This is a genomic window from Paenibacillus dokdonensis (assembly GCF_004916975.1).
Lineage (GTDB): Bacteria > Bacillota > Bacilli > Paenibacillales > Paenibacillaceae > Paenibacillus_AQ > Paenibacillus_AQ dokdonensis.
This window is the reverse complement of sequence record NZ_STGQ01000001.1, coordinates 3,542,054-3,772,739: the sequence shown is the minus strand read 5'-3', so window position 1 is coordinate 3,772,739 and position 230,686 is coordinate 3,542,054. Positions and strand designations below refer to the sequence as shown.

The 230,686-nt window shown below is 46.7% G+C and carries 219 protein-coding genes, 5 tRNA genes, 1 other RNA gene, 3 pseudogenes and 2 other annotated features (2 of these 230 cut by a window edge); of the genes and pseudogenes, 197 read left to right on the top strand and 31 right to left on the bottom strand.

The window, feature by feature from the left end:
• The 3 genes from E6W40_RS17480 to E6W40_RS17470 all read left to right on the top strand — a co-directional run.
• A protein-coding gene (locus E6W40_RS17480; protein ID WP_136606624.1) for a GMC family oxidoreductase crosses the window boundary here: on the top strand, window positions 1–535 show its 3' portion. It extends 1,181 nt beyond the left edge of the window; 535 of the gene's 1,716 nt are visible here — the last part of the coding sequence; its start codon lies off the left edge, out of view; the stop codon is at window positions 533–535.
• 42 nt (window positions 536–577) lie between these two features.
• Window positions 578–2,293: a GMC family oxidoreductase gene (locus tag E6W40_RS17475; RefSeq protein ID WP_136606623.1), complete on the top strand. Its 1,716-nt coding sequence runs from the start codon at window positions 578–580 to the stop codon at window positions 2,291–2,293.
• A 180-nt stretch (window positions 2,294–2,473) separates the two neighbouring features.
• Window positions 2,474–3,451 carry an aldo/keto reductase gene (locus tag E6W40_RS17470; protein ID WP_136606622.1) on the top strand — a complete coding sequence of 326 codons (978 nt, stop codon included), beginning with the start codon at window positions 2,474–2,476 and terminating at the stop codon, window positions 3,449–3,451.
• A 135-nt stretch (window positions 3,452–3,586) separates the two neighbouring features.
• On the opposite strand, the gene E6W40_RS17465 is transcribed toward E6W40_RS17470, so the two are convergent.
• Window positions 3,587–4,234 carry a 3'-5' exonuclease gene (locus E6W40_RS17465; RefSeq protein ID WP_136606621.1) on the bottom strand — a complete coding sequence of 216 codons (648 nt, stop codon included), beginning with the start codon at window positions 4,232–4,234 and terminating at the stop codon, window positions 3,587–3,589.
• Between the two features lie 160 nt (window positions 4,235–4,394).
• On the opposite strand from E6W40_RS17465, the gene E6W40_RS17460 reads away from it, so the two are divergent.
• The 12 genes from E6W40_RS17460 (at window position 4,395) to E6W40_RS17405 (ending at window position 18,697) form a co-directional block, all read left to right on the top strand.
• On the top strand, window positions 4,395–5,471 hold the full coding sequence (locus E6W40_RS17460) for a lactonase family protein (protein WP_136606620.1): 1,077 nt from the start codon (window positions 4,395–4,397) through the stop codon (window positions 5,469–5,471).
• 327 nt (window positions 5,472–5,798) lie between these two features.
• Complete coding sequence (gene desA / locus E6W40_RS17455; RefSeq protein WP_136606619.1) at window positions 5,799–6,866, top strand: Delta(5) desaturase DesA; 1,068 nt, start codon at window positions 5,799–5,801, stop codon at window positions 6,864–6,866.
• Between the two features lie 65 nt (window positions 6,867–6,931).
• A complete protein-coding gene (locus E6W40_RS17450; protein ID WP_136606618.1) occupies window positions 6,932–8,074 on the top strand; it encodes a sensor histidine kinase in 1,143 nt (380 codons plus the stop codon).
• Window positions 8,071–8,670: a response regulator transcription factor gene (locus E6W40_RS17445; RefSeq protein WP_136606617.1), complete on the top strand. Its 600-nt coding sequence runs from the start codon at window positions 8,071–8,073 to the stop codon at window positions 8,668–8,670. The genes E6W40_RS17450 and E6W40_RS17445 overlap by 4 nt, the downstream gene beginning before the upstream one ends.
• A gap of 98 nt (window positions 8,671–8,768) precedes the next feature.
• Window positions 8,769–9,398 carry a VOC family protein gene (locus E6W40_RS17440; protein ID WP_136606616.1) on the top strand — a complete coding sequence of 210 codons (630 nt, stop codon included), beginning with the start codon at window positions 8,769–8,771 and terminating at the stop codon, window positions 9,396–9,398.
• A 456-nt stretch (window positions 9,399–9,854) separates the two neighbouring features.
• Entirely contained in the window at window positions 9,855–10,619 is a 765-nt protein-coding gene (locus E6W40_RS17435) for a helix-turn-helix domain-containing protein (protein WP_281281484.1), read from the top strand.
• A gap of 154 nt (window positions 10,620–10,773) precedes the next feature.
• Entirely contained in the window at window positions 10,774–12,174 is a 1,401-nt protein-coding gene (locus E6W40_RS17430) for an ABC transporter substrate-binding protein (RefSeq protein ID WP_136606614.1), read from the top strand.
• Between the two features lie 113 nt (window positions 12,175–12,287).
• Entirely contained in the window at window positions 12,288–13,520 is a 1,233-nt protein-coding gene (locus E6W40_RS17425; RefSeq protein ID WP_168928958.1) for an alpha-L-fucosidase, read from the top strand.
• Window positions 13,521–13,870: 350 nt separating this feature from the next.
• Window positions 13,871–15,406, top strand: a complete 1,536-nt coding sequence (locus E6W40_RS17420; RefSeq protein WP_281281462.1) for a DHA2 family efflux MFS transporter permease subunit — start codon at window positions 13,871–13,873, stop codon at window positions 15,404–15,406.
• 346 nt (window positions 15,407–15,752) lie between these two features.
• Window positions 15,753–16,352, top strand: coding sequence for an acyl-CoA-like ligand-binding transcription factor (locus tag E6W40_RS17415; protein ID WP_246073031.1), 600 nt, complete (start codon window positions 15,753–15,755; stop codon window positions 16,350–16,352).
• 444 nt (window positions 16,353–16,796) lie between these two features.
• Window positions 16,797–17,498, top strand: a complete 702-nt coding sequence (gene sigK / locus E6W40_RS17410) for an RNA polymerase sporulation sigma factor SigK (protein ID WP_136606611.1) — start codon at window positions 16,797–16,799, stop codon at window positions 17,496–17,498.
• A gap of 377 nt (window positions 17,499–17,875) precedes the next feature.
• Entirely contained in the window at window positions 17,876–18,697 is an 822-nt protein-coding gene (locus E6W40_RS17405; protein WP_211147020.1) for an SDR family NAD(P)-dependent oxidoreductase, read from the top strand.
• A 73-nt stretch (window positions 18,698–18,770) separates the two neighbouring features.
• Here the strand turns inward: E6W40_RS17405 and E6W40_RS17400 are convergent, their stop codons facing one another.
• Entirely contained in the window at window positions 18,771–19,130 is a 360-nt protein-coding gene (locus tag E6W40_RS17400) for a LytTR family transcriptional regulator DNA-binding domain-containing protein (RefSeq protein ID WP_136606610.1), read from the bottom strand.
• Between the two features lie 159 nt (window positions 19,131–19,289).
• Here E6W40_RS17400 and E6W40_RS17395 point away from each other — a divergent pair, with 159 nt between their 5' ends.
• A complete protein-coding gene (locus E6W40_RS17395) occupies window positions 19,290–19,838 on the top strand; it encodes an NADPH-dependent FMN reductase (RefSeq protein ID WP_136606609.1) in 549 nt (182 codons plus the stop codon).
• A gap of 121 nt (window positions 19,839–19,959) precedes the next feature.
• Here E6W40_RS17395 and E6W40_RS17390 read toward each other — a convergent pair whose 3' ends face one another.
• Entirely contained in the window at window positions 19,960–21,033 is a 1,074-nt protein-coding gene (locus tag E6W40_RS17390) for a M42 family metallopeptidase (RefSeq protein ID WP_136606608.1), read from the bottom strand.
• A 433-nt stretch (window positions 21,034–21,466) separates the two neighbouring features.
• Here E6W40_RS17390 and spoVAC point away from each other — a divergent pair, with 433 nt between their 5' ends.
• The 16 genes from spoVAC (at window position 21,467) to E6W40_RS17310 (ending at window position 35,092) form a co-directional block, all read left to right on the top strand.
• Window positions 21,467–21,970, top strand: a complete 504-nt coding sequence (spoVAC, locus tag E6W40_RS17385; RefSeq protein ID WP_246073030.1) for a stage V sporulation protein AC — start codon at window positions 21,467–21,469, stop codon at window positions 21,968–21,970.
• Window positions 21,967–22,980, top strand: a complete 1,014-nt coding sequence (spoVAD, locus tag E6W40_RS17380) for a stage V sporulation protein AD (protein WP_136606606.1) — start codon at window positions 21,967–21,969, stop codon at window positions 22,978–22,980. Before spoVAC ends, spoVAD begins: the two co-directional genes overlap by 4 nt.
• Before the next feature lie 2 nt (window positions 22,981–22,982).
• Entirely contained in the window at window positions 22,983–23,333 is a 351-nt protein-coding gene (gene spoVAE / locus E6W40_RS17375) for a stage V sporulation protein AE (RefSeq protein ID WP_136606605.1), read from the top strand.
• Window positions 23,334–23,578: 245 nt separating this feature from the next.
• On the top strand, window positions 23,579–24,535 hold the full coding sequence (locus tag E6W40_RS17370) for an AAA family ATPase (RefSeq protein ID WP_136606604.1): 957 nt from the start codon (window positions 23,579–23,581) through the stop codon (window positions 24,533–24,535).
• Between the two features lie 7 nt (window positions 24,536–24,542).
• Entirely contained in the window at window positions 24,543–25,787 is a 1,245-nt protein-coding gene (locus E6W40_RS17365) for a DUF58 domain-containing protein (protein WP_136607054.1), read from the top strand.
• Complete coding sequence (locus tag E6W40_RS17360; RefSeq protein ID WP_136606603.1) at window positions 25,784–28,012, top strand: transglutaminase TgpA family protein; 2,229 nt, start codon at window positions 25,784–25,786, stop codon at window positions 28,010–28,012. Before E6W40_RS17365 ends, E6W40_RS17360 begins: the two co-directional genes overlap by 4 nt.
• A 98-nt stretch (window positions 28,013–28,110) precedes the next feature.
• Window positions 28,111–28,638: a YqeG family HAD IIIA-type phosphatase gene (locus E6W40_RS17355; protein ID WP_136606602.1), complete on the top strand. Its 528-nt coding sequence runs from the start codon at window positions 28,111–28,113 to the stop codon at window positions 28,636–28,638.
• On the top strand, window positions 28,635–29,762 hold the full coding sequence (yqeH, locus tag E6W40_RS17350) for a ribosome biogenesis GTPase YqeH (RefSeq protein ID WP_136606601.1): 1,128 nt from the start codon (window positions 28,635–28,637) through the stop codon (window positions 29,760–29,762). The genes E6W40_RS17355 and yqeH overlap by 4 nt, the downstream gene beginning before the upstream one ends.
• A gap of 37 nt (window positions 29,763–29,799) precedes the next feature.
• Window positions 29,800–30,666, top strand: a complete 867-nt coding sequence (gene aroE / locus E6W40_RS17345; protein WP_136606600.1) for a shikimate dehydrogenase — start codon at window positions 29,800–29,802, stop codon at window positions 30,664–30,666.
• 52 nt (window positions 30,667–30,718) lie between these two features.
• Window positions 30,719–31,009, top strand: coding sequence for a ribosome assembly RNA-binding protein YhbY (gene yhbY / locus E6W40_RS17340; RefSeq protein ID WP_136606599.1), 291 nt, complete (start codon window positions 30,719–30,721; stop codon window positions 31,007–31,009).
• A gap of 15 nt (window positions 31,010–31,024) precedes the next feature.
• A complete protein-coding gene (gene nadD, locus E6W40_RS17335; protein ID WP_136606598.1) occupies window positions 31,025–31,627 on the top strand; it encodes a nicotinate-nucleotide adenylyltransferase in 603 nt (200 codons plus the stop codon).
• On the top strand, window positions 31,599–32,177 hold the full coding sequence (yqeK, locus tag E6W40_RS17330) for a bis(5'-nucleosyl)-tetraphosphatase (symmetrical) YqeK (RefSeq protein WP_136606597.1): 579 nt from the start codon (window positions 31,599–31,601) through the stop codon (window positions 32,175–32,177). Before nadD ends, yqeK begins: the two co-directional genes overlap by 29 nt.
• Window positions 32,174–32,521, top strand: a complete 348-nt coding sequence (rsfS, locus tag E6W40_RS17325) for a ribosome silencing factor (RefSeq protein WP_136606596.1) — start codon at window positions 32,174–32,176, stop codon at window positions 32,519–32,521. The genes yqeK and rsfS overlap by 4 nt, the downstream gene beginning before the upstream one ends.
• Window positions 32,518–33,429, top strand: coding sequence for a CvfB family protein (locus E6W40_RS17320; RefSeq protein WP_136606595.1), 912 nt, complete (start codon window positions 32,518–32,520; stop codon window positions 33,427–33,429). The genes rsfS and E6W40_RS17320 overlap by 4 nt, the downstream gene beginning before the upstream one ends.
• 26 nt (window positions 33,430–33,455) lie before the next feature.
• Window positions 33,456–34,226, top strand: a complete 771-nt coding sequence (locus E6W40_RS17315; RefSeq protein ID WP_136606594.1) for a class I SAM-dependent DNA methyltransferase — start codon at window positions 33,456–33,458, stop codon at window positions 34,224–34,226.
• Window positions 34,227–34,363: 137 nt separating this feature from the next.
• Window positions 34,364–35,092, top strand: coding sequence for a 3-ketoacyl-ACP reductase (locus tag E6W40_RS17310; protein WP_136606593.1), 729 nt, complete (start codon window positions 34,364–34,366; stop codon window positions 35,090–35,092).
• Between the two features lie 107 nt (window positions 35,093–35,199).
• Here the strand turns inward: E6W40_RS17310 and E6W40_RS17305 are convergent, their stop codons facing one another.
• Entirely contained in the window at window positions 35,200–35,358 is a 159-nt protein-coding gene (locus E6W40_RS17305) for an asparagine synthase (RefSeq protein ID WP_136606592.1), read from the bottom strand.
• A 233-nt stretch (window positions 35,359–35,591) separates the two neighbouring features.
• Window positions 35,592–35,836: a binding site (T-box leader), on the top strand.
• Between the two features lie 145 nt (window positions 35,837–35,981).
• Here E6W40_RS17305 and leuS point away from each other — a divergent pair.
• Entirely contained in the window at window positions 35,982–38,423 is a 2,442-nt protein-coding gene (gene leuS / locus E6W40_RS17300) for a leucine--tRNA ligase (protein ID WP_136606591.1), read from the top strand.
• Between the two features lie 101 nt (window positions 38,424–38,524).
• Here leuS and comER read toward each other — a convergent pair whose 3' ends face one another.
• Entirely contained in the window at window positions 38,525–39,355 is an 831-nt protein-coding gene (gene comER / locus E6W40_RS17295; RefSeq protein WP_136606590.1) for a late competence protein ComER, read from the bottom strand.
• A gap of 191 nt (window positions 39,356–39,546) precedes the next feature.
• Between comER and E6W40_RS17290 the strand changes: the two genes are divergently transcribed.
• The 6 genes from E6W40_RS17290 (at window position 39,547) to holA (ending at window position 46,795) form a co-directional block, all read left to right on the top strand.
• Entirely contained in the window at window positions 39,547–40,149 is a 603-nt protein-coding gene (locus tag E6W40_RS17290; protein ID WP_136606589.1) for a helix-hairpin-helix domain-containing protein, read from the top strand.
• A gap of 54 nt (window positions 40,150–40,203) precedes the next feature.
• Window positions 40,204–40,722 carry a deoxycytidylate deaminase gene (locus tag E6W40_RS17285; protein WP_136606588.1) on the top strand — a complete coding sequence of 173 codons (519 nt, stop codon included), beginning with the start codon at window positions 40,204–40,206 and terminating at the stop codon, window positions 40,720–40,722.
• A 98-nt stretch (window positions 40,723–40,820) separates the two neighbouring features.
• The gene (locus tag E6W40_RS17280) at window positions 40,821–43,478 is read left to right on the top strand and encodes a ComEC/Rec2 family competence protein (protein WP_211147019.1); all 2,658 of its coding nucleotides are present in this window, start codon (window positions 40,821–40,823) and stop codon (window positions 43,476–43,478) included.
• 273 nt (window positions 43,479–43,751) lie between these two features.
• Window positions 43,752–44,300: an RNA polymerase sigma factor gene (locus tag E6W40_RS17275; protein WP_136606587.1), complete on the top strand. Its 549-nt coding sequence runs from the start codon at window positions 43,752–43,754 to the stop codon at window positions 44,298–44,300.
• Window positions 44,297–45,490 carry an anti-sigma factor family protein gene (locus E6W40_RS17270; protein ID WP_136606586.1) on the top strand — a complete coding sequence of 398 codons (1,194 nt, stop codon included), beginning with the start codon at window positions 44,297–44,299 and terminating at the stop codon, window positions 45,488–45,490. Before E6W40_RS17275 ends, E6W40_RS17270 begins: the two co-directional genes overlap by 4 nt.
• A gap of 285 nt (window positions 45,491–45,775) precedes the next feature.
• Entirely contained in the window at window positions 45,776–46,795 is a 1,020-nt protein-coding gene (gene holA / locus E6W40_RS17265; RefSeq protein ID WP_136606585.1) for a DNA polymerase III subunit delta, read from the top strand.
• Window positions 46,796–46,883: 88 nt separating this feature from the next.
• Here holA and E6W40_RS17260 read toward each other — a convergent pair whose 3' ends face one another.
• Window positions 46,884–47,765: a metallophosphoesterase gene (locus E6W40_RS17260; RefSeq protein ID WP_136606584.1), complete on the bottom strand. Its 882-nt coding sequence runs from the start codon at window positions 47,763–47,765 to the stop codon at window positions 46,884–46,886.
• Window positions 47,766–47,852: 87 nt separating this feature from the next.
• On the opposite strand from E6W40_RS17260, the pseudogene E6W40_RS30520 reads away from it, so the two are divergent.
• The 3 genes and pseudogenes from E6W40_RS30520 to E6W40_RS17250 all read left to right on the top strand — a co-directional run.
• Window positions 47,853–48,198 (top strand): annotated as a pseudogene (locus tag E6W40_RS30520) (response regulator transcription factor); the annotation flags it as partial.
• 77 nt (window positions 48,199–48,275) lie between these two features.
• Window positions 48,276–48,500: pseudogene (locus E6W40_RS30515) on the top strand (winged helix-turn-helix domain-containing protein); the annotation flags it as partial.
• On the top strand, window positions 48,493–49,884 hold the full coding sequence (locus E6W40_RS17250) for a HAMP domain-containing sensor histidine kinase (RefSeq protein ID WP_168928957.1): 1,392 nt from the start codon (window positions 48,493–48,495) through the stop codon (window positions 49,882–49,884). The pseudogene E6W40_RS30515 and the gene E6W40_RS17250, both read left to right, overlap by 8 nt.
• 97 nt (window positions 49,885–49,981) lie before the next feature.
• Here the strand turns inward: E6W40_RS17250 and E6W40_RS17245 are convergent, their stop codons facing one another.
• Together E6W40_RS17245 and rpsT are read right to left on the bottom strand one after the other, a co-directional pair.
• A complete protein-coding gene (locus tag E6W40_RS17245; protein ID WP_136606581.1) occupies window positions 49,982–51,196 on the bottom strand; it encodes an MFS transporter in 1,215 nt (404 codons plus the stop codon).
• Between the two features lie 116 nt (window positions 51,197–51,312).
• Window positions 51,313–51,585, bottom strand: a complete 273-nt coding sequence (gene rpsT / locus E6W40_RS17240) for a 30S ribosomal protein S20 (RefSeq protein WP_136606580.1) — start codon at window positions 51,583–51,585, stop codon at window positions 51,313–51,315.
• Window positions 51,586–51,746: 161 nt separating this feature from the next.
• On the opposite strand from rpsT, the gene gpr reads away from it, so the two are divergent.
• The 21 genes from gpr (at window position 51,747) to E6W40_RS17135 (ending at window position 74,363) form a co-directional block, all read left to right on the top strand.
• Window positions 51,747–52,748 carry a GPR endopeptidase gene (gene gpr / locus E6W40_RS17235; protein ID WP_136606579.1) on the top strand — a complete coding sequence of 334 codons (1,002 nt, stop codon included), beginning with the start codon at window positions 51,747–51,749 and terminating at the stop codon, window positions 52,746–52,748.
• A 370-nt stretch (window positions 52,749–53,118) separates the two neighbouring features.
• Window positions 53,119–54,447, top strand: a complete 1,329-nt coding sequence (locus E6W40_RS17230; protein WP_136606578.1) for a stage II sporulation protein P — start codon at window positions 53,119–53,121, stop codon at window positions 54,445–54,447.
• Window positions 54,448–54,480: 33 nt separating this feature from the next.
• Window positions 54,481–54,870 carry a hypothetical protein gene (locus E6W40_RS17225; protein WP_136606577.1) on the top strand — a complete coding sequence of 130 codons (390 nt, stop codon included), beginning with the start codon at window positions 54,481–54,483 and terminating at the stop codon, window positions 54,868–54,870.
• Window positions 54,871–54,953: 83 nt separating this feature from the next.
• A complete protein-coding gene (gene lepA / locus E6W40_RS17220) occupies window positions 54,954–56,771 on the top strand; it encodes a translation elongation factor 4 (RefSeq protein WP_136606576.1) in 1,818 nt (605 codons plus the stop codon).
• Window positions 56,772–57,016: 245 nt separating this feature from the next.
• A complete protein-coding gene (hemW, locus tag E6W40_RS17215) occupies window positions 57,017–58,186 on the top strand; it encodes a radical SAM family heme chaperone HemW (protein WP_136607052.1) in 1,170 nt (389 codons plus the stop codon).
• A gap of 127 nt (window positions 58,187–58,313) precedes the next feature.
• On the top strand, window positions 58,314–58,781 hold the full coding sequence (locus tag E6W40_RS17210; RefSeq protein ID WP_136606575.1) for an N-acetyltransferase: 468 nt from the start codon (window positions 58,314–58,316) through the stop codon (window positions 58,779–58,781).
• A gap of 230 nt (window positions 58,782–59,011) precedes the next feature.
• A complete protein-coding gene (locus tag E6W40_RS17205) occupies window positions 59,012–59,998 on the top strand; it encodes an NAD-dependent epimerase/dehydratase family protein (RefSeq protein WP_211147018.1) in 987 nt (328 codons plus the stop codon).
• A gap of 193 nt (window positions 59,999–60,191) precedes the next feature.
• On the top strand, window positions 60,192–60,710 hold the full coding sequence (locus E6W40_RS17200) for an RNA polymerase sigma factor (RefSeq protein ID WP_136606574.1): 519 nt from the start codon (window positions 60,192–60,194) through the stop codon (window positions 60,708–60,710).
• The gene (locus E6W40_RS17195) at window positions 60,694–62,349 is read left to right on the top strand and encodes a DUF4179 domain-containing protein (RefSeq protein WP_136606573.1); all 1,656 of its coding nucleotides are present in this window, start codon (window positions 60,694–60,696) and stop codon (window positions 62,347–62,349) included. The genes E6W40_RS17200 and E6W40_RS17195 overlap by 17 nt, the downstream gene beginning before the upstream one ends.
• Before the next feature lie 173 nt (window positions 62,350–62,522).
• The gene (gene hrcA / locus E6W40_RS17190; RefSeq protein WP_136606572.1) at window positions 62,523–63,557 is read left to right on the top strand and encodes a heat-inducible transcriptional repressor HrcA; all 1,035 of its coding nucleotides are present in this window, start codon (window positions 62,523–62,525) and stop codon (window positions 63,555–63,557) included.
• A 15-nt stretch (window positions 63,558–63,572) separates the two neighbouring features.
• Window positions 63,573–65,123 (top strand): TCP-1/cpn60 chaperonin family protein, encoded by a 1,551-nt coding sequence (locus E6W40_RS17185; protein ID WP_136606571.1) that lies wholly within the window; start codon window positions 63,573–63,575, stop codon window positions 65,121–65,123.
• Between the two features lie 63 nt (window positions 65,124–65,186).
• Window positions 65,187–65,786, top strand: coding sequence for a nucleotide exchange factor GrpE (gene grpE, locus E6W40_RS17180; protein ID WP_136606570.1), 600 nt, complete (start codon window positions 65,187–65,189; stop codon window positions 65,784–65,786).
• 58 nt (window positions 65,787–65,844) lie between these two features.
• A complete protein-coding gene (dnaK, locus tag E6W40_RS17175; RefSeq protein WP_136606569.1) occupies window positions 65,845–67,692 on the top strand; it encodes a molecular chaperone DnaK in 1,848 nt (615 codons plus the stop codon).
• A gap of 112 nt (window positions 67,693–67,804) precedes the next feature.
• Window positions 67,805–68,926, top strand: a complete 1,122-nt coding sequence (gene dnaJ, locus E6W40_RS17170; RefSeq protein ID WP_136606568.1) for a molecular chaperone DnaJ — start codon at window positions 67,805–67,807, stop codon at window positions 68,924–68,926.
• A 209-nt stretch (window positions 68,927–69,135) separates the two neighbouring features.
• Complete coding sequence (locus E6W40_RS17165) at window positions 69,136–69,507, top strand: hypothetical protein (protein WP_136606567.1); 372 nt, start codon at window positions 69,136–69,138, stop codon at window positions 69,505–69,507.
• A 57-nt stretch (window positions 69,508–69,564) separates the two neighbouring features.
• Complete coding sequence (locus E6W40_RS17160; RefSeq protein WP_136607050.1) at window positions 69,565–69,768, top strand: YfhD family protein; 204 nt, start codon at window positions 69,565–69,567, stop codon at window positions 69,766–69,768.
• Window positions 69,769–69,914: 146 nt separating this feature from the next.
• Window positions 69,915–70,886, top strand: a complete 972-nt coding sequence (gene prmA / locus E6W40_RS17155) for a 50S ribosomal protein L11 methyltransferase (RefSeq protein ID WP_136606566.1) — start codon at window positions 69,915–69,917, stop codon at window positions 70,884–70,886.
• Window positions 70,887–71,567, top strand: a complete 681-nt coding sequence (locus E6W40_RS17150; RefSeq protein WP_136606565.1) for a site-2 protease family protein — start codon at window positions 70,887–70,889, stop codon at window positions 71,565–71,567.
• Between the two features lie 95 nt (window positions 71,568–71,662).
• On the top strand, window positions 71,663–72,427 hold the full coding sequence (locus tag E6W40_RS17145; RefSeq protein WP_136606564.1) for a 16S rRNA (uracil(1498)-N(3))-methyltransferase: 765 nt from the start codon (window positions 71,663–71,665) through the stop codon (window positions 72,425–72,427).
• A gap of 2 nt (window positions 72,428–72,429) precedes the next feature.
• Window positions 72,430–73,770, top strand: coding sequence for a tRNA (N(6)-L-threonylcarbamoyladenosine(37)-C(2))-methylthiotransferase MtaB (gene mtaB, locus E6W40_RS17140; protein WP_136606563.1), 1,341 nt, complete (start codon window positions 72,430–72,432; stop codon window positions 73,768–73,770).
• A 158-nt stretch (window positions 73,771–73,928) separates the two neighbouring features.
• Window positions 73,929–74,363 (top strand): NUDIX hydrolase, encoded by a 435-nt coding sequence (locus E6W40_RS17135; RefSeq protein WP_211147051.1) that lies wholly within the window; start codon window positions 73,929–73,931, stop codon window positions 74,361–74,363.
• Window positions 74,364–74,381: 18 nt separating this feature from the next.
• On the opposite strand, the gene E6W40_RS17130 is transcribed toward E6W40_RS17135, so the two are convergent.
• Window positions 74,382–75,356, bottom strand: a complete 975-nt coding sequence (locus E6W40_RS17130; RefSeq protein WP_136606561.1) for a Na/Pi cotransporter family protein — start codon at window positions 75,354–75,356, stop codon at window positions 74,382–74,384.
• A gap of 180 nt (window positions 75,357–75,536) precedes the next feature.
• Between E6W40_RS17130 and E6W40_RS17125 the strand changes: the two genes are divergently transcribed.
• The 31 genes from E6W40_RS17125 to E6W40_RS16975 all read left to right on the top strand — a co-directional run bounded on the left by E6W40_RS17125 (window position 75,537) and on the right by E6W40_RS16975 (window position 113,035).
• Complete coding sequence (locus E6W40_RS17125) at window positions 75,537–76,910, top strand: class I SAM-dependent rRNA methyltransferase (protein ID WP_136607049.1); 1,374 nt, start codon at window positions 75,537–75,539, stop codon at window positions 76,908–76,910.
• Window positions 76,911–77,195: 285 nt separating this feature from the next.
• Window positions 77,196–80,708 (top strand): helicase-exonuclease AddAB subunit AddB, encoded by a 3,513-nt coding sequence (gene addB, locus E6W40_RS17120; protein ID WP_136606560.1) that lies wholly within the window; start codon window positions 77,196–77,198, stop codon window positions 80,706–80,708.
• The gene (addA, locus tag E6W40_RS17115) at window positions 80,705–84,769 is read left to right on the top strand and encodes a helicase-exonuclease AddAB subunit AddA (protein ID WP_136606559.1); all 4,065 of its coding nucleotides are present in this window, start codon (window positions 80,705–80,707) and stop codon (window positions 84,767–84,769) included. The genes addB and addA overlap by 4 nt, the downstream gene beginning before the upstream one ends.
• A 66-nt stretch (window positions 84,770–84,835) precedes the next feature.
• On the top strand, window positions 84,836–86,014 hold the full coding sequence (locus tag E6W40_RS17110; protein WP_136606558.1) for an exonuclease SbcCD subunit D: 1,179 nt from the start codon (window positions 84,836–84,838) through the stop codon (window positions 86,012–86,014).
• Window positions 86,011–89,424 (top strand): AAA family ATPase, encoded by a 3,414-nt coding sequence (locus E6W40_RS17105; RefSeq protein ID WP_136606557.1) that lies wholly within the window; start codon window positions 86,011–86,013, stop codon window positions 89,422–89,424. The genes E6W40_RS17110 and E6W40_RS17105 overlap by 4 nt, the downstream gene beginning before the upstream one ends.
• Before the next feature lie 259 nt (window positions 89,425–89,683).
• On the top strand, window positions 89,684–90,046 hold the full coding sequence (locus tag E6W40_RS17100) for a hypothetical protein (protein ID WP_136606556.1): 363 nt from the start codon (window positions 89,684–89,686) through the stop codon (window positions 90,044–90,046).
• Between the two features lie 160 nt (window positions 90,047–90,206).
• Window positions 90,207–90,566 carry a histidine triad nucleotide-binding protein gene (locus E6W40_RS17095; protein ID WP_136606555.1) on the top strand — a complete coding sequence of 120 codons (360 nt, stop codon included), beginning with the start codon at window positions 90,207–90,209 and terminating at the stop codon, window positions 90,564–90,566.
• A 140-nt stretch (window positions 90,567–90,706) separates the two neighbouring features.
• Window positions 90,707–90,880: a 30S ribosomal protein S21 gene (gene rpsU, locus E6W40_RS17090; RefSeq protein WP_036712328.1), complete on the top strand. Its 174-nt coding sequence runs from the start codon at window positions 90,707–90,709 to the stop codon at window positions 90,878–90,880.
• Between the two features lie 16 nt (window positions 90,881–90,896).
• Window positions 90,897–91,340 carry a GatB/YqeY domain-containing protein gene (locus E6W40_RS17085; RefSeq protein WP_136606554.1) on the top strand — a complete coding sequence of 148 codons (444 nt, stop codon included), beginning with the start codon at window positions 90,897–90,899 and terminating at the stop codon, window positions 91,338–91,340.
• Between the two features lie 183 nt (window positions 91,341–91,523).
• Complete coding sequence (locus tag E6W40_RS17080) at window positions 91,524–92,822, top strand: NfeD family protein (protein WP_246073092.1); 1,299 nt, start codon at window positions 91,524–91,526, stop codon at window positions 92,820–92,822.
• A 98-nt stretch (window positions 92,823–92,920) separates the two neighbouring features.
• The gene (gene floA / locus E6W40_RS17075; RefSeq protein WP_136606553.1) at window positions 92,921–93,922 is read left to right on the top strand and encodes a flotillin-like protein FloA; all 1,002 of its coding nucleotides are present in this window, start codon (window positions 92,921–92,923) and stop codon (window positions 93,920–93,922) included.
• A gap of 14 nt (window positions 93,923–93,936) precedes the next feature.
• The gene (locus tag E6W40_RS17070; protein ID WP_136606552.1) at window positions 93,937–94,524 is read left to right on the top strand and encodes a hypothetical protein; all 588 of its coding nucleotides are present in this window, start codon (window positions 93,937–93,939) and stop codon (window positions 94,522–94,524) included.
• 211 nt (window positions 94,525–94,735) lie between these two features.
• Window positions 94,736–95,029, top strand: coding sequence for a sporulation protein YqfC (yqfC, locus tag E6W40_RS17065; RefSeq protein WP_136606551.1), 294 nt, complete (start codon window positions 94,736–94,738; stop codon window positions 95,027–95,029).
• Complete coding sequence (gene yqfD / locus E6W40_RS17060) at window positions 95,026–96,222, top strand: sporulation protein YqfD (RefSeq protein WP_136606550.1); 1,197 nt, start codon at window positions 95,026–95,028, stop codon at window positions 96,220–96,222. The genes yqfC and yqfD overlap by 4 nt, the downstream gene beginning before the upstream one ends.
• 6 nt (window positions 96,223–96,228) lie before the next feature.
• Window positions 96,229–97,200 (top strand): PhoH family protein, encoded by a 972-nt coding sequence (locus E6W40_RS17055; RefSeq protein WP_136606549.1) that lies wholly within the window; start codon window positions 96,229–96,231, stop codon window positions 97,198–97,200.
• A gap of 14 nt (window positions 97,201–97,214) precedes the next feature.
• Window positions 97,215–99,470, top strand: coding sequence for an HD family phosphohydrolase (locus tag E6W40_RS17050; RefSeq protein ID WP_136606548.1), 2,256 nt, complete (start codon window positions 97,215–97,217; stop codon window positions 99,468–99,470).
• A gap of 2 nt (window positions 99,471–99,472) precedes the next feature.
• Window positions 99,473–99,970 carry an rRNA maturation RNase YbeY gene (gene ybeY, locus E6W40_RS17045; protein ID WP_136606547.1) on the top strand — a complete coding sequence of 166 codons (498 nt, stop codon included), beginning with the start codon at window positions 99,473–99,475 and terminating at the stop codon, window positions 99,968–99,970.
• The gene (locus E6W40_RS17040; RefSeq protein WP_136606546.1) at window positions 99,970–100,344 is read left to right on the top strand and encodes a diacylglycerol kinase family protein; all 375 of its coding nucleotides are present in this window, start codon (window positions 99,970–99,972) and stop codon (window positions 100,342–100,344) included. Before ybeY ends, E6W40_RS17040 begins: the two co-directional genes overlap by 1 nt.
• A gap of 40 nt (window positions 100,345–100,384) precedes the next feature.
• A complete protein-coding gene (cdd, locus tag E6W40_RS17035) occupies window positions 100,385–100,798 on the top strand; it encodes a cytidine deaminase (RefSeq protein ID WP_136606545.1) in 414 nt (137 codons plus the stop codon).
• Window positions 100,799–100,940: 142 nt separating this feature from the next.
• Window positions 100,941–101,843: a GTPase Era gene (gene era, locus E6W40_RS17030; protein WP_136606544.1), complete on the top strand. Its 903-nt coding sequence runs from the start codon at window positions 100,941–100,943 to the stop codon at window positions 101,841–101,843.
• A 108-nt stretch (window positions 101,844–101,951) separates the two neighbouring features.
• Window positions 101,952–102,107, top strand: coding sequence for a YqzL family protein (locus tag E6W40_RS17025; protein ID WP_136606543.1), 156 nt, complete (start codon window positions 101,952–101,954; stop codon window positions 102,105–102,107).
• 36 nt (window positions 102,108–102,143) lie between these two features.
• Window positions 102,144–102,902: a DNA repair protein RecO gene (recO, locus tag E6W40_RS17020; RefSeq protein WP_136606542.1), complete on the top strand. Its 759-nt coding sequence runs from the start codon at window positions 102,144–102,146 to the stop codon at window positions 102,900–102,902.
• A 380-nt stretch (window positions 102,903–103,282) separates the two neighbouring features.
• Window positions 103,283–104,170, top strand: coding sequence for a glycine--tRNA ligase subunit alpha (gene glyQ, locus E6W40_RS17015; RefSeq protein WP_136606541.1), 888 nt, complete (start codon window positions 103,283–103,285; stop codon window positions 104,168–104,170).
• Window positions 104,163–106,238 carry a glycine--tRNA ligase subunit beta gene (gene glyS / locus E6W40_RS17010; RefSeq protein ID WP_136606540.1) on the top strand — a complete coding sequence of 692 codons (2,076 nt, stop codon included), beginning with the start codon at window positions 104,163–104,165 and terminating at the stop codon, window positions 106,236–106,238. Before glyQ ends, glyS begins: the two co-directional genes overlap by 8 nt.
• Window positions 106,239–106,420: 182 nt before the next feature.
• Complete coding sequence (locus tag E6W40_RS17005) at window positions 106,421–106,879, top strand: YaiI/YqxD family protein (protein WP_136606539.1); 459 nt, start codon at window positions 106,421–106,423, stop codon at window positions 106,877–106,879.
• A 49-nt stretch (window positions 106,880–106,928) separates the two neighbouring features.
• A complete protein-coding gene (dnaG, locus tag E6W40_RS17000; RefSeq protein WP_136606538.1) occupies window positions 106,929–108,749 on the top strand; it encodes a DNA primase in 1,821 nt (606 codons plus the stop codon).
• Between the two features lie 41 nt (window positions 108,750–108,790).
• Window positions 108,791–109,927 (top strand): RNA polymerase sigma factor RpoD, encoded by a 1,137-nt coding sequence (gene rpoD, locus E6W40_RS16995; protein WP_136606537.1) that lies wholly within the window; start codon window positions 108,791–108,793, stop codon window positions 109,925–109,927.
• Window positions 109,928–110,206: 279 nt separating this feature from the next.
• Window positions 110,207–110,983, top strand: a complete 777-nt coding sequence (locus tag E6W40_RS16990) for a tRNA (adenine(22)-N(1))-methyltransferase (RefSeq protein ID WP_136606536.1) — start codon at window positions 110,207–110,209, stop codon at window positions 110,981–110,983.
• Entirely contained in the window at window positions 110,959–112,080 is a 1,122-nt protein-coding gene (locus E6W40_RS16985) for a Nif3-like dinuclear metal center hexameric protein (protein WP_136606535.1), read from the top strand. The genes E6W40_RS16990 and E6W40_RS16985 overlap by 25 nt, the downstream gene beginning before the upstream one ends.
• Before the next feature lie 92 nt (window positions 112,081–112,172).
• An RNA gene (rnpB, locus tag E6W40_RS16980) (RNase P RNA component class A) lies at window positions 112,173–112,582 on the top strand.
• A 204-nt stretch (window positions 112,583–112,786) separates the two neighbouring features.
• Complete coding sequence (locus E6W40_RS16975; RefSeq protein WP_136606534.1) at window positions 112,787–113,035, top strand: hypothetical protein; 249 nt, start codon at window positions 112,787–112,789, stop codon at window positions 113,033–113,035.
• A 163-nt stretch (window positions 113,036–113,198) separates the two neighbouring features.
• On the opposite strand, the gene E6W40_RS16970 is transcribed toward E6W40_RS16975, so the two are convergent.
• Complete coding sequence (locus E6W40_RS16970) at window positions 113,199–115,088, bottom strand: S8 family peptidase (RefSeq protein ID WP_136606533.1); 1,890 nt, start codon at window positions 115,086–115,088, stop codon at window positions 113,199–113,201.
• Between the two features lie 239 nt (window positions 115,089–115,327).
• On the opposite strand from E6W40_RS16970, the gene E6W40_RS16965 reads away from it, so the two are divergent.
• From E6W40_RS16965 to thiI, 6 genes are all read left to right on the top strand, one after another.
• Window positions 115,328–115,834 (top strand): YpuI family protein, encoded by a 507-nt coding sequence (locus E6W40_RS16965; protein WP_136606532.1) that lies wholly within the window; start codon window positions 115,328–115,330, stop codon window positions 115,832–115,834.
• A 203-nt stretch (window positions 115,835–116,037) separates the two neighbouring features.
• Complete coding sequence (locus tag E6W40_RS16960) at window positions 116,038–116,259, top strand: DUF1540 domain-containing protein (RefSeq protein ID WP_136606531.1); 222 nt, start codon at window positions 116,038–116,040, stop codon at window positions 116,257–116,259.
• Window positions 116,260–116,328: 69 nt separating this feature from the next.
• Entirely contained in the window at window positions 116,329–116,718 is a 390-nt protein-coding gene (locus E6W40_RS16955) for a hypothetical protein (protein WP_168928956.1), read from the top strand.
• A 194-nt stretch (window positions 116,719–116,912) separates the two neighbouring features.
• Window positions 116,913–117,638, top strand: coding sequence for a lytic transglycosylase domain-containing protein (locus E6W40_RS16950; protein WP_136606530.1), 726 nt, complete (start codon window positions 116,913–116,915; stop codon window positions 117,636–117,638).
• A gap of 124 nt (window positions 117,639–117,762) precedes the next feature.
• Window positions 117,763–118,917, top strand: coding sequence for a cysteine desulfurase family protein (locus E6W40_RS16945; RefSeq protein ID WP_136606529.1), 1,155 nt, complete (start codon window positions 117,763–117,765; stop codon window positions 118,915–118,917).
• A 2-nt stretch (window positions 118,918–118,919) separates the two neighbouring features.
• Window positions 118,920–120,146 carry a tRNA uracil 4-sulfurtransferase ThiI gene (gene thiI, locus E6W40_RS16940; protein WP_136607046.1) on the top strand — a complete coding sequence of 409 codons (1,227 nt, stop codon included), beginning with the start codon at window positions 118,920–118,922 and terminating at the stop codon, window positions 120,144–120,146.
• Between the two features lie 47 nt (window positions 120,147–120,193).
• On the opposite strand, the gene E6W40_RS16935 is transcribed toward thiI, so the two are convergent.
• Complete coding sequence (locus tag E6W40_RS16935; protein WP_136606528.1) at window positions 120,194–120,889, bottom strand: TerC family protein; 696 nt, start codon at window positions 120,887–120,889, stop codon at window positions 120,194–120,196.
• A 174-nt stretch (window positions 120,890–121,063) separates the two neighbouring features.
• Between E6W40_RS16935 and E6W40_RS16930 the strand changes: the two genes are divergently transcribed.
• From E6W40_RS16930 to E6W40_RS16910, 5 genes are all read left to right on the top strand, one after another.
• On the top strand, window positions 121,064–121,723 hold the full coding sequence (locus E6W40_RS16930) for a TerC family protein (protein ID WP_136606527.1): 660 nt from the start codon (window positions 121,064–121,066) through the stop codon (window positions 121,721–121,723).
• 171 nt (window positions 121,724–121,894) lie between these two features.
• Window positions 121,895–122,404 (top strand): hypothetical protein, encoded by a 510-nt coding sequence (locus E6W40_RS16925; RefSeq protein WP_136606526.1) that lies wholly within the window; start codon window positions 121,895–121,897, stop codon window positions 122,402–122,404.
• Window positions 122,405–122,571: 167 nt separating this feature from the next.
• Window positions 122,572–124,413 (top strand): translational GTPase TypA, encoded by a 1,842-nt coding sequence (gene typA / locus E6W40_RS16920; protein ID WP_136606525.1) that lies wholly within the window; start codon window positions 122,572–122,574, stop codon window positions 124,411–124,413.
• Between the two features lie 46 nt (window positions 124,414–124,459).
• Window positions 124,460–124,756: a YlaH-like family protein gene (locus E6W40_RS16915; RefSeq protein WP_136606524.1), complete on the top strand. Its 297-nt coding sequence runs from the start codon at window positions 124,460–124,462 to the stop codon at window positions 124,754–124,756.
• Window positions 124,757–124,849: 93 nt separating this feature from the next.
• On the top strand, window positions 124,850–125,929 hold the full coding sequence (locus E6W40_RS16910; protein ID WP_136607045.1) for an LCP family protein: 1,080 nt from the start codon (window positions 124,850–124,852) through the stop codon (window positions 125,927–125,929).
• Between the two features lie 273 nt (window positions 125,930–126,202).
• Here the strand turns inward: E6W40_RS16910 and E6W40_RS16905 are convergent, their stop codons facing one another.
• On the bottom strand, window positions 126,203–126,775 hold the full coding sequence (locus E6W40_RS16905) for a YhcN/YlaJ family sporulation lipoprotein (protein ID WP_136606523.1): 573 nt from the start codon (window positions 126,773–126,775) through the stop codon (window positions 126,203–126,205).
• A 106-nt stretch (window positions 126,776–126,881) separates the two neighbouring features.
• Here E6W40_RS16905 and E6W40_RS16900 point away from each other — a divergent pair, with 106 nt between their 5' ends.
• Together E6W40_RS16900 and E6W40_RS16895 are read left to right on the top strand one after the other, a co-directional pair.
• Complete coding sequence (locus E6W40_RS16900) at window positions 126,882–128,213, top strand: PhoH family protein (protein WP_136606522.1); 1,332 nt, start codon at window positions 126,882–126,884, stop codon at window positions 128,211–128,213.
• A gap of 184 nt (window positions 128,214–128,397) precedes the next feature.
• Window positions 128,398–129,654, top strand: coding sequence for an ABC transporter substrate-binding protein (locus tag E6W40_RS16895; protein WP_168928955.1), 1,257 nt, complete (start codon window positions 128,398–128,400; stop codon window positions 129,652–129,654).
• 28 nt (window positions 129,655–129,682) lie between these two features.
• On the opposite strand, the gene E6W40_RS16890 is transcribed toward E6W40_RS16895, so the two are convergent.
• Together E6W40_RS16890 and E6W40_RS16885 are read right to left on the bottom strand one after the other, a co-directional pair.
• Window positions 129,683–130,783, bottom strand: a complete 1,101-nt coding sequence (locus tag E6W40_RS16890) for a coiled-coil domain-containing protein (RefSeq protein WP_136606520.1) — start codon at window positions 130,781–130,783, stop codon at window positions 129,683–129,685.
• Between the two features lie 197 nt (window positions 130,784–130,980).
• Window positions 130,981–131,217, bottom strand: a complete 237-nt coding sequence (locus E6W40_RS16885) for a DUF2626 family protein (RefSeq protein ID WP_136606519.1) — start codon at window positions 131,215–131,217, stop codon at window positions 130,981–130,983.
• 414 nt (window positions 131,218–131,631) lie between these two features.
• On the opposite strand from E6W40_RS16885, the gene E6W40_RS16880 reads away from it, so the two are divergent.
• From E6W40_RS16880 to E6W40_RS16700, 37 genes are all read left to right on the top strand, one after another.
• Complete coding sequence (locus tag E6W40_RS16880; protein ID WP_136606518.1) at window positions 131,632–132,282, top strand: RsfA family transcriptional regulator; 651 nt, start codon at window positions 131,632–131,634, stop codon at window positions 132,280–132,282.
• A 202-nt stretch (window positions 132,283–132,484) separates the two neighbouring features.
• Complete coding sequence (locus tag E6W40_RS16875; protein ID WP_136606517.1) at window positions 132,485–133,465, top strand: ketopantoate reductase family protein; 981 nt, start codon at window positions 132,485–132,487, stop codon at window positions 133,463–133,465.
• Window positions 133,466–133,470: 5 nt separating this feature from the next.
• Window positions 133,471–133,860 (top strand): DUF3397 domain-containing protein, encoded by a 390-nt coding sequence (locus tag E6W40_RS16870; protein WP_136606516.1) that lies wholly within the window; start codon window positions 133,471–133,473, stop codon window positions 133,858–133,860.
• Between the two features lie 144 nt (window positions 133,861–134,004).
• Window positions 134,005–135,663, top strand: a complete 1,659-nt coding sequence (locus E6W40_RS16865; protein ID WP_136606515.1) for a peptide ABC transporter substrate-binding protein — start codon at window positions 134,005–134,007, stop codon at window positions 135,661–135,663.
• Window positions 135,664–135,867: 204 nt separating this feature from the next.
• The gene (locus E6W40_RS16860) at window positions 135,868–136,800 is read left to right on the top strand and encodes an ABC transporter permease (protein WP_136606514.1); all 933 of its coding nucleotides are present in this window, start codon (window positions 135,868–135,870) and stop codon (window positions 136,798–136,800) included.
• Between the two features lie 2 nt (window positions 136,801–136,802).
• Window positions 136,803–137,750 carry an ABC transporter permease gene (locus tag E6W40_RS16855; protein WP_136606513.1) on the top strand — a complete coding sequence of 316 codons (948 nt, stop codon included), beginning with the start codon at window positions 136,803–136,805 and terminating at the stop codon, window positions 137,748–137,750.
• Window positions 137,751–137,764: 14 nt separating this feature from the next.
• A complete protein-coding gene (locus E6W40_RS16850; RefSeq protein ID WP_136606512.1) occupies window positions 137,765–138,760 on the top strand; it encodes an ABC transporter ATP-binding protein in 996 nt (331 codons plus the stop codon).
• Window positions 138,757–139,686 (top strand): ABC transporter ATP-binding protein, encoded by a 930-nt coding sequence (locus E6W40_RS16845; RefSeq protein WP_136606511.1) that lies wholly within the window; start codon window positions 138,757–138,759, stop codon window positions 139,684–139,686. Before E6W40_RS16850 ends, E6W40_RS16845 begins: the two co-directional genes overlap by 4 nt.
• Window positions 139,687–139,919: 233 nt before the next feature.
• Window positions 139,920–141,551: a bacillithiol biosynthesis cysteine-adding enzyme BshC gene (bshC, locus tag E6W40_RS16840; protein WP_136606510.1), complete on the top strand. Its 1,632-nt coding sequence runs from the start codon at window positions 139,920–139,922 to the stop codon at window positions 141,549–141,551.
• Between the two features lie 27 nt (window positions 141,552–141,578).
• Window positions 141,579–142,850 carry an adenosylhomocysteinase gene (locus tag E6W40_RS16835; RefSeq protein ID WP_136606509.1) on the top strand — a complete coding sequence of 424 codons (1,272 nt, stop codon included), beginning with the start codon at window positions 141,579–141,581 and terminating at the stop codon, window positions 142,848–142,850.
• Window positions 142,851–143,067: 217 nt separating this feature from the next.
• The gene (mraZ, locus tag E6W40_RS16830; RefSeq protein WP_136606508.1) at window positions 143,068–143,505 is read left to right on the top strand and encodes a division/cell wall cluster transcriptional repressor MraZ; all 438 of its coding nucleotides are present in this window, start codon (window positions 143,068–143,070) and stop codon (window positions 143,503–143,505) included.
• Between the two features lie 21 nt (window positions 143,506–143,526).
• Window positions 143,527–144,477: a 16S rRNA (cytosine(1402)-N(4))-methyltransferase RsmH gene (rsmH, locus tag E6W40_RS16825; protein ID WP_136606507.1), complete on the top strand. Its 951-nt coding sequence runs from the start codon at window positions 143,527–143,529 to the stop codon at window positions 144,475–144,477.
• Between the two features lie 64 nt (window positions 144,478–144,541).
• A complete protein-coding gene (locus E6W40_RS16820; RefSeq protein ID WP_136606506.1) occupies window positions 144,542–144,970 on the top strand; it encodes an FtsB/FtsL family cell division protein in 429 nt (142 codons plus the stop codon).
• 19 nt (window positions 144,971–144,989) lie between these two features.
• Window positions 144,990–147,284 (top strand): penicillin-binding transpeptidase domain-containing protein, encoded by a 2,295-nt coding sequence (locus tag E6W40_RS16815; RefSeq protein WP_136606505.1) that lies wholly within the window; start codon window positions 144,990–144,992, stop codon window positions 147,282–147,284.
• A gap of 85 nt (window positions 147,285–147,369) precedes the next feature.
• Window positions 147,370–149,313 (top strand): stage V sporulation protein D, encoded by a 1,944-nt coding sequence (locus tag E6W40_RS16810; protein ID WP_136606504.1) that lies wholly within the window; start codon window positions 147,370–147,372, stop codon window positions 149,311–149,313.
• A gap of 65 nt (window positions 149,314–149,378) precedes the next feature.
• Complete coding sequence (locus tag E6W40_RS16805) at window positions 149,379–150,866, top strand: UDP-N-acetylmuramoyl-L-alanyl-D-glutamate--2,6-diaminopimelate ligase (RefSeq protein WP_136606503.1); 1,488 nt, start codon at window positions 149,379–149,381, stop codon at window positions 150,864–150,866.
• Window positions 150,863–152,269: a UDP-N-acetylmuramoyl-tripeptide--D-alanyl-D-alanine ligase gene (locus E6W40_RS16800; RefSeq protein ID WP_136606502.1), complete on the top strand. Its 1,407-nt coding sequence runs from the start codon at window positions 150,863–150,865 to the stop codon at window positions 152,267–152,269. Before E6W40_RS16805 ends, E6W40_RS16800 begins: the two co-directional genes overlap by 4 nt.
• 21 nt (window positions 152,270–152,290) lie before the next feature.
• The gene (mraY, locus tag E6W40_RS16795; RefSeq protein ID WP_136606501.1) at window positions 152,291–153,256 is read left to right on the top strand and encodes a phospho-N-acetylmuramoyl-pentapeptide-transferase; all 966 of its coding nucleotides are present in this window, start codon (window positions 152,291–152,293) and stop codon (window positions 153,254–153,256) included.
• A 3-nt stretch (window positions 153,257–153,259) separates the two neighbouring features.
• Window positions 153,260–154,681, top strand: coding sequence for a UDP-N-acetylmuramoyl-L-alanine--D-glutamate ligase (gene murD, locus E6W40_RS16790; RefSeq protein ID WP_136606500.1), 1,422 nt, complete (start codon window positions 153,260–153,262; stop codon window positions 154,679–154,681).
• Window positions 154,682–154,730: 49 nt separating this feature from the next.
• Window positions 154,731–155,828 carry a stage V sporulation protein E gene (spoVE, locus tag E6W40_RS16785; protein ID WP_136606499.1) on the top strand — a complete coding sequence of 366 codons (1,098 nt, stop codon included), beginning with the start codon at window positions 154,731–154,733 and terminating at the stop codon, window positions 155,826–155,828.
• Between the two features lie 5 nt (window positions 155,829–155,833).
• Complete coding sequence (gene murG / locus E6W40_RS16780; RefSeq protein WP_136606498.1) at window positions 155,834–156,943, top strand: undecaprenyldiphospho-muramoylpentapeptide beta-N-acetylglucosaminyltransferase; 1,110 nt, start codon at window positions 155,834–155,836, stop codon at window positions 156,941–156,943.
• 393 nt (window positions 156,944–157,336) lie between these two features.
• On the top strand, window positions 157,337–158,620 hold the full coding sequence (gene murA / locus E6W40_RS16775; protein WP_136606497.1) for a UDP-N-acetylglucosamine 1-carboxyvinyltransferase: 1,284 nt from the start codon (window positions 157,337–157,339) through the stop codon (window positions 158,618–158,620).
• 58 nt (window positions 158,621–158,678) lie between these two features.
• The gene (locus E6W40_RS16770) at window positions 158,679–159,449 is read left to right on the top strand and encodes a cell division protein FtsQ/DivIB (protein ID WP_136606496.1); all 771 of its coding nucleotides are present in this window, start codon (window positions 158,679–158,681) and stop codon (window positions 159,447–159,449) included.
• Window positions 159,450–159,721: 272 nt separating this feature from the next.
• The gene (gene ftsA / locus E6W40_RS16765; RefSeq protein ID WP_136606495.1) at window positions 159,722–160,999 is read left to right on the top strand and encodes a cell division protein FtsA; all 1,278 of its coding nucleotides are present in this window, start codon (window positions 159,722–159,724) and stop codon (window positions 160,997–160,999) included.
• A gap of 61 nt (window positions 161,000–161,060) precedes the next feature.
• Entirely contained in the window at window positions 161,061–162,173 is a 1,113-nt protein-coding gene (ftsZ, locus tag E6W40_RS16760; RefSeq protein ID WP_136606494.1) for a cell division protein FtsZ, read from the top strand.
• Window positions 162,174–162,429: 256 nt separating this feature from the next.
• Complete coding sequence (gene spoIIGA, locus E6W40_RS16755; RefSeq protein ID WP_136607044.1) at window positions 162,430–163,404, top strand: sigma-E processing peptidase SpoIIGA; 975 nt, start codon at window positions 162,430–162,432, stop codon at window positions 163,402–163,404.
• A 118-nt stretch (window positions 163,405–163,522) separates the two neighbouring features.
• Complete coding sequence (sigE, locus tag E6W40_RS16750; RefSeq protein ID WP_136606493.1) at window positions 163,523–164,245, top strand: RNA polymerase sporulation sigma factor SigE; 723 nt, start codon at window positions 163,523–163,525, stop codon at window positions 164,243–164,245.
• 78 nt (window positions 164,246–164,323) lie between these two features.
• Complete coding sequence (sigG, locus tag E6W40_RS16745) at window positions 164,324–165,106, top strand: RNA polymerase sporulation sigma factor SigG (RefSeq protein WP_136606492.1); 783 nt, start codon at window positions 164,324–164,326, stop codon at window positions 165,104–165,106.
• Between the two features lie 271 nt (window positions 165,107–165,377).
• Window positions 165,378–165,692, top strand: coding sequence for a YlmC/YmxH family sporulation protein (locus E6W40_RS16740; protein ID WP_136607043.1), 315 nt, complete (start codon window positions 165,378–165,380; stop codon window positions 165,690–165,692).
• Between the two features lie 96 nt (window positions 165,693–165,788).
• Entirely contained in the window at window positions 165,789–166,652 is an 864-nt protein-coding gene (gene pgeF, locus E6W40_RS16735) for a peptidoglycan editing factor PgeF (RefSeq protein ID WP_136606491.1), read from the top strand.
• On the top strand, window positions 166,649–167,341 hold the full coding sequence (locus E6W40_RS16730) for a YggS family pyridoxal phosphate-dependent enzyme (protein ID WP_136606490.1): 693 nt from the start codon (window positions 166,649–166,651) through the stop codon (window positions 167,339–167,341). Before pgeF ends, E6W40_RS16730 begins: the two co-directional genes overlap by 4 nt.
• The gene (locus E6W40_RS16725) at window positions 167,341–167,787 is read left to right on the top strand and encodes a cell division protein SepF (protein WP_136606489.1); all 447 of its coding nucleotides are present in this window, start codon (window positions 167,341–167,343) and stop codon (window positions 167,785–167,787) included. Before E6W40_RS16730 ends, E6W40_RS16725 begins: the two co-directional genes overlap by 1 nt.
• A gap of 4 nt (window positions 167,788–167,791) precedes the next feature.
• On the top strand, window positions 167,792–168,061 hold the full coding sequence (locus E6W40_RS16720) for a YggT family protein (RefSeq protein ID WP_136606488.1): 270 nt from the start codon (window positions 167,792–167,794) through the stop codon (window positions 168,059–168,061).
• A 5-nt stretch (window positions 168,062–168,066) separates the two neighbouring features.
• Window positions 168,067–168,849: a YlmH family RNA-binding protein gene (locus tag E6W40_RS16715; RefSeq protein ID WP_136606487.1), complete on the top strand. Its 783-nt coding sequence runs from the start codon at window positions 168,067–168,069 to the stop codon at window positions 168,847–168,849.
• Between the two features lie 212 nt (window positions 168,850–169,061).
• Window positions 169,062–169,565: a DivIVA domain-containing protein gene (locus E6W40_RS16710; protein WP_136606486.1), complete on the top strand. Its 504-nt coding sequence runs from the start codon at window positions 169,062–169,064 to the stop codon at window positions 169,563–169,565.
• Window positions 169,566–169,652: 87 nt separating this feature from the next.
• Window positions 169,653–169,940, top strand: a binding site (T-box leader).
• 109 nt (window positions 169,941–170,049) lie between these two features.
• Entirely contained in the window at window positions 170,050–173,142 is a 3,093-nt protein-coding gene (gene ileS / locus E6W40_RS16705; protein ID WP_136606485.1) for an isoleucine--tRNA ligase, read from the top strand.
• A 179-nt stretch (window positions 173,143–173,321) separates the two neighbouring features.
• Window positions 173,322–173,654, top strand: coding sequence for a DUF5665 domain-containing protein (locus E6W40_RS16700; RefSeq protein ID WP_136606484.1), 333 nt, complete (start codon window positions 173,322–173,324; stop codon window positions 173,652–173,654).
• Window positions 173,655–173,656: 2 nt separating this feature from the next.
• Here the strand turns inward: E6W40_RS16700 and E6W40_RS16695 are convergent, their stop codons facing one another.
• On the bottom strand, window positions 173,657–174,400 hold the full coding sequence (locus E6W40_RS16695; protein ID WP_136606483.1) for a TraR/DksA C4-type zinc finger protein: 744 nt from the start codon (window positions 174,398–174,400) through the stop codon (window positions 173,657–173,659).
• Window positions 174,401–174,623: 223 nt separating this feature from the next.
• Between E6W40_RS16695 and lspA the strand changes: the two genes are divergently transcribed.
• The 3 genes from lspA to E6W40_RS16680 all read left to right on the top strand — a co-directional run bounded on the left by lspA (window position 174,624) and on the right by E6W40_RS16680 (window position 177,391).
• Entirely contained in the window at window positions 174,624–175,121 is a 498-nt protein-coding gene (lspA, locus tag E6W40_RS16690; RefSeq protein ID WP_136606482.1) for a signal peptidase II, read from the top strand.
• On the top strand, window positions 175,118–176,041 hold the full coding sequence (locus E6W40_RS16685; RefSeq protein WP_136606481.1) for an RluA family pseudouridine synthase: 924 nt from the start codon (window positions 175,118–175,120) through the stop codon (window positions 176,039–176,041). Before lspA ends, E6W40_RS16685 begins: the two co-directional genes overlap by 4 nt.
• A 96-nt stretch (window positions 176,042–176,137) precedes the next feature.
• A complete protein-coding gene (locus tag E6W40_RS16680) occupies window positions 176,138–177,391 on the top strand; it encodes an LL-diaminopimelate aminotransferase (RefSeq protein ID WP_136606480.1) in 1,254 nt (417 codons plus the stop codon).
• 87 nt (window positions 177,392–177,478) lie between these two features.
• On the opposite strand, the gene ytaF is transcribed toward E6W40_RS16680, so the two are convergent.
• On the bottom strand, window positions 177,479–178,057 hold the full coding sequence (ytaF, locus tag E6W40_RS16675; RefSeq protein ID WP_281281483.1) for a sporulation membrane protein YtaF: 579 nt from the start codon (window positions 178,055–178,057) through the stop codon (window positions 177,479–177,481).
• Window positions 178,058–178,241: 184 nt separating this feature from the next.
• Between ytaF and E6W40_RS16670 the strand changes: the two genes are divergently transcribed.
• The 10 genes from E6W40_RS16670 to pyrE all read left to right on the top strand — a co-directional run bounded on the left by E6W40_RS16670 (window position 178,242) and on the right by pyrE (window position 189,061).
• Window positions 178,242–178,883, top strand: a complete 642-nt coding sequence (locus tag E6W40_RS16670; protein ID WP_168928954.1) for a DUF1232 domain-containing protein — start codon at window positions 178,242–178,244, stop codon at window positions 178,881–178,883.
• A 67-nt stretch (window positions 178,884–178,950) separates the two neighbouring features.
• Window positions 178,951–179,724, top strand: a complete 774-nt coding sequence (gene tatC, locus E6W40_RS16665; RefSeq protein ID WP_136606478.1) for a twin-arginine translocase subunit TatC — start codon at window positions 178,951–178,953, stop codon at window positions 179,722–179,724.
• A 60-nt stretch (window positions 179,725–179,784) separates the two neighbouring features.
• Window positions 179,785–180,039 (top strand): twin-arginine translocase TatA/TatE family subunit, encoded by a 255-nt coding sequence (locus E6W40_RS16660; RefSeq protein ID WP_136607042.1) that lies wholly within the window; start codon window positions 179,785–179,787, stop codon window positions 180,037–180,039.
• A 295-nt stretch (window positions 180,040–180,334) separates the two neighbouring features.
• Window positions 180,335–180,892, top strand: coding sequence for a bifunctional pyr operon transcriptional regulator/uracil phosphoribosyltransferase PyrR (gene pyrR / locus E6W40_RS16655; protein WP_136606477.1), 558 nt, complete (start codon window positions 180,335–180,337; stop codon window positions 180,890–180,892).
• 2 nt (window positions 180,893–180,894) lie between these two features.
• Window positions 180,895–181,803: an aspartate carbamoyltransferase catalytic subunit gene (locus E6W40_RS16650; RefSeq protein WP_411832393.1), complete on the top strand. Its 909-nt coding sequence runs from the start codon at window positions 180,895–180,897 to the stop codon at window positions 181,801–181,803.
• 113 nt (window positions 181,804–181,916) lie between these two features.
• Window positions 181,917–183,197: a dihydroorotase gene (locus E6W40_RS16645; protein ID WP_136606476.1), complete on the top strand. Its 1,281-nt coding sequence runs from the start codon at window positions 181,917–181,919 to the stop codon at window positions 183,195–183,197.
• A 126-nt stretch (window positions 183,198–183,323) separates the two neighbouring features.
• Complete coding sequence (locus tag E6W40_RS16640; protein WP_136606475.1) at window positions 183,324–184,454, top strand: carbamoyl phosphate synthase small subunit; 1,131 nt, start codon at window positions 183,324–183,326, stop codon at window positions 184,452–184,454.
• 2 nt (window positions 184,455–184,456) lie between these two features.
• A complete protein-coding gene (gene carB, locus E6W40_RS16635) occupies window positions 184,457–187,672 on the top strand; it encodes a carbamoyl-phosphate synthase large subunit (protein WP_136606474.1) in 3,216 nt (1,071 codons plus the stop codon).
• Window positions 187,673–187,685: 13 nt separating this feature from the next.
• Window positions 187,686–188,423 (top strand): orotidine-5'-phosphate decarboxylase, encoded by a 738-nt coding sequence (pyrF, locus tag E6W40_RS16630; RefSeq protein WP_136606473.1) that lies wholly within the window; start codon window positions 187,686–187,688, stop codon window positions 188,421–188,423.
• A complete protein-coding gene (gene pyrE, locus E6W40_RS16625) occupies window positions 188,420–189,061 on the top strand; it encodes an orotate phosphoribosyltransferase (protein ID WP_136606472.1) in 642 nt (213 codons plus the stop codon). The genes pyrF and pyrE overlap by 4 nt, the downstream gene beginning before the upstream one ends.
• A gap of 71 nt (window positions 189,062–189,132) precedes the next feature.
• Here pyrE and E6W40_RS16620 read toward each other — a convergent pair whose 3' ends face one another.
• Complete coding sequence (locus E6W40_RS16620; RefSeq protein WP_136606471.1) at window positions 189,133–189,999, bottom strand: YitT family protein; 867 nt, start codon at window positions 189,997–189,999, stop codon at window positions 189,133–189,135.
• Window positions 190,000–190,159: 160 nt separating this feature from the next.
• Between E6W40_RS16620 and E6W40_RS29540 the strand changes: the two genes are divergently transcribed.
• From E6W40_RS29540 to E6W40_RS16590, 7 genes are all read left to right on the top strand, one after another.
• Window positions 190,160–190,324 carry a hypothetical protein gene (locus tag E6W40_RS29540; protein ID WP_168928953.1) on the top strand — a complete coding sequence of 55 codons (165 nt, stop codon included), beginning with the start codon at window positions 190,160–190,162 and terminating at the stop codon, window positions 190,322–190,324.
• A 71-nt stretch (window positions 190,325–190,395) separates the two neighbouring features.
• A tRNA-Met gene (locus E6W40_RS16615) sits at window positions 190,396–190,472 on the top strand.
• Window positions 190,473–190,512: 40 nt separating this feature from the next.
• Window positions 190,513–190,589: transfer RNA gene (locus E6W40_RS16610), tRNA-Ile, on the top strand.
• A gap of 21 nt (window positions 190,590–190,610) precedes the next feature.
• Window positions 190,611–190,696: transfer RNA gene (locus E6W40_RS16605), tRNA-Leu, on the top strand.
• 219 nt (window positions 190,697–190,915) lie between these two features.
• Window positions 190,916–191,482, top strand: a complete 567-nt coding sequence (locus E6W40_RS16600; protein WP_136606470.1) for a DUF1541 domain-containing protein — start codon at window positions 190,916–190,918, stop codon at window positions 191,480–191,482.
• 206 nt (window positions 191,483–191,688) lie between these two features.
• Window positions 191,689–191,774: transfer RNA gene (locus tag E6W40_RS16595), tRNA-Leu, on the top strand.
• 148 nt (window positions 191,775–191,922) lie between these two features.
• Window positions 191,923–192,600, top strand: coding sequence for a uracil-DNA glycosylase (locus E6W40_RS16590; protein ID WP_136606469.1), 678 nt, complete (start codon window positions 191,923–191,925; stop codon window positions 192,598–192,600).
• A gap of 36 nt (window positions 192,601–192,636) precedes the next feature.
• Here the strand turns inward: E6W40_RS16590 and E6W40_RS16585 are convergent, their stop codons facing one another.
• Window positions 192,637–193,719, bottom strand: coding sequence for an AI-2E family transporter (locus tag E6W40_RS16585; protein WP_136606468.1), 1,083 nt, complete (start codon window positions 193,717–193,719; stop codon window positions 192,637–192,639).
• A gap of 330 nt (window positions 193,720–194,049) precedes the next feature.
• On the opposite strand from E6W40_RS16585, the gene E6W40_RS16580 reads away from it, so the two are divergent.
• Window positions 194,050–194,523 carry a general stress protein gene (locus E6W40_RS16580; RefSeq protein WP_168928952.1) on the top strand — a complete coding sequence of 158 codons (474 nt, stop codon included), beginning with the start codon at window positions 194,050–194,052 and terminating at the stop codon, window positions 194,521–194,523.
• On the opposite strand, the gene E6W40_RS16575 is transcribed toward E6W40_RS16580, so the two are convergent.
• Window positions 194,513–194,674, bottom strand: coding sequence for a mechanosensitive ion channel protein MscL (locus E6W40_RS16575; RefSeq protein WP_136606466.1), 162 nt, complete (start codon window positions 194,672–194,674; stop codon window positions 194,513–194,515). The two genes, E6W40_RS16580 and E6W40_RS16575, sit on opposite strands and share 11 nt — an antisense overlap.
• Before the next feature lie 173 nt (window positions 194,675–194,847).
• Here E6W40_RS16575 and E6W40_RS16570 point away from each other — a divergent pair, with 173 nt between their 5' ends.
• Window positions 194,848–195,582 (top strand): glycerophosphodiester phosphodiesterase, encoded by a 735-nt coding sequence (locus tag E6W40_RS16570; RefSeq protein ID WP_136606465.1) that lies wholly within the window; start codon window positions 194,848–194,850, stop codon window positions 195,580–195,582.
• Window positions 195,583–195,688: 106 nt separating this feature from the next.
• On the opposite strand, the gene E6W40_RS29535 is transcribed toward E6W40_RS16570, so the two are convergent.
• Together E6W40_RS29535 and E6W40_RS16565 are read right to left on the bottom strand one after the other, a co-directional pair.
• Window positions 195,689–195,862, bottom strand: a complete 174-nt coding sequence (locus tag E6W40_RS29535) for a hypothetical protein (protein ID WP_168928951.1) — start codon at window positions 195,860–195,862, stop codon at window positions 195,689–195,691.
• 175 nt (window positions 195,863–196,037) lie between these two features.
• On the bottom strand, window positions 196,038–196,232 hold the full coding sequence (locus tag E6W40_RS16565; RefSeq protein WP_136606464.1) for a hypothetical protein: 195 nt from the start codon (window positions 196,230–196,232) through the stop codon (window positions 196,038–196,040).
• Window positions 196,233–196,847: 615 nt separating this feature from the next.
• On the opposite strand from E6W40_RS16565, the pseudogene E6W40_RS16560 reads away from it, so the two are divergent.
• The 4 genes and pseudogenes from E6W40_RS16560 to E6W40_RS16545 all read left to right on the top strand — a co-directional run bounded on the left by E6W40_RS16560 (window position 196,848) and on the right by E6W40_RS16545 (window position 200,227).
• Window positions 196,848–197,537 (top strand): annotated as a pseudogene (locus E6W40_RS16560) (response regulator transcription factor).
• Window positions 197,538–197,625: 88 nt separating this feature from the next.
• Complete coding sequence (locus E6W40_RS16555) at window positions 197,626–198,549, top strand: ABC transporter ATP-binding protein (RefSeq protein WP_136606463.1); 924 nt, start codon at window positions 197,626–197,628, stop codon at window positions 198,547–198,549.
• Complete coding sequence (locus E6W40_RS16550) at window positions 198,542–199,300, top strand: ABC transporter permease (protein ID WP_136606462.1); 759 nt, start codon at window positions 198,542–198,544, stop codon at window positions 199,298–199,300. The genes E6W40_RS16555 and E6W40_RS16550 overlap by 8 nt, the downstream gene beginning before the upstream one ends.
• Before the next feature lie 24 nt (window positions 199,301–199,324).
• On the top strand, window positions 199,325–200,227 hold the full coding sequence (locus E6W40_RS16545) for a sensor histidine kinase (protein ID WP_136606461.1): 903 nt from the start codon (window positions 199,325–199,327) through the stop codon (window positions 200,225–200,227).
• A gap of 155 nt (window positions 200,228–200,382) precedes the next feature.
• Here E6W40_RS16545 and E6W40_RS16540 read toward each other — a convergent pair whose 3' ends face one another.
• Window positions 200,383–201,735: an MATE family efflux transporter gene (locus E6W40_RS16540; protein WP_136606460.1), complete on the bottom strand. Its 1,353-nt coding sequence runs from the start codon at window positions 201,733–201,735 to the stop codon at window positions 200,383–200,385.
• A 159-nt stretch (window positions 201,736–201,894) separates the two neighbouring features.
• On the opposite strand from E6W40_RS16540, the gene E6W40_RS16535 reads away from it, so the two are divergent.
• The 4 genes from E6W40_RS16535 to E6W40_RS16520 all read left to right on the top strand — a co-directional run bounded on the left by E6W40_RS16535 (window position 201,895) and on the right by E6W40_RS16520 (window position 204,605).
• On the top strand, window positions 201,895–202,581 hold the full coding sequence (locus tag E6W40_RS16535; protein WP_136606459.1) for a TetR/AcrR family transcriptional regulator: 687 nt from the start codon (window positions 201,895–201,897) through the stop codon (window positions 202,579–202,581).
• A gap of 101 nt (window positions 202,582–202,682) precedes the next feature.
• Entirely contained in the window at window positions 202,683–202,922 is a 240-nt protein-coding gene (locus tag E6W40_RS16530) for a helix-turn-helix domain-containing protein (RefSeq protein ID WP_136606458.1), read from the top strand.
• A complete protein-coding gene (locus E6W40_RS16525; RefSeq protein ID WP_136606457.1) occupies window positions 202,909–203,832 on the top strand; it encodes an IS3 family transposase in 924 nt (307 codons plus the stop codon). The genes E6W40_RS16530 and E6W40_RS16525 overlap by 14 nt, the downstream gene beginning before the upstream one ends.
• A gap of 179 nt (window positions 203,833–204,011) precedes the next feature.
• On the top strand, window positions 204,012–204,605 hold the full coding sequence (locus E6W40_RS16520) for a sugar O-acetyltransferase (protein WP_136606456.1): 594 nt from the start codon (window positions 204,012–204,014) through the stop codon (window positions 204,603–204,605).
• 81 nt (window positions 204,606–204,686) lie between these two features.
• Here E6W40_RS16520 and E6W40_RS16515 read toward each other — a convergent pair whose 3' ends face one another.
• Complete coding sequence (locus E6W40_RS16515) at window positions 204,687–205,133, bottom strand: SRPBCC family protein (protein WP_136606455.1); 447 nt, start codon at window positions 205,131–205,133, stop codon at window positions 204,687–204,689.
• A 397-nt stretch (window positions 205,134–205,530) separates the two neighbouring features.
• Entirely contained in the window at window positions 205,531–205,728 is a 198-nt protein-coding gene (locus tag E6W40_RS16510) for a helix-turn-helix domain-containing protein (RefSeq protein ID WP_211147017.1), read from the bottom strand.
• A 125-nt stretch (window positions 205,729–205,853) separates the two neighbouring features.
• On the opposite strand from E6W40_RS16510, the gene E6W40_RS16505 reads away from it, so the two are divergent.
• From E6W40_RS16505 to E6W40_RS16470, 8 genes are all read left to right on the top strand, one after another.
• Complete coding sequence (locus tag E6W40_RS16505) at window positions 205,854–206,198, top strand: LytTR family transcriptional regulator DNA-binding domain-containing protein (protein WP_136606453.1); 345 nt, start codon at window positions 205,854–205,856, stop codon at window positions 206,196–206,198.
• Window positions 206,199–207,334: 1,136 nt separating this feature from the next.
• A complete protein-coding gene (locus E6W40_RS16500; RefSeq protein ID WP_136606452.1) occupies window positions 207,335–207,760 on the top strand; it encodes a hypothetical protein in 426 nt (141 codons plus the stop codon).
• Window positions 207,761–207,786: 26 nt separating this feature from the next.
• Window positions 207,787–208,674: an SU10 major capsid protein gene (locus tag E6W40_RS16495; protein WP_136606451.1), complete on the top strand. Its 888-nt coding sequence runs from the start codon at window positions 207,787–207,789 to the stop codon at window positions 208,672–208,674.
• A 68-nt stretch (window positions 208,675–208,742) separates the two neighbouring features.
• Window positions 208,743–208,919, top strand: coding sequence for a helix-turn-helix domain-containing protein (locus E6W40_RS16490; protein ID WP_136606450.1), 177 nt, complete (start codon window positions 208,743–208,745; stop codon window positions 208,917–208,919).
• A 129-nt stretch (window positions 208,920–209,048) separates the two neighbouring features.
• Window positions 209,049–209,882: a hypothetical protein gene (locus E6W40_RS16485; protein WP_136606449.1), complete on the top strand. Its 834-nt coding sequence runs from the start codon at window positions 209,049–209,051 to the stop codon at window positions 209,880–209,882.
• 39 nt (window positions 209,883–209,921) lie between these two features.
• Window positions 209,922–210,113 (top strand): hypothetical protein, encoded by a 192-nt coding sequence (locus E6W40_RS16480; RefSeq protein ID WP_136606448.1) that lies wholly within the window; start codon window positions 209,922–209,924, stop codon window positions 210,111–210,113.
• A 36-nt stretch (window positions 210,114–210,149) separates the two neighbouring features.
• Window positions 210,150–211,586: a TOTE conflict system archaeo-eukaryotic primase domain-containing protein gene (locus tag E6W40_RS16475; protein ID WP_136606447.1), complete on the top strand. Its 1,437-nt coding sequence runs from the start codon at window positions 210,150–210,152 to the stop codon at window positions 211,584–211,586.
• 298 nt (window positions 211,587–211,884) lie between these two features.
• Window positions 211,885–212,274: a hypothetical protein gene (locus E6W40_RS16470; RefSeq protein ID WP_136606446.1), complete on the top strand. Its 390-nt coding sequence runs from the start codon at window positions 211,885–211,887 to the stop codon at window positions 212,272–212,274.
• Between the two features lie 128 nt (window positions 212,275–212,402).
• Here E6W40_RS16470 and E6W40_RS30510 read toward each other — a convergent pair whose 3' ends face one another.
• Window positions 212,403–212,603, bottom strand: a complete 201-nt coding sequence (locus E6W40_RS30510; protein ID WP_136606445.1) for a YgiT-type zinc finger protein — start codon at window positions 212,601–212,603, stop codon at window positions 212,403–212,405.
• Window positions 212,604–212,730: 127 nt separating this feature from the next.
• Between E6W40_RS30510 and E6W40_RS16460 the strand changes: the two genes are divergently transcribed.
• The 3 genes from E6W40_RS16460 (at window position 212,731) to E6W40_RS16450 (ending at window position 216,216) form a co-directional block, all read left to right on the top strand.
• On the top strand, window positions 212,731–213,147 hold the full coding sequence (locus tag E6W40_RS16460; protein WP_246073027.1) for a phage holin family protein: 417 nt from the start codon (window positions 212,731–212,733) through the stop codon (window positions 213,145–213,147).
• A 146-nt stretch (window positions 213,148–213,293) separates the two neighbouring features.
• Complete coding sequence (locus tag E6W40_RS16455) at window positions 213,294–214,877, top strand: phage terminase large subunit family protein (protein WP_136606444.1); 1,584 nt, start codon at window positions 213,294–213,296, stop codon at window positions 214,875–214,877.
• A gap of 16 nt (window positions 214,878–214,893) precedes the next feature.
• Window positions 214,894–216,216: a phage portal protein gene (locus E6W40_RS16450; protein ID WP_136606443.1), complete on the top strand. Its 1,323-nt coding sequence runs from the start codon at window positions 214,894–214,896 to the stop codon at window positions 216,214–216,216.
• Window positions 216,217–216,919: 703 nt separating this feature from the next.
• Here E6W40_RS16450 and E6W40_RS16445 read toward each other — a convergent pair.
• A complete protein-coding gene (locus tag E6W40_RS16445; protein ID WP_136606442.1) occupies window positions 216,920–217,429 on the bottom strand; it encodes a hypothetical protein in 510 nt (169 codons plus the stop codon).
• A gap of 148 nt (window positions 217,430–217,577) precedes the next feature.
• Here E6W40_RS16445 and E6W40_RS29755 point away from each other — a divergent pair, with 148 nt between their 5' ends.
• From E6W40_RS29755 to E6W40_RS16430, 3 genes are all read left to right on the top strand, one after another.
• Window positions 217,578–218,183: a hypothetical protein gene (locus E6W40_RS29755; RefSeq protein ID WP_211147016.1), complete on the top strand. Its 606-nt coding sequence runs from the start codon at window positions 217,578–217,580 to the stop codon at window positions 218,181–218,183.
• A 65-nt stretch (window positions 218,184–218,248) separates the two neighbouring features.
• A complete protein-coding gene (locus tag E6W40_RS16435; protein ID WP_136606441.1) occupies window positions 218,249–218,593 on the top strand; it encodes a hypothetical protein in 345 nt (114 codons plus the stop codon).
• Window positions 218,594–218,671: 78 nt separating this feature from the next.
• Window positions 218,672–220,120: an Ig-like domain-containing protein gene (locus E6W40_RS16430; protein ID WP_211147015.1), complete on the top strand. Its 1,449-nt coding sequence runs from the start codon at window positions 218,672–218,674 to the stop codon at window positions 220,118–220,120.
• Between the two features lie 34 nt (window positions 220,121–220,154).
• Here the strand turns inward: E6W40_RS16430 and E6W40_RS16425 are convergent, their stop codons facing one another.
• Entirely contained in the window at window positions 220,155–221,075 is a 921-nt protein-coding gene (locus E6W40_RS16425; protein WP_136606440.1) for a tyrosine-type recombinase/integrase, read from the bottom strand.
• Window positions 221,076–221,209: 134 nt separating this feature from the next.
• Window positions 221,210–221,282: transfer RNA gene (locus tag E6W40_RS16420), tRNA-Val, on the bottom strand.
• A 195-nt stretch (window positions 221,283–221,477) separates the two neighbouring features.
• On the opposite strand from E6W40_RS16420, the gene E6W40_RS29530 reads away from it, so the two are divergent.
• The 3 genes from E6W40_RS29530 to E6W40_RS16410 all read left to right on the top strand — a co-directional run bounded on the left by E6W40_RS29530 (window position 221,478) and on the right by E6W40_RS16410 (window position 222,733).
• Entirely contained in the window at window positions 221,478–221,654 is a 177-nt protein-coding gene (locus tag E6W40_RS29530; protein ID WP_168928950.1) for a hypothetical protein, read from the top strand.
• 310 nt (window positions 221,655–221,964) lie between these two features.
• Window positions 221,965–222,411 carry a GNAT family N-acetyltransferase gene (locus tag E6W40_RS16415; protein ID WP_136606439.1) on the top strand — a complete coding sequence of 149 codons (447 nt, stop codon included), beginning with the start codon at window positions 221,965–221,967 and terminating at the stop codon, window positions 222,409–222,411.
• Between the two features lie 82 nt (window positions 222,412–222,493).
• Window positions 222,494–222,733, top strand: coding sequence for a DUF3892 domain-containing protein (locus E6W40_RS16410; RefSeq protein WP_136606438.1), 240 nt, complete (start codon window positions 222,494–222,496; stop codon window positions 222,731–222,733).
• 72 nt (window positions 222,734–222,805) lie between these two features.
• Here the strand turns inward: E6W40_RS16410 and E6W40_RS16405 are convergent, their stop codons facing one another.
• Window positions 222,806–223,555 (bottom strand): MBL fold metallo-hydrolase, encoded by a 750-nt coding sequence (locus tag E6W40_RS16405; protein ID WP_136606437.1) that lies wholly within the window; start codon window positions 223,553–223,555, stop codon window positions 222,806–222,808.
• Window positions 223,556–223,663: 108 nt separating this feature from the next.
• On the opposite strand from E6W40_RS16405, the gene E6W40_RS16400 reads away from it, so the two are divergent.
• The 3 genes from E6W40_RS16400 to E6W40_RS16390 all read left to right on the top strand — a co-directional run bounded on the left by E6W40_RS16400 (window position 223,664) and on the right by E6W40_RS16390 (window position 224,982).
• A complete protein-coding gene (locus E6W40_RS16400) occupies window positions 223,664–223,858 on the top strand; it encodes a hypothetical protein (protein WP_136606436.1) in 195 nt (64 codons plus the stop codon).
• A gap of 207 nt (window positions 223,859–224,065) precedes the next feature.
• Window positions 224,066–224,575: a stalk domain-containing protein gene (locus E6W40_RS16395; protein WP_136607038.1), complete on the top strand. Its 510-nt coding sequence runs from the start codon at window positions 224,066–224,068 to the stop codon at window positions 224,573–224,575.
• Between the two features lie 98 nt (window positions 224,576–224,673).
• Window positions 224,674–224,982, top strand: a complete 309-nt coding sequence (locus E6W40_RS16390; RefSeq protein ID WP_136606435.1) for a DUF1292 domain-containing protein — start codon at window positions 224,674–224,676, stop codon at window positions 224,980–224,982.
• Between the two features lie 108 nt (window positions 224,983–225,090).
• Here the strand turns inward: E6W40_RS16390 and E6W40_RS16385 are convergent, their stop codons facing one another.
• Window positions 225,091–226,566, bottom strand: coding sequence for an aminotransferase class I/II-fold pyridoxal phosphate-dependent enzyme (locus E6W40_RS16385; protein ID WP_136606434.1), 1,476 nt, complete (start codon window positions 226,564–226,566; stop codon window positions 225,091–225,093).
• Between the two features lie 178 nt (window positions 226,567–226,744).
• Between E6W40_RS16385 and E6W40_RS16380 the strand changes: the two genes are divergently transcribed.
• Entirely contained in the window at window positions 226,745–228,028 is a 1,284-nt protein-coding gene (locus E6W40_RS16380; RefSeq protein ID WP_136606433.1) for an MFS transporter, read from the top strand.
• A 102-nt stretch (window positions 228,029–228,130) separates the two neighbouring features.
• On the opposite strand, the gene E6W40_RS16375 is transcribed toward E6W40_RS16380, so the two are convergent.
• Window positions 228,131–228,754: a DUF1054 domain-containing protein gene (locus E6W40_RS16375; protein WP_136606432.1), complete on the bottom strand. Its 624-nt coding sequence runs from the start codon at window positions 228,752–228,754 to the stop codon at window positions 228,131–228,133.
• Window positions 228,755–228,967: 213 nt separating this feature from the next.
• Here E6W40_RS16375 and E6W40_RS16370 point away from each other — a divergent pair, with 213 nt between their 5' ends.
• The gene (locus tag E6W40_RS16370; RefSeq protein WP_136606431.1) at window positions 228,968–229,564 is read left to right on the top strand and encodes a hypothetical protein; all 597 of its coding nucleotides are present in this window, start codon (window positions 228,968–228,970) and stop codon (window positions 229,562–229,564) included.
• A gap of 172 nt (window positions 229,565–229,736) precedes the next feature.
• Window positions 229,737–230,686 carry the 5' portion of an NADP-dependent phosphogluconate dehydrogenase gene (gene gndA, locus E6W40_RS16365; protein WP_136606430.1) on the top strand. 463 nt of this gene lie beyond the right edge of the window, so only the first 950 of its 1,413 coding nucleotides appear in the window; the start codon lies at window positions 229,737–229,739; its stop codon lies off the right edge, out of view.

The following is a 230,686-nucleotide window of genomic DNA, read 5'->3' as shown; positions in this document are numbered from 1 at the left end:
TACGGTTCCTCCGGGAACACCGACCTGGGGCAAGGACTACAAGGCTGCTACGGTGAAATATGCCAACCGCCATATCAACGTGGGAGCTCAAGGGTCCTGCATGCCGTTCCGTCACCATTTCCTAGATCTTGATCCTACCTACAAAGATGAATTCGGCGATCCATTGATGCGAATCACGTTCGATTTCGAGGATCAGGATCGTGAGCTGGTTAAATTCATGGGGGCCAAATGCGGCGATATCCTGAAACAGATGGGTGCGGATAAAGTCGTCTCGAACACGGAACTGGCGCCGTATGAAATCACAACCTATCAATCTACCCACAATACCGGCGGTGTGGTCATGGGAAGCAGCCCGGATACATCAGCTGTGAACAATTACCTGCAAATGTGGGATACCGAAAATCTGTTTGTGATTGGCGCCTCTGCGTTTGCGCATAACAGCGGCTACAATCCTACTGGTACGATGGGAGCACTGTCTTACCGGGCAGCCGAAGGGATCCACAAATATCATAAAAATCCCGGCAGTCTCGTCTAAGTTCATAGACGAATGATTGAATAACAATGATGAGGTGACATAATGGCAACCAAATTACCAAAAACGGATGTAGTTGTTGTCGGCGTGGGTTGGGGCGGAGGAATCATTGCATCCGAACTGACCAAATCGGGACTGAATGTTGTTGGTCTAGAGCGCGGCAAGGAACGCAAAACTGAGGATTATTATATGGTCCATGATGAACTGCGTTATGCGCTGCGGTACGAAATGTTTCAGGATCTTTCCAGAGAAACGATCACGTTTCGGGGGAATGAGAAAATCCGTGCACTGCCGATGCGTTCATACGGTTCCTTTTTGCTGGGTGACGGCCTCGGCGGGGCAGGAGTACACTGGAACGGCATGACTTTTCGATTTCTGCCGTACGATTTTCAAATTAAGACGCAAACCATCGAACGGTATGGCAAGAAAAAGATTCCGGACGGCATGACCATTCAGGACTGGGGCATCACCTATGACGAGCTAGAGCCGTATTTTCTTAAATTCGAAAAAATGGCAGGGATCGGCGGTGAAGAGAATCCGCTTGGCGGCAAGCGTTCCGAAAAATATCCTACGCCTCCCATGCAGGTATCTCCTGTAATGAAGCTCTTTTCGGATGCCTGCAAAGGCCTGAAGTACCATCCGTACATCATGCCTTCAGCAAACCTGTCTGAGCAGTATACCAATCCGGACGGTATTGCCCGTGCAGCCTGCCAATATTGCGGTTTCTGCGAACGCTTCGGATGCGAATATGGTGCCAAAGCGGATCCGGTCGTTACTGTACTCCCGGTCGCGAAAAATACAGGGAAATTCGAGCTGCGAACCCATTCAAACGTGAGACGGATTCTGCATAAAGGCGGCAAGGCTACAGGCGTTATGTACATCGACACCACAACGGGTGAAGAGTACGAGCAGCCTGCCGATATTGTCGTAATGACCAGCTATGTATTCAATAATACCCGTTTGCTGCTGCTCTCCAATATGGGTAAGCCTTATGATTCCAAGACCGGAACCGGAGTTATTGGCAGGAACTATGCCTATCAGGTGGAAGCGGCAGCAGGTGTTGGATTTTTCGAAAAGAAGGAATTCAACCTGTTCTCCGGAGCGGGAGCCATGGCGATGACCATGGATGATTTTAATGGAGATAACTTTGACCATAAGGATCTGAATTTCATTCACGGCGGCAGTATCAGCTATAGCCAGGGAGGCAACCGCCCGATCCAGAATAATACGGTTCCTCCGGGGACACCGGGCTGGGGCAAGGATTTCAAGGCAGCCTCAATCAAGTACGCAAACCGGAACGTCTCTGTATGGGCCGAGGGATCCTGCATGCCCTACCGGCATCATTTCCTGGATCTTGATACGACCTATAAAGATGAATTCGGTGATCCGCTGATCCGGATTACATTTGATTTTGAGGAACGGGATCGGGAGATGGTCAAATTCATGGGAGCCAAATGTGGGGAGATCTTGAAAGAGATGGGCGCGGATAAGGTTGTAGCTTACACAGAGCAGGGACCTTATGAAATTACGCATTATCAGTCCACACACAATACGGGTGGCGTGATTATGGGGGATAGTCCGGACACATCAGCGGTGAACAACTATCTGCAAATGTGGGATTTTGATAATTGTTTTGTGGTGGGTGCTTCTGCATTTGCACATAATGGCGGCTACAATCCAACTGGAACCATGGGTGCATTGTCTTACCGCGCCGCGGAAGGAATTATCAAGTACCACAAGAAGCCGGGAAGTCTCGTATAGAGAACGATCAATGAAAGGCCGTGAAGGGATGTTTCCCTTTCATGGTCTTTTTTTGTGGAAATCGTTTTACGACTATGTAGCAGTATATGGATGTAGAAATTATGTACTGGGATGTTTTGGAAATATAAAGTTTCTGTTTATAATAAAACAAGCAGTTCGATTATTTAAGGAGGGACTTATATGAAAATCATGCCGTTAGCCAAACGCGGAGTGGAAGCAAGTCGGCTTGTTCTGGGCTGTATGCCTATGGGAGGCACTTGGGACCGTAATGATCCAATCACGAAAGAGGACCGCCTTAAAGCCGAAAAGGCCGTTGATGCGGCCCTATCGATCGGAATCAATATGTTTGATCATGCTAATATTTATACACAGGGCAAAGCGGAGCAGACCTTCGGCGGAATTTTGAAAAATCGTCCGGAGCTCCGTGAACAAATCATCATTCAGTCCAAATGCGGCATTCGTCTGCAGGATGAAAACACGCCAGGTCGCTTTGATTTTTCGAAGGAGCATATTCTTGAAGCCGTTGACGAATCGCTGAAGCGGCTTGGCGTTGAGTATCTGGATATTTTGCTGCTACATCGCCCGGATCCGCTGGTGGAGCCCGAAGAAGTAGCCGAAGCCTTCAGTAAATTGAAAGCTGCCGGCAAGGTTCGGTACTTTGGCGTTTCGAATATGAATGTCTCCCAGATCCGCTTTCTGCAGCACAGCCTGCCGGATCAGCTTGCCGTGAACCAGCTGGAAATGAGTCTTGCGCATACGGCTTTCCTTGACCAGACGATTTACGTGAATCAGCAAAAGGGAACGGGTGTAAATTTTGGTGAAGGCATCATGGAGTTCAGTCAAATGGAAAACATTCAGCTGCAGGCATGGGGTCCGCTCGCTCAAGGCCGTTTCTCCGGCCGTTCCTTGGATAATGAGCCGGAAAACGTACAGAAGACTGCAGTGCTCATCTCCCAAATGGCGAAGCAGAAGGAAACAACGCCTGAAGCTATCGTTCTGGGCTGGCTGATGAAGCATCCTGCGATGATTCAGCCAATTATCGGCACATCAAACGAGGAGCGGATTTCCGCCTGTAAGGACGCTGAACGCCAGGCTGGGCTGATGACCCGGGATGAATGGTATACCCTCTATATGAGTGCGATTGGTAGGGAGAAGTAGTGATTTTCATCATGATCATATGTGATTTGAAATAATATATATTAAAAAAGACCGGCCAAGGTTGACCCTTGGCCGGTCTTTTCGTGATATCACTATTTATAAAAAAGCGTTTCGCTGCATAATATCCATCTTTGCTCACCCGCTAAAAGAACGCTTCGTTCCAAACGGTGAACGGGATTTGGCTGTTTTCGGTTTTTTCTTCGCCGGTGCGGAGAAAGGCTTGTAGCCGCCCGGATACATCACACCAATCTTGCATCCCTGGGCGAGAGAGAGCTGTTCTGCAGAAGGCTGCTCCTCCTGCCGGATGAGGTTCAGCAGGACATGTGCACAGGCTCTGGCATCATCAAGCGCATCATGGTGATGGAGCGGAATGCCATACCAGTCAGCAAGCACGTTCAGTTTATGGGAAGACATCCAGTTCAGCATCTTTTTGCTGAGCAAATAAGTGCAGTAATATTGAAAGCTCGGATAATCGATCGAAGCTTGATCAAGACAGTAGCGGAGCACGCTCATATCGAATGAGGCGTTGTGCGCTACGATATGCTTGCCTTCCAGCAGCGGCGCAAGCGTTGGCCAAAGCTCGCCAAAAGAAGGCATTCCCTGGACCATCGATTCCGTGATGCCATGTATTTGAATATTCCAGTAATCAAAAGGCTGTCCCGGATCGATAAGCCAGGATTGTTCCGATATAATAGCTCCGTCCCGTACCTCCACTAGACCAAGAGAGCAGGCGCTTGAACGGTTCGCATTCGCGGTTTCAAAGTCTATAGCAACAAAATCCATATATAAAACTCCTTACTTATAGAATCGCTAGAACGGATTAAAAGGTATATTCCATACTATAGCAGGAGTGGTAGAAATACAATCTTGCATTTGATTTTGCGGGAATCATACTGAAAATGATACAATTAAATGTAAAAAATAAAGTGAAGAGGCGATAACCATGACAGTGGATAATCAACGTATGCTCGTATTCGTAGGTTCTTATGCTGAGGAATCCTCAGACGGCGTGTATGTATATGAATTTGATGAACTGAACGGGGAGCTGACCCGTCTGGATCAGGTGGCAGGACTTAAAAATCCTACCTTCCTCAATGTGGACACACCGCAGCGCCGCTTGTACGCAATCAGCGAATCGGCTGCTGCGGATGGAACAAAACTCAGCGATGCCGTTTCATTTGATATCCTTCCTGCAGAAGGCAAACTTGTGGAGACAAGCCGTGCAAACGCACTGAATGGACCATCCTGCCATATCCAGCGAAGCGGAGATAATCATTATTTGACACTCGCGAGCTATCATAAAGGATCGGTCAGTCTCGTCGAATTGAAGGAAGACGGCACAGTCGGTCAGGTGCTGGATATCCGTGAGCATAAAGGGCAGCAGCCAGATCAGATATCCCATGTGCATTCTTCTTTTTACAGTCCGGATCAACGCTTCCTGTTCGTTTGTGATCTGGGTCTGGATACGATATTTACATACCGGATCGATGGGGCGGAAGGAAAGCTTGTTCTGCAAGGAGAAGCCAAGGTCAAGGAAGGCGCGGGACCTCGTCATCTGGTATTCCATCCGGACGGGAAGTTCACTTACGTCATCAATGAGCTTCATTCGACTGTGACTGCGTTCCGCTACGATGCGGATAAGGGAATTCTGTCGGAGATTGAGACAGTATCGACCCTGCCGGCAGATGCAAATGTGGAAAATGGTTGTGCGGAAATTACCATGTCGGAGGATGGACGTTTTCTGTACGGGTCCAACCGGGGGCATGACAGCATTGTTGTTTACGCGGTTGATCCGGAGACAGGTAAGCTGGATACCGTCCAGCATGTGTCTACAGAAGGCAAGCATCCACGGCATTTCTCCATCGTACCGGGCGGCCGGTATGTGCTTACTGTGAACCGGGATACGAACAACCTTGTGGTATTTACGAGAGATTCGGAAACCGGCAAGCTCTCCTACACAGGAAAATCTGTGGAAATATCGAAGCCGGTATGCGTGTGGGCAGACCGTTTTAAAAAATAAGATCAGGCAGCTGACGAGGTGGATTTGCTGAAGAAAGAAGAGCCGAATGACAAGGCCATCACCGCCGCCCGCAAAATATTTGTTTGAACATATGCGCTTTCAGGCCCCGGATACCCGGGGCTTTTTCTTTATACCGCGCTTCACAGCAAGCCAGTTTGAACGAAAAGCATTCAGCACCGATTTGCAATCGCCTATATGACATTTGTCATACTCCCTACCTGATGTTCATGACTACCCGGGCAACAAGTTGTTTCCTATACTGAGGATAGAAGACGTTCATGGATATGCCGTGGCGGTTTTCATGCATCCACTCTGGGAGGAAGACATATGACGCAGCAATCGAAAGTAAGGAATTTAAGAAAAGAGATGGCTCCCTTTGAAAAAAGCAATACGAAGTCGAGCATCAGGCAGATGATATCAACGCTTGGGCCATTGTTAATACTCTGGTACACCGCATATTTAAGCTTGTCTCTATCGCATTGGATTACTCTTCCCATTCTGATCATTGCATCAGGGTTCGTGATCCGGACGTTCATCATATTTCACGACTGCTGTCATTATTCATTCTTTCAGAACCGGCGGGCGAATGAAATCATTGGTACCATTACGGGTGTCATCACGCTGGTTCCATATCAACAGTGGAAGAACACGCATTCCATTCATCATGCAACGAGCAGTAACCTGGATAAACGGGGGATTGGTGATATGTGGGTGATGACGGTGGACGAATATGCTGCCGCATCTTTTATCCGTCGCGCGGCTTACCGCATCTATCGCAATCCGGTGGTCATGCTTGGTCTTGGACCGATTTTTGTGTTTGTGCTGTCATATCGTTTTAACCGCAAAGGAGCGAAACGGAAGGAACGTCTCAACACATATGTCATGAATGCTGCGATTGCAATTCTGTATGCATTGCTTTGCTGGGCTGTTGGATGGCAGGCATTTATGATGATTCAGCTTCCTATTATATTCGTTTCTGGAATGCTCGGAATCTGGTTATTCTATGTACAGCATCAGTTTGAGGATTCGTATTTCGAAAATGAAGACGAATGGAGCTACGTGAAGGCGGCGGTGGAAGGAAGCTCGTATTATAAGCTGCCAAAATTGTTGCAATGGTTAACGGGTAACATTGGCTTTCATCATGTTCATCACCTGAGTCCGAAGGTTCCTAATTACAACCTGGAGTTAGCGCATAATGCAACGCCGCCACTGCAAAAGGCCACGACGATTACGCTGCTTACGAGCTTGACTTCTCTGAAATTCCGTCTGTGGGATGAGCAGCACAAGACGTTCATTAGCTTCAAACAGTTCAAACAGTTCAAAAGTTCCATGCAAAAAGCTAAACGCGAAACGAAACCCATTCCCAGCCCGAGGGCAAGCATACAAGGGGAATAACCTCTCGTCACAGATTATGATAAAATAAAGGTAACCTATAGATAGCATGCCATGGAGGAACCGCCTTGCAGAAATGGTATCAAATTTTCCACAGGAGTACAGGACTTAGCCCCTATGTGTGGGTTGTCTTTTATATTCTCCCTTTCTATTTCATTTTTCGATCTTCGTCAGTGGTTCATGTGGTGTTTGGCGTTCTGATGATTCTGGCCTTTTTTGGATGCTATGTGCTGTCCTTTGTCTCAAAGGGTTGGCTGGTGTACTTCTGGACATCCATTCAGATGCTGATCTCGATTGCGATGACGCTGCTTTTTGGCTACGTATATTTCGCGCTTTTCGTCGCGTTTTTTATCGGCAATTTCCATCATCGGGTTGGATTTGTGGTACTATATACCATTCATCTTGTCACGACGATCGCGACGATTAACTATGGCTACGTTACAAAAGATCCTGTTATGATTACGCAAATTCCGTTTGTGCTGATCAGTCTCATCGCAGTGATTCTGCTGCCCGTTACCACATACTACCGGAACAAGCGGGGAAAACTTGAAATACAGCTGGAGGATGCCAACAAACGGATTTCCGAACTGGTGAAGCTGGAGGAACGTCAGAGAATTGCCCGTGATCTGCATGATACGCTGGGACAGAAGCTTTCCCTTATCGGGCTGAAGAGTGATTTGGCAGGCAGATTAATGAGGACTAACCCGGCCCAGGCGGAGGCTGAGATCAACGATGTGCGTCACACGGCCAGAAACGCGCTCAATGAGGTGCGGGAAATGGTTACGAAAATGCGCGGCACGCGCCTGGAGGATGAGATGTTCCGCATCAAACAGATCCTGAAGGCAGCGGAGATTGAGTTTATGCTGACAGGAGACCCGATTCTAAGCAACACATCGCTTCTGGTAGAAAACGTGCTCAGCATGTGTTTGAAGGAAGCGGTCACGAACGTGGTCAAGCACAGCAATGCTACAGTCTGCTCGATCATCATTGATTCGTCAACAACGGAGCTGAAGATTCAAATTATAGATAATGGAATTGGTATGGGAGGGGATCCCCTTTTGGCCAAAGGCAGTGGATTGCGCGGAATGAAAGAACGGCTGGAATTCGTGAACGGCTGCATGGCGGTGGCCTCGAACGAAGATCCCGGAACGAGGATCATCGTAAAAGTGCCGAATATCGTGAAACATCCGAATAAGGAGGTGGTACTGTGATTCGAGTAGTAATCGCTGAAGACCAGCGGATGGTGCTTGGAGCGCTTGCTTCACTGGTTAATTTGGAAGAGGATATGCAGGTCGTGGGCCAAGCAAGCAACGGTGAGGATGCCGTGAAGCTGGTTCTCCAGTTGAAGCCGGATATTTGTATCATGGATATTGAGATGCCAGGGAAGAGCGGACTTGAGGCCGCCGAGGAGCTGAAGGGCAGCGGCTGTAAAGTGATGATTCTGACGACTTTTGCGCGATTCGGATATTTCGAACGGGCTATTAAAGCTGGTGCGAATGGATATTTGCTGAAGGACAGCCCCAGTGAGGAATTGGCGGACTCCATACGGAGTATCATGGCAGGAAAGCGAATCTATGCCTCGGAGCTGGTAGATGATGCCTCTGGAGAGGAAAATCCGCTGACCCAGCGGGAGAAGGACGTTATCGGACTGATCGCAGATGGGAGAAACACGAAGGAAATTGCCAGTCAATTGTATATCACGCAAGGAACCGTAAGGAACTATATTTCCGTCATTCTTGATAAACTCCAGGTCACGAACCGCGTGGAAGCCATTACGCGTTTTAAGGAGAAGGGCTGGTTCAAATGACTGTAAAATCAGAAAAAAACCGTTAAGTACAACAATCCATGTACTTGACGGTTTTTTGGCTGATAATATCATTTTCATGTGCTTAAGGAGGGGACATCATGCATTTTGATGAGATCAAGCTGAAAACAGCAGAATTGGAACCTTTGAAACATTTTTACAAGGATACGTTGGAATTGCCGGTGGTTGAAGATCAAGACGGATTCTCGGTGCGAATTGGCCAGACAAGGCTAACGTTTGAACAAGCCAAGCAGGGGCATCCTTTCTATCACTATGCCTTCAATATTCCGGAAAATCAGTTTAAGGAAGCGAAAGTCTGGCTTTTGGATAAAGTAGAGCTTAACCGTGAGGAGGGCAAAGACGAGGCTGATTTCGAATCGTGGAATGCCCACGCGGTTTATTTTGAAGATCCGGCCGGTAACATTGTGGAACTAATCGCAAGGCATAATCTGGATAATGCTTCAGATGAGCCTTTTACCTCTGAAAGTCTGCTGTGCGTGAGTGAAATCGGGATTGTGAGAGACGAAATTCCACTCTTTGTGGAAGAAATGCAGAGTGAAGGCTTTCCCAAATGGAGAGAGGGCAGTGACAGCTTTGTTCCGGTTGGGGATGAGCATGGGTTGTTCATCATCGTGAAAAAAGATCGGCGTTGGTATTTTGCCGAAAAGGATTCGGAGATCTTTCCAGTAACCATATATGTGTCGGGACATGGGACGATCAATTTTAACTGAGGTTTCTTCATAAGTGCACTTATGCGTGAGCAGGGTTGCGCTTATTTTTTTGCTAAAAATTGCCCGTACAGGCACAAATGGAGATTGAAAAGGATGACTCCTGTTCAGTACAGAGATCATCCTTTTTTTTCGGTTGCCTAACTGTTCAAAGCCTTTTTCTAGGTAAAGGGAACGGAGTTATGATGTCGAAGGATAGACAGACAGGCAAGAAAACAAACACGATGAAGAAGATGATATGGATGAACGAAATGCTTCGATGAAGCACTAACAACGCTGAAAAGTAAGGGTTGAAACATAGTATGAGTCGAGAAGGTCATAGGGGGAGCGTGAAACGATGAAGTTGAACAGGATTGATTTGAAGGATATTCATCCTAGCATTATTAACGCGGCTTATTATCCGTTTCAAACGAATGAAGTGAACGGGCCTCGGAAAAGTTACACTCCTTTTTTTTCTATATCAAAAGCGGTAAAGGTAAGGTGAAAATTAATGGGCAGCTATTCTCAGCTCAAAGTGATGATATGTTTTATATTGAACCAGGAGTAGAGCACACGTTCTATGCATATAGCACCGATCCGATGGTGACATTATCTGTTTATGTTGATTTCCAGCCATCGGCAGGAGCTAGTTATGAAAGAGGCAATAATCAGCTTGTAAATTACCATTTAAATACGTTTGAACTCAAGCGATGTGTACCCACGGTTTATTTCCGGGATGGTATACAGTTGCCAGCCAAAATAAAACTTCCTACTCACTGTTCATGGATGAATGGCTTCTATCATGTTGTTGATCAAATCGCCAGTGAAGAGCTTGGTATCGAAAATGAACTGCGGGCCGCGTTCGAAAGCTTCTTTATTCTATATATCCGTTATTTTCAAAATCCACATATCATGGACGACCCAAGAGTTCAGAAAGTGAAGCAATGGATGGAAAATGAGCTATGCACATCGGTTTCAATTATGAATTGGGCGGAACGATTAAATATTAGCAGTTCTTATTTATATGAATTATTCCGCAAAGCGACAGACTGTAGCCCTCAGCATTACTGGATCCAACTGAAAATGGATCGAGCCAAAAAATATTTGCGTGAAACAAACATGACTATTACCGAAATTGCTACAACGTTAGGGTTCTCCTCGATTCATTATTTTGCTCGTCAGTTCAAGAAGCAGTGTGGGGAAACTTGCAGTGACTATCGAAAGCGGATGCGTAAGTTGTATTAATTCTATCGACAAATATGAAAAGCTAGACTGGTGAAAAGTCATAGTATCGTGCAAATTTCATTATTTCGTGCAAAGTAAAATACAGGGAGGTTTGTTAGTATAGAGAAGAATTTTTCCATGCTTTGAAAGCGGATTCAAAAAAAGGAGGGGCAGGATGGGTTTAAGCACAAAGAAAGCTCGGAAATCAATTGGGGTGTTGTTATTTTGTCTTATATTTACGCTATTATTTACAGCTTGTTCTAAGGAGGCCGATACAACAGAATCTCCATCCACAGAATCAAAAGTGTCGAATACAGAGCAGGGGACAGAAGAAAAGCCTGAAGCTGTAGAGACAAAGAATTTCTCAAATGAGGAAGTCGTTCTTAAGGTTGCTACACCATGGGGTGAAGAAGGATTTATGGACCGAATTGGTAAATATGTGGAAGAAGCGCTGCCGCATATTACATTCGAACATGTGGACTACAATGGAACTTCTCAGCAGCTGCAAGAGAATAATGCCAAGAATATTGTGCCGGACATTCTGCTTGCATATACCGGGCAACAACCACTCATTGATTTGGATATGGTATTCCCGCTTGACGAAATGATTCAGCAATACAATGTAGATATTAGTGGAATCGAACCAACCTTGTTAGCGGATATTCGTTCACGTGATGAACAGGGGAGATTAATCGGTCTTCCAGCAGAATCAAGTCCTCTTGCACTGTACTATAACAAAGATATCTTCGATATGTTCGGTATAACGTATCCAACAGATAGTATGACATGGGAAGAAGTATTTGATCTAGCTAAGAAAACAACAGGAACACGTGATGGTGTCCAATACGTCGGCTTGGAGTTTGGTACAGGGAATACGGAGCTTGCCGATGTACCTCTCATGCAGCTATCCATGAATATGACCGATCCTCAGACGGGTGAGGTATTGTTGACCAAAGATCCGAATTTCACGGAATATATGGACTTAATGAAAAAGTTCTACAGTATTCCGGGCATCTATGAACCAGGGGATGAAGCAAGCGGGAAAAATATGTTTATGGATAAACAAGCTGCCATGGAAATTAATTGGTGGGGTTATTTGTCTTGGTTTCCCGGTGAAAATGAAGAGAAGCTAGAAACCATCAGAAACATGGATACATTACCTGTTCCGTCTTGGTCAGATAAGAAAGACATGTCACCGCCTATGGGAACGCATCCTTGGGTGATTAACAATTCCAGTGACAAGAAGGAAGCAGCTTTGCAAGTGTTGCAATATATTACTTCAAAGGATTATCAGAAGATTTTCTCGAAGAAGGGCATTCCTCCAATCTATATTGATCAAGAGTTCTTGAAGGATTATGCTGTTGAACACGTACTTAGCGAGAAGAATAATCTTGCGTATTTCCAGCATCCGTTCGCGGAACCTCCTGCACGAAAAAGCATGTGGGATAGCCAAGTTGATTTGATTGGCAGTATGCCGAAATTCGCAGAATCGGATATGAATGTCTCGGAATTCATACGGAAATTATCCGAGGAATCGGAAGCGAAAATTAAAACATTAAGAGAACAAAAGAAATAAATATAGGAAGTGTTGATGATGACAGAGACAAATATTCAATTATTAAAACAACGGAGCAGCAACTGAAATGGGCTGAAGCAGAACTGGGGATTTTCATTCATTGTGATATTCAAGTGTTCGAACCAAGCTACGAATGGAGAAGTCAATGGGGATATCATCCTGACCCGTCAATATTTAATCCTGAGAAATTGGACACGGACCAATGGCTTCGTACCGCAAAGGCTGCCGGTGCTGCTTATGCAGTATTAGTAGCTAAGCATTGCAGTGGCTTTAGCTTATGGCCAACTGAAGCACATGATTATAGCGTCAAGAGCACACCGTGGCGGGACGGTCAAGGAGACATCGTTGGTGATTTTATCTCATCATGCCATCGATACGGTATTCGTCCGGGGTTATATTATAGCACCTCTGCTAACGGTTACTTTCAAGTTGATAATCCAGGAGTCGTTAAGCCTTATGACGTCAAAGCACAGGAACGCTATAATGAGGCCGTTATGCAGCAAATTACGGAGTTATGGACGAATTACGGTGAGTTATTCGAAATTTGGTTCGATGGTGGAACGCTGCCGCCCGAGCAGGGCGGACCAGATGTTCGTTCAAGATTGTTGGAGCTTCAACCGCAGGCGGTTTGCTTTCAGGGACCAAAGGAAATGTCGTCGCTTATTCGTTGGATTGGCAATGAAGATGGCGTCGCTCCCAATCCTTGCTGGAGCACGACAGACATCATTAGCAATACGATTCATACAGAGCTTGGTGCTGAAGAGGAAGTCGGAGAATGCCCTCAATATGGTGCGGGCAATCCGAATGGTTCTGTGTGGGCACCAGGAGAAGCGGATATGCCTAATCGTAAACCGAATCAATGGTTCTGGATGGAAGGAGAAGATCAATTGCTCTATCCCGTCGAGGAATTGGTGGAGTGTTATTATAATTCGGTAGGCAGCAACACGAACTTACTGATTGGCATGGTCATTGACAATCGTGGTCTAGTGCCTGATGCCGATGTAGAGCAGTTCACAGCTTTTGGTCAGGAAATTACGAGAAGGTTCGACACTTCGCAGGAAGTAACAAGCGGTGAAGGCGAAGTGGTGGAGCTTATTTTCCCCTCACCGACGGAAATCAATCATATTGTCATGATGGAACAGATCGCCGAAGGAGAACGAATTCGCAGCTATCGACTTGAAGCACTTGTGAATGGGCAATGGAAGCTTATTGTCCAAGGTCAATCGGTAGGTCATAAACGAATTGTACGGATGGAGACCGTGGAAGCGACTTCGGTTAGATTGACGGTTGATGAGGCAGTGGCTATGCCGCTTATTCGTAAATTAGCTGCCTTTCATGTCTTGTAATAGCTAGAGGCAATCATGGACAGAGTGAATAAATGAAGAAAACGAGAGTGAATTTTACTGAGATCTATCAAAAACATTTTTTTAAGGTGCTGATTGTTAAGGCACCTTTTTTTGTTGTGATATACAACGGGAATTCTATTAAAAAATCTGCAATACTACTATACCGGTTTTGAGAACTCTATGATCAGAGCCAAAAGGGATTTTCTAAATACAAGCCACAATGAATTATCTTCAGGATCCTTTAAAGAGAAATACTCTGAATTATAAAATAAACATTTGTTGACAGTTTGAATAAAATGACATAGACTCTCAATATATAGTTAATATCAATAAAATGTTTATGTCGAAAGGTGGTAACTATCATTATTGTTCGGTTAAAACAAAGATGGTGGATATTGGGGTCATTAGCGATAGGCATACTAGCTGTTGGTCTAGACATGACGATTCTTAATTTGGCATTACCGATACTTGCTATGGATATGCATGCTTCGAATCTCGAACTGCAATGGTTCGCTGATGCTTACAATTTAGTTTTTGCGGCAGCCCTTCTCCCAGCAGGGATGCTTGGTGACAGATTAGGTAGAAAAAAAATGCTTATGGTTGGTCTGATTATATTCGGGATTTCATCCTTAGCATGTGCATACGCTGGTTCTTCATGGGAATTAATAATCGGGCGCGCATTTCAGGGCCTTGGTGCTGCATTTTTGGTTCCACTGTCCATGTCGATCATCCCAATATTATTTTCGGAAAAAGAAAGAACTAAGGCAATTTCTGTTTGGATGATGGCTAATGCATTTGGAATTCCGCTGGGGCCAGTTCTTGGCGGTTGGTTACTTGAAAATTATTGGTGGGGTTCCGTTTTTATAATCAATATTCCACTGATTATCGTTGCCTTGGTAGCTGTTTTCATTCTTTTACCGGAGTCTAATAATGGGGAGAAACAACGAATTGATGTTTTGGGTATTCTTATCTCGAGTCTTGGGCTTGTTACTGTAACTTATGGAGTAATCGAAGTTGGAGAAAGAGGTTGGGGAGACACGGTAACTTTATCGACTATCATTGGTGGATTACTGATTATAGCTGGATTCATTCTATGGGAAAGACGAATACGTCATCCTTTAATTGACCTGGCATTGTTCCGCTCACGAAGGTTCACATTGGGCACAATATTAGCTGCAGTAATTTCTTTTGCTATGTTTGGTGTATTGTTTGTACTACCACAATATTTTCAAGCGATTGAAGGTGTAAAGGCTCTAGGCGCTGGCTTACGATTGCTGCCTCTTGTAGGAGGTCTGCTAATCGGATCCCAAATTTCTGATATCCTGCAATCACGGTTTGGAAACAGAATCTCTATATCTTTTGGTTTCTTAATACTTGCAGTTGGCCTGGCAGTTGGAGCCAGTACCAGTATGGATAGTGGTTATGGGTTCGCGTCCATTTGGATAACAGCTGCAGGTCTGGGTATTGGATTTGCCCTTCCAGCTGCAATGGATGAAGCGATGTCTGCACTTTCGGCTGAAGGAAGTGGTGTAGGATCGGCTCTTCTTATTGCTCTCAGACAGGTTGGAGGTACGATGGGTGTAGCTATTCTAGGTACTGTATTAAATGCAGAGTATCGGAATAATCTCAATTTGAACAGTTTGTCTGATGAAATTACTGAGATTGTATCTCGAAACGTTTCTGCCGGTTTGATAGCAGCCCGGGAATTGAATTCCAAGGATTTAATTGAATCGGTGAAGTTTTCCTTCGTTCATGGAATGGCAGCTACTTTATGGACATGCGGAGGGATCGCTGTTGTTGGAATAATTTTATCATTATGCTTCTTGCAGAAGCGTATAAAGGAGAATAGCATTAAGGAGTTTCAACAAAGCGTATTCAAGGATTAATCCGTTACATCATTGAATAACTTAACTGTTTAAAATATCGTGAATAATATGGATGAAACTATTAGCCAAATAATATCTATAAGCTGTTCATCTTGTTTTGTAGGATGGGCAGTTTTTTTGTGGGAATTGAGTATGGTCTCAGCATTTGCTGCTAACTTTAAAACTGCTAAATTCTTTTGAGAAATATGAATTCTATTAAAGGAATTATGTGTTTGATTCAAATTGACATCAACATTCAAATGGAATAAAGTATCATTATAATGTGTAATGTTAAATAACGTATTTTTTGTGAAGAGTCATTTAAATGAAGATTCATATTGTTTAGCATTAAGGAGTGGAGAATAAAGTGTCAACGGAGAATAAACGAAACATTGGATTGCGCGAGCGTAAAAAAGCAAAAACTATGGCAAACGTTCAAATGCATGCGATGAGGCTTTTCCGTGAGCTGGGTTATAATGCTACAACTGTGGAACAAATTGCGGAGGCGGCAGAAATTTCTCCAAGTACATTTTTTCGTTACTTTTCTACAAAAGAAGATGTTGTGATAACGGATAACTATGATCCGCTACTCATCGCTGCATTTGAAGATCAGCCATCTGATCTAAGCCCACTTCAGGCGGTTCGAAATGCAATGTTATCCGGAATGGTCGATATGTCGCCTGATGAATTAGATACCATGCGTGAACGAAATCAGCTTATCATGACGGTCCCTGAGTTACGGGGTGCATCATTGAACAATTTAATTCAGACAATGCAGCTTTTTACGGAACTTGTGGCTAAACGAGTTGGACGTAAACCGGATGATTTAGCTGTACGTACTTTTGCAGGGATAGTTGTAGGTGTGAACATCTCAGTCATGCTGTACTATGCTGAAAATCCAGATAAGGATTTTTCTAAGTTGATGGATGAAGCTTTTTCAAACCTCGAAAACGGGTTGCCTCTATAAGGGAAGACTAAAATATTTTAAAATGAATACAGATAACAGATAACAGATAACAGATAATCTTTATGATTTATTAACTTCATTTACACAAATTGTAAAAAAATGACTATGCCGATTGATTTTACGATAGAATCTATAATATTGAAAACTTCTCTTTGGAGAAGTTTTTTTGCGTCGATGGACGTTTTGAAAGGAACAGTTTGCGAAAAGGGGGAATTCGTAATTCGTTTGTAAGTTCTTCATTTCGGCCGATAAGCTTTAGATGTATTTCTGTACCGAGTCGAAGATGAATGTTCACTCTTCTGGCTGTTATTCCGGTTTCTGTTTTTTGCCCGTACAGGCACAGTTGGGTCATCGCCTACATAGAATGAACAGACCGCACTTGTCAGCGTGGAGTCATCGAGATGAAATAGCGGTGCCTAGTCATTCAGCAGGAGGTGTCATCTTATGCCTGGATTATTCAGCTTCATTGCCCTGTTTATCAAAGAACTAACGCTGCTGGTATCGTATGTAAAAAATAACGCTTTTCCTCAGCCGCTGACGGAAAAAGAGGAAAGCAAATACCTTCAGTTAATGGCCGAAGGAGACGCCCATGCCCGTAATATGCTGATCGAGCATAATTTGCGGCTGGTGGCACACATTGTCAAGAAGTTCGATAACACGGGAGAAGATCTGGAGGATCTGATCTCGATCGGAACGATCGGCCTGATCAAAGCGATTGAAAGCTTTCAGCCGAACAAAGGTACGAAACTGGCTACCTTCGCAGCCCGATGTATTGAGAACGAGATACTTATGCACTTGCGTTCCTTGAAGAAAACGAGAAAAGATGTGTCTCTCCATGATCCGATTGGAACTGACAAGGAAGGTAATGAAATTACATTAATTGATATCCTCGGCAGCGAAGCCGATGATGTGGCGGATATGGTACAGCTTAAAATTGAGAAGAGCAAGATCTATCGCAATCTCGACATCCTGGATGAACGCGAGCAGGAGGTCATCAAGGGCCGATTCGGTCTGGAGCATGGGGGCGAGGAGCGGACGCAGCGGGAAATCGCCAAGGAGCTCGGCATTAGCCGCAGCTACGTGTCCCGCATTGAGAAGAGAGCGCTTATGAAGCTCTATCACGAGTTTTATAAGGCGAAGGGCTGAATACTTAAAGTATTAATAATTCCTGACTGTATCTTTTATCTGCTATATACGCCAAGATTAGACTTTAATTTGAGTTAGGAGAAACACTCCTAACATAAAAGCCACGGGCTGCTGCCTGTGGCTTTTATACGTGAGTACATAGGAAATTAGCAGCTCCCTGTTTGCCGGATGAGGTTCTTCAATCTCATTTTATTAGAATAACAATGTAGCAAGGTTTATTCTATTGGATTGAATGATTAACCAAATTTGACTTTTTTTTCTTAATGGGGTTTTATCAGTATATAGCATCCTTTGAAAACGCTAACGTCTATCTGCAATGAAAAGAGGTGAGTCCCTGGCATTAGGATATATTTCAAGCACGAAAAAGGAGGCATGATATGCAAAACCAATCCGAAGAAAAAATGAAGAAAAAAACCGCCCTCATTACGGGAGGCAGCCGCGGCATCGGACGGGGAATCGCCTTGGCGCTGGCTGAGGCCGGCTATGAAATTATGATCACTCATTATCAGGATGATGTGATGGCGGATCAAACTGCGGAGGAAATTGCCCATTTATCCGGCGGGGTATGCACCGTACGCGAGGGTGATCTGAGGGATGCAAAGGAAGCGGAAAGAACGGTAGCGGAAGCGATTCAGGTAATGGGACATATCGATGTCCTCATCAATAATGCGGGCATTGGAATGTATTCCTCCATAACCGAGCTGCCGCTGGAACATTTGGATTTTACGATGCAGCTGAACTTCCGTGCTCCGATGCTGTTGATGCGCGAGGCTTCCAAGCAAATGATCGAGGCGGGACGCGGAGGCAATATCATTAATATCATTTCGACGCATGCGGAGCGGGCATATCCGGGAGATGCGGTGTATGGCGGCCTCAAAGCTGCGCTGAAAAGGGCGACGGAATCCGTCGCTCTGGATCTTTCTCCATATGGAATTCGAGTCAATTGCATTGCACCCGGAGGAATTCTCGTGAGGGAACGTGAGCCTCTCCATGATCATGTGGGCGCCACGATCCCACTCGGAAGAATTGGCGTACCGGAAGACATTGGGCAGGCGGCGCTGTGGCTAGTTTCGGAGCATGCCTCCTATATTACGGGCATTACGATCCGGATTGACGGCGGTTTGATTCTACCGGGTATGCCTGAGGACGGCGAAGCCTCTTGGGGATACCGGAAAGTCAGACCCTTTCGGGTGAATTGAAATCTGTCATCCTATTAAAAAGCGGCAGGCGTCCGAATGACCGGGCATCTGCCGCTTTTTAGCAAGTTTTCGCTTAGATCATCTGCTCTGGAGATAGAAAACCAGGAGTGCGAGGCATGCGTCGTTTAATTTGTTCCAGGGTTCGCTTGGACACCGTAATGGTGCGGGGATAAGCAAATTCATCACGGAAATGCAGTGTGTTGCCGTCGATATTTGTAATTTTGTTCACATTGACGTAGAGGTTTGATGCAGCACGTACAAAATTGGGCAGGGATTTCATCGAAGTTTGTTCGGCGGCGGATAATCTCTTTTTTATAATGTAATTCCTGCCGTGAAAAATAACCTGCTCCTGACTTCCCGTCTTGAAGAAAAAAGCATCGGTGACCGGATCAAAATTCTGATACTCGTTCATCACCTTATCGGTTTGGTTCATCTTTCAAAAGCCCCCTTTAGAAGATGATAGCTGTTAGCGCTTTCATTTTAACATATTTCCGCGCAGGATATCATACTTTTTTGTGAAATTTATTAATTATTTTGTAGGCTTGGACAAAAAATGATTATAATTACATTACTTGAGGGAGGTTGTATATGGATGAACTCAAATACGGTTCTTAATATTGTAGGGATTTCTGGAAGCTTGAGGAATAAATCCTCCAATACAAATCTGCTGCGTGCCTTATCCGAGCTGGCACCTGAGAATATGAACATATCCATCTTTGATGGAATTGGAGACTTGCCGCATTTTAATCCGGAACTGGATGATGAGCCGCCTGCTTCGGTAACATGTTTCAGAGAACAGATGAAAGAAGCTGACGGATTAATCATAAGCACACCGGAATATGCGCATGGTGTCCCGGGTGTATTGAAAAATGCACTGGATTGGCTCGTACCATCAGGAGAATTATATGAAAAGCCACTGATGGTCCTTAGTGCCTCGCCACTGGAGACCGGCGGAGAAAAAGCGCATGATTCCATCCTCTTGACACTGCGTATGTTGACAGCACGGATCACTCCCGGTGGATCGCTATGCATTCCTTTCATTAATAAGAAGATCGATGCAGAGTATGAAGTCACGGATGAGCTTCTCCGAGACAAGCTCAAGACGATGCTCATTCAGTTGGGACAGACGGCGGGGGAGTAAGCTCTTCCCGGGAGTGCCATAGATTGCATTTTTCGAAATTATCCAGATCATAAAAAAGCCTGCGGTTATCTCCATAAACGGAGATGGCTCGCAGGCTTTTGATTTTACGAAGGCTTCTTTTTTAGGCGTTTTCCAAAATCGTATTCAGGGTGGTCTGATCCAGGCCCTTCACGAGCTTAATCAGAAGCTCTTTGGCTGCATCGTAATCATCCGTGTGGATGATGGAGGATGAAGTATGAATGTACCGGGAGCAGATACCAATGACGGTTGACGGAACGCCGATTCCGCTCAAATGCACTTGGCCGGCATCGGTGCCGCCTTGAGAAACAAAGTATTGATATTTGATCTTATGCGTATCGGCAGTATCCTGAACGTATTCAACCAGGCCACGATGTGTCAGCATGGAAGGGTCGAAGATACGGAGCAGCACGCCTTGCCCGATATGTCCAAAAGAGCTCTTGTCTCCAGTCATGTCGTTGGCTGCACTAGCATCCAGAGCAAAGAAAATATCAGGCTGAATCATATTGGCGGCGGTACGAGCCCCGCGCAGGCCCAGCTCTTCCTGTACGGTTGCACCGCAGTACAAGGTATTCGGAAGCTTTTCCTTATGAAGAGCTTCCAGCAATTCTACGGCAAGACCTACACCGTAGCGGTTATCCCATGCTTTGGCCATAATCTTTTTGGGATTGGCAAGCGGTGTGAAATCACAAATCGGTACGATTTGTTGACCTGGGCGGATACCGAAGGATTCAGCGTCTTCGCGGTTGTCCGCACCGATATCGATATACATCGATTTGATATCAACCGGTTTACTGCGCTGGGATTCATCCAGCAGATGGGTAGGAATGGAACCGACTACGCCGATAACTGGACCTTTTGGTGTCATGATTTTCAGACGCTGTGCCAGCACGGCCTGGCTCCACCAGCCCCCAAGCGGTTGAAAGCGGACCATACCGGTTTCGGAAATGCCGGTAACCATAAAGCCCACTTCATCAAAATGTCCTGCTACCATGACCTTAGGGCCTTGTTCATCTCCGCGAAGCACGCCGAAGAGGCTGCCTAGACGGTCTTGGACAAATTCGTCCGTATATGGAGTAATCATTTCCTTTACATAAGCGCGAAGCTCTTTTTCAAATCCGGAAGCTGCAGGAAATTCAGTTAGCTTGCGGAACATATCCATTGTTTTTTGATCCATGCTTTCAATTTCTCCTTTGCCTATGTTCTGTTCTTACGGTATGTAATTCCATCCTATAGTATGAACTCCTGAAGTCGGATTGTCCATGTTGACCCGCTGAAGCACCAACGTCTATTTTCGGAATACGATAAGTATAGATGAACGCCCAGCTCAAGTGCAGAAGGGAGCATCACCATGGAGTTCATGCCTTTACGCAAAGAAATGATTCTTGTCTTCGTGCTGTTGATTTTGCTTGTGGTTGTTTTGATGTGCTTTTTCTAATTGTTTGAATGGCAGATGCAATTAAATTGTATTTAACCATTCCAAGACAGCTGCCAGGGCTGAAGCTTGTGGCGGCTGTTTGCCGTGTGTTCAAGCCGCTAATTCCGTCAATACATAACAATCCTTTGTATGACAAATAATGAAAGGGAATGATGAAGAGGAGGTGCTGGTATTGCCTGCGAGTACAAAAAACAAAGGGGCCAAATTCAGTCTGGATACCCTGACCCATCAGGAGTATAAAAACATTGCGCAGAAGCACGAGCCTACACGGAGTATCTTTAAAAACTGCGTGTTAGCTTTTTTAATTGGTGGTGGTATTTGTTTTATCGGCCAAGCCATTCAGCTGGGATTTATGACTTGGTTTGATATGTCGGTTAAGGAAGCGGGTAGTCCGACGGTTGCAGTCCTGATTATTATTTCCGTTATTCTGACCTGCCTTGGGGTATACGACAAAATTGCGCAGGTTGCGGGAGCCGGTACCGCAGTTCCAGTAACGGGATTCGCCAATTCCATGTGCTCTGCCGCCCTGGAACATAAGGCTGAAGGTTATGTACTGGGAGTAGGTGCCAATATGTTTAAACTTGCCGGTTCTGTCATCGTGTTCGGGACCGTTGCGGCATTCTTTGTCGGGCTGGTGTATGCGATTCTGGGGCTGGAGGGAGTGCATCATCCATGAGGCTGAAAGGCCAGACTTGGGAATTCACTTCCAGACCGACCCTTCTTGCGGGCGCGACCGTGGTGGGGCCGGAAGAGGGGCTGGGACCGCTTTTCGGTGATTTTGACTATATTTACGATAACATTGAGATTAATGAGAAGACATGGGAAAAGGCTGAACGCAAGCTTCTGGAACAGGCCTCTCAGCTGGCTGTCGTGAAGGCGGAGCTGACCAAAGAACAAATCCAGTTTTTTGTGGGCGGTGATTTGATGAATCAGATCATCAGCAGCACTTTCGCTGCGAGAAAACTGGGAGTCCCTTATTTGGGTGTATTCGGCGCCTGCTCCACGTCGATGGAAAGTCTTGCATTGGCGGCGCTGCTCGTGGATACAGGGGCAGCGGAGTGTGTGCTCGCAGGGACCGCAAGCCATAATTGTACGGCTGAGAAGCAGTTTCGCTATCCGACGGAATACGGATCCCAAAAACCGCCGACAGCCCAATATACGGTTACTGGTTCCGGATGCGGCGTTGTCGGCAAGGGGGGGAGCGGACCGGCGATTGCCAGGGCCACCATCGGCAGAGTGATGGATCTGGGAATCAAAGATCCGTTTAATATGGGGGCCGCGATGGCACCTGCAGCAGCGGATACGATTGAGGCTCATTTCCGGGATACAGGGCTTACTCCAGGGTATTACGATTTGGTGGTCACAGGGGACTTGGCTTCCGTGGGATTGCCGATTGCCAGGGAATTGCTGCAGAAAGCGGAGGTCGCCATGAATGAAACGGAATTTAATGATTGCGGCCTGCTGGTCTTCGATATACAGAAACAAACTTATGTGAAAGCGGGCGGGAGCGGCTGCGGCTGTTCCGCTGTAGTAACGTATGGCCATTTGCTGAAACGGCTGATCAATAAAGAACTTAAAAAAGTGCTTGTCGTGGCAACCGGGGCTCTGCTTTCTCCTCTGTCCTACCAGCAGGGCGAAAGCATACCATGTATTGCACATGCGGTAGCACTAGAAATGGAGGGTTAATGATGCAATTTTTATGGGCATTTGTCATCGGAGGATTAATTTGCGTCATCGGACAACTAATGATGGATTTGTTCAAGCTGACCCCAGCACATACGATGAGTACATTGGTGGTAGCGGGTGCGGTTGCAGACGGTTTTGGACTGTATGATCCTTTAGTTAAATTCGCCGGAGCCGGAGCTTCTGTACCGATTACAAGCTTTGGCAGTTCTCTGGTACACGGGGCCTTGTCCGAGCTGCAACGAGACGGCTGGATTGGTATAGTCACCGGCATATTTGAGGTTACAAGCGCAGGGATATCAGCGGCGATCATATTTTCGTTTTTGGCCGCCTTGGTCGTTCGTCCGCGGGGATAAGACTACAACTGCAAATGCATGATTCCACTCACCCTGATCCCATACGGAGCAGGGTGTTTTGCTGTATCGGCCATAGGGTATGTTGGGGTATACGAGTAATTTAGGAGTCCTGCACAATGTACTTTGGGGGAATATATCATGTACAATGTAAGATATATGATTGTTATCTCAGGATTTAACAGAATTTGCTGCGCAAGCAATTTCACAGTTTCATAAAATAGCATGATATAAGGAGGCATGAATATATGCCCGTAAGCAGTGAATCCCTGCAAACCATTGCAGCCGTTAGATCTAACCTTGAATCCTGCATCTTAGGCAAAGCCTTTGAAATCCAGCTCTTGCTTACTGCTCTCCTGGCAGAAGGGCATATTCTGATTGAAGACGTACCGGGAACCGGCAAGACACAGATGATCAAGGCTCTGGCCAGATCCATGAGCGGAGATTACAGACGTGTACAATGCAATCCTGATATTTTACCGAGCGATATCACAGGCGTCTCCGTATTCCATCCCCGTGAAGAGCGTTTCTTTTTCCGGCCGGGTCCGGTGATGACAAATATTTTGCTCGCTGATGAAATCAACCGCGCAACAACGAAAACGCAATCGGCTCTCCTTGAAGTGATGGAAGAACGGAATGTTACAGTAGATGGAGAGACGTATGAGCTGCCAAGGCCGTTTATGCTGTGTGCCACCCAAAACCCGATTGATTTTGAAGGCACTTACATGCTTCCTGAAGCGCAGCTTGACCGTTTTATGATGAAAATCAGCCTCGGTTATCCTGATGCCGCAACCGAAAGAAGCCTTTTGCAGCAGCATAAGCATGGACAGCCGGTTGACCAGCTGAAGCCCGTAACCCACATGAACCAGATCGCAGAGATGCAGAAGGAGATCCGAAACATATTTATTGATGATGCCGTTGCCGATTATCTGCTGAAAATCGTCCGCATGACCCGGCAGCATCCGTCCGTTCTCCTCGGTGCCAGTCCGCGCGCTTCACTGTCCCTTATGATGGCAGGCAAAGCCTACGCATTTATACAGCAGCGTGATTATGTCCTTCCTGACGATATCAAGATACTTGCTCCATATGTTCTTTCGCACCGTATTATTTTGCGTCCCGAGTCTCGTCTGGATAACGTCAGTGCAGAATCCGTCGTAAAAAATATTCTGCAGCAGGTCCATGTGCCTGTAGCTCTGGAGCGATGAAATGATGATGGCGCTGCTGAAGACAACCAGGTCGATTCTACGGAATCTCCGCTTCTGGATTGTGCTTGCAGTATGGGCTGCCAGCCTGCTGTTCGTATTGTTTCAGGGCGGTAAAACCGCACTTATGCTGCTTGTAATGATCAGTGTTCTGGTAGTATACCTGATTGCAGGCGGCCTGGGTGGAATCCGCCGGGTTCATGGCCAACGCAGTCTTTCCGCTGAGCAGGAGCAGGGAGAAGCGCTGCATGCGGGAGAGCAGGTTAAAGTGAGTTTGAATTTTGCGGTTCCGGGGTTCCTTCCGATGCCGTATCTCATTATTCGTGAAGTCATGAAGCGGCATAACGGAGAGACCTGGTCCTTTGAAGAATCCGTGATTCCTGATTTCCGGGGAGGCGGCGAGCTGATGTTCCAGACTCCGCCACTGGAACGCGGAAGGTATTATTTTACAGAGACGGAATGCGTTACGGAGGATATCTTCGGACTTATTGAGCATAAGGGGAGTTTTCATGTTCCCGGCCAGTTTCGCGTTTTTCCGCGGACAATATCCATTCCAGGATGGAGAATTATGGACAAGAACTCCAGGCTTGCAGGTCCTCAAAGGGCCGCCGCATCCCGCCGGGAGACGACGCAAATTAATGGTGTAAGGGAATATGTCTACGGGGACCGGATTTCACGTATCCACTGGAATGCAACCGCCAAAACCGGCTCCTGGAAATCCAAAGAATTCGAATATGATTCCGTTCCCAAGATTATGCTCGTTCTGGATGCAATTTCAGCCCATTATGAGTCGGACAACCATTTTGAGCTCGCTGTCTCCACTGCAGCCTCACTTATTAATTATGCCTCGCGTGAACGGCTATGCATGGGACTCGCAACTGCAGGTGATCAGTTCAAAATGTTTGCTCCCAGTGAAAATTACAGCGACCGTCAGCGGATGATGCATCATTTGGTGGACGTGACCGCAGATGGTTACGGCGATCTGCAGCCGAAGCTGGAGAAAAGCGGACGCTTTATCCCTTCCGGTGCCATGTTCATCCTCATCAGTCCGCAGAGTGGGAAAAAAGCATTGGAACTGCTGCGCTGGGCGGATACGCGAGGCTTTACTCCATCCCATATCTTGGTGTCATCTTCAGAAAGCGAGAACAACTCTAAGCAGGGTTGGGTTTCCATGCTCAAAGCGCGTGGGACATTCGGTTGTTCGGTCTCCAGCTTGCATGATCTGCCCTCTGCGTTGGGAGGTGGAAGGCCATGAAAGCATGGGGAGCTTATATAAGAAATTCGCTCTTCTATTCCTTGTCTCTATTATGGATTTGGATTATGGGATTGCAGTGGGTTTCTTTTATGGATTTCACATGGTATACCGAAACGAAGTCGATCGTTTTGATCAGCATGACTGCTATCATTGTGATAGAGATGCTGCTTCCTGCCAAAAGAATCTATCGGGTTATCCTTGAAGGAGCAGTCATTTTATATATTATCCATAAAGAATTGGTCAAATATTGGGTGTACATGCCGTCCGGTACAATGGCAAACCGTATCGAGCAGTATGTGGATCATTTGTCACCCTATATCTGGATTGCTGCGGGTGCCTGGGTTTTGCTGACGCTCAGCGCCATTTTAGTCAATACCAAGCGCAGGATTCTTGTTTTTTCCAGTCTTAACGTGATCGCCTTTAGTATTCTGGACTCTTTTACGGTAAGCGATCTGTGGCAGGAAGTGGCTTGGACGGTTTTTGCGGCGATGGGATGGCTGGTCAGTGAGCATTTTCGTCGTTTTCAGGCACGCTTCCCTGCTGGATGGAAACATTTGCGAAAGTATCCTCTTAAAATTTTCATACACGCTGCCGTTTTGTTTTCCGTTATCTTTATTGCCGGAGTGAGCATGCCAAACATTCCTCCGACGCTGACGGATCCTTATACTGCTTGGATTGGAACCCCCGGGGGCAGCTCCAATACTGCGGATGTAAGCGGCGAATTGACAAGCGAGAAAGTGAAAAGCACTTCAGGGTACAGCCGGAATGACAATAACCTGGGCGGAGGTTTTAATTTTGACTATACGCCTGTCATGTCGGTGAAGTCCGAGAAGCGCAGCTACTGGCGAGGTGAAACCAGACAAGTGTACTCAGGCAGCGGCTGGTCAGATGAACGCACCGGAAGCGACTACGATGATGTGAACATCGGTACTACTCTGCGAAGCAGTGAACCAATTGCATCAGGAGAGACGGAGACATTGGAGCAGACCGTAACAATGCTGAATGACAATGTGTACCCCGTCCTGTTTGGGGCTTTCAACGTATCGCAGGTCAAGCAAATGGATGATGTAAATGCAGGCAAAATGCTGTGGGAAAGCAACCAGTCCACTTTGCACTGGAATACCGATTCCAAACAACCTCAGTATCCGAAGACGTATACCGTTATCTCGGAAGTGCCGGTCATTCCGGAAGATGAGATCCGCAGTAAAACATTCAAGAACCTCTATAATGGAGATAAACTGGATGACAAGTATCTGCAGATTCCTAAGAGCTTTCCCGAACGAACGCGCAAGCTGGCGGAGCAGGTGACGTCTTCGGCAGATACACCGTATGAAAAAATAGGATTACTGCAAAACTACCTTATAAATAACTTCAAATACACAAATCAGCCGGACCTGTCCAAAAAGACAAGCGATGATTTTGTGGACAGCTTTTTGTTTGATATTAAGGAAGGCTACTGCGATTATTTCTCCACTTCGATGGTCATGATGGCACGATCGCTCGATATTCCAGCCCGCTGGGTCAAAGGATACGCTCCTGGCCAGCAGCAGATGAACTCGGATGATGTACTTCAGAGACAGGGTAGAGTGGCTGATACCGGAATCTATACCGTGACCAACGCAGATGCCCATTCCTGGGCAGAGGTCTATTTTGGTTCTTACGGGTGGGTACCTGTCGAAGCGACGCCGGGATTCAACATGCCGCTGCTTACGCATAAGGAAGACAGCAAGCCTGTCACGGCTCCACAAGTTGAAGATGAAACAGAGCAGGACGTGCTTAAGGAGACAACGACAGCAGGAACTGGTACGAATGGTTCTGGACTTTCCATTGCGGCAATTGCTTGGATTACAGTCCTTATCATTGTTTTGCTTGCAATATACACCCTTTGGCTGCTGCGCATCCGTGTGAGATTTTTCCTCATCGGCATCCGTAAAGGCAGAAAGCTTACCGAGGATCAGAAAGTGATCGTGATGACCGAACAATGGCTGAATAAGCTGAAGAGAAAAGGTATCCGGAGAAGCTCAAACGAAACGCTGCGTGAATCCGTAAATCGCTGGGAAAAGGAAATGCCGACCTTATCTCCGGCACTTGGACCGCTTCTGATGCTGTTTGAGAAAGCCAGATATAGTCCCTCTTCGGTATCGGAAGCCGAATGGAGAAGCGTATACGATCACAGCCGTAATCTTAAAACAGCCCTTAAAAAGGCAGAGGATCCGGCGGCATAATTGCGACCTTATGCAAAGCGCCCTCGCGGGCGTTTTCTTTTTTACTAACCACGTAGATTATGGTATAGTTTGTCCTATGAAACTGAGGTGACAACAATTTGTTCGAAATACTAATCCCTAAATTAAGGGTGAATACGGTATTTGATATTGATTTGGAAGACCTGTATGCCAAGGGTTACCGGGGAATCATCACGGACCTGGATAACACCCTGGTCGGGGCAAAAATGCCGCTGGCTACACCGGAGCTGATTACCTGGTTCGAGCGGGTCAAAAAAATCGGGTTTAAGCTGATCATTGTGTCGAATAACCGCATGAATCGCGTTGCGGCGTTTGCCACTCCACTGGATATCCAGTTTGTGCATCAGGCGCGTAAGCCCCGGAATGCGCCTTTTCGCAAGGCCATCAGCATGATGGGACTCCGTGATCAAGAAACCATCGTAGTCGGCGATCAGATGATGACCGATGTGTATGGCGGCAACCGCATGGGCCTTTTTACGGTGCTGGTGCTTCCGGTATCCATTGCGGATGAAGGCTGGACGACAAGAATCAACCGCCGCCTGGAGAAGATTGCACTGAAACGTTTGCGTAAAAAAGGACTATGGCTTGAGGAGGAAAAACATCAATGAAAGACCCGATGGGCGGACAAAGCATCAAAAAGTGCAGCGGCTGCGGCATTGAGCTGCAGGCGCTAAATCCCGATTTGCCGGGGTACCTACCGGAGAAGTCGCTAGGCAGAGAGCCTGTTATTTGCCAGCGCTGCTTCCGTATTAAAAACTATAACGAGGCTTCTTCCGTTACAGTGGACCAGGATGAGTTCTTACGACTCTTGAGCCAAATCGGCGGCAAGAATGCACTCGTCATTCATATTGTCGATCTATTCGATTTCGAAGGTAGTTTGATTTCGGGTCTCCAGCGTTTTGTGGGTAATAACCCCGTTATTCTCGCCGTGAACAAAATCGATTTGCTTCCTAAAGTGACCAACTGGAACAAAGTGATTAACTGGGTGCAGAAACAATGCAAGGAGCAGGGACTCAAGACTGAAGAAATTATCCTGTGCAGCGCCAAGAGAAATCAGGGCTTTGAGCGTCTTCTTGACACGGTATCCGAATACCGTGGCAACCGTGACGTATACGTGGTTGGGGCTACGAATGTCGGCAAATCCACACTGATTAACCGTTTAATCCGCGATTATAGTGATCTGGAACAAGAACTCACCGTGTCACGCTATCCGGGAACCACCCTGGATATGGTCAGTATCCCGCTGGATGATGGCCACCACATTATCGATACCCCGGGGATCGTATATCCATGGCGTTATAGCGAGCTTGTGGATCGCAAGGATTTGGGGGCAATCATGCCGGAAAATCCGCTGAAACCGATGGTATATCAGTTGAATGAGGGACAAACCTTGTTTTTTGGGGGAATGGCCCGCTTTGATTTTATTCAGGGTGCCCGTCAATCCTTCACTTGCTTTTTAAGCAGCAGACTCAACATTCACCGAACCAAGCTGGAAAAAGCCGACGCTTTATATCAAGAGCATGCGGGAGTACTTCTGGCACCGCCTGACAAGGAGAATCTCGGCCAGATGCCGGAATGGACAAGACATGAAATCCGCGTGCCCAAGGGTGCGAGAATGGATCTGTTCATCTCTGGTCTCGGCTGGATGAAGGTGAACAGCGATCAGGGCGCACTAACGGCTATCCATGCTCCTAAAGGTGTGAAAGTACTAGCCAGACCTTCCCTGATCTGATGCATGACTAGAATTCGGGAGAGGCAGGATGATTGACATGATATCAAAGACGGATTTACTCACGGGTACCGGTGCACTGCTTCTTGGCGTTATCGGAGATCCTATAGCTCATTCCAAGTCGCCTGTCATGCATCAGGCTGCTTTGTCAGCGCTGGGGCTGCCCGGTTCTTATGTTTCCATGCATGTGAAGCCTGGGCAGGTACGTGAATCCATTGCAGGGATCAAGGCTCTCGGTTTCCGGGGAATTAATGTTACCATTCCTCATAAGCTGGAGGTCATCCCTTATCTGGATCATCTGGATGAAACGGCCCTCCGGATTGGAGCCGTTAACACGATTGTCAACGACAATGGCATACTGACCGGTTATAATACGGATGGGATTGGCTATGTGCGTTCACTTAAGGAAGAGGCGGTATCTGATCTGAGAGGAAAGAAGATCATGGTCTTGGGTGCGGGTGGTGCGGCGAGAGGCATCGTGTATGCCCTGTCGCTGGAAAGCCCGGGCAGCATCTTCATTGCCAACCGTACAGCCGATAAGGCGGAAGCGATGGCGGATGAATGGAAGGAACTTACCGATATCCGGGGGATTTCCATGCAGCAGCTGCCGTCGTATCTGAAGGATATTGATATTTTGATCAATACGACATCGGTCGGCATGCATCCGAATATGTCGGAAGCTCCGGTGGATGTAAATTTGATATCGGCAAATACGGTGGTCAGCGATTTGATCTATAACCCCCTGCAAACCAGATTGCTGGCAGAGAGTGAAAAAATAGGCTGCACGGTGCATGGCGGCCTCGGTATGTTTGTCAACCAAGGTGCTTATGCGCTTGAATACTGGACCGGCATGCCGGCACCGGTTGCAGCAATGAGAAATGCCGTACTGAAAAGTATGGCTGGCTAGCTCCCTTTTGGGAAAAAGAAAACAGATGAATATTAAGGAGTTATGAATATACATGCTAACGGGTAAGCAAAAGCGCTATCTTCGATCCCTCGCACACCATTTGGATCCGATTTTTCAAGTGGGCAAGGGAGGAACCAATGACCAGCTTGTAAGACATATTAACGATGCAATTGAGAAAAGAGAACTCATGAAAATCAGTATTCTGAACAACTGCCTTGATGATAAAAACGAGATTGCTGAAGAGCTTGCGGAAAAATCCAAAGCAGAACTGGTTCAGATTATTGGCAGCACGATTATTCTTTACAAAGAATCTAAAGATCACAAACAAATAGAATTGCCATAAGCGGGAGGGTTCACCATGAAGGTAGGCATCATGGGCGGCACCTTTGATCCCATTCATATCGGCCATTTGCTGGCTGCAGAAGCGGCAAGGGATTCGTTCGGGCTTGACCAGGTCTGGTTCATGCCCAGCCATATCCCGCCCCATAAGGAACAGGCCGGAGCTGCCGGAGAGGATCGGCTCGGCATGGTGGCCGAAGCGATCTCCGATCATCCTTGTTTCCGTACACTGGATATTGAAATCAGAAGGGGCGGCGTTTCCTATACCATTGATACGGTGAAGGACATCCGCAGCTCTTTTGAAAATATAGATTTCCACTTTATCATCGGTGCCGATATGGTCAACTATCTTCCCAAATGGGAAGGCATTGAGGAACTGGTTGGGCTCATGAGCTTTATCGGTGTCGGACGACCGGGTTCCGAGTTGGATTTGGATGCACTGCCTCCATATTTAAAAGGAAAGGTGCTTCTTGCCGACATGCCCCAGGTTGATATTTCTTCTACAGAAATCAGGGAAAGGCTGGCTACAGGTCATTCGATCCGCTATATGGTAACGGACAGTGTCTATGACTATATCAGAAGGAGAGGATTGTATGGAATTCGGCCGGGAAGAACTGATTAAATCGGTTTCGGAGCAAATGCCGGCCATGCGCTGGCAGCATACTCAAGGTGTAATGGAATCCTCAGTCAAGCTTGCCGGGCTGTATGGAGCAGATCCTGTAAAAGCAGAAAGAGCCGCGATTTTGCATGATGTTGCCAAATACTGGCCCGTCAAGCAGATGGAATTGGTAATCCGGGAGAATGACCTGTCCAAGGACCTTTTGTTTTATGATAAATCGCTTTGGCATGCAGAAGTGGGAGCTTTTGTCGCCAAGAGGGATTACGGAGTTGAAGACCCGGAAATACTTGATGCGATCAAGTATCATACATCCGGGCGGATTGGCATGACACTCATGGATAAAGTGGTATGCCTGGCAGATTATATTGAGCCGGGAAGGGATTTTCCCGGTGTGAATAATATTCGAGAACTGGCTCACCATAGCCTTGAAGAAGGGCTGATTGCAGGTTTTGATTCAACAATTAGCCTGCTTGTATCCCGGCGGCAGATTATTTATCCGCTGACGGTATTTGCGCGTAATGATCTTATTAAACAGTTGGAGGCGAATTCATGACCCTTACATCAGAACAATTGTTAAACCTGGCAGTAGAAGCTGCTGAAGATAAAAAAGCAATGAACGTCGTGGCGCTTGATTTGAAAGGCGTTTCGTTGATCTCGGATTATTTTGTGATTTGTCACGGTAACTCAGACGTACAGGTCCAATCTATTGCAACCGAAATCCGCAAGCGGGTTCAAGAAACGGGCTCGGAAATACGCGGAATTGAAGGTATGAACTCCGCACGTTGGGTACTCATTGACCTTGGAGATGTCATTGTTCATGTCTTCCACCGGGATGAACGCGATTATTACAATATCGAACGCTTGTGGTCGGATGCCAAGGTTGTGGAGAACGTATGAGTCCGGTTGCAGGAACGATAGAGACGTATGAAGTGCTCCGCGAAGTGTCGCCATACGGATACTTTCTGGATGCGGGAGACCAGGACGTTCTCCTGCACTATACGGAATTAACGCATGAGATTAAACCGGGTGACGATGTTGAAGTATTCATCTTCTATGATACGGAAGACCGACTTGCAGCGACAATGAAGAAGCCATATCTTACACTTGGTGAAATGGCGAAGCTGGTAGTAGCTGATGTGCATCCGCGCCTGGGCTGCTTTCTTGAAATGGGCCTCGGCCGTCAGCTTTTGCTGCCGATTCGCGAGCTGCCCGAATTGAAGGAGCTCCGGCCTCAGGTAGGGGACTCTGTATTCGTGGTTATGGAGCATGACAAACAGGGACGCCTTCGCGCCAAACTGGCGGGAGAGCAGGAATTGTCCCGACATGCCTTCAGTGCACCTGTATCCTGGCTGAATCAATGGTTCAAGGCCACGGTATACAGACCACTGCAGATGGGAACCTTCGTCATCGTAGATGGCGGCGTAGTAGGCCTCGGAGTCATCGGCATGATTCACTCCTCAGAGCGTCTTAACCTGTTAAGACTCGGTGAGGAAGTGGAGGTTCGTGTCAGTCATATCCGGGAAGACGGCCGTGTAAATCTATCCATGGCCCAGCGCAAGGAAGTTGGCCGTGACATGGATTCGGAACGGATTCTTACCTTCTTGAAGGAACGTCCTGCCGGCGGCATGCCGTATTCGGATGCTACACCTCCGGATATTATCAAGCAGCGCTTTGGTATCAGTAAATCGGCCTTTAAACGGGCATTGGGTAAATTGATGAAGGAAGGCCTTGTGACACAGAAGGAAAATTGGACGTATTTGGCCAAATCGGATTCTGAGAAACAGGAAAATTCCACTGAAAGCTGAAAGTGAACAGAAAGTGCGGTGTCATCATGTCTTCATACAGAAAATTTGCATATGTCTACGATGAATTGATGGAGGATATGCCTTATCCGGATTGGCTTCGTTTTGCCCGTCAGGCTTGGGATAAGCATGGCAGCATGCCGAAAAGCGTAGTCGAGCTCGGCTGCGGTACGGGCAGCATTACCATCCCGCTCGTCAACTCAGGCTTCGAAGTGACCGGAATCGATCTATCCGCGGACATGCTGTCTGTGGCAAGACGAAAAATGGAGAGCACGCCGCAAGGCAGCAGACTCTACCGTGAAGGCTCAATCCGCTGGGTGCAGCAGGATATGCGGGAATGGGAAATTCCGGAGCAGGTGGATGCGGTTATTTCCTTCTGCGATTGCTTTAGTTATTTGCTGGAAGAGAGAGATGTCACCGCTGCATTCGCCCAAACCTATAAGGGATTGAAGCCCGGAGGGATTTTTCTGTTCGATGTGCATCATCCGAATACGATGATCCGTTACGATGAAGAGCAGCCTTTTGTCTGGGATGACAGGTCTGTATCTTACATATGGACCTGCGAGCTGGATGCTCCCCGGTGTGAAATCGAGCATCATTTGAGCATTTTCGCGAAGGAGGAGCAGAGCGATCTGTACCGCCGGTTTGAAGAAACGCATGTCCAGCGGGCTTATGATCCGGAATGGATGAAGACGGAGCTGGTCAAGGCGGGATTCCGCGATGTGAAATGCTATGCTGATTTTGAATGGGTGGAAGCCGGAGACGATGCTCAGCGGCTTTTTTATGTGGCGGTTAAATAGTTAGTCTTAGCCTGATTCGGATAATTCGTATCCGGAAATGGGAAAAATAATGCCTCGGAACACGGCTTCCGGGGCTTTTTGCTACATGGTATTATGGGTAATAAAAAGAAGCTTCGTAGAAGAAGGGATGGAAGAGAATGAAACTTACCAATTTAAAAGATAAAACAGCGATCATTACAGGTGCCGGAAAGGGTATCGGCCTTGCCATCGCAACTGCATTAGCCAAAGAAGGAGTTCATTTGGGTCTGATGGCTAGAACTGCCTCCGATCTGAACGCGCTACGTGATTCTTTAACCACAGAATATGGAGTATCCGTATATACCGCAACGGCAGATGTATCTTCCCGTACGGAAGTAGAGAATGCCATATCGAAGCTGGGACAGGAACTGGGAAGCATAGATATCCTGATCAATAATGCAGGCATGGCTGCGTTTGGTACGGTGGCTGACATGGATCCGGATCAGTGGGAGCGTATCATCCAAGTAAACCTGATGGGCACGTATTACGTATCCCGGGCAGTTCTGCCGACAATGATGGAACAAAACAGCGGCAATATCATTAATATCTCCTCGACAGCAGGTGAAAAAGGATTCGCAACAGGTTCCGCATACTGCGCATCCAAATTCGGAATCATGGGACTGACAGAGTCACTTCTTCAGGAAGTACGCAAAAAGAACATTCGTGTAATGGCACTGACTCCAAGCACGGTGAATACAGATTTGGCGCGGGACAACAATTTGAACATTGGAGACGAGGACCGGATGATGCAGCCGGAGGATGTGGCTGAGCTCGCTTTGGCCTCCTTAAAGCTTCCAGCCCGTGTTTTTGTGAAGTCCGCAGGTATTTGGACAACCAATCCACAATAAAAAATATATTTTTCAAGCGATGATGGGAAGAAAAAGCTGGCTTGCCAGAACAGGATTGTTCTGACGAGCCAGCTCTTTTTGTATTGCTACCTATCCAAGACTTTCTCTTACCGGTGTTCGATCAAATCGATCGTTCCCAGCACGACATGAGCCAGGCCGAATCCAAGAATTCCTGTGGCGGCAAGTTTATACTTGCTGCCCAGAAGTAGGGCGCCGGAAGTAGATACTACAGTTCCCAGAACGGCAGGAATCAGACCTTCACGCATACAAACACTCCCCCTGGTTCATAAAAGTTTGGACAGACAATATGTAGTATGGTACCAGTGACTTATATTATACAGCGTATCCGAAATAAGCATATATTTTGCTGCGACGCTACCGATTGACTGTCCTGACGGTTTTATATATAATATGACTTAATGTAGTTTTACTTAACGTAGAATGAACTAAAAACGAGTCAATCTTTAGCTCAATCTAATGATTTGATCAAATTAAATAACTTCTGACAATGATGAGGGGTATTAGTTTCAGCGGTGTCACACAGAGAGCCGGCGGATGGTGCAAGCCGGTTGACGAAGCGGAATGAACTCGCCTTGGAGTCATGGTTTGAAACGCGGAATGTTTATTATTTGGCGCGAAGAACCATCGCCTCACCTCCGATAAGGGTGCAAAGGGAGTGGAGAATAAAGTATATTTTCCGCTAACTAGGGTGGTACCACGGGAATCAAACCTCTCGTCCCTAGCGCTAATACGCTATGGATGCAGGGGTTTTTTTAATGGATTCCGTTCTGAAAGGGACGGCGTATGAAGTTTAAGATTGATGAAAAAAAGAGTAATGGATCGCGGCTTGCAGCAAGGCCGCCTGACTGTATGAGGAGGACATCAGATTATGAGTGAAAATGGGCAGCAGGCTCAGGGATATCAGGCCCAGACAATTGAGCCGAAGTGGCAGAAGTATTGGGATGAGCATCATACGTTTAAAACGGGAGAGGAATCTGGTAAGCCGAAGTTTTATGCGCTGGATATGTTTCCGTATCCGTCCGGTGCGGGCCTCCATGTAGGGCATCCTGAAGGGTATACGGCAACCGATATTGTATCCCGCTATAAGAGAATGCGCGGTTACAATGTGCTGCATCCGATGGGATGGGACGCGTTTGGCCTACCTGCAGAGCAGCATGCTCTTGATACAGGTGAACATCCACGTGACATCACGGTGAAGAATATCAACAATTTCCGCCGCCAAATCAAATCTTTGGGTTTCTCCTACGACTGGGATCGCGAGATCAGCACGACAGACCCGGATTATTACAAATGGACGCAGTGGATTTTCATCCAGCTGTACAATAAAGGCCTTGCTTACGTATCTGAACTGCCTGTGAACTGGTGCCCGGCTCTGGGTACCGTGCTTGCAAACGAAGAAGTTATTGACGGCAAGAGCGAGCGCGGTGGACATCCGGTTGTCCGCAAGCCGATGAGACAATGGGTACTGAAAATTACCGAATATGCAGAACGTCTGCTTGAGGATCTGGAGGAACTGGACTGGTCCGAAAGCATTAAAGATATGCAGCGCAACTGGATTGGTAAATCCAAAGGGGCTGAAGTGAACTTTGATATCGAAGGACATGAAGGTAAGCTTACCGTGTTTACTACCCGTCCGGATACCCTGTTTGGCGCCAGTTACTGCGTGCTTGCTCCTGAACATGACCTGGTAGCAGAGATTACAACGCCGGATCAGCTCGAAGCTGTAAAAGCTTATCAGGATCAAGCAGCTCGAAAGAGCGACCTGGAGCGTACGGATCTCGCTAAGGACAAAACCGGTGTGTTTACAGGTGCTTATGCGGTCAATCCAGTGAATGGTGCGAAGCTGCCAATCTGGATCGCCGATTATGTGCTTGCCGGTTATGGAACAGGTGCAATTATGGCGGTTCCAGGCCATGATACACGTGACTGGGAATTCGCGAAGCAGTTCGGATTGGAAATCATTGAAGTCGTGAAAGGCGGCAATGTGCAGGAAGAGGCGTACAGTGGTGGAGGAGAGCTTGTCAACTCCGGCTTCCTGAACGGCTTGGGCACAGAAGAAGCCATCCCTGCAATGATTACCTGGCTTGAAGAAAACGGAAATGGGCAAGGGAAAACGACCTACCGTCTGCGCGATTGGCTGTTCAGCCGGCAACGTTATTGGGGAGAGCCGATTCCGATTCTGCATCTTGAGGACGGCACCATGAAGACTGTTCCGGAGGACCAGCTTCCGTTGATGCTGCCGGATATTGAGCAGATTAAACCATCCGGCACAGGAGAATCACCGCTTGCGAACGTAACCGAGTGGGTGGAAACGGTGGATCCGGAGACCGGCATGAAAGCACGCCGCGAGACGAACACCATGCCGCAATGGGCAGGCAGCTGCTGGTATTATCTGCGGTTTATTGATCCTCATAACCAAGAGGAGCTCATTTCGAAGGAGAAAGAACGCGAATGGATGCCGGTAGATCTGTACATCGGCGGAGTTGAGCATGCTGTGCTTCATCTGCTGTATGCACGCTTCTGGCATAAGGTTCTTTATGATCTGGGCGTTGTCAGCACCAAGGAGCCTTTCCAGAAGCTGGTGAACCAGGGCATGATTCTTGGAACAAATAATGAAAAAATGAGTAAGTCCCGCGGCAATGTCATCAATCCCGATGAAATTGTTGAGAATTATGGCGCGGATACGCTCCGCATTTATGAAATGTTCATGGGGCCGCTCGAAGCAACGAAGCCATGGAACGAAAATGGTGTGGAAGGTTCGCACCGCTTCCTGTCCCGTGTATGGCGTCTTGTCATTAATGAAGACGGCAGTCTGAATTCAAAAATTACTGATAATGAAGGCAGCGATGAATTCAAACGCGTTTGGCATAAAACGATCAAAAAAGTTACTGAAGATATGGAACATCTGCGTTTCAACACAGCGATCAGCCAGCTGATGATTTTCATCAATGATGCTTATAAGGCTGATTCGATTCCGCGCAAAGCGATAGAGGACTTTACGCAGCTGCTTGCACCGTTTGCACCGCATATTACCGAAGAGCTGTGGGAACGTCTCGGACATCAGGAAAGCATCACATATGCTGCATGGCCAGCTTTTGATGAAGCATGGACGGTTGATTCCGAGGTTGAAATCGTCATTCAGGTCAACGGTAAAATCGTTCAGCGCGCCATGATTGCCAAAGACATGAACCAGGAAGCTATGCAGGAATACAGCATGTCTCAGGACAATGTCCAGCAGGCCATTGCTGGCAAGACTGTACGCAAAGTGGTCGCTGTTCCAGGCAAACTGGTTAATATTGTAGCCAATTAAATCATAAACAGGATCGAAAAGCATTCAATCCCCGTACAATTTATTTTGTACGGGGATTTTCTTTAGAATCATTGCTCTTTTTTGAGAGATTTGCTTTACGGCTATGTTTTGGAATCGCCAAAGAGTGTATTACATTTACTCAAATCTTCATCGTATTTGGCATGAGTCGTGGAGATAAGCTGATGAAATACACCATCCAGGCTTTGCTTTAACAGGGCTAGGGCTTCTGCTGTGATTCCACCAGGTACGGCAACCCTTTCCTGAAGCTCATGAGGCTTGAAGCCGCCTTCCGTTAGCAGCTTGCCTGTTCCAAGCAGCATTTCGCCGGCTAATTCCGTCAGATTCTCACGCCCGATGCCTGTCATTTCAACCGCTGCTTGAATCCATTGATCGAGAAAGAAGCTGATGAATGCAGGTCCACAGCTGGAAAAGTCCGAGGTAATCCGCACATGGGATTCCTGGATTTCCAAGGGCCTGCTGATGAAGCTCAGGAGTTTTTCCAAAAGCAGCCTGTCTTCTGCATTAATACGACTGCCGTACATGCATAGAGAAGCACCGCTCAGCGTTAAATGTGTGATGCTGGGAATGATTTTGGCAATCTTGCAGGTCAGGGCGCTTTCGAGATGATGTGTTTGGACCGGACTCGTGATCGATACAAGGATCTGATTAGGCTTCACTTCATTCCCGATTTCATCGATCAAGACTTTATACTGAAGCGGTTTTACGCATAGAAATACGATATCGCTATTTTTGACGGTCTCTACATTACTGCTGCATACATTCAGTCCGGGATGACGCTGAGCCAACAAATTCACCTTTTCTAATGAACGGTTGCTGGCGAAGATTTGCTGAGGCATGAGCGCACCGGAAGCAATGAAGGTATCGAGCAACATGCTTCCCATACTGCCGGTTCCGATGAATCCTACCTTCATATAGGTCCCCTCCTTTCGTGCTTTGCGGTAACGGCGCAATCCTTCTCCTTAATGTATGCATATGAACCTGCACCTCATGACGGTTTTTCAGCAGGCGCTGCTCCGGCAGAGCATTTTATTTTTTCAGAGATCAGAAGGTGTGAGCTTCTCTCAAGTAAAGACAGACATTTCTATGAAAATGAGGTGTATACATGAAACGTTTGACTGTAGGGATCAGCATATGCTGTGCCATATTAGGAAGTGCCGTGATTTTGTTGTCAGGCATGAAGCATGGAGATGAAGCAGAGGCGTGGAAACCGCTGAACGCCAAGCTCGCTGCTGCTTTAGAGGACGAACATAAGCCGGCACCGGAGGGCAGTAGAGGACAAGCAGCGCAAAATGGCGGGAATGCAGCTAAAGACAAAACTCAGACAGCTACAGAACCTGTGAAGACCGAGCCAACCGCTCAAGCGGTTTCTTCTGCTCCAATAGGAACGGATTCCGGAGCTGCAGAGTCTCAAACAGCAGCTTCAGGCGGCTCTCCGGCAGGAAGCCCCAGCGTCCCAGAAAATAAAGCGGAAAGTCCTTCAACCGATCCTCCCACAAGTGAATCATCATCTGTCCGCAAAATAAACGTTAACACCGCACAGGCGTCTGAGCTTACCAATATACCCGGCATTGGAGCAAAGAAGGCACAGGCCATCATCGACTATCGGAATCAGCATGGTCCTTTTCAAAAGGTGGGCGATCTGGACAAGGTTAAGGGAATTGGTGCTAAAATGCTTGAGAAAATGAAGCCCTACGTAGAGCTTTAGCCCGGAGATGTGCTACAATGTTTACAATCATTCTATGAAAAACAGGTGATAAACGTGAACGACGAAACGCGCAAAGACTGGGACACATACTTTATGGATATTGCTTACATGGTTTCTACGCGTTCCCGCTGTCCCCGCAGGCATGTTGGTGCCGTGCTGGTTCAAGGGAAAAAACTGCTGGGCACAGCCTATAACGGAGCCCCATCGGGCGTTCCGGACTGCTCTGAGGCCGGCTGCATGATTGCAGAGGAGCTCGAAATGGTAGAGCATGACGGTAAACAGGAAATGATCAAAAAGCAGCGCTGTGTGCGTACGATTCATGCCGAACAGAATCTCCTGCTTTTTACCGACCGGATTGACCGTGAGGGCAGCTCGGTTTATGTAACGGACGAGCCTTGCTGGACCTGCGCCAATATGCTGGCCAACAGCGGGGTAACGGAAATTGTATTTCACCGATCCTATCCAAAGGATACAGATAAGGTCACGGAGATGATGAAGCAGAAGGGGATCACTTTTCGCAGACTCTCAACCTATGAACCGCCGCGTGAAACCATGATGACCGTCTCCAACTAGAACAGAATAAAAAGAGAAATCGAGGAAGGACCTCTGCCGCTGCGGCTTAAAGCCGCAGGCAGAGGTCCTTCTTTTTTTAAATAGAAGGAGGGAATTATATGAGAGGAAGGCCGTTAATCGTCTGTACCATCGCATGGATGGTAGGAAGCGGTATTGCCTACGAATGCTCGGGATTAAGATTATTGATGATCTGGTCCGGAATGACGCTGCTGCTTGCTATTCCTGCCCTGCTGCATAGAAACCTACTTCGCAGCATGTTAATTGCATGGGTTGCGTTGACGTTATCGGGAATATACTGGGAGTGGAGCGATGCGCGGAATGTAACCGTGCTGCCGGAGGCTGTGGCCATGGATATCGCTGATATGGGTGGAATGCTGCTGCAAGCCGAAGGCGTAATCGTCTCATCCGTCGATGTGGACGGAGACAGGGCGGATTTACAGGTTGAACTGAAAAAAGTAATGATTCAAAAGAATGCAGATACAGGCGATTCACCATCCTCCATGGCGTCGCTTCCGTTGCATGAGCGGGTAATGGTTCAGGTTAAACTTCAAACCAAGGAGCAGCTGAGGGGAGCAGAGAGCTGGCAGCGGGGGGACCGGATTAAACTGAATGGATCGGTTGAGATTCCATCTACTGCTCGAAATTTCGGCGGTTTTGATTATGCGGCGTATCTGCGCACCCAGCATATTCATTGGCTCTATAAAGTGAAGGGCATACAAAATGTACAGGCTTCACCACCTTCCCACTGGAGTACGCTTACGATCTTCCGCTGGAATGACCGGGTACGCAGCGGGCTGGGAAGTAAAATTGCGGAAATTTTTCAAGAGCCCCATGCTGGTTACATGAAAGGACTGCTTATCGGTATGCAGGATGATATTGACCCGGAGACGTACACTCAATTTTCCCAGCTTGGGTTGACCCACATCTTGGCCATATCCGGCATGCATGTTGCTGTTTATGTCGCCAGCTTGCTGTTTTTGCTGTCATTGTTCAAGGTGTCGAAAGAAAGGTCTCTGCTAATTGTTATGATAATGATCCCTGTGTACGTGCTCATTTCCGGGGTGAGTCCTTCGGTTGTGCGGGCGGGCATTATGGGGATGATTGGGCTATTTGCTGCCAGAAAGGGCTGGCTGAAGGATGGCATGAATATTTTGGCAGCAGCCGCTCTCCTTATGATGTTGTGGAATCCGTATTATATGCTGAGTGTCAGCTTTCAATTGTCATTTCTCGTGACGGCAGGGCTCATGCTGTATGTACCGCTCGTGACCCCGCTTCTTCGCTTTCTTCCAAAGCGTTTCGCAGCGGCCGCTGGGGTGACGCTGGTCGCTCAGGTTGTTTCCTTCCCGCTCACAATCTATTATTTCAACCAGTTTTCTTTGCTGTCCTTTGCCGCCAATTTTGTATTGGTTCCGTTGATTACTTTTCTCACGCTGCCTCTGGGCGCTACAGCGCTGCTGCTTGGCTGGATCTGGCTGCCTGCGGGAAGGTCGTTAGGGTGGATAGCCGAAATCCTGAATGATGGAACCTTCTGGCTGGTCCGCTGGATGAACGGTTACCCTCAATTTGTCACGATATGGAGATCGCCTTCAATCATATGGATTCTAGCTTACTTTGCCGTACTGTACCTGCTTTTATATGTAGCAAGCCGATACCTGATTGGCCACAAAAGCAGACTTCCAGCTGGAGATGCAAACGATACCGTTGAGCTTGAAGGCGTGGGGTCTCCCGGCAGGGCCGTGTACTTCACGTCTCTGACAAATTATAAAATATCATCTCTATTGGCCACAATTATGCTTGTCTTTATATTTTTGATATATTGGGAGTACAGGCCGCTATCTTTGCATGGTGCTGGGTTAGTTCAGTTCCTGGATGTGGGACAAGGTGACAGCATTCTGATCACGACACCGGGAGGACGCAATATCCTAGTGGATGGAGGAGGCACGGTTAATTTCCGGAAGCCCCAGGATGCCTGGAAGGAACGAAAAAATCCCTTTGAGGTCGGGGCCAAGGTTGTTGTGCCGCTGTTAAAGCAGCGTGGAATTCATCACTTGGACGCAGTCATCATTACCCATGGGGATCAAGACCATGCAGGCGGAATACAGGCTGTTTTGGATCAGATACCGGTAAGGGCTTTGCTCTTTAATGGTACGTTGGCGGGAACCTCTTCCTTCGATAAGCTGATGGATACGGCTCTTCACCGTAAAATTCCTGTATTTGCCGTTCATCAGGACATGCAGCTGAAAATGGATGATCATACCGATCTCTCTTTTTTATCTCCGTTTCTTGAAGAATTGGAGCAGGATGAAGTCCCTGTCGAAAAAAATCAAAATCATATCTCCGTGGCGTTTCTACTGACCATGAATGATGGAAGATTTTTATTCACCGGAGATATGGATAAAGCTGCTGAAGAAGATATACTGAGTGTAGGAATGAAAAACGCACAAGCTGCCTTGACTTCGCAGTCTATGCCTGCCGGAGCCTTTTCTATGCCTGAAGGCAGTGTTGATGTGATCAAAATTGCCCATCATGGCAGCAAGTCGTCGAGCAGCGAAGACTGGCTTCATTATTGGCGGCCGAGAGCAGCAGTAATCTCAGCGGGTGTAAACAATTTGTACGGACATCCGCATGCGGATGTTGTAGAACGAATTGCAGCGGAAAAGGCCCAACTATTCCGGACAGATTTAAGCGGTGAAGTGCAGATGATTGTTCAGCGGGGAAAGATACAAACCCGCTTCAAATTGGATTTAATCCATTAAATTTGAAAAGAGATCATTTGTTAACAAAATCTTAAAGAATTAACTGAAAAAAACACGTAAAATGGATAAGTTAGTGCCTCTTATATTAGAGGTGACGCGCCCACTAGAATTTGGTATTCTTAATTGGGGATTACCATGCACCAAGCGGGTGAAAGCCATCTTCACGTACATAAGATTTCAGGGTCTTATAACGGATAAAAAATGTTGGTTACAATTTGCAACAATTTGACACTCTTACACGTCTGTAAGATTGCAGGGAGAGGGGGATCCTTTGTGGTAGAGCAGGGACTCATAAGAGCCGCTCAATCGGGCGATCGCGACGCTCTAATCACCCTATTAAGAGAAATTGAGCATCAAGTGTATCGAACAGCCTATTACATTTTAAACGATGAACAGGATGCAATGGATGCTTCTCAGGAAGCATTGATCCGCATTTACACCAAGATAGGCTCCTATGAAGAAAAAGCGCAGTTTAAAACATGGGTTCAACGGATCGTGACCAATATTTGTATTGATAAATTCCGGCGCACGAAACCTACGGTTTCCATCGATGAGCATGAACTGGTATTTCAGGATAAACAGAATGTGGAGCAATCGGTGATGTCCTCTTACCTGGCCCAGGATATTCAGGAAGCGATAGACCAGCTGCCTGATCATCACAGGACCGTTATTGTTCTCAGATACTTGCAGGACTTTTCCTACAATGAAATTGCTGATTGTCTGAACCTTCCCTTAAACACGGTGAAGTCTTATTTGTTCAGGGCCAGACAGCAGCTACAAAATATGCTTCAAGAGCATCAGAAAGGTGGTGTATCAGGATGAAATGTCCAGAGGTGGTGGAATGGATGCACCGTTATTTGGATTATGATCTAAGCGAGGAAGAGACCGTTCAGTTATATGAGCATTTAAAACAATGTCCTGAATGTACGGATACCTTTCGGATGCTGAAGTCATTGTCCCGGGATCTTGAGGATCTCCCCAAAGTAACGCCCAAATTCAGTATTGTCGATACCATCATGCCTCAGCTCGATGCCATAGATCAGGCCCGTCAGGAAAAGAGCGCCTCCCGCGAGGAAGCTCCTGCTGAGATGGTTCCCGTACCAACACGTCCGGTACGTACAAGCAAATTCCGCAACTCTGTTGCCGGTCGTACGGCCATGGGTGCGGTAGCAGCTGTAATTATTCTGGGAGTGGCTATATATAACTATTCTCCGAAGCATTTATCAACAGCAGAAGAGCCTGCCTTTAAAGCCGAGCAAAAGATGGCCGAAACAGCTTCTTCCGCAAGTGAGTCAACAACGGGCAGCGGCGGAGGGCAGCAGGACGTTAAGCCCAAGAAGGATGAACAGCAAAGTGATATGATCAAACGGGATACGGTTGATGGATCCTCCGCTGGAAGCGGAGATTCAGAATTGACAACGCCGGATGTTTCCGCGGACCATGCGTCCAAGGATCAGACGTTGCGGTCAACCGAACCTTCAGGCAAGCAGGATGATAAAACAAGCCGGAGCGCGGATACGGGGACGGGGAAGAAATCGGCTTCCATCGGTGCTGTGGATTTAGGTGCTCCGGCGGAATCCTCAAGCCCGGAACAAGGGACTCCGGCGGACAACGGCAACAGTGGCAGCAGCCAGGATAATAAGGCGGCAGATAACAACAGCACTCCGGAAACGCCGGCTGCGGATTCGAAGAGCAATGATCAGGATCCGGTTGCCAAAGAAGATAATATGACCATGGGCATTACTAGTTTTAATAAGACTGCAGCAGCTCAATTCAACTCTCCTGACGGCAAATATGCCGCTTCAGTAGAAGAGAAGAAGTTGGTCATTTACAATGTTTCTGATAAAGACGGGCAGAAGACGGCAGTCAAGACCATCGATTTGCCAGGGACTTGGGTGTCTGGGGTATGGTCAGCGGACAGTACGGTTTTTACCTATCAAACATCGGATGATCAGGGTGCAACAACGAGCAAAACCTATCAGGTTAACGGCTCGGATTCTTCAAATCCCTGAAAAGTGAACCGACTATATAAAAAAATAAACGGGTTTGCTATATGCACAATAATTGGAGATATAGAATAGGATATACGGTTAGATTAATCCAGACCCGTCGTATGACCGCGGGCTGCAAAGTTTCTAGAGCTTTGCTTAGCCGGTGTTTATCATAGATGTGCTGGGAGCAAAGGGACCTTTCCGTGAGGGAGGGTCTCTTTGCTGTTTTACCCTGGGCAGATTTTTGATAATATATTAAGGCAGGCCAATAATGATAAGGCTACATAGATGAAAGGGGGCCTACGTGTGGACGTCAAAGCTGCAACAAAGGCCATCAAGCAGGGAGAGATCTCACCGGTCTATTTGCTATACGGTACGGAAAAGTACCAAATGAACGAATTTGTTTCTTTTCTCGTGGAGCAAACGATTTCCCAGGAAGAGCATGATTTTGCTCTGGTCCATTATGATCTTTCGGATACGCCTCTCCAGGCGGTCATTGAAGAAGCAGAAATGGTGCCCTTCATGGTGCCGCGGAAGCTGATTCTTGTGCAGGATGCCTCTGTATTCACAGCAGGCAAGGACAATGCGAAGGTGGAGCATCGTGTGGAAGCGCTCCTTGAATATATGAAAAATCCGGCTGAATACAGTGTATTGGTATTTATGGTCAACCAGGAGAAGCTGGATGAGCGGAAAAAAGTTGTTAAAGAGATTAAAAGCAGGGGCACGCTGCTTACCTTTATGCCTTTAGGCAGCGAGGATCTTTTAAAATGGGTAGGCAAAAAGATGAAAGAACGCGAGTGTACGATGGAAGATGGGGCAGCTGAAATGGTGATCCGCAATGCCGGTACCCAGCTGCAGACCTTATCCGCCGAGATCGACAAGTTGTGCCTCTATGCCGGCAAGGGCGGCGTGATCAGCGTACATATCGTGGAACAGCTGATTGCTCGGACAACGGAACAAAATGTGTTTGCACTTGTGGAGGATATTGCGAATTTAAGAGTGGACCGCGCACTCGGAATTTTCTATGAGCTGCTCAAGCAAAAGGAAGAACCAATCAAAATTGCTGCATTAATTGCCCGGCAGTTCCGCATTATTTTACAGGTCAAGGACCTTGGAGGGCAAAGCTATTCCCAACAGCAGATTGCTTCGCAGTTGGGTCTCCACCCCTATGCTGTCAAGATCGCAGGAGAGCAGGCTAGAAAATTCCAGGCGTCACAATTGAAACAGATTCTGAGCAGGCTTGGAACGCTCGACTTCCAAATGAAAACGGGAGCTGTCGACAAGGTACTGGGACTGGAGCTGTTTCTGTTAAGGCTCGCGGCATAGATGTATTAAATAGGGTGCTGAACGGATCGTAGTCAATTAGAAAACTACGATGTGCGTCAGGCCTTTTTTAATGCACTTCAATCTTTCGTCAATGGGTTGCAGGCTGCTGCAGTGTGAGGAGGGTCAACTCCGGAATACTATCAAAGCGGAAGGGAAGGCGCGTTGTGCCAATCCCACGGTTTACATATAGATACGAGGGTTTATGGCTTTGGCGATAAAAAGTATATAACCCTTCGGTATACTTACGCGCAAGAGGCGGAGTATACAGAGAGCCGTATCCAGGCAGTTGAACCTGACCCCCATGACTGTGACCGGATAGCTGAAGATCCACCGGGTAAGAGCCCAGCCGGTCAGCAACATCGGGCTCATGCACAAGCAGCAGGTCAAAACTATCCGGATCTACCTGCTTAAATGTACGCTTGAGATCGGGTGAGCCGAGTAAAAAATCGTCGAGACCAGCGATATTCAGCTTGCTGCGGCCGACCATCAAATCTTTATTCTCGTTCACGAGCACTTTGAAACCACTGTCCGACATGAGGCGGAGGTATTGATGTTTGCCGCCTCCACCCTGATCATGATTGCCGTACACAGCATATTTTCCAAGCGTGGCTTTGATTTGTTTTAATATAGGTGCGACCTTGCCTGAATCGCGATATTGTGAAAAGTTATCGATCAGATCTCCTGTAAACACGACGAGATCCGGTTTTAAGCTGTTGATTCGTGTTACAAGCTTTCTAAGTTTGTCCAAGGAATAGAATTTACCCAGGTGGAGATCACTAATTAGAATGATGCGCATACCGATGAGATCCGCAGTTACGGACGGGGTGATGATATTCACCTTCTCGATACGGAGTAGATTTGGTTCGATTTGTCTTGCATAATAGTAGATAGATCCGGCTGTCAAGAGAAAAATAGCGGCGAACAGAATGAACAGTTTGAAGCTGGCAGGCTTTTTGTGTTTGGGTTTCATAGGAATCCTCCCTTTCGACTTCAACTATACCGGGACTACGTTACATGAATGTGACAGGCGGCGGAGTCCTACGAAAAGGAGAATACCATGCGGATTTTAATTGCTGATGATGAACAGGATATGCTGCGGATTTTAACGGCATATTTTCAAAAGGAAGGCTATGAAGTATTTACGGCAGGGAATGGCGAGGAGGCACTTGCGGTCTTTTACCGTGAAAAAATCGATCTTGCGATTCTGGATTGGATGATGCCGAAGCTGAGCGGGCTTGAGGTGTGTCGGGAAATCAAAGCGCGATCGGATAAAAAGGTACTGATCCTGACGGCGAAAAGTGAAGAAGAGGATGAGCTTAAGGCACTCCGGATCGGCGCGGATGAATTCATACGCAAGCCGTTTCACCCGAAAATTCTTGTTCTCCGGGCCAAAAAGCTGCTGGGTGACGAGAAAGAACAGCGCTATAAAACGATAAGAATTGATATGGTAGGCAGCAAAATTCATAAAGATGGTACCGATCTGCAGGTGACAAAAACAGAATTTGAGCTGATGTGCTGTTTTATCCGGCATAAAGGTCATATTTTAACAAGACATCAACTGCTGGATCTGGTGTGGGGTCTTGATTATTTCGGTGATGAACGGACGGTGGACACCCATGTCCGCAGACTCCGGGAGAAGGTTGGAGGAGACCTTATTAAAACACATCGGGGACTTGGTTATAGTGTTGAGGCTAGTGATGAATAAGCTGGGCCGCAAGCTGTTTCTGAGCATCTCCGTTGCCATTTTGTTTATTTTTGTTGTCTTTGTGCTGATGGCGAACTTTTTTCTGCCTAAATATTATATATACAAGACCAAAGAGAAGCTGGGAGAAGCGATAAATTTGATCGCAGAGCTTCCGGCTGCACGGTTGGCGGACTCGATTCCGCTGCTTGAGCAGCAATACCATGTTACGATCGTATATGATTCTTTGCAGAAGCGGGGAGACGACCTGAACAATTCTTTGCTGCAGCAGCTGGCCAAAAAGACGGTAACGTTAAACAAATTCTGGATCACGGATGAGTCCTGGCAAAAGGTTAAGGAAGGCAGCCGCGTAAATAAAATTTATGATCAGGGAAAGCTTAAATCCAGTTTCTACGCTAGCTTCATCCGAAAGGATCAAAACATCGTCCTGATTGGACTCTCCATGGCTTATATCAGCGACACGATTCAGATGATCAACGAGTTTATTTTGGTTCTTGCTTTCATTTCGGTGCTGATTATCGTGTTCGTCGTCTGGCTGCTCTCATACCGTATGACCAAGCCCCTGAAAGAGCTGGGTGAGGTGGCCAAAGATATATCAGAGCTGCATTTCAGAAAAGCCCGGACAAAGACCAGAGATGAGATCGGAGAACTGGCGGAGAGCATCAATACCATGAGTGACAAGCTGAGTGAGGCACATGCCGATTTATCCAGAAAGAATTTAAGTCTAAAGCGGTTTATGTCCGATATCACCCATGAGCTTAAGACGCCGGTTTCGCTCATCCAGGCTTATGCTGAAGGGATTCAGGACGGGTTGGACGATGGAAGTTATGCTGCTACGATATTGCGTCAGAACGAGAGTATGGCTCGGCTGATTGATGAGCTATTGGATTTTGCGAAAATTGAGAGGGGGATGCTTGAGCTCAGCGCACTCCCAATCAAGGATTTGTTCAGCGACTGTTTGGAGAAATTTCAAATTGAACTGGAATTCAGACAGATCGAGCTTGTCGTGGAAGATCACCTGCCGGGAAACCCGATGATTGAAGCCGATGTGGATAAAATCAGGATGGTATTTCATAACCTCTTAAGCAATGCGGTAAAATATTCAGCGGATCATCGTATATATGTATCTTTCGGGGAACAGGGCTCGGATATTGTTTTCCATATGAGCAATGTCTTTCAGGGAGAAATATCCGATGTATCCCAGTTGTGGGAGCCCTTTTATGTGCTGGAAAGCTCACGTTATAAGGAAAAGTCGGGAACCGGCCTTGGACTCGCGATTGTGAAAACGATTTTGGAGCAGCATGAATACCGCTATCAAGCGGAGGTGGATGGTCAAACGATTCACTTCTATATATTTTTTAATAAAAAAAGCCCTCGTCCTGCATGAGCGAATGAGGGCTTTTGCTTTCGGAGACACCCTCCTTAAGTCACATCGCAATGTGTCATTGAGACGGCAATGTGACAAGGAGGGAGGGAATTTCACTTTAATGATTTATCGTAGCAGAGGATGATTGCGTATCAGGTTCACGGGTAAACCGCTGCGACCAGAAGGCGAGGCCCATCGTAAGCAGCAGCAGAATGCCTGTAAGTAAAAAAACAGCATGGATACTGAATACGCCGCTGATCGCGCCGCCTGCGAGCGGGCCAAGCATGCCTCCGAGCTGGTTGGAGGTCTGGCTGAGACTGAATGCCCTGCCGCGGAAATCGCTGGATGTCACGCGGACAATCAGGCCGTTGAGGGCCGGGAAGACTGCGCAGAAGAAACATCCGTATAGAAATCGTACGATTGAAAATCCCCAAATGTTGTGGAAAGGGATTTGCAGCAATGAACCAACGCCCCCGGCGAACAGACCGATGAGCAGAATTTTCTGAAAACCGATTTTATCGGCGAGCTTACCCCAGCGCGGAGCGAAGATAATGCTGGCGATACCGACCAGTGAGAAAATCACCCCGGCCAGGATGGATGCGTCGGACGCCGAATGTCCGAACTCTACGATATACAATGGAAGAACGGGCTCGATTGTCATGACAGAGAACTGTGTAAACATGGTCAGTACCAGCACAACGACAAGCAATTTATTATGCAGTGCAAGCTTGACGGTATTAAACACGGATACGCGGTCTTTGCCGGGCACGAATTTTTCTTCTTTTACGTAAAATATCACGAGCATGGTGGCCAGAAAACAGAGCACGCCCGCGCTGGCAAAGGCCAGACGGTTATCAAAAATCTTCGAGAGGATCCCGCCGAGAAGCGGTCCCATAATGCTGCCGGTTGCTGTAGCCGTTGACATGGTGGATAGCGCATACCCAACCTTATGCTCCGGCGTATTGGTGCCCACGATCGCAATGGCTCCTGGGATAAAGCCTGAAAGCAGACCCTGTAAAATCCGCAGAATGAGCAGCTGTACCGGGCTGGTTACGAAGGAAGTCAGCAGATAAATCACGCATAAAACAAATCCGGCACGGATAATCATGGCTTTGCGTCCATATTTGTCACCGACGGAACCCCAGAAAGGAGAGGATAACGCGCCTGCCAGAAACGCACTGCTGAACAATATGCCGGACCACATTTCAACGTTCTCAGTCACGCCAATTTGAATTAAGAAGATTGGGAGAAAAGGAATAACCATGGAGAAGCTTGAAGATACGATAAAAGAACCAAACCATAATACCCATAAGTTTTTCTTCCAGATTTCCATTGCTCGTCAACTCCTGTCTTGGTTATGTAGGCAAGCAGTATAGTCTGAATCAAAAAGTCCTGATCAGCTTTTCAGCTGTTCAGGACTCTTCATTTTCATCGTATGGATAGCGCATCTTATGCTTGTGCATTCAGAGCGTTAAGTTTTTTCGCCAAGCGGGATTTCTTGCGGCTCGCTGCATTTTTGTGTACGAGGCCTTTACTTACAGCCTTGTCAAGCTTTTGGGATGCGGCTTGAACTGCAGATTTCGCAGCTTCAACTTCAGTATTTGCCAGCGCAGTATCAGCGGCTTTAACAGCTGTACGGAGCGCGGATTTTTGGGAAGCATTAAGCGCACGGCGTTTGTCGTTCGTTTTTACGCGTTTTACGGCGGATTTAATGTTTGGCATTGCATTCACCTCCTGTAAGGCATTCGAATAGCTCGAAATGATTCACAACTTAAAATAGTTTAGCATGGGGTACCATAAAAAGCAATACTTAAAAGGCTTTGCATAATCAGAGTCTTCCTCCCGCACACTATAACAAAAAGGCAAGAGAGGATGGTTTTGAGATGGAGTTGGATTTACAGCAGTATTCTGTACGTACGGATTTGGCGGTGGATGCCAGGGAAATGGCTGCAATACAGTATCCAGGGTCGATACCGGGCGTGGATGAAGAGGTTTCCGATAAGGACGGAATTAAAATAACCCGTTTGAATGTACTGAATGATGAGGGATCACAAGCGATTGGGCGTATAAAAGGACATTATGTAACTCTGGAGGTGCCGGGGCTCCGAAATGGGGATACCGGGCTGCAGGAACGCGTGACAGAGGCTTTCGCGAGAGAGTTTGAGGATTTCCTGACCCTGATCGGCATTCAGAAAAAAAACACGGTTCTCATTGTCGGCCTGGGCAACTGGAATGTGACGCCGGATTCACTGGGACCGCTGGTGGTGGAGAATGTCCTGGTGACCCGTCAGTATTTTGAGCTGATGCCGGATCAAGTTGCCCCAGGCTACCGCCAGATCAGTGCGATAGCTCCGGGTGTACTCGGAATTACGGGTATAGAATCGAGTGAAATCGTGCAAGGAATAGTAGAACGGACGAAACCGGATTTGATTATTGCGATTGATGCACTGGCATCGCGTTCACTGGAACGGGTGAATACAACCATTCAAATTGCGGATATTGGTATCCATCCCGGTTCCGGCATTGGAAACAAACGTCGGGGACTGACCCAAGAGGTGCTTGGAGTACCATGTATTGCCATCGGGGTGCCGACCGTCTGTTACGCATCGACCATAGTGAACAATGTAATGGAAATGATGAAAAAACACTTTGGCCAGGAAACCAATCAGACACGGGAAATTATGGGGCTGCTCGATGGCATATCCGAGAACGAAAGGCTGGCGCTCGTTAAAGAGGTCCTTGAACCGCTAGGCCATGATCTCATCGTAACACCCAAAGAAATTGATGAATTCATTGAGGATATCGCCAATATTGTGGCAAGCGGTCTGAACGCTTCACTGCATGACGCAGTGGATTCGGGCAATTCCGGAGCGTATACTCATTAGCGGATTTCCCAAGAAACGATGAATCTATAAAACTCTTCAAGAAGCCCTGCGAATCTAGCGTGGCTTCTTTTTTTGCCAAACATCCTATTCAGTGCCTGAGGAAGAAGCGGAGGTGACGGAATCAATCTGAAGAAGCGGCAGTGGTCGTCTTTGCCTCCGAATTTTTCCCCATAGAAGAAATATAATTCAAGAAATTTGGAGTCAACAGCGATCGGAAAATCGATCCGTAACCGCAGCGCTCTCCCCGCACTAAGTCACTATTAAGTTCGGTGATCTACTCTTTTTTTCATGCAAACATATCATTTTTGGTTCTAGTGAAACTCTTTTACTCATAGTTTTGAAGTATAAGAGAGTTCAGGAGGACAACACAATGAAGAGGAATGGGTTTCAACTTTGGAATATCGGCAAATGGAGAACCAAGATGCTGCACATGCTGTCCATGGGCCGAACATTTTTGCTGCTGACGTTAGGGTCGCTGATATTTTTCGTACTGCTGGGTCTGGGCGGAATGGCGGAGCATAGAATGAATTCCTCTACCGTTTCATCCATGAAGGGATTCGCAGGCTCGCTATCGAGCCGGTTCTTTATGGACATGTTGGGCATGGAGCTTCCGCATCTGGATAAAGAAAAAGGAGGCTCTACCTTCTCGGGTGAAAAAATGACCACATTCGTGTTTCAAATGCTTACGAGCGTAAATCCGCGGGATCCCAAGAGCCTGCTTGCCAAGGAAATGCCGGGAATGGGATCAAATGATCCGGTGCTGCTACGAAGCGCTGCCGGTAATCAGAACCTCGATCCGCCAGAAGATTTTCATCTCCCGCCGGAAACGGATGATAAGAGTGATAAGCCAGCAGATACAGATCAACCTAAAGCGCCAGACAAGACACCGGTTAAGACTCCAGTGAAGGAACCTGAACCTGGCGGTAAAAAAGAGCCTGGAAATCCGGGAACGGCCACGGAAGGTACAAAGGAACAGACAAAGACACCGACGCCTCCGGCAACTGCAACCGGCAAAAAAGTGGTTATGATCTATCATTCTCATCCAAGAGAAGCCTATAATCCGCTGCTGAGCAAAACCAGCTCGAATCCAAGCTCCAAGTCGCCTTCGCAAAATGTCATGCTGGTGGGCGAATACATGGCTCAAAAGCTTGAAAAGCTCGGTGTGGGCACGGTTCATTCAGAGAAAGACTATTCGACGACAGTCAGTGAATATAACTATAACTTTTCATATAAATATTCCCGCCAGACGGTGAAAGAGGCCCTTGCCCAGAACAATGGTTTGGAATACCTGATTGATATCCACCGTGATTCGCAGCGACATGCGAAGACAACGACAGTGATTAATGGAGCCAGCTACGCACAGGTATTCTTCATCATCGGTCATGAGAATAAAAACTGGCGCAAAAATGAAGCCTTTGCGAGCTCGATCCATGAGCAGCTGGAAAAATCGTATCCTGGAATATCACGGGGGATTTGGGGGAAGACTTCGGCACAAGGAAACGGAGAATATAACCAATCTCTATCTGATAACAGCATCTTAATTGAAGTTGGCGGAATTGACAGCACGAATGAAGAATTGAAGCGGACAGCAGAGCTGCTGGGCCAAATTATTGCCGATTTGTATTACAAGGATCAGAAGGCGGAGAAAGCAAGTGCAGAGAAATCGGTATCCGCAACGAAGGCGGATGCCAAGAGTTAATCCAAACGGAATGGAACAAGGGAGGAACCGGTAATGTCGAAATGGACCAAGCGGATATGGATGGTAATCATCTGGGTCGGAGTTGGCGCGCTGATCGGAATGCAGCTTGCCGGTTCCGGCAGCTCGAAGGCAGACTCCGATAAAAAAATAGCGTACGCGGATCAACAAACAGCGCAAGCGGCCAATATTGCCCAAGCCCAGGTTCCTCGTAAAAGCTCGAATCACTTCAAGGTGGAGAAAGAGCAGCCGGAGCAGGTGGAGGTTCAGGACTGGAGTTCTCAGTCACCGGAGCAGATTCTGTCGACGAACACGAGCAAGCCGACGGTAGACGTGCTGGCGGACAAGACGGCCGGACTGCTGCAGGACCTCTCCCAGAAGGGAATCCGGCTGGTTGTCTCCCTGTTCGATTCCATAACGGATTAATCCTTTGCCTGTGGGATTGCCCGCCTTTATCTCAACTGCTATAATGAATTGATTGACACATCAGGCTGTTTTGGGGGTAGGGCATGACAGACGTACAAGCAAGGCAAAAAAATATTCGAAATTTCTGTATCATTGCACATATAGACCACGGTAAATCAACGCTTGCCGACCGGATCTTGGAGTATACGGGTGCTTTAACATCCCGCGAAATGCAGGAACAGGTACTGGATCAGATGGATTTGGAACGCGAACGCGGCATCACCATCAAGCTGCAGGCCGTGCATCTTACATACAAGGCGGATGACGGTCAGGAGTATCTACTCAATCTGATCGATACACCTGGGCATGTCGACTTTACCTATGAGGTGTCGCGGAGCCTAGCAGCATGTGAAGGCGCACTTCTGGTCGTGGATGCTGCGCAGGGTATTGAAGCACAGACGCTGGCAAACGTGTATTTGGCACTGGATAACAATCTGGAGATTATTCCGGTTCTCAACAAAATAGACCTGCCGAGCGCTGATCCGGAACGCGTGAAGCAGGAAATTGAAGATGTTATCGGCCTGGATGCAAGTGAAGCAGTACATGCTTCGGCGAAAGCGGGCATCGGTATCAAGGAAATACTCGAGCAGATCGTGAAACAGGTTCCGGCTCCAACAGGAGAATCGGAGGAACCGCTGAAAGCTCTCATTTTCGACTCGCACTATGATCCATACAAAGGTGTTATAGTGTATGTCCGTGTCTTAAACGGAAGCATTAAAACAGGTTCGAAAATTAAAATGATGGCGACAGGCAAAACGTTTGAGGTCATTGAAGTCGGTGCCTTTAAACCTCGGATGACCATCGTGGACGAGCTGTTGGTTGGCGATGTCGGATTTATCGTCGCCGGCATCAAGCATGTCGGGGATACCCGTGTCGGCGATACCGTGACCGATGCGAAGAACCCGACTGCCGAGCCGCTGCCGGGCTACCGGAAGATTAATCCGATGGTATACTGCGGCTTGTATCCGATTGAAACTTCGGAATATAACGATCTTCGTGAAGCACTCGAGAAGCTTCAGCTGAATGATGCATCACTGAGCTTTGAACCGGAAACTTCCAGTGCGCTGGGCTTTGGCTTCCGCTGCGGATTCCTCGGACTCCTTCACATGGAAATTATCCAGGAGCGTATCGAACGGGAATTCAATATTCCATTGATCACGACCGCACCAAGCGTTATTTACCGCGTGTCCCTGACCAATGGCGATACCATTCAGATCGATAACCCATCCAACTATCCGGAGGTCGGCAAAATCGAAGCTGTAGAAGAACCGTATGTCAAAGCAGGTATCATCGTTCCCAATGACTATGTAGGTACAGTCATGGAGCTATGCCAGAATAAGCGCGGCGAATTCGTGAATATGGAATACATGGACACAACCCGCGTAACGATAACGTATGAAATCCCGCTATCAGAAATCGTGTATGATTTCTTCGACCAGCTGAAATCCGGAACAAAGGGCTATGCCTCTTTTGACTATGAAATCTCAGGTTACCGCAAATCCAATCTGGTCAAGATGGATATCCTGCTGAACAACGAGCAGGTGGATGCGCTGTCGTTCATCGTGCATCGTGATCGTGCATACCATCGTGGACGCATTATTTGCGAAAAGCTGCGCGAAATCATTCCACGCCAAATGTTCGAGGTGCCGATTCAGGCATCGGTTGGAACAAAGGTCGTTGCGCGTGAAACCGTTAAGGCGATGCGTAAAAACGTGCTTGCAAAGTGTTACGGCGGCGATATCTCGCGTAAGCGGAAGCTGCTTGAGAAGCAGAAGGAAGGCAAGAAGCGCATGAAGCAGGTCGGAAGCGTAGAAGTGCCGCAGGAAGCCTTTATGGCCGTTCTCAAAATCGACGACAATTAGGATGTTACTTTCACGGGAGAGCCGCTGGCGGCTTTCCCTTAAATATTCGGGGTTCCCGCAAAGTACCTGAATAATCTCCAAATGGAATAGCCCCACTTTGTGGGGTTATTTTTAGATGACAACAAGAAATCCGAAGTCTACATGCATTTCGTCTTCGGTAAGTATATTTCGATAGCTATTTTCGTATACGATAAGGAGGGAATTGGACAATGACAATCATTAAGCCGCATGCTGCGGAAGCCGTAATGTCCCAGGGGAATCGGAAACCGCAAGCGGTCTATCTTCACATTCCCTTTTGCACCAACAAGTGTTTTTATTGCGATTTCAACTCCTATGTGCTGAAGAATCAGCCGGTAATGGAATATTTGAAAGGCCTTGAGCGTGAAATGGAACGGACGGTTAAGGAGGTTCCACCTGGCGAAATCAAGACCATTTTCGTAGGTGGCGGAACCCCGACCGTTCTGAAGCCAGATGAAATGGAATACTTTTTGAAGACGGTCCGCACCTATTTCCCGGATTGGTCCGACTCGATTGAGTTTTCCATGGAGGCCAACCCGGGTACTACCGATTTGGAAAAGCTGTCCGTGATGCGCGAAGGTGGTGTGAACCGCGTCAGCTTCGGCGTACAATCCTTCCAGAATGAGCTGCTCAAAGGCATCGGAAGAATTCATGATACGGATGATGTATATCAGAGCCTGGAAAACGCGCGTAAAGCCGGCTTCGAAAATATGTCGATCGATTTGATGTTCGGCCTGCCGAACCAGACGGTGGAAATGCTGGCGGAGAGCGTGGATAAGGCACTGGCGCTGGATTTGCCTCATTACTCCATATACAGTCTGAAGGTAGAGGAGAATACACTTTTCCATACGATGTTTAAAAAGAATCAGCTGCCGCTTCCTAATGAGGATGACGAGCTGCAAATGTATTTGCTCCTGATGGATCGCATGAAAAAAGCGGGCTACGAGCAATATGAGATCAGCAACTTTGCCAAGCCCGGCTATCACAGCCGTCACAACATGGCTTATTGGTTGAATGAAGACTATTACGGACTCGGTGCCGGAGCTCACGGGTATGTAGGCCATCAGCGCCACATGAATATCAAGGGCGTCAATCCGTATACAGAAGCCACGAAAGAAGGGCTGCCGCGGATGGAGAGCTTTACCGTTCCGAAAGAGGAAGCGATGGAGGACTTCATGATGGTTGGTCTGCGCGTGATGAGCGGGGTTTCAAAAAGTCATTTTGAAGAGCAATTTGGCCTTACCATCGAGGAGGTTTTCGCTGAACCGCTGGGTAAAATGCTGGATGCCGGACTGATGGAAAAAACGGGCACAGGCTATCGGCTCAGTGAGCAAGGGCTTCTGTTTGGAAATGATGTATTTGGCACATTTATCGGGTCTCTGACCATTAAAGAATAACTTGAACTTCTATGCGTGATGTTGTATATTTATTCATATTAAAAAAACAGCACGTATAGAGGATGCGCAATTGACTACAGGCATGAGCCTGTTTTGCATCATCCTTGAACTTAGGAGGAGAAGTAAGATGCCGGCTGTAGTCACATGTAGAATTGCGGTAGCGGAGGATGTTGAGCCGCTCTTTCATATGATTGATGGATACGCACAGAAGGGGATCATGCTGCCTCGGTCCCGGAAGGTACTTGAGAAGCAGTTGGATCAATTCGTCGTTGCGGAAATGGACGGCACAGTCATAGGCTGCGGCTCGCTCTGCCGCTTGGGCAGTGATCTGGTAGAAATTCGTTCCCTTGGTATTATGGATGGACATAAAGGGCTTGGCATCGGCTCCATGCTGGTGAACAAGCTGACAGAGGAAGCAATACGCCAGGGCATTCCCAAAATTATGGCTTTAACGTATGAAGTATCTTTTTTTGTGAAAAACGGCTTTTCTGTGGTGGAGAAGGAAATCTTCCCGGAAAAAGTATGGACCGATTGCGTCAACTGCAGCAAGCAGTCCTGCTGTGATGAAATTGCCGTGCTTAAGATGCTGGACTAACGTAAAGCTGAATCATTATAAAAATGGACCACTTACCACTCAAGTCATGTTCAAATGACCGTTGGGAAGTGGTTTTTTGTTGTTATAATACTATGAGAAAAAATTCACATAATAATCACTACTCCATGATTCATGGATGGAAATAAGTGTTATTCTAAAATTAAGAAATACAATATTTCACATCTCAAAAAAAAGCAACGTCTTTCTTATAATAAAAGGAGATGAACATCATGAAAGATGTATTTGTACTAGGTGGAACCGGATTCCTGGGTTACTATACCGTGAAAGAGTTATTAAAACGAGGTTATGGCGTATCGACAATCTCGCTTCCTCCTATGCCTGCAGACGGTTTGCTTCCTCCGGAAGTTGATTGCCAGCTGGGTGATATTAATGCAATGAGTGATGAAGAGGTCTTCCATCTTTTAAAAGGTAAATATGCATTTGTCTACGCTGCCGGTGCGGATGAACGCATCGTTCCCGACGCACCGGCAATGAAATTTTTCTATGAAGCGAACGTACTGCCTACACAGCGTTTAGCCCGAATTGCCAGAATAGCCGGTGTCAAAAAGTTCGTGCTGTTCGGCTCGTATTTTGCTCACTTCACAGAAGTCTGGACGGATTTGAATCTTAAGGAACATAATGCGTATCCTCGCACCCGTCTGCTGCAGGAAGAAGTGGCTTATATGGAAGGTGAAGGCGGGATGGATGTCATGACTTTGCGTCTGCCGTATATCTTTGGGGTTATGCCAGGTCGTATGCCGCTATGGACCATGTTTGTAGATCGTGTGAAAGACCAGGAAATCGTACCGGTATTAAATGGAGGAACTGCCATGGTTACGGTCGAACAGGTCGCTGAGGCTGCCGTTGGTGCGATTGAGTACGGCCAGCATCGAACAGGTTATGCAATAAGCGGAATAAATATGAAGCATAGTGAGTTTCATCAGATTATTGCAGATTTGCTTGGACAAAAAGAAACGAAGGTGGTCGTCATGCCGATTGAGCAAATGAAACCTGCAATGGAGAAGATGGATGCCGAAGCATGGGCTCATGGCAAAGAACACGGAATACACATAGGTGATACGGCCGAGACGCAGAACCGTGATGCTTATCTGGATCCGCAGGATACGATGCCGGTTTTACGCTATAAAGAGTATGATGTGAAGGCGGCTATGATTGAAACGCTTGAAAAATGTATTCATGCGGTAAGTACCAAATAACTGCTTGAATCCGATTATTTTTATAGACCACTTTTTAATCAAGTCATGTAATATGACTGATGAGAAGTGGTCTTTTTTTATTTTAATAATGAATTGAGCTGAAGGGGTCTGCTTCATTATCCATAAAAAATGAACGATTATCCGAAGTTATCGGTCAAATAGACAAGACATCCAAAAGGGAGGTGTAATCGGAGTGAATGACCGCGAGCTTTTTGAGACGTATAAGGAACAAGTTTATCATCTGTGCTTTTACATGATGCAAAACCGTTCAGACGCCGAGGATATTTGCCAGGAAGTGTTCGTCAAAGCCTTGCTTGCTGACAGGTCGCAAGTACGTGAACTCAAACCATGGCTGCTCAGAATCGCTTCAAATGAGTGCAGCAGTGTTCTCAGAAGACGTAAAAACGGCTGGGCCAAGGAACTGAGTGCCTATCTGCTGACCCGACCGCGCATATCCAATCCGGTTGAAGAGAGTGTAGATCAGCGCGAAATCAAAATGGAGTTTTATCAAGTGTATGGCAGACTGCCAGATAAGATCCGCATAGTTGTTACCCTGCGTTATGTAAATGAAATGACAATACCGGAAATTGCGAATGTTCTCAATATTCCGGAAGGAACGGTTAAATCGAGATTAAACCGGGGGATCAAGCTGCTGCAGCAAATGAAGGTATTTCAAACAAAGGAGATGATTGGAAATGAGTCGCTTCTATAAAAATGGGCTTCAGGGAAATGATCAGGATCCCCCCCGCCCGAATTATGATCAGATGTGGACTGACATTGAACGAGAAGCAGCGATGCGCAGAACAGGCTCTCTGCAAGTGATTCCAACTCCAAAATCCAGAAAGAAATTCATACCTGCTGCCATCGTCTTTTCGTGTTTTATGGTCGTTGCCGTTCCTGTGTTTGCGGGGGTTACGCTGAATTGGGATAGTCTTTACGGTGGCCGGAGTGTAACTAATGCACTGAATAATGGAGTTGGCCAACGTTATAATCTCGATGTAAGCAGCAAGGATATTACAATGAGCTTGAAAGGTGTAGTCACGGACGGGGAAAGAATGAAGTTTCTGATCTCGATAGATTCCGATATGAAACCGGGCGATTATGATGCTGTGGAACTGGAACATATGGTGATCAAGGACGAAGCAGGCAAGGAAGAACCGGTCAATGGGTACCTGAATTACGATGAATCCAGTGGAAAGCTTCTCGGGATATATGAAACCAAAGACTATCTGCAGAAAGGCAAAAAAACATACACACTGGAAGCAGGCAGTCTTGTTTATTACAAAGACAAGGACATTGCCCTGAATCAGATACCAAAAGCAGGAGAAACCGTCTCTACCGGTGAAGCGCGATACCCTTCCATCCGCATAAAGTCGGTCACGGAGTCCAAAAGCAGTTTAGCCGTACGGTATAACGTATCAGCAGCCGATTCGAATGACCATGGACATGGAGATCCGCATATAATTGTAAAGACGGGAAGCGGAAGCAGTCGGGGCATGCTGACCCAGCTTCCACCGGAAGATAAGAACGTACTTATTGAGCAGGTATTCAGTAATTTGACCGCCGAAGCATGGGGGAATGCAGAGCTGCATTTCAGTTATATGAAAGAAGCGAAGCGGATTGCGGGTACGTGGTCTTTCAATTTTAAAGCGGATGGCAAAAAAGCGAGCGAAGCGGTTTATTCGCAGCCGCTGCAATCCAGCGATGAATTTAAGCAAAAGGCGGGTATGTCGCTGAATCAGTTGACAGTCACGCCACTGGAGATTATTGCCGGTATTCAGGATGACATGCCGATGAAGGATCATGACAAAAATGGTGATGTCATGTATAAAGACATACGGCTGCTGGTTGGCGATCGGGAGATCACAGGCTCCTACACGATAAAAGGAGATGACCCGAAAAAGTATCAGCATGTGTTCGCTTTTGAATCACCGGAGTGGTACAAGGATTGGTCCAAGGTACCGATGAAGATGATTTTGAAAGATGCGGTTGTCACTAAAAGGGATACTTCCGCAAACTGGCTTATTCTGAACAAACCTGCTGCGAAGAAGCAGACAGCTGAGATGAAGCTGGAGTCATTCGCGGTTCATTTCAATTACTATATGGATGGGAATGATCTAGTCGTCGAATCGGAGTCTGATTCGAAGGAATTTAAAGGCATCAGCCAATCCATGCTCCGCGTGGACGGTCAAGACCTCTATCCGGAATATACGCCGAGGGGACCAAGCGCACAGAGCAAAAATATCGAAAGATACCCGAACTTTAAGATGAATCAAACGCTGGAGATCAATCCTGGATTCTACAGTTATTATGATTCGAGCCGGGACACCGAGATTACCTTGATTAAATAGAAAATCGCTGTTTCCAGTGGTGAATTAATTTCACAGTCCATTATTGACCCATGATACCGAACTGACTTGACAATGCTCATGTCAGTTTGGTATTTTTGTATTAGCGGTTAGCACTCATCTAAGTCGAGTGCTAACGATTGGCGATAATCAACAACCAGGGGGGAGGGGAAGACATGCTTACCGAACGCCAAAGATTGATACTGAATGCCATTGTTGACGATTATATCCGCTCTGCGGAACCTGTCGGCTCACGCAGCATATCGAAACGGGGAGATGTCGGATACAGTCCTGCGACGATACGCAATGAGATGGCTGACCTGGAGGATCTGGGTTTTTTGGAACAGCCCCATACATCGGCCGGACGCATCCCTTCTCATAAAGGTTACCGATATTACGTGGACCATCTTGAACCGATCTATCAGGGGCTCCCGACGGAGCTGCGATCTCTGCGCAACTATTTCGCGGAGAAGCTGAACGCATCGGAACAGGTCATCCAGCATGCCGCCATGATTCTTTCCCATATTACGAACTACACTTCCATCCTGCTTGGGCCGGAAGTTTTTCATACGTCTCTTCGCCATTTTCAGCTGCTGTCGCTCAACGAAACGACTGCGGTAGCCATTATCGTGACCAGCACTGGACAGGTTGAGAGCAAAACGGTATCTGTACCGCCTGGCGTTTCTGTTTCAGAAATGGAGAAAGTGGTAAATCTGCTTAACAGTAAGCTGGTCAATGTTCCGCTCTACAAGCTCAAAACCAGGCTTTACCGTGAGCTTGGTCAGGAAATGGAGCGTCACTTAACCAATTTTGAAGAAATGATAGGCATCTTGGACAATATATTTGTGGATACGGATACCGATCAGCGCGTGTATTTGAGCGGTGCAACGAATATGTTGACCCAGCCCGAATTCAAAGATGTAGAGAAGGTCAAGGACATCCTTGACCTCCTCGAAGAAACGCCTACACTCATGAAAATGATGGCTGCCACGCAGGGCTCTGCAGGGATTCAAGTGCGGATTGGTACCGAAAATGACCATGAGGCCTTTGCCAACTGCAGCTTGATAACAGCAACCTATTCATTGGATGGCGAGGCGCTGGGAACGATCGGCATTCTAGGTCCTACGCGGATGGAATATGCCAGGGTGATGAGTCTGCTTGGCATTCTGTCGAAGGACCTGACGACGATGCTATCAAAGCTTTATAAATAAGGAGGCTTGAGGCGGATGAGTCAAGGTCAGCAGCCGGTACGCGAAGGCGAGGAACGGTACGCGGCACTGCTCAACAACAGTAATGCCGTCCGGGCCATTACCTCGGCGGTTGAAGGCACCCTGGGTCCTAAAGGGCTTGATGTCATGCTGGTGGGTGACCGGGGTGAAGTGATTATTACGAACGACGGGGTCACTATTCTGGATAAAATGGATGTCAGTCATCCAGCGGCAAGGCTGCTAATTCAGGTAGCACGCTCCCAGCAGAAGAAGGTAGGGGATGGAACAACCACAGCTACCGTTCTGGCGGGCGCACTTGTCCAGGAAGGGGTATCCCAGATCGTCAGAGGCGTGCCTGCTTCCAAAGTGGTTGCAGGCATGCAGCAGGGAGTCAAGATGGCTGCCGAATCCCTGCAAGCCCGAGCAAGAGAGATCGAGGATCTGGAAGATCCCTTGCTGGCCAAAGCCGTATACGTGGCTGGCAGGGAACGGGAAGATATCGTGGCTCTTGTGATGGAAGCTGCTTCGATAATCGGAATACGCAAGCTGAAGGATCCTTCCTACTTACTGGCTGATGCCGTGACCTCGCATGAAAAGGGCAGCAATGAGGTGTTTGAGGGTCTTCTGCTGAGACAGCTGCCATTGTATCCACATGATACGCCAGTTCTTGAAGATACACGGATTCTTATCCTGCATGATGCGCTTGAGCCTGAAAGCCTGGATGAGGAAGTGTTGACGACTGAAGCCGGTTTTGCCCGATATATGGAACTGCGTGAGCGGTTTACCCGCGATTTGCATGTGTTGGCTGATCTCGGTATAGGTTTAATTTTGCTGGAAAAAGGGATTCATCCGGATGCAGAACAGTTCTGTATGGATCATGGAATCATGGTCATTCCACGAGTAAGCCGGAATGACCTGGCGCGCGTCAGCTCAATGACCGGTGCCGTTCCGCTGCGGCGGACGGCGTTACATAAAGAGCGGGAGTCACTTGGAAGACTGCTCGGTTTTTCTCCTTGGGCATGCTATGATGAGACATTAGAGCGTGTCCGCATCAGGAGCGGCGGACAAAAGAAGGAGCCTTTTGTGACGCTCATTGTTGGTGCCAGCACCGCTGAAGTGGTAGGTGAATCAGCCCGGATCGCGGCTGACGCAGCTTCTGCACTTCAGGCAGCTATTGCAGGAGGTATCCTCCCCGGCGGTGGCACCGCTGAGCTTGCCGTTTCCTATGAGCTGGAGCGGCAGCGTGAAGCTGTGAAAGGGATGGAGGCATTTGGCATTGCAGCTGTCGCTGCAGCCCTTCGTAAACCGATGTCCCAAATCCTGCTGAACGCTGGCTACAATCCGCTTGAGAAGATGGAAGAGGCACGTGCCGCGCAGCTAACAGAGAATTGTGACGGCATGGGAGTGGACTGCGATTCCGGACTTGTGATTCACTACGAGGAGAAGGGCATTGTAGATCCCGCTTTGGTCAAAATTCACGGCCTGCAGACGGCTGGTGAGGTTGCTGCGGCAGTACTGCGCATTCATAATGTTATTAAGATGAGAAGCGCACACGGGTATGAGGAATGACATGAAATGAAGCGAAAGTTTGGCACAAAAAGATATAGAGCATATTAAGGAGGTGAAGACATCTTGAAAGAAAACCAAAACTATCAAGAGCATGAAAACGAATTGAATGAAACCAACGAGGAACCTTCGGTGGAAAATGAAAACACAGCTGCTCAAGCAGATGCTTCTTCTACAGAAGAGGGAAATGTGGAGGTATTGGATACTGCACATCTTCAAAATGAGGTTGAGCGCCTGCAGACGCTGGCCGATGATTACCAGCAGCGCGCACTGCGGACCCAAGCGGATTTCGACAACTTCCGTAAACGGACCCAGAAGGAGAAAGAAGACTTTGCAAAATATGCATCGTCCAAGCTGATTACGGAGCTGCTCCCTATTATTGATAATTTCGGGCGGGCTATTACCGCAGCAGGTGACATTGCAGACAGTGATTCCTTCGCGAAAGGCGTTGGCATGATCTTCCGTCAACTAGAAGGCGTTCTGAAAGCCGAGGGTCTGGAGCCGATGGAAACGGTTGGACAGCCGTTTAATCCAGAATTCCATCAAGCGATCATGCAGGTGGAAAGCGATGAGTATGAAGAAGGCATCGTTGTTGAGGAAGTGCAAAAAGGCTACATTCTCAAAGACAGAGTGTTACGCCCGGCAATGGTTAAAGTCAGCATGTAATTTCATGGCTGTTTAAATATATGAAAACATTCATTTATTCTGAAGGAGGAAATATCTTATGAGTAAAGTTATCGGTATTGACCTTGGAACCACCAACTCCTGCGTAGCCGTAATGGAAGGCGGCGAAGCCGTTGTTATCCCTAACCCGGAAGGCGCACGTACAACCCCTTCGGTTGTAGGTTTTAAAAAGGACGGCGAGCGTATCGTCGGTGAAACAGCAAAACGTCAGGCAATTACAAACCCAGACCGTACCATTCATTCCATTAAACGCCACATGGGTACGAACCATAAAGAAACAATTGAAGGAAAAGATTACACTCCACAGGAAATTTCAGCTATGATTCTGCAAAAGCTGAAATCCGATGCAGAAGCATACCTCGGACAAACGGTTACTCAAGCAGTAATCACCGTTCCTGCTTATTTCAATGACAGCCAGCGTCAAGCGACCAAAGACGCAGGTAAAATCGCTGGTCTTGAAGTCCTTCGTATCGTCAACGAGCCAACTGCAGCAGCACTTGCTTACGGTCTGGAAAAATCCGAAGACCAAACAATCCTGGTATATGACCTGGGCGGCGGTACTTTCGACGTATCGATTCTTGAACTGGGCGACGGCTTCTTCGAAGTAAAAGCGACAAGTGGTGACAACCACCTGGGCGGCGACGATTTCGACCAAGTTATCATTGATTACCTCGTGAATGAATTCAAGAAGGAACAAGGCATTGATCTCAGCAAGGACAAAGCCGCTGTACAACGCTTGAAGGACGCAGCTGAAAAAGCGAAGAAAGAGCTTTCCGGCGTCTTGACAACAACAATCTCCCTGCCATTTATCACTGTGGTAGACGGAGTGCCTCAGCATTTGGAGGTTAACCTGACCCGTGCTAAATTCGAGGAAATTTCTGCTGATCTGGTTGAGCGTACACTCGGACCAACTCGCCAAGCGCTGAGCGATGCAGGCATGACTCCTAACGATATCCATAGAATTGTACTGGTCGGTGGATCTACTCGTATTCCTGCTGTACAGGAAGCGATCAAGAAGCTGACAGGCAAAGATCCTCATAAAGGCGTTAACCCGGATGAAGTGGTTGCCCTTGGTGCAGCGGTTCAAGCCGGCGTACTGACAGGTGATGTTAAAGACGTGGTTCTGCTGGACGTAACTCCGCTGTCCCTTGGTATCGAAACTGCAGGCGGCGTGTTCACAAAAATGATCGAGCGCAATACGACGATCCCAACCAGCAAATCGCAAGTCTTCTCGACCTATGCTGACAACCAGCCAAGCGTTGAGATTCATGTATTGCAAGGTGAGCGTCAAATGGCAGCAGGCAATAAAACGCTCGGACGCTTCATGCTGGGAGACATTCCTCCAGCACCACGCGGCGTACCGCAAATTGAAGTTACCTTTGATATTGATGCCAACGGTATCGTAAACGTATCTGCTACGGACAAAGGTACCAACAAAACGCAAAAAATCACGATTACTTCTTCCAGCGGCCTCAGCGATGATGAAGTTGAACGCATGATGAAGGATGCCGAGGCTCACGCCGAGGAAGACCGCAATCGTAAAGATCTGGTTGAAGCGAAAAACAACGCCGACCAACTCGTGTACTCCACAGAAAAAACCATCAAAGACCTTGGCGACAAGGCCGATGCGGGCGAAGTGGAAAAAGCGAATGCAGCGAAAGATAAAGTGAAAGCTGCGCTCGAAACCGACGATCTGGAGCAAATTCAAAAGGCAACCGAGGAATTGACTGAAATCGTGCAGCAGCTGTCTGTTAAGCTGTATGAGCAAGCGGCTCAGGCTCAGCAAGGTGCGGAAGGCGCTCAAGGCGGCCAGGAAGGCGCGCCCAAAAAAGACAACGTAGTTGATGCTGACTATGAGGTTGTTGACGAGGACAAGAATCAAGGTTAACCTATAGAAAGTTATGTTCAGGAAGGGAAGGTCAAAGCCGGGGCATCCCGCTGCTTTGGCTTTCCTTTTTCCATGAGCGGCATATTCTAAAGGAAACAACGGGGGTGGAAGAGTGGCTGATAAGCGTGATTACTATGAGGTACTGGGCGTAGGCAAAGACGCTTCCGATGAAGATATTAAAAAGTCGTACCGCAAGCTTGCACGGCAGTATCATCCGGACGTCAACAAAGCGGCTGACGCGGAAACCAAGTTTAAAGAAGTTAAGGAAGCTTATGATGTGCTCAGCGACGACCAGAAGCGCTCCACTTATGACCAATACGGTCATATTGATCCGAACCAGGGTATGGGCGGAGGATTCCAGGGTGGTGACTTCGGCGGCTTTGGCGATATATTTGATATGTTTTTTGGAGGTGGCGGCGGACGCCGCGATCCAAATGCACCGCAGCGGGGGAATGACCTGCAGTATACGATGACGATCGAATTTAAAGAGGCTGTCTTCGGAAAAGAATCGGATATTACGATTCCTCGTACCGAAAACTGTGACACTTGTCATGGCTCAGGCGCTAAACCGGGCACGAAGCCGCAAACATGTTCCGTATGTAACGGTTCAGGCCAGCAGGAAGTGGTTCAAAATACGCCGTTTGGCCGTATGGTGAACCGTCGCAGCTGCTCGAACTGTAACGGAACTGGCCAGATCATCAAGGACAAATGTCCAACTTGCCACGGCAACGGCAAGGTGAAGAAGCAGCGCAAAATTCATGTCAAAATTCCTGCGGGTGTCGATGACGGAGCTCAGCTCCGCATGACCGGTGAGGGTGAAGGCGGCCTGCGCGGTGGTCCTTCGGGTGATTTGTATATCGTGATCCGCGTGAAATCCCATGATTTCTTTGAGCGTGAAGGCGATGATATTTACTGCGAAATTCCGTTGACCTTCGCACAAGCGGCCCTCGGGGATGAAATTGAAATCCCTACGCTTACCGAAAAAGTGAAGCTCAAAATTCCTGCGGGTACCCAGACTGGAACCTATTTCCGTCTGAAGGGCAAAGGCGTTCCTCGCCTGCGCGGTATCGGACAGGGGGATCAGCATGTGAAGGTCGTTATCGTGACGCCAAGCAAGCTGAGCGATGAGCAAAAAGACCTGCTGCGTCAGTTTGCCTCGATGGATGGAGAGCAGACGCATGAGCATGAGCAATCCTTTTTTGACCGGATGAAGCGTGCTTTCCGCGGAGACTGATTAAGCAAAAAATAGATTGTGGTTTTACATGAAGCCGGCCTATAAGGTCGGCTTTTTTTGTTTTTTATTTTCAAGTAAATGTTTCAAGTTCACTTCAAAGCGCATATTCATTTCAGCTTCAGCAGAACCTAATCCTATGGCGAATGCAGGCCTACGAACCATTACGTAAGGGTATGCAACCAGACTCTTTATACAAGCAGGTGAACATGTTGAGTGAAAAAAATATTCTTGCCTACTTCAAAAGTCCGGAGGAGGCCGAAAGTGCGGCCAGGAAGCTGCAGGTCTTGCGCGTGGCCGACATGTCGATAGACCGCTTCAGCCGTTATCCCGGAACCGGCATGTATGGAGCCGTAAAGCCCTTTGCCGGAGATATGGTCAGCCTGTCAGCGGCAATTTATGGAACCTCGCTAAGCGGTGAGTCTTCCGCGATCCTGGCTGCTGCCGACCCGTCATCGAGCGGCATGAGCGATGGAGGCCAAGGGGGACCGACGGGAAGGGATATATTGCTGACGGTAGTCGTTGACGAAGATTCCTTTGACAAGGCTATGAGGATCGTTGAAGATGCGGGCGGCATGGTTTAACGGCGGAATAAACGTAAGGCAAACATGCTGCTACAAAATCGGAAGAGGGTGCTGGATATGGCAAGCCGTGATAAAAAGGGACGTATTATGAGTAAGACGGAAAAGATCAAGAAGCTTATGTCCATGAAAAATGAGGACGTGGAATTCTCCGGTGTTTTGGCTGACCACGAGGATGTGGAAGCTTTACGGCGCAGTGAAGCCGCCGATGAGCGTCAGCTGCGCCAGATGGATGACGACAGCTGGAATGTAATGGAGCCCTAATCCCAAGAAATGGTCATGATGATTGAAACCGCGAAGCCTAACGGCCAATGCGGTTTTTTTTGTTATCGGTTAAAATTTTGTACTCAGCTGCCTATGTATAGTACAATAAAACCTATGCACAAGGTTGAGGAGGAAGATGAAAAACGATGTTATGGCATGAATTAACAATACATACCACGGAGGAAGCCGTGGAGATGATTTCCAACTTTCTGCATGAAGCAGGGGCAGGCGGGGTATCAATAGAGGAATCCGGCACTTTGAATAAGAAGCGCGATACGACATACGGTGAGCTGTATGATCTGCCGCTGAATGATATACCCGAAGGGCATGCTGATATCAAAGGATATTTTTCCGAAGAGTCTCCTATAGAGGACATTCTTGAAGAAGTAAAGCATAGAATCGAAGAGCTGCGCGATTTCCAGATCGATCCGGGTGAGGTCCGCTTTGAATTCAGAACGGTTAATGAGGATGACTGGGCTACGGCTTGGAAGCAGTATTTTAAACCGCTTCGAGTTTCTGAAAGCTTGACCATCAAGCCGACGTGGGAAGAATATACACCGGAAAGCGAGTCTGAAAAGATTATTGAAATTGATCCGGGTATGGCCTTCGGTACAGGAACCCATCCCACAACTTCGCTTTGTCTGCGTACGCTTGAGAAGGTGGTTAAGGGTGGCGAGGAAATTATTGATGTGGGAACGGGATCTGGAATTCTGGCGATCGGCGCTGTTTTGCTTGGAGCGAAGCATGTGCTTGCATTGGATCTTGATCCGGTGGCGGTAGCTATTGCCAAAGAAAACGTGATGCTGAACCAAATGGATCCGCAAATTACGGTGAAGGAAAGTGACTTGTTGTCTTTATTGGACGGCAGCAGCAATGTAGATCTAGGGATTACACTACCTGTTAAAATCGTAGTTGCCAATATTTTGGCTGAAGTTATATTGCTTTTCGTAGATGACGTATATCAGGCACTGGAGCCGGGTGGTGTGTACATCGCATCCGGTATTTATAAAAATAAAGAAGAAATCGTACAGCAGGCACTTGAGGATTCCGGTTTTGACATAGAGGATATTAACCGTGATGAGGACTGGGTCGCATTTGTAGCTAGAAAGAGGTCATAAATGGATTTTCTAAACAGAATACTCAGTGTTCCGCTGGAGCAGCTTCCATTCTACCTGGTGGTGTTGGTCGTTGCGTTCACGGTACATGAATTTTCGCATGCTTATTTTGCCAATAAATTCGGTGATCCGACGGCGAAGCTGTTGGGCCGGGTTACTTTGAATCCTGCGGTTCATTTTGACCTGCTGGGAATCATTTTGCTCCTGATTGCAGGCTTCGGCTGGGCAAGACCGGTTCCAGTCAACCGTGATAATTTCAAAAGTCCGCGGCTGATGGGGGTTGTTGTTTCTGCTGCCGGCCCGCTGAGCAACTTTTTCCTTGCGATTATCGGAACTTTTGTATATGCGCTTCTGATCAGTACCGGGGCTTTGGCCTCCATTCCCAATGCAAAGGTAATTGAGGCAATAGTCATCTTCTTCCAGTTGTTTGGAATGATGAACTTCTTTCTCTTTTTGTTTAATCTGATACCTCTGCCGCCTTTGGATGGTTATCGGATTCTGGAAGATTTGGTTCCGCGTCAGGTGAGAGCCAAACTGCAGCAGTTTGAGCAGTGGTCCGTTTTTATTTTCTTGCTGATTCTATTCATTCCTACGCTGCGCCAGTATACGATCACACCGATCTACAATCTGGCTTATAATTTGTATTTTCATTTCATGCAGGTCTTTATGCATATTTTGTCTTAGTCCGGGTTATGCATCTGTTAAACATGTACTGGTCATAGCCTAGGCAAATGTTGTATGATGAAGCTTGTGATTTTTAATATAGGAAGTTGATGAACATGCAGCGGTATTTCGTATCTCCAGAGCAATTTAAAGAGAGTACAGTAGATATTTCCGGTGAGGATGCACGTCATATCTCCAGGGTCATGCGCGGTAAGAACGGGGATAAGCTGATTGTCAGCGATGGTATTTCCCGTGAAGCGCTTGTTGAGATTACAGCCATTGATACGGGTGTGGTCACCGCAGCCGTCTTGGAACAGCTGGAAATGACACATGAGCCTGCCGTAAAGGTAACGGTTGCCCAAAGCTTGCCCAAAGGGGATAAGATGGAAACCGTCATTCAAAAATGCACTGAAATAGGCGCGATTTCTTTCGTTCCTTTTATCTCTGAGCGCACGATCGTTCAGTACGATGCCAAAAAGGAATCTAAACGTCTCGAACGATGGAACAAAATCGCCAAAGAAGCAGCTGAACAGAGCCACCGGAACACGGTTCCGGAAGTGACCCAGCCACTCACATGGAAGCAGCTTTTAGCAACGTTTAAAAACTATGATGCCGTTTATTTTTGCTATGAAAAGGAAGAGGGTCTGCAGCTGCGAGATGCGCTAAGACCATTCATGCAAGATTTGCCGACAGACCATGCGCCGGGTGTTCTGCTCCTTGTGGGTCCCGAAGGCGGATTCAGTGAAGAAGAATGCCGGCAGGCGGAGGAAGCTGGAGCCGCGAGCACAGGGCTCGGCAGGCGTATCCTGCGATGTGAAACAGCGGGGATGGTTGCCCTTGCATGCATACTTTATGAATCCGGAGAAATGGGGGGAGTTTGAAAATGCCATCCGTTGCATTTTATACATTGGGTTGCAAAGTTAATTTTTATGATACCGAAGCCATCTGGCAGTTGTTCAAAAAAGAAGGCTATGATCAGGTGGATTTCGAACAGACCGCAGATGTCTATTTGATTAATACATGTACCGTTACGAATACCGGTGACAAGAAAAGCCGGCAGATTATCCGCCGTGCTGTCCGCCGAAATCCGGAGGCGATTATTGCGGTTACCGGCTGCTATGCGCAGACATCCCCAGCCGAAATTATGGATATACCGGGTGTTGACCTCGTCATTGGTAACCAGGACCGCGATAAGATTATTCCGTTTGTGAATGAGATCCGGGAGAAACGTGAGCCCATTAACGCGGTACGCAACATTATGAAAAACCGTGTGTTTGAGGAAATGGATGTTCCTGATTTTGCGGATCGAACCCGTGCATTCCTGAAAATTCAGGACGGCTGCAACAATTTCTGTACGTTCTGCATTATCCCGTGGTCCCGCGGACTATCCCGCAGCCGTGAATCGAATAGCATTGTCACCCAGGCACACCAGCTTGTGGAGGCAGGTTATAAGGAAATCGTATTGACAGGTATCCACACCGGCGGTTATGGCGATGATCTCGACAACTACCGTTTATCGGATCTGCTCTGGGATTTGGACAAGGTGGACGGGCTGGAACGTATCCGTATCAGCTCTATCGAAGCCAGCCAGATTGATGGGAAAATGCTTGAAGTACTGAACCGCTCGTCTAAAATGTGCCGTCATCTGCATATTCCGCTGCAAGCAGGAGATGACACCGTTTTGAAACGGATGCGCCGTAAATATACGACCGAGGAGTTCTATGGCAAGATGCAGCTGATCCGTCAGGCCATGCCTGATGTGGGCATTACGACGGATGTTATTGTCGGCTTTCCAGGTGAAACCGATGAAATGTTCCGCAATGGCTACAACCTGATGAAGGCGATTAATTTTTCTGAAATGCATGTCTTCCCTTATTCCCAGCGGAATGGTACACCTGCTTCGCGGATGCAGGATCAGATTCCTGAAGAGATCAAGCATGCACGCGTACGTGAGCTGATCGAACTGTCGGAGCAAATGCAGCTGGCATATGCCAAGAATTTCGTGGGTCAGGTTCTGGACGTCATTCCAGAGGGTACATCGAAAGGAACTCACGGCCCAGGCAAAATGCATGGCTTCAGCGACAATTATTTGCAGCTCATTTTTGATGGTTCCGAAGATCTCCAGGGCCAAATCTGCCGCGTGAAATTGACCAAGGCGGGCGTGAATGAATGCGAAGGACAGCTTGTACGGGTTCTTGATGGAGCTTCCGGCGCGGCGGTTTAAATATAACTACTGGTTTATTTATAACTAAGGATATTGCATAAATGTAAACGAGCAGCTGAATCAAATTTTTGCATAATTCTGATCAAACAAGGATTTCATTTCCCGTGCAATCAAGGAGGTGAAATCCTTGTTGCAACTTGGAGTCACAAGGAGGAATCATCATGGCCAGAAAAGAGATATCCGCAGGTGGGGTTGTGTTCCGCAAAGTGGAAGACCGTCTTGAGGTGCAGTTGATCATGGACCGTTACGGCAAAATATCCCTCGCCAAAGGCAAGATGGAGCCTGGTGAGACAGTTGAAGAAACAGCGCTGCGTGAAATAGAAGAGGAAACGGGAATCGTCGGAGAGATCGTGGCTCCAGTGGATATTATAAAATATAAGTATATTAATCCGGTGCATGGCGAAGTGGATAAAGAGGTCCACTATTTTCTGGTTGAGGCCAAAAGTGGTTCGCTGCGTCCCCAGGTGGAGGAGATCAGCAGTGTTTCCTGGTACGATCCGATGGAAGCGTGGGTTAAGCAGGAGCAGGGCGGATATGACAACAATGATGTCATCGTCCGTAAGGCCCTGATCCAGCTTGATATTCACGTATAGCCCGGTCCGGTCGGGGCATTATGAGCGAAGGCGTATTTTTTTCCAAATCGGCAAATAGCAAAGCGGAAGCGCCAAGAGCGAAGAGATGATATTGAACAGGGTTTGGGCACGAGCGATCTGAGCACCGCTGTCTGATGACATCAAGGCGGCGATCCATTGCAGCTGTGGTATAAAAGGCATAAACAGCAGTGCACCGCCCACATTGAGCGCTACATGCGTCCAGGCGACAAATTTACCGGAAGGCGTACTGCCGATGGCCGCAATCAGGGCCGTTACACAGGTCCCTACATTGGCCCCGAGCACAATGCCGATCCCGATGCCTACCGGTAGCGTTCCGGCTGCAGATAGCGCAATGGCAAGGCCGATCACGGCAGCGCTGCTATGCATCAGCGCGGTCAGTGCTGCTCCAGCGGCAATGCCCCACCATACATTATGAGAGGCTTGTTCAATGAACCAGCCGAACAGACCTGCGTTTTCCAGTGCGGGGCTGATCATTTGCATGACCCGGATGCCGAGCATGACCATGGCAAAGCCTGCAGTGGCTAGTGCTATAAGCTGTATTGACTTATAGAGATGCGGTCCTTTGCGCAGGAGGAAAGGCTTGTATTCGTCAGCGATTACTGAAATGATCCACACGATGATGGAGACCCCTAGCAGAGGTAAAGCGATCTGACCGATTTGCAGTCCGATAAGTTCGGTGGTGATGCAGGTGCCGATATTGCTGCCTAGAATGATACCGAGCGTACGCTCATAGGTGAGCAGTCCGGCATTCACGAGGCCCATCGTCAGGACCGTAACAGCCGTGCTGCTTTGAAGTACCGCCGTAATGCCTGTGCTGAACAGCATTCCTTTAAGCGGTGAAGCGGTCGCTTTTTTCAGGAATGATGAGAGCAGAGGACCAGCCCAGCTGCCAAGAGCCGTTTCCATCACCTTCATACCGGCGAGGAAAATGATCAGCCCGTAGATAACGGGGAAAATAATAGTATTGAACATGGGAAAAGGTTCTCCTTTGACGGGTTCTTGTCCATTTATCATTTATATGTTGCTGTTTGGACAACCATGACTCGTAAAGGACCGGGTAGCGAAGTTGTAACGGTGTTATTGTACTTCGTTAAGCACCTGATTTAGATGTTGAGTATACAAGAAAATTGCATATAGGTGGGAGTGGATATGTTGGCATCTGTCATTCTTCAAAAAGGCCGTAAAAAAAGGCTGGAACAGGGACATCCCTGGATTTACAAAAATGAAATCGAGTCTGTAGAGGGCAACCCGCAGCCGGGAGATCTGGTTCAAGTCATGAACCATCAGGGACGTTATTTGGCAACAGGTTATTATAATCCGGCATCTCAGATTACAGTACGGGCGGTTTCCTACCGCGAAATAGAACAGATGGACCAGGCTTTTTTTGCTGAACGGTTCCTCAGCTGTCTCAAACACAGGGAACGATTCCTGCAGGATGCGAATGCGTATCGGCTTGTATACGGCGAGGCTGATTTTCTCCCGGGGTTGATCGTGGACCGGTTCGATGATGTGCTGGTCATTCAGCTGCTGACCATGGGCATGGATACCCGCCGCAAGGAAATTGTGGACGCACTTGTTGAAGTGATGAACCCGAGAGGCATCTATGAACGAAGCGATGTTCCGGTACGCGAGCTTGAAGGTCTGGAACAGACCAAGGGACCCGTATATGGGGAATGTCCGAGATATGTCACGGTCCAGGAGAATGGTCTTCATATCCGCGTAGACATTGAAGAAGGACAAAAGACCGGTTATTTCTTTGATCAGCGAGAGAATCGGGCTTCCATCGAGCCGCTGATGACAGGCTGGGGCGAACGCAGCGGCATCACGGTGCAGGAAATCGAGGAAGAGGGTCAAACGCTTAAACGTCCGGTGAATAAGAGCGGCAAGGTTGTCGAGTTTCCGTATTGGGACGGGGCAACGGTACTGGAGTGCTTTTCGCATACAGGAAGCTTTACGCTTCATGCTTGTAAATATGGTGCCAAAAAGGTGACTTGCCTGGATATCTCGCAGCATGCGATCGACAGCGCGCGGGAAAATGTGGAGCTGAACGGCTTTGGTGACCGTGTTGAGTTCGTGGTGGATGATGCCTTCCAATATCTTCGTTCCCAAGTCAAGGGTCTGGAGGAAAGACAGAAACGTTCCGCCAGTACATCCGATAAGGTGGATACCTCGCAAAAGATGACCGCAGGCGGCGGCAGAACCTGGGATGTGGTCATTTTGGACCCGCCAGCCTTTGCCAAGACCAAAAGCGCTGTGAAGGGTGCCTGCAGAGGATATAAAGATATTAACCTCCATGGCATGAAGCTGGTCAATGAAGGCGGATATCTGGTGACGGCAAGCTGCTCGTATCATATGCGTCCAGATCTGTTCCTCGAGACGATCCAGGAGGCTGCAGCTGATGCAGGCAAAATCCTGCGCTTGATCGAATGGCGCGCCGCAGGTAAGGACCATCCGCAGATTCTGGGCGTTGACGAAGGCCATTACCTGAAATTTGCAATCTTTGAAGTGAGAAGCAGAACGTTCTAATAGCCAGGTGGGGCAGTCACTAAAGGTTCTGAAAAAGGACCTTGGGGACTGTCCTTTTTACTTTTAGCTCACCCCAATCATTACCTTTAAACTCTATCAAAATATTAGTGGTAAAATAGTATGAGCTTTTTATATTGACAGAATAAGAGAAAGATCCATCCGGAAACAAACATATGTTCTAATAATTTATCGGTATGATATACTGGATCATATGTTTACAGTTGTTTACTGAACTAATATTCAATTCATTGATTTCATAGATTACATAATTTGAAGGAGGAGAACATGGCGGTTCATTTTCTTATCGGACGTTCGGGAAGCGGGAAAACGACAACTATACTTGAAGATATCTCTGCCAGGCTGGAGGCTGCGCCGCAGGGAAAACCCATGATATTGCTGGTTCCGGAGCAGGGATCGTTCCAGGCAGAACATGGGCTTGTCACGACAGGCCGGATTAAAGGCAGCGTAAGAGCCCAGGTGCTGAGCTTTCGCCGTCTGGCCTACCGCGTCATGCAGGAGACCGGCGGTGCTGCTCGCGTCGGCATCAGCGATGAGGGCAAAAAAATGCTCCTTTACAAAATTATTCAGCATCGCAAGGATGAGTTAAAGCTGTTCGGGGCCTCGGGCGAGCAGCTTGGCTTCGTTGGCCGTCTGGGAGATGTGTACACCGAAATGAAGCGGTACTGTATCGACTCCTCTGCGGTTAAGCAGGTGCTGGATCAGATGATTGCAACATCCGCAGCCACGCCGATCCTGCGCAGCAAGCTCGAAGATTTGTGGACAGTGTACAAGGATTTTGAGCAGGAAATGTCACCATTGTATATCGATGAGGAAGACAATTTAATCAGGTTGACCGAGGCAGTGAGAGATTCCAGCTATTTGCAGGGAGCGGATATTTGGATTGACGGTTTCCATGGGTTCACTCCCCAAGAGCTTCAGGTCGTAAACCAACTGATGCTTCATGCTGCGTCCGTTACTGTTTCACTCACGCTGGATAAGCCTTACGATGGTTTGCGGATGCCTCATGAGCTGGATTTGTTCCATCCGACAGCGACTACTTACATCAAGTTGAGAGGAATGGCGGAAGAACTCGGTATTGAAATAGACAACAAAGTACTCGCTCCATCTGTACCGCCGCGTTTTCAAGGGAGCCCTCAGCTTGCCCATCTGGAGCGGGGGTATGATCGGCGGCTGCGTTATCAAGCAGTAGAAACCGGATCAGCGGATGGTATCTCCATCCATTCTGCAGCGGGACGCCGAGCTGAAGTCGAAGGTGCTCTGCGGGAGATGCTGCGACTGGCGCGGGATGAAGGCGTCCGCTTCCGTGAGATGGCTGTTTTTGTCCGTAACCTCGGGGATTATGAGCATCTGGTTATGCCGCTGTTCCAGGATTATGGAATTCCGTTGTTCCTTGACCAGAAAAGGAGTGAGCTTCATCATCCGCTGGTTGAATTTTTGCGTGCCGCGCTGGATGTGATCCGGCGCTTTTGGAGGCATGAAGATGTGTTCCGCTGCGTGAAGAGCGATTTGCTTCTGCCGCTGGACGGTTCTTTGACGCCCGAGGATATGGACCGTCTGGAGAACTATGCTCTCGCAAGCGGCATACAGGGCTACCGCTGGACGGACGGACGCCCATGGAAGGGCATCCCGAGCCTTTCTCTGGAAGAGGGGGGGTCTCCGCAGCGGAAGACGGGCGAGGAGATGCTGGAGCTGATGGAACGCTGCCGGAATGCAGTTACCGGTCCTCTCTCGGTTTTTGATAAACGTATTAAACATGCCAAGACAGCCCGGGATATGAGTACGGCCGTTTTCGGGCTTCTTGAGGATGCAGGAATACCTCAACGGCTGGATTTATGGAGCCGAGATGCGCTGAAAAATGGCCGTCCAGAGGCGGCAAGGGAGCACCGGCAATTATGGGGCGAGGTCTTGACCCTGCTGGATCAGATTGTCGAAATGATGGGTACAGAGAAGATGACATTCGACTTGTTTGCCGGTATTTTTGAGACCGGTCTCAGTGAACTGAAGCTGGGTCTTGTGCCGCCTTCACTCGATCAGGTGCTTGTCGGAACGATGGATCGCACGCGTACGAGCGGAATCAAGCATGCGTTTTTGCTGGGCGTAAATGACGGTGTGATCCCGGCAGTATACCAGGAGGACGGTATTATTACTGAACAGGAGCGATCTGTGTTGGCGGATACAGGAATGGAGCTGGCTCCGGGAATTTCCCGAAAGCTGCTGGATGAACGCTTCCTGATCTACAACGCGCTCACGTCTGCGAGCCGGCATGTATGGATCAGCTATCCTTCCGCGGACGACGAAGGCAAGGAACTGCTGCCATCTGAAGTGGTACGGCATGTAGCAAGAATGTTCTCAGGTCTCAAGGAAGAGCCGCTGTCTGTGCAGCCAGGAGCGGATCAGAGTGCCCTGGAGCATAAAATATACATTGAGCATCCTCGCCAAACGCTCAGTCATCTCATTGTGCAGCTTAGAAGATGGAGACAGGGCGCCAAAATACCTGAGGTTTGGTGGAATGTTTACAACTGGTATTTACAGGATTCACAATGGCATGGTCCGCTTGATATGCTGCTGCGCTCACTGTTTTACCGAAACGATACGATGACGCTCCAAGAGGGTACCAGCCGCAGGCTCTATGGAAGCAAAATCCGAACAAGCGTGTCGCGCATGGAGAGATTCGTGGCATGTCCATTCTCGCATTTTGCATCCCATGGCTTGAAGTTGAAGGAACGTCAGCTGTACCGGCTGAAGGCGCCAGATATCGGGCAGCTTTTCCATGCCGCACTAAGCGAAATGGCGCTCAGACTGAAGGAACAGCATCGCAGTTGGGGAAGCTTGTCGGCAGAGGAATGCCGGAGGGAAGCGGAAATGACCGTGGAACGTCTGGCTCCCATGCTTCAAGGTGAGATATTGCTCAGCTCCAAAAGGTACGGATATATCTCACGCAAATTGAAAAATATCGTTGGAAGAGCATCTATCATATTAGGCGAACATGCGCGTCGCGGAAGCTTTGAACCGGTTGGGCTGGAGCTGGATTTTGGTCCTGGAAAGCCGCTGCCACCACTCACCTTTGAGCTGGAGAACGGTACAGTGATGGAGGTTGTCGGCCGGATTGACCGCGTGGATATGGCGCAGGGGGAAGACGGAATTTTGCTTCGCGTCATTGACTATAAGTCTGGGCAAAAGGATCTCAGACTTCATGAAGTGTATTACGGACTGGCGCTGCAAATGCTGACATATCTGGATGTGCTTCTAACTTACGCGGATGAGTGGCTGGGAAGCAAGGCTCTGCCGGCAGGCACGCTGTATTTTCATGTGCATGATCCGATATTGCAGTCCGCAAACGGCATGACGATGGATCAGGCTGCGGAAGAACTTCTCAAACGCTTCAAAATGAAGGGGCTGCTGATGGCCGACCGTGACGTCGTGTCCAAAATGGATACATCGCTCGACAAAGGACATTCATCGATCCTGCCGGTGGCGGTCAAATCGGATGGCAGCTTCTACAGCAGCGCATCGGTTGCAAGTCCGGAACAGTGGGATCATCTGCTTACCTCCGTTCGGAGCAGCATTGAGACGATCGGAACACGGATTACGGAAGGCGATGTGAAAATTGAGCCGTATCGTATCCAGCAGGAAACCGCCTGCACATTTTGCCCGTACAAGCCGGTATGCCAGTTTGACGAGGCGGTTGAGGGCAATCACTATCATCTGCTGGGCAAGCCGAATAAATCGCAGGTATGGGAACTGTTGTCCGAGAGCAAAGGAGGAGAAACATCATGACCCTAATACCTAAACCTGAAGGCAGCAAATGGAGCGATGACCAGTGGAAGGCCATTTTGGAAACCGGTGATCACATTCTCGTTGCCGCCGCTGCCGGATCGGGCAAGACCGCTGTGCTGGTGGAACGGATTATCCGCAAAATCATTGATACGGAGCAGGGGTTCAGCGTTGACCGTCTGCTCGTTGCGACATTTACAAAGGCTGCAGCAGCGGAAATGCGGGATCGTATCCGGGAAGCCTTGGACCAGGAGCTTGAAAAGGATCCGGAGAACGTTCATTTACGCCGTCAACTGTCACTGCTGGGACGAGCATCTATCACAACACTCCATTCCTTTTGCCTTGAAGTCATTCGGCGGTATTATCAGCTGATTCCCCTTGATCCGAATTTCCGAATTATTAATGAAAATGAAGCAGAGCTGCTGCGTCAGGAAATTCTGGAAGAGCTTTTTGAAGAGAAGTATGGAAGCGAAGGCGAGGGCAGCGACTTTATCCGACTGGTGGACTGGTTCAGCGGTGAGCGCACCGATGACGCCATGCATCTTCTGGTACAGAAGCTGTATGATTTCTCACGCAGTCATGCCTGGCCGGATCAATGGTTAAGGGATACGGCTTCAGCCTTTGTAGTTCCGGATACAGCGAGCCTTGGAAAAACTGCCTGGGTTCAGAGCATCCTTCAGGATGCCCGCCTTGCCCTTGCAGGTGCGGAAGGGCTTCTTAATCAAGCCCGCGGACTTGCGATGGCTCCGGGCGGGCCAGGGGCATATGTGGATAATCTAAACGCGGACCTTGATATGATTCATACGCTGCAGGATGCCATGAAGCATCGACCTTGGGAAGAGCTTTATGAGGTCTTTCAAGGGATAGCTTTCGGCAAGTTAAAGAGCGTTCGCAAGGACGAGACGGACCCGCAGCTTCAGGAACGTGTCAAGGAGCTGCGCGAAGCCGTCAAAAAAACAGCCGCTGATTTGCGCGGTGCCTTGTTTGGCCGTTCCTCCGAAGCTTTTCTGACAGAACTGAATGAAGCGGCTCCATTGATGAAGGAGCTGGCTGAGCTTGTAATCCAGTTCGGAGAACGCTATGAGCTCGAAAAGCGGAAAAGAGGAGCGGTGGATTTCAGTGACTTGGAGCATTACTGCCTCCGGATTCTGCTGCACACCGATTCGACACCGGAAAATCCGATGCCATCCGATGCGGCAATGGAATACCGTGAACAGTTTGACGAGGTGCTGCTGGATGAATACCAGGATACGAACAGTGTTCAGGAAACGATCGTAAATCTCATCTCCAGGGACCTGCCTGGCAACAGGTTTATGGTTGGGGACGTGAAGCAGAGTATATACCGGTTCCGCTTGGCAGAGCCGGGGCTTTTTCTGGATAAATACCGCAGATATGACAGCGGTGGCGGCAGCGGGATCCGCATCGACCTGGCGCGGAATTTCCGCAGCCGGATGGAAGTGGTGAATGCGGTCAATGTGATTTTCCGCCAGATCATGAACGAAACGGTGGCTGAGATCAGCTATGATCAACGTGCTGAGCTTGTATATGGTGCTTCGTTCCCGGCTGTAGAGCAGATGCGTGAGAGTACTGGCACGAATCCATATGAACCCGAGCTTCTTCTGATCGACCGTGCCGGCAAGGGAGCATCTGCAGATGAAGAGCCTCAGGATGGAGACGGCGAAGGTCTCATGCAGGAAAGCGAAATCATGGAGATGGAAACGGCACAGATCGAGGCGAGAGCCATTGCCAAAAAAATCAGGAATATGATGGGGGATACCGCTGCAAGGCCGCTGCTAGTATTTGACAAAGTTCTTAAAGAAATGCGGCCGGTGCAGTACGGTGATATGGTTATTCTTTTGCGATCAGCCTATATCTGGGGGCCGCTCATCATGGAGGAGCTGAAGCAGCTTGGTATTCCTGCGTATGGTGACCAGAGCCGCGGTTATTTCCAGGCGACAGAAGTGGAAATTATGCTGTCTCTCCTGCAAATCATCGACAATCCGCAGCAGGATATACCATTGGCAGGTGTGCTGCGTTCACCGATTGTCGGTTTGACGGAAGAAGAGTTGGCGCAAATCCGATTAGCTCAGAACGGCTCCTTTTACGATGCGTTAATAGCATCAGTGCAGCTGGGAGAAAGCCCGGCCGAAAGCAAAGTGATGGAGGAAATGGAAAAGGCGGGAGCTGAAGCGGCTGCGACCTTGGAAATGACCTTTCATGATCTAGCGGATGGTCATAAGAACGTTGACTTAGCCAAAGTTTCTGTATCAGACACAGTTGAAGGCATCCCTTCAAAACTGAAGTACAAGATCGCTGGTTTTGTACAGCAGTTGCAAAACTGGCGCAATGTATCCCGTCAAGAGAGCCTTGGTGACTTCATATGGCGGATTTATCGGGAGACTGGCTATCTTGACTGGGTCGGGGGATTGCCGGGCGGTGCCGAACGCCAGAATAACTTGAAGGCTTTGCACGACCGTGCCGTCCAGTACGAACAGACGACAGCCTCCAGAGGACTTTTTCGCTTTCTAACCTTCGTATCACGGCTTCGTGACCGGGGCGGTGATCTTGGCGGGGGAGGCAGCACGGAGCATAAAGACAATGCTGTCCGGATTATGACGATTCATAAAAGCAAAGGGCTTGAATTCCCTGTTGTATTTTTGGCAGGGATGTCCAAGACTTTCAACCAGCAGGATCTGAATGCTTCGTTCCTGATGCATAAGGAACTGGGATTCGGTCCTAAATTTGTGGACGAAGAGAAGCGTGTAAGCTTCCCTACACTTCCGAATCTTGCGATCCGGCGCAGATCACAGCTGGAGTTGTTGGCAGAGGAAATGAGGGTTCTCTACGTGGGACTGACGCGTCCCAAGGAAAAACTGTTTCTGGTTGGTACCGTCAAGGATTTGAATAAAAAGGTATCATCCTGGGCACAGGTCCAGGATGAATCTGAATATATGCTTCCTGATTACATGCTGGCCAGAGGCCGGAGCTACATCGACTGGGTCGGACCTGCATTAATCCGCCATCAGGGGGCTGCGAAGCTGCGGGAGATGATGGATCTTGGTGCAGCAGTTTCTCCGGTTCTTTCTTCTGATCCGTCCGTATGGAGAGTGTCGGTATTACCCGCGGATGAGCTTACCTTGGCCAAACTCGGTGGCTGGGAGGAAGAAGAAGAGTCTACTCCTGAAAGGAAGAACCGGCTGGAGGCTTTAATGAAGAGGCGGCGTATAGATGCGGAGGATGGAACCGATATGCTTGAAGAATCTGAGATCGCAACCCGCCTGACCTGGCAATATCCGTATGCGGCAGCTGCAAGACTGGCAGCCAAAACCTCCGTGTCCGAAATGAAGAAACTCCTGACTTTGCAGGATCAGCCATCCGAAAATTGGATTGAGGACGAGAAGCTGCGCAGGGAATTAACGGATATCAATAGGAATTCTTCCTTTACGCTCCCGCTGCAGCGTCCGAAGTTCATGGAGCAGAACGCATTGACACCTACGGAGCGCGGCACCGTGTATCATACGTTGATGCAGCATATCCCGTTGGGGCAGGGCAAAATTGATGCTGCAGCTGTTGCGGAAACGGTGCATCGTTTGCTGGAACGCGAGCTCCTAACCCGTGAGCAGGCGGATATTATCGAGCCTGAGGAAGTCGGCATGTTCTTCAGAACTGATGTTGGAGAAAGGCTGCAGGCAGCTGAATGGATTTCCCGTGAAATGCCTTTCAGCTACGGCCTGACCGCAGAGGAAGCCCATAGAGGGCTGTTCTCGGGGCAACCAGGTCTGATAGAGGAAAACCCTGATCTGTTCGAGATATCGTTATTACAAGGGGAAACAGTGCTGATACAGGGCGTGGTCGATTGTCTGTTTCGTCAGGAAGGCAAACTGGTGCTAGTTGATTACAAGACGGATAGAGTATTGGAACATAAGGGCGGGATAAATGCCCTTGCCGAACAATATATATTTCAGCTGGACCTGTATGCGAGGGCGCTGAAAGATATTTTGCATGAAGAGATTAGCGAGAAATGGCTTTACTTCTTTGATGGAGGGCATGCCGTCCGCTTGTGATGATAAGAGTGCTTGGCTTATGCAATCGTATTTTTAGCTTACACATGGGAAAGGGGAGAGTGCGGCATGCGGATACTGCACACCGGAGACTGGCATTTTGGAAAAACGCTTGAAGGCCGCAGCAGGCTGAGAGAGCAGGAGGATTTTGTGGACGAGCTCGTCCGGATCGCCAATGAGCAACAGGCGGATCTTATTATGATGGCAGGAGACGTGTATGACTCCGTTAATCCCCCTGCGGCTGCGGAGCAGCTCTTTTATGAGGCATGCGCAAGATTAACGGAGAACGGCCGGCCGCTTGTCGTTATCTCGGGCAATCATGATCAACCCGAACGTGTCTCATCGGTCTCACCGCTGGTTGCCAGGCAGGGAATTACTCTGATCGGGCTTCCGGTCGCGGAGTCGATAACGGTGGGAACTTCACGCACGGGAGAAATAGCCAAGATCGCTGCGCTTCCCTATCCTTCCGAATCACGGCTTAATGAGCTTTTGTCTGCCGAGGGCAAGGAAGATGAGCTGCGGAGGGCTTACAGCGCCCGTGTAGGCATGCTGATGGGCAAGCTTGCCCGGGAGTTCACACCGAAAACGGTCAATCTGGCGATGAGCCATATTTATGTCCTTGGAGGCGTAGAAAGCGACTCGGAACGTCCGATCCAGGTCGGTGGTGCTTACACGGTTGATCCATCAGCATTGTCCGTTGGAGCGCAGTATACAGCTCTTGGTCACCTCCATCGTCCGCAGGCGGTTAAAGGCGACGGTATCATCCGGTACAGCGGCTCTCCGCTAGCTTACAGCTTCTCGGAAGCCGGACAGGCTAAATCGGTCATGATGCTGGATATTGCACCAGGTGGTGTGCCGTTGACGGAAGAAGTCTATCTGTCGAGTGGACGTCCACTGGTGCGCTGGAAGGCGAAAGGTGGGCTGGAAGAGGTGTATCACTGGCTGGATGAGGGAAGGGATACTGAGGCCTTTATTGATCTTGAAGTATCTCTCACCGAATCGATGTCCATTGGCGAGATACAGCGCCTGCGCAAAAGCCGGGATGGATTTGTGCATATCCGTCCGATTTATCCGGAGATGGAGCAGGCCGAACAGCAATATGAGCGATCGGGGCTTCCTGTTTCAGAGCTATTCCGCAGATTCTATCAGCGTCAGAGCGGCGGCGCTGTACCGGAAGATGAACTGGTGCAGCTGTTTCTCGAGCTCGTGGAAGAAGATGCACGGGTTAAGGAGGGTGACGACGAATGAAGCCGATTACGCTTAAACTTTCCGGTCTGCAAAGCTACAGGGAAATGCAGCAGATTGATTTCGAGGATTTATGCGATATGGGGCTGTTCGGTATTTTCGGGCCAACGGGCAGCGGCAAATCCACATTGCTGGATGCCATGACGCTTGCTTTGTACGGCAAGGTCGAACGGGCCGTTAACGGGACACAGGGGATTATGAATCATTCTGAAGATACCCTGTTCGTCTCCTTCTGCTTCGAGTTGACTTCTGCCGAAGGCAAGCACCGCTATCGTGTCGAGCGAAGATTCAAGCGTACGAGCGAGCTGTCTGTCAGCAATACAGTCAGTCGCTTTATCGAGGTTACCGATGAAGGCGAGAATGTTCTTGCCGACAAACTGGCCGAGGTAACGCGCTGTGTAGAGGATAAGATTGGGCTGAAAATGGATGATTTTACGCGTGCCGTTGTGCTGCCACAGGGTAAGTTTGCCGAATTCCTCTCCCTCAAAGGCAGTGAACGCAGACAAATGCTGCAGCGGCTGTTCCATCTGGAACAGTATGGAGACCAGTTAGGAATCAAGCTCAGCCGGCGGGTTAAGGAAAACGCCGGGGCATTAAAGGCTGTGGAAGCAGAGCAGCAGGGGCTTGGCGAAGCAGGACAAGAAGCCCTCAAAATGACGGAAAAGCAGCTCCATGACGCCGCACTTCACGCGGAAGTCATCCGCACCAAGCTTCAAGCTCTAACCCTGGAAGCAGAAGAGAAGGGGAAAATCCGTGAGCGGCAGCTGGAAAAGAACCGGAAGCAGGTTCAGCTTGATCAGCTGCTGGCTTCGGAAAACGAAATGCTTCATCTGGAGAAAAGGTTAGAGAATTCTGCGGCTTCGTCTACGATCCTTCCTTCTCTGATGTTATGGAGAGAAAACGGGCAGGAACGTAAGCTTAAAGAGTCGGAAAAGGAAGTGCTACAGACTGCTGCTTCACACGCGGAAAAGGCAGCGGCTGATGCCTCTGCATCCGATGATGCGGCGCAGGGAGCCTTGACTGCCGGTGAGCCCAAGCTGCTGCAGCGCCAGGAACAGCTGGAGCAGGCAGTTCTGCTGCAAAAGGAAAGAGATGGGATCAAAGCTCTCTATGAGGAGCTTGGTTCCCAGCAGAAGGAAGCCGCCGGCAGGATGAATGAGCTTCAGCAGTCACTCGACAAGGAACAGGAGCTTCTGAGCCGGGGAGCCCAAAAGCAGTCGGAGCTTCAGGAAAAGTTAAACGGATTGGAAATTACATCGAAAGAGCGCGATATGCTGCAAAAAGCTCTCCAGCTCCGCCAGATGCTTCGTTCCGCCGAAGAGGGTAAGTCAAAGGCACAGAGAGAGTTTGAACAGCAGCAGGAAAAGCTCGCATCAGCTCAAAAGAAGCATGAGCAGAGCGTAAGTGAACATCACCGGCTGCAGGATCAGGAAAAGCAGCTTACCTTCAAAGTATCTGCTTGTCTTACACATACAGAGGTACAGGCAAAGCTGGCTGAACAGGCACTTTTGAGCCTGGAGAAGGACGAGCAGCAGCTTCGAGAAGAACTGAAGCTGCAGCAGCTCCAGAGCTTGTCGCTTGCTCTCGCTGCAGAGCTGCACGAAGGACAGCCATGCCCGGTATGCGGTTCATTGGAGCATCCGGTTCCTGCCCATTTGGGAGCAGGCGAATCAGGTATACATGAAGATATGATTCGGCAGCTGCAGGGATATAGAGCCCGGCTGCAGGATATTAAATATGCATCGCGTCAGATGTTTCATGAGTGTTCCAGCCTATGTGAGGGAGGGACTGCAACCTCAGCTGACGCCATGGTGCTAGAACATACGGCTGCAAGCGCAGAACCGATGGAGGCGTCTAAAGCTGATGCTTTCTCTACGGCTATTTGGGAGGAGCGGACCAGGAGCCTTGAGTCTGCCCAACGTGAATTTTCAGGCGAGCTTGCGAATCTGAAAAGCGAATCATTAGAGCTGAGGGAGAAACGTGAATCCCTGCGGCAGCAGGCCATCAAACATGCCGCTGAAACAGAAGCAGGCAGCAGTGTGTTGGAACAGCTGAAAAGCAGACTTGCGCAGTTGGCGGAGGAAGTGGCGCAGCTGCAAGGAAAATGGGCTGAGGAGCTGCCAGAGCTTCTGCTGGAAGAGGTAGAGACGCGGTGGTCGCAAATGCAGCAGAAAGACCATGAAGCGGAAGATGTGAAGGAACGGCTGCGCCGGAGCATTCCTTTTCTCGATGAAAAGAAGAATGCGGTCCAGTCCATAGAACGGAGCCTGATGGAGTCAGAAAAACATTTGATTCAGCTGGATACACAGCTTCGTGGCAAGCAGGAGCTCCTGAAAGAAAAACAGGAACGGCTGTATGCCTGGATCGGTGACAATCGGGCGGAGGCACTGCTTGAAGCCTGCGCGCTGGAGCTGAAAGCATTGCGAGAGTCTGCCGCTAAGGCAAAACAGCTCAAGCTGTCTGCGGATCAGGCTAATCATGAGAGTGCAAAGGCATATGCAATGGCTTGTCAAGCTGCAGAGTCGGCTGCAGCCCATTATGAAGCTGCGGGCAAGCGATGGGAGAAGCTGCTGTCAGCTTCACCGTTTGCCAATGAAGCTGAGGTGGAAGCTGCGAATATTCAGCCGCAGGAGGCTGAGCAGCTTGCTGCCAGGGTGCGGGAGCATCGTGAGAGAGAAAGGGATCTCCGTGCAGCGATCAGGCATTTCGAAGAGCAGCTGCTTGGCAGCTCGCTGACGGAAGAGCACTGGCTGCATGTGACACAGGAATTGGCTACTTTCCGCCAAGCCGATGAGGAGGCTCTGCAGGCCAAAGCGCGTGCAGAACGTGATTTGGAGGATATTAAAAAGCGACATGTTCGCTGGACGGAGCTCGAGAAGCTGCGCCTTTTGCGGCAGCAGGAAGCGGAGAAGCTTGCCAAGCTGCAATCCTGTCTGCGCGGTAATGCTTTTGTCGAATACATTGCGGAAGAACAGCTGATGCAGGTCAGTCAGTCTGCTTCCCAACGTCTGAGATTCCTGACCAAGCAGCGTTATGCCCTCGAAGTAGATTCAGGCGGAGGCTTTTTAATCAGGGACGACGCCAATGGAGGGGTTCGCAGACCGGTGTCCACGTTGTCCGGAGGAGAGACCTTCCTTACCTCTCTCTCGTTGGCCCTCGCCTTGTCCGCACAGATACAGCTTCGCGGACAGTATCCGCTGCAGTTCTTTTTCCTGGATGAGGGTTTTGGTACGCTTGATCCTGATTTGCTTGAGACCGTCATAACATCCTTGGAAAAGCTGCATAACGATCACCTGTCGGTTGGCGTTATCAGTCACGTTCCGGAGCTTCGTGCCCGTCTTCCGCGTAAGCTGGTGGTCTTGCCGGCTGACCAGGCAGGCGGAGGTTCGAAAATTACTGTGGAAGAAATGTAATGTGATGTAATTCACAGTTACAGCTGCAAGCGGCTGTTATAATACAGTCAAGCCGACATTCTATCATGAAGCACCCCGGCGGACGTATGGCAGGGATAACTACTCCTTAACATACGTCCGTGCGCAGCGAAGCTGATTTCAGCGGAGAGGGTGCTTCTTTTTTTTGTTGATTTCCGTTTTTTTTGCTGAAGATGAGTAGCCATTCGCCCAGTTCTGAATATGATGATCGTGTAAATTGCAGACTGGGGAGGATTACGGAATGGAGAAGTTTGAGGCCAAGGAAGTTTGTAAAAAACATATGTACCGTTATGTCAGAGCTACCATGTCGGATGGAAGCGCCCATGATGGCTTTGTTGAACATGTTGATGAAGAAAATGTTTATCTGGCGGTGCCGGTAGGTCATGAAAACATGCCATATGATCATGGAAATGTCAGCCCGTATCATCACGGCGGCTGCTGGGATCCATGTTATCGATATCCTGCACAGGACACCCGGGCGTTCTTTCCATACGGGTATGGTTTTGGGTTCCCCTATGGGGGTTTTCCATACAGACGGCGCTTTAACAGGCTGGTTCTGCCGCTTGTAGGCTTGACTGCGCTTTCACTGCTGCCTTTCTATTAATGCCGATATTTGCACATACAGAGGCCCAACATCCGGTAAAAAGTAAGGACTTTCCCTTTGGAAGGTCCTTTTTTTGAGATGAAAATTGGACGTGTTCCCCCAGAATCCGGTATGATAATTGTATTGGAAGAACAATATTACATATTGGAGGCGACAAAATATGGACTGTCTCTTTTGCAAAATCTCCGAGGGCAGCATTCCTTCACAAAAGGTGTTTGAAAATGAAAGAATCCTGGTGTTCAAGGATATTCAGCCTGCGGCACCTGTGCATGTGCTGATTATTCCCAAAAAACATATTGCTTCCATGAACGAAGTGGAAGAGCAGGATCTGGCACTGATTGCGGAAATGCATCAAGTTGCCCAGCAGGTAGCGAAGGATCTTGGAGTGGAAGATTCCGGTTATCGTCTTATTAATAACTGCGGACCGGACAGCGGACAAGCTGTGCATCATATCCATTATCACCTGCTTGGAGGGGCCAAATTAGGCGCTCTGACAGGCATTTCGGATTCGCATGCTTAGATAATTTATCCAAAAATTTATAGGTGCTTTCTGAAAAAATAGGCATCAAGGTTGACACCCTATTTCTCTTTCACCTATAATTAAATTTGATGAACCGTGTTATTGCTCTTGGACGGTCTGGTCGGAGGGAGGGAAAACTGGTGTCTGAAACTAAAGTTCGCAAAAACGAGTCTATTGATGCTGCACTTCGCCGCTTTAAGCGCTCCATCGCAAAGGATGGTGTATTGGCTGAGGTGAAGAAACGCAAGCATTATGAGAAGCCAAGCGTGAAGCGCAAGAAAAAGTCCGAGGCTGCTCGTAAGAGAAAGTTTTAGGAGGAACTGAACTAACATGAATCTTAGCGAACGATTGAACGAAGATATGATACAAGCGATGAAGAGCAGGGAGAAATTCAGGCTCTCCACTATTCGAATGGTTCGTTCAACGATCAAGAATCTTGAAATAGATTTGAAAAGAACTTTGGATGACAACGAAGTGCTTGATATCCTCAGTCGTGAAATTAAACAGCGCAAAGATGCCCTCCAAGAATTTAAAAAAGCGGATCGTGACGATCTTGCGTCAAATGTCGAAGCAGAAATTGAGATTATCGGTCAGTATCTTCCCGAACAGCTTTCCGAAGAAGAAATAAAAGTTATTGTACAGCAGACCATCCAGGAAACCGGTGCTTCTTCGAAAGCGGACATGGGGAAAGTGATGAGTGCGCTGATGCCGAAAGTCAAAGGACGCTCTGACGGAAAACTTGTGAACCAAGTGGTTCAGCAATTTCTGCAATAAAACATAATGTGAAACACCCCTTTTTAAGGGGTGTTTTTTCATTTTTCTGAAACGGTAAGCCATTTATTGCGTAATATCAATCATATGCTGGACAATATATTATAATCATGTGGAAAGGAGGGAAAGACATTGAATTTATCCAGATGTACCAAAAGGCTGGCCACGTGGTTTGTTCTTCTTTTACTGGTTGGCTGCACGGCAGCTGCAATACCGGGTATGGCAATAGCAGAAACGGCAAAAACGGGACCGGTATATATTATTCCGGTGGATCAGAAAATCGAGACGGGACTTGGGAAGTTTATGAAACGCGGATTTAAGGAAGCCGCGAAAATGAATGCTGAACTCATCATCTTGGAAGTCAATACGCCGGGCGGCCTGGTCAATACGGCACAGGATATTGGCAAAATGATTCGTGAGAGCAAGATAACAACTGTTGCTTACATACGCGGCAATGCCGCCTCTGCCGGGAGCTACATCGCACTGAATGCCGATAAAATTGCCATGTCACCGGGCAGCATGATTGGCGCAGCCGCCATGGTGGATAGTACAGGCAAACGTGTGGATGATCCCAAGCTTGTAGCGGCTTGGAAATCCGAAATGGCATCCGCTGCCGAATCCAGTGGAAGAAACGGAAGCATAGCGGAAGGCATGGCAGATATTAATGCTGTTGTCGATATGCCGGAAATTGGAGTGAAGAAAGAGAAAGGCGAAATAATCGCATTATCAAGTGAACAGGCACTCAAGGTTGGATATGCTGACACCATCGCATCGTCACCTGAGGATGTTGTATCCTGGATGGGATATTCAACGGATGATATGTTTCTCGTGCAGCATACAGGCTCAGAGAAAGTAGCTTCATTTTTAACGAATCCAATCGTGATGACCATCTTGCTGTTTCTCGGTATTGCCGGCATTGTCATTGAACTGATTGTTCCCGGATTCGGTGTGCCGGGAATTATTGGAGTGGCTGCATTTGTACTGTATTTCTTCGGCAATTATGTAGCCGGCTTTGCAGGCAATGAGACCTGGCTGCTATTTATCGTAGGTCTTATACTCATGATTTTGGAAATGTTTGTCCCAAGCTTCGGAATTCTGGGGATTTTAGGCGCCATCAGCCTGATAGCTGGAGTCGTTCGTGCAGCATATGACACAAGCCATGCAATGCTGTCGCTGGGTATCGCCTTTGCGGCTGCGGTCGTAGTTATTGTGATCGTGGCCATCCTGTTCAAGGAGCGGGGGATATGGAATCGGTTTATTCTCAGTGAGTCCCTCACGAAGGAGCAGGGATATGTCCCTACGGCATCCAAGGATGCGCTGCTTGGCCGGGAGGGTGTTAGTGTAACACCGCTGCGGCCTGCAGGGACGGCGCTCATCGACGATGAACGCATTGATGTGGTGACGGATGGAGAATTTATCCCACGCGATACAGCGTTGGTGGTTGTCCATGTCGAAGGTGCGAGGGTTGTCGTCAAACCCAAATAAATCCTGTTCTTTTACCCTGAATCGTGTAACATGGTAACTATAGGACATCACGGAAAGAATCATAGATAATCATAAAAAAATATTGGAGGATTGCATTTATGACGAGTGCTTCGTTGATCTCGATTTTGCTCATTGCCGTTGTGGTTATTATTGTGCTGAGCGTATTCTTCAGCTTCTTCCCGCTCACACTCTGGATTTCCGCATTGGCGGCGGGCGTACGCATCAGCATTATTACCCTGGTAGCCATGAGGCTCCGCCGTGTTACACCAAGCCGGATCGTGAACCCACTGATCAAGGCAACCAAAGCAGGACTTGGACTCAATATCAACCAGCTGGAAAGCCATTATCTGGCCGGTGGTAACGTAGACCGTGTCGTTAATGCCCTGATCGCGGCTCAACGTGCCGATATTCCACTGGAATTCACACGTGCGGCTGCTATTGATCTGGCAGGCCGCGATGTACTGCAGGCCGTTCAAATGAGCGTTAATCCGCGTGTCATTGAGACGCCTGTTGTGGCAGCCGTCGCGAAGAACGGTATCGAAGTAAAGGTTAAGGCCCGTGTTACGGTTAGAGCGAATATCGACCGTCTCGTCGGTGGTGCAGGTGAGGAAACGATCATTGCCCGTGTAGGCGAAGGTATCGTTACCACGGTCGGCTCGAGTGACTCGCACAAGGATGTGCTGGAAAATCCGGACCGGATTTCGCGTACTGTCTTGTCTAAAGGTCTGGATGCGGGTACCGCATTTGAAATTCTGTCCATTGATATCGCAGATGTGGATGTAGGTAAGAACATCGGTGCTTATCTTCAAACAGAGCAGGCGGAGGCGGACAAACGGATTGCCCAGGCTAAAGCCGAGGAACGCCGCGCAATGGCGGTAGCTCAAGAGCAGGAGATGAAGGCGCGCGTAGTGGAAATGAGAGCACGTGTAGTCGAATCCGAATCCGAGGTTCCTCTTGCGATGGCGGAAGCACTTCGTACAGGCAAGATTGGCGTGATGGACTACATGAATTTGAAAAATATCGAAGCGGACACCCAGATGAGAGGCTCGCTTGGCAAAATGGGCGAGGGAGACCAAAACGGTCCTCAAAATAATAAGTAGGGAATGATGCATCCATGTGGATCTTGGAAAATTTCTATTGGATCCTGATTGTCGGATTTGCGGTCATCTCCGCCCTGAGCAAGCGCGGCAAATCAAAGCCCAGGCAAAACCCGCGGGGAATGCCCACCTTCGGCGGCGGAAGCGGTATGGAGCGCAGAACCCATTCTGCCGGTACCGAAGCTCCCAGAGGCCGTGATGATGTGAGAACGCCTGATTCTGAGGACGACTGGGATCAACGGGGAAGTGCATCATATCCACAGGGCTGGAGTACAAAGGAATCCAGGCATAAGCAGAGATCCTATGATTATCAAGGCGATGGACCCGATTATGATACAGGCGAGGGTGTGTCCGGGATGTGGGAAGACGACAAACCAGAAACGCTCGAGGATTACAAAAACGAAATGGAGCAGCATTTGGAACGGGTAAGCGCGTCGCTGGACCGAATTGAGAAAACGGCGACGGGATCACCTTCCAATCATACTCATGTTGTGGAAAATTCGAAGCCTGTATCACCCCTTGCGAAGCAAGCCATAAACGGTTTGATCTGGTCCGAAATTCTGGGGCCGCCACGATCGAAGCGGCCATACGGCGGCCGTAAATGAGGCTGTGATCCATTACGATTTTCATATGTGGCAAATGAACCTTTTCTGCATGGCAGAGGATATTTGATATCCTCAGTGCCTTGCAGGAGAGGTTTTTTTGTATGCGCACTGATTATGGAATTTTCAAAATGCGATATGGAGCCTGAAACCTCTCATAAATCAGCCGGACCGGGCATAAGTTGTAAAGTACAGGAAGGGGGAAGACCTTCGTATGACCCGGATCAGCCGCAGGCTGCGGAAATGGACAAATGAAATGCTGGATTTGCCGCAGGATGTCCTGCTCGATCTACCGCGGATTACCCTGGTGGGAAACAAGGAGCTTTCCATTGAAAATCATCGCGGAGTGCGGCATTTTTCAGAGAATAAAATGATTCTTTCCCTTAGCCAGGGCTCGCTAGAAGTCGAGGGTACGGGGCTCATGATTCGGGCGATCCTGCCGCAGGAAGTCATGATTGAAGGAATCATCAACAATATAAAATATATAGGAACGGGGGAGAGCTTATGAAAATACCTACACTATCGGTCGTGCGCGGCTGTGTGCTGATAACAGTCAGAGGAGAGCATGTGAATCACCTGATCAATGTTTTGGCGGAGTCGGGCATTCCCGTGTGGGATATCCGGCCAACCAGCGATCATACTTTTGACATGAAGCTTCTTCTGAGAGATTTTCATGCTCTTCGCCCCCTGCTTAAACGGACAGGCTGCCGGATGCATGTCAGCCGCAGGATTGGTTTGCCTTTTCGCATCGTCAGTTTGTATAAACGTAAATTTTTTGCCATAGGCATTATTATGTTTTTTATCATGCTGTTTTTGCTCTCATCTCTGGTATGGAATATCAACGTTGTAGGAAATGAAAAGTTGGCTTCTGAGGATGTTTTGAAAGTCGCGAGACAAGCGGGAATTCGGCCATTTCAATGGATTTTTCGCTTGGACGAGCCGGACAAGCTCTCCCGTGAGCTCAGCATGAAGCTTCCAGGGACCTCTTGGGTTGGTGTGGAGAGAAAAGGGACAACGATTACAATTCAGATTGTAGAGGCTGCAGAGCCGGAGAAGAAGCCCCTGGTAAGTCCGCGTCATCTCATCAGCCGGACGGATGCGGTGGTGACAAGCATTTATGCCGAGCAGGGACGACCTCTGGTTGAAAAGAACACACGTGTTAAAAAAGGACAGGTGCTCATTTCCGGCATTTTGGGAGATGGAGCTGCCAATTCAGAGATTGTCGTCGCGAAGGGCGAAGTGAAGGGACTCGTATGGCATGAATACAATTTGCAGGTACCGCTTGTTCAAAAGCGAAAAGTATATACAGGCGAACGGAAAAACAAAAGCTATCTTGTGCTTGGGAACAGGGCCATTCAGTTATGGGGATACGGAAAAGAACCATTTGCGAAATCCGAAACGCTGACGGAGCATGATCCGCTCACCTGGCGTTCGATTTCACTTCCGATTGGCTGGATGACTGAAAAAGTCATGGAGGTAGCGGAGACTCAGGAAACGCTGCAGCCAGAAGAGGCAAAAAAACTTGGAATACAGAGTGCGGTTCGGGATATTTTGGCAAAATACGGAAGTGATTCGCAGATCATCAATCAAAAAATTTTGCATGAGAAGAAAGAGAATGGTAAAGTTTATATGAAAGTGCTTTTTGAGGTGGAGGAGAAGATCGCAGAAGAGCTTCCCCTAGTTCATAGTCAAGGAGAATGAGGCTATTTGTCAGAGAAAAACCACAGCGCACAAATTTCATTGCAGAGTGCAGGTGAAGGGCTGTCCATTTTCGGACCTCAGGATACTTTTTTGAAAATGATTGAAGCTGAAATCCCTGCGCAGATTGATTCGCGGGAAGCTGAAATTACCATACGGGGCAGTCTGCACGACGTTCAAGTCGCAGAGCAGCTGTTCGAAGTTCTCCTGGAGCTTGTCCGGAACGGATATATTCTTTCAGAGCGTGATGTTGCATACGCCATTGAACTTGCAAAGGATTTTCGAGCGGATCAGCTGCTCGATTTATTTAAGGGAGAAATTACAACAACTTTTCGCGGCAAGCCGATTCGTGTCAAAACGATAGGACAGAAGCATTATGTAACGACCATCCGCAAGCGTGATATTGTGTTTGGTATCGGCCCTGCCGGTACCGGTAAAACGTATCTGGCAGTCGTACTGGCTGTGGCAGCTTTGAAGGATGGATCCGTGAAGCGGATCGTCCTCACGCGTCCGGCAGTCGAAGCCGGAGAAAGTCTAGGCTTTCTTCCAGGCGATTTGCAGGAGAAGGTAGACCCGTATTTGCGTCCGCTTTACGATGCCCTCTATGATGTAATGGGCCCGGAGCAAACGGCGAAAGCGCTTGAAAGAGGACTTATAGAAATTGCGCCACTGGCGTATATGCGCGGGCGTACGCTGGATGATTCCTTTATCATACTGGATGAAGCCCAGAATACGACTCCCGAGCAGATGAAAATGTTTTTAACCCGTTTGGGCTTCGGCTCAAAAATGGTCATTACTGGTGACGTTACACAGATCGACCTGCCAAAAGGCAAGAAGTCCGGTCTGAATGAGGCTAAAAGGATTCTTAGCGGTATTGATGAAATCGGCTTTGTTTATTTTGCCGAACAGGATGTCGTCCGCCACTCTCTCGTTCAAAAAATTATCGTTGCTTATGACAAAGCTGTAGAAAATCAAGATTAGAGGGGATTATCTTTATGACTTCGAGAGAAACGTCATCAGGCAAATCTTTCTCAATTAAAAATGTGGGCTGGAAACATAGCGCAGGAACACGCTATGTTCTCTTTTTATGTCTGGCGGTGCTCTTTTATGTCAGTCTGGCTCCTGATTTGCTGCCTGAAAGGTATAACATTCAGGTGGGGACTCGCAGTGAGAAGGAAATCAGAGCACCAATGCAGATTCCTAACAACAAAGCGACACTGAAGGCTCAGGAACAGGAAGCAGAGCGTGTTCAGCCGATTTATACGATTGTTACCATTCCCAATGAAAATTTGGTAGTCTCCATCCTGGACCGGATCGACCGGCTGAATCAGGATGATCAGGTCTCAAGGGAAGATAAAATTTCGATCTACCGTCTTGAAATACCGCAGCGTTCCAAGGAATTTATTCAAAACTATGTCAATGCAAACCGTTCTACAGCCAAATACTCGGACAAATTGCTGGACGAGATGCTGAAGGTGACGAATCAGCAGGCTTACCGGATTCCGGAAGAGACTTTTATTAAAATTCCGAAGCTGACAACCAAGGATATTGCCGAAATGAAGCCGGTTGCACGTGAAATCGTATCCCGTCTGACGAATGATCAGGTTACTGAAGCCCAAGCCGTTCGCGCGAAGGTGGCTGAGCTTGTCAGCGCAAGCACCTTGAACCAGCGTACAGCCCGTGAAGTTGTGCAGGAGCTATCTAAGCTGGCGATTTCAGCGAACAAATTCTACGATGAGGAAGCGACCAAGGAAGCCAAGGTTCAAGCCCGGGAAAATACACAGACGGTATACATCAAGCAGGGAGATGTGCTTGTAGCTAAAAGCCAGCTCATCACGGAGGATCTGTATAATCTGCTGGATGATAACGGTCTGCTTAAAAATGAGGTGAACTACTGGCCTCAACTTGGCCTGCTGTTGTTGTCTCTGCTTATGACATGGGGTCTGTTCCTCTTTATCCGCCAGTCTGATACCGGCAAATTCAGGTACAATAATTCACAGGTTCTCATGCTGGTGCTTATTTTTATCATTACGGTGATTTCCATGCATCTGGCAGGAATTCTCCAGAGTGCCGAGAGTCCTTATGTTGGTTATCTGGCGCCTGTTGCCATCGGAGCGACACTGGTAACCCTGCTGTTGGATATGTCACTTGCGTATTTCTCGGCAATGCTGTTTAGCATTTTATCCAGCGTTATATTGAATGTCCATCAGGGGCAGTTGTTTGACTTTAGTTTCGGATTTTTTGCTCTTGTCGTATCGACTGTAGCCATATTTACGATTCACCGTGCGAGCCAGCGATCGACGCTGTTGAAAGGCGGGATCATGGTATGTTTGTTCGGCTCGCTGACTGTGTTTATTATGACGCTCATCAGCAACGGCCAGTGGAACCAGATGCAGACATTGTACGGCATTGGATTTGCCTTCGCTGGTGGCCTGCTAACCGCCATTCTGGCGATAGGTCTTATGCCCTTCTTTGAAGTCACATTCGGGATTCTGTCAGCCCTGAAGCTGGTTGAGTTGTCCAATCCGAACCATCCGCTGCTGCGGAAGCTGCTCACTGAAACTCCGGGCACCTATCATCACAGCGTCATGGTGGGAAATCTGTCCGAAGCTGCGGCAGAGGCGATTGGTGCGGACGGACTACTATGCCGAGTCGGTTCTTATTATCATGATATCGGCAAAACCAATCGTCCGAGCTACTTTATCGAGAATCAGAACAACATGGAGAATCCGCATGATTCCATTGATCCGAAAATGAGTAAATCCATCATCATTGCCCATGCCAGGGATGGCGTGGAAATGCTGAAAGAACATAAGATTCCGAAGCCGATCAGAGATATAGCGGAGCAGCATCACGGAACCACGTTCCTTCAATTCTTCTACCATAAGGCACTGCGCCAGGCTGAAGAGCAAGGAAAGGAGCCGGACTTTACCGAAGAAGATTTTCGATATCCGGGTCCCAAAGCCCAGTCCAAGGAATCGGCTGTTATTGGTATCGCGGATAGCGTAGAGGCTGCCGTTCGCTCCTTGCGGAATCCGACGGTGGATCAGGTAGAGACCATGATCGAAAAAATTATTAAAAGCCGCTTGGACGATCACCAGTTCAATGACTGCGATTTGACAATGAAGGAACTGGATATTGTCGCAAAAACGCTTAAAGAAAGCGTTATGGGGATATTTCATTCCAGAATTGAATATCCCGAAGAAATCAAGAAGAACAAAACGAATGAAGACACAAGAAGGAGCGGTTAGTCATGGGACTGCAGCTGGCATGGAATAATGAGCAAGAGGAGATTTCAATCAGCGAGGAGCTGGTATCGACGCTGGAGCTTCTGCTGCAAAAGGCAGGAGAAGCAGAAGGCGTGTTGGACGGGGAGGTGGCTCTCACCTTTGTGGATGATAAGCAGATCCATGAACTGAACATGGAATACCGCGGTATTGACCGGCCGACAGATGTACTATCCTTTGCCATGAACGAGTTTACGGACGAAGAGCTGGATATCGTCTATGAGCTGGAGGAAGATGAAGAGCTGCAGGACATGCCGGAAATGCTGGGAGATATTATTATATCCGTGAATCGTGCGCAGGTTCAAAGCGAAGAATATGGACATTCCCTGGAGCGTGAGATCGGATTCCTGTTCGTCCATGGCTTTCTCCATCTCCTTGGATACGATCATCAGGACAAAGAAAGTGAAGCCGAGATGATGGGCAAGCAGGAAGCTGTCCTGGCTGAAGTAGGGTTAACACGCTAATGCGAAGGGGATCCCTCCTTGCTTCATTTGCTTACGCGGCTCAAGGAGTACGGTATGCACTTCGAACACAGCGCAATATGAGAATCCATACAGCAGCAGCGGTGGTCGTCATTACGGCGGCAGCGCTGCTGCATTTGTCCTGGGGCAGATGGGTGGTTCTATTGCTGGCCATAACGCTGGTCATGGCCATGGAGCTGATGAACACGGCGCTGGAATCGGTAGTGGATCTGGCTTCACCGGAGATTCATCCGCTGGCAAAGGCGGCAAAGGATACGGCAGCAGGCGCCGTGCTCCTGGCGGCAATTTTTGCGGTTGTCGCAGGCGTCATTGTATTTTACCGTCCATTCATGGATTTGCTTGGTTTGGGCGGTTAGTATATTATTGGTTTTACGGAATTTGAGGAGGTTTTTATTCATGGATTCAGCACTATTATTGCAGGAAGCAATCAAAGCACGGGCAAACGCCTATACACCGTATTCCCATTTTGGCGTAGGAGCGGCGCTGCTTGACAAGGAAGGTCATGTACACCATGGCTGTAACGTTGAGAATGCAGCATACGGCCCTACAAACTGTGCTGAACGGACTGCGCTGTTCCGGGCGATTGCTGATGGACATAAAGCAGGAAGCTTCAAGGCCATGGCCGTGGTAGGCAATACGGATGGACCCATTACACCATGCGGAGTGTGCCGTCAAGTATTGGTTGAGCTCTGTGATCCGGATATGAAGATCATTATGGGCAATATGAAAGGCGACATCAAGGAAACAACCGTGCGTGATCTTCTGCCAGGAGCTTTTGGCCCGTCTGATCTTGAAAGTGCCAATAAGTAATCAGATATATTCAAAACAGTAAACATCGAACCGGGGCCCCGTCTCCGCGGCCGGCATCTATTATCTGTGCCGCCGCCGGATTCAGGGCCCTGGGTGGTCTTCCCGAAAAGCGGGAAGAAACTTGAGGAGGTTAAAATAGATTATGGCGAAACCGTCATACAAATCAGGCTTTGTGGCAATTGTTGGCAGACCGAATGTGGGCAAATCGACGCTGATGAATCAGGTTATCGGTCAAAAAATTGCCATCATGTCTGACAAGCCCCAAACAACGCGCAATAAAATTCATGGGGTTTATACAACGGATCATAACCAGATCGTGTTCCTGGATACCCCGGGTATTCATAAAAGACAATCCAAGCTTGGTGATTTTATGAACAAAACGGCCTTGAATACACTTAAAGAGGTTGAAGCTGTTTTGTTCCTGGCGGATACTTCAGAAGGTTTTGGCGGCGGGGACCGGTTTATCATCGAACAGCTGAAAGACATCAAGACACCGGTCATACTTGTGCTGAACAAAATTGACAAGGTCGAACCTGAAGCGCTACTTCCAATGATTGAGCAGTACAGCAAGCTGCATCCATTTGCTGAGATTGTACCCATTTCGGCATTGAACGGCAATAATGTGAACACCCTTTTGCAGCAGGTAGAGAAGTATTTACCAGAAGGTCCGCAGTATTATCCTGCCGATCAAATTACAGATCATCCAGAGCAGTTTGTTTGCGCGGAGCTGGTTCGAGAAAAAATTCTCCATATGACCCGGGAAGAGGTTCCACACTCCATTGCAGTTACGATTGAGGACATGCATGTGCAGGAGAATGGGGTCGTACACATTTCCGCCGTCATTTTTGTGGAGAGGGATTCCCAGAAGGGCATTATTATCGGTAAACAAGGTGCTCTTCTGAAAGAAGTGGGCAAGCAGGCCCGGCAGGATATCCAAAATCTGCTTGGATCGAAGATCTTCCTGGAATTATGGGTGAAAGTAAAAAAAGACTGGCGCAATCAGGATCGCGTACTTCGTGATCTCGGCTTCCACCGCGACGCCTAAAAAGCAACTTATGCCGCTGGCAGGATTTGCTTCACATACATCCGGAGCGTTCGCCACATCCTAATTTTGAAGATGCAGACGTCATTTCCAAAGGAAGGATGAATACGAATGCGAGATTTTTCGTGGAAGTATTTTGCGATGACTGGAGATGTGGATGCTTACATGCTCTACAAGGAACATGGGGGCGTAGCAATGGCTGAAGCGGCTGCAGTGCCGGAAATGGCGGCAGCGGAAGAGACGGAAAATCATGAAGAAAACGAATGATCTTTGGCTGCTCCGGGAATGGCTGGGGGAAGAGGCATGCTATACAGGGTGGAAGGGATCGTCATCCGCAGCATGGACTACGGCGAAGGGAACAAAATCATTACGATTTGCACCGAAAATGCGGGCAAAGTAGGTGTTCTTGTCCGGGGAGCAAAAAAAGTCAAAAGCCGCCATGCTGCCTTAACGCAGCTGTTTACAACAGCAGAGTTTGTTTTTTTTAGAAATGGTACAGGTCTGGGAACGCTAAATTCAGGCGAAATTAGCAGTTCGCATCATGTGCTCCGTCAGGATCTTATTTTGGCAGCTTACGCCTCCTATGCATGTGAACTGCTTGACCGGGTACTACATGACGAGGAAACAGGTAGCTTTTGGTTTCAACAGTTGAAGGCTTGTCTGGATGCGCTGGAGGAAGGCAAGGATCCTGGAATTATCATCAATTTGTACGAAATGAAAATACTACAGACTGCAGGATATGGACCTGAGCTCCTATCCTGCATTTCTTGCGGCAAGGATTTGTCTGAGGATGATAGCTCTGTCGTAAGTCCAAGGCTGGGCGGTGTTTTGTGCCGTTCTTGCCGGCATCTGGATCCTCCGGCGATGAAATTATCCCCCAAAAGTTTGAAGCTGCTCCGTCTTTTCACGCGACTTGATCTGAGAAGACTCGGCCATGTCGATGTGAAAGACGAGACGAAAGCTGAATTGAAGGCAGTTATGCGCGCCTTTATGGACATGCAGCTGGGACTGAATTTGAAATCGCAAAGCTTTCTCGATCAGATGGAGAAATATGGACTGTAGAATACAGTTGACTTATCACTGGATATCCAGTAGTATAGATTAAGTTTCTTTTTAAATTGTCTGACATGCGTTGATCGGAAAAAGTAGTGATTTTGTTCCCAACAGCGAGCCGGGGAAGGTGTAAGCCCGGTGGAATGAATTCATGAACATGGCATCCGGGAGCATGGTATGAAATCGGCTAAAAAAGAGGATTGCTGCCTCCCTGTAAATATGGGGAATGCGATCAAGTAGGGTGGAACCGCGGGAATAACAGCTCTCGTCCCTATGTCTGTACAGCAGGCATGGGCGGGAGTTTTTTGTTTGCCCCGAAAATGTCCTGCTAGCGGATCAAACATGCTGGCGAACGAGTTTCGTTCAAAAAAAGCAAAGGAGAGGCGCATATGAATTTTCAACAAATGATTTTGACACTGCAGCAATTTTGGGCGGAGCAGAACTGCATTATCGTGAATCCCTATGATACGGAAAAGGGAGCAGGTACAATGAACCCGATGACCTTTTTGCGTTCACTCGGACCGGAACCTTGGAAGGTAGCTTATGTGGAGCCTTCACGCCGTCCTTCCGACGGACGCTACGGCGAAAATCCAAACCGCTTGTATCAGCATCACCAGTTTCAGGTGATTATTAAACCTTCGCCTGACAATATTCAGGAGCTATATTTGGAAAGCCTTAAAGCACTTGGTGTGGATGCGCTGCATCATGATATTCGTTTTGTAGAGGATAACTGGGAAAATCCTTCTCTCGGCTGTGCGGGACTCGGATGGGAAGTATGGCTTGACGGTATGGAAATCACCCAATTCACGTACTTCCAGCAAGTGGGCGGTATTGAAACACATCCGGTAGCCGTTGAAATCACCTACGGTATGGAGCGGCTTGCTTCCTATATCCAGGAAAAAGAAAATGTGTTTGATCTGGAGTGGGTGGACGGTATTCTCTACGGAGACGTATTCCATCAGCCGGAGGTTGAGCATTCAACATACACATTTGAAGTATCTGATGTCAAAATGCTCTTCACGCTTTTTAACATGTATGAGCAGGAAGCCAAAAAGGCGATGGATCAGAACCTGGTATTCCCCGCATATGATTATGTTTTGAAATGCTCTCATACCTTCAACCTTCTGGATGCCCGTGGTGCCATCAGTGTAACCGAGCGTACCGGTTATATTACCCGGGTGCGTAATCTGGCCCGTCAGGTTGCAGCAACCTATGTGGAGGAACGCGAGAAGCTTGGCTTCCCGCTGTTGAAGAAAGGAGGCGATTTGCATGTCTAAGGATTTGTTGTTTGAAATCGGTCTTGAAGAGGTTCCTGCACGATTCCTGCGTGCGGCGATGGATCAGCTTAAGGATAAGATGGTTCAATGGCTGGAGCAATCCCGCTTGTCCCACAGTGATGTCCAGGCCTATGCGACACCGCGGCGTCTTGCAGTGCTGATTAAAGACGTAGCGGAGAAGCAGGATGATGTGGAGGAAGAAGTAAAGGGACCTTCACGCAAAATCGCCCAGGATGAGAACGGCAACTGGAGTAAAGCTGCACTCGGGTTTGCACGCGGACAAGGCGTGAAGCCTGAACAGTTCACATTTAAAGAACTCAATGGCGTTGAATATATTTATGTTACAAAAAGCAGTACAGGTGTAGAGACTTCATCGATTCTAGCTGAAGGCTTGCTGGGTATCCTTTCTTCGATGACTTTTCCGAAAAATATGCGATGGGGTAGCTATGATTATAAATTTGTGCGCCCGATCCGCTGGATTGTCGCATTGTTCGGATCGGATGTCATTGACATGGAAGTGACCGGCGTGAAGTCAGGCAATGTGACTCGTGGTCACCGTTTTCTCGGAACGGATGCGATTGTTTCTGAAGCATCTGCTTATTCGGAAGTACTACGCGCTCAGCATGTTATCGTCGATGTGAAGGAACGCGAAAACATGATCTTGGAACAGATCAAAGGACTTGCTGAAGAAAAAAGCTGGAAGATCGCTGTTAAGAATGACTTGCTGGAAGAGGTTCTTTTCCTCGTTGAAACACCAACCGTTCTTTTCGGCACGTTTGATCCTTCCTTCTTAAATATTCCGCAGGAAGTGCTGATCACGTCCATGAGAGAGCATCAGCGCTACTTCCCGGTATTGGATGAGCAGGGCCGTCTTCTTCCATTCTTCGTCACCGTCCGTAATGGTGATAATACGTCTTTGGATGTTATCGCGAAGGGGAACGAAAAGGTTCTGAGAGCACGGCTTTCTGATGCGAAGTTCTTCTATGACGAGGATCAGAAGTTGGAAATCAAGGATGCCCTCTCCAAACTCGAAAGCGTTGTTTTCCATGAAGAGCTTGGAACGGTTGGCGATAAAGTCCGCCGCATACGCAAAATTGCGGATCGTTTAGGAGAAGCACTGCAAATTTCCGGAACGGATCAGGAATCTGTAAGCCGCGCTGCCGATATTTGCAAATTCGATCTGGTGACACAAATGGTATACGAGTTTCCGGAGCTTCAGGGCGTCATGGGTGAAGATTATGCCCGCAAGGCCGGAGAGAATGAAGCGGTTGCCAAGGCGGTATTTGAACATTACCAGCCACGTTCCGCTTCGGATGAGCTGCCGTCCACAGGAGTAGGCTCCATCGTAAGTATTGCAGATAAAATGGATACAATTGTAGGCTGTTTCTCCATTGGCATCATTCCAACAGGCTCGCAAGATCCTTATGCACTCCGCCGTCAATCGCAGGGCATCATTCAGATCTTGCTGTCCAAGCAAATGCCAATCACATTGTCAGAAATATTTAATATTGCTATTGATGTTCATGCCCAGTTCCGGGAAATGAAACGTCAAGGCAGTGAAATCCGTAAAGACTTGGAGGAGTTCTTCGGTCTTCGCGTGAAAAAGCTTCTATCGGAGAATTTACGGTACGATATTGTGGATGCCGTGATAGCTGCAGGATTTGATGATGTATTATCCGTTGTATCCCGCGGTGATTCCCTGATGCATGCCGTGAATAGCGGAGAGGATTTCAAAACGACGGTCGAATCCTTCAACCGAGTGAGCAATCTGGCGGCGAAGGCTTCCAAGGCTGCAGTCAGCGAGAGCCTCCTTCAGGAAGCTGCGGAGAAGGAACTGTATGCTGCCTGGCTAGAGGTTCAAAAGCCATATCGTACCGCCCTTGAAGAAAGAGACGGAATGAAGGCGCTGGAGCTTCTGGGACAACTTAAAGCAGCGATTACGAATTTCTTTGATTCCGTTATGGTTATGGCTGAGGATGAAAAAATTCGCGGCAACCGTCTAGGAATGCTGGCTCAGATTGATCAAGGCATGAAACAGTTTGCCGATTTCAACAAGCTGGTTTGGTAGGAATCGATTGAATCCGGGTATAAACATACGGAGCGGGATGGACATAAAGTATGTTCTCCTGCTTCCGTATCTTTTCAGAAAGCTGTCAAAAGTTGTTATCCGGCAGAAAGAGGATTTTAGGTTCCCTTGCTCGTATATAATAGTACGGTAAACCATGATAACAGGGTGATCTTCTGGCTGATATGCATACGATTCAGATTGTCGTTGACGGGGATGCCTGTCCCGTGAAGCATGAAATTGGCGAAGCTGCCAGAGCCTTCCGAATTCCTGTGCTGATGGTTTCTTCTTATGACCATTTTATACAAGGCGAAGAAGGCGTGCAGACTATTCAGGTAGACCGGAGCGATCAAAGCGCCGATCTCTATATCGCCAACCATATTAGGCGAGGAGATGTCGTTACGACGCAGGACTACGGACTAGCTGCACTTGCGCTTTCTAAAGGCTGCCATGTCATTTCATTTCGGGGACAGAGCTACAATAGTGAAAATATCGAGTTCATGCTGGATCGTCGTCATCACCAGGCCAAAGCAAGGCGAAGAGGCAGCTATGGCAAGGGTCCGAAGCCGATAACCCAGGAGGACAAGAAAATTTTTCAACAGAAACTGACAAAACTTTTGCAGGTATTGCAGGAGAATGTTTAACAGTAGCGAATAATATTTTACGTGCCTAAAAGAGATGAAGGTGGTTTAGATGAATGCCGGACAGGGTAATATTCCGGAAAAAATTATCGATGCCGTGCTCGAGCAGCATGATATTGTCGATACGGTAAGCAGGTACGTTCATCTGACCAAGCAGGGGAAATATATGAAGGGCCTCTGCCCGTTTCATTCGGAGAAGACCCCCTCTTTTACGGTAACGCCGGATCGGCAGATTTTCTATTGCTACGGCTGCGGCAAAGGTGGAAATGCCATCAAATTCAGGATGGAAATCGAAGGACTATCCTTCCCCGAAGCCGTCAAGACCATGGCAGAAGAAAGTCACATTGCACTTCCGGAAGGACAAGGGGCTGTGGTGATACCTCCGAATCCGGAGAGAGACCGGCTGCTTCAGGCCTACGAATGGACTGCCAAGTTTTATAACTTTTTGCTCAAGAATACGGAGCACGGCAAAGCGGCGATGGATTATTTGCGCTCTCGCGGTTTTAACGACAAGGTGATCGATCAATTTCAAATCGGCTTCGCGCCGGATCGTTGGGACACGCTGGTTCAGTTTTTAACCAAAAGATCCTTTGAATTGCACGAGATGGAAAAAGGCGGACTTCTGTCCAAGCGACATGAGGGCGATGATTTTCTTGACCGTTTCCGAGGCCGCGTTATGTTTCCCATCAGTGACCGCAATGGTAAAATTATCGCTTTTGCGGGAAGAATCCTTGGCGACGGGCAGCCGAAATATTTAAATTCACCAGAAAGCAAACTGTTTAACAAAAGCCGGATTTTGTACAATCTTCATCAGGCCAAACCGTCAATCCGCAAACTGCGGCAAATCGTTTTATTCGAGGGGTACGGGGACGTAATATCGGCCTGGGAGGCTGGAGTACAAAACGGTGTTGCAACAATGGGTACTTCTTTGACGGAAAGTCATGCGGCACTCATGAAAACGATGGCTGACGAAATTGTGATTTGTTACGACGGTGACCGTGCCGGACAAGCTGCGGCAATGAAAGCCATTCCGCTGCTGGAGAGCGTGGGTCTCGTTATCAGAATTGCTGTTCTGAATGAAGGGCTCGACCCGGATGAATTCATCCAGAAATATGGTGCGGAACGTTTTATCCGGCAAATCATAGACGGGGCCGTATCCACCACAAAATTTAAGCTTATATATCTGAAAAAAAACCATATACTGCTAGAAGAAGATGGGAAAATCGCATATACGAAGGAAGTGCTCCCGATTATTGCGGCTCTGCCCTCATCGACCGAGAGAGAAGTTTATCTAAGAGAACTTGCCTCCGAACTTCAGCTTTCATTTGAAAGCCTCAAGCAGGATTGCAACGAGATCCGCCAGTCCATGCAAAAAAACATGCCGGATGGGGATAATAACGACAAAAGGTGGAATAATGGTAGGCATAAAAAAGGGCAGGTTTCTGCTCCAACATTGCTGCCGGCATACCATACCGGAGAACGGCGCCTTTTGGCCATGATGCTGCAGGATGCCGAAGCTGCAACCTATGTGGAAAAACGGCTCGGTGACGCATTCAACATTGATGATCATGCAGCCATTGCTGCTTATCTATATGCCTACTACGCACAGGGCAAACCTCCGGATATCAGCCGTTTTATGTCATCCCTACATGATGACCGTCTGGAGAAGACCGTTAGCTCCATCTCCATGATGGACACTCCACCGGAGTGGAACATTCAGGAGTTGGATGATTGTATTCGGGAAGTACAGAAAGTTCCGCAGAAGCGGCAGATCGATAAGAAGAAAGAAGAAATGATCATTGCCGAGCGGTCAGGGGACTTTCTGCGTGCTGCACAAATTGCAAGTGAGATTATAGCCCTAGAGAGACAGTAAAGAACAGGCTTGAATGTTTCTAGGGAGGAGGGAGTCGAGTTATGGCGAATGATCAGCATACTGAACTAGAGACAGAATTTACGCTTGATCAGGTAAAAGACCAACTGATTGAACAGGGTAAAAAAAGATCTTCTTTAAATTACAAAGAAATTATGGAGAAATTATCGCCGTTTGATCAAGACCCTGAACAGATGGATGAGTTTTATGAGCATCTGAGCGATATTGGGATTGATGTGGTCAACGAGAATGATGAAGACGATAACGGTATGCACCGTCCGTCCGAGGACCACGAAAACAATGATAGTGATGATTTCAGCTTTGACGACGACTTATCCCTGCCGCCGGGTATTAAGATTAATGATCCGGTACGGATGTATCTAAAGGAAATTGGCCGGGTACCTCTCTTGTCGGCTGACGATGAGGTTGAGCTTGCTAAACGAATCGAGAACGGTGACGAAGAAGCGAAGCGGCGTTTGGCTGAAGCCAACCTGCGTCTGGTGGTCAGTATCGCCAAGCGCTATGTGGGACGCGGCATGCTGTTCCTGGATCTGATTCAGGAAGGCAATATGGGCCTTATTAAAGCCGTTGAGAAGTTTGACCACAAAAAAGGATACAAGTTCAGTACCTATGCGACATGGTGGATTCGTCAGGCCATTACCCGCGCCATTGCGGATCAGGCTAGAACAATCCGGATACCGGTACACATGGTTGAAACGATAAATAAGCTGATCCGGGTATCCCGTCAGCTGCTTCAAGAATTGGGGCGTGAACCGACGCCGGAAGAAATTGCGGCCGAAATGGAACTCAGCGTTGAAAAGGTTCGGGAGATTATGAAAATTGCCCAAGAGCCGGTATCGCTTGAAACACCAATCGGTGAAGAGGACGATTCGCATCTTGGCGATTTTATCGAGGATCAGGAAGCTTTGGCTCCAGCGGATGCAGCGGCTTACGAGCTTCTGAAGGAACAGCTTGAGGATGTGCTGGATACGCTGACAGAACGCGAGGAGAATGTTCTTCGTCTCCGCTTTGGTCTTGATGACGGCCGGACGAGAACACTTGAGGAAGTAGGCAAAGTATTTGGCGTAACCCGTGAACGTATTCGTCAAATTGAAGCCAAGGCACTCCGTAAACTGCGTCATCCTAGCCGCAGTAAACGTCTGAAAGATTTTCTCGAATAAAACAATTCATCTGACTTTCTGCAGACTTTCGGCAGTAAGGTCTTTTTTTTCAAATGGACATAAATCTGAGAGAAACTGATTTTCTTTCTTTTAGAACTATTTCCTTTATTTGTTTTTATTTTAGCTCTTTTTGAGGGGCAATGCAAATAATAATTATGCCTTTATGGAATGCCAGAGCCAAGAGCTGACGGGGAAAGTCATGTATATTTGCAGTCTAAGATCCGAATTTGTTACGGTAGAAAAAGCTTATGAAAAATAAAATGGATACGTGGGTGCGACATGAAATTATCAAGAAGATTAGAGATGATTATGGAGCTAATTCCTGAGCATAGCCGTTTGGCTGATATCGGCTCGGATCATGCACTGCTGCCTGTGGCAGCAGTGAAGTCTGGCCGGGTAGTGCAGGCCGTTGCAGGTGAAGTGAATCAGGGTCCGTTCAAGTCCGCAGCAAAGCAGGTAGCTGAAGCTGGACTTCAAGGTCAAATTGCAGTCAGATGCGGTGACGGGCTGGCGGTAATTGAAGCCGGAGAAGTAGATGTGATTACAATTGCCGGTATGGGCGGTAGCTTGATTGCCAGCATTCTTGATAATGGCTTGGACAAGCTAACAGATGTGCAGCTGCTTATCCTGCAGCCGAACGTTGGCGAAGACATCCTCCGCCGCTGGCTGATGGAGCATGGCTGGCTGCTTACGTCCGAGAAAATTCTCGAGGAAGATGGGAAAATCTATGAGATTCTGACGGCAGTTCCCGAGCATGAAGATGAGCGGATCAGCAGTCGAATGTTGTATGAGGAACAGGAATGGCCCGTCAGTAATGGAAAAGGCACCTTCACGGTTACATCAGAGCTCCTTTTACGCATGGGGCCATGGCTGCTTAAGGAACCAACGTCTGTACTGAGCGATAAATGGAACAGCGAGCTTGATAAGCTTCATGGGATTCTCGAGTCGTTGTCAGCTTCAAAGCAGGAATCCGTAGAAGTTAAATCGCGGCAATTGAAGCGGGAAATCGATCAAATTAAGGAGGTACTCACATGTTTGCAAAAGGACAGACTGTAATTCAGTACATGGAGCAGCTGGCTCCCAAACATTTGGCCTACCCTGATGATAAAGATAGAATTGGACTTCAGCTTGGAAGCTTGCAAAAAGAAATCCAAGCCGTATTGGTAGCGCTGGACGTTAACGACGAAGTGGTAGATGAAGCGATACGCGTCGGGGCTAACCTGATTATTGCCCACCATGCCATCATATTCCGTCCTTTGAAGCAGCTGAACACAGACTCGCCAATGGGAAAATTGTACGAGAAATTAATTAAAAATGATATCGCCGTATATATCGCACACACGAATCTGGATATTACAGAAGGCGGCATGAATGATTGGATGGCAGAAGCGCTTGGCATCCATCAGACGGTGCCGATTGAAGAAACTCAGCGTGAGCAGCTGTCCAAGCTGGTTGTGTTCGTCCCTAAGACCCATTCGGAACAGGTACGTGAAGCTGTACTTGGAGCAGGAGCTGGCGCAATCGGTAACTATAGCCACTGCAGCTTTAATGTGGAGGGAACCGGAACCTTTCTGCCTCAAGAAGGAACGAAACCATTCCTTGGATCTGTTGGGAAATTGGAGAAGGCGGAGGAGATTCGCATTGAAACCATCGTGCCGCAAGGAATCCGGAACCGTGTCATCCAATCGATGCTCAAAGCCCATCCTTATGAGGAAGTAGCCTATGATATCTACCCGCTTGATCTGAAGGGACATGCCTTCGGACTTGGAAGAGTCGGAAAGCTGGAGCAGGAGCTAACGCTTGCCGCTTTTGCAGAGATTGTTAAGGAAAAACTGGATGTGCCTCATGTACGCGTGATAGGCGACCCTGAACGGATTATCAAGAAGGCAGCCGTAATTGGCGGATCCGGCAGCCGTTACTATCCGGCGGCACGCTTCCGCGGCGCAGATGTTCTGGTAACCGGCGATGTGGATTATCACACAGCTCAAGATGCGCTCCATGCCGGCATCACACTCATTGATCCGGGACATAATGCCGAGAAGATCATGAAGGTGAAAGTGGCGGAATGGATGAGTGCAATACTGGAAAAAAACCGTTATGAAACCAAGGTTATCGCGTCCCGCATCAACACAGAACCATTCCGTTTTATGTAATTTTAAGCTGGAAGGGAAAATCCGTTAACGTTGGAAGGCGATGAGGATTGAAACCTTTCGCTTTTCCATGTATACTATACAATGTTGTCCGGAAAGTTTGACAGACAATCGCTGGTGGCGCGTAAGGCGCCGCGAGAGGAAAGTCCGGGCTCCATAGGGCAGGGTGCTGGATAACGTCCAGTCAGCGCGAGTTGAAGGATAGTGCCACAGAAATGGACCGCCGATGGCCGCTGTTACAGCGGATCAGGCAAGGATGGAACCGAGGTGTAAGAGACCCCGAGGAACGCTGGTGACTTCGTTCCTGGTAAACCCCACTTGGAGCAAGACCTAATGGAACGCAGCTTCCCTGAGAAGCAGCCTTAGCCCGAGGCGCGTTCGGGTTGGTCGCTTGAGCCAATTAGCAATGATTGGCCTAGATAGATGATTGTCGCTTATCCGCGGGAGGGTAGTTCCCGTCTGTACCGCGAAGAGCACAGAACCCGGCTTACGTAAAACTTTCCTAACTGCAACAGTATTATTAAACATGATACAAGCCAAGGCGACATCCCGGTTAAACCGGTGATGCCGTCTTTTTGCGTTTACCCGGCGGCTTAAATCTAGACGAGCCTGATTTAGTCAAATAACACTATATCAAGGACAAACGTACAAACGAAGAGGATTCCAACATAATAAACTGTACTAAATCAACGAAAGGAGCTGCTTGCAAATGTATAACCATTGCTTCCAATGTCCTCCAGCGGATCCGATTTATACAGATCCAACTGTGATTGTTCAGGATTACTACTACCCGCAAATCGTACCGGTGGTTCACACAGTTCAAGTGGTAAAAAGACATCACTGTGTTCCAGTACCAAAACATGTATACAACTACGTTGAAAGTGATCAAAACTGCTCCGTTTCCACAAACAGCGTGAAACGCGGTGCGCAGGTTTCTAGAGCCAGAGGCAGACGTTAATCAAATCTGTAACACACCATAAAAAATGTCTTCGAAGAAAATTCACAGAAGACATATTGCTTCAAGAGTGTTTCCGGTGTTTATAAAATTGATGCTGAGAGATTTTGCAGTCAAAAAAGCAATCCGCCTTAAAAAGGCCGGATTGCTTTTTTTTTCTAACATGCTATTTGTTATTTTGAATTACAGAATCCATTTTCTTCTGAACATGCTGCGGCCAAAATTGTAATGGTGCTTCTGTAGTGCCTGCAGCCTGCAATGCTTTATAAATATCAATCTGTCCGTACCCGTAGTATTTGTCCCTTCCTTTTGGGCCCAAATCCACTGTGCTGCTCCGCATAATATCCATGACTTGCTTGTTGGTGAGATCCGGATTTCGGGAGCGGATCAGAGCGGCCATGGCGGCAACATGAGGGCTTGCCATAGAAGTACCCGATAAGGCCGCGTACTGGTTGCCTGGATATGTGCTGGCAATGCTGGTTCCGGGCGCAGCTACATCGATGTAATCCCCGTAATTAGAGTAGGATGCCCTCTTCATATTGGAATCCGTGGCTGCAACCGCAAGAACTTCGGAATAAGCTGCCGGATAGCCAGGCCGCTCGGTATTGTCATTTCCTGAAGCAGCTACAAGTACAACATCGCGGTCATAAGCGTATTTCACCGCATCATGGAGAAACTGGGAATCGGCGTAGTTGCCAAGACTCATATTAATGACTTTAGCTCCGTTGTCAGCAGCCCAGATAATACCTTCGGCTACAGAATAGGTTGTTCCGGATCCTGATTTATCAAGCGCTTTTACCGGCAGCATTTTGTTGTACCAGCTGATTCCGGCAACGCCTTCGTTATTGTTCACGAGTGCACCGATGATTCCTGATACATGGGTTCCATGTCCTACGTCATCTAATGGATCAGAGTCGGGGTTAATAACGTTATACCCTGTCAGAAGCTGTCCCTGCAGGTCCGGATGATCGATATCAACACCTGTATCAACGATACCGACAATGACGTCCTTGCTGCCTCTGGATAAATCCCAGCCCTGATTTGTTTCGATGGCAGGCAGATTCCATTGATATTTGGCGAACAGCAGGTCATTTGGAACATTGGGCAGACTGCTCGTGGACTCTTTTACCTTGTCATTGGTCATGTATAAATAATGGGGCTCAACGTACTGAGGGTTCCAGTTTTTCATGAAATATGATTTGAGCTGACTGTAATCCATGCCACTGGCATGAAACACATAAGCATAACCCAGCTTTCGTGAGGATTCAGCCCTGAGCTCACTCATCATCCGGTTCAGATCCTGCCGGGAGGGATCCTGGCGGAAACGGACTACAATTTCATTTTCATAAAAATGGCTGGCTTTCTCATTGTCATGACCGGTTCGTACGGTAATATCCCGCAGTGTATCGGCATGAACGGATTCGACCTTGTATTTTCCTTCTTTCGGATAAGGGATCAGCCTCAGGTTTTTCTTTTGGTGGTTGGCTACTTCTGTCAGGATTCGCTGATTCATAAGAGCAATAACGCCTTGCTTCGGTGTTTGTTTTGAAGGCTCAGCGATTACAAAATACTCTTTTCCATCCATTTTAAAGGAGGTGGACTCATATGAATGCTGTTTGCCGATACTCTTTTCGGCTTGATCAAGATATCCTTTCAAGATTTTCCGGTCGGCAGCATTCCAGTTGCTTTTCGTAATAGTATATTCCTGACGTTTTCCTTTTTTCGCATCCTGCCATATAATCATGGTAAAGTGATCATGTGACTGCTGAAGCTTCCGCACATAGTCAGAGACTTGAGCGGGTCCAGCCTGTGCGAGCTTGGTGAGCATCGATGTCAGATGCTGCTTGGCATCCAGGCGCGTTAAATGATCGGTGGAAGCGATATCCTGTGCCATTAAGCTTTGCTTGGAAAGATGTTCTTGCTTCGGGTTCGGGATGACCGGCTCGGAAGCTTGCTTGCGGGTGTGGGTATCGGTGGAGTGCGGCACCTGCATGACAATAATCAGTGCAGCGGCTGCTGCCGCGATACCAAGACCTGCCCATGTGCGACGGGACATAAGATAAACCTCCTGAAAATGAAATTACCTTTATCGTGAGGAGAGGAGGCCTATTTTATACCCCGGTTTCATGGCCGCGAATGTAGTACCCAATATTTGTCCAATGGGATTGCAGAAAGGGATACCGCTCATCATTGTTTTATGATAGGATAGTACATGGAAAAATGATGCTGTAAAGCGATTTAATTGTATGATGAGCAATTGGACTGAAGGAACCATTAAGGGGGAGCAAATTAGCGATGTCAGCAGGTAATGTTCAAAAATTGTGTGAGACCACGAAAGAGAAGCTGAAATATGCAATCGATAAACTTGAGGTATTTCTGAACGAGTATTCGCTTTCGCAGCTCGCGGCAGAACCAAATGAAGAAACACTGCATTTTTACAAAGGGTTTCTTTCGGATTTGCGCCATCTGCTTGTTTTCAGCGAAGTTTCTTCAGAGAAGCTTGGAGTCGTGCTGCGCCGTGCGAATTTTGATATGGAATTTGCTGAGAAGGCTCTCTATCATGTATATCACCACTGCGTGAATAACTTTTTCTATCCAAAAAGCGAAAGCTATTCAGAAGATGGCCGATACGCTTATACCGGACAAGATGCAATCCGTTTCAGAGCGAAACCGGTGCGCCCGGTGCGGGACATCGTCCTGGACATTACAAAAGTGTTTGAAGACCTCAGAGATGACCTGACTTACTACGAAAGCGACTATTTGACAGAGCGTAGAATGCAAAATCAGCGCACTCACGCCTAACCATAATAAATCTTTTTGATCATACATGATAAAGATGTCCGCAGGCCGGGCATCTTTTTTTATTTTATGCTGTGGATTTCCCACATCTGGTGAGAGGATAGAAGACCTTCTTGGATTATGAATTCCCGCCAGCAACTGACAGGGGTCCGCTCGTATAGGGGGAAGAAAGCAAGGAGACAATGGTATCTGAGGTGATCCTAAAAATGAGTGATACAAGAACTATTGTCAAATGCAGTGTCAGCAATTGCGGTTATTGGGGAGAGCAGAATGTGTGTAAAGCAGAGCAGATCCTGATTGAGATCGACAAGCATGCATCTGCAAAATACAGTGAAGAATTTGGCAGTGAGCATTTTGCAGAACACAAAGACTATGCAGATAACTCCTCAGCCACATGCTGCTTGACATTCAAACCGAAATCTTCTTAAAAAACCATCTCAAAGTCATCACATTAATCAATGTATCTTCAGACCAACCAACTATAGGGAGGTATTCTGATGGACGATTTTCATGAACACGAAGAGCATGAGCAGCATGAAAGAGAAAGACAGCATGCACCCAAACGGATCCGCAGAGATTATCCGCGCCGCGACAATCATGAAGAGGAATATGCCGCTGAGGTAGCGCCTCCAAGATCAGGCCGCTATGAGATCGATGATGATGAGGATCGGGAAAAGGAAGGAACCAATGGAAGAACAGCTGGATATGTCGGTCTTGCTTTTGGTATTGCTTCCCTTTTTATGTGGTCCATTGTGCTCGGACCGATCGCAGCTGTGACCGGTTATTACGCGTACAGTCAAGGAAGCAAGGTATGGGGTGCTTGGGGTATGGGCTTGGGTATTTTGGCAACAATCAGCTATTTTGTTCTTATTCCTTTTGCCCGGTAACATTCAAGAGCTTAAATAAAGCATTGGAGCGTCCTTCAGGCTGTCAATTCAGCGGAAGGGCGTTTTTCATTAGATGATACAGCTATGATAATGTATAATATAATTCTGTGGATATATGGCGCTAACTCCCATAAACATGGTAAAATGACGGAAACGAACCAAACTATCACTCTGAAGAAAAAGAGGTTTTATCCATGCAAATCGATTCGGCAACCGCGAAGCAGCTGGCTTCACTTCAGGATAACAGCCGTATTCAAAATAGAGACGAGCTGCTGCAGGATATTTTAGCAAATGGAAGCAGCTCTGATTTTGGCGTCATTTTACAGCAGCTTGTCAACTCATCTTCTGGTGATAACTCCAGTATAGATGGTTCTGTGCTTCCAACTGTTTCAGGTGTCTCCTACAGTGACGGCTTATTATGGCAGCAGCTAGGCACAGTAGCTGAATCGGAGGCATCTGAGCTTCAGTTTGTGAACAGCGGTCATTCGGCAGATAAGTCCGGTCCGACCAGCTATGATGATTTAATACAGCAAGCCAGTAAAAAATATGGCATTGATGAAGCGCTGATTAAAGCAGTAATCGATACAGAATCCTCCTTTAATCCCAATGTGGTATCTTCGGCTGGAGCGAAAGGGCTTATGCAGCTGATGGATGGAACCGCAGCCGGTCTTGGTGTAAGTGATCCATTCGATCCTGCCCAGAATATCGACGCGGGTACCCGTTATCTGTCATACCAGATTAAGCGGTTTAACGGCCAGGAGAATATGGCTTTGGCAGCGTACAATGCTGGGCCTAACCGACTTGCCAAGCTAGGGGTAACCACCGATGATCAGTTGATGGACAAACTGGGGATGCTGCCGCAGGAGACGAGAAAATACATTAGCAAGATTGCTAACGCACGCTCGAAATACGAAGTTTAACATCGAATATTAAATATGGGATCAAATGGGGAGAACGGCAGCGAATGAAGGGCACTTTAACAGCATGACCCCTGTTTGATCTTTTTATATTGTCCGGAAACCGGAAGCGGAAGGATGAATCAACATGATATATTGGGATCACGCGGCAAGCACGCCGCCATATGATGAGGTCATTCAAACGATGGCCGAGGTTATGAAAAAGCATTACGGCAATCCTTCCTCTATTCACAGAATGGGAGAGGATGCCGCGAAACTGATCAAGCGGGCCCGAGAAGTATGCGCCGGTGCCCTGAATGTAAAGCCAGCCGAGATCATTCTGACTTCGGGTGCCACCGAAGGCAATAATATGGCGATTAAAGGTACGGCTATGCAGTATGGGGGCCGTGGAAAGCATATCATCTCGACGCAGATTGAACACCCGTCCGTTTATGACAGCTGTCTGGATCTGAAAAAGCAGGGCTATGAGATTACTTTTTTGCCTGTGGATGCAAAAGGGATGATAGACCCCGCAGATGTTGCATCTGCTGTGCGGAAGGATACCATCCTGGTCAGTGTGATGCATGTCAATAACGAAACGGGAGCCATACAACCGCTTGCTGACATTGGACGAGTTCTTAAGAACACAAATCCTTTAACCGTTTTCCATATTGACGGTGTACAAGGATTCGGTAAACTGCCTGTAGATCTGGAGGAGTGGCAAGCTGATCTATATACCTTGTCCGCGCATAAGATCCGCGGGCCGAAGGGAACGGGAGTGCTTTATAAGCGTGAAGGGCTCACTCTTCATCCTTTGCTGTCCGGCGGCAAGCAGGAATCAGGACTTAGAGCGGGAACCGAGAATATTCCCGGATTTGTTGCGATGTCCAAGGCGATGCGCATGGCTGCTGAACAAACAGAAGCTTTCATGAAGGAAGTGGGTGCCTATAGAGACATCCTGCTTGACTGGATTCGAAAAACACCGAGCCTTGAGCCGAACAGCTTTGAGGAAGGGGCTCCTCATATTGTCAATGTGTCGTTCCCCGGAATGAAAGCAGAAGTGCTGCTCCACACTCTGGAGGAACATGGCATGCTGGTTTCCACCAAGTCTGCCTGCTCCTCCAAAACCACTGAACCAAGCCGGGTACTGCTCGCCATGGGACGCAGCGAGGATGCAGCATCCAGTGCAATCCGGATCAGCATGGGGATGACCAATACACATCAAGATGTAAAGCAGCTGCTCACAGCGCTTGATGCGGCAGTGAGCAGGTTGCAGCCGCTTAGACAGGAAGGAATGAAATGAGCTTGAATTATGATATGTTATTGCTCCGTTTCGGAGAATTCACACTAAAAGGAAAAAACCGCAACCGTTTTGAAAAGACGATCATAACACATATACAATCCATACTTGCTTCTTATCCCGCAGCTGAAATTCAGAAAGAGTATGGAAGATTGTATGTTGCCTTGAATGGGGAAGATCATGGCAAATTAACGGATGAGCTCAAAAAAATATTTGGCGTTTATTCCATCAGTCCGGTAGTCGTCTGCCCATCACAACTCGATAAAATAGTTGAAACAAGTGCCTCGTTTTTGGAGCAGATGGATTTGCAAAAGGAAACGACCTTCAAGGTGACAGCCAGAAGAGTATGGAAAGCCTTCCCGCATTCATCTCATGAGATGAATCATCTGGTCGGTTCACCCATATTGAAAAAATTTGACTCGTTAAAAGTAAGCATGAAGGAACCGGAGCTGCAGCTGCGGGTAGAGATCAGAGAACAGGGTACCTATATTTACTGTGAGGTCATTCCTGCAGTTGGCGGATTTCCACGCGGGAGCAACGGTAAAGCGATGCTGCTTTTGTCCGGCGGTATTGATAGTCCTGTAGCCGGATTTACCAGCATGCGCCGTGGGCTGGAGGTGGAATGCGTCCATTTCTACAGCTATCCATTCACCAGTCGGAAGGCCAAAGAAAAAGTCATGGAGCTCGCTAAAGTACTGTCGGGATATACAGGTGAAGTCAAAATACATCTGGTGCCTTTCACCGAGATCCAGACCTCCTTTACAGGTCATGGCCAGGATAATCTGATTATTACTCTGATGCGTCGCTCGATGCTGCGTATTGCCACCATGCTGGCAGAACGCGAAGGAGCGCTCGCTATTGTTACAGGCGACAGTCTTGGACAAGTGGCCAGCCAGACGCTCCCAAGCATGAATGTAATCGGGCGTGCTACCGAGCTGCCTTTGCTGCGTCCGCTTATTATGATGGATAAAAGCGAAATTATCGAAGTCTCAAAACAGATCGGTACGTACGAGCTTTCGATACTGCCTTATGAAGACTGCTGCACCATATTTGTGCCGAAGTCCCCATCAACCAATCCGAATCTTCGCATTGTAGAACGGATAGAAGCATCGCTCACCAATCTGCAGACCATGCTTGAGGAAGCGGTGGGGCGGACGGAAACCGTTGTGCTGACTCTGGATTCGGTCATTGAAGCGGACCGTGAGGACGGAATCGATGAAGAATGGTTTTAATGAATAATAAAAGAGGACTTCCAATCATGCGTTGGAGGTCCTTTTCTTTAACTGTAAGAATTCTCGTTTCCCTTTTTTCGCTGGTCCGAACGTTTCTTCATGTATCCTGTCACGAGTACAGCAACAATGACAACGATAATAAATAGGATACGAATGGCGGGATGATCTTCGAAGAAAGGATGCAGTCTCTTCTCTTCGGTTATCATGTTGGATGCGGTATATCCGAGTACTGCTGATCCCAAATAAATAATCCAAGGGAAACGGTCGATAAGCTTGATAAATAGAGTGCTTCCCCAGACGACAATCGGAACACTGATTAAGAGTCCCAGAATGACGAGAATAATATTTTGCTGCGCCGCTCCGGCAACCGCGATAACATTATCCAGTCCCATGGCTGCATCCGCTACGATGATGGTTCGTATAGCGCCCCAGAGTGTACGTCCCGCCTTGACATCGGTATGATCATCATTGTCTGCCAGAAGCTTGTAGGCAATGCCTATGAGCAGAATTCCTCCAACGAGAAGCAGCCAGGGGATTTTCAGCAGCCAGACCACAATGATCGTGGCCGCGATACGCAGCAGCACGGCGCCGCCGGTTCCATAAAAAATGGCCTTTTTCTGAGTCGAGGATGGCAGATTCCTCGCAGCAAGGCCAATGACGATAGCGTTATCGCCAGCTAGAATAAGATCAAGAAACACGATATTAGCTAATTTTGCCAAAAAGGCAAGTATTGATGTTTCCACATCAGGTCACTCCTCATCATGACTGTAAACGGAGTCTAATATAGAATGAACCAAAGAAATGATTTTAGTCCATACCATATAGCAAATCGCATTCATTATAGGATAATTTTTCAATGAGAGTCAAGCATAGCCTGGCCAACAGGAGCATAGGAGTAGTAGTGGGGGTGTTGACTGTTGGAATCGATATGGCTGCTTGTACAGATCCTGATGATTAATCTGGTTCTGAGCGGAGACAACGCCGTGGTGATTGCGTTAGCAAGCAAAAACTTGCCGCCGAAACAGCGTAAGCAGGCCGTGTGGTGGGGGGCTTTGGGGGCAGTTGTTCTTAGATGCATACTAACGTTCGCGGCCGTGATTCTTTTGAAAATTCCTTTTGTGCAGGCTGCTGGAGGATTTCTGCTGTTCTGGATTGCATTCAGGCTGCTGGCAGATGACAAGGACGATGTAAGGATGGGGGAGTCAGCCTCTATTTGGAAAGCGGTACGGAGTATTTTGGCCGCTGATTTTATTATGAGTCTTGATAATGTGCTGGCGCTAGCCGGTGTAGCCAATGGAGATTTGGCGCTTATTGTGATCGGGATCGCCATTAGCATACCCATAGTTGTCTTCGGCAGTAATCTGATTGTCGGTCTACTTCACCGCTATCCTGTACTCGTGTATTTGGGTGCGGGTATTCTGGGCTATACAGCTGGAGAAATGTTGCTGCATGACTCCAGAATGGGGATCATGCTGTCATCGGTCATGCCGTCGCTGCATAAGCTGCTGCCGATTCTTCTGACCATTCTGGTCATGGCAGCCGGAAGTTTTAAAAAGCTGCCGCTTCGGCGCTCATAGCCATGTCTCAAGTGCCGGTGAAAACCGGCTTTTTTGGTGTTTCCGGACAGTAAAAAATTTACGGGACGAATATGGTTTTTTCGCTCTTTTTCAGATAAACTAAAGGTGAAAACATGTCGTATCCTGCTGGAGCAGATGTGTAAGGTATATTGGAAAAGAGGGTGGGGAAAAATGTCCTCCAAGAACGATGTAAAACTGGGTCTGTTTATTGTGGTGGCGGGGCTTGTCATTCTGCTGGGAAAACTGGGCGTGTTCGGAATCCTGGGACGCACACTCTGGCCGCTTGCCATTGTAGTGGTCGGACTGCTCATTCATTTGCTGTATTTCAGCGGGAGGGCGCGTGCAGCTGTACTCATACCAGGAGGGATTCTGGTGGTATATGGTCTTCTATTTGGTATCTGCAACCTCTGGGGCTGGGGGATGATGTCATTTCTGTGGCCTGTGCTTCTGCTAGGCATTGCTGTCGGTGCGTACGAATATTATTTGTTCGATTCACCTAAACCGGCTGGTGTGCTGCCATTTGCACTGATTCTGGGCTTGGTATCACTCGTTCTGCTTTTCTTCACCTTGCTGCATACAGGAGCCATCTATGTGCTCGCAATTCTGCTCATTGTGCTGGGCCTTTGGTTTATTTTGGGAAGAGGAAGAACGGGACGGAAAAAGGGATATGGCGGTTGGTAACCCGCTTTGACAGCTTATTCTATTTTCTGTAAAAATGCTTGTTTTTTTCTGAAAATTCACTATAATATAAGGGATATGTTGAAGCGTCGTCGGCATTACCGCCCGGCGCTTCTTTTGGTGAAACACATTCGCATTGATTTGAAAGGGAAAGGATCTGGATAAAAGTCATGCATTCAAGAGATAAAATTCGCAACATTGCGATTATTGCCCACGTTGACCACGGTAAAACAACACTAGTAGACCAGCTTCTGCAACAATCAGGTATTTTTGGGAAACACGAGCATTTGCAGGAGCGGGCCATGGACTCCAATGACCTGGAGCGTGAGCGTGGAATTACCATTTTGGCCAAAAACACGGCTATTACGTATAAAGATTATCTGATCAACATTTTGGATACACCGGGACACGCTGACTTCGGCGGCGAGGTTGAACGGATTATGAAAATGGTTGACGGTGTACTGCTTGTCGTAGATGCATATGAAGGCTGCATGCCGCAGACCAAATTCGTACTACGCAAAGCTTTGGAGCAAAACCTTACTCCGATTGTTGTAGTAAACAAAATTGACCGTCCGGCAGCACGTCCAACAGAAGTAATTGATGAAGTTCTGGACCTGTTCATCGAGCTCGACGCCAATGATGATCAATTGAATTTCCCTGTTGTTTATGCATCTGCACTGAACGGAACATCCAGCATGGATCCTGAGAAACAGGATGATAACATGCTTGCATTGTATGAAACCATTACGGATCACATCCCTCATCCTACTGAAAACGTAGAAGAACCTCTTCAGTTCCTCGTAACCTTGATGGACTACAACGAATATCTGGGACGTATTGCCATCGGACGCGTTAACCGCGGCGTGATCAAGCAAGGTCAATCAGTAACCGTTATTATGCGCGACGGCAAAAGTAAAACAGCCCGTATTGAAAAGCTGTTTGGCTTCCAAGGTCTGAAACGTATTGAAATGGAAGAAGCCGGCGCAGGCGATATCGTTGCTATTGCAGGTATTAAAGATATCAACATCGGTGAAACCATCGCTGATCCACAAAATCCGGAAGCATTGCCAGTTCTCAAAATCGATGAACCAACACTGCAAATGACATTCCTTGTGAATAACAGTCCATTCGCAGGACGCGAAGGCAAATGGGTTACTTCCCGTAAGCTGCGCGAGCGTCTGATGAAAGAGCTTGAAACGGACGTGAGTTTGCGTGTGGAAGAAACCGATAGCCCGGATGCATTTATTGTTTCTGGTCGCGGTGAGCTCCATTTGGGTATTTTGATTGAAAATATGCGCCGTGAGGGTTACGAGCTGCAAGTATCGAAGCCTGAGGTTATTGTACGTGAAATCGAAGGTAAGAGAATGGAGCCGATTGAACGTCTTCTGATTGATATTCCAGAAGAGAGCATGGGACCTGTAATGGAAAGCCTTGGATCTCGTAAAGCCGAAATGGTTAATATGGTTAACTCCGGTAATGGACAGGTTCGTCTTGAGTTCCTCATTCCAGCTCGGGGTCTAATTGGATACAGTACGTACTTCCTGACTTTGACGCGCGGTTACGGCGTCATGAACCATGCATTTGACAGTTATGGACCGCTGATTGGCGGACAGGTTGGCGGACGTCACCAAGGCGTGCTCGTTGCCAGCGAAGGCGGCACAAGCACAACTTATGGTATGATGGGTATTGAAGATCGCGGAACCTTGTTCATGGAGCCGGGAACCGAGATCTACGAAGGCATGATCGTTGGAGAGCACACACGCGACAATGATATTGTCGTTAACATTTGTAAAGAAAAAGCGGTAAACAATATCCGTTCTGCGAACAAAGAAGAAACGGTGAGAATGAAAACACCAATTATCTTCTCGATGGAACAGGCTCTTGAATATTTGAATGACGATGAGCTTTGCGAAATTACGCCAAAATCGATTCGTCTTCGCAAAAAGATCTTGAACAAGAGTGAACGTGAACGCGCAGAGAAGCACCGCAAGATGGCTGAAACCAATCTGTAATGAACGTACAGGCTCTTGACCTGTTCTCGAAAGGAGTGTACCGCACGTGCAAGCCTGGTTTGCATCGCATTCGCTTGTGTCTTACATTGTCATTTTCGTGTTGATTACGTATGTCTATAACAAGGTATTTCGTGTCAGACAGAAGCTTCCTTTGTTGAAAGAAATTCTGCTGTATATCCTGATGGCCATTGGTTCGGGCATGCTGCTTGTGTTTCAGCACGACAAGCTTCCGATCATCCAGTGCCTGCTCGTCGCGGTCGCTTTAATGCTTCTGGTGCGGGTCCGTTATTTTGTGGAAGCCCGTCAAAAGAAAAAAGCAGAGACAGCAGGTAAACGAGGTTAAGCAGCCGTATGGATCCGGCTCTTCGGCAACTTTTTAACGACTGGCATCGTTTATAGAGAGAATGACTCAAAATAAATGAAAAAGGTGTTTGAGATGAGTCCCAGCAATAACAATCTACCTCCACGATCTCAAAGTGGCAGCAAACAGAACAAACAGCCGCCAAAAAAGAAAAAAAAGAAGAGCGGATTTAAGACGTTCCTGAAATTTGTACTGATTATCATCATTTTGGCTGTGTTGGCCGTAGCGGGATATGTTGCGTATCTTTACTACAAAGCTGACAGCGGCGTATTGGATACTGGCAATAACACACCGGTTCCAGCCGAAAAATCAGCCAAGGTGAAGCCGGTGACCATGCTCCTCCTGGGTACGGACTACCGTCCTGAGACAGGCACTCATCTATCCGATGTGATTATGGTGACGGCGTTTAATCCAGATACCAAAACAGTTACCGTCGTTTCACTTCCGCGGGATACGAAGATTGAGCTCAAGGGCTACAGGGAAAATAAGGCAAATGCCTACTACCCGATTTTCCTCTCGGAAGAGAAAAAGAGCGGTAAAAAAGCTGAGGATGAAATGAAAACCATGCTCAGTAAATATATGGATATTCCGATTGATTATGCAACGGTCCTTAACTTTCAGGGCTTCCGTGACGCGGTCGACGCTCTTGGGGGCGTGGACATCAATGTGGACATGAATATGTGCTACAGGGATAAAGCGGACGGAACAGACATCAATCTCAAGAAGGGCGAGCAAAAGCTTGAAGGGAAGGATGCGCTGGATTATGTACGTTACCGCAAATCCAATTGTCGTCCGAAAACGCAGGCTTCCGATGATTTTGACCGCAACCGCAGACAAAATGAAGTCCTGCATGCCCTGATTGATAAAATGCAATCCTTTAAAGGTGTGACAAGCCTTGGCGGTGTTCTGGATGCCATGGATAAAAACATGGAGACGGATATCGAAAATGATCAGTTGAAGAATATGATCGCAACGTACTGGAAGGTTAATAAGGAGAACGTCAAATTCATGCCGGTCACCGGTACATGGAAGAGTCCTTACGTGTATGTGGATGAAGCCGAACTGGATAAGGCGAAGCAAGCGCTGAAGGATGAAATTGCTGGCAAAGGATTGCCGGCGACTACGACGGATAGCGCAGAAAAAGCAAAACCTTAAACTTGGGTGCAATATTTGCGAAGCTGCCTAATATAATAGAGTACACTGGAACCTGTACAGGAGGTCGGGAAGATGTCCGAAGCAGTTGCACCATGCACTCAGCCATTATTTATCCAATTGAATGCTGCAGTTGCCGGCCTTCCGGTTCTTGAACAGGGCACATTTGCTTGTGTCCGGATGCTGTATGAAAAAAAGCCTAGTGAGCTTCTCACTAGGCTTTTTATTCATTTTATGCAGAAAATGTTGAGTTATGGGGAAAGCTGGCTGATTAAATCAGTGCTTGGAGGTTGGCGCGGCTGGCGGTGCCTGAGTCTTTGTTTTTACATCCTTGGGAAGCTGAGGAATGATGCGTCCGACAATATCGGCCAGCTCGGATGCAAAGCCGGATACAGGCTCGCCTTTTTTGATATGTTGGCCGATTTCAGCAATTCTGTTGGAAAGATCCATATCCGCAGTCACAAGCGCGTTCTTGCCACGAGGATCTTTTCGCAGCGTTTCTGCCACCGAGTATTTGATATTGCCTACCCGGGAGCGGGTAAGCTTGCCATCGACGTCGATGCCGACCACAGCGGTATTGCCAAACACGACGACATGTGCTTTTTTGACTCCTGCCACTTTTTCGGCCATGGCTTCGAGATGATCTTTAATGGACAAATTAGTAGTATCTTCCGCTGCGCGAACGGCAGACTTCCCTGCAGATTTTAACGACACCCGGTTGTGTTCAGTGGAAGTAGCGGACATTCCCTGTTTATTTTGAGGAGAGGGTGATGCGTTTTTGTCCTGAGTCTTGTTGTTACAGCCGCTGATGACAGCGAGTGCCAACACGACAAGCATGAGCATTCTCATATGTGATCGTCCTTTCCAGGTCATAGATTCTAATGCGAATTGTAATTTAGGATGTCCATGACGGAATAATTTATGTGTTCATTATGAGTTAGTGGAGGGAGAAGGTATGAGAAAGATCTTTGTACTGGATACCAATGTGCTTCTTCATGATCCCGGAGCGATCTATGCGTTTGATGAGCATGAGGTCATCATACCTGCGGTAGTTCTCGAAGAAATTGATTCCAAGAAGCGTAATGCAGATGAAATTGGACGCAACGCGCGCACGGTATCACGTTTGTTGGATCAGCTGAGGGAAAACGGACATCTGCACAGCGGGGTAGCACTCTATAATGGCGGAAGCTTAAAGGTTGAACTGAACCACAGAAGTTTTCTCAAGGTCCAGGAGATGTTCGGGGAAATATCCAATGACAACCGTATACTTGCCGTGGCCTTGAATTATCATATGGAAGAAACGGTGAAGGATGAGCCAGATCAGGTGGTCCTTGTCAGCAAAGATGTACTGGTACGCATCAAGGCTGATGTACTGGGGTTAACTACGCAGGATTATTTGTCAGACCGAACTGCCGGACCTGGGGACTTCTACTCAGGCAACCTGAAGCTGAAGGTTCATCCTTCCATCATTGATGAGTTTTATTCCTATCGGTTTCTGCCGGTTAAGCCGCTCAATCTCTCCTATCCGCTTCATCCCCATGAATTTGTGATTTTGAAGGATGAAATGGGAAGTACAAAGTCGGCGCTTCTGAAGGTAAACACGGAAGGCACTAAGCTGGAGCCACTCTATTTAAGCAATGAAGCGGTCTGGGGCATATGTGCGCGCAACGCACAGCAGCGGATGGCGCTAGAGCTTTTATTGAATGACGACATACCACTTGTGACTATCACAGGTAAGGCGGGCACAGGTAAGACCCTGCTTGCTTTGGCGGCAGGATTGCTCAAGGTGGAAGATGAGCATAAATATAAAAAGCTGTTGATTGCAAGACCTGTCGTACCCATGGGAAAGGATATTGGATATCTGCCTGGGGAAAAAGAAGAAAAGCTGCGTCCATGGATGCAGCCGATCTACGATAACCTCGAATTTTTATTTGATACTAAAAAGTCCGGGGATATTGATAAAATTCTGATGGGACTTGGCAGTATTCAGGTAGAGGCGTTAACCTATATCCGCGGCAGATCCATCCCTGGACAGTTTATCATTATCGATGAGGCACAAAACCTGTCCCGTCATGAGGTGAAAACCATTGTATCCCGGGTAGGCGAGGGGAGCAAGATCATCTTGATGGGTGATCCGGAGCAAATAGACCATCCTTATCTTGATGCTTCAAGCAACGGTCTGACGTATATTGTGGAGAAATTCAAACAGGAAGGCATTAGTGGGCATATTACCTTGGAAAAAGGGGAGCGATCCAAACTGGCACAGCTGGCTGCCGATTTGCTTTAGCTCCTGTATTGGATCAGAGTCCTGGATACATTTGCTCGTATGAGCTCTAGGTCCAGGGCTTTTGTCCATGACCGACGTAGGGTGCGAGTAAAACATTTCCAATAAAAAGTAGGACAAGCGCCCTATCCTTTTGATAAAATAAAAAGAGTACGGAATGAGGCATTTGCCAGAGGAGGCCAAAAACTTGAAGCGGAAAAATTATTGGTTTCTATTCGCCATCTTGCTGCTGTCATTAACCAGCTTGTCCCAAGGTCAGAATATGACGCCGGACAACAGCAGCAGTGAAGAGAGAAAAACAATGTCTTGGAATCCGCAGCCTTCCTCTCCGCAGGATCCGGATGATCAACCGATCCGGGTTATTACCCATCTAAATGAATCCGATTACAAAGAACTGCTCGATATAAATGATAATTTCATTCGCGAAACCGGCATTCAGGTTGAGATTAAGAATATACCGGATACGGATGCATACCGGCAACTGACTTCAGCGTTGGAAGTAGGCGAAGGGCCCGACGTGATGCTTGTGAACAGCCCCTGGATTCGGTCTTTGGCTTCCAGTGGTTACATACTGCCTGCAGAATCCTATCAGAGCAGTACAACTGGCAGTGATGTAATCAGTCCGATTTTGCAAATGCTGGAGTGGAATGGATACCAGTGGGGGATCCCTCTGGATATGGATCCCTATGTGCTTGTTTGGCAGGCGCATGCATTGCAGACCATAGGAATTCCCGAGATTCCTCAAGCAGGCAAGGAATGGAAAGATCTGCTCGTCAAGCAGGAAAACCGCAAGGATAAGAAGCTGATTGCACTTCCCGCAGGAGATGCATATGCTTTTGCCGCTCTGATGGGGGTAATGGGAACCGATCCGGTCAATCCAACAAATGAAGGGCTTGAATCGTTAAGCAAACTGCGTCCGGGAATACAATTTATAGAAACAGGAAAGATGCAGGAAGCATGGACAAGCTTGAAGGATGGGGGATTGGTTATGATTGCCATGTCTGCTTCATCAGCGGCAAAGGAAAGAAAGGGAAATGGAATGCTGGAGCTTCGTCTGCCTGAACAGCTTTATGCTGAAAATCCATTTTTACTCCGCGGGAAATCTTATGCCGTCTCCGCTCAAGTGCAGCATCCACAGAATGCTGCAGATTGGATTGCCTACATGACTTCAGATAAGTCCCAGAGGCTTTGGTCCGACACGACCGGGTATTTGCCTGTCTTAAAGGAAATGTATCAGGAGGATGAATTCCAATGGCTACAGCAGCCAGTGCATCTTGATCGTCTGCTCAAGCCGACAGATGGAGGAACAGAGGCTAGTGCGTTGCAATCGAAGTGGGATGTTTTCTCAAAGGCTGCGAAGCTTCTTTTAACCGGTAAAAGTACCGAACAGGAATACAGGGAGGCCCTGGAAGGCCGCCCTAAGGAGAAAACATCCAATGAATAGGGATTGCGTGTAATGATGGAGTGTTAGCCTACATAGACAGCTTTAAGGTGACATGCAGAACCTGATTGGTACTGGTTACTTCTGTAGCTTTGACAAATGATACAATTTGCTGCGGATAGAAGCCAAGGTCAAATTCATTTTCCAGCTGGCGGCAGGTTGTATCCGGAAGCTCCAGTCCGTTGAACACAAGCTTGTCGACATGGAACAGTATCGAATTCTCTGGCTCATTCTCAACGCTGTAATGCCCTTCAACCTGCAGACTTAAATTGCCGCTCTCGCCCTCTGCGATGACCTTATTGTCATTGAAATGGAAAGAAAAATTATTGAATAGTTCATTTTTACTCTTTAGAAAGTCGTTCAGATCATCTTCCTGGATTTCGATGGAGTATGTGGTGCCGTTCGTCCGGATGGCTCCTTTTTTATTTTGAATAAATTCAGGCAGGTCATTCATGGCGGATGAGAGCGCTGAAAAATAGCGCTTTACTTCATACATGCCGACATTTTCCCAATATGCTGTAAATTCCTTAATCATTTTTTTCATGGCCTCAGGATCGCTACTGTCAGCAATACTGCTGTCCAGATCCTTTTGCAGTGCCAGTACCCGATCTCTTTGATTCAGAAGATTGTCCTTGATTGTGGTGAGCTGTGCGTAGGATTTCTCCATCTGCTGCTGTGTTTCTTTAATGCTCTGGTACTGCGACTGGTATGCATCGAGCACCATTGCGTCCTGATCCATGATCATTTCATAATAGCTGTATATTTCTATAAGATTGCTTATGTTTTTGGCTGAAAAGAGAATGGTAAATAGATTGTCCCTTTCACCCATGTAATAGGAACGTATGACGGTTCCTGCACGCTCCTGGCGGCTCTTGATTTGTTGCTGCTTCTCTTCAAGCTGAACCTGAAGCTTTTCTAATTCTGTCTGAGTTTGCTCCTGCTGGCGGGTAATCCGATCAATTTCGTGATCGATTTCTACGATAGAGAGGCTTTTTTGCAGCATTTGCTGCTGGTCAGCGTTCTCTGGTTTTACGGGATCAGCAAGAAGAATATGCTCCGGATGCAGCAGTGAGAGGAACAGAAGCGGCAGAAGCAGATATATTAGGCGCACATGTTTTTTAGCGGCCTTCACAGATCCTCCTCCCCTCCAGGCAAGTCTAGTCTTGGACAATGATTTTACAATACCTCAAGTAAATATATGCTTGTTTAAAAAATATCATCCCTCTCTTTTCAACCTTGAGGGGAATGTTGAAACAAAGAAAAAAAGACGGACCGGCAGCGATGTCGGATCGTCTTTTTTTGGTAACTCTTCAAGCGAATGATCGGTAACTACAGCGGTAGACCCATTTTAAAGACTGTCCAGTAGCTGAAACCGGTAAATGTCACGATCATATAGCCCCAGAAGAGAAGAATGTAGGTTTTTTCCGTAAATTTCAGATATCCCAAAATCACGAAAAATGCTGTCTGCAAGAAGAACAACAGAGCCATTTCCACCATGTTCCCGGCAAATGCCATCAAACCGATAGCAAGTGTAAAGAAGCCCAGTACTCGAAACATGCGTGCCACGTAGTATCCCCCTCTCCTTATGTACGGTCGTAGCATTACTACACATCATTATAACGTTAACCCAAAATTGTGTAAACGAAAAGTCTTGAACAATTATGAATTTTTTGAGTTTCCCTTTAGATTATAGAATTTATTGATTTCCAGCGAAAGCTGGACAATTCTATATTAACGGCGGGCTTTCCTTATTATTGTGATCATTGCTAAAAAAAGTATTCAAGCCGGGAACGTTTATTTTCCACTGGAATAAGTATGAGCTATTTAAAATTTGGCAATACAATTTAGTATCAAATAGATTCTATGAACTCTATGAGAAGCATAGAAATGAAAATAAGCAGCTGTTATACCTCATTCAAGCCCGGCAGGAAGGGTTATGGAGACGGTTATTTTAGGATGTTGTTAGGAGGGTTTGGTTGCATGACAGCAGTAAGACAAGATGCATGGAGCACAGAAGATGATCTCATTTTAGCGGAAGTAACTTTAAGGCATATCCGCGAAGGAAGCACGCAGCTCGCTGCTTTCGAGGAAGTTGGAGAGAAAATCGGCAGGACATCCGCAGCCTGTGGTTTCCGATGGAACAGCTGTGTCCGTAAAAAGTATGAGGAAGCGATCAGCCTTGCCAAAACGCAGCGGCAGAAGAGAAGCTATTACAAAAAACAACCGGCGAATCCACTCCAAGTGGCAGCTCTCGGAGGTTTGAGTGAAGTTGAGGCAGGATATTTCAAGATCGAGGGTGCAAGCGAAGAGTCGCTATCCATCGATGCAGTCATTCGCTTCTTGCGCCAATGGAAAGGGAATTTGCAGGAAAATGGCCGTCATCTGAAAATGCTTGAGAAGGAGCTCCGTGAGAAGGAAGAGGAGCTGGCCAACTTGAGAAGAGTTAATGAACAGCTGAACAAGGAAGTCAGCGAAGTCCAGACGGATTACCGGGTTGTGAATGATGATTACAAAGCGCTGATCCAAATAATGGACCGGGCGCGCCGGCTTGCTTTTTTAACAGAAGAAGAGGAAGAGCTGAAGACTCGGTTTAAAATGGATGCGAACGGTAATCTCGAGCGCATTGAGTAGGCGTAAATCATAAAGTCAAAACCCGAACACCCGTCCGGATGAGCGAAATTTAAGCGCTCCGAACGGGTTTTTCCGTGTCTATAGGTGTATTTGGAGTTTGCTGCAAGCGTTCATCAGACTTTTTTCTCGTATCAAGGCGTAAACATGCTATATAATATTTTTAGATGGTATAAGCACCACAGTACAGAAGACAGGTGATACGATGATTATAGATCTGGTTGGAGGAGGCTCGCTGGGCCTTTTATACGGCGGCAAGCTCGCAGCTGCGGGAGTTAATGTCCGTTTATGGTGCAGAAGCGCCCAACAATCGGAGGAGCTGCGATCCAAGGGGATTTCAGTTGTGAATACATATGGAGAAACCGAGTGTTTGGCAGAGCCGGGAACTTTTGCAGCGGGCATCATTGATGATTTTGCGGCTCATTGGATGCAGGAACCCGGCGAGTGGATTTTCTTGATGACCAAGCAAAAGGACACTGAAGAGGTATGCGCAAGGTCTGCAGGGCAGCTCGCAAAGGACAAGTCTGCCGCAGATCAGCTTCCGGGCGTTGTCTGTTTTCAAAACGGATATGGCCATATGGAGCGATTAGCGGGTATTTTGCCAGGCTGGCCACTATATGCGGCTATCACAACTGAAGGAGCGAAGCGAACGGCTCCGTATGAAGTACGGCATGCAGGAACAGGTACGACATGGATTGGGGTCCCCGTACAGCAACTAGTCGGGACAGAAATAACCCCATATGCTGAAAATATGGTGAAAACGCTGCAAAAAGCAGGATTTTCGGCCATTTTATCGAATGACATCGATAGCAGAATTTACCGGAAGCTAATCATCAATGCGGTCATCAATCCGCTCACCGCGCTGTGGAACATTCCAAACGGCGAGCTGCTTGCATCAGACAAGCGGATACAGATCATGAAGATGCTGCTAAATGAAGCACTCGCTGTTTATGAAGCATGCGGCATTCCCTATGAAGAGGATATGTGGGAACAAATCATGGAAGTGTGCACTTCGACCGCAGGCAACACATCTTCCATGCTGAAGGATGTTCAGGCAGGCGCCCCAACAGAGGTAGATTGGATTAATGGTAGTATTGCAGCTCTTGCAGAAAAGGCCGGCATGCACGCCGTGGCCCATGAAATGCTAACCGGCCTCATTAAAGGTCTCACGATAAGAGAGGTGTGAATCATTTGGATTTGTTGAAAAATTCATTTATCTTTCTGAGCATTCTTCCGTTTTTTCCATTTTTGCTCGTATACTTTATCCATTATTGGTGGAAACATAACAAGAAGACCTCACTTAAGCTTGCCATGGATGTAACGACGCTGTTTTTGATTATTTCGGTTTCGGCATTATTCAATCTCACCTTTGATTCAAGGTTTGGTTTTTACTTGATATTACTGCTTCTATTAATAGCGATTGGTCTGATCGGCAGTGCACAAAACCGTCTCAAGGGCAGGATTGACGTCCAAAAAATGGCGAAACTAATATGGAGAATGTCCTTTATCATCATGAGCTTCAGCTATCTTCTTTTTACAGTAATTGGTTTTTTGAAATACATATTCATAACAATGTCTTAAGTAAATATGCATTGTTTATAAAAGGAAAAGTAGACTATATTTGAGCTGTGCAAGGTTCTTTCTTTGATTTTGGTATAGATTTTTTTGACCACTGGTTGTATAATCATTAACCATACACTTAAATAACCTTAGGGGGATTACAGCATGAGAAGGAAATCACTATTCACCCTACTAACGATGATCCTTGTAGTGGGAACAGTTCTTGCGGGCTGCGGCTCCAAGAATGAAGGGGGAAGCGGCTCCAAAGAAAACACTGCCGCGAGTAAAGATCAAGTGCTTCACATTAACCTCAGCGCAGAACCGCCAACATTTGACCCGGCGCAAGCGCAAGACAGCCAGGCTCATACCGTGCTTAACATGATGTATGAAGGTTTGGTTCGTTTGGATGAAAACAGCAAGCCAGTCCCGGGTGTAGCAGAGAAATGGGATATTTCTTCTGATGGACTGAAGTATGTTTTCCACCTCCGCAAAGATGCGAAATGGAGCAATGGTGATCCTTTGACGGCAAAAGACTTCGTCTTTGCATGGCAGCGGGTTCTCGATCCTAGCTCAACACCAGCCCCACCATATGCATACCAATTGTTTTATATTAAAGGTGCTGAAGATTACAACAGCAAAAAAACCACTGATTTCTCTACAGTGGGCGTAAAAGCAACGGATGACAATACGCTGGAAGTAACATTGAAAACTCCAACTCCATACTTCCTGAGTCTGACTTCGTTCTATACGTTCTATCCGGTTCATCAATCGGTTAAAGACAACGCAAAATGGGCAGCCGATCCTAAGACGATGATTACTAACGGACCGTTCACTTTGACGACTTGGACTACGGGCCAAAAAATTGAAGTGACTAAAAATGCAAACTACTGGGATAACAAGGACATTAAGCTGAATAAAATCACGATGTCTCTGTCCAACAGCGGTGCAACCGAGCTGTCCAGCTATAAAGCAGGCCAACTTGATTTTGCAGGCATGCCGAACGGAGAAATTCCTACGGACCAAATGCCAGCTGTGAAAAAAGAGCTGAAAGATGAATTGAATTTGAAACCGATTGGTGGTATTTACTACTATCAATTTAACGTAACTGCAAAGCCGTTTGATAATGCGAAAATCCGTAAAGCGTTTGCGATGGCGATCAGCCGTCAAGATATCGTTGACAAGGTTACGCAAAGTGAAGAAAAACCTGCGTTCGGATTCGTTCCGCCTGGAATTACGGGCGAGAAGGAAGATTTCCGTACTGAACATAAAGATGATTTCTTTACAGAAAATATGGATGAAGCTAAGAAGCTGTTGCAAGAAGGAATGCAAGAAGAAGGCTACACAACGCTGCCTCCAGTAACCCTGATCTACAATTCCAGTGACAAGCATAAGAAAATTGCTCTTGCTGTAGCGGATATGTGGAAAAGAAACCTGGGTGTCGAAGTGAAAACGGAGAACCAGGAATGGGGCGTGTTCCTTAAAAACCGCAGAAGTCTGAACTATCAAATCGCTCGTGCGGGCTGGAGCCCAGACTATAACGATCCGATGACTTTCTTCGATCTTTGGACTTCGAAGAGCGGTAACAATGACGTAGGCTTCAAAAATAAAGAGTATGATGCGCTTGTTAATGATGCTTACTCTTCTGCAGACAACAAAAAGCGTATGGATGATTTCACTAAGGCCGAAACTCTTTTGATCAAAGATCAACAAGTGCTAATGCCGATTTACTATTACACCAACGTAGCACTGATCAAACCAAACCTTAAAGGTGTAATTCTTGATTATGCTGGTGCAGTTGACTTTACACGCGCTTACTTTGAGTAAAACGCTAGTGTAGATTTGGATAAGTAATTCGGGATATATATGTGGATACTCCATATATATCCCGTTTTTTTTGCATTTGATAATCCTTGTGGTAGATATTTCTTCATTTAGTAATAAATAGATTGGACAAAAGTACCCATCATTCTTTAAAATCGAAATATGTCGAATATTGTAGAATAAAATTAGCGGGGAGGGTCATCGGGCATGGTTCGTTACGTAGCCAACAAGTTTTTTTACATGCTGGTGTCTTTGTTTATTCTGATATCAGCCACATTCTTTCTGATGAAAGCCATACCTGGGGATCCTTTTATGTCCGAGAAAAAGGTTCCGCCTGAAATACAAGCCCGTCTTATGGAGCAGTACGGTCTCGATAAACCGGTATACCAGCAGTATTTTAAATATCTAGGCGATATTGCAACGGGTGATTTTGGTATATCGATGAAACACCAGAACCAGGAAGTTACAGATATTATTCTGGATACCTTCTCAGCCTCCCTGAAACTCGGAGTGTTCGCGATCGTGATTTCGGTCATTATCGGTGTTTTGCTCGGAATGCTCGCGGCTCTCTATCACAGGAAGCTGATTGATAACGTAGCGATGATTCTGGCCGTTCTTGGAATTGCAGTACCGAGCTTCGTACTGGCATCTCTGATTCAGTTTATATTCGGTGAGAAGCTCGGATGGTTTCATGTTATGGGCTTTGATGGCCCTCTTGATTATGTTTTACCTGTCGCAGCATTGTCTGCCCAACCGATTGCGTTTATCGCACGCTTGACTCGCTCCAGCATGCTTGAAGTGCTGCATGCTGATTACATCAAGACAGCCAAAGCGAAAGGTCTGAACTGGTTTACGATTATGTTCAAACACGTGATCCGCAACGGCATTTTACCTGTTGTTACCTATATTGGTCCAATGACAGCCAATATCATTACTGGTTCTGTCGTTATTGAACAGATCTTTGGTATCGGCGGAATAGGTAAAGTGTTCGTTGAATGTATTACGAACCGTGACTATACCATGATCATGGGTGTAACCATTTTCTACGGTGTCCTGCTTATGCTTGCACGTTTCATTACAGATATAGTTTATGTGCTGGTTGATCCGCGTATTAAATTAACCGGCGGGAAGGAGGGCTAACGGTGGCAGTTAATGACACAACTTTATCAAACACCAATGTTGAGCTATCGCCCGAGGACTTCCGTAAAATAGGCGTAGACGAAAAGCAGGCTGAGATTATTCAGCGGGAAAGTCTTTCGGCCTGGAGAGATGCATGGCAGCGCCTTCGTAAAAACAAGATGGCCATGACCAGTCTAATCGTACTTGTGCTCATTATTTTGGCTGCAATCATCGGGCCGATCATTTCAAAATTCGATTCAGCTACCAATGATCTGCTGAATACGAACCAGGCGCCTTCCAAAGTACACTGGTTCGGAACGGATGACCTCGGTCGTGATATGTTCGTACGTACCTGGATGGGCGCCCGCATCTCACTGATTGTTGGTATGGCCGCGGCACTTATTGACCTTATGATCGGTGTTATCTACGGCGGTATCATGGGCTTCTTCGGTGGCCGCGTGGATGCTATCATGAACAAATTTTCGGAGATCTTGTACTCCATTCCTTATATGCTGGTAACGATCCTGTTGCTGGTTGTTTTTGAACCAAGTATTGGAACCATCATATTGGCACTGACAATCACCGGCTGGATTAACATGTCCTGGATTGTACGCGGCGAAATTATGCAGCTGAAAAACAGGGAGTATGTATTGGCTTCCCGTTCCATGGGCGCTGGCTCAAACCGGTTGTTATTCCGGCATCTGCTGCCAAACGCCGTGGGACCTATCATCGTTACATTGACGTTGTCCGTACCGAACGCTATTTTTTCCGAAGCTTTCCTAAGCTTCCTGGGTCTCGGTGTACAAGCACCGGTAGCTTCACTTGGCTCAATGATCAACGACGCGTTGACTGGCTGGATGTACTATCCTTGGCGGATGCTCTTCCCGGCGATTCTGATCAGCTTGACTATGCTTGCATTTAATATTTTCGGTGATGGCCTCCGCGATGCGCTCGATCCGAAACTGAAATAACAGGAGGTGAGATCATGGAACCGATTTTACAAGTAAAAGACCTGCAAGTATCCTTTAAGGTGAAGGGCGGAGAAGTTCAAGCCGTCCGTGGCATGAACTTTGAAATAGGCAAAGGGGAAACGGTGGCAATTGTAGGTGAGTCTGGCAGTGGCAAGAGTGTTACCGCCCAAACGATTATGCGCCTCATACCATCACCACCTTCCCAAATCAAAAGCGGTGAAATTATTTTTCAGGGTCAGGATATCCTGAAAAAATCAAATAAACAGATGGAGCATATCCGCGGTAAAGATATCGGCATGATCTTCCAGGATCCAATGACTTCCCTCAACCCTACGATTAAAGTAGGCAAGCAAATTACGGAAGTGCTGATAAAGCATCAGAAGCTGTCGAGCTCCGAAGCGAAGGTGCGCGGCATCGAGATGCTGAAGCTCGTCGGCATTAAAAATCCGGAGGAGCGTTTTGGACAATATCCGCATGAGTTCTCCGGCGGTATGCGCCAGCGGGTGATGATAGCGATCGCTCTGGCATGTAATCCGGCATTGCTGATTGCGGATGAACCGACAACAGCGTTGGACGTAACGATCCAGGCACAGATCATGGATGTCATGAAGGATATGCAGAAGAAGTTTGGCACCTCGATCATCCTCATTACGCATGACCTCGGTGTTGTTGCAGGCATGTGTGACAGAGTTATCGTCATGTATGCGGGTGAAGTGGTTGAAACCGGGACGAAATGGGAGATTTTCAAAAATCCCCAGCATCCTTATACCAAAGGTCTTCTTCGTTCTATGCCGCGGTTGGACCAGAAGAAGGATGAGCCTCTCATTCCGATCATTGGTACACCACCCGATCTGATTAAACCTCCGATCGGCTGCGCATTTTGTGCCCGCTGTGATGAAGCAATGAAAGTTTGTGAGCGCATCAATCCAGGTTCTACGGAATTCAGCGATACCCATATGGCCCGCTGTTGGAACCTGCATGAGATGGCGAAGGAGGTTCATTCGTCATGAAAGAAAACCATTTGATTGAAGTAGAAGGACTGAAAAAGTACTTTAATGTAGGTGGAGGCAAAATTGTCAAAGCCGTTGATGATATCAACTTCTTTATCCGCGAGGGAGAGACTCTCGGGATGGTTGGTGAATCCGGCTGCGGCAAATCCACCGCAGGACGTACCATTCTCCGCCTGTACGAGCCTACGGCAGGCAGTGTTCGCTTTAACGGTACAGATATCTACAAGCTCTCGCCGAGTAAAATGAAAGGCATGCGCCGCGATATGCAGATGATCTTCCAGGATCCATATGCATCACTGAATCCGCGGTTTACCGTTTCAGATATTATCGGTGAAGCGCTGGACATTCACAAGCTTGCGGGAAGTCGCAAGGAACGGAAAAAGCGGGTTGAGGAGCTGCTGGATATGGTCGGATTGAATCCCGATCACGCCACACGTTACCCGCATGAATTTTCGGGAGGACAGCGCCAGCGTATCGGTATTGCCCGGGCGCTCGCAGTCAATCCTAAATTTATCATTTGTGACGAACCGATTTCCGCACTTGATGTTTCCATTCAGGCGCAGGTAGTTAACCTGCTGAAAGAACTGCAGGATCGTCTCGGACTGACCTATCTGTTTATTGCGCATGACCTGTCTATGGTCAAGCATATCAGTGACCGTGTAGCGGTGATGTATCTTGGTAAAATGGTTGAGCTCGCGGATAGTGAAGAACTATATTCCAATCCGATCCATCCCTATACGAAGACATTGCTTTCAGCGATCCCGATTCCCGATCCGGAAATTGAGGAGAACAAAAAGCGGCTCGTCATGAATGACGAGCTGTCAGGGCCGATTCATTCGGCGAAGGACGGAAATGGAATTATGCAGGAAGACACAAGACTGGTCGAGGTTTCGAAAGGTCATTGGGTTGCCGCTCCTTACGCATAAGCCTGAAAAGATGACCGCCGGTTAATCCGGCGGTTTTTTTCGTTTTGGCATGGCATACTGATACATGAAGCGTTATAATTATAAAACTGTAACTGAATTTGAAGCATTTGAGGGCTGGTAAAGCCGTTCCCCCTGTTTTGCTTTGACGGCAGAGTTATCTTTGGTTACAATCAAGAAAGATTTTTATACGATTGCAAGTGATTTGAAGAGGTACAGAATAGGAGGCAGACTTCATGAATGTTGTTTCAGATTCGCTGAAGAGCGGTTCCGCTCTTGCAGATGATTATATAAACCATTTTTCGCAGGTGGAGGATTTGTACGGCGATGATTTCCGCATGGAGGAATCCTGGAACCGCCGCGCAGAGTGGTTGGACGAATCCGAAGGAACCCGTATAGACAGAGCAGCGCTGGTAGCTTGTCTTAGACAATATAATAACAAGCATAACGACCATAAAGAGGTACATAAATCGCTTGATTTACTTGAGCAGACAGGTACGCTTGCCGTCGTTGGCGGACAGCAGAGCGGACTGTTTACCGGTTCGCTGCTTGTCGTCTATAAAGCCTTAACGATCATTATGGCTGCAAAGGAAGCGCAGGAGAAGCTGCAGCGGCCAGTCGTACCCGTGTTCTGGATCGCCGGTGAGGATCATGACTGGGACGAGGTTAATCATACCTATGTGATGACGCCTGAACTCAAGGTAGCCCGAGTTAAAATGGATGCAGCACCGGGTCCTAGAGGCTCCGTAAGCCATATCAAGGTGACACCTGAGAAGTGGAAGCAGTCACTGGATCAATTGGCGGCCCTGCTGCCGGATAGTGTGAACAAACCGGAAATTCTTCAGCTGCTGCATCAAGCTGCGGAAGAGTCGGGCAATCTGAGCGATGCTTTTGCCAAACTGCTCGGACGTCTTTTTGGCGAACTGGGATTAATCCTTCTGGATTCGGCAGATCCGGCTCTGCGCCAGCTCGAGATTCCTGTTTTTGAACGTATGATTAAACAGAATGATGAACTTGGCCCGACTTATCAAGCTTCTGCCGCCCGTATTACGGGACATGGATATCCGCTGCAGGCGGATGTGACGGCAGACGGTGCCAATCTCTTTTATATCTATGAAGGAAACAGATTGCTGCTGCAAAAGCAAAACGGAAGTTTTACAGACCGGAAGGGTATCGTAAACTTCACTAAGGAAGAACTCCTGAGCGAGCTGACAAATCATCCGGACCGGTTCAGCAATAATGTGCTAACCCGTCCTTTGATGCAGGAGTCTCTGTTTCCGGTTCTCTGTACCGTGCTCGGACAAGGGGAAATTTCGTACTGGGCCATTACGAAGGATGCGTTCCCGGTCCTCGGACTGAAAATGCCGATTTTGTTACCAAGAATGTCTTTTACACTGGTTCATGGAACGCTGCGGAAGTACATGGAGCATTTCGGATTATCCTTTCAGGACGTTCAGCACCGCTTTGACGATGCACGGCAAAGCTGGTTGAACGCTCAGGCTGATTTTGATATTGATCCTAGATTTGAAGAAACACGAAACGCGTTTGAAAAGCTGTATGAGCCATTGATCCGTGAGCTGGGAACGATTCAACATGGTCTGATCCCACTTGGGGAGAAAAACAAAGACAAGATTTTGGAGCAAATCTCTTATCTGGAGCGCAAGACGAAGCAGGCGCTGGAAAAGCAGCATGAAGCGGCACTGCGTCAATGGGAGCAAATTTATGTGTCTTTATTCCCAATGGGTAAACCTCAAGAGAGAGTTTATAATATTTTCTACTATATAAACCGTTATGGCTTCAGCTGGATCAATGATATCCTTGGAAGCTGTACACGCTACACGGCGGAACATCAGATTATAGAAATGTAATAGGAAGATGAGAAGAGGAGGCTATTCATGAGTACACTGTCATTGAAGAACAGCATCGTCAAAGATATGGCTTTGGCCCCGGAAGGGCATTTGAAAATTGATTGGGTAGAGGCACATATGCCCGTTCTTAATGAAATCCGTAAGCAGTTTGAGGCGGAGCAGCCGTTTAAAGGACTGAAGGTAACCATTGCGCTGCATTTGGAAGCCAAAACCGCTTACCTGGCGAAGGTTGTGAAGGCTGGTGGTGCCGAAGTAACCATCACAGGCAGCAACCCGCTTTCGACCCAGGATGATGTTTGTGCGGCACTTGTAGAGGATGGCGTAACGGTTCTCGCTAAATACAATCCGGATCCGGTGGAATACAAGGAGTACCTGATCCGTGCTCTGGAAACCAAGCCAGACCTTATCATCGATGACGGGGGCGACCTCGTGACGATTCTGCATTCGGAGCGTCCCGACCTGCTGGAGACCATCCGGGGCGGCGCGGAAGAAACAACGACCGGCATTATCCGTCTGAAGGCACTGGAAAAGGAAGGCCTCCTCAAACTGCCGATGGTGGCTGTGAATGACGCCTATTGCAAGTATTTGTTTGATAACCGTTATGGAACAGGCCAATCGGTTTGGGATGCGGTGAACCGTACCACTAATCTGGTTGTTGCCGGAAAAACCGCTGTGGTTGTCGGCTATGGCTGGTGCGGCAAAGGGGTTGCAATGCGGGCCAAGGGTCTGGGCGCTAAGGTTATTGTTACGGAAGTGGATCCGATTCGTTCCGTTGAAGCGCATATGGATGGCTTTGAAGTTATGCCGATGATCGAGGCTGCAAAGCAGGGTGACTTCTTCGTGACCGTAACAGGCAACCGTGACGTGATTACCGGTGAGCATTTTGATGTGATGAAGGACGGAGCGATCTTGTGCAATGCGGGTCATTTTGATGTCGAGGTTAATAAAATCGAATTGTCCAGCCGGGCAGCTTCGATCCGCACAGTCCGCCGCAACATTGAGGAATATGAGCTCAAGGATGGCCGTAAGGTTTATCTTCTTGCAGAAGGACGTCTGGTCAATCTAGGAGCGGGTGATGGTCATCCGGCGGAAATCATGGATATGACGTTTGCCTTGCAGGCTATGTCCCTGAAGTACGTGAATGACAACTATGAAACAATTGGCAGCAAGGTTTTGAATGTGCCATTGGAAATTGATCAGCAGGTTGCAAGCTACAAGCTGGAAAGCCTGGGGATCCAAATCGATGCGTTAAGCCGCGAGCAGATTGAATATCTGGACAGCTGGACAGGACATGAATAGAAGGTAATTTTTGGACGGTATTTACTTTCCGGAAAACCCCTTGAATCCTTATGGATCAAGGGGTTTCGTGCTGTCATATACGAAAACACCCGTTTACAATATCCAAAAAAACACAAATGCCAGGAAGGATTTTGATTTTGGGTGGCGAATCTAGTATCCTTAAGTGGTGGAAAGTGGTGCAAAGTGGGGATTTGGGGTTAAGGAGTTGAGTGGCCGAATGTTTATGGGAGAGTATCAACACAGCATTGACGATAAAGGCCGCTTGATCATTCCAGCCAAATTCCGTGAGCTTTTGGGCTCAGCCTTTGTGATCACCCGCGGCTTGGACCAGTGTCTCTTTGTTTACCCTATGAATGAATGGAGCATCCTTGAGCAGAAGCTGAAGTCGCTTCCTCTAATGAAATCGGATGCCCGCGCATTCACCCGGTTCTTTTTCTCAGGTGCGACAGAATGCGAGTGGGACAAACAGGGAAGGGTAAATTTACCGGGTAATCTTCGCCAATATGCCAAGCTCGACAAGGAATGTGTCGTGCTGGGAGTATCCAATCGTGTTGAGATTTGGAGCAAGGACACCTGGGAAGCATACTTCCAGCAATCTGAAGGTGCATTTAACGAAATCGCTGAAAAGCTGGTTGATTTTAATTTTGAATTGTAATAAGTCTAGGAGGGCTGCAGCTTGTTTCATCACATCACGGTGCTTAAAGAAGAAGCCACAGAAGGGCTGCACATCAAACGAGACGGCATTTATGTCGACTGTACGCTTGGCGGGGCGGGGCATAGTTCCCTGATCGCTTCAAAGCTTGGAGAATATGGCAGACTCATTGCGCTGGATCAGGATGATTGGGCGCTGAATAATGCAAAGGAAAGACTTGCTCCTTTTGCGGACAAGGTTTCCTTGGTCAAAACGAATTTTCGTCAACTGGAAGATACATTAAAAGAACTTGCTGTTCCTATGAAAGACGGTATCCCGCAGGTTGATGGGATATTGTTTGATCTTGGCGTTTCGTCACCACAGTTTGATGAAGGGGAACGCGGATTCAGCTACAACCATGATGCACCGCTGGATATGCGCATGGACCAATCCTCTGAATTAACGGCATGGCATATTATTAACGAATGGCCGGAAAAGGAGATTGCGCGCGTGCTTTTCCAATATGGGGAAGAGAAATTCTCCCGGCGCATTGCCAAGTTCATTATCGAACACCGGGAGCAGGGACCTATTCAAACCACAGGTCAGCTGGTCGATATTATTAAAGAAGGTATACCTGCGGCGGCACGCAGAACCGGGGGGCATCCCGCGAAGCGGAGCTTTCAGGCATTGCGCATAGCGGTGAATGATGAACTTGGCGCTTTTGAAGAGGCACTTCATCAGGCGGTTCGCTGCCTTGCACCGGGAGGAAGAGTATCGGTCATTACTTTCCATTCACTCGAGGACCGGATCTGTAAACATATTTTCAACAGCTATGTTGGAAGATGCACTTGTCCTCCTGACTTCCCGATGTGCGTTTGCAATGGGAAAGGCGAGCTCAAGCTGGTGAACCGGAAACCGATTATTGCAAGCGAAGAGGAATTGGAACTAAACTCACGCGCACGTTCAGCGAAGCTGAGAGTCGCGGAGAAACTATAACATATACTTAAAATATCAAATCTATGCTTGCAAAGCGTAAGACTATGATGAAGGGGAAGAAAACATGGCCTACACCCGTGGTAACTTGGCAGTAAAAGAACAACAAAAGCCTGCAAAGCGCACATATCCCGGCTACCGGGAGAAGACGATGGTGGTTACCCGCCGTACATATCTTCCAATCAAAGAGAAGCTGTTGTATTTGCTTACTATTGTGGTATGTGTCATGGTGGCGAGCCTGATCATCTGGCAGAACGCTAACATTTATGGACTGAACAAGGAATACCAGAAGACGGAAAGAATGATTAAAACTTCAAAGTCTGAAATCAGTCAACTGACACTTCAGAAGCAGCAGCTTGAAGTAGGCATCCGTGATAAGGCGATACAGATGGGCTATATTGAACCAACGGGTCAGCAGGTTATCAATGTTGAGCGCTCAAAAATATCTTCAAAAACGGATGAAACAACCGCCGAGTCGGAAACTGCAAAAAAATAGAGCTTGTGAGGGTTGGAAAATGATAAAAAGAATAAAACTTCGCACAGTGCTACTAGGAGGATTCATCACCCTCCTTTTTGTTGTTTTGCTTATCAGAATGTTTGCCCTGCAAGTTGTCCAGGGAGATTCCTGGCATGAAAAAGGTGTAGCCAAGTGGGTCAAAGAATCGGATATTCCGGCAGAACGGGGAACGATATCCGACCGAAATGGAGATCCGCTTGCTATTAATGCTCCAGCATACACCGTGGTCGTCAATCCGAGTGTCATTCATACGAACGGTACAGAGGACATGGTAGTCGAAGGTCTTAACAAAATTCTGGGTAAAGATGTCGATAAGCTCAAGGCACTTGTCAACAAGAAGGACGCTAAAGGTGAATACCTCAAGAACGTCGAAGTCCGCAACGAAGGCTGGAAGATCGATGAAACCAAAAAGGCGCAAATTGACAAGCTTAACGATCAATTAAAAGAGCAGTTCAAGGATAAGAAGAAGATTCAAGAGACAGGCCTGGCCACGTTGAAAGAATCGAAACGATATTATCCGAAGGGAACCCTGGCTTCTCATGTGCTGGGGTATACAGATCGTGAAGGCAAAGCGGTCGCCGGGCTTGAGATATATCTGAATGATAAATTGGAAGGTACCAAAGGGCATTTAAGATATGAATCAGATACGTCAGGAGACAAGCTGCCCAATTCAAATGATATCTATGAGCCGGCTGTCAATGGTACGAATTACAAGCTGACGATCGATGATCAAATCCAGTATTATATCGAAGACGCCATGAAAGAAGCATATGATAAATATAAGCCAATCAGTATGACCGTCATCGCAGCGGATCCCAAAACGATGGATATTCTGGGCATGGCTAATTTGCCTACATTCGATCCGAATAAATATTGGGAGACGACGGACTTCAATGATTTTATGAATCATGCGGTCAAATCGGTCTATGAACCTGGTTCTACATTTAAAATCGTAACTTTGGCTGCAGCCGTTCAAGAAAAGCTGTTCGATCCTAATGCGAAATATCTATCGGGTCAAATCCAGGTCAAAGGAACAAAAACGGTGCTACATGATATTAAGAGAGCGGGATGGGGGAAGATTACCTATCTTGAGGGTGTCAAGAGATCCAGTAACGTGGCTTTTGTTAAACTGGGGTCAGAGTTATTGGGGAAAGAACGCCTGCTCCAATATATTACTAATTTCGGGTTTGGGAAAAAAACCGGAATTGATTTGCCTGGTGAAACATCCTGGGCCGTAAATCTTCCGGGTCCCGTGGAGGTTGCAACAGCATCTTATGGACACGGCGTCAACGTGACACCAATCCAACAGCTGGCAGCCGTATCTGCGATTGCTAACGGAGGCAAGCTTATGAAGCCTCAAATCATCAAGGAATGGACTGATCCTAATACAGGTGTAACGGAGGTTACTAAACCTGATACGGTCAAACAGGTTATTTCTCCCGAGGCAGCCAAAGAAACCGGTGAATATCTGGAGCAGGTCGTTGCTGACCAGGATATTGGCACAGGACGTCATGCTTTTATTGATGGCTACCGCGTAGCAGGTAAAACCGGTACGGCAGTAAAAAACATTAACGGACAGTATGACTACTCCAAATCAGTCGTTTCTTTTATCGGCTACGCGCCGGTGAATGATCCGAAGATAGCTGTTATCGTCATTATGGACCAGCCTGATAGTGCAACGGTTGGCGGCGGTACCGCAACTGCGCCAGTCTTCAAGAAGATTGTGTCCCAATCCCTTCAATATATGGGAGTGCCAAAGACGACAACTACAACCAAACCGGAAACCGATGTTAAAAAAAATGATGCGATCAAAACACAAAATCGTCCGCCTGCACCGGATTTGGTCAATAAAAACGTAAAAGAAGCTGAAAAACAACTGCTTAAATCCGGCATCGCTTTTGATACATTAGGAAAGGGTACTTCGATCATGAAGCAATTTCCGGCCAAAGGGACTCCGATGAGCCCCGGACAGCACATATACCTTCTGACTGAAACAGACAAAACAATGGAGGTTCCGGATCTGACGGGTGAATCGCTGCGGGATGCGCTGGATGTTCTGACTCTGATGAAAGTATCCGTGAATGTCAGCGGTGAAGGTTACGTATCAAGCCAGAAGGTAACCAATCAGGCTGGCAAGCGTGTGGTTCAACTGTCCTTGAGATCTTCGGATGATCCTGGTACTGGTGAGGATGCATCGACAGATACAGCCGGAGGCGATAAGGGGAGCGGCCATTCTGCTGAAACGGGCCAATCCTCGTCCGGCAAAACCGATGGCGCGAAAAACGACCAATAAACAGCTTGTTCTAACCCCTGTTTGTCCCGAATACCATGATAGGAATAACGGTCATGATAATTAGGATAAGCAGGGAGGAATAAAAGTGAAGGTTTCGAACGTGACGCGAAGACGCAGACTCCTGGTGAGCTTGATGGTCCTTTGCTTGCTATTTGTTGCTATAATAGTAAGACTTGCGTATGTTCAATTGGGCAAGGGACCTGAGTTGTCTGCCAAAGCGGAAGAGAACTGGCGGAGAGAGATTCCATCTACGGCCAAACGAGGAGAAATCCAGGACCGTAACGGAGTCTCGCTCGCTTACAATATCAGTTCTCCGACTATTATGGCGGTTCCCGTTCAGGTCAAGGATCCCGATAAGACGGCGAAGCTGCTGGCACCACTGCTTGGGATGACCGAGGAGAAGATCAAGAGCACGATTACAAAAAGGCAATCAAGTGTGAAACTTCAACCCGGCGGACGCAAAATTACGATGGAGCTTGCTCAGAAAATTCGTGATTTAAATCTGCCGGGTATCGTTGTTGCAGAGGACAATAAGAGGTATTATCCTTATGGGGACCTTGCAAGCCATATTCTTGGTTTTACCGGCATAGACAATCAGGGATTGACTGGCATAGAGCAGAAGTATGACAGCAGGCTTGAGGGCCTGAATGGAAGCATCTCCTATTTATCAGATGCAGGCGGACGGCATATGCCGGGCTCATCAGAAAAATATGATGCGCCCAAGGACGGTCTTAATCTGCAGCTTACCATTGATAAATCCATACAATCAATTATGGAACGTGAGCTTGATCAGGCTATGGTTCAGTATCAGGCCAGAGGCGCCTGGTCTATTGCTATGAACCCGAAGACCGGGGAGATTTATGGGATGGCAAGTAGACCCGGGTACGAACCGGGCAATTATAAGGAATATGCTGCAGAGGTGTATAATCGTAATCTGCCGATCTGGATGACGTACGAGCCGGGATCCACTTTTAAAATCATTACTCTCGCAGCAGCGCTTCAGGAAAAGAAGGTGGATCTGAAAAACGAGCAGTTTTTTGATCCTGGGTACATTAAAATTGGCGGGGCAACATTGAAATGCTGGAAACGGGGCGGACATGGCAGCGAAACCTTTATGCAGGTTGTGGAAAATTCCTGCAACCCAGGTTTTGTGACGCTTGGCAACCGATTGGGCAAGGATACGCTGTTTCAATATATCCGCAATTTCGGCTTCGGTTCGAAGACAGGAATTGATTTGAACGGGGAAGAGAACGGAATCCTGTTTAAGCTTTCTAAAGTGGGACCTGTGGAACTGGCTACCACGGCTTTTGGACAGGGGGTTTCAGTTACGCCGATTCAACAGGTGGCTGCCGTATCGGCGGCTATTAACGGCGGTAAGCTGTATAAACCCTATGTGGCTAAAGCCTGGGTGAATCCGGAGACCGGAGAGACAGTCAGTGAGACGAAGCCGCAGATGGTCAGACAAGTTATTTCTGAAGAGACATCGAAACAGGTACGTGAAGCACTGGAAAACGTCGTTGCCAAAGGCACCGGGCGGCCGGCGTTTATTGACGGCTACCGGGTTGGCGGTAAGACAGGTACTGCTCAGATTGTTGTAAATGGACGGTATTCCGCAACGGAGCATATCGTATCCTTTATTGCCTTCGCGCCGGCTGATGATCCTCAAATTGTGGTTTACACCGCTGTTGATAATCCGGCAGGCATTCAGTTTGGGGGCGTGGTGGCTGCACCTATCGTACAGAATATTTTGAAGGATTCCCTTCAGGTTCTGAAAGTTCCTGAACGCAAGGATCAAGTGCCGAAGGTGTATAAATACGGCGACACGCCGATTGTTACCGTTCCTGACCTGGTCGGGGCTACCGTACAGGATTTATACGAAGATTTGAATATGAACTTCGTGTTGGCTAAGTCAGGCACCGGCAACACGGTGGTCAGTCAGGCTCCGAAGCCCGGAAGCCGAGTAGACCGCGGATCTACCATCCGCATTTATATGGGGGAAGATCCTGAATTGAAAGAGCAACAAAATTAAGCTCCCGATGGAGACTTAATCATCGCAGCAGTGGACGATAATAGAATTAGAGCGAGGGATATGTTATGAAACTGAACGAACTGGCTTCAACACTAACAATTGCACAAATCACAGGGAGCGGGGATATCACCATTACCGGTCTTCAGACCGACTCGCGCAAGGTTGCTCCGGGCGATCTGTTTATCTGTTTGCCGGGGCATACGGTAGACGGCCATGACTATGCTGATCAGGCAGCTGAGCAAGGTGCCGCTGCGCTGGTCGTGGAGCATCAGCTTGATATTGATCTCCCACAGGTCATCGTCAAAGACAGCCGTTATGCGATGGCAGTCATAGCGGATGCATTTTTCGGTTCTCCAAGCTCACACATGAAAATGATTGGAGTGACGGGAACTAACGGCAAGACCACAACCACGTACCTGATCGAGAAAATGATGAATGACCATAGTGTGAATACGGGATTGATCGGAACTATTCAAATGCGCTATGGAGGCCGGACTTTTCCGATGTCTGGAACCACACCGGAAGCTCTGGAGCTGCAGCGTTCCCTGGATGATATGTCTGCGAACGGTGTGAAGTGCTGCGTCATGGAAGTATCATCTCATGCGCTCGAACAGGGACGCGTCAAGGGCACCGATTTCCGTACAGCAATCTTTACAAACCTAACACAGGATCACCTGGACTATCACAAGACGATGGAAGATTACAGAGAGGCTAAGGGGCTTTTCTTCTCGCGTCTCGGAAACAAGTTCACCCATCAAAAGAATCAGCGGAAATACGCCGTTCTGAATGCTGATGATGCAGCATCGCAGTATTTTGCCAAGGTCACCGCTGCAGAGGTTATTACATACGGCTTGGATGAAAAAGCGGATGTTCGTGCATCGGAAATTTCAATTACAGCGCAGGGCACTCATTTTCACGTGGATTCCTTCCAGGGCAGCTGCGATGTTCAGCTAAGAATGGTAGGTAAATTCAATGTGTACAACGCACTTGCCGCGATTACTGCCGGTTTGCTGGAAGGCCTTGAGCTGGATAGCATTAAACGGAGCCTGGAATCGGTTCCGGGCGTTGACGGACGCGTCGAATCCGTGGACGAGGGCCAGCCTTTTGCGGTCATCGTCGATTATGCACATACACCGGATGGTTTGGAAAATGTATTGAAAACCGTCAATGAGTTTGCCAAGGGCCGCGTCATTACTGTGTTCGGCTGCGGCGGCGACCGCGATCGCACCAAACGCCCGATTATGGGTAAGATTGCGGCGAAATACAGTGACGTTGTTATGGTTACTTCAGATAATCCACGCACGGAAGATCCTGACCTGATTCTGAAGGATATTGAGGCTGGACTTCATGAGGATTCCGTGCCGCAGGATAAGTACCAGCTCATCGTGGACCGGCGGAAGGCTATACAAAAGGCTATTGAAATGGCAAGCCCGGACGATGTAGTATTGATTGCGGGGAAAGGTCATGAGACCTATCAGGATATCATGCATGTAAAACATGATTTTGACGATCGTGTCGTGGCCAAAGAATCGATAAGGGGTATGAACAAGTGATTACAAAGAAACTTGGCGAGGTAGCGGTCATGTGTGGAGGAAGCCTTACACATGACCATGATTGTGATATACAGATGGAGGGTGTCTTTACGGATTCCCGTAAGCTTGTCAGCGGCAGACTCTTTGTTCCGCTCGTGGGGGAGAATTTCGATGGTCATGCCTTTGCTGCGGCAGCGCTTGAAGGCGGTGCATGTGGTGTTCTCTGGCAGCGTGACCGCGGACTTCCGCCTGAAGGTCCTGTGATTGTTGTGGAGGATACGCTTACCGCGCTGCAGGCATTGGCTAAGGCTTATCTGGCCGATGTCGGCTGCCGCGTCGTCGGCATTACTGGCAGCAATGGCAAAACCACAACAAAAGATATGGTCTATGCACTGTTGGAGACTTCCTTTAAGGTTCATAAGACCGGGGGAAACTTCAATAATCATATCGGACTTCCGCTGACCATTCTGGAAATGCCGGCGGATACGGAAATTGTTGTGCTGGAGATGGGAATGAGCGGACGACATGAAATTGAGAGCTTGTCCGCCATTGCAAGTCCCGAGGTGGCCGTCATCACGAATATTGGTGAAGCCCATCTGCTGCAGCTCGGATCCAGACATGAGATTGCCCGCGCCAAGCTGGAAATTATCAGCGGCATGAAGCCGGGTGGTCTTTTGGTATACCACGGAGATGAACCGCTGATTCCACTCGTGCTCAGCGAGCCGGAGACCGTTAAGCCTGAAGGTCTTACAACGTTTACCTTCGGCATGGATCAGGATAAGAATGATGACTTTCCGACAGGCATGATGTTCCACAGCAAAGGAATTATTTTCACCTCCCATCTACACCCGGAAGAAGGACTCGAGCTTCCGCTGCTGGGACAGCATAATGTTATTAATTGTCTGGCCGCTCTTGCAGTTGCCAACTATTTCGGGGTCAGTGGAGACAAGATCCGCGAAGGGATTTCCGGCCTGCAGTTAACAGGGATGCGTATTGAACAGATTACGGCTCCCAGCGGACTCACGCTGCTCAACGATGCCTATAATGCCAGTCCATTATCCATGAAAGCGGCGATCGATGCACTGGACAGCCTGAAAGGCTACCACCGTAAAATCGCTGTGCTCGGGGACATGCTCGAGCTTGGGCCTAAACAGCTCGAATTTCATGCTGAGGTCGGAGAGTACGCGGTAGAAGATAAAGTGGATATGCTATATACTTACGGGCCTTTATCTGAAGAGGCTGCGAAAGCCGCTCAGCTCAAGCGTTCTGACGTGCCGGTATATCATTTTACCGATAAAAAAGAGCTTGCTTCCCACTTAATAGGGCAGCTGCACCCGAAGGATATTGTACTTATTAAAGCGTCTCGTGGTATGAAAATGGAAGAAATAGTGGATGCTCTTGTCAAGGAAGACTTGCATAATTAAACATACGGAGGGGGTGAATCCATGGATTATCAATTACTACTACTAACAATAGGTGTTTCTTTTATTTTGGCTGTCATTGCGGCTCCGCTGCTCATCCCGCTTTTGAGGCGTATGAAATTTGGACAGCAGGTGCGTGATGACGGTCCGCAAAGCCATTTGAAAAAAGCCGGTACGCCCACGATGGGCGGCGTGGTGATTATTTTGGCCTTTACATTGTCATTTTTGAAATTTTCCGTCATTAATACAGATTTCTATGTGTTGCTTGTGGCCACACTCGGCTTTGGTCTGATCGGATTTCTTGATGATTATATCAAAATCGTATTTAAACGCTCACTTGGGCTGACTGCCCGTCAGAAGCTTTTTGGACAGCTGCTATTTTCCGCGATCATGTGTATACTGATGATTCAAAATGGTCATGACACTGCTATTCACGTTCCCGGAACTTCCTGGTCGTTTGATTGGGGCGGTTGGTTCTATTATCCGTTCATCGTTATCATGATGCTGGCGATCAGCAACGCGGTTAACTTTACGGACGGTCTTGACGGACTGCTCTCGGGAGTCAGTGCTATTGCATTTGCGGCTTTTGCGCTTGTAGCTATGCAGGCGACATCACTTTCAGCAGCTGTATGCGCCGCAGCTATGATCGGAGCCGTACTGGGCTTCCTGGTGTTTAACGCGCATCCCGCCAAAGTATTCATGGGCGATACGGGTTCACTTGGCATCGGCGGAGCCATCGGTGCTATCGCGATTGTGACCAAAAGTGAACTGCTCTTTATTATTATCGGTGGCGTTTTTGTTGTCGAAATGCTATCCGTAGTACTTCAGGTTGCATCATTCAAAACAAGAGGCAAACGCATATTTAAAATGAGTCCGATTCACCACCACTTTGAATTGTCCGGCTGGTCCGAATGGCGTGTTGTTATGACGTTCTGGGCTGTAGGCATTATTCTTGCAGGTATTGGACTTTACTTGAACAAGGGGTTGTAGAAGATGAAGCATCCAGAGTCTTACAGGGATCAGGAAGTCATCGTACTGGGATTGGCCAAAAGCGGTGTACAAGTCGCCAAGGTTCTGCACAGTTATGGTGCGGTTGTAACGGTTAATGATCAAAAAGACAGAGATCAATGCCCCGAAGCCGGGGAACTGGAGTCATTAGGAATTTCCGTCATTTGCGGCGGTCATCCGGATAATCTGGTTCATCCCGGTATTTCTCTGCTTGTCAAAAATCCGGGTATTCCATACAGGGTTCAGCCAATACAAAAAGCGCTGGAGCTTGGAATTGAAGTTGTGACTGAAGTAGAGGTCGCATATCATATCTGCAATGCTCCGATTATCGGGATTACCGGTTCCAACGGCAAGACGACGACGACAACCTGGGTTGGTCAAATGCTGGAAGAGGTCGGAATGCGTCCGATTGTGGCCGGGAATATCGGAACACCGCTATGTGAAGCAGCCCAAAATGCGGATTCAAGCAATTGGATGGTCACAGAACTGAGCAGCTTTCAGTTAAAAGGCACGGAGGAATTCAGACCGCGTGTCGGATGCTTGCTGAATTTGGCAGAAACGCATCTGGATTATCATGGAGGCATGGAAGACTATGTTTCCTCCAAAGCAAAAATATTTGCAAATATGGGAGAAGGAGATACCGCAGTCCTCAATTGGGATGATTCATACTGCCGTGAGCTTGTTCCCTACATCAAGGCGAAGCTGCTGCCCTTCTCTACCAATGAAGAATTGGTGGAAGGTGTTTATGTCAGTCCGCCTTTCATTCCTGATGTAGAGGATTCATTATCACGGAAAATCGTATACCGTGATGAGCATGGCCAAATTACGGATATCATCCCCGTGGAGGAAGTCGGTATTCCAGGTCGCTTTAACATCGCAAATGCGGCTGCCGCCTGCGCCATATCCATTGCGGCCGGCGCGCCTGCCGATCGTTTGAGCGGCCCTTTGTCCTCCTTCCGCGGTGTTGAACACCGATTGGAATATGTGATGAATCTTCATGGAGTCGCTTTTTATAATAATTCCAAAGCCACGAATTCCAAAGCGACAACCATGGCGTTGACTTCCTTTCATGAGCCGATTGTATTGATTGCCGGCGGATTGGACCGTGGATCCGATTATATGGAGCTGATGGCGGTACTGTCCGAGCGAGTCAAAGCGATTGTCGTTTTTGGCCAAACAGCGCAAAAAATTGCCAAAGTAGCGGAAATCGCGGGATTAAAGCATATTGTCGTCGTCGATAATGAGGAGGACGCCGCCAATACGCTCCGGTCAGCCGTAAAAGAAGCCGCAGCTGCTGCAGAGGCTGGGGATATCGTGCTTTTATCTCCTGCTTGTGCCAGCTGGGACATGTTTACTTCATATGAAGAGCGTGGACGCATTTTTAAAGAGGCGGTGCATAATCTTTAAGTAGGGGGGTGGATAAGCCCCTACTTTCTCTGCAAAAGGTGGCCTCTTCATGAACAAGACACGCCCGGCGCCGGATTTGTGGCTTTTTCTCTGTATTTTGGGTCTGCTCACAATCGGCATGATCATGGTATACAGCGCAGGCTCGGTACTGGCCTTTCACAATTATGGTGACTCTTTCTATTTCGTTAAACGCCAGATGCTATTTGCTGTATTGGGACTTGTGGCTATGTTTTTTACAGCAAGCTTGGATTTTCGCGTGTGGAAAAAGTATGCTAAGGTAGGACTGATCGTGTGCTTCGTGCTTCTGGTTATCGTGTTGATACCCGGAATCGGTAACGTACGCGGAGGTGCCCGAAGCTGGCTTGGTATCAGTTCCTTTGGCATTCAGCCTTCCGAGTTTATGAAGCTGGGCATGATTCTGTTTCTCTCCAAATGGCTGAGCAGCGAGGAATGGGATGTCACCAAATTCGGCAAAGGTCTTTTGCCGCCGCTAGGACTGATTGGCCTGGCCTTCGGTTTGATCATGCTTCAGCCAGATTTGGGTACAGGCACTGTCATGCTTGGAGCGGCCATGATGATTATTTTTACGGCTGGTGCACGTCTGAGACATTTGGGTATGCTTGGGCTTGCCGGAGCCGCCGGATTTGTCGGACTCATTATTGCGGCACCTTACCGTCTTCAGCGGATAACCGCGTTTCTTGATCCATGGTCTGACCCGCTTGGTGCAGGTTATCAAATTATACAATCTCTATATGCTATCGGCCCTGGGGGGCTTGGTGGTCTGGGACTCGGAATGAGCCGTCAAAAGTACAGCTATGTTCCGGAGCCGCAGACGGACTTTATCTTTTCTATTTTGGCCGAAGAGCTGGGTTTCATTGGCGGGCTGATTGTACTGCTGCTGTTTTTGATCCTGGTCTGGCGGGGCATGCGCGTTGCGATGACGATTCCTGACCGTTTTGGCAGTTTGCTTGCGGTAGGCATTGTCGGCATGGTCGCTGTTCAGGTTGTCATTAATATCGGTGTTGTTATCGGACTCATGCCGGTAACGGGCATTACCCTACCGCTGATCAGCTATGGCGGTTCGTCGCTTACGCTGATGCTGACCGCTCTGGGCATTTTACTTAATCTATCACGATATGCGAGGTGATCAGCATGCGCATCGTTCTATCAGGCGGCGGCACCGGGGGACATATTTATCCGGCTGTCGCTGTTGCGAGGCAGTGTGAGGAAGAAGATCCTGATTCTACTTTTTTATATATTGGCGGAACAAGAGGCTTGGAGAGCAAGCTGGTACCACAGGAGCAGATTCCTTTTCAATCCATTGACATTACCGGATTTCGCCGCAAGCTGTCCACGGACAACATCAAGACGGTTATCCGTTTTTTAAAAGGCGTTAAAACATCCAAGAAGATGCTGGCTGAATTTAAGCCGGATGTTGTCATCGGTACGGGTGGTTATGTTTGTGGTCCTGTCGTATATGCTGCGGCCAAGCTTGGCATTCCATGCATTATTCATGAACAGAATGCGATACCGGGCTTGACCAACAAGTTCCTTAGCAGATATGTCAGCACGGTCGCGGTCAGCTTTGAAGGGTCAGAGCGTTCTTTCCCCAAAGCGAAGCGTGTTATTTATACAGGCAATCCGCGAGCTACTACCGTGCAGTCCGCCAACCGTGAACGCGGTTTTGCGACGCTGGGCATCCCGATGAACAGTTCGGTTGTTCTCGTTGTCGGCGGCAGCCGCGGGGCGAAGGCCATCAATGATGCAATGATCGATATGGCGCCCCAGCTGGAGCAGCTGAAGCATATTCATTTTGTATATGTAACAGGCGAGAATTACTTCGAAAAGACGCGGGAAGAGATCCGCAGCAGGCTTGGCAGCATGCCTAACCATTTGCATGTCCTTCCTTATGTGCATAATATGCCAGAAGTGCTGGCAGCGACATCACTGATCGTCAACCGGGCGGGAGCATCCTTCCTGGCTGAAATTACATCACTGGGTATTCCGTCCATTCTCATTCCGTCTCCGAATGTCACGAATAACCATCAAGAGGCTAATGCGAGACAGCTGGAGAAGGCGGGAGCCGCCAAAGTCATTCTGGAAAAGGATTTATCGGGAAAACGCCTCTATCAGTCTATCGGGGAGATTATGGGTGATATCCGAGTACAGCAGGGAATGTCCGAGCAGTCCCGAAGTCTTGGAAAGCCAGACTCCGCCAATCTGATCGTTGAAGAAATGCGCCGCCTTACGGCAGGCCGCTGAAAGGGCTGGGCGATTGTCACACACCGGGTACGCAGTACATAAGATACTCTATGATCGTGACAATCACCATGGAATGCCGGCCCCTAGGATTGGACTTTAAGCCCATCTAAAGCTTTAGCGGATGTCATTTATGTTTGGATGGTAGACAACGGTTGGATAGCCGAGCCGCTTGCCGCAAAAAGCTGTATCCATGCATGCCGGAGCCCACGGGTCTGATGTGTCACGCAAAATAAGTCCGCTGAGATTGTACTGGATTCACACCGGTCAAACGACAGCAGAGGACGTTCTCACTCCAATGTATTCTGCTTCAGAGCCAATAAAGCTCTGAACGGGTATCACAGCTGATGCCTGAATCGAATGCGGCGGTTGAGGGGTAAACTCGGAGGTGATACATTGGACAAATTGGTGATTGAGGGTGGTAAATCCCTGTCAGGAACCATACGTATCCATGGAGCAAAAAATGCAGCATTGCCTATTCTGGCAGCGAGCTTGCTGGCCGCAGGCAAGGTTCAGCTGAGCAATGTCCCCCGTCTTCTGGATATTGAAGTGATGCTGGACATCCTGGATCGGATCGGCTGCACGACTTTGCATGATCAGGAGACGGTTGTTGTGGATACGTCGTCCGCCAATTCGTTTCATGTACCGGAAGACTTAATGAAGCAAATGCGTTCCTCTATTTTTCTAATGGGACCTTTGCTTGCGAGGTTTGGAGAGGTTGCTGTCTATCAGCCCGGGGGCTGCGCCATAGGCGAACGCAAAATCGACCTTCATCTCCGGGGACTAAAAGCGCTTGGCGCTGAAATTGAGGAGCTCGACCAGCAAATTATTTGCAGGGCCGAGAAACTGAAGGGGACCGATATCCATCTTGATTTTCCGAGTGTGGGAGCAACCGAGAACATTATGATGGCGGCTGCCACGGCTGAAGGTACAACGACAATAACCAATGCGGCACGTGAGCCGGAGATTCAGGATTTGCAAAATTTTCTGAATGCCATGGGGGCAAGCATCATCGGGGCGGGAACGGATACGATCACAATCCAGGGCGTAAGCCAGCTGTCACCGTGTTCGTACAGCATTATTCCTGACCGGATTGTGGCCGGAACTGTAATGATTGCGGCTGCAGCAACCCGGGGGAATGTTACGCTGACTCACTGCAATCCGGCGCATTTATCATCCTTGATCCACGTCCTCAAGCGGGCCGGTGTTCAAATCAGTATTTGCAATGATATAATGAATGTAAGCTGCATGAGCAGACCGAAAGCTGTCGAGCGTATTGTCACGTCGCCTTACCCGTCGTTTCCCACCGATTTGCAGTCCCAGGTCATGGTGCTGCTGTCCTTGGCTGATGGTTTCAGTGTGATGAAAGAGACTGTTTTTGAAGGACGCTTTAAGCATGTGGATGAACTGACAAGAATGGGTGCGGATATATCTATTGATCTAAGCTGTGCATTCATCCGCGGCGTGCAGCGCCTGTATGGTGCTACAGTAGAAGCGACGGATCTTAGGGCAGGTGCAGCTCTGGTTATCGCCGGACTCGCCGCCCAGGGAAAGACTATTGTTGAACAAGTGCATCATATTGACAGAGGTTATGAACATATTGAACAGCTCTTTCAAAAACTAGGGGCTGAGATTCACCGGTTTTCACCGGTGCCCAAATCATTAGATTTAGCTAATTAACACCAAGCTTATCCCCTCTGATCAGAGGGGATAAGAGGTATTTTGTGGAGAGAATCCTATGCCAAAAGCTCATATTCCCGTTTTAAAAGAGAACAAGCCCAAGAGAAAAGCCAGCCGGAGAATCATTGCTATTCTGCTGCTTTTGTTTGTTGCGATCTTAGTCATCTTATTCTTTCGCTCACCCGTAAGCCAGGTGACGGAGATACAGTTTACAGGCAGCACGTTTTCCTCAAGGGAGCAGCTTTTGCAGGCCAGCGGGCTGAAGACGGGCACCCAGTATTTTGGTGTATCGCCGTCTAAGGTTGAGAGTCAGCTGTTACAAATTAAGTCGATTCAAAAGGCTGTAGTGGACAAGCATTTTCCCGGTAAAATCAGCGTCAGAATAGAAGAGTATCCTACAGTTGCCTACGAACTGGGTGCTGAGGGCAATCTTGATGCCATTCTCGCGAACGGGACCAAGGTCTCTGTGAACAGCAGTGGTATTGCCGTAGAAAAGCCTATTCTTACAAAATGGAACACAACTGATCCGAATAAGGTGGAGCTGTGTAAAGTACTCGGGAAGATTCCGAATGAGCTGACCTCGGACATATCGGAGATTATTCCATCACCGACCGCTTCTTTTCCGGACAGAATCAAGCTGTATACAAGATCCCGATTTGTCGTCATCACGGCCATCTCGCTTTTGAGCGACAAGGTGGAATATCTGAACCAGGTCATCGAGACAGCCCAGCCGGGAACCATCACGATGCTGGAAGCCGATACGTATACACCTTTTCAGCCTCTTGGCGATGATGTAACAGACCAAAATGCCACTACTCATGACAATTAAAAAATGCTACAATTGATTTTATGGGTTAACTGTATAGAATAAACTAAAATTTGTTTATCAAAATACCGATAAACGTTATCGGTAGGGGAAATCCCATGTTTGTTCTATCTTGAAAACTCCCTCTTTTTTCTTCTGATTTTTACCCTGCTCTACTAAATGTTGGCAGCCGAAAAATTTGTAGAAAAAAGAGGGAAAGATTATTCTTTGTTGAATATGTAGAATTGAGTGTTTTATTCATTGGAAGTTATTTTATAAAACAGGAGGTGCCACGGTTGAGCAACAATGACATCATTGTTAGTTTGGACATCGGTACATCCAAAGTTCGTGCTATTATTGGGGAAGTGAATAATGGAACCTTTAATATTATTGGAGTTGGATCTGCCGACTCGGAAGGAATTCGCAAAGGTGCAATTGTAGATATTGACCAGACTGTACAATCCATCCGTAGTGCCGTTGATCATGCGGAACGTATGGTCGGTATTCAAATATCGGAGGTTTATGTCGGCATTTCGGGGAATCATATCGGACTTCAATCAAGCCACGGTGTTGTGGCAGTATCGAACGAGGATCGGGAAATTGGTGAGGAAGATATTGAACGTGTGCTTAAAGCCGCAGAGGTTGTAGCTCTTCCGCCTGACCGGGAAATCATTGATGTAGTTGCAAAACAATACGTAGTTGATGGGCTGGAGGGAATTCAAGATCCGCGCGGCATGATTGGCGTCCGTCTGGAAGTGGAAGCCATCATCATTACCGGCGCTAAGACAGCTATACATAATCTTTTGCGCTGTGTTGAAAAATCAGGTCTTAAAATCAAGGATTTGGTTCTCATGTCCTTGGGAGCAGGGCAGCTTGCCTTGTCTAAAGACGAGAAGACGATGGGTTCTGTACTTGTTGATATCGGTGCCGGCTCTACAACGATCGCAATTTTCGAAGACGGAACCATGGTTTCAACTTCCACTTTGCCTATCGGCGGTGAATTTGTGACCAATGATATCGCTTATGGTCTGCGGACGCTCACGGATCAGGCAGAGAAGGTCAAACTGAAATATGGCTGTGCTTTGATGGCTGATGCCGCTCCTGATGTTACTTTCAAGGTGGTTCGCATCGGCAGCAACGTGGAAAAGGAATTTACCCAAGAAGATTTGGCGGCGATTGTTGAGCCACGTGTACAGGAAATTTTCCATCTGATTAGTGAAGAAGTGAAGCGTCTTGGTTACGCTGAGCTCCCAGGGGGTTATATACTTACTGGTGGCACTGTATCCATGCCGGGAGTATTACAGGTTGCTCAGGGCGAGCTCGCAGCATCCGTCAGAATTGCCGTGCCTGATTATATCGGCGTTCGCGACCCTGGTTATACCAGTGGCGTTGGCATTCTACATAACGTCATCCGCAGTATCCGTGTACGCAGCGGCAGCAGCGCAAACGTGAGCAGTGCGGGCAACAAGAAAACAGTGAACCGCCCTAAAGCGAGTCCTGCTTCGAATCCGGAAACTGCCCAGAAACCAGGCCTTATTGAACGATTGAAAAATATATTCAGTGATTTCATATAAGCAGGTTCCATAGAATCAGTGGACGGGCCAGTCATGCACAATGAGGGGGAGATGGGAAAATATGTTGGAATTTGATTTTGAAATGGAGAGCTTGGCGCAGATTAAAGTAATTGGTGTGGGGGGCGGCGGAAGCAATGCTGTCAACCGTATGATTGAGAATGGCGTTCAAGGTGTAGAATTCATTACCGTGAATACAGACGCTCAAGCTTTGCATATGGCCAAATCGGAACATAAACTGCAAATCGGGGATAAACTGACTCGCGGTCTTGGTGCCGGAGCCAACCCAGAAGTGGGCAAAAAGGCGGCAGAAGAGTCGCGTGATCTGATCATGAATACTCTCAAAGGCGCCGATATGGTATTTGTTACTGCAGGAATGGGCGGCGGTACCGGAACAGGTGCTGCGCCAGTGATCGCAGAGATCGCCAAGGAGTGCGGAGCATTGACCGTAGGCGTGGTGACGCGCCCGTTTACATTTGAAGGACGCAAGCGTTCCACACAGGCCGAGCTGGGTATTGAAGGTCTGAAAGAGAAAGTTGATACACTGATTGTTATTCCGAATGACCGGCTTTTAGAAATCGTCGACAAAAAAACGCCGATGATAGAAGCGTTCCGGGAAGCAGATAATGTGCTTCGTCAAGCCGTACAAGGCATCTCCGACTTGATCCAGGTTCCTGGTCTGATCAACCTTGACTTTGCCGATGTGAAAACAATCATGACTGAACGCGGTTCAGCTTTGATGGGTATTGGACTAGCTACAGGCGAGAACCGTGCTGCTGAGGCTGCACGTAAAGCAATCATGAGTCCGCTGCTGGAGACTTCGATTGAAGGCGCACGCGGCGTCATCATGAATATTACGGGCGGTGCCAACCTGTCACTTTACGAAGTGAATGAGGCGGCAGAGATCGTCACTTCGGCATCAGATCCGGAAGTGAACATGATCTTCGGTGCGATCATTGAAGAAAGCATGAAAGACGAAATTAAAGTAACGGTTATTGCTACCGGGTTTGATCATCGTCCTGCTCCAACTGCGCCTCCTCGCAAGCCGGGAGTAGCGCCATCCGAGCCTACAGACAACCGCAGCAATGCGAATAACCTTCGTCCGTTCGGCAATCAGGGCGGCAGCGATCAGCTGGACATTCCGACATTCCTGCGGAATCGTTCACGCAAGGACTAATTGTATACGACATTTAAAATCAAGACCCGCATTCCTATCGGAAATCGCGGGTCTTTTTGTTGTCATCTGCTTCTCCTCTAAAACCCTACGGAACTCGACAAAAAAAGTTGAGGTCTTACCCCCAATTTTAGACAGACTTTGGATACCGTTCTTTTTATACTAAATACATCTCCCAAGTATGAAGATGCTTTATTGAGAAATAAGTCATCATAGCAAGTTCCGAAAGATTCCACGACATGGCAGGCAGGTGATGGAGCTGGTTGTTTATATTGATCTGATTTTTATCACCAATCTGCTGATAGACGGCGCGCTTCTGTGGCTTACCGCCTGGATGAGGAAGCAAAGGCTAAGGTGGTGGCGGATCACGGTCTCGGCGGCGGTAGGGGCACTGTATGTAGTGATGATGTTCCTGCCTGAACTATCATTTATGTATACCTTTATCATTAAATTTGCGTTGTCCCTGTGGATGCTCTGGATTGCTTTTGGTTTTGGTAGTCTGCAAAACTATATCCGGAACATGGGAGCTTTTTATATTATTAACTTCGCAGCTGCCGGCGGAATAATCGGAATTCACTATCTGCTTCAAAATACGGGAGAAATTTTTAACGGCATATGGTATACGGCTTCGGGAGGACTCTCGTTTGAACTGAAAATCGGATTTTGGTTTACGTTTATCATGTGTTTTGTTGTCCTCATGTGGTTCAAGTTTGTTCATTCCTCAAGGCGCAAGCTGGAGAACAGACATGAGTATATGGGAGAGGTGACTGTCGAGATTGCGGGATACCGGGTAAGCTGCAAAGGTCTCCTTGACACAGGTAATCAGCTTGCTGACCCGCTCACCAGAACACCCGTGATGGTTATGGAAGCATTGCTTTGGAAGGAAAAGCTACCCGTAACCTGGCTGGAGCGGCTAACCGAGGGGGAACCTGACAAACTTGTGCTGGAACTTGATGATGCGGAATTTGAGTGGCGGGACCGATTGCGGCTGGTTCCTTACCGCGGTGTCAACCGGAGTTCAGCGTTTATGCTGGCGATAAAGCCGGATTTTGTGGAAATTCGAATTGGTGATCAGACAAGCCATGCGGTAAAGGTTCTGATTGGACTCGACGGGGGAAGCTTATCGGGGGACAAATCCTATCAAGCCATTATCCACCCGGACCTTGTACAGGATGCTAGAAGCGTCACGACAGATATGAAGCCACCAGTGACCCCTTCTACGCTGAGCTCCTAACGATGGATGAGGAGTAGGGAAATCAAGATTATGCTTACGAAGTTAATTTCCCTTCGGGAAAAGGGTCATGCTTACGGAGACCATTTTTTTCTACGGAAAATTTTTAGGAGGACGACAAATGCTAGTAAAATGGCGATTGATAGCGCAGCTGCAATATTACCGATTCCTTTTTCTGCTTGGACTAAAAAGTGAGGAAATATACTACATCGGCGGCAGTGAGGCTCTCCCTCCACCGCTGACGCGCGAGGAAGAGGAGTACCTGCTGCAGCGGCTCTCTACGGGAGATGCGGCTATCAGATCTATGCTGATTGAACGCAATCTGCGCCTGGTCGTCTATATTGCCCGCAAATTTGAAAACACAGGCATCAATATTGAGGATCTCGTTTCGATTGGTGCGATCGGTCTCATTAAAGCAGTCAATACGTTTGATCCTGAGAAAAAGATCAAGCTGGCCACTTATGCATCACGTTGTATAGAAAATGAAATCCTGATGTATCTGCGCCGCAACAGCAAAATCCGCAGTGAGGTTTCCTTTGATGAACCCCTTAATATCGATTGGGATGGCAACGAGCTCCTTCTCTCTGATGTTCTCGGAACCGAGAATGATACGATTTACCGGAATATCGAAGAACAGGTTGACCGTAAGCTGCTTCATAAGGCATTGGAAAAGCTGACAGAACGCGAGCGCATCATTATGGAGCTGCGATTTGGGCTTCAGGATGGTGAGGAAAAAACGCAAAAAGATGTCGCCGATATGCTGGGGATTTCTCAATCCTACATATCAAGACTTGAAAAACGAATCATCAAGAGGCTCCGCAAAGAATTTAACAAGATGGTGTAGCAAATTTTTTCACAGGAATAAAATGAGCCCCCAGGGAGATAATGTACATTAATGTTTCTCCTTGGGAGGTATATCATCATGACCCGAAACAAAGTTGAAATTTGTGGTGTGGATACCGCAAAATTACCGGTTTTAACCAATGTGGAAATGCGGGAATTGTTCCATTCCTTACAGCAAAACAACGAACGGTCAGCCAGAGAAAAGCTGGTTAACGGCAATCTGAGACTGGTGCTCAGTGTCATCCAGCGCTTTAACAATCGGGGAGAGTTTGTCGACGATTTGTTTCAGGTAGGCTGTATCGGACTCATGAAGGCCATTGATAATTTTGACTTATCGCAAAATGTGAAATTTTCGACCTATGCGGTTCCGATGATTATCGGGGAAATTCGCAGGTACCTGAGGGACAACAATCCGATCCGTGTCTCAAGATCTCTGCGTGATATCGCTTATAAGGCACTTCAGGTGCGCGACTCCCTGACGAACCAAAATTCAAGGGAACCGACAATATTCGAGATTTCCCAGGTGCTGAATGTACCCAAGGAAGATGTGGTTTTTGCTCTTGATGCCATTCAGGATCCTGTCTCCCTGTTCGAACCGATTTATCATGACGGCGGCGATCCCATTTATGTGATGGACCAGATCAGTGATGATAAGAACAAGGATGTGCTCTGGATTGAAGAGATTGCTCTGCGTGAGGCTATGCAAAGATTGGGTCAACGGGAAAAAATGATACTTTCAATGCGCTTTTTTGATGGGAAAACCCAAATGGAGGTTGCCGATGAAATCGGTATTTCACAAGCTCAGGTGTCCCGTTTAGAGAAGTCGGCCATTCAGCAAATGCAAAAGCATGTGAAGTCTTAAAATAAACTAAAAATTGAATATTGAGGTTTTAACAGAATCTGTTATCTTTTTCTGTGAATCCTTTCCGTGTAAAGCGATCCTTATATAGGGTCGCTTTTTTTAGATCTTAGCAGGGAGTTTTTTATTTTGGGGATTCCTCAAAAAGAAGGGAATTTTGCCCATACCAAACATATACTTAACGTATATGGCAGGTTAGGCGGACTACAGGTTAAGGACCTATGGAAAAGGAGCTGCGGACGTGATTCCAGATCATCAGGCGGTGGGGAAGAATATGAAAATATCCGATTTTCAAACCAAAGATGTCATCAATATTGTGGACGGCAAAAGGCTAGGTCAAATCAGTGATCTTGAACTGGATCTCCGTCAAGGCCGGATTGATGCCATTGTTGTTCCAAGCTACAGCAAATTTTTGGGGCTGTTTGGCGGCGGTGCGGATTTAATTATACCGTGGCGGAATATTGTTAAGATTGGATCGGATGTCGTTCTGGTCAAGATGGAGGAATTAAAAACGCTGCAAGATGAAAAGGATGCCTCGACTTATGCGGAAAGGCAGGAGAGGGACCGGCGTAATTATAGAGATTTGTGAAGTTAATAAGTAAAACAGCTGTTTTTTTTGATGTGAAAATGCTGAAGCTATAATTGTAGCTCTCGTATATGGTACACTGGAACTTGAGGTGAGAGGATGGAACCGTTTGTTTTAAAAAAGGCTGATGGACAGCCTGCACTCTTTATGCTGGAGCCCTGGGTGAGCCGTTATAACGATCTCAGTGCCGGCTTTACTGGGAGAAATGGAGGCGTGGGTAAAGCGCCTTATCATACACTGAATTGTGCTTTTCATGTAGGTGACCGTCCGGAGGATGTTATCGGTAACCGTGAGCTTGTTGCTGCTCAGCTTGGTTTCTCTTTGGATGCATGGACATGCGGAGAGCAGGTGCATCATGCGGATATCGCCGTTATTACCGGAGACAAGCAGGGGGCTGGAAGCCTAAACCGGGAGTCTGCCATTCAAGACACCGACGGGCTGCTGACGAATGTGCCTGGAGTCCTTCTGACATCCTTCTACGCGGATTGTGTTCCGCTTTTTTTCTGTGATCCGAAGCAGCAGGTCGTAGGGCTTGCCCATGCCGGATGGAAGGGGACAGTTGCCCAGATTGCGGCCAGGATGGTTGAGCGTATGCAGGATACCTTTGGAAGCAAAAGTGAAGATATCATAACAGCGATTGGTCCGTCGATTGGCTCCTGCTGTTATGAGGTCGATGAAAAAGTGATGTCTCATGTCCACGATTTAGAAAAACATTTCCTGGGTAATGAGCAGTATTCCACTTCAGATTGGTACATAGCAAAAGAAGGCGGCAAAAGCATGCTTAACTTGAAAGAAATGAATCGACACATTATGATTAAAGCAGGAATATTGCCGACTCATATCGAATGTACATCATGGTGTACAAGCTGTCGTAACGATTTGTTTTTCTCATACCGCAAGGATGGAGGAACGACAGGACGAATGGCTAGTTGGATCGGGTTAAGAGAGGTGAGCCTTCCATGAATCTGGAAGAGCGGATACAGGAAGTCAATAAGCGGATCGAAGAGGCTTGTCTGCGCAGCGGAAGGTCTGCTGAAGAAGTGAATATTGTGGCTGTGACCAAGTATGTATCGACTGATATGGCAGCCAAGGTATTGGACAGCGGACTGGAAAATCTGGGTGAGAACCGCTGGCAGAATGCAGAGGAAAAATGGAATGCACTGGGCCATCGCGGCACATGGCATTTTATCGGTCATCTGCAAACTAACAAGGTGAAGGATGTGATCGGCAAGTTTGAATACATCCATTCGCTGGACAGGCTTTCGCTGGCCAAGGAGCTTGAGAAGTCTGCGGCTGCGAAAGGGTTGGTAATTAAAACCTTCGTACAGGTTAATATTTCTGGAGAAGATAGCAAATACGGATTGGCACCGGAGGAAGCAGCAGCCTTTTTACAAGAAATTCAGAGCTTTTCCCATATTAAAGTGATCGGCCTCATGACCATGGCTCCGTTCGAGGACACGGCGGAAGCTACTCGTATGGTTTTCAGAGGGCTTCGTGAGTTAAGGGATGATTTGAACCGTCAAGAAGTAACGCAGGAGCCATTAACGGAGCTTTCCATGGGCATGTCTAACGATTTTGAAGTGGCGATTGAGGAAGGAGCGACTTGGATTCGTTTAGGCAGCATTTTAGTTGGGAAACAGGAGGGGGAATGATGAGCGTGATGAACAAATTTATGTCTTTTTTGGGATTGCAGGAGCAGGAGGAAATTGTTGAACGGGAGCAGATCCCCGTTGAAGAAGAAGAATTTGAAACTCCGCCGGTGGAAACACGTAAAAACCCAAGGGGAAATAATGTGGTCAGCATTCACTCGCAAAAAAACGTTAAGGTAATCCTGCATGAGCCTCGTTCGTATGATGAAGCCCAGGAAATTGCGGATCATTTACGTTCGCATCGGACCGTTGTAGTCAATTTGCAGCGGGTGCGTACCGACCAGGCCCTGCGGATCATTGATTTTCTGAGCGGGACGGTTTATGCCTTGGGCGGAGGTATATCCAAGATTGGCGGTAACATATTTTTGTGCACACCGGATACGGTTGAAATTACAGGCACCATATCAGAAATACTGGCAGAAGAACATGATTACAACAGAATGAGGTGAGCCAATTTTGGCCGAAATCGAAACAATATTACGACTGCTTTTCAATATTTACTTTTACATGGTTATTGTTTATGTGCTCATGTCCTGGCTTCCTAATCTTCGTGAAAACTTTATTGGAGAACTGCTCGCTAAGCTGGTGGAGCCGTATTTGTCCCCATTCCGGCGATTCATTCCTCCTATTTTCGGGATGCTTGATATTTCACCAATTGTCGCCCTGTTTATCCTGCAATTTGCTGAGGAAGGCTTGATCGCCATCCTTCGTCTTCTCTGGTAATTACCATGAAACAGGATATATACGAGCATTTTCATCCGGATGAACGCGAGTTTGTCGATCGGGCGTGGGAATGGATCGTCAATGCGGGTCAATATCATGAAACCAAACTCACGGATTTTTTGGATCCGAGACAGACGGTGATCGTTGAATCGCTGGTAAACCGTCACCCGGATGTACATGTGCGCCTGGATGGTGGTTATGAAGGAGCGGAACGGTGCAGAGCGCTCATCGCTCCGGATTACCGCGATTTAAGTCATGAGGACATGAAACTGAAGGTACTCAGTATAGACTCTATCGACCAGAAATTTCTGACCCTTGAGCATGGAGATTATATGGGGTCTATTCTTGGACTGGGTATCAAACGATCCAAAATTGGAGATATCCACGTTCTGGAGAATGGCTGTCACACTGTTGTCTGTGAGGACATCAGTGCTTTTCTTGATATGAATTTGAATCAGGTGCACCGTATACATGTCCAGAGTGAGATTTTGCCGATAGAGCTTTTGCGTACAAGCAAGATCTCTCTGGAGATGCTCGATATTACGGTCGCTTCTTTGCGTCTTGATGGCATTGCCTCGGATGTGTACCGTCTCAGCCGCAGTAAGGTATTGATTCCAATACGGGCAGGACGGTGCCGCGTGAATTGGAAGACGATAGAGGATCCTTCATCCCCATTGAAGGAAGGCGATATGGTCTCGATGCAGGGGTTTGGGCGTTTCAAGGTACTGGAGGCGGGCGATGTCACGAAAAAAGGGCGATTCCGCGTTAAAATAGGTAAATTTGTGTAGACTCTAAGCAGGAAATAGGTTTTTTCTGTCGAAATGAAATAGCTAATATCTTATGAATTAATAAGGACAACCTGTCTAAATTATTAATTCATTCAACTACAAGTGGAAACTAACAAAATGTATTTCTTCGGCCGATACATTCCAAGTGGGGCTGTATCTACAGATCCGTGTGATAACAGGGAGACCTGAACATTCTTAGGAGGTGCACATCAATGCCATTAACGCCACTGGATATACATAACAAGGAATTTTCCCGCCGGCTCCGGGGTTATGATGAAGATGAAGTGAATGAATTCCTCGATCAGGTCATCAAGGATTATGAAATTGTAATCCGGGAAAACAAGGAACTTCATAACCAAATGATGTCCATACAGGAAAGACTGGATCATTTCGTTCATATTGAAGAGACGCTTTCCAAAACTATTATTGTGGCTCAGGAAGCAGCAGATGAAGTGAAAAACAACGCCAAGAAGGAAGCACAGCTGATCATTAAGGAATCCGAGAAGAATGCGGACCGGATTATTAACGAATCGTTGTCCAAATCGCGTAAAATTGCGATGGAAGTGGAAGAACTGAAAAAACAGGCTTCAATCTACCGTACGCGTTTCCGGACATTGGTGGAAGCACAGCTTGAGCTTCTGAGCCAAGATGGCTGGGAAGCGCTGGAAACCTCCAATGATTCCCGGAATACCCGTGAAGCAAATGAAGTATACTAGGCTTCTGCTTGGTTGACTTTTGTTTTAAAATGGACTATAACTATAGTCATATCGGTTGTTGCGCTGTTGTGCAGCGACTAAACGTATAAGTATTCAATGATGGGATAAGTAAGCTTTGGATATGTTCCTCAGAGAGTTGGCGATGTGCTGCGAGCCAATGTTCAGACCGAAGCCGAAGATCCTCCCGGAGAAGTGAGGCTGAAACGTTACTAACGTGCGTAAGCTGAACCGGACTGCCGAACGTTATATCGGCTCCTTGCTGAACAAGCGAATTTTCCTTTGGGAAAACTTTTAGGCGAGGACTTGAGGAGTCGTTCAGGAATTTTTCATGAGCGGAACTAGGGTGGTCACGCGAGCAGAAGCCTCGTCCCTTTTGGGATGAGGCTTTTTTTGTGTTTTTTTTCGATTCCCCCTAAATCCCCCTTTCCAAAGGGGGATTTAGGGAGATGGAAAATCATTTGAAAGATTCTGGAGGTTGAAAATGATGCAAAAAGTTGATATCAAAGAAAAAGCACGCACACGCGATTTGCGGGTGCTGAAGAAATGGAATGAGGAAGATACCTTCCGCAAATCCATGGAAAACCGGGAAGGCAAGCCGAACTATGTGTTCTATGAAGGACCCCCGACAGCCAATGGTGCACCACATATCGGTCACGTTCTAGGCCGCGTAATCAAGGATTTTATCGGCCGCTACCAAACGATGAAAGGCTACCGCGTTGTCCGCAAAGCGGGTTGGGATACGCATGGCCTGCCTGTAGAGCTTGGCGTGGAAAAGCAGCTCGGCATTTCCGGTAAACAGGAAATCGAGAAATACGGTGTGGAAGAATTCATCAAAAAATGTAAAGCCAGCGTTTTTGAATATGAGAAGCAATGGAGAGAGCTTACAGAAGCCATCGGCTACTGGACCGATCTGGATCATCCATACATTACACTCGAGAACAACTACATCGAAAGTGTATGGAATATCCTTGCTACGATCCATGACAAAGGGCTGCTCTATCGCGGTCACCGTGTAAGCCCCTATTGCCCTTGCTGTCAAACTACACTCAGCTCCCATGAAGTGGCGCAGGGTTATGAAGATGTAAAGGACCTCAGTGCTACTGCCAAATTCAAGCTGCATGACAGCGGTGATTATGTGCTTGCCTGGACGACAACCCCTTGGACCCTGCCGGCCCACGTGGCATTGGCCATGAATCCGGATATGGACTATGTGCGCGTGCAGCAGGAAGGCGAAGTGTACATCGTTGCCAAAAACCTGGTCGAAGACGTTATGAAAGGTGAATACCAAGTCTTGTCCACGCACAAGGGCTCCGAATTCATCGGTAAGACCTATACACCGCCATTCACGTACACCAAGCCGGAAAAAGGCAACCTGATCGTGGGTGCTTCCTTTGTAACGGATTCCAGTGGTACAGGTATCGTACACATGGCTCCTGCTCATGGTGAAGATGACTATAAAACCTGCCGTGAAAATGGCATCAGCTTTATCAGCGTAGTTAACGCCCAAGGCCGTTACACGGATGAGATTACAGATCTGGCCGGTCGTTTCGTGAAGGACTGCGACCTGGATATTGTGAAGATTTTGTCTGAGAAAGGTCTGCTGTACAGCAAGGAAAAATACGAGCACAGTTATCCATTCTGCTGGCGCTGCAAATCTCCGCTGCTGTATTACGCGATGGAGAGCTGGTTCATTGAAACCACTGCCGTGAAGGATCAATTGATCGCTAATAATAACGGCGTGGAATGGTTCCCGGGTCATATCCGTGATGGACGCTTCGGCAAATTCCTCGAGGATTTGGTGGATTGGAACATCAGCCGTAATCGTTACTGGGGTACTCCGCTGAACGTATGGGTCTGTGATTCCTGTAATGAACAATACGCTCCACACAGCTTCGCGGATTTGAGAGAGCATGCAACCTCTCCGCTTTCGGATGATTTTGAACTGCATAAACCATATGTTGATGCGGTTAAGGTTCACTGTCCGCACTGTGAAGGCGGGGTGATGGAGCGTACCTCTGAAGTAATCGACGTTTGGTTCGACAGCGGCTCGATGCCATTTGCACAGCATCACTATCCGTTTGAAAATGTGGAGTATTTCGAGGATCAATTCCCGGCGGATATGATCTGCGAAGGTATCGATCAAACCCGCGGCTGGTTCTACAGCTTGCTGGCGGTTTCCACGCTTTTCAAAGGTGTTGCACCATACAAAGCCGTTATCGCTACAGGGCATATCCTGGATGAGAACGGCCAAAAAATGTCCAAATCCAAAGGCAATGTTATCGATCCGTGGGAGATCATCAACGAATTCGGAACGGATGCATTCCGCTGGGCCCTGCTTGCTGATAGTGCGCCATGGAACAGTAAACGTTTCTCTAAAGGCATTGTAGCCGAGGCGAAATCCAAAGTAGTGGATACGCTGGTGAACACGCATTCGTTCCTGACGTTGTATGCGAACATCGATGGATACGATCCTTCCGAGCATCCATACAAACCGTCTGAAAATAAATTGGATCGCTGGATTATGTCCCGTCTTAACAGCCTGATCCAATTGGTCGACAAAGGGCTTGCGGTTAATGATTTCCTGAATTCCGCAAAAGCCATCGAAGGCTTTATTGACGAGCTAAGCAACTGGTATATCCGTCGTTCCCGTGACCGTTTCTGGGGCAGCGGCCTTACCGAAGACAAACTCGCAGCTTATGGATCGCTCACTCATGTACTGCTCACGCTTGCGAAAATGATGGCACCATATACACCTTTCTTGTCTGAGGATATCTACACCAACCTCGGCGGAACGGGCAGTGTGCATTTGGCAGACTTCCCTCAGGCGGATGAAGCGCTGATCAACAAGTCGCTTGAAGCGGATATGGAAGCAGCCCGTCAAATCGTAGAGCTTGCAAGAAATGTTCGTAATGAAACTGGCATCAAAACGCGTCAGCCATTGTCTGAGCTGATCATCTCGATTGATCGTGAATTTGATGTTGTGGGTTATCAGGAGATCATCAAGGAAGAGATCAATGTCAAGGATATCGTGGTGGAAACCAGCGATAGCGGCTTTGTAGATTTCACATTGAAGATGAATCTGAAAGTAGCCGGCAAGAAATACGGTAAAAATATTGGCTTCCTCCAAGGCTTCCTCAAGGGCCTGTCTCCGGATGAAACGAGAGCGGCTGTACAATCCGGAACCATTAACATCACTTCTCCAGAAGGGGAAGAGCTTCAAGTGACTGCCGATGAGCTGCTCGTAGAAAAGCATGCGAAGAGCGGGTTTGCTTCAGCTTCAGGTTACGGTATTACGGTAGCGCTGAATACAGAGATCACAGCTGAACTCGAACAGGAAGGCTGGGTCAGGGAAGTAGTTCGTGCCGTTCAGGATTACCGTAAAAAGCTGGATCTGCCGATCGAAAAGCGTATTACCTTGGTTCTGGATGCAGACGAGGAGCTGACTCAGGCTATTCAGGCATATGATCACGTCCTTCGTGAAAATGTACTGGTCAAGGATGTTATTTTCGGTAAGGAAGCTGCAATGGAAACCGTTGATTTAGCGGGTAAAACGCTTGGCGTACACATTGCGGAATAAAGCTTTTTTTCCGGAATCAGGAATTTGAAACCCTTATTTGAATGAGTGCCGCATTTTGGGCGAATAATAGCAGTCAAAAGGAATAAACGAGCCTTGAAACGCATATGAACAATCATGCGTCACTCGGCTCGTTTGTTTTTCTTTTGAAATGCGGTTACGAATTCAAAAGGGGAAAAGACATGGTACATGAACCTAAAAAAGGTGAACCTGCGACAGATGAAGAAAAGCTGAACCGGATATATAAGCTTGCGGTCAGCATGGCTGACCAAATGGAAAAATCCCGCATTGCTGACTATACCCAGCTTCTTCATAAGCCCTGGCGGTTAATATGGTTAAACCTGCTGTCCGGAACGGCTCGAGGTGTCGGGATTGCGATCGGATTCACATTTTTCGCTGCCACCATTATTTACGTTTTACAGGTGCTAGGTGCGCTTAACCTGCCGATCATCGGAGACTATATTGCTGATATTGTACGTATTGTACAGCGCCAGCTGGAGCTGAGTACATACTGAAATTAAAACTCCTCTTCGTCCTCTTCTTCTTCAGCGAGCTGCTGCATGTCGATGCCTTCGCCTTTATCGATATATCTGCGGTATTCCTGATTGCGGACAATATCAATGAGGTTGCCGTATATATCAGTAGCCACAAAGGCTTCCAAAGGTTCAACACATCCTTCGAGCTCTTCTGAAGCTTCGATTTCCATTTCGTTATAGCTGTGGATTTCATTCCCTTCGGCCATGGCAGGAGAATTGGATGTTCCGAAATTTTCGAGCACCTGCCATGCATCCTCGCCGTCGAAGCCATTTTGATCTTCACGTTCGTCCAAGCTCGTACGGCCAAAAGGAGGCATGAGAAATTCTTCCTCCACCGGGCGATAATCCGACACATGCTGCTTTGGCGTGTCCTCGACGCAATATTCTGTTGTCGGGACAGCTTCGAGACGGGCATAAGGAATCGGTTTACCGCAGATTGGACATACACCATACGTACCCTGGTCCATTCGTTGCAGGGCGTCGCTGATTGAATCCAAATGATGATCATCATGATCCTGCAGGGAAAGGTCCACCTCACGGTTATATAGCTCCGTGGCCAAGTCTGCGGGATGGTTATCAATATGCGATAATTCGCCGGTTTCATCACGCATGGATTCATCAAGACCGTAATGGTCATTGTCCTGATCTTTGCGCTGTATCGATTGTTGCTGCTCTTCCAGCATGGAACGCAGATGAGTTAGCTGTGATGCGGTAAGATGCTGCATGGATATTAGCCCCTTTCCTTTTGCGGCGCACAATGCCGCTTAAGACAATTCCTTCAATCTTAGAATGTGCGGAACGCAAGGGTTTTAGATGAGGAAAATCTTCTCGGGGCTGGACGTTAATGGACGATTTCTGACGTGCTGTGCTACAATATACAGGTCTTTACATGATATGAAGCCTTCAATCCAGATGGTCTAAATGATAAGAACGGAGTGACTTGGTGCTGTGTGGTACTACATACTCGCTTTAATTGCATTTTTAGTGGATCAAGGAACGAAATTTATGATTGCCAAACAACTGGAGATCGGTCAAGAAATACCTGTTATAGGTAACTTTTTCCTGATTACCTCCAGCCGCAACAATGGTGCTGCATTCGGTATTCTTCCGAACCAAAGATGGTTTTTTATTATCGTTACCGTGTTTGTGGTCGTTGCTATTATCTGGTACATGCAAAGAGTGAGAAAATCCTCTTCGCGCAAACTGCTTCCAATTGCCCTGAGTCTCGTATTGGGAGGAGCCGTTGGCAATTTCCTCGACCGGGCTTTGAATGGGGAAGTGGTGGACTTTTTGATGTTGAATTTCGGGAGCTATACGTTTCCAATCTTCAACATTGCGGACTCCTGTATTGTGATCGGCGTCGCGCTAATTATTTTGGATTCATTGATTGATTTGAACAAAACAACACCAGAGAGCAAGAGCGAGGAAGGGAATGAAATCGTGTGAGTGAAACCGAAATCAGGGAGTGGGTGATCGACCAGGCTTATGCCAGGGATCGGATTGATAAATATATCACGGAATCCTGGGAAGATGAGATCTCCAGATCTCAGGTACAGCTGTGGATCACCTCTGGCCATGTCAAGGTAAATGGACATTCTGTTAAATCCAATTACAAGCTGGCAGAAGGGGATCATCTCGAAGTGACGGTGCCTGAACCATCCGTTGTGGAAATTGTACCGGAAGATATTAAGCTTGATGTCGCTTATGAAGACAGTGATGTTATCGTGGTAAACAAGCCAAGAGGTATAGTTGTACATCCGGCTCCCGGACATTCTTCGGGAACGCTTGTTAACGCGTTGATGTATCATTGCAAAGATTTATCGGGTATCAACGGGGAGCTACGCCCCGGTATCGTTCACCGGATTGACAAGGATACATCGGGTCTGATGATGGCTGCCAAAAATGACAAGGCGCATGCTTCACTTGCCGCCCAACTGAAGGAGCACACGGTTACACGCAGATATGTCGCTCTTGTACACGGGAATGTGAGCCATGATCAAGGGACTGTTGATGCGCCGATCGGCCGTGATCCTCAGGACCGCAAAATGTTTACCGTTTCGGAAAGAAACAGCAAGCATGCGGTTACGCATTTTGCAGTGCTGGAGCGCTTCGGTGAATACACTCTGCTTGAGCTGCAGCTTGAGACGGGACGGACTCATCAGATTCGTGTCCATATGAAATTTATTGGTCATCCGCTTGTTGGTGACCCGGTCTATGGACGCAGTAAAGGCATCAAAATGAATGGACAAGCCCTGCATGCTAAGACGCTCGGTTTTGTACATCCGTCCAGCGGTGAGTATATGGAATTTATGGCTCCGGTACCCTCTGACATAGAAGAACTGCTTGTAAATTTGCGCAGTCGGTGAAAGTACAAATGATACGATAATTAATCCATGGCTTTCAGCCATGGATTCCTTCATATTTAGGGTAGAATTTTGCCTAAATGGGAGATGAACCAATACATGAATATCGAACAATATCAAAATACGTATATCCAGAACAATTTTGCGGACCGGATTGGCGGTTCCAATTACGGTAAAGATACGGCGATCTACAAGTTTGAAAAAATCAAACGCGCTAAGGCGCAAGCCAAAAAGGACTTTCCGGAGGTCGAACTGATCGATCTTGGGGTAGGTGAACCTGATGAGATGGCGGATGCCGGAATCGTCGCTAAGCTTGCGGAAGAAGCGGCCAAGCCTGAGAACCGCGGATATGCGGATAATGGCATCACCGAATTCAAGGATGCGGCAGCTTATTATTTAAAAGAAGTGTTTGGCGTCGAGGGAATTGACCCTGAGAATGAAGTGCTGCATTCCATCGGATCCAAACCGGCACTTGCTATGCTTCCTTCATGCTTTATCAATCCGGGGGATGTTACAATAATGACTGTTCCGGGCTATCCGGTAATGGGAACCCACACCAAGTACTTGGGCGGTGAAGTATACAACGTTGAGCTTAAGAAGGAGAATAATTTCCTGCCTGACTTGAACTCGATTCCCGAAGAGATTGCTAAACGCGCCAAGCTTTTTTACCTGAATTACCCGAATAACCCGACTGGTGCAAGTGCAACAGCGGAGTTCTTCAACGAGGTTGTTGTCTGGGCTAAGAAGCATGATGTTGTGATCGTCCATGACGCCCCATACGCAGCATTGACATATGATGGTCTGAAGCCGCTCAGCTTCCTGTCTGTTCTGGGTGCTAAGGACGTGGGTGTAGAGCTTCATTCCCTGTCCAAATCCTATAATCTGACTGGCTGGCGGATTGGTTTTATCGCAGGTAACCCGCTTGTGGTAAAAGCATTTGGCGATGTGAAGGATAACAATGATTCCGGACAATTCATCGCGATTCAAAAAGCAGCGGCATATGGTTTGTACAATCCGCAAATTACAGAGAAGATTGCAGCCAAATACTCCCGTCGTCATGAAATGCTGGTAGCGGTTCTGAACGAGCTGGGCTTTAAGGCTGAGAAACCGAAAGGGTCTTTCTTCCTGTATGTGGAAGCCCCAAAAGGAATCAAAGACGGCATCCGTTTTGAATCAGGCGAGGACTTCTCCCAGTTCCTGATCCGCGAAAAGCTGATTTCCAGCGTGCCATGGGATGATGCCGGCCACTTCGTGCGCTTCTCCGTAACCTTCATTGCAAATGGGGAAGAAGACGAGAAGCGCGTAATCAATGAAATCAAGAACCGTTTGAGTGATGTTAAATTTGAATTTTAATTGGAAAACGGGCAGCCCGAGGATGTATTCTTAGGCTGCCCGTTTATTTATCTGGTTATATGATACCGTGCCTGAGAGGAAGGATCGTTAAATTACCTGATGGAGTCCGATAATGATGAGGATGAGTCCGGCGATCCAGCTGGCGTTACGTCCCAAGCGATCACCGGCTATTTTGCGCCCGAGCAGCGAACAGATACCGATACAGATGAAGCTGAATGCTCCCGAGAACAAAGAGGTTTCCCATATATTAATATGAGTGATGCCTGCATCGAATCCCCCGGCGAGGTTGTTAATGGAGAGGGCAATGCCGAGAATGATGGATTCCTTGAAATCAACGGACTGGGACTGGTTAATATCAGCAGCTTCCGGATTCTTCAGAATTTCCTTAATCAATCCAGGGGAAGTTTCTTTCTTCATCTGTTTCTGCGTCAGGAAGGGCTGCAGCATCACCCAAAGACAAATGACGACGAGAATGACCATACCGATGATATTACAAACCATAGAAGGAATCCAAAGGGCAATGACTTGCCCGAACAGACCGCCGATCAATGTGAGCAGAAACCCCATGAAAGCAATCACCGTGCTTGCCAGAAAAGGGATCTTTATTTTTCTCATGCCATAAGCAGCACCAACACCTGCATTATCCAGATTGGAAGCAAGGGCAATAGAAATGGATTATAACCATGGTGCAATCATTGTTGAGCACTCTCCTTGTCGAAGATGAATTCAGGTATTTGCAAATTCCTCATATATCTTATTGAGGATGTTGAGAAAAAGTGACGGTTTGGATCATATACTGTTGATATATATGCAATATGATTATGAGATGAATAAAAGAGGCGGTGGGATTGTGGCTTCTGATGGAGAGCAGATTAAAGAGCAAAACAGGCTTGGCCTGCTAATTAAATCAGCATTGACGGCCAAATCGATGTCGATGCGAAAACTGAGCGGAACAATAGGAATGGATACAGCGTCCATTTCAAGAATTGTAAACGGCAAGCAGCAGCCAAGGCTCGAGCATCTCAACTTGTTCTCACAGCATCTGGGGATACCACTGATTGAGCTGCTGGCCGCTGCCGGGCTGGAATCCTTGGAAGAAAAGGACGGTATCACCGAGCTGAGAGATGCCCTGCAAGGGATCGGTGTTAACGTAGAGGATATGGCCGGTCAGATTCGCAAGGAACTGGATAAATATGAGGCTTACGCACAGACTGAGGAAGGCAGGGACATGATCGAAAAGTCGTTTCTGCCCAAGCTGGATCATTTGCGGAGTGCAGGATATTACATTGACCAATTGAGGGATTTATATGATGAGTACGCTTCAGGGAATCTGCCTGCGGCAGAGCAGCATGTCATTGGCAGTGCGCTTTTGTACTTTGTACTATCGGCGGATATTATTCCTGACTTCAGTTTTCCTTTTGGATATATCGATGATGCGATTGCTGTCCGTATGGTAATGGAGCGGCTTGCAAGAATGAGAAGGAATTCGTGATTTTTAGAGACAGAAATGGTAAAGTGGTATGTATAGAAATGACATATGTTTATGAATACAGGAGCTGATGAACCTGCTTAACCGTTTGAACTGGTCTTTATATGTGGAACATCTATCCGAGCTTCGGAAAAGGTTGTTCTGGATTCTCGCTGTTTTTCTGGTTTCGATGATTACGGCCATGTTTTTTACAGGGGATGTACTGCATTTTCTGAAAAGTCGGCCTCCTGCTTCACTTATAGCCTGGAATGCTTTTAGCCCCTTCGACGGAATAAAAATCTATATGTATCTCTCAGCGGCACTGTCGATGATTGTAGCTGTTCCATTCACGTTGTTCCAGGTATGGGGATTTGTTAAAAAAGGATTGCGTAAGGATGAGCGGTTGGCTGCGCTCAAGTATATTCCTGTTGCATTTGTTCTGGTGATCGTCGGATTCGTTTTCGCGTATTTCGTGGTGTTTCCGATGGCATTCAGATTTACGACGGATACAACGAAAAACCTGGGACTGGTTGAAACATATGGCATTGCACAGTATTTTTCTTTCCTGACCAATATTGTAGTGCCAGTTTCTCTTGCCTTCGAGCTGCCGGTTATTGCAATGTTTCTGACAAGGCTTCGTATTTTGAATCCGGCCAAGCTTGGGAAAATGCGTAAAGTTGCTTATATGGTGCTGGTACTCATCGCATGTATGATATCTCCGCCGGAGTTTTTCTCGCATATTTCCGTTTCCGTACCTTTTATCATCTTGTATGAAGTCAGTGTGCTCATGTCCCGTGTCGTTTACCGCAAGCAGCAGCGACTGGATACGAAATATGATGACGGGATGAACTATGGGGCGGTATAAGCAACAGACAAGCCTATAAGATACAGGATCTGCTTTGATGAAGGAGGTTTATTGAACAACATGTTAAGCGATATTGGTGCACCGGGGTTCATTCTTCTGGCGCTGTTGGCTCTGTTGCTGTTTGGACCGAATAAGCTGCCCGGACTGGGCCGCGCCGCAGGAAAGACGCTGCGTGAGGTGAAGAGGGAAATGAATGAGATATTTGGTGATTCTCCACAATCCTCAAGCAGCCCGCAAACCGTTCGGAAAACGGAACAGCCTGCAGCCGCTGCAGCACAGACAGATGCGCAGCCGTCTCGAAATCTTCCGGAATAAATTTCCATGCCTTGAAATGATCAGCGCCTGTTGACATTGTAAGGCCCGTCTGTCATAATTCTCTGTAGTTAAATATGCACCTTTAATTCAGTCCCGTGAGACTGGCAAGGTAACGTGAACCGAGGTTCACTTTCGCGGCATGCGCATGTCTTCTTTTGTGCGGACCCGAAAGGATATCTCTGTGTAACATGATGTCTAGCGACGTTAACTCCTTGCCAAATGCGGCAAGGAGTTTTTTGCTTGTTCACGGGTGATAATGTAGTCAAAATCCCTATTACAAAAAGGAGTGTGGAGCATGAGTACTGAAGCGCATGTCATTATGGATGAAACGGCGATCCGCCGCGCACTGACACGAATTGCACACGAAATACTGGAGAGGAACAAGGGGATCGAAAACTGCGTTCTGATCGGCATCAAAACAAGAGGAGAGTTTTTGGCAGAAAGACTTGCCGATAAAATACTCGAAATTGAAGGAACACCGGTGACTTGGGGAGCGATTGATGTAACACCATACCGGGATGACCAAAAGGAAACCGACCCGAAAGCGGCCATGGATGTGAACAAGGAGCTTAAAGCTCTGAAAATAGAAGATAAAAAAGTAATTTTGTTCGACGATGTATTGTACACCGGACGGACGATCCGGGCGGCCATGGATGCGCTTATGGATTGCGGAAGACCGCAAATGATCCAACTGGCTGTACTGGCAGACCGAGGCCATCGGGAGCTGCCGATCCGGCCGGATTACATTGGAAAGAACGTTCCGACCTCCAGACAGGAACAAATCGAAGTCGCGCTGACGGAAACGGATGGTAAGGACGAGGTTATGATTTTCCAAAACCGGGAGGAGAAATAAACATGATGACGATGACGAAGCTTAAGGAACGCAGCTTGCTCGGACTGAAGGATCTCAGCCGCAGTGAAATCGAATCGATACTGGATCGGGCTGCTTACTGGGAAGCGCAGCAGGAAAAAGTTACACCAGTGCTGAGCTCCCGCTTTGTAGCGAACATGTTTTTTGAAAACAGCACGAGAACACGATTTTCCTTCGAAATGGCGGAGAAGCGGCTTGGTGCTCAGGTCCTGAATTTTGCAGCAGCAGCTTCCAGTGTGGAAAAGGGTGAGTCGATCTACGACACGGTAAAAACACTGGAATCCATGGGAATCGACGCTGGCGTCATCCGGCTGAAGCCTGCAGGCGTACTTGAAGAATTGGCGGGCAAGATATCGGTGCCGCTAATCAATGCGGGGGATGGAAACAATGAACACCCGACTCAAGCATTGCTGGATCTTTTCACAATGAAAAAAAGGTTCGGAACCCTTCAGGGACTGAGCGTTTCCATCATCGGCGACATATCACACAGCCGGGTGGCAAGATCAGATCTCTGGGCCCTGCAAAAATTCGGCGCCGAAGTCAAGTTCTGCGCGCCGCGCAATATGGCTGCACCAGAGCTTGAGCCATACGCCAAGTACGTCCCGATGGAAGAAGCTCTGAAATCTGATGTGGTCATGATGCTTCGGGTTCAACTTGAACGCCATGAAAAAGGAATGCAGAATTCCGCTGAAGAATACCGGGCCCAGTACGGATTAACGGTGGAGAGAGCATCAAAGCTTTCCAAGCACACATTGATTATGCATCCGGCACCGGTGAACAGAAATGTTGAAATTGATGATGAACTCGTCGAATGTGAACAATCAGCCATCTTTAAGCAGATGAGCAACGGGGTTCCGGTACGGATGGCAGTCATGGAAAGAGCGTTAAAATAGACTGCCGCAAAGAATTTACATGTAATTGTACTAATAAATATACACAAATATGAATTAATATTATACAATAGATTGGAAGCCACAGCGCCAATCAACGAGCGGAGGTAAACAGCGTGCACATTATTACGAATGCAAGCGTGTTGAACGAACAAGGTGAATTGGTGAAAAAACATATCATTCTGGAAAACGGAGTGATCCGGACACTAATTGATGGAGACTCCGAGTGGAAGCCTCAGGAAGATGCTGAAGTGACTGACGCCGCCGGTAAACTGGTAACACCAGGCCTGATCGATATGCATGTTCATTTGCGCGAGCCTGGCTTTGAACATAAAGAAACCATTGAATCCGGAAGCCGTTCGGCTGCTAAAGGCGGATTTACAACGATCGCCTGCATGCCGAATACGAAACCGGTGACAGACAATCCGGATACAGTACAGCTTGTGCTGGACAAGGCGCGAGAGGCGGGACTCGTCAAGGTCCTACCTTATGCTGCGATCACCGTTAGAGAGCTGGGACGGGAACTGACGGATTTTACAGCGCTTAAGGCAGCCGGAGCGATCGGGTTTACCGATGACGGTGTCGGCGTACAAAATGCGCAAATGATGAAAAATGCCATGCGGATGGCTGCTGAGCTGGATATGCCGGTTATCGCACACTGTGAGGATAACTCTCTGGTTGAGAGAGGAAGTGTCGCGGAAGGCAAATTTGCCGAGAAGCATGGACTTGTGGGAATTCCGAATGAGTCGGAAGCTATCCATGTCGGACGTGATATCCTTCTCGCTGAAGCGACAGGGGTTCATTACCATGTATGCCATGTCAGCACGGAGCAATCCATCCGGCTCATCCGTCAGGCCAAATCGATCGGCATCAACGTGACCGCAGAGGTATGCCCGCATCATCTGCTGCTCTCTGATGAAGACATTCCGGGTTTGGATGCCAACTGGAAAATGAATCCGCCGCTCCGCTCTCCGCGTGATGTAGAGGCATGTATCGAAGCTCTGCAGGATGGGACGCTCGACATCATCGTAACGGATCATGCCCCTCATACAGAAGAAGAGAAAGCGAAGGGGATGGAGATGGCGCCTTTCGGAATCGTTGGTTTCGAGACAGCTTTCCCGCTCCTGTACACCAAATTCGTACAAACAGGGCTTTGGGATCTCTCCTTGCTGGTGCGCCGCATGACCGCAGATCCTGCGAAGGTGTTCAGACTGGATACAGGAAGAATGGAAGAGGGAGCACCTGCTGACCTGACCATGATCGACCTGGATACAGAAAAAGAAGTGAATCCGGAAGAATTCGCGACAAAAGGACGCAACACTCCATTTACCGGATGGAAGCTGAAAGGTTGGCCGGTAAAAACATGGGTGAACGGCAAGGTCGTATGGGCTGATTAAGCCGGACCTGCCAAGAACAAGATTAAGAAACATAATGATATAGAAAATAGCGGAATGCTGCAAAGAAGAACGGATTCGCTTATGCGGTATTCTCAAACATACGTATTTGACAGAGGAGTGAGTGGAATGCAGGCAAGATTGCTTCTGGAGGACGGAACACTGTTTACAGGCAGTGCGTTCGGAGCCGAAGGTGAAAAAACAGGTGAGGTTGTATTCAATACTGGGATTACTGGATACCAGGAGGTACTGTCGGATCCATCCTACTGCGGACAGATCGTAACGATGACGTATCCTTTGATTGGTAACTACGGAATTACGCGTGATGATTTTGAATCTGTAGCGCCATATGTGCATGGCTTTGTTGTGCGCCGCCATGAGACGGTTCCTAGTAACTGGCGTGCGGAGTACAGCGTGGACAGCTTGCTGAAAGAATACGGCATCGTCGGCATCAGCGGCATCGACACTCGCATGCTGACTCGTATGATCCGCCAGCACGGAACGATGAAGGGGATCCTCACAACTTCGGCCCAATCGGTTGAAGAACTGAGAGAACGCCTGACGGCCAGCCCAATCCTGACGAATCAGGTGGCAACGGTATCCACTAAACATACGTACAGCAGCCCTGGATCGAAAGAGCGGATCGTATTGGTGGATTACGGTGCTAAATCAGGTATTCTGCGCGAATTGACTGCCCGTGGCTGTGATGTGGTGGTTGTACCGCAGGATACAACAGCCGATGAAATCCGCCGCCTGAATCCAGACGGAATTCAGCTGTCCAACGGACCAGGGGATCCAAAGGATGTACCGCATGCCATCCGTACGATCCAAGAGCTTCTTGGCGAATACCCAATCTTCGGCATCTGCCTCGGACATCAGCTGTTCGCATTGGCTTGCGGCGCAGATACAGAAAAGCTTAAATTCGGACATCGCGGTGGGAACCATCCGGTCAAAGATTTGAGAACGAACCGCTGCTATATCACCTCTCAGAACCATGGTTTCACGGTTAATGAGGATTCGGTTGCAGGCACAGAGCTTGAAGTAACACATATCAACAACAACGACAAAACGATTGAGGGTCTGAAGCATAAAAAATATCCAGCCTTCACCGTACAATATCATCCGGAAGCAGCACCAGGTCCGTATGACAACAGCTATCTCTTCGATCAGTTCCTGGACATGATCAGAGAGCATAAACAGCAGAATCCGGCGAACCCGCGCCAGGCTGAGCTTGCTGCAGCCGCGAAAGGAGAACGTTAATCATGCCACTTAATAAACAACTCAAGAAAATCCTTGTTATCGGCTCGGGCCCGATCGTTATCGGTCAGGCGGCGGAATTTGACTATGCAGGTACACAAGCTTGCGAGGCTCTAAAAGAAGAAGGCGTTGAGGTTGTACTGATCAACAGCAACCCGGCAACAATTATGACAGATACCAATATGGCTGATAAAGTCTATATTGAACCGATTACTCTCGAATTTGTGACACAAATTATCCGCCAGGAGCGTCCGGACGGACTTCTGCCAACGCTTGGCGGCCAAACAGGCCTCAACATGGCTGTAGAGCTTGCGAAGGCAGGCATCCTCGAGCAGGAAAATGTCAAGCTGCTCGGAACGCAGCTGACATCCATCGAAAAAGCGGAGGATCGCGATTTGTTCCGTGAACTGATGCGTGAACTGGAACAGCCGGTTCCTGAGAGCAGCATCGTCACTACGTTGGAAGAATCACTTGTCTTCGCGGAAGAAGTCGGATATCCGGTTATTGTTCGCCCGGCTTACACTCTGGGCGGTACCGGCGGCGGGATCTGCGCTACCGAAGAAGAGCTCCGCGAAACCGTCTCCTCAGGTATCCGCTACAGCCCGATCGGACAATGTCTGATCGAAAAGAGCATCGCAGGCATGAAAGAAATTGAATATGAAGTCATGCGCGACGCGAACGATAATTGTATCGTTGTCTGCAACATGGAAAACTTCGATCCCGTCGGCGTTCATACCGGCGACAGCATCGTCGTGGCGCCGAGCCAGACGCTGTCCGACCGCGAGTATCAAATGCTGAGATCGGCATCCCTCAAAATCATCCGTGCCCTGAATATCGAAGGTGGCTGCAACGTGCAATTAGCGCTCGATCCGCACAGCTACCAATATTATGTCATCGAAGTGAACCCGCGGGTAAGCCGCTCGTCGGCCTTGGCTTCGAAAGCGACCGGCTATCCGATCGCCAAAATGGCTGCCAAAATTGCTTTGGGATATACCTTGGATGAACTGACTAACCCGGTGACGGGTCAAACCTACGCATGCTTTGAGCCGACGCTGGATTACATTGTAAGCAAAATCCCACGCTGGCCTTTCGATAAATTCATCCACGCTAACCGTAAGCTGGGGACACAGATGAAGGCAACCGGCGAAGTCATGGCCATCGGACGGACCTTTGAGGAATCCATCCATAAAGCGATCCGCTCGCTGGAAATTGGCGTGCACCGCTTGTGTTTGAAGGGAACCGACGAGTTGAGCGAAGAGGTGCTGAAAGAACGTCTGGTTAAGGTGGACGACGAGCGCATCTTCCTGATCGCGGAAGCCTTCCGCCGAGGCTTCGATCTTCAGTCGATCCAGGACCTGACCAAAATCGACTGGTGGTTCCTCGACAAGTTGCATGGTCTCATTGCCTTCGAGGCCCAAATCCAGCAAAAAGAGCTCACATACGATACCCTGTATGAAGCCAAACGCCTTGGTTTTACCGACCGGGCTATTGCCGAGATCCGCGCACAAGCGAATGCAGACAGTTATACGACGGAAGCGGAAGTGCATGATTACCGCATTCAGCATAATCTGCGTCCGGTATACAAAATGGTAGATACCTGCGCGGCCGAGTTCGAGGCTTCCACGCCTTACTACTACTCAACTTATGAGACAGAGAATGAGGTCACGAAATCCAATAAGGAAAAAGTGGTTGTGCTTGGCTCCGGACCGATCCGGATTGGCCAAGGAATTGAGTTCGACTACTCGACGGTGCATGCGGTATGGGCGATCCAAAACGCAGGCTACGAGGCAGTGATTATCAATAACAATCCTGAAACGGTATCAACCGACTTTAGCACATCCGATCGTCTGTACTTTGAACCGCTGTTCTTCGAGGATGTAATGAATGTCATTGAACAAGAGAAGCCAATAGGAGTCATCGTACAGTTTGGTGGACAAACAGCGATCAATCTGGCGGCACCACTGAGTGCAGCGGGCGTATCGATTCTGGGAACCAGCCTTGAGAGCATCGACGAAGCAGAGAACCGCAAGAAATTCGAAGCGCTGCTGTCCCGTCTCGAGATCGCCCAGCCTAAAGGCAGCACGGTCACATCGGTAGATGAAGCAGTTGGTACTGCACAATCGCTTGGATATCCGGTTCTCGTAAGACCATCTTATGTACTCGGCGGACGGGCCATGGAAATCGTATACTCCGACACTGAGCTGCTTAGCTATATGGAAGAAGCCGTAAATATCAATCCGGATCATCCGGTGCTGATCGACCGTTATATGCTTGGCAAGGAAGTTGAAGTCGACGCGATCTGCGATGGGGAAACAGTCATCATTCCGGGAATCATGGAGCATATTGAACGCGCAGGCGTGCACTCCGGCGACTCGATTGCGGTCTATCCGCCGCAGCATCTGGAGCAGCATCTGAAAGATAAAGTTGTGAGCATCACGACCCGCATTGCCAAAGAACTGAAAACGATCGGTCTGGTAAACATCCAGTTCGTCATTTATAAAGATGAGGTATACGTCATTGAAGTCAACCCGCGCTCGTCCCGGACGGTTCCATTCCTGAGCAAAGTGACGACCATACCGATGGCTAATCTGGCAACACAGGCGATTCTCGGCAAAAAGCTGAAGGATCTGGGCTACGAGGAGGGCATGTGGCCGGAAAGCGAGTACGTATCGGTTAAAGTACCTGTATTCTCCTTCGCGAAGCTGCGCAGAGTTGAGCCTACACTGGGTCCTGAGATGAAATCGACAGGTGAAGTTATGGGCCGTGATCTGCAGTATGCAAAAGCATTGTTCAAAGGATTGATCGGAGCGGGTATGAAGATTCCTTCCACCGGCGCGATCATCGTGACTGTGGCCGACAAGGATAAAGATGAAGCGGTGGATCTAATGAAAGGCTTCAGACGCCTCGGTTACAAGATCTATGCTACTGGCGGTACAGCAAAGGCGCTCGAAGAGGCCGGAATCCTCGTTACGACGGTACAGAAGCTTAGCGACGGGACACCAAACATACTTGATCTGATCCGCAACGGAGAAGCACAGTTTGTCTTCAACACACTGACCAAAGGCAAAACACCAGAGCGTGACGGATTCCGGATCCGCCGTGAAGCGGTTGAGAACGGGGTTGTATGTATGACTTCCCTGGATACGGTCAAAGCACTGCTTATCATGCTGGATACGATCAACTTCTCATCCCAAGCAATGCCGGCTTTTGCCGATCGCTAGGGGGATGAAGGGTATGAATGAACAATACAAGGAAATGGCGGGCCGCTTGATTGTGGCCCTGGATTATCCGGATGCGACTCAAGCTTCAGCCCTGCTTCAGGAGCTTGAAGGCATTCCATGTTATATGAAAGTGGGCATGCAGCTGTATTATGCTGCAGGCCCGGATTTTGTACGGGATTTGAAAACCCGTGGCTATAAAGTATTCCTGGATTTAAAGATGCATGATATACCTAATACGGTCAAGGGTGGAGCGGAAAGCATCACCCGTCTTGGTGTGGATATGTTTAATGTTCATGCAGCAGGCGGTAAGGAGATGATGAACGCTGCTTTGGACGGTGTAACTAAGGCCATTCAATCGGATCGTTCCCTGCAAAAACCGCTTATCATCGCTGTAACCCAATTGACCAGTACAGGGCAGGATGTGCTTAATCAGGAGATTGGCATCCCTGGAACCATGAAGGATGCAGTCATACGTTATGCGGAACTGACAAAAGCCGCAGGTTTGGACGGTGTGGTGGCTTCTGCACTGGAATCCAGCGACATCGCCAGCGTTTGCGGGACGGATTTTGTTACCGTGACACCGGGTATCCGGCCAGCAGGAAGCGACCAGGGCGATCAGAAGCGTGTTCTAACGCCGGGAGAAGCCATCCGTAACGGCAGCAGTTACATTGTTGTTGGAAGGCCAATTACGGCCGCTGAGAAGCCGAGAGCCGCTGCAGAGCAAATCATTAAGGAGATGATGGAAGCATGACGAAACTAGCAGAAATCCCTGGGCAAATCGCAGCCTATTTACTGCAGATCGAAGCGGTGGCGCTGCGTCCGAAGCAGCCGTTCACATGGACATCCGGTATTAAGTCCCCGATCTATTGTGATAACCGGCTTACGATGTCTTATCCGGAAATCCGGGAATACATCGCAGAATCGTTTGCTGCGGTTATCCGTGAGCAGTATCCTGATACCGAAGTGATTGCCGGAACGGCGACCGCAGGTATTCCCCATGCCGCATGGGTGGCGCAGAAGCTGAACCTGCCGATGGCGTACATTCGCGACAAAGCGAAAGGCCATGGCAAGGAAAATCAGATCGAGGGCATCATTAAACCGGGACAAAAAGTGATCGTTATCGAAGATTTGATCTCCACGGGTGGCAGCTCCATTAAAGCCGCACTTGCGATCAAAGAGGCGGGAGCGGAGCCGCAGGCTGTACTTGCGATTTTCAGCTATCAGCTGGACAAGGCTGTACAAGCTTTCAATGAAGCGGGAATCCCGCTCCAGAGCTTGTCTAACTACACAGCACTGATGGATGTGGCTTTGGAACAGGGCAATATCGAAAAAGATGATGTACAGACGCTCAAAGCGTGGAGAGAAGATCCATCTTCATACGGCGTGTAATATCTTGAAATCAAAAAGCAGCCCTCGGGCTGCTTTTTTGCTTTTCCTATGGATCTAGAGAATGCCTGCTTTTAGTGAATCGCGCTCTTCTCGAAATTACCGCCAAGCACGTCTGACACATGCTCAATCGCAATAAAGGCTTTTGGGTCGATTTCATGCACAACGGACTTCAGCTTGGCCAGTTCAAGCCTTGTAACGACGCAATAGATCATCTGTGTATCTTCTCCGGAATAGCCACCCCGCGCGTAAATGAAGGTCGTGCTGCGTCCGAGGCGGTCCTGGATCGTTTGAGAGATCTCTTCATACTCGCCGGATATGATGGTAACGGACTTGGACTCGTTGAGACCCTCCACGACGATATCCATAACCTTCGAGGCCATGTAATATGTGAAGATGGAGTACATTGCAGAATCCCATCCAAACACAAACCCAGCGATGATAAAAATAAATACGTTCATGATCATGATGATCTGACCTACCGGCATGCGGGTCTTTTTGGATAGCAGAATCGCGACAATTTCAGTTCCGTCCAGCGAGCCGCCAAAACGTATGACCAGACCGACGCCAAGACCCAGAATCAGACCACCGAACAATACGGCTAGTATTTTTTCATTGGTAAAGGGACTGACATGATGCAGGAGCTGTGTCGTGACTGACATGACAATGATTCCATACAATGTGGAAAATGCAAAGGTTTTACCGATTTGCTTGTAGCCCAAGAAAAGAAAGGGAAGGTTGATGACAAAGAGGAAGATCCCGAGAGGGAGTGCGGTGATTTTGGATAATACAATGGATATACCCGTGATGCCTCCGTCAATGATGTCATTCGGTACGAGAAAAACCTCGAGCGCAACTGCCATTAAGATCGCACCGGCCGTAATAAAGATAAACTTCTTCAGTAATTCGACAGGGGAGAGTTTCCTGTGTGTTTTTGCCATGCAGATTCCTCGCTTCCAGAGTGTGATGTTAAACAACTTAGTTAATATTATAAAATAATTTAGAAATAATCTCAAAGTTTATGGGAAAATGAATGATGAGTGTACCTTCAGGCAACAATATCCAAGACATCCTATATCATGCCGGGAAGGAGAAGGAATCATGCAATGGATCTATTTCAGCAAGCTGTATAAGACAAAATTTCAGGCGGGGTGCTTGGCAAAAAGGCTGGAGCAGAATGGTTGGATTTACGGATATGATGACCCTCATTTGGTTGAAATTTTCCGTTCGCGCAAGGGAAGATACGGTGTTCGTTTTATTCCATGAAAAAATACTTGACGTAAAGTGCATTTATGCTGTATATTAATTCTTGTCGCTAATTTATTACTGACTAATGACGCGGGGTGGAGCAGTTCGGTAGCTCGTCGGGCTCATAACCCGAAGGTCGCAGGTTCAAATCCTGCCCCCGCAACCAATTTAACTGCCATTATTTTGATCGATAATATAGTTGATCAGGGCCCTTAGCTCAGTTGGTTAGAGCGGTCGGCTCATAACCGATTGGTCGGGGGTTCGAGTCCCTCAGGGCCCACCATATAAGAATTCATGCGTATTTGCCGGGGTGGCGGAATTGGCAGACGCACAGGACTTAAAATCCTGCGGTAGGTGACTACCGTACCGGTTCGATCCCGGTCCTCGGCATACTTAAGCTTCTGCGTATATCGTAGAAGTAACATCGGTACATAAGAAGAAGTCCTGCGTGGTTAATAACCATGCAGGACTTTTTCATATACAGGGAAGAAGATGCGGAAGACATTCGTTCAAGACAGACTTGTTCTGAATCGATTACTGTTTGTAATATACCCATAGAGGGTATACTATATATACAGACATTAATTGATATGTGAGGAGTGTTTTGAAATGAAAAAACAACTTGCTATGCTTGGTGCCGCGGCCATGATTGCTTTAAGTGGATGCGCAGACCAAGCGGATAATAATGCAGCACAGGAGGACAGCTCAACCATGAGTAATTCGGATATGAATCATTCCGATATGAACCATTCGGGTTCGAGTGAAGTTCCTCCAGGATTAAAGAATGCATCCAATCCCGCTTTTAAAGTTGGAACCCAGGCTGTGATTCAGGCAGATCATATGCCAGGCATGAAAGGGGTTACCGCAACGATTACAGGAGCCTATGACACGACAGCTTATGTCGTTACCTATACGCCAACGACAGGTGGAGATCCGGTCAAAAACCATAAATGGGTAATTCATGAAGAGCTGAAAGATGCGGGTGAACAGCCATGTGAAGTGGGAGCTAAGGTTGTCTTAGAAGCTGACCATATGAAGGGGATGAAGGGCGCAGATGCTACCATCGAATCCGCTAAACATACGACAGTCTACATGGTGGATTACACGCCGTCAACAGGCGGCGAACCGGTTAAAAATCACAAATGGGTAACGGAAGATGAATTAACGGCTAAATAATAGAAGGAAAGAGCCTCCCTGCAGGAGGCTTTTTCCTTGTTTATATGTCTAGGGAAGCAGAGAAGGAAAAAGTGCTTGCAGGCAGAGGACAAACATGGTAAATTACTCTTTGTGTTTATTGCATTGGATTCATAGATTTGAAGATGTGATTTCATTGCATTTAATATCCATCTATGAGGAATCTATGATGTTTCCACAGTCTGCGAGCCGGGGTGGCGGAATTGGCAGACGCACAGGACTTAAAATCCTGCGGTAGGTGACTACCGTACCGGTTCGATCCCGGTCCTCGGCATATCAAGCAATACATATCAAAAGTCCGGATCACTCATGTGCCGGGCTTTTTATTTTGCCGGTCCATTCCGAAATGTAGCAGCAGCATTCCCGGCTGGGTTGGAACCTGGCTATAGGTTAATATAATAGAGAAGACACCGGAGAGGAGATTGGAAAAGATGTTTGAAAATGATTGGGATGAGCAGCTGCAGGAGGAAGTGGAAAATCCGTATTTTAACGAGCTGCGCTATGCGCTGGCCAAGGAATATAAATTACATACGGTTTATCCCTCCAAGGAGAATTTGTTCCAGGCACTTAAACTTACTTCCTATGAACATACCAAAGTCGTTATTTTGGGGCAGGATCCCTATCATGGACCGGGACAGGCGCATGGGCTGAGCTTTTCCGTGATGCCGGGCGTAAGGATACCCCCTTCATTAAGTAATATCTATAAAGAGCTGCACAGCGATCTGGGAGCGCCTATTCCGAACAACGGTTATTTGGTACCTTGGGCAAAGCAGGGAGTTTTGCTGCTCAATACCGTATTAACCGTCCGCGACGGACAAGCCAATTCTCATAAGGGTTTGGGCTGGGAGAGGTTTACGGATGCTGTGATCGAAAAGCTGAACGAACGTGATCAGCCCGTTGTTTTTATTTTATGGGGAAGCCATGCCCAGAAAAAAGGTGCCTTCATCGATCGTAATAAGCATCTGGTGCTGGAGTCTGTACATCCGAGCCCATTGTCGGTACACCGCGGATTTTATGGCAGCAAACCATTTTCAAAAACGAATGCGTTTCTGGAGTCACATGGGATGAAGCCGATTGATTGGTCCATTCCTGATATTTGATAACATACGAAAAGGCGGGCCGCGGCCCGCCTTTTTTTATTCCATCATATCATCTATTTTCTCCGACAGAAAAAGGTTATAGATTCGTACAATGATGATTTTGGCGACCATATAGACTGGAATTGCCAGAATAACTCCGAGAATACCGGATATGTCGCCGCCGATCAGGAGCAGCACAATCGTGGTCAGCGGATGGATGTCCAGCTGTTTTCCGTAAATGATCGGGGTAAGCAGGTTATCCTGGATCTGCTGGGCTACAACGATGACCACAAGCGACCATATGGCGACCGAAGGTGAATCGATGAAGCCGACGATAACGACCGGCACAGCAGCGATAATGGCTCCAACATACGGGATCAGGTTAAGTACGATGGAGATAAGCGCAAGAAGCAGCGAATAAGGCAGACCGATAATTAAAAAACCAATATACATCAGCACGCCAAGAATGATATTCAATAGGACGCGGCCAACAATAAAATTGCTCAGCGCCGAGTCGATTTCTCCCAGGGCTTCATGGCCTTCCTTGCGGTATTTGCGCGGCAGCAGATGAAGCAGGATGGGCATCAGCTTGCTGCTTTCCTTCAGCATGTAATACAGCACGATGGGCACGGTTGCGATGATGACAACGACATTGGATACCACCGAAATGAAGTTCGATACGGAATTGGTCACGGTGGTAATTAATTTGTTGAGATATTCGCTGACGCGGGCGGTCAGATCGGATTCACTAGGAATCATTTTGGAGATGAAGTGGTTTTGCTGGAGTTTCTCGAATTGCTTTTGCAGACCCTCAACAAAATAAGGGGCATTTTCGGCAAAATTAATGAGCTGCTCGCGCAGCGTTGGCCATACGAGAATCGAGAACAGGACAATCAGTCCTGCAAAAACCAGATAAATCATCAGGATAGAGATCGGTCGCGGCCAGCGGTGCTTTTCCAAAAAATTCACGACCGGACGAAGCAGATAATACATAAACCCAGCAAGCATCACCGGAACGATCATAATATTAAACAGTAAAACCACTGGATTAAAAATAAAACTCACCTTAGAACCCAGATAAATAATCAACAGTGCGAAGATTATCCCCAGGCATGTTCGAAAATATTTGTTCTGCAGCAAACGGATCCCCCCCGCTTTCTATGTACAACAATCTAAATTTTTTCTATATACCCCTTTAACCAATATGCAGGCCACTGATTCACCATGTCAGCTGTGAGATAAAGGAATATCTACATCATGGCCACAAAAATGTTTTTTACGTCAAAACATATGGAGAGAGTGCTTCATAAAATAAAGGATGAGTATAGGACGGGAGATGAATATCAATGAGTGAAGGTTAGGCGGCGCTAGTTACGGATTATATGGCGGAATCATGTCAGGATGTTTTTTATGGCACCTGAAAGGTTTAACCTATTACATAAGGGTGAATTCGAAAAGGAGGCTGCACGAATGAAACAAATCATCATGTGTGTGTATAGATCCAGACAGGATGCGGCGCTTGCTATTATCCAGCTGCTGGACAAAGGATATAACAAAAAGGATATTTCCGTTCTTGGGAAAAATAAGAAGGAACTATCGATGATCAGTCATGATACAGGTCTGAAAAAACCTGAGTCTGGCAATGGGAACACGGGGTTGTTTGGAGAAATCAAAGATATGCTTACCAGCATCGAGCTCCGGTCCGAGATTATATGGGTGATTGGACCTGCTGCTGTTAAGCTAGCCGGGGCGGAGATTGGAACAGTAACGGATGGCTTGGTTGTAGGCCTGATTGGACTTGGCATACCCAAGGAGGATGCGCAAAAATACGAAGACTTCCTAATGGAGGATCATATCATCCTTATGATGGTGTGTGAACGGAGAGACGGCAGGGGGATTCGGGCAATTTTGGAGGAGCATCATGCGGTTGCGATTAATAAATAATACGGCGGTTTACCTGTACGGGTGTTCCATACAACAGGCTGAGCCGTCGTGCTTCTTCGGTTACTTGCGCAAGCATGGCATGCAGACGCTGGCTGATGGGACGAATGGTCTCCTTCACTTCTCCGTGTACGATAACATCAAAAACAATCATGTTCTCAACTCCTCAATTCTATTTATTTTAATGACTACATTCATGATAAAATAGGGTTGTTAACAGGAGATGAAATGAACCTTAGATTTATGTTAATTTTATAGTTAACACGGCTTTGACAAATGAGGAATATAATAGCTTTTTGAGAAGGTACATAAGGGAGGCTGAAAGGTTTGGGAAACGTCATTAATTTTGCGCACAGGGGCTCATCCAAGATATGTCCCGAAAACACGATGGCGGCTTTTAAAAAAGCATTGGAGCAAGGTGCCACCGGAATTGAGACGGATGTGCAGCTCACAAAAGACGGCCAGATGGTGCTGATTCATGATGAAACACTGGAGAGAACGACCAGCGGTACGGGCTGGGTGAAGGATCATACCCTGCATGAGCTGAAGGACCTGGATGCAGGCAGCAAGTTTGATCCAGCTTTTCAGGATGAACAGATTCCACTTTTGGATGAGCTTTTGGAGCTTGTCAAAGACAGTGGAACCATCATCAACATCGAGCTGAAAAATGGAGTCATTCTGTATGAAGGATTAGAACAGAAGGTCATTGAACGTGTGAGAGATTTTAAAATGAGTGACCGTGTCATTATTTCCAGCTTTAATCACTACTCCCTCTTTCTTTGTAAAAAGCTTGCGCCTGAGATTCGTACCGGCATATTATACATGGAAGGCCTCTACGAGCCTTGGGAATACGCTAAAACGCTACAGGCAGACGCTTTGCATGCATATCATTACGCAGTGCTGCCAGAGTTTGTGGCGGGCGCCAAGGCCGCCGGGAAAGCCTATCATCCGTTTACTGTTAATGATGTAAAAGAGATGCAGCGATTGCTCCAGGCTGGTGTGGATGGCATAATCACCGATTATCCCGATCAACTCGCGGCATTGCTGACAGCTAAAGCATAAATGAATTTATAAAAAATAAACCGGGCCTGCATTCAGGCCTGGTTTATTTGTGTATCGCTTGAAATGATTTGCAAGCAGTAATTAAGAAGAAATTCTGTATTCAGCACTAGGAATGATCGGACTGATCCCTGTCCTTGTGCTTTTTAGCCTCCTTGGAGCCTTCCTCCAATATATCCTCGATCATGCTGGTGGAGGAAGGGTTTTCAGTTCCCGGATCGGGAATGGGATCCACACCAGGGAATCTTGCTTCGTTTTCATGGTCGTCATGCTTATCCATCATAATCCATCCCTTTCTGCGTCAATATCGGTATAGGTTGATCCAAAGACCAACTCCCTATTCGAACGTCTGTGTTCTATATCTAACGATAAACCGGAACGGACAGGCTTGAATCAATGAACAGGCAGGCATAAGGCAAGAAAAAAACTGCTGCGGAATGCAGCAGTTCAGTTTGAAGTTATTTGAATGCAATCAGGCGCGATACATGGCTCACTTCATCCATGGGTATCCAGAATGAGCCAAGAGTGGTGCGCATTTTTAGTTTTCCGGGATCAGTGGATTCCTCCGGTATTCCAGTCAGAGTACTGCCGTCGACGCTTTTGACAAAGACATAATGCCCACGTTTGATGGCGAGTTCAATTTCTTTTTCCATGCGACTATTCTCCTGTGTTAAAGACTTTGGAATCATTTTCTATTCCTATCATACGGGAAATGAGGCCGGATATAAAGTACTTATTTGTTACAATCCTGAGAATATAGAACTAGATACAGGTATGAATCTTTCATACTATTCAAGAAAAAGACATGCGTTATCCTGAAAAACAAAGGAACATTCTTGGAAGTGTTAAGGATATGTATAATAAATGAGGGGATAAGGAGGTCGGGCAACTTACATAGCGATGATTAATTACAATAGAAATGACTGATGAGATCATCGAATATCATGGATTTTATAACAAGGGAAATCGATATGCAAGTGAATTTATGGAGTACGTAAATAACACCCAGTTATCCGAACGCGGTTCTATTAATTTGCAAGGAACAAATTCTCTATCTGCTGACTAGAGGCGGATTTTTTTTCGGGGAGTGAGCATGACATTACTACTTGGTGAAGTGCTGCCCAGGTTTGCGTGGTACGAGGTAGCTGGCTATAATTTATATGAATGAAAGCCGAGCCTCCTTTTCGGAGGCTCTCTTTTATATCCTCGCGGCTTCAGTGCTTCTTGTCAAAAGCTGCTCTCTAAATGAAAGATAAGTAGGTGAGATGTTGAATAGAACCACACACATATTAGTGGTTGAAGACGATAGTGACATCAACCAATTGCTGTGTAAAATCTTAAAGAAAAGCGGTTATTTCCCTCAGCCGGCCTATTCCGGAACGGAAGCTTTGATCTACCTGGAAAGACAGTAGTGGGATATGGTGCTGCTGGATTTGATGCTTCCCGGTCTGCCTGGAGAGGAGCTTCTCATGAAAATAAACGAGAAGAATTCGACTCCTGTTATCGTTATTTCAGCAAAAGAAGAACAGCAGACGAAAGTTACAACTCTACGTATCGGTGCGGATGATTATATAACGAAGCCATTCGATATCGAAGAAGTGTCGGCTAGAATCGACTCTCATTTAAGAAGGTACAGCCGTATGACCAGCATGGCTCCCAGCAATCGAATGGAGTATAAAGACATCCGTTTAGACAAGGATACAAAGATCGTAACGATCAACCAATCGGAAGTGATGCTGACGGCTAGGGAATTTGCCATTCTCGAGCTTTTCATGTCCTATCCGAGGAAAGTGTTCTCTAAGGCGAATGTATTTGAGAGTGTATGGGAGGAAACCTTTGTGGGGGATGACAATACGATTAACGTCCATATGAGTAATTTACGAAATAAACTATCCAAAGCAAACCCGGAAGTAGATTATATCGAAACGCTATGGGGTATGGGATACCGGCTCAAATAACAACTTAAGGTTTTCTTAATAATCCCTTTATGATCGCTTATGTCTTGCCTCCGATAATGAAGCTATCCCAAAGAGAGGTAGTGAGACGATGAGTGAATATGTACTGAAGTCCGATCATTTAACTAAGGTCTACAAAACGGACTATGCACTTAATCGAGTGAATATGTCCATCAAAAAAGGTTCGATATATGGTTTTATTGGACAGAACGGCGCGGGTAAATCAACGTTGATTCGTATCGTCAGTGGGTTGGCTTCCCCGACAGACGGTTCCATCGAATTGTTCGGTAAGAGGGATGCACAGGATCTGAGCGAGGCGAGAAAACGAATGGGCTCGATCATTGAAAGCCCGGCATTATATCCGAATATGACCGCAAAAGAAAATTTGGAGACCCACAGGCTTTTACGGGGGATCCCGGGCAAAGCCTGCATCGAGAAGACACTGACTTTGGTTGGCCTGCAAAATACGGGCAGGAAGAAAGCGAAAAACTTCTCATTAGGAATGAAACAGCGACTAGGACTCGCTATCGCTCTTCTTGGAGATCCAGAGTTTCTGATTCTGGATGAACCAACGAATGGCCTGGACCCCATGGGAGTCGTCGAAATGAGGGAGCTCCTCAAGAAACTCAATCAGGAAAACGGAATTACCATTTTAATATCAAGTCATATCTTAAGTGAGCTTCATCTGCTCGCCACCCATTTTGGCATTATTCATAAAGGGGAATTACTGGAGCAGCTGTCTGCGAGTGATCTTCATAAGAAATGCCAGCACTATCTGCATATAAAGGTAGATGATGCCGGGAAGGCGGCGGCTGTTATTGAGGGGGAGTTGGCTACCTCCGAATTTGAAGTCATGCCGGACGGAACGATCAAACTGTTTAGATACGTGGATACGCCTGGTAAAGTTTCCGTGACGCTAACGAAGGCTGGACTGGTTATCGAACAATTTATGCCCATGGGCGAAGATTTGGAAGCTTACTTTACGAGCCGGATTGGCGGTGAGCGGAATGAATAATCTTATCCAATCGGAATGGTTCAAACTGTGCAGGGATCGGTCGTTCCGAGCGCTAGTCTTGATCATCTCGGCATCCGGTTTATTTTGGTCCATTTTTCAATATATAGACCACAGAATGGATGGGGATGCTCCGGTTACCGGGATCGAAATGTGGAAAAGTGCGCTTTTAGGTAATTATATGATGATCATTGGGATGTGCGTGCTTGCCGGCTTCTTCATTTCCAGCGAATACACGACTGGCGTGATGAAAAGTATCGCTTCCAGCGGCAATAGCAGAGGAAGAATTATCGCTGCAAAACAAATCGTGTTCGCACTGGGTTCCGTCATTCTTGGTTTGCTGTTTCCCGTCATCAATTGTGTCGTTGCAACGTTGCTGACCGGTTTCGGGGAGCTGTCCGGTGAATCGACATTTCTATATTTTATAAGAACGCTTGGACTGCTTGTTCTTTACGCGGCAGCATTCGCATCGATCGCCACATTGATTGCAACGCTCATGGCCGAAAGTGGTAAAACGATTGCTTTTACGATGGTGTTCTTCCTGTTCATCGACATGTTCTTTGCTGTAGTGGGCCAATATATTTCATTTGTTGAGACGATATATGGTTATACGGTGTTTAAGCTGCTGTATGATATAGGAAATGTTTCCCTTTATGGCAGCTTGTTGGTTCGCATGGTTGTAATTCCGGTTATTACATTTGTCTGTTTCGGATTGTTGAGTGCATGGGTATATCGGCGAAAAGAAATAAAGTAAACTTGAGAAGCGGGTGAAGGCGGCTTGGTCTATATCGTTGCGGCTGTAAGTCTTATAGCTATTACTGCACTCATTCGCTTGTATATGTTGAAGAAAGAAATGAAACAAATTCATCGTCAGCTGCATGATTACAATCAAGGATTAACCGAAAAGAAAGTCGATCTTCGTTTTTTTGAACGAGATCTTGAGCAACTGGCCATCGAAATCAACAACCTTATGGATTTAGTAGCGGAGGCGAAAGCGCTTAGAAGGCGGACGGAGCATGAACTGAAGCAAAGTATTTCTCATATTTCTCACGATCTGCGCACGCCATTAACATCCATTCTCGGCTATATTCAGCTCTTGGAATCGGATCAGGTAACCGATGAAGAGAGGCGGGAATATATATCGATTGCCAAAAGTCGAACGAAACGGCTGCAGGTATTGCTGAACGATTTTTTTGAATTATCCGTCATAGAATCGATGGATTACGAGTTAAAAACGGAGAAAGTAAACATGAACGTCCTGGTTCCTGAAATTTTACTGGGATTCTACGACAGGTTTAACGAACGCAAAGGGGAAGCCGTTATTCAACTTACCGAAGAAAGGCTTCTTCTGACTGCAGATGAGTCTGCCATCAAGCGCGTAATCGAGAATTTGATAACCAATGCGATCCATCATTCCGATGGGCCCATCTGGATCAACATGGAAAGGCACGAATCGACGGTTGTATTGTCTATCCAAAACGCTGCTAATCACTTGCAACGAAGTGATATGAACAATCTGTTCGATCGATTTTATACAGCTGACCAATCCCGGTCGGGCAAAGGAACAGGCCTCGGATTAGCCATTGCCAAAAGTCTCATGGTCAAAATGAACGGAGAGCTGACCGCAGATTTATCCGAGAATCAAATTGTCATGAAATGCGTATGGAGATTGGATCACTAATACGGTAATTTGTCGATAAAAATGCAACAGAATGGATACGGTAATCCCATAAACTGCCCCCTTGAGTGTGAACTGGAGGGGCATTTTCTTTTTCCACACAAAAAAGCAGGATGAGGGCACGCCCCGGTCCTGCCTTCTTGCACGTTGTATGTTTCTTACTGCACTAAACTCTCCAAATCCGGTTGCAATTTGGTACGCAGCACATATAGCATGATTGCACCGACAAGGAACGCTACGGCATCCGCAATGACGAGCGACCAAACTACCCCGTGGAAGCCGTTCGTATGATTGGCGATAAACAATACAGGAATCAAAGTAATTCCTTGAATGATTGACATAATAAACGCGGCCGTTCCTTGCGCCGTTGCCTGGAAGATTCCCGTAAACAACGTGGTCATTCCGGTAATGAACAAGGATAAGAACGTCACATGCAGAATGTAGCTTCCCATTTCGATTAAATGCGGGTCATTCGTAAATAAACCAATCAAGTGGTCTGAAATCAAGTAGACGATGACACCGAACACAACGGCTAACGCGACAATCGTTTTGATCGTAAATCCAATGGTATGCTTCATGCGTAATTTATTCGCTGTAAAAGAGAAGGCAATGAGTGGAACAACTCCCTCGCATAACCCCATCAGAATAAATTCAGGAAATTGCAATAAACGTGATGAAATTCCGTAAGCCGCTACGGCCGGATCTCCATAATCAACAAGAAAATGGTTAAAGATGAGCGACATTGCACCCAAAAAGATACTCATTATAAAGACGGGAACTCCGATTTTGAATACATTGCTCAGAATGTTCCTGGTAGTCTTGAACCATTTTACAGAGACAGTTAAGAATTGGCTCTTAGTTCCCATATGAAATGCGTAGAATACACTCGCAACCAAGTTGGAAATGACTGTAGCAGACGCGACGCCGATCACGTCACAATGGAACACGAAGATGACTAACGCATCGAGAATAATATTTACGACAACACTGAGAATCATACCGACCATCGATGTGATTGCTGCCCCCTCCGAGCGCACGATATTCTCCAGCGTGAAGAATAATACGACGACTGGTGAACCCATAAGCATAATCGTGACATAATCCTTCGTAAATCCGAAGGACTCAGGTGTTGCCCCCAGGCCATGAACGATTGGATCGATCAGCGGAAGGCCGACGGCCATCACGATAAGACCAAGAACTAAGCTGCTGTAAAAGGCGAATGAAGATACATGCTTTACGTCATCATATTTTTTCTCTCCCAGCAAACGGGAGATGAAAGTACCGCTACCCATGCCAATCAAATTGCCTAACGCCATAATGATCGCGAATAACGGCAGGGTTAACGCCAGTGCGGTTAACATGGCTGTATTGTGGAGCGTACCAAGGAAATAGGCATTCAAGATGGAATAGATGACACTCATTGACGTGCCTAGCATCATCGGTACAGCAAAGTGAGCTACGGCTTTTGCGACCGGTGCTTTTTCAAAGTAATGGAGGTTTTCTGCATCCATGCGGGTCACTACTTTCTTTAATTTATTTTGGTCTTGATCTAACAGTGTTAGATTTTAACCTTACAGTGTTAGGTTGAACCTTACAGTGTTAGATGATATCATGATCCTATGAACCTGTAAAGCATAAACTTACACTGTTAGATAAAAGGGCGGATACCGATGAAAAAACAGCAGCCTCAGATTTCGGAGGATAAGATTTTGGAAACCTCGTGGGAGCTTCTTGGGGAAGAGGGTATCGAGAAATTCAGCATGCGACGATTGGCCGTCAGGCTAGGGATTCAGGCTCCCTCTCTGTACTGGTACTTCAAGAGCAAACAGAATCTCTACCAGCGTCTGGCCAACCAGGTATCGAAAATCATTCTGGAGGAGTACCACTCCGAAGGGGACTGGAAGGAGCAACTGAAGGGGCTTGCGGTAGCGGTGCGAAGCGTGCTCGGCCGATATCCTTGCTCCACGCAGCTCATGATGTCGACGCTGCCCCACGAACCGGACATCATCCGGTTCACCAACCGTATGCTGCTCTGCGTGGAATCCACGCCGCTCGAGCAAGAGCAGAAAATGCAAGTGGTCCTTACACTTATGAATTATGTCTTCAACTTCGTTCTGGATGATTATGAGCACCAGCGCAATGTTTCCGCGATTCTTAAGGAACAGGGATCGGAAGCGCTTCCGGGTGAGGAGATGGTTAGCCTTCTGCATTCCATGAGCGAGCCGGATGCGGGACTGTTCCGGAGAATGTTCACGAACGGACTGTTCGAACTGATGGGGACCGACGAGGCGTTCGAGTTTGGCTTGAAGCTGATTCTGTTAGGGATCGAGCAGGTGATACTGGAACAGGAGAAGTAGAATGTAAAAAACCGCTCATCCGGTTATGAAGTGCACCCCTTAGAATAGACATTGGAAAAACCCCTTGGTTTAACCGATGAATTCTAGGGGGTGTATTTTTTATGGCTATAAAAGGTCAAAAGTTTAAGACGTACTCTGAGGAACTCAAGATGGAGGCAATCCGTTTGCACGTAGAGGAAAAATGGACGTATCGGCAAATCAACGATCATTTGGGAATCCAAGACCAGAGTCGGATGAAGCGTTGGATGCGAAAATACCGTGAAAAGGGTGAGTTTGGTTTACTGGATCAACGAGGAAGGCGGAAGGAATATTTAGATCAAGAGCGATATGTTCACAGTTGAAACGGGAGAATACGATGCTAAAAAAGTGTTTGGAAATCTGGATGCAGGAGGGAAAGAACAGCGCTTCAAGCTTATCGAACAAGCAGCGAATGTCGGCCAAGTAGCCGAACACTGCAAGCTCCTTGGCGTCTCTAGAAGTGGCTATTACGCGTATTTGAAGAGGAAGAAGAATGACCGAGATGCCGAGGCTAAACGACTCCTTCGCACCGTGTATCAACGCTACGAAGGAAAGTATGGCTACCGTCAGATCCAACTTTTCTTGTGGCAGGATGAAGGTGTATGGATGAATCACAAGAAAGTACTGCGCCTAATGCAAAAGCTTGGTCTTCAAGCCAGCATTCGCCGGAAACGTCGATTTAATATGACATACCAGGCTGCCGAGCGCGTGGCTGATAATCTGCTTAAGCGAAATTTCACAGCCGAAAAACCAAACCAGAAATGGGTGACGGATGTGACTCAATACCGGATAGGCGAGCGCTGGCTGTATCTTTCGGCAGTGAAAGACCTATTCAATAACGAGATTGTGGCCTACCAACTTAGCGAACGTAACGATAATGAACTGGTACTTCAGACGTTCGCTAAAGCATTTGCTAAGCGAAAAGACGTGTCCGGATTGGTCGTTCACAGCGACCAAGGGTTCCAGTACACGTCTCATGCTTACCACGACATGCTGCCAAAGGTTAGCGCCCAAATCAGCATGTCTCGCCGGGGCAATTGCCTAGACAACGCCTCCATGGAGAGCTTCTTCTCGCATCTCAAAACGGAAGGGCTCTATCCCTATGATATCCGAAATCTGGCAGAGGCACAAAGGAGAATTGAGAAGTACATACAATTTTACAACCAAAGGCGACCGCAGCGTAAATTAAACAAACTGACGCCGGTACAGTACCGGCGCCAGTTTGCAGCCTAGGTGTTTTTTCAATGTCCACTAAATGGGGTCTTGACCAGTTAGTGGATGGGCGGTTTCTATTAGAATTACTGTTGTTAATGAATGTATAGTTCTCCGTCTGAAATTGCAGGGTGAAGTGATAGATGTTAGTATCAGCTTATACTACGTTAATAAACCTGCTGAATTTGAGGAGATCACTGATGAATTTATCTGAAAAAGAAAAGGCTGAGAAAGGCCTGTTGTACGACAACAATAATGACAAACAATTAGTGCAGGAACGTCTCAATGCTAAAGAACTGTGTTATGACTATAACCACCTTCGTCCGAGCATGATGGAGGAAAGGGAGACTCTTATTAAACAGCTTTTAGCAAAAACGGGAGAGCGGTTTTTAATAGAACAGCCTTTTATATGTGATCAAGGATACAACATTGAAATAGGAGAGAACTTCTTCTGTAATCATAATACGGTGATGCTGGATGCAGCCAAGATTACTTTTGGAGAAAATGTGTTTATAGCGCCAAACTGCGGATTCTATACGGCTGGACATGCACTAGACGTGGAACAACGCAATCAGGGATTAGAAATTGCCTTACCGATCACGGTAGGAAACAACGTATGGATCGGTGGAGGAGTATCTATTTTGCCTGGTATTACAATCGGTGATAATACCGTTATTGGATCAGGGAGTGTAGTGACAAAGAGCATACCTTCCGGGGTTATTGCAGCTGGTAATCCGTGCAAAGTGATCAGGGAAATAACAGAAGCAGACAAGGATAAGTATCCGCGTGCTTAATATGTTCAAGGATAGTCACCTTCATGGTGGCTTTTTTTTATTTCTTCAATAAAAAAGAGTAACGGCTAGTTCGGATGAGAGTTATTCGTTATACATAGATTCAGCTAATCGCTTAAGCATTGAAAGTACGGATTGACCTTCGTCATCGTCTTCCGAGCTATCACTGTTGCTGTTGTCAGAGCCCGGCCGATTGTCGTTCTGTTCAATCGTGAGCAAGGTTCCCTCTTTTTCCTCACTTAAAGTATAACTCATCGTGAAGTGATTTTCTGGCTTGTCCTCTAAGCCTGGACGTGGAACGAAGAGTGAGTATCTGAGAGAATGGCAGGGTGTAAACTCTAATACCGTGCCCCACTGTTCGAAGATATTTCCTTCCCATTCCGAGCGAAACCGAATCTCGCTGCCGATACTCCAATCAGTTATAAGATCACTTCCGTACTGCCACTGTTTAACCAGCTCTGGTTTTATTACCGTACTCCATACTCGTTCTGCAGGTGCATTAATAAATATGCGGGACGTACTCGTGGACATTTATGTTTCCCCCTCGAATATTTGGTTTCTTCATTCAATTATTCGGTCGGTTTGGGTCTAATTCCTTGAAATAAACAAAAATTAAAAAACTTGCCGATACTTACAGTGCGGTGAGCCTTATCACAATTAGTGGAAAGGAGTAGAAGGTTTAACGGGCAGAATCACTATTTTGAACAAAATCATATTTCCGGTGAAAAGAAAAAAGCCCTTGATAATCAAGGACTTTTTCTGTATGATCTGCAGTGGGCTCGAACCACTGACCCCTACCCTGTCAAGAGTAATGAATCAATATATAGAGCCGTAAAGAGATTGTTAACGTTTCATTGTGTTTAACCACAATCTAATTATTTGATTACTTTAAATTATAAAGTAGTCACACAGATAAGTAAAGTGGTCATTATTCTGTTACCTCAAAAAGTTCCTCTATGGTCAATCCAAGTGCTTTAGAGATAGCAAATAAATGATAATCATCATGTCTTTTATTCGTATCAAATCGACTAATTGAACCTTGAGGGATACCAGTCACTTCGGACAGTTTCATTTGAGTCCAACCCTTTTGTTTTAATAACTCCGTCAATTTAGGTCTTATTTTCATTTGCAATCACCTCATCATATATATTGTAAAATAATACGATATTCGATAATTAATATCAAATATTGTTTACACTCGGTATTCGATATAGTATAGTGAATATATCGTGATACATTAAGGGGGATATTATGACTACACCAATGATTCCTGTTGTAGATTCAAATATGTCGTATGTTAAGGCTAATGTGAAATGGCTTTCCTTGGAAGATATTCACTATGTAACAATTATCAGCAAAGAAAAAGGGAAGTTTGAATACCATACTGAAACAGGAGTTTACTACTCCATCACAAGAGTTGAGGATTTAGCAGAAGCATTAGCGCTGTTTAACATGGTTGTTTGTGATCGTGCGGTGATAATCAATCCTGAACATGTTACTAACTATAATAATGAGTTAAAGTTGCTTCAATTCCCAACTGGAACTGCTACTGTTGCAACATCTCATGAACGGAAAATTAAAAGTCTAATATCATAATCAACATAAGAAGACAGGAGAATGTTCCTGTCTTTTTTTGTGCCATTCTAAACTTGTACGAAATCACTATTAATAGATTATATATATAGTTTTTAGGAAGGTAATCAAGTATGGCAAGCAGTAAACATATAAAAAACTAGATGTTTAGAAATAGCCTATAAATCCGTATGTATCAAGGGTTTTCTGCATTTCCATAAAATTTTATATAGTGATAGAGAAGATAACTTTACCAAAATAATCGAATTCATTTTCCTATATTCTAATTGACTTTTTCAGTCCTCACAGAAACAGAAAAGAAACTCAGCGTTCCACTTAAAGACAAAAACACCATATAAACATTGATTTTTCTTATAATGTTTCAAATATTTAAGATGGTCTTTAAGGGAGTGGGTAAGTGTTTGAATGGAAGAAAAAATAAGACAGTTTAGAATTTACTCATAACCCCATATAAACATTGGCTTTTTAACTGGTGAAGTGAAATATAAATTACAAGAATCGAACACAGCATATCTTAAATACCTTGATTTATAAGGGTTCATGGAGACTAGCATCAAAAAACAAGATGGTCTTTTAGGGAGAGCGAGTCATCTGCCAAAACTGAAAATAATATCTTTAGTTACAACTTTATAGGTTGATGGAGTATTATAGCCAAAACTTGCACACTTTTAAAATGAAAACATGCAAATAACCTATATAAAATAAGTCGTTTTTGTGGACTCAAAAGGTCTTCATATGATAGGTGGGGTGTAAAAATCGCTAAAAACGTCACACTTTTTTAAAAAAAGGTCAAAAAAACCCTTATAAACAAATGTGTTTTTGACTACCCCAAAGTAATACATATGATAGGGGTAAATGTAACGGTTTAGAAACACCCCGAAAAACGCCGAAATTCCACGTGGCACTAAGTGTCTCGGGTTTTAATGTGTGGCGTATTTATCAGTATGGATAAGAGGAGAATACCAGAATTTCATTGACTCCATATACCTATATGGATTGAATGAAGGATTGGTTATCCTTCACAGCATTTTGTTTTCCATATTTATATCCTCCAATTTATTGGGGCACTTCATTTGAAGTGTCTCTTTTTTTCTAAATTTTTTTAGTTGGAGGAACTTTATTAAGAGAGGATGTATCAAATGGAGTTTACGACAGAACAGCAAGCATACATTGACCAGATGCTTTCTGATTCAAAAGCAACATGGGAAACTGAGATTCTTACACCGTTGATGACTGAACGTAATGACCTGCTTCAGTACAAGCCAGTGGAGAAATCAGACTCAGAAAAGGCACTAGAGCAACGTGAACAGGAATTGTTCAAGAAAGAATTGTCTATTGAGTTGAAAGCGAGTGGACTAGAAGACTTTGCTGATTTTATTAATGTCGGAAAGGTCGATGAACTGAAATCTAAAATTGAAGCATTGAACAAGATTCTTGAAGCAAGAAAAGTAAACACGTCTTATGTACCTGATGACCACAAACAAACAAGCGCATATGATCAAGCAGCATCAAAGAATGATGTTACAGGCATGATTAGTGCAAAATTATCTAAACTATTTAACTAAAACAAATCTAAGGAGAATGATAAAACATGTTTAAATCTACTAATCTTACTGCTGGTGAATCCATTTCTCTCGCAAAGGAAATCGTTAAAATTGGTATCACTGATACTCCACTTACATCCCTGATCATGGCTAAAGGTCTGGTCGAGAAAGCAAATGGTACTGTTCACACTTGGAGAGAGAAATCCTATTCCAATGATGCAGACGTATCTGTAATTGAAGGTAATGAAGATGTGAAGTTCTACCAATCTGGACGTGCTGAAATGAACAACGTGCTTGAACTGTTCCAGAAGGGTGTATCTGTATCAGGTACAGCAAATGCAATCAATGTACAAGGTCAAGGTAACATCTTCTCTAGTGAAGTTGCTGACCGTCTGACAGAACTTAAAGTGAATATCGAGAAACAAGTTACCAAAGGTATCAAGAATGATGGTTCTACTACTCCTTTTGTTCGTCGTATGGCTGGACTTGAAACATTTGCAGATGCATCTAACCTGGTTACTGGTGCAGCAAGTGGAGTGATTACAGAAGCCGAAATTAAAGCCACTGTAAAGAAACTGTGGGATCAAGGATTGCCAACAGGAGAATACTTTGGTTTGGTCAACGCTGACATTAAAGAACAAATTGATGCGCTCTACAAAGGTTCTTACACGTACAGCCAAACTAACGTATTCGGCATTATCGTTGATGTTATCCGTACTAACTATGGTAACTTGAATCTGCTTCTGTCTCGTCATGCTTCTGCTGACAAAATGACAGTATTCGATGCTTCTGCATTGTCTCTGGCATTCCTTCGTGAAGCACAATTTGAAGCACTTGCTAAAACTGGTGACAGTGTTAAAGGTCAAGTAATCGCAGAAGGAACACTTAAAGTAGCAAGTAAGAAAGCAGTAGCACAATACACTCTTAAAGCCTAATACATAATTAGGAGTGGGGGATTTTCCTCCACTTCTTTTTTATAAATATTTTTAGGGAGATAGTTATCATGTCTGAACGAATGGAATGGAAGATAAAAAGAATCCAACGCAACATAAAACAGATAGACGTTGCGGCATATCTTAAATGTAGCAGTACTCTAATCAGTTTGTATGAAAATAATAAAGGCGAAATGTCGCCAGAGAGAATAAATAGATACAAACAATTCATTGAAGGTAATAACTAAAACTAATAAGGTAGGTGCAAAATGAAAGGATTGACTTTAACTCCCTTTTGATTTGGGTTAGTGACTTACACTAACTAATAATAGGGAGTATCAAAACGTAAGAGTTAGATGAGATCAGTTTCATCTAATATGATTCAACAACTTAAAAGCAAGTTTCCGCAATGGTGCAATGATACTGAGCAAGGAAAGTATGATTTGTGTTTATCGAATGATTTAGACTCTCTTCTATCCTGCTTATATTTACAACAGATTAAGGGGTACCAGATTAATTACTTCTACGATTTCAGCAACAGATTTAAAGCGAAGGATACAGGTAGACAAGTAATTGGCGTAGATATGGCTTTAGAACGTGGGAAAGTATGGGACAACCATATAACTAAACTAAACCGCACAGATCGAGTTAATCCAGATTCAGCAAACGTCAATTCAGTAACAGGAGTTAGCAGAGACAATTATTATTCAAAGTATTGTGGCTCTACATTGCTTCAAATCATTAGTTATTATAATGTTCCAATGCCTAAGAGTAGAGAGGGTAAGATTATACTCCTTGCAATAGATAGCACGTTTCTTGGCTATTTTAACAATGATTTCAGGGCGATAAATCGAAACTGGCTGGAACGCTTAGAACTATTTGAACTATTGGATATTTTAGATTCAGGAATACATAAGAGTGAGTTTTACCGTGTCAAATCGCAATATAATTTAGACGCACCAATAAGGGTAAACGAGAATGGAATACTTGAAACAAACATTGACCTTGCAGCCATGCAAGGCTTATTTGAGTTTCCATTAAGTTTATCAGCAGAGCAATTCAAACTTACTCATACGTTTGAGCATACTGGACGCTATGAACTAGCAAAAGACAAGGAATACAGTAAGCACGATATAAATGGTCTGTATAGCATGGCATTAACTCACAAAAACAAATTCAAATTCACAAGGGAAGTAAGACAGTCTAAATAGGCTGTCTTTTCTTCTGTAAATAAAGGAGATCAATAACTAATGGAACGAGATAACAACTTTTTTTATGTGTATGACAAAGGATTGGTTAAGCATTTGCGCTATGACAAAGGAATTGAATTCAATTGCACAGGACTAAATGTTAAATCTCAGGATCAGTTTTGGCAATTTTCAAAGTCAGATGCACTTTATGAAGCAGTGACGGCTTTTATGCAACAACGCAAAAGTAAGTAATTAATTAAATGGAATGGCTTTCAATGGAGGGATTAAATGAAGAATGTAATCAAGCAGTTAAGTGATTTGTATATTATCCAGCGTGGACACTATTTGATTCAGTATCCTTTTGGTTATAAACAATACACACAGGGAAGCGAAGATGCAAAAGGGAACAAGGTTAAACCTTTGATGGATTGGCAGTTTGAGAAGCATCTAGAAGGAATCATGACAGTTGGTACGTTCAGTAAATTCTTTAGTAAGTTTATGACCTTTGACGTCGACTTTCATAATGCCCATCAAGCCAAGTGGGTTACATATAAGATTTCAGATGTTTTGGATAATCTCGGCATTAACGAACATTACATTAGTTTCAGCGGCAATAAAGGTTATCACATCGACATTTTCTTTGAAGACTTAATTTCCATTGAACAAGCAAAGAAGTTCTTTAACTTTGTTATCAACTATGCAGATTTACCTAGTGTATTTGATGCTGGAAACAAAGTGGAATTTCGTGTAACGGATAAGTTAGGCGTCAAGTTACCTCTAGGTAAGCACCAATTGAGCGGTAATTATTGTGGCTTTTGTAAAGTTGAAGATGGATTAAGGGTAATGGATGAAATAGAGAGCCAAGAATACCTATTCACCATAAAGAAGATACAACGTCAACAGGTTTTGGATATACTGGACATGGAAGATGAAATTGACTTTGACAGTGAAACGATTATTAAAACAGAAAAGGCAATAAGTAGTTATGTCGCACCTGATAATCATGCACAATCAGAGGATTATTCTATTAGTAGGGCGATTGACTTGTTGCAGAATGGTTTAAAGATTCAAGGCAGCCGACACAATTCAGTACTATTGATTGGTATGTATCTCAAGTACAGTGGATTAGATGAAGAGGAATGCAACCAGGAACTACATTCATGGATGGATCAGCAGAACACGGAAAGTTATTCATCTAGTTTAGAGGAATGTCATAAAGACATTGACCAAGTTGTGAAGGATATATTCGAACGTAATTATAACTTAGCGGCAACGAATAAAGATTTGACGGTTTCCATTAACGAAATCAAATGGATTATGGAGAATTGTCCTGATAAGAATCAGAAACTAATTACATACGCTATGCTGATACACTCCAAACGTCATGCGAATATGCAAGGCGTTTTTTATTTTACCTTCAACAGTATTGCAAGCGCCACAGGACTTACGGAAAAGACAGTTAGAACGCAAGTTAATAAATTAATCGAGTTAGGTGTAATTGAAGCCGTAGAGCGGAACAGAAAGGTAAAAGGCAAGGTCAGTAACGGTAAATACAATTTGCCGAATTTGTACCGAATTAATATTGATGTTCCAATTGACTCATCTGCAGATACATTTGTTACTAATAGCGTCAATGACTTTAGCCAGTGTTTGAAGTTCTATTTTACAGATAAAGAATTGAAGAGGATGTTACCTAGACGACAATATGAAAGCATTATCGCTTAGTTGATTTGCCGTTTAATACTTCTAGTTCCTTATAGGGCAAGGGATTTAACACCCTAAACCCATACTAAAATAATAAATAATCTATTGTAGGTAAAAACGTACAACTTTCAAAAAGTAAGTAAAGAGGAAATTAATCTAAAGGAGATAATCTAAATGAAAAATGTGATTAGCAAGATGTTCAGTAAGTTTGTTATGGTGGTTGTTTATATGTTGGTTGGATATACGGCATTCAATTTGTATTTAGTCCTGCGTGACATGGTAAAGGCAATTTACCATATTTGTTTTGGAGGTTAGGAAAATGACAATTTATGATGTGTTGAAGAAGTTGCCTTATAAAAAGCAACTGTATGTTAAGTATAAATTTAACTTGTGGATGGACAGAGAGAAAGAAATGACTGAGGCAGAGTTCCTAAAGCAAGTTGATTTGAAGTCTATGGGGACGTATTACAGATGGGAGCGTACTCCTGAGTTTAAACACATTACTAGCATTGTGTTGGCTACTAAACAGGCTAATGACCTGTTAGAAATATATGAGCATCTGAAAATTAAAGTTGAATCAAATCCTAATCCCAAGGATATTGAGATGATGCTAAAACTGATGAAGGAAATAAATCTACATAACAAAGAAGCAGAGAAATTTTTTGCTAAGAATGATGAAGAAGATGAGGATGATGATTTAGAGTTGTAGAACCTCACCTGCATATTGAAGGAAATGCTACGTTTAACAGACCGTCACGATGACGGTTACCAAGGGGTGAAGTCCATAGTGAACTTCACCTTTATAGTTCTGATCCATTGTCGAGAAGGTGAGGGCTTCTATGAGGTTCTAAAGATTGCAATTTGTTTATCAATGTATTTACTCGCTCGAGGACTAAGGAAAATCTCTTTACACGAATTACATTGAATGGCTGGAATATTTTCAATTACTAACGTTTTACCGTTCTCCTGGTGCTCGATTATGTGAAAAACATTAGATAGGTTCGTTGATCCGCATTCAACACATTTTGTAAGGCTCATGTTCTCCTGCTCCTTTTTAAATGGACTCGCGGTGATTGCTCACCGCTTATCCATTACAGTTATAATTAATTTAGTAGCATAGCCTACACGTCGAATAATTCGATTAGTTTTGTAAGGAGGTGACAAATTGGAACGTATAGATATACTCATTAAATTTATTGCTGGTGCATTCACTGGAATAGTATCTTGGATGGTTGGAGGGTTCGGATTAGTCTTCACCGTTCTAATTGGATTGATGGCTATAGACTTTATCACTGGTATTCTGGTTGGCATATATGAAAAAAAGGTAAATAGCAGGATCGGAACAAAAGGATTGATAAAGAAATTATATATAATCCTTTTGATTGGAGCCGTATATCTAATTGAGGTTGCAATATTAAAAAGCAGTGGAATAGTAACAGATGGAGTTTCAGGCGCTTTTTGTGTAATTGAGTTTGTAAGTTTAACCGAAAATGGCGGAAAATTGGGTATCCCTCTACCTGACAAGGTAAAAGATATTATTCTTGTTTTAAAAAATAAAGAAAAGCAGGACGCAAATACATAGGCATACAAAAACCACTGGATGCTTTCCAGCGGTTTGAGTCACCGATGCTTTCGGTTTTAATTAATGATAATACATAAGGAAGTATTTGTAAATGACGCTCCTTCATCCTGCAGGAGCGTCTTTTTTGCGTTCAGAAAGGAGATTAAATGGTAGTAGCAACAGCAAAGAAGAAAAGCAAATTTGATTTGGTTATGGATGATTTTAAGGCATTTGCCAAGAATTTTGTGAAGATCGTCGACAATGAGGGGAATACTGTTCCGTTTGTGCTGAATAAAGAACAATCTGATTTTATTGACCAGATGCAAAAGTTCAATATCATTGCTAAGTCGCGTCAGATTGGATTTAGCACAATGAGTTTGGCTTATTGTCTTTATAATGCGGTCAAATATCCAAACACAAGTTATATGATTGTTTCATTATCAGGTGAATCAGTAACGGCATTGTTTGAACGGTTGAAATTCATGAATGATAACCTGCCGAGAACAAAGTATCCATTCCCTAAAACGGATAGAGATAATAGAGGTGAACTGTGTTTGAGCAATGGTTCACGGGTTCAGATAGCAGCCAGTGATGGTAAACAGATTGGACGTGGTAACACTTATCAGTTTGTGCTGTTATCGGAGTTTGCTTTTTATCAAGGGGATCAATCAAAGGTACTAACGAGTTTAGAGCAAGCATTGGCCAAGAATCCAACAAGTAAATTAGTTATCGAAACAACGGCAAATGGTACGGGGAATTATTACTATGATTTGTTCATGCGTTCTTGGAAAGGTAAAACAAACTATAAGGCGTTCTTCTATGGCTGGACTAGTAACGCATACAAAGACCAGTTTAAATTTGAACACGATATTGCTGAGGAATGGTTCAAGGCACAGAATAGAGGACAGCGTTTATTAACAAAAGATTTGACTGAGGAAGAGAAACGAATCCATGAAATGGGTGCTAATCTTCGTATGTTGATGTGGAGACAATGGAAACTATCCTCAATGTCTTTGACCGATTTTCAGACTGAGTTTCCTTCATATCCAGAAGAAGCATTTAAGACCAGTGGACAGAATGTATTTGACCAATCGAAGATTCTGGAACGATTAGAGAATGTTCCTGAACCAATGAGTAAAGATGAGTTGAAGACTGAATTACCAGAGACGCTACTCAAATATATAGGTAAAGGTTTGAATGTCTACCATTTACCTAAACGTGGTATTCGATACTACGGAGGAAGTGACGTTGCAAGTGGTTCAGGCGGTGACTCATCGACTTTAACATTAATGGATGCTGATGGCGTCCAGGTGCTGGCATTTGCTCATAACAAAGTAAGTGTTTATGAGTTTGCGGAAATATTGAATGCAATCGGCAGGTATTATAATTATGCGTTTCTGGCCTGTGAAAAAAACAGTTATGGATTGCCAGTAATTGAACGTTTAAGGAACGACCATCAATACATGAATCTATATAAACATAAGACGTTTGACCAGAAGGGTAATAAGAAGTTTGCTCTAGGATGGCTCACAACGGATAAAACAAAAGCAATCATGATAAGCGACTTTAAAGAATCATTTGAAAAGGGATTAATCCTTGTAAACGATAAGGATACCCTTCAGCAGATGATTCTTTTTATTGAGATAAACGGAAAAATGGGAAACAAAAGAGGGGCTAACAATCATGATGACATGGTTATTGCTCATTCGTTAGCAGTTCAAGCAATGAAAAACAACAAATGGTATGTATAAATAAGGGGTGTGTAAAATGGGTACAATCAATCAATTCGTTGATGAGTTTGGATATAGTAATGAATGGTTTGCTGAATATGTAAATGAAGTACATAATCAAATGCGGGTAATGAATGTTCTGGATGTTAAGGAGTATCTTGCAGGTTCACATGTAATTAATACGCGTCCTAATGAGATGTTTAATGGCAAGGAGTTTGTTCCTAGACGTATTGTACTACAGTATGCTAAACGGTTATTAGAGTTTGGTACAGCCTATCTTATTGGTAATAAGGTTACTTTAACAGGCAATGAAAAGGTAGTTGAAGCAGTTAAAGCAGTATATAAAAACGGCTATGATAAGATTGATTTTGACTTAGTACATAATGTGAATCGTTATGGTAACGCCTATGAGTACGTTTTTGTGAAGGATGGCAAGATTACGAGTAAACTAATTGATGCAGCGGATAGTTTCCCAGTGATTGATGCAGAGAATGATTATATTGCATTTGTTGAGAGTTACACTATTAATAACGTAACATTCTATAACGTGTATTATCCTGAACGAGTAGAGAAGTATACAAATGCTGGTGGAGAATTACGTTTAAAGGGATCATACGATAATCTAACAGGATTGCCCGTCATCTATCGGAATGATAATCCTGTTAATGATGTGTTTGGTAGAAGTGATTTAGAAGATTACATGAGTATCCTTGACAGTATGGAGGATTTGATTAGTAAGAGTACGGATGCTTTCTATAAATACATTACCGGCATTCCAATTGTAAAGGGACAACAACTTAAAGGAGATGGCTTGCCTACTGAGGTATTAGGTGGTGGGCTTGTTCTTGATTCAGATGCTGACTTTATGTTCGCTCAAAATAAGTTTGATCATGCAGCGTTTGAAACATTGTACAAACACTTGATGACCAGTTTGCTTGACATTAGTTCTGTTCCAGGAGTTGTCATTGGTAAAGTTGATATAAGTAATCTAAGTGAGGTCAGTATTAAATTACTGTTCTCATTGAGTAATCTTAAAGCCATGATTGGTGAGAAGTATATTAAAGATGGTATGAAGCAAAGACATGAGAAGATTAGACGATTGCTAGAGATGCAGGGGACAAAGTTTACTGATGAGGAATGGGAAACGCTTGATGTAGTGTTCCAGTATGCTATGCCACAATCTGAGAAAGATGTTATTGATAATTTGACTAAGTTGAAGGAAATGGGTGCAATCAGCATTGAAAGCATTCTTGGTCATAGTCCGTATACAACAGATGTGAATAGTGAAATGGTAAGATTGAGTAGTGAAGAAACTAAAAGTTCAGAAAGCAGCAAACAAAATAGCGATATCACTAACTAAAAGTAAGTGATATTGATGATTGATGGTATTATGAAACCATAGATAAACATGGACAAATTTAATATGGTATAACAACGACAAACACGCACCTGTTACTATATGGGTTACAGTTGGGACGACATAATATATAAAGCAAAAATAACCGCTTAATTTTCCTTATTTTTTTACTTTTTTTGTAAATATTATAGTGGTTTATCTGGTACCCTTATAGATGGTATATAAGATATATTGTGTATTAACTAGACCACTATCTTGAGTAGATAATGGTCTGTTTTTCGACTAATATTATCCAATTGGCTAGGATATGGGGAATTTATGCAGAATCGTTGTATATTCAGTGTATAATTGTATAATTTCATGCTATATGGAATGGATTCGATACCCCAAAACTGGAAAATTTTCCGCTAGCCTATATAATTACACATGAACAAAAAAATAAAAAAATAGGATGGTACTTGATCTTGTATGATATTCCATCCTTATTATCGATACTTCAACGTGTTACATGATACTTGATTATCCTGAATGATCAGCCTCAACACAAATAAAGGGGGATGAAATTTCATCCTCCCTTATTTCCTTATGGGTAGACTATGCCTATGTAAATTAGGAACGCTTTGCTCCTAATTTTATGTTCTGATTCTATTATTTATGCCTGTTCATGCTTGTATGTATGACTAAAATTTTGGTGACCTGTATTCAATTATTGAAAATACTGTTCTACTTTTGATGTTAACTCTTGTTTAATGGACTGCAGATTCTCTTCACTAATTCCAGTACTTGAATCAATAGCATAGTTTCCATGATCATCTTTGGATAGAACAGGAGTGCTAAATTTTAATGATTCTAAGATGGTCAAATAAGGAGTGGATAGATTAAGCAATAAATCAGCCTTTTTAGTATCATTATTCTTCTGTGCTTTTTTTATATCATATGTAATAAAGTCACTGTATTGAGGAATTGGTTTATTCAACTCCATCTCTCCAGTTTCCTTATTTCGATTATTGAATGAATCAATCATGCTTACATACATTTCTCCAATCATATCCGCAATAATATCATCGTTGATAATTGTAATGTATTCAGATTTTAATTGGAGAGTGGAGGGGGCTGATATTTCCTTTGTTTCTTCCTTGCTACAACCTGATATAACTACTAATAGAATGATCAAACACAATAGAATTTTAATTGAATTTAGTTTCAAGGCATTCATCCTTTCTTCCTTGTTTAATATCGATATTTTATCATAATTAGTAAAATACTACCAAGACCACTATCCTAATATCTACCTAATACCATAGACCTATTTAGTGTCAGATGGTAGAATTTAGAAAATCATATTAGGGGGATTAGTTGATAGCATGAAAAAAAATATTATGATAAGTATCATATTAATTATTGTTATAGGATTAGTCGTATACTGGAACTTACCAAAAGAAGACCAAGAGGTCTTCTCTGAGATTTCTTTAAGTGTTAATGATCAGTCAATAAAATTGATTAAAGAGGGGAAATACACAGATAGTTGGTTTTTGATTGATGCGGACTTAAAAGAAAAGTACGGGAATTATGATAATTTGAAAATAGATAGATTATCTCAAGATGAACAAAATGAGTATAACTTAATGCTTTTTTCAATGGCTAATTCTTTAGAGCAGGATGAGGCTTATATTCCTTCTCTGAAATACCTTAAAGAAGTTAAACCTATCGATGGTATCGTAACTCAAGAGGAGATTGACTCTAAGATTGCCTACTTAACACCTAAAGCCGAGGAAGCGAAAGCGGTACAGGACATACCTTCAAATGTTAGTATAGGAATGACAAAAGAAGAAGTACTTGCTTCAACATGGGGAAAACCCAAGGACATAAATAAAACTACAACAGCAAACTATGTATCAGAACAATGGGTTTATAGCGGCTATAGGTACTTATACTTTGAAAATGGAATATTGACTACAATTCAAAACTAATGTTTTAGCCTACCTTCGGGTAGGTTTTTCTTTTGCCTATAATCTCACATAAAGGAGCAATCAAAATGAAATATATAGAACGTCTGCAACTTGAAACAAAGGGAATCACCTTAACACCTGATGAACTATCCATCTATCTTGCAGAAGAAGGTGTTACTAATCCAGAAGCAGATTACGATGCTTCTTTAACAGGTGATAAGCGTAAAATTTACGCAGCAGCATTATCTATTTTGAATAGTGTTGCAAATAATCCTTTGCTTATGAAGTCATATAAAGAGGATGATATTTCAGTGTCTGCTTTTGCTGATTCTATTCAAAACAGAATTGAACAGTTAGAACGGAAAATACGTACTATGAGTATCAATGAATCAGAAAGCAAATCTAATACGTTCATGCTGTTTAATCGATAAGTATGAGGAGAGTCCAACTTTGGGCCAACCAAACCACATCGTCGGATTTGACGGTTAGATATAGAAAGGAGAGTGTATATGGTTAATCTATTCGATAGTTCCAACAATGCTGATTATGAGTTTATGCTTGACCAGATGGGCAAGAATGTAATTATTAATGATTCTGCATTAACAACTAGGGTGTTAATTACGAACACAAATTTAGAGCAGAATTATGATGATAAACGGATTTCTTCAATGTCACCTCTACATAGGGGTGATATTGTTATTTATGAAGATAAAAAGTATATGGTCATCTCAGAGGTTAATACAAAGCGTTACAACAAATTCAAGGGAATCATGAGACAGTTACCTCATTCCATTATTATAAATTCCCAATGTCGTTTTATTTCTCTAGATTGCTTTATTACTGTTGGAAATCTAGGGGTAACTGACGGAAAGGTGTTATCAATCCAAGATGGGCAGATAAATGTTTACACTACACAGTATTATAACGATTCAGGGCTTAAAATTGATTCTATGAGGTTCCTTATATATGGTCAGGCATTCAAGATTGTTGGAATCGATAAATTTAGTCAGCCGGGAATGATAATTCTTACATGTGAAAAGGATTCAATTGATCCTGCTAAGGATGATGTTGTACATGATATTGTTGGTGGGTTGTCTTGTCATGTGGACATTACCAATGAGCCAACGTCTGTAATGATCGGTAGCACGACTCAATTAACTTGGACAAGTACAAACAATGCTCCAGTAACATTTACATCATCTAACAATGCAATCGCTACAGTGAACGCTACAGGGCTTGTGACAGGTATTGCAGAGGGTAGTTGTACAATCACTGTTTCTAACAGCACAAATGGATTCATTTATGATACTCTGTCCATGTCTATCTTTACTCCTGAAGTTTATACAATGTCCCTATACAACTCAGGAGATAAGCATAACCTTGCATACAATGAACAAATCATTATTAATAAGCATGTGTATTTGAATGGTGCATCTGTGGCTGATAAAACTGTTACATATTCGCTTGTTTATGCTGATCAAATTACAACCGTTCCTCCAACTATTGCAACAATAAGCGTTGATTCCGGTAATATTGCCACAGTAACAAATATAAATACTGGAATTGATGAATCTATTTATGTTAAGGCAGTCCTGGACACGGATAGTTCAATTGTAGATTACTATGCGTTAACATTGGCTCATCAGGTAGCAGTTGTAAAGACAATTACTCTTAATCCGATGAGTGACACATACGTTGACATAACGAGTGGCGCTAGTGCAGGTAAAACATTCACAGCAACGGTATCTAGTGGTGCAGAGGATTGTGGATGGGCAATATTTGCAGACAATAAAGTAAGCCCAGCCGACACAGCCGTTTATTCAATTTTGAGTCAGACAACATCAACTATTCAGATTAAGGGATTGAAAGCCACAAACTATATCCAGTTGAAATGTTATTTATTGAGTGATCCAACTGTGTATGTATGGCAGCGAATTAGAATTAAGAGTGCAATATAAAAAAATGCCCCCAAAGTAAATGGGGGCTTGTCTCTCATAACAGTTTATTTAGAGCATTGAATTTATCGTTCTGTTCTTTTAGGGCTGTTCCCCATAAAGAGAAATAACGCAATGTCATAGCGATATTACTATGTCTTAGAATCTTCTGTATCGTTCCTACATCAGCACCTGCCATTAACATACGGTGAGCAGCGGTATGACGGAATGTATGAGCCGACAACCTCACGTTTTTAAAGTTCATGTGTGCTTTAAGATGTTTAAAGATACATTTTAATGCATTATCTGTTAACTGTGCTCCTTTGCGGTCTGTAAATACAAACTCTGGCAGGGAATTAAAGTTCTGCTCCACAAACAATTTATATTCCATGAATTCTCTTTTCAGTTTGTCAGTCATAGGTAAACTACTAGCCATCCGTTTCTTACCTGTAACCGTAATAATCTGATTATGCAGATCAACATCACTCCAACGTAAATTTATTGTTTCTCCTAATCGACAAGCAGAACCGAGAAGGAATATAATAAGGAAGTAATCACGGTAACTGTATAGAGTTTTGTCACGATATTTAAGTCTTTGATAATAGTTAAGCATCTGTTTGATTTGCTCATCTGAAAAGACTTCAATTTTGATTTCTTCTTTTGCAAATGGAATTCGTTTTGTTGGATTCGATTTTGGTGTGAAGATTTCCAATTCGGATTCAAAATAATTAAAGAAAATTTTTAACACATGAAGTTTACTGTTTACGGTAGTGGGATTGTTCTTACGTTCTTTACCACAATAAATGAGGTACCCTTTGACCAATGAAGAAGTGCAGTCTTCAAGATTTACAATTTCTTGGTCAATGCAATAAGCATGAAATTCATTTAGTGTAGCCATGTAAGATTCTAACGTGCGAGGTGAGATATTTCTGTATTCCCGATCTGCTTTGAACTCATTCAAACTGAATTTTAAAAGCATAAAAAAACCACCAATCTAATGTTATTTTCAAAACAATAGATAGTGGTTAAACTTATTAGAAACGTGTTCGCTTGTGACCACCTTAATAATAAAAGGGACTGAGTAGGCTCAATCCCTTTCACCGTAAGCATGTATGATCTGCAGTGGGCTCGAACCACTGACCCCTACCCTGTCAAGATAGTGCTCTCCCAGCTGAGCTAGCAGATCAAATAGGCAATTGGATATTTAATATCTTATCAGCGAGCAGAAAGGGTGTCAATTGTTTTTTTACTTAGGATGAATACATAACAGCATGACTAGAGAAAATGGCAATGAATAGACCTGTTTTCAGATAATAGAGTGTTAAAAACAGGTAAAAGAGTTAAAAATATCAGATATACCGACTTAAAGGAGTGGCATGATATGCCCAAAAAATTGTGGTTTGGAGTTCTGGGCTGTTGTCTGTTCGTCATGCTGGCAGGCTGCTCAGGAAATCAGTCCAAAGCAAACAGTGGTTCAAGTTCCCCGGTCATGAAAGATGTCTACAACCAGTCGGTCTCAGGTGACGTTTACTCCAAAGGACAAATCTCACCCCCTTAATTTCATAACATCTTTCATAAAAGAAAGAGAGCCAGCGCTTTTGCTGACTCTCTCTTTTATTCTTCATCCCATTTGCGGGAATAACCTTTTTTCGTTACATAAACAAAGGAATAGATCAATGCAGCAGCCATGACTGCACAAATTACAATAGTGGCTCCCATACCCATTTTGTACATTGACTCCTCTCCGTATTGGATGACATACTGCCTAAACTATACATGAAAATCTTTTTTTTGTATAATAATTCAACCGTGTGCTTACGGAAAAAATCAGTCTTGTGTATACTGAACGACGAAAGTGAGGGCTCATCATGGCTGCCGAAATCATTAATGTAACAACCAAAGATCAGCTGCAGTATGGTCTGGATATCCGCAAAAAAGTGTTTGTCGAGGAACAGAAGGTTCCCGTTGACCTCGAAATCGACGAGTATGATGTCATTAGTGAAGATGTGCATCATATTCTCGTACAGAATGAAGATGGTGAATATGTCGCTACAGGGCGTTTGATTTATTACAACAACGAAACAGCCAAAATGCAGCGTATCGCCGTGCTTCAGGAATACCGTAAAGGCGGGTATGGACGCATTCTGCTGATGGCGATGGAAAAACGCGCAAGAGAGCTAGGACTGGCTTATTCCATTCTGGATGCTCAGTGCCAAGCAGAGAACTTTTATGCGAAACAAGGCTATGAGACCATTTCAAAAGAGCCGTTCGATGACGCCGGAATTCCACATGTCCGCATGAAAAAAACCTTATAAGCCGAATAGCGGTATGGATGTCAGGGGATGCTATGAAAAGCCCATATGATGGGCATCTCACCTGACAAAGGAGCGGATTACAATGGGAACTGCAGGCCGTGAGCAATTTATCGCTGTGCAAAAAAACGGTGACGGGGACTTGACCGCCTTCAAAACTTCTTCGGGACGCGTACTTGGTTACGATGAGGCGCTGCAGGAAGTAAAAGCCGGTGCGATTGCCGGTGTCAATGTGTTCAAGGGAAGAGACGGAGGTATGTATATCCGTGGTGACGCGGACGGAGATCCATCGAATAATTTGGATCAGCTGCCCCGTTTTGAATAGCATCACATCCAAAAGCCGGCAACAAGCATATTCTGCTTGCTGCCGGCTTTTTTCATCTTCCAGGCTCAGTGTTTAGTTCTTTACAGGCAGAGAATAGGAGCGGCCCTGCTCGATGAAGTCCATTTCCGCTGTTTTGCCATGATATTCATCCTTGTTATCTCCATAATGCATCAAATATGTAATCTTTCGAATATCCTCAGGCAATCTCATCAGCTCATCCAGTGTCGTATGAACCTCACCGCGGCCCTCAAGCTGGCAGTCATGGAAAATCATGCCGCAGCTCCGTTCCTCTACGAGATATTTCAGCAGCTCCGGATTGTATATCATATCGGAGCTGTAGAAAATCTGATTATTTAAATACAGCGAATAGCTCTTTTTACCGGGGATATGCTCGGTAGGAATCAGTTCAAGACGGATATGCTCCGATATGAAGTAAGGCTCATTAGGTGTCAGCGGACATACCTCAAATAAATCCTCTAAACAGGTGATTTCACCAGCCTGATACAATCCGCCCTTCAGGGAATGCTCCCAGAGGATCGAAGTCAGGGATTCGGCGATATAGAGCTTGATTTTCCGGTGGAAGGTAAATTTCATTTTAAAGGCAAGCTCCTCCAAACCACCCACATGATCCGCATGGATATGGGTGATAAGCACCGCGTCCACGTCGGCAAAGGATTTGTTCAGCTGGTGAAGCGCAAGCGGAGCCGTTACCCCGCAGTCAATCAGCAGTGTGAAGTCACCGTCCTTCAGCAGGGCGTTGTTGTTAAAATACTTTTTGGCAAAGGCACTGCCGGTTCCAATCATCTGCAGTTCTAAATTCATTAGAAGCACCTCCTGATGTGATGTGTTATTCATTATATACCACGGTTCCACATTGTTATAAATCCCCATACAATGCAGCATAGGCTCTTAGGAAATGGGGATGGAAACATGGTCAAGTCTAAAGGTAAGAAACCGTCGCAGGCCAAAAGCGAAAAAGTGCATAAAGGCATGAGATTGGTCACGTCACAGGTATGCGAGGTTTGCAAAACGCCTTGCGCGCGAGGAATGGCTTATGCAGCCCGTATGAGAGATCCGGGGGCCGTTGGCAAAGGTGTACCTTGTATTTTAACCAAAGTGAAATAGCCATCGCTCACATTAAAAAACCTGCGCGAAATTGAGCAGGTTTTTTACTTTTAAGAAATGAAAAAAAATCCGCAATGAATGTAAGGGTTGACCGCAACTTGCAAACTTACATTTCGTATATACATACAACAGCATGAAGGAAATGGAGGGGATTTACGGGTGAGAAATTGGAAAAAGATTTTGATATGTGTTTTTGCCTTTTCTCTGATGGGCGGCTCCGTCATGTTCGCGGACTCCGTATCCCAGAAAATCAGAGTTTGGATGAATGGTCAGGAAGTACAGGATGGCGGCTTTGTAATCGATGGTAAAACTTATGTTCCTATCCGGGAATTTAATGGTGTTGTCGATTGGGATGGAGATGCCAATAAAGTGAAGTTCATCAAGCCGAACGTACATATTTTCTTATTTAAAGGCGATACCGTCTTTGGCAATGTCAATAAGGGCAAGCTGAAATTCAATGTATTTTCTCAGGTGGACAGCCTTTCTGAGCATGTAACCGCCGTTAAAGTGGCAATTACGGATCCGTCAGGTAATGTTAAGGATATCCAGTCGCAGAACCTCGGGAGCGACCAACAGGATAATTTTTGGTTCCGGACGTATGATTTCACGTATGATTTTAAAATCGCAGGAAAATATAAGGTTGGGTTTTATGTGAAAGCTTCGAAAAATGTTGACTATGAATTGGTATCCGAGAAGGTCATCACAGCCCTGAATTAATGGGTCTAAGCTTGCTGCAAAAGGATAAATTGACCAGGGCTTGGCTACGTGATACGATACGAAGGTATGACTATATAACCTAAAGCGAGGTTTTTGTAATGAGCGATCACGTGCATGACGAAAATTGCAATCATGATCACGACCATGAGCATGAGGAATTTGTTCTGACTTTGACAGACGAGCAAGGAAACGATGTGGAAATGGTTCTTGTCGAAACATTTGATGTTGGCGAGAGAATGTACGCATTGCTGCTTGAGCGTGAAAATCCAGAAGCGGACGGCATTATTCTGCGCGTTGAGGAAGAAAACGACGAAATGATGCTTTACAATATTGAAGACGAGCAAGAGTGGAATGAAGTTGAAGCGGCTTACAATGAACTTGTAGCTCAGCAGGATTCCGAAGGCTAAAATATTTTCCGAAACAAAAACCCGGAACCACATATGTGGTTCCGGGTTTTTGTTATGTTTAAACAATTTATGCGTTTTTCTTATCACTAGAGCCTTAGGCGGCACAGATTAGAAAATTGCATCGGTTTCAACGATAACCTTCACATTTTTGATGTAACGATCCTCGGGACCTTTAACCGGAAGTCCCACATCAACATGGTCTACAATGTAGTCGATATTGTCTTGAGAAATGACTTCACCCGGCAGCAGGATTGGAATACCCGGCGGATAGACATATATGAACTCGGCAATGATCCGTCCCGCGGATTCCTTGAAAGGAATCACCTCGGTGTCTCCGTAAAATGCATCTCTTGGAATAAGGGAGAGTTGAGGAATTTCAGGGATTTTAACAATAAGCTCATTAGCTGTATTTACATTATAGAACGTTTCCGCAAGCTCCCGCAGAGCAGTCAGCAATATCGATAGCGTTTCTTCATTGTCTCCTGGGGTTACCAGGCAGAGGATATTGTACATATCACTCAGCTCGACCTCGATATTGTACTTCTCTCTCAGCCAGTTTTCCGTTTCATATCCGGTAATGCCCAAATGGCGGACATGAATTGTCAGCTTGGTCGGATCATAGTCAAACGTGGCTTCGCCCCCGAGAATTTCTTCTCCGAAACAATAAAGTCCTTCGATTTCATTAATGGTACGGCGTGCATTTTGGGCAAGATTAATCGCCTTTTGTGCCATGTCATGACCATGAATTGCCAGGTTCCGTCTCGACGTATCAAGAGATGCGAGTAAAATATAGGAAGTCGATGTCGTCGTCAGCATACTGATAATCGTCTGAACGCGCTGCGGGTTAACAAACCCGTTTTTTATATTGAGATTGAGCACGGAACTCTGAGTCATGGAGCCCCCAAGCTTGTGCACACTGGTCGCAGCCATATCAGCCCCGGCCTCCATTGCGGACATCGGAAGATCCTGGTGGAAATGAATGAGCACGCCGTGAGCCTCGTCTACGAGGACAGGCACATGCCGACTGTGGGCAAGATCCACGATTTCTTTCAAATTCGCGCATACGCCAAAATAGGTCGGATTAATTACCAATACTGCTTTGGCATCCGGATGGCGGTCCAAGGCGCGTTGAACGGATTTTGTCGTGATGCCATGATCGATACCCAGGTTTTCATCACGTGCTGGAGATACGAATACCGGCTTGGCACCGGAGAAAATAATCGCGGACATAATCGACTTGTGCACGTTGCGCGGCACGATGATCTTGTCACCAGGCGAGCACATGGACAAGATCATCGTCATAATGGCACCGCTTGTCCCCTGTACGCTGAAATAAGTATAGTCCGCGCCAAATGCGTCGGCGGCAAGCTTTTGGGCTTCTTCAATGACACCTGTCGGCTGATGTAAATCATCCAGCGGCGCAATATTAATCAAATCTATGGATAGGGCGTTATCACCTATAAACTCTCTGAATTCGGTGTCGGTTCCCATGCCCTTCTTGTGTCCGGGAATGTGAAATTGTACGGGATTGCTGGCCGCGTGTTCCTTCAGAGCAGTAAATAGCGGCGTACGGCGGTGGTCCATTTTATGCTGTCACAACCTTTCGTCTGTTAAAATTACAAGGATGAGTATAGCAAAATGGGGGGCGATTGCAAGCGTGCATTTCGTCAAGGGTGAAAATATGGAAGGAATTCGGGGTACATTATAAATAGGTGTCGTTCCAAGGGATGCTTTGTAAACAAGAGTAGAGGATGTGAAAAAGATGCCGCAAGCAACAGGAGCAGCTGCCGTTAGACGGCTCAGATCCCCATTTTTTGTCGGATTGCTCATTATCCTATTTCTAGTGGAGTTTATGAAAGGCTCGCTGCTCGTGGCAGTGCTGCCCGTATATATGAAGAATTCGCTTGGGCTGTCGGCACACACGATCGGAATCGCATTTTCGCTGCAGTACATAGGTGATAACCTCTTTCGGAGTCCCTTCGGCTGGATCGGAGAGAGGCTGGGCTACCGCAAAACGATGGCGGGTGCATTGCTGATGACAGTTATTGCTGTAAGCATTATTGCGTTCTCCTCCGGTGCCTTTTGGCTGGCGATTGCATGCTTTATTCTAGGTCTTGGCACGTCTCCTCTTTGGCCTACCGCGATGACGGGGACTACGGAAATATCAGGGCCAAATAACAGCAACGGCCAGGCGATGGGAACGCTTGAAATGGCTTCACTGGCAGGTACGGGGGCCGGACCGATCGTCATGAACTTTCTAATGGATCGGACCGATAAAAATTATCACACCGCTTTTCTGATTTTGATCGGGGTAGGAGTTATTCTGGTGCTGGTGGCTCTGATGCTGCCTTCTAAAGTCAGGATTCCGATCCAATCGGCGGCTGTGTCTGCGTCGGAAGTGGGCAGAGGATTTTTTTCGGTTATGGGACATAGGCTCGGTCATCTGCTCGGCAGTGTAAAAAAAACACTGTATGAGGTTAGGAATACACTGAAGGTGAGCTGGATGGTTTATCCTGCGCTTTTCCTCCAATCCTTTGTGATCGGGCTTCTCAGCCCTGTAATCACGCTATACGTGCAAAACGAGCTTCATATTTCGCCTAATATGTACAGCCTGCTGCTGATCGCAGGTGGAGGGATTACGGTTCTTGCTCTGATTCCATGCGGAAAATTGATCGACCGATTCGGTACGAGACCGTTCCTGAACAGCGGGTTTCTGCTGGCTGCAATCTCGCTAAGCATATTCTCAATGGTGCATTCCCTTGTATTGGTGTTTGTATTTGTATGTATTATTGGTGTCAGCTACGCGATGATTTTGCCCGGATGGAATACCTTTGTGTCTCATTTGATTCCGGAAGGCGAGCGTGGTGCTATATGGGGGTTTTTCCTTACATTGCAGGGGTCGGGCATGGTCGTGGGGCCGATTGTATCGGGTCAGCTGTGGGACCGTCTTGGCCATTCTTCACCGTTTCTGGCAAGCGCGATCGTTATGGCCATGCTGTTCGTCATCCACTTTATTCTCTCGCGCAGAATGAAGCCTGCTTTATAGGAAGCCTGCTTTATAGGAAGCCTGCCAAAGTGGCCGCATCAAAAAAAGCTGTACCCAGGTGCCGGAAATAACCGGACGGGTGCAGCTTTTTATTTTCGGATGTTAAAATGCCATTTTATAAAGCGGCAGCAGCTTCTCGAATGTGGATTGGATGACGGAGATGAGCTCCGGTCCGTTTTCGAGAACAGCTTCATCTTTAGGAATACGGAGTCCGCAAAGTACCTCGGATTTTTTAACTTTCTCCAGCTTTTCAGCCATCTGCGAGAAATCCTTGGTGCTCATGTCTGCATGCGGGGTAAAGCCCGGATCCATATGATCCATGGACCAATAAAACTCCTTCGGCAGGCTTTTTTTCACCTTGCTGTAGCTTTTCTCCAGATGCTTGGCAAAGATGGCCTTGTTCGAGCTTTCGTAGATAACCGCAAAAATGATAAACAGGTGGGATTCGAACATTCCAACCTGGAAATGTGGCAGTGCTTTATACCCTCTTTTGCTCGCGGCCCAGGCTACCCAGGTATCATTGGGCGGATTAATGGTTCGGCGGGCATGCTTGGCTACATGGGGAAACATTTCTTCTCCGCAAAGGGCGGAAAGGTATGGGGCGATCTCGCCTCCCAGCGTCTCAAGCTTCGGTCTTACATTGGCTATCAAAGCCTCCATGCGAGGCTCAAGTCCGGGTACTGTGAATACTTCAAAATCCTGCGAATTAAAACCTTCAAACGGCATGCTGCGGCCTCCTATGTTCAAGTGCGGTGTAAAGTTTGTCCTATTATAGCATACCCTGCCGCCTGTTTGGCGACGATATGGAAAGGGTAAAAATAGTCAATAAACCAAGTTACCGTTACATAAGATAAAGTATAAAATAGAATAAAGCATTTAATCAATTTCCAATCGCAGATGTATTCGAATGAGCGGTCCAAAACTGAAGGAGGGAGTGCCGTGAACAAGAGCTATGAAGTGGAATACTGCAATCTGGAGCTTCGGTTTAACCGGCGGCATATTCAGGACCTGATTAAGGATTTAATTCAGGAAGGATATTCCCTGTACTGGAGCGAGAACGAATCATTATTCATCGTTTCCGTCAGAACAGGGCGCAAACTTGTCAAGCTGCGGTTTAATCGTACCAAAAACGGTTACAAAATGGTTGGGGATTATATCATACGGGATGCCAAATTAGCGGAGTGGATGGAAAAGTTAATCGAGGATACTCGCGGTCATGCCATTGTAAAACGGTTTAAAGACCATCAAATCCTGGTGGAAAGCATTTTATTCGGCGAAGTAATCCGTTTGGTTGAAATATCCGGATACCAGCAAAGGGTGCTGTATCAAAAGGGGCCATTCATGACGGAGCAGGAGATTTCCAAGCTGTATTTTTCCACAGAGGGTGAAATGCGGATGCTGCTGCTGCGGCTTGAGGTCGATGATGAGCTTGAACGGTTGCATGATGCGCTTCAAAATGGAGATACAGAGAAGGCGGATGTATGTCGGCAGAAGCTCTCTGATCTATCCAAACAGCTGCTCATGCTTGAATGGTAATGTCCTGTTTGTATTACAATATAACGAAGTGATGGAAGCACCTCAGCCTTGGCGGGGTGTTTTGTCACGGTATCATTTGAAGACAGAGGGGTTCACTTTCACGCGTAAACACGCTAAAATAGGTGTATTCTTTTATTTATTAAAAATAAAGAGGTAAAGGATGGAGGACCATATGTCGAAGCAACAAATCGGTGTCATCGGCCTTGCGGTCATGGGCAAAAACTTGGCTCTCAATATTGAAAGCAGAGGCTTTACTGTTTCCGTATTCAACCGTTCCCCGGAGAAAACAGAAGCCCTTCTCGAAGAAGCGAAAGGCAAGAAACTGACGGGCACATTCTCCATTGAGGAATTTGTCGAGTCTCTTGAAAAGCCGCGCAGAATTTTGATCATGGTACAAGCCGGCAAAGCGACGGATGCTACGATCGATCAATTGATTCCGCATTTGGATCAAGGCGATATTATTATCGACGGAGGTAATGCTTACTTCCCGGATACACAACGCCGCAGCAAAATGCTTGAGGAAAAAGGCTTCCGCTTTATCGGAGCTGGGGTTTCCGGTGGCGAAGAAGGAGCTCTCAAAGGACCTTCCATCATGCCAGGCGGACCAAAAAGCGCTTATGAGCTGGTAGAACCGATCCTGACCTCCATTTCCGCCAAAATAAATGGCGAGCCTTGCTGTACATATATCGGGCCGGGCGGTGCCGGTCACTATGTTAAAATGGTGCATAACGGTATCGAGTACGGTGACATGCAGCTGATCGGTGAAGCTTACCATCTGCTGAAAGATGTGCTGAACCTCGGCGCGGACGAATTGCATGAGATTTTCACAGACTGGAACAAAGGTGAGCTGGACAGCTACCTGATCGAAATCACTGCCGACATCTTTGCACAAAAAGATGAAGATACCGGCAAACCGATGGTTGACGTGATTCTTGACGCAGCCGGACAAAAAGGAACAGGAAAATGGACAAGCCAAAGCTCCCTGGATCTTGGAGTGCCTCTGTCCATGATTACCGAATCGGTATTCTCCCGTTTCCTATCTGCCATGAAGGAAGAGCGCGTAGAAGCAAGCAAAATCCTGAATGGTCCTAATGCAGAAGCTTTCCAAGGTGACAAAGCAGA

What these genes read in the sequence shown, in the direction of transcription:
- tatC (WP_136606478.1), top strand. Translation starts at nt 178,951, where the DNA reads ATGAACCTGCTTAACCGTTTGAACTGGTCTTTATATGTGGAACATCTA.
- E6W40_RS16380 (WP_136606433.1), top strand. Translation starts at nt 226,745, where the DNA reads ATGCCGCAAGCAACAGGAGCAGCTGCCGTTAGACGGCTCAGATCCCCA.
- E6W40_RS16955 (WP_168928956.1), top strand. Translation starts at nt 116,329, where the DNA reads ATGGACGATTTTCATGAACACGAAGAGCATGAGCAGCATGAAAGAGAA.
- E6W40_RS16770 (WP_136606496.1), top strand. Translation starts at nt 158,679, where the DNA reads ATGCCAAAAGCTCATATTCCCGTTTTAAAAGAGAACAAGCCCAAGAGA.
- addA (WP_136606559.1), top strand. Translation starts at nt 80,705, where the DNA reads ATGACCCTAATACCTAAACCTGAAGGCAGCAAATGGAGCGATGACCAG.
- E6W40_RS16990 (WP_136606536.1), top strand. Translation starts at nt 110,207, where the DNA reads ATGAAATTATCAAGAAGATTAGAGATGATTATGGAGCTAATTCCTGAG.
- E6W40_RS16425 (WP_136606440.1), bottom strand. Translation starts at nt 221,075, where the DNA reads ATGCTTTTAAAATTCAGTTTGAATGAGTTCAAAGCAGATCGGGAATAC.
- E6W40_RS17440 (WP_136606616.1), top strand. Translation starts at nt 8,769, where the DNA reads ATGCATTTTGATGAGATCAAGCTGAAAACAGCAGAATTGGAACCTTTG.
- E6W40_RS16455 (WP_136606444.1), top strand. Translation starts at nt 213,294, where the DNA reads ATGGTAGTAGCAACAGCAAAGAAGAAAAGCAAATTTGATTTGGTTATG.
- E6W40_RS17195 (WP_136606573.1), top strand. Translation starts at nt 60,694, where the DNA reads ATGAGTCGCTTCTATAAAAATGGGCTTCAGGGAAATGATCAGGATCCC.
- E6W40_RS17320 (WP_136606595.1), top strand. Translation starts at nt 32,518, where the DNA reads ATGAGTCCGGTTGCAGGAACGATAGAGACGTATGAAGTGCTCCGCGAA.
- E6W40_RS16470 (WP_136606446.1), top strand. Translation starts at nt 211,885, where the DNA reads ATGACAATTTATGATGTGTTGAAGAAGTTGCCTTATAAAAAGCAACTG.
- E6W40_RS16950 (WP_136606530.1), top strand. Translation starts at nt 116,913, where the DNA reads ATGCAAATCGATTCGGCAACCGCGAAGCAGCTGGCTTCACTTCAGGAT.
- E6W40_RS16805 (WP_136606503.1), top strand. Translation starts at nt 149,379, where the DNA reads ATGAAACTGAACGAACTGGCTTCAACACTAACAATTGCACAAATCACA.
- E6W40_RS16970 (WP_136606533.1), bottom strand. Translation starts at nt 115,088, where the DNA reads ATGTCCCGTCGCACATGGGCAGGTCTTGGTATCGCGGCAGCAGCCGCT.
- rpsT (WP_136606580.1), bottom strand. Translation starts at nt 51,585, where the DNA reads ATGCCAAACATTAAATCCGCCGTAAAACGCGTAAAAACGAACGACAAA.
- E6W40_RS17105 (WP_136606557.1), top strand. Translation starts at nt 86,011, where the DNA reads ATGAAGCCGATTACGCTTAAACTTTCCGGTCTGCAAAGCTACAGGGAA.
- E6W40_RS29755 (WP_211147016.1), top strand. Translation starts at nt 217,578, where the DNA reads ATGAAAAAAAATATTATGATAAGTATCATATTAATTATTGTTATAGGA.
- pyrF (WP_136606473.1), top strand. Translation starts at nt 187,686, where the DNA reads ATGAATGAACAATACAAGGAAATGGCGGGCCGCTTGATTGTGGCCCTG.
- E6W40_RS17390 (WP_136606608.1), bottom strand. Translation starts at nt 21,033, where the DNA reads ATGGATCAAAAAACAATGGATATGTTCCGCAAGCTAACTGAATTTCCT.
- E6W40_RS17025 (WP_136606543.1), top strand. Translation starts at nt 101,952, where the DNA reads ATGCGAGATTTTTCGTGGAAGTATTTTGCGATGACTGGAGATGTGGAT.
- typA (WP_136606525.1), top strand. Translation starts at nt 122,572, where the DNA reads ATGCATTCAAGAGATAAAATTCGCAACATTGCGATTATTGCCCACGTT.
- E6W40_RS17260 (WP_136606584.1), bottom strand. Translation starts at nt 47,765, where the DNA reads ATGAAACCCAAACACAAAAAGCCTGCCAGCTTCAAACTGTTCATTCTG.
- E6W40_RS16405 (WP_136606437.1), bottom strand. Translation starts at nt 223,555, where the DNA reads ATGAATTTAGAACTGCAGATGATTGGAACCGGCAGTGCCTTTGCCAAA.
- E6W40_RS16535 (WP_136606459.1), top strand. Translation starts at nt 201,895, where the DNA reads ATGAAAAAACAGCAGCCTCAGATTTCGGAGGATAAGATTTTGGAAACC.
- ftsZ (WP_136606494.1), top strand. Translation starts at nt 161,061, where the DNA reads ATGTTGGAATTTGATTTTGAAATGGAGAGCTTGGCGCAGATTAAAGTA.
- addB (WP_136606560.1), top strand. Translation starts at nt 77,196, where the DNA reads ATGGCGGTTCATTTTCTTATCGGACGTTCGGGAAGCGGGAAAACGACA.
- E6W40_RS16510 (WP_211147017.1), bottom strand. Translation starts at nt 205,728, where the DNA reads ATGAAAATAAGACCTAAATTGACGGAGTTATTAAAACAAAAGGGTTGG.
- E6W40_RS16620 (WP_136606471.1), bottom strand. Translation starts at nt 189,999, where the DNA reads ATGGCAAAAACACACAGGAAACTCTCCCCTGTCGAATTACTGAAGAAG.
- era (WP_136606544.1), top strand. Translation starts at nt 100,941, where the DNA reads ATGGCGAAACCGTCATACAAATCAGGCTTTGTGGCAATTGTTGGCAGA.
- E6W40_RS16495 (WP_136606451.1), top strand. Translation starts at nt 207,787, where the DNA reads ATGTTTAAATCTACTAATCTTACTGCTGGTGAATCCATTTCTCTCGCA.
- nadD (WP_136606598.1), top strand. Translation starts at nt 31,025, where the DNA reads ATGAAGGTAGGCATCATGGGCGGCACCTTTGATCCCATTCATATCGGC.
- yqfC (WP_136606551.1), top strand. Translation starts at nt 94,736, where the DNA reads ATGACCCGGATCAGCCGCAGGCTGCGGAAATGGACAAATGAAATGCTG.
- E6W40_RS16445 (WP_136606442.1), bottom strand. Translation starts at nt 217,429, where the DNA reads ATGAATGCCTTGAAACTAAATTCAATTAAAATTCTATTGTGTTTGATC.
- E6W40_RS29535 (WP_168928951.1), bottom strand. Translation starts at nt 195,862, where the DNA reads ATGATGGATAAGCATGACGACCATGAAAACGAAGCAAGATTCCCTGGT.
- carB (WP_136606474.1), top strand. Translation starts at nt 184,457, where the DNA reads ATGCCACTTAATAAACAACTCAAGAAAATCCTTGTTATCGGCTCGGGC.
- E6W40_RS17050 (WP_136606548.1), top strand. Translation starts at nt 97,215, where the DNA reads ATGACTTCGAGAGAAACGTCATCAGGCAAATCTTTCTCAATTAAAAAT.
- E6W40_RS16960 (WP_136606531.1), top strand. Translation starts at nt 116,038, where the DNA reads ATGAGTGATACAAGAACTATTGTCAAATGCAGTGTCAGCAATTGCGGT.
- E6W40_RS17160 (WP_136607050.1), top strand. Translation starts at nt 69,565, where the DNA reads ATGGCAAGCCGTGATAAAAAGGGACGTATTATGAGTAAGACGGAAAAG.
- E6W40_RS16910 (WP_136607045.1), top strand. Translation starts at nt 124,850, where the DNA reads ATGAGTCCCAGCAATAACAATCTACCTCCACGATCTCAAAGTGGCAGC.
- E6W40_RS16485 (WP_136606449.1), top strand. Translation starts at nt 209,049, where the DNA reads ATGATTCAACAACTTAAAAGCAAGTTTCCGCAATGGTGCAATGATACT.
- E6W40_RS16385 (WP_136606434.1), bottom strand. Translation starts at nt 226,566, where the DNA reads ATGGACCACCGCCGTACGCCGCTATTTACTGCTCTGAAGGAACACGCG.
- E6W40_RS29530 (WP_168928950.1), top strand. Translation starts at nt 221,478, where the DNA reads ATGCCCAAAAAATTGTGGTTTGGAGTTCTGGGCTGTTGTCTGTTCGTC.
- hemW (WP_136607052.1), top strand. Translation starts at nt 57,017, where the DNA reads ATGTCCCAGGGGAATCGGAAACCGCAAGCGGTCTATCTTCACATTCCC.
- E6W40_RS16580 (WP_168928952.1), top strand. Translation starts at nt 194,050, where the DNA reads ATGAAACAAATCATCATGTGTGTGTATAGATCCAGACAGGATGCGGCG.
- E6W40_RS16395 (WP_136607038.1), top strand. Translation starts at nt 224,066, where the DNA reads ATGGGCGGCTCCGTCATGTTCGCGGACTCCGTATCCCAGAAAATCAGA.
- E6W40_RS17100 (WP_136606556.1), top strand. Translation starts at nt 89,684, where the DNA reads ATGGAGAAGTTTGAGGCCAAGGAAGTTTGTAAAAAACATATGTACCGT.
- E6W40_RS17070 (WP_136606552.1), top strand. Translation starts at nt 93,937, where the DNA reads ATGTGGATCTTGGAAAATTTCTATTGGATCCTGATTGTCGGATTTGCG.
- cdd (WP_136606545.1), top strand. Translation starts at nt 100,385, where the DNA reads ATGGATTCAGCACTATTATTGCAGGAAGCAATCAAAGCACGGGCAAAC.
- E6W40_RS16500 (WP_136606452.1), top strand. Translation starts at nt 207,335, where the DNA reads ATGGAGTTTACGACAGAACAGCAAGCATACATTGACCAGATGCTTTCT.
- floA (WP_136606553.1), top strand. Translation starts at nt 92,921, where the DNA reads ATGACGAGTGCTTCGTTGATCTCGATTTTGCTCATTGCCGTTGTGGTT.
- E6W40_RS16875 (WP_136606517.1), top strand. Translation starts at nt 132,485, where the DNA reads ATGATTATAGATCTGGTTGGAGGAGGCTCGCTGGGCCTTTTATACGGC.
- E6W40_RS17040 (WP_136606546.1), top strand. Translation starts at nt 99,970, where the DNA reads ATGCGAAGGGGATCCCTCCTTGCTTCATTTGCTTACGCGGCTCAAGGA.
- E6W40_RS16505 (WP_136606453.1), top strand. Translation starts at nt 205,854, where the DNA reads ATGACTACACCAATGATTCCTGTTGTAGATTCAAATATGTCGTATGTT.
- E6W40_RS16525 (WP_136606457.1), top strand. Translation starts at nt 202,909, where the DNA reads ATGTTCACAGTTGAAACGGGAGAATACGATGCTAAAAAAGTGTTTGGA.
- E6W40_RS17110 (WP_136606558.1), top strand. Translation starts at nt 84,836, where the DNA reads ATGCGGATACTGCACACCGGAGACTGGCATTTTGGAAAAACGCTTGAA.
- mraZ (WP_136606508.1), top strand. Translation starts at nt 143,068, where the DNA reads ATGTTTATGGGAGAGTATCAACACAGCATTGACGATAAAGGCCGCTTG.
- E6W40_RS16540 (WP_136606460.1), bottom strand. Translation starts at nt 201,735, where the DNA reads ATGGATGCAGAAAACCTCCATTACTTTGAAAAAGCACCGGTCGCAAAA.
- E6W40_RS16985 (WP_136606535.1), top strand. Translation starts at nt 110,959, where the DNA reads ATGTTTGCAAAAGGACAGACTGTAATTCAGTACATGGAGCAGCTGGCT.
- desA (WP_136606619.1), top strand. Translation starts at nt 5,799, where the DNA reads ATGACGCAGCAATCGAAAGTAAGGAATTTAAGAAAAGAGATGGCTCCC.
- E6W40_RS16880 (WP_136606518.1), top strand. Translation starts at nt 131,632, where the DNA reads ATGACAGCAGTAAGACAAGATGCATGGAGCACAGAAGATGATCTCATT.
- yqeH (WP_136606601.1), top strand. Translation starts at nt 28,635, where the DNA reads ATGAAAGACCCGATGGGCGGACAAAGCATCAAAAAGTGCAGCGGCTGC.
- E6W40_RS16740 (WP_136607043.1), top strand. Translation starts at nt 165,378, where the DNA reads ATGAAAATATCCGATTTTCAAACCAAAGATGTCATCAATATTGTGGAC.
- leuS (WP_136606591.1), top strand. Translation starts at nt 35,982, where the DNA reads ATGAGTGAAAATGGGCAGCAGGCTCAGGGATATCAGGCCCAGACAATT.
- E6W40_RS16945 (WP_136606529.1), top strand. Translation starts at nt 117,763, where the DNA reads ATGATATATTGGGATCACGCGGCAAGCACGCCGCCATATGATGAGGTC.
- E6W40_RS16530 (WP_136606458.1), top strand. Translation starts at nt 202,683, where the DNA reads ATGGCTATAAAAGGTCAAAAGTTTAAGACGTACTCTGAGGAACTCAAG.
- aroE (WP_136606600.1), top strand. Translation starts at nt 29,800, where the DNA reads ATGATATCAAAGACGGATTTACTCACGGGTACCGGTGCACTGCTTCTT.
- E6W40_RS17005 (WP_136606539.1), top strand. Translation starts at nt 106,421, where the DNA reads ATGCATACGATTCAGATTGTCGTTGACGGGGATGCCTGTCCCGTGAAG.
- E6W40_RS16820 (WP_136606506.1), top strand. Translation starts at nt 144,542, where the DNA reads ATGGCCTACACCCGTGGTAACTTGGCAGTAAAAGAACAACAAAAGCCT.
- E6W40_RS16490 (WP_136606450.1), top strand. Translation starts at nt 208,743, where the DNA reads ATGTCTGAACGAATGGAATGGAAGATAAAAAGAATCCAACGCAACATA.
- E6W40_RS16845 (WP_136606511.1), top strand. Translation starts at nt 138,757, where the DNA reads ATGAAAGAAAACCATTTGATTGAAGTAGAAGGACTGAAAAAGTACTTT.
- E6W40_RS17400 (WP_136606610.1), bottom strand. Translation starts at nt 19,130, where the DNA reads ATGAACCAAACCGATAAGGTGATGAACGAGTATCAGAATTTTGATCCG.
- ybeY (WP_136606547.1), top strand. Translation starts at nt 99,473, where the DNA reads ATGGGACTGCAGCTGGCATGGAATAATGAGCAAGAGGAGATTTCAATC.
- spoVAD (WP_136606606.1), top strand. Translation starts at nt 21,967, where the DNA reads ATGAGGCTGAAAGGCCAGACTTGGGAATTCACTTCCAGACCGACCCTT.
- E6W40_RS16700 (WP_136606484.1), top strand. Translation starts at nt 173,322, where the DNA reads ATGGTACATGAACCTAAAAAAGGTGAACCTGCGACAGATGAAGAAAAG.
- E6W40_RS17095 (WP_136606555.1), top strand. Translation starts at nt 90,207, where the DNA reads ATGGACTGTCTCTTTTGCAAAATCTCCGAGGGCAGCATTCCTTCACAA.
- E6W40_RS17225 (WP_136606577.1), top strand. Translation starts at nt 54,481, where the DNA reads ATGTCGAAATGGACCAAGCGGATATGGATGGTAATCATCTGGGTCGGA.
- E6W40_RS17210 (WP_136606575.1), top strand. Translation starts at nt 58,314, where the DNA reads ATGCCGGCTGTAGTCACATGTAGAATTGCGGTAGCGGAGGATGTTGAG.
- spoVAE (WP_136606605.1), top strand. Translation starts at nt 22,983, where the DNA reads ATGCAATTTTTATGGGCATTTGTCATCGGAGGATTAATTTGCGTCATC.
- E6W40_RS16515 (WP_136606455.1), bottom strand. Translation starts at nt 205,133, where the DNA reads ATGTCCACGAGTACGTCCCGCATATTTATTAATGCACCTGCAGAACGA.
- E6W40_RS17305 (WP_136606592.1), bottom strand. Translation starts at nt 35,358, where the DNA reads ATGCGTGAAGGTCTGATTCCTGCCGTTCTGGGAACTGTAGTATCTACT.
- sigG (WP_136606492.1), top strand. Translation starts at nt 164,324, where the DNA reads ATGACCCGAAACAAAGTTGAAATTTGTGGTGTGGATACCGCAAAATTA.
- pyrR (WP_136606477.1), top strand. Translation starts at nt 180,335, where the DNA reads ATGAGTACTGAAGCGCATGTCATTATGGATGAAACGGCGATCCGCCGC.
- E6W40_RS17230 (WP_136606578.1), top strand. Translation starts at nt 53,119, where the DNA reads ATGAAGAGGAATGGGTTTCAACTTTGGAATATCGGCAAATGGAGAACC.
- rsfS (WP_136606596.1), top strand. Translation starts at nt 32,174, where the DNA reads ATGACCCTTACATCAGAACAATTGTTAAACCTGGCAGTAGAAGCTGCT.
- E6W40_RS16600 (WP_136606470.1), top strand. Translation starts at nt 190,916, where the DNA reads ATGAAAAAACAACTTGCTATGCTTGGTGCCGCGGCCATGATTGCTTTA.
- E6W40_RS17395 (WP_136606609.1), top strand. Translation starts at nt 19,290, where the DNA reads ATGAACTCAAATACGGTTCTTAATATTGTAGGGATTTCTGGAAGCTTG.
- sigK (WP_136606611.1), top strand. Translation starts at nt 16,797, where the DNA reads ATGCCTGGATTATTCAGCTTCATTGCCCTGTTTATCAAAGAACTAACG.
- rpoD (WP_136606537.1), top strand. Translation starts at nt 108,791, where the DNA reads ATGGCGAATGATCAGCATACTGAACTAGAGACAGAATTTACGCTTGAT.
- dnaK (WP_136606569.1), top strand. Translation starts at nt 65,845, where the DNA reads ATGAGTAAAGTTATCGGTATTGACCTTGGAACCACCAACTCCTGCGTA.
- E6W40_RS16650 (WP_411832393.1), top strand. Translation starts at nt 180,895, where the DNA reads ATGATGACGATGACGAAGCTTAAGGAACGCAGCTTGCTCGGACTGAAG.
- E6W40_RS16390 (WP_136606435.1), top strand. Translation starts at nt 224,674, where the DNA reads ATGAGCGATCACGTGCATGACGAAAATTGCAATCATGATCACGACCAT.
- E6W40_RS16640 (WP_136606475.1), top strand. Translation starts at nt 183,324, where the DNA reads ATGCAGGCAAGATTGCTTCTGGAGGACGGAACACTGTTTACAGGCAGT.
- E6W40_RS16905 (WP_136606523.1), bottom strand. Translation starts at nt 126,775, where the DNA reads ATGAGAATGCTCATGCTTGTCGTGTTGGCACTCGCTGTCATCAGCGGC.
- E6W40_RS16900 (WP_136606522.1), top strand. Translation starts at nt 126,882, where the DNA reads ATGAGAAAGATCTTTGTACTGGATACCAATGTGCTTCTTCATGATCCC.
- mtaB (WP_136606563.1), top strand. Translation starts at nt 72,430, where the DNA reads ATGCCATCCGTTGCATTTTATACATTGGGTTGCAAAGTTAATTTTTAT.
- E6W40_RS16815 (WP_136606505.1), top strand. Translation starts at nt 144,990, where the DNA reads ATGATAAAAAGAATAAAACTTCGCACAGTGCTACTAGGAGGATTCATC.
- spoVE (WP_136606499.1), top strand. Translation starts at nt 154,731, where the DNA reads ATGAACAAGACACGCCCGGCGCCGGATTTGTGGCTTTTTCTCTGTATT.
- E6W40_RS17280 (WP_211147019.1), top strand. Translation starts at nt 40,821, where the DNA reads ATGAGAGGAAGGCCGTTAATCGTCTGTACCATCGCATGGATGGTAGGA.
- E6W40_RS17315 (WP_136606594.1), top strand. Translation starts at nt 33,456, where the DNA reads ATGTCTTCATACAGAAAATTTGCATATGTCTACGATGAATTGATGGAG.
- E6W40_RS16860 (WP_136606514.1), top strand. Translation starts at nt 135,868, where the DNA reads ATGGTTCGTTACGTAGCCAACAAGTTTTTTTACATGCTGGTGTCTTTG.
- E6W40_RS16550 (WP_136606462.1), top strand. Translation starts at nt 198,542, where the DNA reads ATGAATAATCTTATCCAATCGGAATGGTTCAAACTGTGCAGGGATCGG.
- ileS (WP_136606485.1), top strand. Translation starts at nt 170,050, where the DNA reads ATGCAAAAAGTTGATATCAAAGAAAAAGCACGCACACGCGATTTGCGG.
- E6W40_RS17360 (WP_136606603.1), top strand. Translation starts at nt 25,784, where the DNA reads ATGAAAGCATGGGGAGCTTATATAAGAAATTCGCTCTTCTATTCCTTG.
- sigE (WP_136606493.1), top strand. Translation starts at nt 163,523, where the DNA reads ATGCTAGTAAAATGGCGATTGATAGCGCAGCTGCAATATTACCGATTC.
- E6W40_RS17365 (WP_136607054.1), top strand. Translation starts at nt 24,543, where the DNA reads ATGGCGCTGCTGAAGACAACCAGGTCGATTCTACGGAATCTCCGCTTC.
- E6W40_RS17430 (WP_136606614.1), top strand. Translation starts at nt 10,774, where the DNA reads ATGGGTTTAAGCACAAAGAAAGCTCGGAAATCAATTGGGGTGTTGTTA.
- E6W40_RS16865 (WP_136606515.1), top strand. Translation starts at nt 134,005, where the DNA reads ATGAGAAGGAAATCACTATTCACCCTACTAACGATGATCCTTGTAGTG.
- hrcA (WP_136606572.1), top strand. Translation starts at nt 62,523, where the DNA reads ATGCTTACCGAACGCCAAAGATTGATACTGAATGCCATTGTTGACGAT.
- E6W40_RS16660 (WP_136607042.1), top strand. Translation starts at nt 179,785, where the DNA reads ATGTTAAGCGATATTGGTGCACCGGGGTTCATTCTTCTGGCGCTGTTG.
- E6W40_RS17130 (WP_136606561.1), bottom strand. Translation starts at nt 75,356, where the DNA reads ATGTTCAATACTATTATTTTCCCCGTTATCTACGGGCTGATCATTTTC.
- E6W40_RS16400 (WP_136606436.1), top strand. Translation starts at nt 223,664, where the DNA reads ATGGTCAAGTCTAAAGGTAAGAAACCGTCGCAGGCCAAAAGCGAAAAA.
- E6W40_RS16695 (WP_136606483.1), bottom strand. Translation starts at nt 174,400, where the DNA reads ATGCAGCATCTTACCGCATCACAGCTAACTCATCTGCGTTCCATGCTG.
- E6W40_RS17245 (WP_136606581.1), bottom strand. Translation starts at nt 51,196, where the DNA reads ATGGAAATCTGGAAGAAAAACTTATGGGTATTATGGTTTGGTTCTTTT.
- E6W40_RS17185 (WP_136606571.1), top strand. Translation starts at nt 63,573, where the DNA reads ATGAGTCAAGGTCAGCAGCCGGTACGCGAAGGCGAGGAACGGTACGCG.
- E6W40_RS16715 (WP_136606487.1), top strand. Translation starts at nt 168,067, where the DNA reads ATGAAACAGGATATATACGAGCATTTTCATCCGGATGAACGCGAGTTT.
- E6W40_RS17290 (WP_136606589.1), top strand. Translation starts at nt 39,547, where the DNA reads ATGAAACGTTTGACTGTAGGGATCAGCATATGCTGTGCCATATTAGGA.
- E6W40_RS16925 (WP_136606526.1), top strand. Translation starts at nt 121,895, where the DNA reads ATGTCCTCCAAGAACGATGTAAAACTGGGTCTGTTTATTGTGGTGGCG.
- E6W40_RS17470 (WP_136606622.1), top strand. Translation starts at nt 2,474, where the DNA reads ATGAAAATCATGCCGTTAGCCAAACGCGGAGTGGAAGCAAGTCGGCTT.
- murG (WP_136606498.1), top strand. Translation starts at nt 155,834, where the DNA reads ATGCGCATCGTTCTATCAGGCGGCGGCACCGGGGGACATATTTATCCG.
- E6W40_RS30510 (WP_136606445.1), bottom strand. Translation starts at nt 212,603, where the DNA reads ATGAGCCTTACAAAATGTGTTGAATGCGGATCAACGAACCTATCTAAT.
- E6W40_RS16710 (WP_136606486.1), top strand. Translation starts at nt 169,062, where the DNA reads ATGCCATTAACGCCACTGGATATACATAACAAGGAATTTTCCCGCCGG.
- yhbY (WP_136606599.1), top strand. Translation starts at nt 30,719, where the DNA reads ATGCTAACGGGTAAGCAAAAGCGCTATCTTCGATCCCTCGCACACCAT.
- pyrE (WP_136606472.1), top strand. Translation starts at nt 188,420, where the DNA reads ATGACGAAACTAGCAGAAATCCCTGGGCAAATCGCAGCCTATTTACTG.
- E6W40_RS16565 (WP_136606464.1), bottom strand. Translation starts at nt 196,232, where the DNA reads ATGGAAAAAGAAATTGAACTCGCCATCAAACGTGGGCATTATGTCTTT.
- E6W40_RS16835 (WP_136606509.1), top strand. Translation starts at nt 141,579, where the DNA reads ATGAGTACACTGTCATTGAAGAACAGCATCGTCAAAGATATGGCTTTG.
- E6W40_RS17250 (WP_168928957.1), top strand. Translation starts at nt 48,493, where the DNA reads ATGAATAAGCTGGGCCGCAAGCTGTTTCTGAGCATCTCCGTTGCCATT.
- lepA (WP_136606576.1), top strand. Translation starts at nt 54,954, where the DNA reads ATGACAGACGTACAAGCAAGGCAAAAAAATATTCGAAATTTCTGTATC.
- dnaG (WP_136606538.1), top strand. Translation starts at nt 106,929, where the DNA reads ATGAATGCCGGACAGGGTAATATTCCGGAAAAAATTATCGATGCCGTG.
- gpr (WP_136606579.1), top strand. Translation starts at nt 51,747, where the DNA reads ATGGAGTTGGATTTACAGCAGTATTCTGTACGTACGGATTTGGCGGTG.
- E6W40_RS29540 (WP_168928953.1), top strand. Translation starts at nt 190,160, where the DNA reads ATGCAATGGATCTATTTCAGCAAGCTGTATAAGACAAAATTTCAGGCG.
- yqeK (WP_136606597.1), top strand. Translation starts at nt 31,599, where the DNA reads ATGGAATTCGGCCGGGAAGAACTGATTAAATCGGTTTCGGAGCAAATG.
- yqfD (WP_136606550.1), top strand. Translation starts at nt 95,026, where the DNA reads ATGAAAATACCTACACTATCGGTCGTGCGCGGCTGTGTGCTGATAACA.
- E6W40_RS17465 (WP_136606621.1), bottom strand. Translation starts at nt 4,234, where the DNA reads ATGGATTTTGTTGCTATAGACTTTGAAACCGCGAATGCGAACCGTTCA.
- E6W40_RS17270 (WP_136606586.1), top strand. Translation starts at nt 44,297, where the DNA reads ATGAAATGTCCAGAGGTGGTGGAATGGATGCACCGTTATTTGGATTAT.
- E6W40_RS16725 (WP_136606489.1), top strand. Translation starts at nt 167,341, where the DNA reads ATGAGCGTGATGAACAAATTTATGTCTTTTTTGGGATTGCAGGAGCAG.
- E6W40_RS16410 (WP_136606438.1), top strand. Translation starts at nt 222,494, where the DNA reads ATGGGAACTGCAGGCCGTGAGCAATTTATCGCTGTGCAAAAAAACGGT.
- E6W40_RS17085 (WP_136606554.1), top strand. Translation starts at nt 90,897, where the DNA reads ATGAATCTTAGCGAACGATTGAACGAAGATATGATACAAGCGATGAAG.
- recO (WP_136606542.1), top strand. Translation starts at nt 102,144, where the DNA reads ATGCTATACAGGGTGGAAGGGATCGTCATCCGCAGCATGGACTACGGC.
- E6W40_RS17205 (WP_211147018.1), top strand. Translation starts at nt 59,012, where the DNA reads ATGAAAGATGTATTTGTACTAGGTGGAACCGGATTCCTGGGTTACTAT.
- E6W40_RS16680 (WP_136606480.1), top strand. Translation starts at nt 176,138, where the DNA reads ATGAATATCGAACAATATCAAAATACGTATATCCAGAACAATTTTGCG.
- E6W40_RS17405 (WP_211147020.1), top strand. Translation starts at nt 17,876, where the DNA reads ATGCAAAACCAATCCGAAGAAAAAATGAAGAAAAAAACCGCCCTCATT.
- glyS (WP_136606540.1), top strand. Translation starts at nt 104,163, where the DNA reads ATGTCTAAGGATTTGTTGTTTGAAATCGGTCTTGAAGAGGTTCCTGCA.
- E6W40_RS16850 (WP_136606512.1), top strand. Translation starts at nt 137,765, where the DNA reads ATGGAACCGATTTTACAAGTAAAAGACCTGCAAGTATCCTTTAAGGTG.
- E6W40_RS17460 (WP_136606620.1), top strand. Translation starts at nt 4,395, where the DNA reads ATGACAGTGGATAATCAACGTATGCTCGTATTCGTAGGTTCTTATGCT.
- E6W40_RS16430 (WP_211147015.1), top strand. Translation starts at nt 218,672, where the DNA reads ATGGTTAATCTATTCGATAGTTCCAACAATGCTGATTATGAGTTTATG.
- E6W40_RS16480 (WP_136606448.1), top strand. Translation starts at nt 209,922, where the DNA reads ATGGAACGAGATAACAACTTTTTTTATGTGTATGACAAAGGATTGGTT.
- E6W40_RS16965 (WP_136606532.1), top strand. Translation starts at nt 115,328, where the DNA reads ATGTCAGCAGGTAATGTTCAAAAATTGTGTGAGACCACGAAAGAGAAG.
- E6W40_RS17145 (WP_136606564.1), top strand. Translation starts at nt 71,663, where the DNA reads ATGCAGCGGTATTTCGTATCTCCAGAGCAATTTAAAGAGAGTACAGTA.
- E6W40_RS17370 (WP_136606604.1), top strand. Translation starts at nt 23,579, where the DNA reads ATGCCCGTAAGCAGTGAATCCCTGCAAACCATTGCAGCCGTTAGATCT.
- E6W40_RS16375 (WP_136606432.1), bottom strand. Translation starts at nt 228,754, where the DNA reads ATGCCGTTTGAAGGTTTTAATTCGCAGGATTTTGAAGTATTCACAGTA.
- glyQ (WP_136606541.1), top strand. Translation starts at nt 103,283, where the DNA reads ATGAATTTTCAACAAATGATTTTGACACTGCAGCAATTTTGGGCGGAG.
- E6W40_RS16450 (WP_136606443.1), top strand. Translation starts at nt 214,894, where the DNA reads ATGGGTACAATCAATCAATTCGTTGATGAGTTTGGATATAGTAATGAA.
- comER (WP_136606590.1), bottom strand. Translation starts at nt 39,355, where the DNA reads ATGAAGGTAGGATTCATCGGAACCGGCAGTATGGGAAGCATGTTGCTC.
- murD (WP_136606500.1), top strand. Translation starts at nt 153,260, where the DNA reads ATGAAGCATCCAGAGTCTTACAGGGATCAGGAAGTCATCGTACTGGGA.
- pgeF (WP_136606491.1), top strand. Translation starts at nt 165,789, where the DNA reads ATGGAACCGTTTGTTTTAAAAAAGGCTGATGGACAGCCTGCACTCTTT.
- E6W40_RS16575 (WP_136606466.1), bottom strand. Translation starts at nt 194,674, where the DNA reads ATGATTGTTTTTGATGTTATCGTACACGGAGAAGTGAAGGAGACCATT.
- E6W40_RS16435 (WP_136606441.1), top strand. Translation starts at nt 218,249, where the DNA reads ATGAAATATATAGAACGTCTGCAACTTGAAACAAAGGGAATCACCTTA.
- E6W40_RS16555 (WP_136606463.1), top strand. Translation starts at nt 197,626, where the DNA reads ATGAGTGAATATGTACTGAAGTCCGATCATTTAACTAAGGTCTACAAA.
- E6W40_RS16975 (WP_136606534.1), top strand. Translation starts at nt 112,787, where the DNA reads ATGTATAACCATTGCTTCCAATGTCCTCCAGCGGATCCGATTTATACA.
- E6W40_RS16475 (WP_136606447.1), top strand. Translation starts at nt 210,150, where the DNA reads ATGAAGAATGTAATCAAGCAGTTAAGTGATTTGTATATTATCCAGCGT.
- E6W40_RS16520 (WP_136606456.1), top strand. Translation starts at nt 204,012, where the DNA reads ATGAATTTATCTGAAAAAGAAAAGGCTGAGAAAGGCCTGTTGTACGAC.
- mraY (WP_136606501.1), top strand. Translation starts at nt 152,291, where the DNA reads ATGGATTATCAATTACTACTACTAACAATAGGTGTTTCTTTTATTTTG.
- bshC (WP_136606510.1), top strand. Translation starts at nt 139,920, where the DNA reads ATGAATGTTGTTTCAGATTCGCTGAAGAGCGGTTCCGCTCTTGCAGAT.
- E6W40_RS17310 (WP_136606593.1), top strand. Translation starts at nt 34,364, where the DNA reads ATGAAACTTACCAATTTAAAAGATAAAACAGCGATCATTACAGGTGCC.
- prmA (WP_136606566.1), top strand. Translation starts at nt 69,915, where the DNA reads ATGTTATGGCATGAATTAACAATACATACCACGGAGGAAGCCGTGGAG.
- E6W40_RS17150 (WP_136606565.1), top strand. Translation starts at nt 70,887, where the DNA reads ATGGATTTTCTAAACAGAATACTCAGTGTTCCGCTGGAGCAGCTTCCA.
- E6W40_RS17475 (WP_136606623.1), top strand. Translation starts at nt 578, where the DNA reads ATGGCAACCAAATTACCAAAAACGGATGTAGTTGTTGTCGGCGTGGGT.
- E6W40_RS16415 (WP_136606439.1), top strand. Translation starts at nt 221,965, where the DNA reads ATGGCTGCCGAAATCATTAATGTAACAACCAAAGATCAGCTGCAGTAT.
- E6W40_RS16730 (WP_136606490.1), top strand. Translation starts at nt 166,649, where the DNA reads ATGAATCTGGAAGAGCGGATACAGGAAGTCAATAAGCGGATCGAAGAG.